At 68.6% G+C, this 230,686-nt stretch carries 198 protein-coding genes, 4 tRNA genes, 1 other RNA gene, 1 pseudogene and 2 riboswitches (1 of these 206 only partly in view); of the genes and pseudogenes, 64 read left to right on the plus strand and 140 right to left on the minus strand.

What is annotated here, in order from left to right; genetic code table 11:
- From lon to BIX52_RS01020, 6 genes are all read right to left on the minus strand, one after another.
- A protein-coding gene (gene lon, locus BIX52_RS00995; protein WP_075219164.1) for an endopeptidase La crosses the window boundary here: on the minus strand, positions 1 to 1,549 show its 5' portion. The gene continues 896 nt to the left of window position 1, outside the view; 1,549 of the gene's 2,445 nt are visible here — the first part of the coding sequence; the start codon lies at positions 1,547 to 1,549; its stop codon lies beyond the left edge, outside the window.
- 482 nt (positions 1,550 to 2,031) lie between these two features.
- Positions 2,032 to 3,300, minus strand: a complete 1,269-nt coding sequence (gene clpX, locus BIX52_RS01000; RefSeq protein WP_075219165.1) for an ATP-dependent Clp protease ATP-binding subunit ClpX — start codon at positions 3,298 to 3,300, stop codon at positions 2,032 to 2,034.
- A 283-nt stretch (positions 3,301 to 3,583) separates the two neighbouring features.
- A complete protein-coding gene (locus tag BIX52_RS01005) occupies positions 3,584 to 4,207 on the minus strand; it encodes an ATP-dependent Clp protease proteolytic subunit (RefSeq protein ID WP_075219166.1) in 624 nt (207 codons plus the stop codon).
- 9 nt (positions 4,208 to 4,216) lie between these two features.
- Positions 4,217 to 5,710, minus strand: coding sequence for a trigger factor (gene tig, locus BIX52_RS01010; RefSeq protein WP_342743804.1), 1,494 nt, complete (start codon positions 5,708 to 5,710; stop codon positions 4,217 to 4,219).
- Between the two features lie 234 nt (positions 5,711 to 5,944).
- A tRNA-Leu gene (locus BIX52_RS01015) sits at positions 5,945 to 6,029 on the minus strand.
- Between the two features lie 35 nt (positions 6,030 to 6,064).
- Positions 6,065 to 7,546 (minus strand): bifunctional ADP-dependent NAD(P)H-hydrate dehydratase/NAD(P)H-hydrate epimerase, encoded by a 1,482-nt coding sequence (locus BIX52_RS01020; RefSeq protein ID WP_075219168.1) that lies wholly within the window; start codon positions 7,544 to 7,546, stop codon positions 6,065 to 6,067.
- 168 nt (positions 7,547 to 7,714) lie between these two features.
- On the opposite strand from BIX52_RS01020, the gene BIX52_RS01025 reads away from it, so the two are divergent.
- The 4 genes from BIX52_RS01025 (at position 7,715) to cbiB (ending at position 11,710) form a co-directional block, all read left to right on the plus strand.
- Positions 7,715 to 8,053: a P-II family nitrogen regulator gene (locus BIX52_RS01025; RefSeq protein WP_075219169.1), complete on the plus strand. Its 339-nt coding sequence runs from the start codon at positions 7,715 to 7,717 to the stop codon at positions 8,051 to 8,053.
- A 33-nt stretch (positions 8,054 to 8,086) separates the two neighbouring features.
- Complete coding sequence (gene glnA, locus BIX52_RS01030) at positions 8,087 to 9,496, plus strand: type I glutamate--ammonia ligase (RefSeq protein ID WP_075219170.1); 1,410 nt, start codon at positions 8,087 to 8,089, stop codon at positions 9,494 to 9,496.
- Positions 9,497 to 9,732: 236 nt separating this feature from the next.
- Positions 9,733 to 10,779, plus strand: coding sequence for a threonine-phosphate decarboxylase CobD (gene cobD / locus BIX52_RS01035; RefSeq protein WP_205647667.1), 1,047 nt, complete (start codon positions 9,733 to 9,735; stop codon positions 10,777 to 10,779).
- Between the two features lie 10 nt (positions 10,780 to 10,789).
- On the plus strand, positions 10,790 to 11,710 hold the full coding sequence (gene cbiB / locus BIX52_RS01040; RefSeq protein WP_075219171.1) for an adenosylcobinamide-phosphate synthase CbiB: 921 nt from the start codon (positions 10,790 to 10,792) through the stop codon (positions 11,708 to 11,710).
- 7 nt (positions 11,711 to 11,717) lie between these two features.
- Here the strand turns inward: cbiB and BIX52_RS01045 are convergent, their stop codons facing one another.
- The 13 genes from BIX52_RS01045 to BIX52_RS01105 all read right to left on the minus strand — a co-directional run bounded on the left by BIX52_RS01045 (position 11,718) and on the right by BIX52_RS01105 (position 22,834).
- Positions 11,718 to 12,263: a gamma carbonic anhydrase family protein gene (locus BIX52_RS01045; RefSeq protein ID WP_075219172.1), complete on the minus strand. Its 546-nt coding sequence runs from the start codon at positions 12,261 to 12,263 to the stop codon at positions 11,718 to 11,720.
- Positions 12,264 to 12,346: 83 nt separating this feature from the next.
- Positions 12,347 to 13,189: a phosphonate ABC transporter, permease protein PhnE gene (phnE, locus tag BIX52_RS01050; RefSeq protein WP_083659917.1), complete on the minus strand. Its 843-nt coding sequence runs from the start codon at positions 13,187 to 13,189 to the stop codon at positions 12,347 to 12,349.
- Between the two features lie 127 nt (positions 13,190 to 13,316).
- On the minus strand, positions 13,317 to 14,315 hold the full coding sequence (gene phnD / locus BIX52_RS01055) for a phosphonate ABC transporter substrate-binding protein (RefSeq protein ID WP_075219173.1): 999 nt from the start codon (positions 14,313 to 14,315) through the stop codon (positions 13,317 to 13,319).
- 35 nt (positions 14,316 to 14,350) lie between these two features.
- Positions 14,351 to 15,190, minus strand: coding sequence for a phosphonate ABC transporter ATP-binding protein (phnC, locus tag BIX52_RS01060; RefSeq protein ID WP_075219174.1), 840 nt, complete (start codon positions 15,188 to 15,190; stop codon positions 14,351 to 14,353).
- 346 nt (positions 15,191 to 15,536) lie between these two features.
- Positions 15,537 to 15,743, minus strand: a complete 207-nt coding sequence (locus BIX52_RS01065; RefSeq protein WP_075219175.1) for a hypothetical protein — start codon at positions 15,741 to 15,743, stop codon at positions 15,537 to 15,539.
- 102 nt (positions 15,744 to 15,845) lie between these two features.
- Positions 15,846 to 16,298 (minus strand): secondary thiamine-phosphate synthase enzyme YjbQ, encoded by a 453-nt coding sequence (locus BIX52_RS01070; protein ID WP_157956177.1) that lies wholly within the window; start codon positions 16,296 to 16,298, stop codon positions 15,846 to 15,848.
- Positions 16,295 to 16,888: a hypothetical protein gene (locus BIX52_RS23175; protein ID WP_075219177.1), complete on the minus strand. Its 594-nt coding sequence runs from the start codon at positions 16,886 to 16,888 to the stop codon at positions 16,295 to 16,297. Before BIX52_RS23175 ends, BIX52_RS01070 begins: the two co-directional genes overlap by 4 nt.
- Positions 16,885 to 18,516, minus strand: coding sequence for a Do family serine endopeptidase (locus BIX52_RS01080; protein WP_075219178.1), 1,632 nt, complete (start codon positions 18,514 to 18,516; stop codon positions 16,885 to 16,887). The genes BIX52_RS23175 and BIX52_RS01080 overlap by 4 nt, the downstream gene beginning before the upstream one ends.
- A gap of 22 nt (positions 18,517 to 18,538) precedes the next feature.
- A complete protein-coding gene (locus BIX52_RS01085; protein WP_075219179.1) occupies positions 18,539 to 18,727 on the minus strand; it encodes a DUF2065 domain-containing protein in 189 nt (62 codons plus the stop codon).
- On the minus strand, positions 18,724 to 20,109 hold the full coding sequence (gene hflC, locus BIX52_RS23410) for a protease modulator HflC (protein WP_075219180.1): 1,386 nt from the start codon (positions 20,107 to 20,109) through the stop codon (positions 18,724 to 18,726). Before hflC ends, BIX52_RS01085 begins: the two co-directional genes overlap by 4 nt.
- A complete protein-coding gene (gene hflK, locus BIX52_RS01095) occupies positions 20,109 to 21,323 on the minus strand; it encodes an FtsH protease activity modulator HflK (protein WP_075219181.1) in 1,215 nt (404 codons plus the stop codon). Before hflK ends, hflC begins: the two co-directional genes overlap by 1 nt.
- A gap of 223 nt (positions 21,324 to 21,546) precedes the next feature.
- Positions 21,547 to 22,020 (minus strand): dihydrofolate reductase, encoded by a 474-nt coding sequence (locus BIX52_RS01100; protein WP_075219182.1) that lies wholly within the window; start codon positions 22,018 to 22,020, stop codon positions 21,547 to 21,549.
- A 7-nt stretch (positions 22,021 to 22,027) separates the two neighbouring features.
- Positions 22,028 to 22,834 (minus strand): thymidylate synthase, encoded by an 807-nt coding sequence (locus BIX52_RS01105; protein ID WP_075219183.1) that lies wholly within the window; start codon positions 22,832 to 22,834, stop codon positions 22,028 to 22,030.
- A 142-nt stretch (positions 22,835 to 22,976) separates the two neighbouring features.
- On the opposite strand from BIX52_RS01105, the gene ssrA reads away from it, so the two are divergent.
- The 3 genes from ssrA (at position 22,977) to BIX52_RS01120 (ending at position 24,749) form a co-directional block, all read left to right on the plus strand.
- Positions 22,977 to 23,340: a transfer-messenger RNA gene (gene ssrA / locus BIX52_RS01110) on the plus strand.
- A gap of 381 nt (positions 23,341 to 23,721) precedes the next feature.
- Positions 23,722 to 24,282, plus strand: coding sequence for an SspB family protein (locus tag BIX52_RS01115; protein ID WP_075220070.1), 561 nt, complete (start codon positions 23,722 to 23,724; stop codon positions 24,280 to 24,282).
- Entirely contained in the window at positions 24,282 to 24,749 is a 468-nt protein-coding gene (locus tag BIX52_RS01120) for a methylglyoxal synthase (protein ID WP_075219184.1), read from the plus strand. The genes BIX52_RS01115 and BIX52_RS01120 overlap by 1 nt, the downstream gene beginning before the upstream one ends.
- 353 nt (positions 24,750 to 25,102) lie before the next feature.
- Here BIX52_RS01120 and BIX52_RS01125 read toward each other — a convergent pair whose 3' ends face one another.
- The 4 genes from BIX52_RS01125 to BIX52_RS22675 all read right to left on the minus strand — a co-directional run bounded on the left by BIX52_RS01125 (position 25,103) and on the right by BIX52_RS22675 (position 27,313).
- Positions 25,103 to 25,807, minus strand: coding sequence for an anti-sigma factor (locus BIX52_RS01125; protein WP_075219185.1), 705 nt, complete (start codon positions 25,805 to 25,807; stop codon positions 25,103 to 25,105).
- The gene (locus BIX52_RS01130) at positions 25,804 to 26,355 is read right to left on the minus strand and encodes a sigma-70 family RNA polymerase sigma factor (protein ID WP_208990374.1); all 552 of its coding nucleotides are present in this window, start codon (positions 26,353 to 26,355) and stop codon (positions 25,804 to 25,806) included. The genes BIX52_RS01125 and BIX52_RS01130 overlap by 4 nt, the downstream gene beginning before the upstream one ends.
- A gap of 243 nt (positions 26,356 to 26,598) precedes the next feature.
- Entirely contained in the window at positions 26,599 to 26,994 is a 396-nt protein-coding gene (locus tag BIX52_RS01135; protein ID WP_170126382.1) for a helix-turn-helix domain-containing protein, read from the minus strand.
- A gap of 91 nt (positions 26,995 to 27,085) precedes the next feature.
- The gene (locus tag BIX52_RS22675; RefSeq protein WP_108676376.1) at positions 27,086 to 27,313 is read right to left on the minus strand and encodes a hypothetical protein; all 228 of its coding nucleotides are present in this window, start codon (positions 27,311 to 27,313) and stop codon (positions 27,086 to 27,088) included.
- A 383-nt stretch (positions 27,314 to 27,696) separates the two neighbouring features.
- Between BIX52_RS22675 and BIX52_RS01140 the strand changes: the two genes are divergently transcribed.
- Positions 27,697 to 29,460 (plus strand): AfsR/SARP family transcriptional regulator, encoded by a 1,764-nt coding sequence (locus BIX52_RS01140; RefSeq protein WP_157956178.1) that lies wholly within the window; start codon positions 27,697 to 27,699, stop codon positions 29,458 to 29,460.
- Between the two features lie 105 nt (positions 29,461 to 29,565).
- On the opposite strand, the gene BIX52_RS01145 is transcribed toward BIX52_RS01140, so the two are convergent.
- Positions 29,566 to 29,871 (minus strand): hypothetical protein, encoded by a 306-nt coding sequence (locus BIX52_RS01145; RefSeq protein ID WP_075219188.1) that lies wholly within the window; start codon positions 29,869 to 29,871, stop codon positions 29,566 to 29,568.
- A 117-nt stretch (positions 29,872 to 29,988) separates the two neighbouring features.
- Between BIX52_RS01145 and BIX52_RS01150 the strand changes: the two genes are divergently transcribed.
- The 3 genes from BIX52_RS01150 to BIX52_RS01160 all read left to right on the plus strand — a co-directional run bounded on the left by BIX52_RS01150 (position 29,989) and on the right by BIX52_RS01160 (position 34,477).
- Positions 29,989 to 31,197, plus strand: coding sequence for a YcaO-like family protein (locus tag BIX52_RS01150; RefSeq protein ID WP_083659919.1), 1,209 nt, complete (start codon positions 29,989 to 29,991; stop codon positions 31,195 to 31,197).
- A gap of 75 nt (positions 31,198 to 31,272) precedes the next feature.
- Positions 31,273 to 32,115 carry a hypothetical protein gene (locus BIX52_RS01155; RefSeq protein WP_075219190.1) on the plus strand — a complete coding sequence of 281 codons (843 nt, stop codon included), beginning with the start codon at positions 31,273 to 31,275 and terminating at the stop codon, positions 32,113 to 32,115.
- A 196-nt stretch (positions 32,116 to 32,311) separates the two neighbouring features.
- Positions 32,312 to 34,477 carry an anthranilate synthase component I gene (locus tag BIX52_RS01160; protein WP_075219191.1) on the plus strand — a complete coding sequence of 722 codons (2,166 nt, stop codon included), beginning with the start codon at positions 32,312 to 32,314 and terminating at the stop codon, positions 34,475 to 34,477.
- Between the two features lie 74 nt (positions 34,478 to 34,551).
- Here BIX52_RS01160 and BIX52_RS01165 read toward each other — a convergent pair whose 3' ends face one another.
- The 7 genes from BIX52_RS01165 to BIX52_RS01215 all read right to left on the minus strand — a co-directional run bounded on the left by BIX52_RS01165 (position 34,552) and on the right by BIX52_RS01215 (position 42,710).
- Positions 34,552 to 35,070, minus strand: coding sequence for a superoxide dismutase family protein (locus BIX52_RS01165; protein WP_075219192.1), 519 nt, complete (start codon positions 35,068 to 35,070; stop codon positions 34,552 to 34,554).
- 582 nt (positions 35,071 to 35,652) lie between these two features.
- Positions 35,653 to 39,057 (minus strand): beta strand repeat-containing protein, encoded by a 3,405-nt coding sequence (locus BIX52_RS22350; RefSeq protein ID WP_083659920.1) that lies wholly within the window; start codon positions 39,055 to 39,057, stop codon positions 35,653 to 35,655.
- Positions 39,058 to 39,473: 416 nt separating this feature from the next.
- Positions 39,474 to 39,548, minus strand: a tRNA-Val gene (locus BIX52_RS01195).
- Positions 39,549 to 39,691: 143 nt separating this feature from the next.
- Positions 39,692 to 40,342, minus strand: a complete 651-nt coding sequence (locus tag BIX52_RS01200) for a glutathione S-transferase family protein (RefSeq protein WP_075219194.1) — start codon at positions 40,340 to 40,342, stop codon at positions 39,692 to 39,694.
- A 179-nt stretch (positions 40,343 to 40,521) separates the two neighbouring features.
- A complete protein-coding gene (locus BIX52_RS01205) occupies positions 40,522 to 41,280 on the minus strand; it encodes a YdcF family protein (protein WP_075219195.1) in 759 nt (252 codons plus the stop codon).
- The gene (locus BIX52_RS01210; protein ID WP_075219196.1) at positions 41,281 to 42,105 is read right to left on the minus strand and encodes an aldo/keto reductase; all 825 of its coding nucleotides are present in this window, start codon (positions 42,103 to 42,105) and stop codon (positions 41,281 to 41,283) included.
- Positions 42,105 to 42,710, minus strand: a complete 606-nt coding sequence (locus BIX52_RS01215) for an ATP-dependent Clp protease proteolytic subunit (RefSeq protein WP_075219197.1) — start codon at positions 42,708 to 42,710, stop codon at positions 42,105 to 42,107. Before BIX52_RS01215 ends, BIX52_RS01210 begins: the two co-directional genes overlap by 1 nt.
- A 107-nt stretch (positions 42,711 to 42,817) precedes the next feature.
- Between BIX52_RS01215 and BIX52_RS01220 the strand changes: the two genes are divergently transcribed.
- Positions 42,818 to 43,462 carry an inner membrane-spanning protein YciB gene (locus BIX52_RS01220; protein WP_075219198.1) on the plus strand — a complete coding sequence of 215 codons (645 nt, stop codon included), beginning with the start codon at positions 42,818 to 42,820 and terminating at the stop codon, positions 43,460 to 43,462.
- An 80-nt stretch (positions 43,463 to 43,542) separates the two neighbouring features.
- The gene (gene hmuQ / locus BIX52_RS01225) at positions 43,543 to 43,857 is read left to right on the plus strand and encodes a heme-degrading protein HmuQ (RefSeq protein ID WP_075219199.1); all 315 of its coding nucleotides are present in this window, start codon (positions 43,543 to 43,545) and stop codon (positions 43,855 to 43,857) included.
- A 36-nt stretch (positions 43,858 to 43,893) separates the two neighbouring features.
- On the opposite strand, the gene BIX52_RS01230 is transcribed toward hmuQ, so the two are convergent.
- The gene (locus BIX52_RS01230; RefSeq protein ID WP_075219200.1) at positions 43,894 to 44,895 is read right to left on the minus strand and encodes an asparaginase; all 1,002 of its coding nucleotides are present in this window, start codon (positions 44,893 to 44,895) and stop codon (positions 43,894 to 43,896) included.
- A 66-nt stretch (positions 44,896 to 44,961) separates the two neighbouring features.
- Positions 44,962 to 45,813 (minus strand): MBL fold metallo-hydrolase, encoded by an 852-nt coding sequence (locus tag BIX52_RS01235; RefSeq protein ID WP_157956179.1) that lies wholly within the window; start codon positions 45,811 to 45,813, stop codon positions 44,962 to 44,964.
- Between the two features lie 318 nt (positions 45,814 to 46,131).
- Here BIX52_RS01235 and BIX52_RS01240 point away from each other — a divergent pair, with 318 nt between their 5' ends.
- The 4 genes from BIX52_RS01240 (at position 46,132) to BIX52_RS01260 (ending at position 50,292) form a co-directional block, all read left to right on the plus strand.
- Positions 46,132 to 47,559, plus strand: coding sequence for a cytochrome ubiquinol oxidase subunit I (locus BIX52_RS01240; protein ID WP_075219202.1), 1,428 nt, complete (start codon positions 46,132 to 46,134; stop codon positions 47,557 to 47,559).
- Positions 47,560 to 47,642: 83 nt separating this feature from the next.
- The gene (gene cydB / locus BIX52_RS01245; RefSeq protein WP_075219203.1) at positions 47,643 to 48,665 is read left to right on the plus strand and encodes a cytochrome d ubiquinol oxidase subunit II; all 1,023 of its coding nucleotides are present in this window, start codon (positions 47,643 to 47,645) and stop codon (positions 48,663 to 48,665) included.
- 235 nt (positions 48,666 to 48,900) lie between these two features.
- Positions 48,901 to 50,029, plus strand: a protein-coding gene (gene prfB, locus BIX52_RS01255; protein ID WP_108676378.1) for a peptide chain release factor 2 whose coding sequence is annotated in 2 segments (ribosomal slippage) — positions 48,901 to 48,969 and positions 48,971 to 50,029 — 1,128 coding nt in all. Because the reading frame shifts where the segments join, the coding sequence is not laid out codon by codon here.
- A 186-nt stretch (positions 50,030 to 50,215) separates the two neighbouring features.
- Positions 50,216 to 50,292 (plus strand) — tRNA-Arg (locus BIX52_RS01260).
- A gap of 128 nt (positions 50,293 to 50,420) precedes the next feature.
- Here BIX52_RS01260 and BIX52_RS01265 read toward each other — a convergent pair.
- On the minus strand, positions 50,421 to 50,822 hold the full coding sequence (locus tag BIX52_RS01265) for a DUF7282 domain-containing protein (RefSeq protein ID WP_075219205.1): 402 nt from the start codon (positions 50,820 to 50,822) through the stop codon (positions 50,421 to 50,423).
- A 576-nt stretch (positions 50,823 to 51,398) separates the two neighbouring features.
- On the opposite strand from BIX52_RS01265, the gene BIX52_RS01270 reads away from it, so the two are divergent.
- The gene (locus BIX52_RS01270; RefSeq protein ID WP_075219206.1) at positions 51,399 to 53,012 is read left to right on the plus strand and encodes a GMC family oxidoreductase; all 1,614 of its coding nucleotides are present in this window, start codon (positions 51,399 to 51,401) and stop codon (positions 53,010 to 53,012) included.
- 272 nt (positions 53,013 to 53,284) lie between these two features.
- On the opposite strand, the pseudogene pqqC reads toward BIX52_RS01270, so the two are convergent.
- Positions 53,285 to 54,019, minus strand: a pseudogene (pqqC, locus tag BIX52_RS01275) (pyrroloquinoline-quinone synthase PqqC); the annotation flags it as partial.
- The gene (pqqB, locus tag BIX52_RS01280) at positions 54,016 to 54,918 is read right to left on the minus strand and encodes a pyrroloquinoline quinone biosynthesis protein PqqB (protein WP_075219208.1); all 903 of its coding nucleotides are present in this window, start codon (positions 54,916 to 54,918) and stop codon (positions 54,016 to 54,018) included. The pseudogene pqqC and the gene pqqB, both read right to left, overlap by 4 nt.
- A 531-nt stretch (positions 54,919 to 55,449) precedes the next feature.
- Here pqqB and BIX52_RS01285 point away from each other — a divergent pair.
- The 4 genes from BIX52_RS01285 (at position 55,450) to BIX52_RS01300 (ending at position 60,482) form a co-directional block, all read left to right on the plus strand.
- The gene (locus BIX52_RS01285) at positions 55,450 to 56,160 is read left to right on the plus strand and encodes a response regulator transcription factor (protein WP_075220073.1); all 711 of its coding nucleotides are present in this window, start codon (positions 55,450 to 55,452) and stop codon (positions 56,158 to 56,160) included.
- 45 nt (positions 56,161 to 56,205) lie between these two features.
- Positions 56,206 to 57,363 (plus strand): FIST N-terminal domain-containing protein, encoded by a 1,158-nt coding sequence (locus BIX52_RS01290; protein WP_208990372.1) that lies wholly within the window; start codon positions 56,206 to 56,208, stop codon positions 57,361 to 57,363.
- 13 nt (positions 57,364 to 57,376) lie between these two features.
- The gene (locus tag BIX52_RS01295; protein WP_075219209.1) at positions 57,377 to 59,590 is read left to right on the plus strand and encodes a hybrid sensor histidine kinase/response regulator; all 2,214 of its coding nucleotides are present in this window, start codon (positions 57,377 to 57,379) and stop codon (positions 59,588 to 59,590) included.
- Positions 59,591 to 59,789: 199 nt separating this feature from the next.
- A complete protein-coding gene (locus BIX52_RS01300; protein WP_205647668.1) occupies positions 59,790 to 60,482 on the plus strand; it encodes an HAD-IA family hydrolase in 693 nt (230 codons plus the stop codon).
- A 272-nt stretch (positions 60,483 to 60,754) separates the two neighbouring features.
- On the opposite strand, the gene guaA is transcribed toward BIX52_RS01300, so the two are convergent.
- The 3 genes from guaA to folK form a co-directional block, all read right to left on the minus strand.
- Positions 60,755 to 62,302: a glutamine-hydrolyzing GMP synthase gene (guaA, locus tag BIX52_RS01305; protein ID WP_075219210.1), complete on the minus strand. Its 1,548-nt coding sequence runs from the start codon at positions 62,300 to 62,302 to the stop codon at positions 60,755 to 60,757.
- 94 nt (positions 62,303 to 62,396) lie between these two features.
- A complete protein-coding gene (folP, locus tag BIX52_RS23575; RefSeq protein ID WP_075219211.1) occupies positions 62,397 to 63,197 on the minus strand; it encodes a dihydropteroate synthase in 801 nt (266 codons plus the stop codon).
- Positions 63,198 to 63,273: 76 nt separating this feature from the next.
- A complete protein-coding gene (gene folK / locus BIX52_RS01315) occupies positions 63,274 to 63,753 on the minus strand; it encodes a 2-amino-4-hydroxy-6-hydroxymethyldihydropteridine diphosphokinase (RefSeq protein ID WP_075219212.1) in 480 nt (159 codons plus the stop codon).
- 364 nt (positions 63,754 to 64,117) lie between these two features.
- On the opposite strand from folK, the gene yajC reads away from it, so the two are divergent.
- The 6 genes from yajC to BIX52_RS01345 all read left to right on the plus strand — a co-directional run bounded on the left by yajC (position 64,118) and on the right by BIX52_RS01345 (position 69,318).
- Positions 64,118 to 64,459 (plus strand): preprotein translocase subunit YajC, encoded by a 342-nt coding sequence (gene yajC / locus BIX52_RS01320; RefSeq protein ID WP_075219213.1) that lies wholly within the window; start codon positions 64,118 to 64,120, stop codon positions 64,457 to 64,459.
- Positions 64,459 to 66,081, plus strand: a complete 1,623-nt coding sequence (gene secD, locus BIX52_RS01325; protein WP_075219214.1) for a protein translocase subunit SecD — start codon at positions 64,459 to 64,461, stop codon at positions 66,079 to 66,081. The genes yajC and secD overlap by 1 nt, the downstream gene beginning before the upstream one ends.
- Positions 66,082 to 66,084: 3 nt before the next feature.
- Positions 66,085 to 67,044 carry a protein translocase subunit SecF gene (gene secF / locus BIX52_RS01330; protein ID WP_075219215.1) on the plus strand — a complete coding sequence of 320 codons (960 nt, stop codon included), beginning with the start codon at positions 66,085 to 66,087 and terminating at the stop codon, positions 67,042 to 67,044.
- A complete protein-coding gene (locus BIX52_RS01335) occupies positions 67,044 to 67,430 on the plus strand; it encodes an Mth938-like domain-containing protein (RefSeq protein ID WP_075219216.1) in 387 nt (128 codons plus the stop codon). The genes secF and BIX52_RS01335 overlap by 1 nt, the downstream gene beginning before the upstream one ends.
- Positions 67,431 to 67,440: 10 nt before the next feature.
- On the plus strand, positions 67,441 to 68,340 hold the full coding sequence (locus BIX52_RS01340; RefSeq protein WP_139312690.1) for a squalene/phytoene synthase family protein: 900 nt from the start codon (positions 67,441 to 67,443) through the stop codon (positions 68,338 to 68,340).
- 132 nt (positions 68,341 to 68,472) lie between these two features.
- Positions 68,473 to 69,318 carry an ATP-binding protein gene (locus tag BIX52_RS01345; protein WP_075219218.1) on the plus strand — a complete coding sequence of 282 codons (846 nt, stop codon included), beginning with the start codon at positions 68,473 to 68,475 and terminating at the stop codon, positions 69,316 to 69,318.
- A 97-nt stretch (positions 69,319 to 69,415) separates the two neighbouring features.
- On the opposite strand, the gene BIX52_RS01350 is transcribed toward BIX52_RS01345, so the two are convergent.
- The 3 genes from BIX52_RS01350 to serS form a co-directional block, all read right to left on the minus strand.
- The gene (locus BIX52_RS01350; RefSeq protein ID WP_170126384.1) at positions 69,416 to 70,684 is read right to left on the minus strand and encodes a peptidoglycan DD-metalloendopeptidase family protein; all 1,269 of its coding nucleotides are present in this window, start codon (positions 70,682 to 70,684) and stop codon (positions 69,416 to 69,418) included.
- Between the two features lie 201 nt (positions 70,685 to 70,885).
- Complete coding sequence (locus BIX52_RS01355) at positions 70,886 to 71,536, minus strand: protein-L-isoaspartate(D-aspartate) O-methyltransferase (protein ID WP_075219220.1); 651 nt, start codon at positions 71,534 to 71,536, stop codon at positions 70,886 to 70,888.
- 7 nt (positions 71,537 to 71,543) lie between these two features.
- On the minus strand, positions 71,544 to 72,821 hold the full coding sequence (serS, locus tag BIX52_RS01360) for a serine--tRNA ligase (protein ID WP_075219221.1): 1,278 nt from the start codon (positions 72,819 to 72,821) through the stop codon (positions 71,544 to 71,546).
- A 279-nt stretch (positions 72,822 to 73,100) separates the two neighbouring features.
- Between serS and BIX52_RS01365 the strand changes: the two genes are divergently transcribed.
- A complete protein-coding gene (locus BIX52_RS01365; RefSeq protein ID WP_075219222.1) occupies positions 73,101 to 74,156 on the plus strand; it encodes a dipeptidase in 1,056 nt (351 codons plus the stop codon).
- Between the two features lie 94 nt (positions 74,157 to 74,250).
- On the opposite strand, the gene BIX52_RS01370 is transcribed toward BIX52_RS01365, so the two are convergent.
- The 4 genes from BIX52_RS01370 to BIX52_RS01385 are packed head-to-tail and all read right to left on the minus strand — an operon-like array spanning position 74,251 to position 80,381.
- Positions 74,251 to 74,838 carry an ABC-type transport auxiliary lipoprotein family protein gene (locus BIX52_RS01370; RefSeq protein WP_083659924.1) on the minus strand — a complete coding sequence of 196 codons (588 nt, stop codon included), beginning with the start codon at positions 74,836 to 74,838 and terminating at the stop codon, positions 74,251 to 74,253.
- Positions 74,835 to 78,257 carry an MlaD family protein gene (locus BIX52_RS01375; protein ID WP_075219223.1) on the minus strand — a complete coding sequence of 1,141 codons (3,423 nt, stop codon included), beginning with the start codon at positions 78,255 to 78,257 and terminating at the stop codon, positions 74,835 to 74,837. Before BIX52_RS01375 ends, BIX52_RS01370 begins: the two co-directional genes overlap by 4 nt.
- Positions 78,258 to 78,306: 49 nt before the next feature.
- On the minus strand, positions 78,307 to 79,161 hold the full coding sequence (locus BIX52_RS01380; RefSeq protein WP_083660048.1) for an ABC transporter ATP-binding protein: 855 nt from the start codon (positions 79,159 to 79,161) through the stop codon (positions 78,307 to 78,309).
- 53 nt (positions 79,162 to 79,214) lie between these two features.
- Positions 79,215 to 80,381: an ABC transporter permease gene (locus tag BIX52_RS01385; RefSeq protein ID WP_245803081.1), complete on the minus strand. Its 1,167-nt coding sequence runs from the start codon at positions 80,379 to 80,381 to the stop codon at positions 79,215 to 79,217.
- 159 nt (positions 80,382 to 80,540) lie between these two features.
- Between BIX52_RS01385 and dgcN the strand changes: the two genes are divergently transcribed.
- Positions 80,541 to 81,551, plus strand: a complete 1,011-nt coding sequence (gene dgcN, locus BIX52_RS01390; RefSeq protein WP_075219224.1) for an N-acetyltransferase DgcN — start codon at positions 80,541 to 80,543, stop codon at positions 81,549 to 81,551.
- Positions 81,551 to 82,528 (plus strand): N-acetyl-D-Glu racemase DgcA, encoded by a 978-nt coding sequence (gene dgcA, locus BIX52_RS01395; protein WP_075219225.1) that lies wholly within the window; start codon positions 81,551 to 81,553, stop codon positions 82,526 to 82,528. The genes dgcN and dgcA overlap by 1 nt, the downstream gene beginning before the upstream one ends.
- 62 nt (positions 82,529 to 82,590) lie before the next feature.
- Here the strand turns inward: dgcA and BIX52_RS01400 are convergent, their stop codons facing one another.
- Both BIX52_RS01400 and BIX52_RS01405 read right to left on the minus strand, forming a co-directional pair.
- A complete protein-coding gene (locus BIX52_RS01400; protein ID WP_075219226.1) occupies positions 82,591 to 83,577 on the minus strand; it encodes a threonine ammonia-lyase in 987 nt (328 codons plus the stop codon).
- Positions 83,570 to 84,406: a phosphodiesterase gene (locus BIX52_RS01405; protein WP_075219227.1), complete on the minus strand. Its 837-nt coding sequence runs from the start codon at positions 84,404 to 84,406 to the stop codon at positions 83,570 to 83,572. The genes BIX52_RS01400 and BIX52_RS01405 overlap by 8 nt, the downstream gene beginning before the upstream one ends.
- A 155-nt stretch (positions 84,407 to 84,561) precedes the next feature.
- Between BIX52_RS01405 and BIX52_RS01410 the strand changes: the two genes are divergently transcribed.
- From BIX52_RS01410 to BIX52_RS01420, 3 genes are all read left to right on the plus strand, one after another.
- A complete protein-coding gene (locus BIX52_RS01410; RefSeq protein WP_211098139.1) occupies positions 84,562 to 86,247 on the plus strand; it encodes an ArnT family glycosyltransferase in 1,686 nt (561 codons plus the stop codon).
- 144 nt (positions 86,248 to 86,391) lie between these two features.
- Positions 86,392 to 87,156 carry a glycosyltransferase family 2 protein gene (locus BIX52_RS01415; protein ID WP_075219228.1) on the plus strand — a complete coding sequence of 255 codons (765 nt, stop codon included), beginning with the start codon at positions 86,392 to 86,394 and terminating at the stop codon, positions 87,154 to 87,156.
- Entirely contained in the window at positions 87,149 to 87,481 is a 333-nt protein-coding gene (locus BIX52_RS01420) for a lipid-A-disaccharide synthase N-terminal domain-containing protein (protein ID WP_075219229.1), read from the plus strand. The genes BIX52_RS01415 and BIX52_RS01420 overlap by 8 nt, the downstream gene beginning before the upstream one ends.
- 36 nt (positions 87,482 to 87,517) lie before the next feature.
- Here the strand turns inward: BIX52_RS01420 and metC are convergent, their stop codons facing one another.
- Positions 87,518 to 88,690 carry a cystathionine beta-lyase gene (gene metC / locus BIX52_RS01425; protein WP_075219230.1) on the minus strand — a complete coding sequence of 391 codons (1,173 nt, stop codon included), beginning with the start codon at positions 88,688 to 88,690 and terminating at the stop codon, positions 87,518 to 87,520.
- 166 nt (positions 88,691 to 88,856) lie between these two features.
- On the opposite strand from metC, the gene BIX52_RS01430 reads away from it, so the two are divergent.
- The 4 genes from BIX52_RS01430 to BIX52_RS01445 are packed head-to-tail and all read left to right on the plus strand — an operon-like array spanning position 88,857 to position 93,242.
- A complete protein-coding gene (locus BIX52_RS01430) occupies positions 88,857 to 89,876 on the plus strand; it encodes an amino acid ABC transporter substrate-binding protein (RefSeq protein WP_075219231.1) in 1,020 nt (339 codons plus the stop codon).
- 60 nt (positions 89,877 to 89,936) lie between these two features.
- Positions 89,937 to 91,133, plus strand: coding sequence for an amino acid ABC transporter permease (locus tag BIX52_RS01435; protein ID WP_075219232.1), 1,197 nt, complete (start codon positions 89,937 to 89,939; stop codon positions 91,131 to 91,133).
- A gap of 3 nt (positions 91,134 to 91,136) precedes the next feature.
- Positions 91,137 to 92,441, plus strand: a complete 1,305-nt coding sequence (locus BIX52_RS01440; protein ID WP_075219233.1) for an amino acid ABC transporter permease — start codon at positions 91,137 to 91,139, stop codon at positions 92,439 to 92,441.
- A 51-nt stretch (positions 92,442 to 92,492) separates the two neighbouring features.
- On the plus strand, positions 92,493 to 93,242 hold the full coding sequence (locus BIX52_RS01445) for an amino acid ABC transporter ATP-binding protein (protein WP_171973576.1): 750 nt from the start codon (positions 92,493 to 92,495) through the stop codon (positions 93,240 to 93,242).
- A gap of 228 nt (positions 93,243 to 93,470) precedes the next feature.
- Here BIX52_RS01445 and BIX52_RS01450 read toward each other — a convergent pair whose 3' ends face one another.
- Positions 93,471 to 94,625 carry a hypothetical protein gene (locus BIX52_RS01450; RefSeq protein WP_075219235.1) on the minus strand — a complete coding sequence of 385 codons (1,155 nt, stop codon included), beginning with the start codon at positions 94,623 to 94,625 and terminating at the stop codon, positions 93,471 to 93,473.
- A gap of 468 nt (positions 94,626 to 95,093) precedes the next feature.
- On the opposite strand from BIX52_RS01450, the gene BIX52_RS01455 reads away from it, so the two are divergent.
- Complete coding sequence (locus tag BIX52_RS01455) at positions 95,094 to 96,491, plus strand: glycosyltransferase family protein (RefSeq protein WP_075219236.1); 1,398 nt, start codon at positions 95,094 to 95,096, stop codon at positions 96,489 to 96,491.
- Between the two features lie 148 nt (positions 96,492 to 96,639).
- Here the strand turns inward: BIX52_RS01455 and BIX52_RS01460 are convergent, their stop codons facing one another.
- Positions 96,640 to 98,052 (minus strand): mannose-1-phosphate guanylyltransferase/mannose-6-phosphate isomerase, encoded by a 1,413-nt coding sequence (locus BIX52_RS01460; RefSeq protein WP_075219237.1) that lies wholly within the window; start codon positions 98,050 to 98,052, stop codon positions 96,640 to 96,642.
- 218 nt (positions 98,053 to 98,270) lie between these two features.
- Here BIX52_RS01460 and BIX52_RS01465 point away from each other — a divergent pair, with 218 nt between their 5' ends.
- Positions 98,271 to 99,431, plus strand: a complete 1,161-nt coding sequence (locus BIX52_RS01465) for an NAD-dependent epimerase/dehydratase family protein (protein ID WP_075219238.1) — start codon at positions 98,271 to 98,273, stop codon at positions 99,429 to 99,431.
- 109 nt (positions 99,432 to 99,540) lie between these two features.
- On the opposite strand, the gene BIX52_RS01470 is transcribed toward BIX52_RS01465, so the two are convergent.
- From BIX52_RS01470 to BIX52_RS01550, 16 genes are all read right to left on the minus strand, one after another.
- The gene (locus BIX52_RS01470; protein ID WP_075219239.1) at positions 99,541 to 100,881 is read right to left on the minus strand and encodes a hypothetical protein; all 1,341 of its coding nucleotides are present in this window, start codon (positions 100,879 to 100,881) and stop codon (positions 99,541 to 99,543) included.
- Between the two features lie 5 nt (positions 100,882 to 100,886).
- The gene (locus BIX52_RS01475; protein WP_075220080.1) at positions 100,887 to 102,344 is read right to left on the minus strand and encodes an aspartate aminotransferase family protein; all 1,458 of its coding nucleotides are present in this window, start codon (positions 102,342 to 102,344) and stop codon (positions 100,887 to 100,889) included.
- A 56-nt stretch (positions 102,345 to 102,400) separates the two neighbouring features.
- Complete coding sequence (locus BIX52_RS01480) at positions 102,401 to 103,405, minus strand: NAD-dependent epimerase/dehydratase family protein (RefSeq protein WP_075219240.1); 1,005 nt, start codon at positions 103,403 to 103,405, stop codon at positions 102,401 to 102,403.
- On the minus strand, positions 103,402 to 103,833 hold the full coding sequence (locus BIX52_RS01485; protein ID WP_075219241.1) for an EamA family transporter: 432 nt from the start codon (positions 103,831 to 103,833) through the stop codon (positions 103,402 to 103,404). The genes BIX52_RS01480 and BIX52_RS01485 overlap by 4 nt, the downstream gene beginning before the upstream one ends.
- Complete coding sequence (locus BIX52_RS01490; RefSeq protein WP_205647670.1) at positions 103,830 to 105,224, minus strand: FAD-binding oxidoreductase; 1,395 nt, start codon at positions 105,222 to 105,224, stop codon at positions 103,830 to 103,832. Before BIX52_RS01490 ends, BIX52_RS01485 begins: the two co-directional genes overlap by 4 nt.
- Positions 105,217 to 106,614, minus strand: coding sequence for a UbiA family prenyltransferase (locus BIX52_RS01495; RefSeq protein ID WP_075219242.1), 1,398 nt, complete (start codon positions 106,612 to 106,614; stop codon positions 105,217 to 105,219). Before BIX52_RS01495 ends, BIX52_RS01490 begins: the two co-directional genes overlap by 8 nt.
- A gap of 631 nt (positions 106,615 to 107,245) precedes the next feature.
- Complete coding sequence (locus BIX52_RS01500) at positions 107,246 to 108,031, minus strand: enoyl-CoA hydratase-related protein (protein WP_075219243.1); 786 nt, start codon at positions 108,029 to 108,031, stop codon at positions 107,246 to 107,248.
- A gap of 175 nt (positions 108,032 to 108,206) precedes the next feature.
- On the minus strand, positions 108,207 to 108,875 hold the full coding sequence (locus BIX52_RS01505) for a TetR family transcriptional regulator (protein WP_075219244.1): 669 nt from the start codon (positions 108,873 to 108,875) through the stop codon (positions 108,207 to 108,209).
- A 1,862-nt stretch (positions 108,876 to 110,737) separates the two neighbouring features.
- Positions 110,738 to 112,414: an AMP-binding protein gene (locus BIX52_RS01515; RefSeq protein WP_075219246.1), complete on the minus strand. Its 1,677-nt coding sequence runs from the start codon at positions 112,412 to 112,414 to the stop codon at positions 110,738 to 110,740.
- A 3-nt stretch (positions 112,415 to 112,417) separates the two neighbouring features.
- Positions 112,418 to 114,397, minus strand: a complete 1,980-nt coding sequence (locus BIX52_RS01520; protein WP_075219247.1) for an acetyl/propionyl/methylcrotonyl-CoA carboxylase subunit alpha — start codon at positions 114,395 to 114,397, stop codon at positions 112,418 to 112,420.
- Positions 114,394 to 114,747, minus strand: coding sequence for a hypothetical protein (locus BIX52_RS01525; protein WP_075219248.1), 354 nt, complete (start codon positions 114,745 to 114,747; stop codon positions 114,394 to 114,396). Before BIX52_RS01525 ends, BIX52_RS01520 begins: the two co-directional genes overlap by 4 nt.
- Positions 114,748 to 114,752: 5 nt before the next feature.
- The gene (locus tag BIX52_RS01530; RefSeq protein WP_075219249.1) at positions 114,753 to 116,360 is read right to left on the minus strand and encodes a carboxyl transferase domain-containing protein; all 1,608 of its coding nucleotides are present in this window, start codon (positions 116,358 to 116,360) and stop codon (positions 114,753 to 114,755) included.
- A gap of 10 nt (positions 116,361 to 116,370) precedes the next feature.
- Positions 116,371 to 116,754 (minus strand): type II toxin-antitoxin system VapC family toxin, encoded by a 384-nt coding sequence (locus tag BIX52_RS01535; protein WP_075219250.1) that lies wholly within the window; start codon positions 116,752 to 116,754, stop codon positions 116,371 to 116,373.
- Entirely contained in the window at positions 116,751 to 117,257 is a 507-nt protein-coding gene (locus tag BIX52_RS22355) for a hypothetical protein (RefSeq protein ID WP_083659926.1), read from the minus strand. Before BIX52_RS22355 ends, BIX52_RS01535 begins: the two co-directional genes overlap by 4 nt.
- Before the next feature lie 60 nt (positions 117,258 to 117,317).
- On the minus strand, positions 117,318 to 118,466 hold the full coding sequence (locus BIX52_RS01545) for an isovaleryl-CoA dehydrogenase (protein ID WP_483860497.1): 1,149 nt from the start codon (positions 118,464 to 118,466) through the stop codon (positions 117,318 to 117,320).
- A gap of 14 nt (positions 118,467 to 118,480) precedes the next feature.
- A complete protein-coding gene (locus tag BIX52_RS01550; protein WP_075220083.1) occupies positions 118,481 to 119,080 on the minus strand; it encodes a TetR/AcrR family transcriptional regulator in 600 nt (199 codons plus the stop codon).
- 257 nt (positions 119,081 to 119,337) lie between these two features.
- Here BIX52_RS01550 and BIX52_RS01555 point away from each other — a divergent pair, with 257 nt between their 5' ends.
- From BIX52_RS01555 to BIX52_RS01615, 13 genes are all read left to right on the plus strand, one after another.
- Positions 119,338 to 120,159 carry an ABC transporter ATP-binding protein gene (locus BIX52_RS01555; RefSeq protein WP_245803082.1) on the plus strand — a complete coding sequence of 274 codons (822 nt, stop codon included), beginning with the start codon at positions 119,338 to 119,340 and terminating at the stop codon, positions 120,157 to 120,159.
- Complete coding sequence (locus BIX52_RS01560; protein ID WP_075219252.1) at positions 120,156 to 122,168, plus strand: AMP-binding protein; 2,013 nt, start codon at positions 120,156 to 120,158, stop codon at positions 122,166 to 122,168. The genes BIX52_RS01555 and BIX52_RS01560 overlap by 4 nt, the downstream gene beginning before the upstream one ends.
- On the plus strand, positions 122,165 to 123,058 hold the full coding sequence (locus BIX52_RS01565) for a branched-chain amino acid ABC transporter permease (RefSeq protein WP_075219253.1): 894 nt from the start codon (positions 122,165 to 122,167) through the stop codon (positions 123,056 to 123,058). Before BIX52_RS01560 ends, BIX52_RS01565 begins: the two co-directional genes overlap by 4 nt.
- Positions 123,059 to 123,061: 3 nt before the next feature.
- On the plus strand, positions 123,062 to 124,123 hold the full coding sequence (locus tag BIX52_RS01570; RefSeq protein WP_075219254.1) for a branched-chain amino acid ABC transporter permease: 1,062 nt from the start codon (positions 123,062 to 123,064) through the stop codon (positions 124,121 to 124,123).
- A 74-nt stretch (positions 124,124 to 124,197) separates the two neighbouring features.
- Positions 124,198 to 125,430 (plus strand): ABC transporter substrate-binding protein, encoded by a 1,233-nt coding sequence (locus tag BIX52_RS01575; RefSeq protein ID WP_075219255.1) that lies wholly within the window; start codon positions 124,198 to 124,200, stop codon positions 125,428 to 125,430.
- Positions 125,431 to 125,490: 60 nt separating this feature from the next.
- Positions 125,491 to 126,321: an ABC transporter ATP-binding protein gene (locus BIX52_RS01580; protein ID WP_075219256.1), complete on the plus strand. Its 831-nt coding sequence runs from the start codon at positions 125,491 to 125,493 to the stop codon at positions 126,319 to 126,321.
- A 7-nt stretch (positions 126,322 to 126,328) separates the two neighbouring features.
- Positions 126,329 to 127,564, plus strand: coding sequence for a phenylacetate--CoA ligase family protein (locus BIX52_RS01585; protein WP_075219257.1), 1,236 nt, complete (start codon positions 126,329 to 126,331; stop codon positions 127,562 to 127,564).
- A 458-nt stretch (positions 127,565 to 128,022) separates the two neighbouring features.
- On the plus strand, positions 128,023 to 130,641 hold the full coding sequence (locus BIX52_RS22360; protein WP_170126385.1) for a sensor histidine kinase: 2,619 nt from the start codon (positions 128,023 to 128,025) through the stop codon (positions 130,639 to 130,641).
- Positions 130,638 to 131,084, plus strand: a complete 447-nt coding sequence (locus BIX52_RS01595; RefSeq protein ID WP_075219258.1) for a response regulator — start codon at positions 130,638 to 130,640, stop codon at positions 131,082 to 131,084. The genes BIX52_RS22360 and BIX52_RS01595 overlap by 4 nt, the downstream gene beginning before the upstream one ends.
- Positions 131,051 to 131,899, plus strand: a complete 849-nt coding sequence (locus BIX52_RS01600) for a response regulator (RefSeq protein ID WP_157956180.1) — start codon at positions 131,051 to 131,053, stop codon at positions 131,897 to 131,899. Before BIX52_RS01595 ends, BIX52_RS01600 begins: the two co-directional genes overlap by 34 nt.
- On the plus strand, positions 131,899 to 132,198 hold the full coding sequence (locus BIX52_RS01605) for a circadian clock KaiB family protein (RefSeq protein WP_075220086.1): 300 nt from the start codon (positions 131,899 to 131,901) through the stop codon (positions 132,196 to 132,198). The genes BIX52_RS01600 and BIX52_RS01605 overlap by 1 nt, the downstream gene beginning before the upstream one ends.
- Before the next feature lies 1 nt (position 132,199).
- The gene (kaiC, locus tag BIX52_RS01610; protein ID WP_075219260.1) at positions 132,200 to 133,723 is read left to right on the plus strand and encodes a circadian clock protein KaiC; all 1,524 of its coding nucleotides are present in this window, start codon (positions 132,200 to 132,202) and stop codon (positions 133,721 to 133,723) included.
- 34 nt (positions 133,724 to 133,757) lie between these two features.
- Entirely contained in the window at positions 133,758 to 135,575 is a 1,818-nt protein-coding gene (locus BIX52_RS01615; RefSeq protein WP_075219261.1) for an ATP-binding response regulator, read from the plus strand.
- A 79-nt stretch (positions 135,576 to 135,654) separates the two neighbouring features.
- On the opposite strand, the gene gpmI is transcribed toward BIX52_RS01615, so the two are convergent.
- On the minus strand, positions 135,655 to 137,175 hold the full coding sequence (gene gpmI / locus BIX52_RS01620) for a 2,3-bisphosphoglycerate-independent phosphoglycerate mutase (RefSeq protein ID WP_075219262.1): 1,521 nt from the start codon (positions 137,173 to 137,175) through the stop codon (positions 135,655 to 135,657).
- Between the two features lie 171 nt (positions 137,176 to 137,346).
- Between gpmI and BIX52_RS01625 the strand changes: the two genes are divergently transcribed.
- Positions 137,347 to 138,759 (plus strand): efflux RND transporter periplasmic adaptor subunit, encoded by a 1,413-nt coding sequence (locus BIX52_RS01625; protein WP_083659930.1) that lies wholly within the window; start codon positions 137,347 to 137,349, stop codon positions 138,757 to 138,759.
- A gap of 207 nt (positions 138,760 to 138,966) precedes the next feature.
- Positions 138,967 to 139,041 (plus strand) — tRNA-Glu (locus tag BIX52_RS01630).
- A gap of 420 nt (positions 139,042 to 139,461) precedes the next feature.
- Here BIX52_RS01630 and gcvPB read toward each other — a convergent pair.
- From gcvPB to BIX52_RS01670, 8 genes are all read right to left on the minus strand, one after another.
- A complete protein-coding gene (gene gcvPB / locus BIX52_RS01635) occupies positions 139,462 to 140,988 on the minus strand; it encodes an aminomethyl-transferring glycine dehydrogenase subunit GcvPB (RefSeq protein ID WP_075219264.1) in 1,527 nt (508 codons plus the stop codon).
- A 3-nt stretch (positions 140,989 to 140,991) separates the two neighbouring features.
- Positions 140,992 to 142,314 (minus strand): aminomethyl-transferring glycine dehydrogenase subunit GcvPA, encoded by a 1,323-nt coding sequence (gene gcvPA / locus BIX52_RS01640; protein WP_075220087.1) that lies wholly within the window; start codon positions 142,312 to 142,314, stop codon positions 140,992 to 140,994.
- Between the two features lie 9 nt (positions 142,315 to 142,323).
- Positions 142,324 to 142,749, minus strand: coding sequence for a nuclear transport factor 2 family protein (locus BIX52_RS01645; RefSeq protein WP_075219265.1), 426 nt, complete (start codon positions 142,747 to 142,749; stop codon positions 142,324 to 142,326).
- A gap of 14 nt (positions 142,750 to 142,763) precedes the next feature.
- Positions 142,764 to 143,210: an NUDIX domain-containing protein gene (locus BIX52_RS01650; RefSeq protein WP_075219266.1), complete on the minus strand. Its 447-nt coding sequence runs from the start codon at positions 143,208 to 143,210 to the stop codon at positions 142,764 to 142,766.
- Positions 143,207 to 143,575 carry a glycine cleavage system protein GcvH gene (gene gcvH, locus BIX52_RS01655; RefSeq protein ID WP_075219267.1) on the minus strand — a complete coding sequence of 123 codons (369 nt, stop codon included), beginning with the start codon at positions 143,573 to 143,575 and terminating at the stop codon, positions 143,207 to 143,209. The genes BIX52_RS01650 and gcvH overlap by 4 nt, the downstream gene beginning before the upstream one ends.
- Before the next feature lies 1 nt (position 143,576).
- Positions 143,577 to 144,701 carry a glycine cleavage system aminomethyltransferase GcvT gene (gcvT, locus tag BIX52_RS01660; protein WP_075219268.1) on the minus strand — a complete coding sequence of 375 codons (1,125 nt, stop codon included), beginning with the start codon at positions 144,699 to 144,701 and terminating at the stop codon, positions 143,577 to 143,579.
- Positions 144,702 to 144,756: 55 nt separating this feature from the next.
- A riboswitch (glycine riboswitch) is annotated at positions 144,757 to 144,864 on the minus strand.
- A gap of 1 nt (position 144,865) precedes the next feature.
- A riboswitch (glycine riboswitch) is annotated at positions 144,866 to 144,963 on the minus strand.
- 86 nt (positions 144,964 to 145,049) lie between these two features.
- Complete coding sequence (locus BIX52_RS01665; protein WP_075219269.1) at positions 145,050 to 146,054, minus strand: NAD(P)H-dependent flavin oxidoreductase; 1,005 nt, start codon at positions 146,052 to 146,054, stop codon at positions 145,050 to 145,052.
- An 81-nt stretch (positions 146,055 to 146,135) separates the two neighbouring features.
- Positions 146,136 to 146,993, minus strand: coding sequence for a MaoC/PaaZ C-terminal domain-containing protein (locus BIX52_RS01670; RefSeq protein WP_075219270.1), 858 nt, complete (start codon positions 146,991 to 146,993; stop codon positions 146,136 to 146,138).
- A gap of 251 nt (positions 146,994 to 147,244) precedes the next feature.
- Between BIX52_RS01670 and BIX52_RS01675 the strand changes: the two genes are divergently transcribed.
- On the plus strand, positions 147,245 to 148,399 hold the full coding sequence (locus BIX52_RS01675) for a CaiB/BaiF CoA transferase family protein (RefSeq protein ID WP_108676426.1): 1,155 nt from the start codon (positions 147,245 to 147,247) through the stop codon (positions 148,397 to 148,399).
- A 66-nt stretch (positions 148,400 to 148,465) separates the two neighbouring features.
- Here the strand turns inward: BIX52_RS01675 and BIX52_RS01680 are convergent, their stop codons facing one another.
- The 9 genes from BIX52_RS01680 to rbfA all read right to left on the minus strand — a co-directional run bounded on the left by BIX52_RS01680 (position 148,466) and on the right by rbfA (position 158,613).
- The gene (locus BIX52_RS01680; protein ID WP_075219272.1) at positions 148,466 to 149,890 is read right to left on the minus strand and encodes an FAD-binding oxidoreductase; all 1,425 of its coding nucleotides are present in this window, start codon (positions 149,888 to 149,890) and stop codon (positions 148,466 to 148,468) included.
- 149 nt (positions 149,891 to 150,039) lie between these two features.
- The gene (locus tag BIX52_RS01685) at positions 150,040 to 151,329 is read right to left on the minus strand and encodes an SET domain-containing protein (RefSeq protein ID WP_139312691.1); all 1,290 of its coding nucleotides are present in this window, start codon (positions 151,327 to 151,329) and stop codon (positions 150,040 to 150,042) included.
- Positions 151,330 to 151,355: 26 nt separating this feature from the next.
- Entirely contained in the window at positions 151,356 to 152,117 is a 762-nt protein-coding gene (locus tag BIX52_RS01690; protein ID WP_075219274.1) for a hypothetical protein, read from the minus strand.
- A 149-nt stretch (positions 152,118 to 152,266) separates the two neighbouring features.
- Positions 152,267 to 153,160: an SHOCT domain-containing protein gene (locus tag BIX52_RS23885; protein ID WP_075219275.1), complete on the minus strand. Its 894-nt coding sequence runs from the start codon at positions 153,158 to 153,160 to the stop codon at positions 152,267 to 152,269.
- A gap of 321 nt (positions 153,161 to 153,481) precedes the next feature.
- Complete coding sequence (pnp, locus tag BIX52_RS01700) at positions 153,482 to 155,602, minus strand: polyribonucleotide nucleotidyltransferase (protein WP_075219276.1); 2,121 nt, start codon at positions 155,600 to 155,602, stop codon at positions 153,482 to 153,484.
- Between the two features lie 442 nt (positions 155,603 to 156,044).
- Complete coding sequence (rpsO, locus tag BIX52_RS01705) at positions 156,045 to 156,314, minus strand: 30S ribosomal protein S15 (RefSeq protein WP_075219277.1); 270 nt, start codon at positions 156,312 to 156,314, stop codon at positions 156,045 to 156,047.
- Positions 156,315 to 156,508: 194 nt separating this feature from the next.
- A complete protein-coding gene (locus BIX52_RS01710) occupies positions 156,509 to 156,826 on the minus strand; it encodes a hypothetical protein (RefSeq protein ID WP_075219278.1) in 318 nt (105 codons plus the stop codon).
- 143 nt (positions 156,827 to 156,969) lie between these two features.
- Positions 156,970 to 158,067, minus strand: coding sequence for a tRNA pseudouridine(55) synthase TruB (truB, locus tag BIX52_RS01715; RefSeq protein ID WP_083659931.1), 1,098 nt, complete (start codon positions 158,065 to 158,067; stop codon positions 156,970 to 156,972).
- 18 nt (positions 158,068 to 158,085) lie between these two features.
- Complete coding sequence (gene rbfA, locus BIX52_RS01720) at positions 158,086 to 158,613, minus strand: 30S ribosome-binding factor RbfA (protein WP_342743813.1); 528 nt, start codon at positions 158,611 to 158,613, stop codon at positions 158,086 to 158,088.
- A gap of 48 nt (positions 158,614 to 158,661) precedes the next feature.
- Here rbfA and BIX52_RS23180 point away from each other — a divergent pair, with 48 nt between their 5' ends.
- Complete coding sequence (locus tag BIX52_RS23180) at positions 158,662 to 158,814, plus strand: hypothetical protein (protein WP_157956181.1); 153 nt, start codon at positions 158,662 to 158,664, stop codon at positions 158,812 to 158,814.
- Positions 158,815 to 158,833: 19 nt separating this feature from the next.
- On the opposite strand, the gene BIX52_RS01730 is transcribed toward BIX52_RS23180, so the two are convergent.
- The 11 genes from BIX52_RS01730 to gltX form a co-directional block, all read right to left on the minus strand.
- Positions 158,834 to 159,202 (minus strand): hypothetical protein, encoded by a 369-nt coding sequence (locus BIX52_RS01730; protein WP_075219282.1) that lies wholly within the window; start codon positions 159,200 to 159,202, stop codon positions 158,834 to 158,836.
- 43 nt (positions 159,203 to 159,245) lie between these two features.
- The gene (gene infB, locus BIX52_RS01735) at positions 159,246 to 162,335 is read right to left on the minus strand and encodes a translation initiation factor IF-2 (protein ID WP_075219283.1); all 3,090 of its coding nucleotides are present in this window, start codon (positions 162,333 to 162,335) and stop codon (positions 159,246 to 159,248) included.
- Positions 162,332 to 163,003 (minus strand): RNA-binding protein, encoded by a 672-nt coding sequence (locus tag BIX52_RS01740; protein ID WP_083659932.1) that lies wholly within the window; start codon positions 163,001 to 163,003, stop codon positions 162,332 to 162,334. Before BIX52_RS01740 ends, infB begins: the two co-directional genes overlap by 4 nt.
- The gene (gene nusA / locus BIX52_RS01745; RefSeq protein WP_083659933.1) at positions 162,997 to 164,817 is read right to left on the minus strand and encodes a transcription termination factor NusA; all 1,821 of its coding nucleotides are present in this window, start codon (positions 164,815 to 164,817) and stop codon (positions 162,997 to 162,999) included. The genes BIX52_RS01740 and nusA overlap by 7 nt, the downstream gene beginning before the upstream one ends.
- A gap of 176 nt (positions 164,818 to 164,993) precedes the next feature.
- Positions 164,994 to 165,545, minus strand: coding sequence for a ribosome maturation factor RimP (gene rimP, locus BIX52_RS01750; RefSeq protein WP_075219285.1), 552 nt, complete (start codon positions 165,543 to 165,545; stop codon positions 164,994 to 164,996).
- Positions 165,546 to 165,658: 113 nt separating this feature from the next.
- The gene (locus tag BIX52_RS01755) at positions 165,659 to 166,192 is read right to left on the minus strand and encodes an RNA pyrophosphohydrolase (protein WP_075219286.1); all 534 of its coding nucleotides are present in this window, start codon (positions 166,190 to 166,192) and stop codon (positions 165,659 to 165,661) included.
- A complete protein-coding gene (locus BIX52_RS01760; protein WP_171973570.1) occupies positions 166,192 to 166,824 on the minus strand; it encodes a glutathione peroxidase in 633 nt (210 codons plus the stop codon). Before BIX52_RS01760 ends, BIX52_RS01755 begins: the two co-directional genes overlap by 1 nt.
- Positions 166,825 to 166,841: 17 nt before the next feature.
- Positions 166,842 to 167,549, minus strand: a complete 708-nt coding sequence (locus tag BIX52_RS01765) for a pyridoxamine 5'-phosphate oxidase family protein (protein ID WP_083659934.1) — start codon at positions 167,547 to 167,549, stop codon at positions 166,842 to 166,844.
- Between the two features lie 65 nt (positions 167,550 to 167,614).
- Positions 167,615 to 168,439: an SDR family NAD(P)-dependent oxidoreductase gene (locus tag BIX52_RS01770; protein WP_083659935.1), complete on the minus strand. Its 825-nt coding sequence runs from the start codon at positions 168,437 to 168,439 to the stop codon at positions 167,615 to 167,617.
- Positions 168,440 to 168,576: 137 nt separating this feature from the next.
- Entirely contained in the window at positions 168,577 to 169,869 is a 1,293-nt protein-coding gene (gltA, locus tag BIX52_RS01775) for a citrate synthase (protein ID WP_075219287.1), read from the minus strand.
- Positions 169,870 to 170,264: 395 nt separating this feature from the next.
- The gene (gene gltX, locus BIX52_RS01780; protein WP_075220091.1) at positions 170,265 to 171,695 is read right to left on the minus strand and encodes a glutamate--tRNA ligase; all 1,431 of its coding nucleotides are present in this window, start codon (positions 171,693 to 171,695) and stop codon (positions 170,265 to 170,267) included.
- Positions 171,696 to 172,135: 440 nt separating this feature from the next.
- Between gltX and BIX52_RS01785 the strand changes: the two genes are divergently transcribed.
- On the plus strand, positions 172,136 to 174,292 hold the full coding sequence (locus BIX52_RS01785) for a ComEC/Rec2 family competence protein (protein WP_075219288.1): 2,157 nt from the start codon (positions 172,136 to 172,138) through the stop codon (positions 174,290 to 174,292).
- 294 nt (positions 174,293 to 174,586) lie between these two features.
- On the opposite strand, the gene BIX52_RS01790 is transcribed toward BIX52_RS01785, so the two are convergent.
- The 19 genes from BIX52_RS01790 to BIX52_RS01880 all read right to left on the minus strand — a co-directional run bounded on the left by BIX52_RS01790 (position 174,587) and on the right by BIX52_RS01880 (position 196,685).
- A complete protein-coding gene (locus tag BIX52_RS01790) occupies positions 174,587 to 175,771 on the minus strand; it encodes a lipid-A-disaccharide synthase (protein WP_075219289.1) in 1,185 nt (394 codons plus the stop codon).
- Positions 175,768 to 176,646: an LpxI family protein gene (locus BIX52_RS01795; protein ID WP_108676381.1), complete on the minus strand. Its 879-nt coding sequence runs from the start codon at positions 176,644 to 176,646 to the stop codon at positions 175,768 to 175,770. The genes BIX52_RS01790 and BIX52_RS01795 overlap by 4 nt, the downstream gene beginning before the upstream one ends.
- Positions 176,647 to 176,787: 141 nt before the next feature.
- Positions 176,788 to 177,651: an acyl-ACP--UDP-N-acetylglucosamine O-acyltransferase gene (gene lpxA / locus BIX52_RS01800; RefSeq protein WP_075219291.1), complete on the minus strand. Its 864-nt coding sequence runs from the start codon at positions 177,649 to 177,651 to the stop codon at positions 176,788 to 176,790.
- A gap of 4 nt (positions 177,652 to 177,655) precedes the next feature.
- A complete protein-coding gene (fabZ, locus tag BIX52_RS01805; protein WP_075220092.1) occupies positions 177,656 to 178,132 on the minus strand; it encodes a 3-hydroxyacyl-ACP dehydratase FabZ in 477 nt (158 codons plus the stop codon).
- A 50-nt stretch (positions 178,133 to 178,182) separates the two neighbouring features.
- Positions 178,183 to 179,232, minus strand: a complete 1,050-nt coding sequence (gene lpxD / locus BIX52_RS01810; protein WP_075219292.1) for a UDP-3-O-(3-hydroxymyristoyl)glucosamine N-acyltransferase — start codon at positions 179,230 to 179,232, stop codon at positions 178,183 to 178,185.
- A 128-nt stretch (positions 179,233 to 179,360) separates the two neighbouring features.
- On the minus strand, positions 179,361 to 181,703 hold the full coding sequence (bamA, locus tag BIX52_RS01815) for an outer membrane protein assembly factor BamA (RefSeq protein ID WP_245803084.1): 2,343 nt from the start codon (positions 181,701 to 181,703) through the stop codon (positions 179,361 to 179,363).
- 177 nt (positions 181,704 to 181,880) lie between these two features.
- A complete protein-coding gene (gene rseP / locus BIX52_RS01820; RefSeq protein WP_075219293.1) occupies positions 181,881 to 183,011 on the minus strand; it encodes an RIP metalloprotease RseP in 1,131 nt (376 codons plus the stop codon).
- Positions 183,012 to 183,080: 69 nt separating this feature from the next.
- Positions 183,081 to 184,241: a 1-deoxy-D-xylulose-5-phosphate reductoisomerase gene (gene dxr / locus BIX52_RS01825; RefSeq protein ID WP_075219294.1), complete on the minus strand. Its 1,161-nt coding sequence runs from the start codon at positions 184,239 to 184,241 to the stop codon at positions 183,081 to 183,083.
- Positions 184,238 to 185,095 (minus strand): phosphatidate cytidylyltransferase, encoded by an 858-nt coding sequence (locus tag BIX52_RS01830; RefSeq protein WP_157956183.1) that lies wholly within the window; start codon positions 185,093 to 185,095, stop codon positions 184,238 to 184,240. The genes dxr and BIX52_RS01830 overlap by 4 nt, the downstream gene beginning before the upstream one ends.
- A gap of 253 nt (positions 185,096 to 185,348) precedes the next feature.
- On the minus strand, positions 185,349 to 186,128 hold the full coding sequence (locus tag BIX52_RS01835) for an isoprenyl transferase (protein ID WP_425426660.1): 780 nt from the start codon (positions 186,126 to 186,128) through the stop codon (positions 185,349 to 185,351).
- 13 nt (positions 186,129 to 186,141) lie between these two features.
- Positions 186,142 to 186,684: a ribosome recycling factor gene (frr, locus tag BIX52_RS01840; protein ID WP_075219296.1), complete on the minus strand. Its 543-nt coding sequence runs from the start codon at positions 186,682 to 186,684 to the stop codon at positions 186,142 to 186,144.
- A 121-nt stretch (positions 186,685 to 186,805) separates the two neighbouring features.
- On the minus strand, positions 186,806 to 187,534 hold the full coding sequence (pyrH, locus tag BIX52_RS01845; RefSeq protein ID WP_075220095.1) for a UMP kinase: 729 nt from the start codon (positions 187,532 to 187,534) through the stop codon (positions 186,806 to 186,808).
- Positions 187,535 to 187,590: 56 nt separating this feature from the next.
- Positions 187,591 to 188,514: a translation elongation factor Ts gene (gene tsf, locus BIX52_RS01850; RefSeq protein WP_075219297.1), complete on the minus strand. Its 924-nt coding sequence runs from the start codon at positions 188,512 to 188,514 to the stop codon at positions 187,591 to 187,593.
- A gap of 268 nt (positions 188,515 to 188,782) precedes the next feature.
- Complete coding sequence (can, locus tag BIX52_RS01855; protein WP_075219298.1) at positions 188,783 to 189,400, minus strand: carbonate dehydratase; 618 nt, start codon at positions 189,398 to 189,400, stop codon at positions 188,783 to 188,785.
- A 111-nt stretch (positions 189,401 to 189,511) separates the two neighbouring features.
- Positions 189,512 to 191,539, minus strand: coding sequence for a M3 family metallopeptidase (locus BIX52_RS01860; protein WP_075219299.1), 2,028 nt, complete (start codon positions 191,537 to 191,539; stop codon positions 189,512 to 189,514).
- Between the two features lie 140 nt (positions 191,540 to 191,679).
- Positions 191,680 to 194,007 (minus strand): xanthine dehydrogenase family protein molybdopterin-binding subunit, encoded by a 2,328-nt coding sequence (locus BIX52_RS01865; RefSeq protein WP_075219300.1) that lies wholly within the window; start codon positions 194,005 to 194,007, stop codon positions 191,680 to 191,682.
- Positions 194,004 to 194,489, minus strand: a complete 486-nt coding sequence (locus tag BIX52_RS01870; protein ID WP_075219301.1) for a (2Fe-2S)-binding protein — start codon at positions 194,487 to 194,489, stop codon at positions 194,004 to 194,006. Before BIX52_RS01870 ends, BIX52_RS01865 begins: the two co-directional genes overlap by 4 nt.
- Positions 194,490 to 194,499: 10 nt before the next feature.
- The gene (locus tag BIX52_RS01875) at positions 194,500 to 195,384 is read right to left on the minus strand and encodes an FAD binding domain-containing protein (protein ID WP_075219302.1); all 885 of its coding nucleotides are present in this window, start codon (positions 195,382 to 195,384) and stop codon (positions 194,500 to 194,502) included.
- A 293-nt stretch (positions 195,385 to 195,677) separates the two neighbouring features.
- Entirely contained in the window at positions 195,678 to 196,685 is a 1,008-nt protein-coding gene (locus BIX52_RS01880) for a GTP cyclohydrolase II (RefSeq protein ID WP_083660052.1), read from the minus strand.
- Positions 196,686 to 196,988: 303 nt separating this feature from the next.
- Here BIX52_RS01880 and BIX52_RS01885 point away from each other — a divergent pair, with 303 nt between their 5' ends.
- Together BIX52_RS01885 and BIX52_RS01890 are read left to right on the plus strand one after the other, a co-directional pair.
- Entirely contained in the window at positions 196,989 to 198,254 is a 1,266-nt protein-coding gene (locus BIX52_RS01885; protein ID WP_245803085.1) for a CaiB/BaiF CoA transferase family protein, read from the plus strand.
- Positions 198,255 to 198,257: 3 nt separating this feature from the next.
- A complete protein-coding gene (locus tag BIX52_RS01890) occupies positions 198,258 to 199,865 on the plus strand; it encodes a thiamine pyrophosphate-binding protein (protein WP_075219305.1) in 1,608 nt (535 codons plus the stop codon).
- A 96-nt stretch (positions 199,866 to 199,961) separates the two neighbouring features.
- Here BIX52_RS01890 and BIX52_RS22365 read toward each other — a convergent pair whose 3' ends face one another.
- The 14 genes from BIX52_RS22365 to BIX52_RS01965 all read right to left on the minus strand — a co-directional run bounded on the left by BIX52_RS22365 (position 199,962) and on the right by BIX52_RS01965 (position 213,608).
- Complete coding sequence (locus BIX52_RS22365; protein ID WP_170126386.1) at positions 199,962 to 201,224, minus strand: GNAT family N-acetyltransferase; 1,263 nt, start codon at positions 201,222 to 201,224, stop codon at positions 199,962 to 199,964.
- Positions 201,225 to 201,246: 22 nt separating this feature from the next.
- Positions 201,247 to 202,422: a methionine adenosyltransferase gene (metK, locus tag BIX52_RS01905; protein ID WP_075219306.1), complete on the minus strand. Its 1,176-nt coding sequence runs from the start codon at positions 202,420 to 202,422 to the stop codon at positions 201,247 to 201,249.
- A 241-nt stretch (positions 202,423 to 202,663) separates the two neighbouring features.
- A complete protein-coding gene (locus tag BIX52_RS01910; RefSeq protein ID WP_245803086.1) occupies positions 202,664 to 203,107 on the minus strand; it encodes a helix-turn-helix domain-containing protein in 444 nt (147 codons plus the stop codon).
- 158 nt (positions 203,108 to 203,265) lie between these two features.
- Positions 203,266 to 204,849, minus strand: coding sequence for an apolipoprotein N-acyltransferase (gene lnt, locus BIX52_RS01915; protein ID WP_075220098.1), 1,584 nt, complete (start codon positions 204,847 to 204,849; stop codon positions 203,266 to 203,268).
- Between the two features lie 84 nt (positions 204,850 to 204,933).
- On the minus strand, positions 204,934 to 205,926 hold the full coding sequence (locus BIX52_RS01920; protein WP_205647671.1) for a hemolysin family protein: 993 nt from the start codon (positions 205,924 to 205,926) through the stop codon (positions 204,934 to 204,936).
- 27 nt (positions 205,927 to 205,953) lie between these two features.
- Complete coding sequence (gene ybeY, locus BIX52_RS23415; protein WP_075219308.1) at positions 205,954 to 206,535, minus strand: rRNA maturation RNase YbeY; 582 nt, start codon at positions 206,533 to 206,535, stop codon at positions 205,954 to 205,956.
- Positions 206,532 to 207,518, minus strand: coding sequence for a PhoH family protein (locus BIX52_RS01930; protein ID WP_075219309.1), 987 nt, complete (start codon positions 207,516 to 207,518; stop codon positions 206,532 to 206,534). The genes ybeY and BIX52_RS01930 overlap by 4 nt, the downstream gene beginning before the upstream one ends.
- A gap of 2 nt (positions 207,519 to 207,520) precedes the next feature.
- On the minus strand, positions 207,521 to 208,870 hold the full coding sequence (gene miaB / locus BIX52_RS01935) for a tRNA (N6-isopentenyl adenosine(37)-C2)-methylthiotransferase MiaB (protein WP_075219310.1): 1,350 nt from the start codon (positions 208,868 to 208,870) through the stop codon (positions 207,521 to 207,523).
- A gap of 24 nt (positions 208,871 to 208,894) precedes the next feature.
- Positions 208,895 to 209,773 carry a lyso-ornithine lipid O-acyltransferase gene (olsA, locus tag BIX52_RS01940; RefSeq protein WP_075219311.1) on the minus strand — a complete coding sequence of 293 codons (879 nt, stop codon included), beginning with the start codon at positions 209,771 to 209,773 and terminating at the stop codon, positions 208,895 to 208,897.
- On the minus strand, positions 209,764 to 210,270 hold the full coding sequence (locus BIX52_RS01945) for a GNAT family N-acetyltransferase (protein WP_205647672.1): 507 nt from the start codon (positions 210,268 to 210,270) through the stop codon (positions 209,764 to 209,766). The genes olsA and BIX52_RS01945 overlap by 10 nt, the downstream gene beginning before the upstream one ends.
- 74 nt (positions 210,271 to 210,344) lie before the next feature.
- Positions 210,345 to 210,971: a tRNA (adenosine(37)-N6)-threonylcarbamoyltransferase complex dimerization subunit type 1 TsaB gene (gene tsaB, locus BIX52_RS01950; protein ID WP_205647673.1), complete on the minus strand. Its 627-nt coding sequence runs from the start codon at positions 210,969 to 210,971 to the stop codon at positions 210,345 to 210,347.
- Positions 210,968 to 211,534, minus strand: a complete 567-nt coding sequence (locus BIX52_RS01955; protein ID WP_075219312.1) for a NifU family protein — start codon at positions 211,532 to 211,534, stop codon at positions 210,968 to 210,970. Before BIX52_RS01955 ends, tsaB begins: the two co-directional genes overlap by 4 nt.
- Before the next feature lie 492 nt (positions 211,535 to 212,026).
- Positions 212,027 to 213,157 (minus strand): endonuclease/exonuclease/phosphatase family protein, encoded by a 1,131-nt coding sequence (locus BIX52_RS01960; RefSeq protein WP_205647674.1) that lies wholly within the window; start codon positions 213,155 to 213,157, stop codon positions 212,027 to 212,029.
- The gene (locus BIX52_RS01965; RefSeq protein ID WP_075220101.1) at positions 213,144 to 213,608 is read right to left on the minus strand and encodes a DUF2794 domain-containing protein; all 465 of its coding nucleotides are present in this window, start codon (positions 213,606 to 213,608) and stop codon (positions 213,144 to 213,146) included. Before BIX52_RS01965 ends, BIX52_RS01960 begins: the two co-directional genes overlap by 14 nt.
- 126 nt (positions 213,609 to 213,734) lie before the next feature.
- Between BIX52_RS01965 and htpG the strand changes: the two genes are divergently transcribed.
- The 3 genes from htpG (at position 213,735) to BIX52_RS01980 (ending at position 218,112) form a co-directional block, all read left to right on the plus strand.
- Entirely contained in the window at positions 213,735 to 215,681 is a 1,947-nt protein-coding gene (gene htpG, locus BIX52_RS01970) for a molecular chaperone HtpG (RefSeq protein ID WP_075219314.1), read from the plus strand.
- Positions 215,682 to 216,242: 561 nt separating this feature from the next.
- Positions 216,243 to 216,848: a LysE family translocator gene (locus tag BIX52_RS01975; protein ID WP_075220102.1), complete on the plus strand. Its 606-nt coding sequence runs from the start codon at positions 216,243 to 216,245 to the stop codon at positions 216,846 to 216,848.
- Positions 216,849 to 216,909: 61 nt separating this feature from the next.
- Positions 216,910 to 218,112, plus strand: coding sequence for an aminotransferase class I/II-fold pyridoxal phosphate-dependent enzyme (locus tag BIX52_RS01980; protein ID WP_245803087.1), 1,203 nt, complete (start codon positions 216,910 to 216,912; stop codon positions 218,110 to 218,112).
- 392 nt (positions 218,113 to 218,504) lie between these two features.
- On the opposite strand, the gene BIX52_RS01985 is transcribed toward BIX52_RS01980, so the two are convergent.
- The 5 genes from BIX52_RS01985 to BIX52_RS02010 form a co-directional block, all read right to left on the minus strand.
- Positions 218,505 to 218,969, minus strand: a complete 465-nt coding sequence (locus BIX52_RS01985) for a universal stress protein (protein WP_075219316.1) — start codon at positions 218,967 to 218,969, stop codon at positions 218,505 to 218,507.
- Positions 218,966 to 219,583 (minus strand): LolA family protein, encoded by a 618-nt coding sequence (locus tag BIX52_RS01990; protein ID WP_075219317.1) that lies wholly within the window; start codon positions 219,581 to 219,583, stop codon positions 218,966 to 218,968. The genes BIX52_RS01985 and BIX52_RS01990 overlap by 4 nt, the downstream gene beginning before the upstream one ends.
- Positions 219,584 to 219,763: 180 nt before the next feature.
- The gene (locus tag BIX52_RS01995) at positions 219,764 to 220,393 is read right to left on the minus strand and encodes a pyridoxamine 5'-phosphate oxidase family protein (RefSeq protein WP_075220103.1); all 630 of its coding nucleotides are present in this window, start codon (positions 220,391 to 220,393) and stop codon (positions 219,764 to 219,766) included.
- A 176-nt stretch (positions 220,394 to 220,569) separates the two neighbouring features.
- Positions 220,570 to 224,094: an FtsK/SpoIIIE family DNA translocase gene (locus tag BIX52_RS22370; protein ID WP_170126387.1), complete on the minus strand. Its 3,525-nt coding sequence runs from the start codon at positions 224,092 to 224,094 to the stop codon at positions 220,570 to 220,572.
- 472 nt (positions 224,095 to 224,566) lie between these two features.
- Positions 224,567 to 225,613: an FAD-dependent oxidoreductase gene (locus BIX52_RS02010; RefSeq protein ID WP_075219318.1), complete on the minus strand. Its 1,047-nt coding sequence runs from the start codon at positions 225,611 to 225,613 to the stop codon at positions 224,567 to 224,569.
- Positions 225,614 to 225,846: 233 nt separating this feature from the next.
- Here BIX52_RS02010 and BIX52_RS02015 point away from each other — a divergent pair, with 233 nt between their 5' ends.
- Positions 225,847 to 226,542, plus strand: a complete 696-nt coding sequence (locus BIX52_RS02015) for a CDP-alcohol phosphatidyltransferase family protein (RefSeq protein WP_075219319.1) — start codon at positions 225,847 to 225,849, stop codon at positions 226,540 to 226,542.
- Between the two features lie 112 nt (positions 226,543 to 226,654).
- Here the strand turns inward: BIX52_RS02015 and BIX52_RS02020 are convergent, their stop codons facing one another.
- The 6 genes from BIX52_RS02020 to BIX52_RS02045 form a co-directional block, all read right to left on the minus strand.
- Entirely contained in the window at positions 226,655 to 227,500 is an 846-nt protein-coding gene (locus tag BIX52_RS02020) for a cyclase family protein (RefSeq protein WP_075219320.1), read from the minus strand.
- A 61-nt stretch (positions 227,501 to 227,561) separates the two neighbouring features.
- Positions 227,562 to 227,870, minus strand: coding sequence for an urease subunit beta (locus BIX52_RS02025; RefSeq protein WP_075219321.1), 309 nt, complete (start codon positions 227,868 to 227,870; stop codon positions 227,562 to 227,564).
- Positions 227,867 to 228,127 (minus strand): DUF1272 domain-containing protein, encoded by a 261-nt coding sequence (locus BIX52_RS02030; RefSeq protein WP_075219322.1) that lies wholly within the window; start codon positions 228,125 to 228,127, stop codon positions 227,867 to 227,869. Before BIX52_RS02030 ends, BIX52_RS02025 begins: the two co-directional genes overlap by 4 nt.
- A gap of 3 nt (positions 228,128 to 228,130) precedes the next feature.
- Positions 228,131 to 228,433, minus strand: a complete 303-nt coding sequence (locus tag BIX52_RS02035) for an urease subunit gamma (RefSeq protein WP_075219323.1) — start codon at positions 228,431 to 228,433, stop codon at positions 228,131 to 228,133.
- A 46-nt stretch (positions 228,434 to 228,479) separates the two neighbouring features.
- Positions 228,480 to 229,340, minus strand: coding sequence for an urease accessory protein UreD (locus BIX52_RS02040; RefSeq protein ID WP_157956184.1), 861 nt, complete (start codon positions 229,338 to 229,340; stop codon positions 228,480 to 228,482).
- An 85-nt stretch (positions 229,341 to 229,425) separates the two neighbouring features.
- Positions 229,426 to 230,430 (minus strand): LLM class flavin-dependent oxidoreductase, encoded by a 1,005-nt coding sequence (locus BIX52_RS02045; protein WP_075219324.1) that lies wholly within the window; start codon positions 230,428 to 230,430, stop codon positions 229,426 to 229,428.
- Positions 230,431 to 230,686: the final 256 nt, after the last annotated feature.

The following is a 230,686-nucleotide window of genomic DNA, read 5'->3' on the forward strand; positions in this document are numbered from 1 at the left end:
TGGAGATGAGGTGGCGACGCGAGATCTCCGCCTTCTCGTCCTCGGTGTAGCCGGCGATGCGGATCACCTCCATACGGTCCATCAGCGGACCGGGGATGTTGAGCGTGTTCGCCGTGGTCACGAACATCACCGACGAGAGGTCGTATTCGACCTCCAGATAGTGGTCCATGAACGTCGAGTTCTGCTCCGGATCCAGCACCTCCAGGAGGGCCGACGAAGGATCGCCGCGGAAGTCCATGCCCATCTTGTCGATCTCGTCGAGCAGGAAGAGCGGGTTGGACTTCTTGGCCTTCTTCATCGACTGGATGATCTTGCCCGGAAGCGAGCCGATATAGGTCCGGCGGTGGCCGCGGATCTCCGCCTCGTCACGCACGCCGCCCAGCGAGATGCGAACGAATTCGCGCCCCGTGGCCTTGGCGATCGACTTGGCGAGCGAGGTCTTGCCGACGCCCGGAGGGCCGACGAGGCACAGGATCGGCCCCTTCAGCTTGTTGGCGCGCGCCTGCACCGCCAGATACTCGATGATGCGCTCTTTCACCTTCTCGAGACCGTGGTGGTCCACGTCGAGGATCTGCTGCGCATTGTCGAGGTCGTTCTTGACCTTGGACGGCTTCTTCCAGGGAATCGACAGCAGCCAGTCGAGGTAGTTGCGCACCACCGTCGCCTCGGCCGACATCGGGCTCATCTGACGCAGCTTCTTCAGCTCCGCCTCGGCCTTTTCCTTGGCTTCCTTGGAGAGCTTGGTCGTCTTGATGCGCTCTTCCAGCTCGGCCAGCTCGTCCTTGCCGTCCTCGCCGTCACCCAGCTCCTTCTGGATCGCGCGCATCTGCTCGTTCAGGTAGTACTCGCGCTGGGTCTTCTCCATCTGCCGCTTGACGCGGGAGCGGATGCGCTTCTCCACCTGAAGGACCGAGATCTCGCCGTTCATGATCCCGAGCACCTTCTCGAAGCGCTCGATGACCGAGGAGGTGCCGAGAATCTCCTGCTTGACCGGGATCTTCACGACCAGGTGCGAGGCCACCGTGTCGGCGAGCTTCGCGTGGTCCTCGATCTGGCCGACCGCGGAGATGACCTCGGGCGAGATCTTCTTGTTCAGCTTCACATAATTTTCGAACTCCGAGACTACGGAGCGGGCGAGCGCCTGCGCCTCGGTCTCGTCGTACTCGGCCTCTTCGACCAGGCTGGCGTCGGCCTCGAAGAAGTCGGCGCGGTCGGTGAAGGACTCGATTTCCGCGCGTGCGGTGCCTTCGACCAGCACCTTCACGGTGCCGTCGGGCAGCTTCAGGAGCTGCAGCACGGTGGCAAGGGTTCCGATGTTGAACAGGCGCTCGGGCTTGGGATCATCGTCCCCGGCCTCGCGCTGCGTCACGAGGAGGATTTGGTTGTCCGCACGCATGACTTCCTCAAGCGCACGGATGGACTTCTCGCGACCGACGAAGAGTGGCACCACCATATGCGGGAACACGACGATGTCCCGCAGCGGCAGAACCGGGTAGGTGCCCGAGCCCGCGTTCGGCCCGGTGTCGCGATTGTCGTCCGACTTTGCCATGAACTGTCCTTTCAGCTTGGCCCGAGCTCGCCACATCATGCACGAGTCGAGCCACCGGTCACCGCGCGCCTTCGGCTTTGAGGGCCCCGCCCACGGGTATCGTCGGGCGGTGCGGCGGCGATCGTCGAGGATGCACCATCGCATCTCAGGGTTCGAGGTGGCTCTATCATGAGCCGACTTCAAGCCTTGACCGGGGCTTGCCCGTTTGCAAGGGCGCAAAGCCTCGGTCGAAGCCGTTCAAGCCGGCTTGAACATCGCCCGTCGCGCGACGCTGAGCCGCACGACACTGCACGTTACGATACGCACGAAAAGCGAGATGCCAGCCGCTCGACCACTGTGCGAACCTGCCCCGGCACCACCAACGCTACGAATACAATCACATCCTAAAATGCGGACAAGACCCACAATCTCGCGGAAGTTGTAAGAGCCCAACGCAGCGAAAGGCAGGCATGCCGCCCCCCGCCGCCCTCGTTCTCGTCCCCTCAGGCCGAGGTCCGGGACGGCTCGGACGCGCGATCTTCGTAGATATAAAGCGGACGCGCGGTGCCGAGAATGACCTCCTCGGAGATAACAACCTCGCGCACCCCGTCGAGGCCCGGCAGCTCGTACATCGTATCGAGCAGGATGGCCTCGAGGATCGAGCGCAGGCCGCGCGCGCCGGTCTTGCGCTCGATCGCCTTGTCGGCGATCGCCTTCAGCGCGTCGGCGTGGAAGGTGAGCTCCACCCCCTCCATCTCGAACAGGCGCTGATACTGCTTCACGAGCGCGTTCTTCGGCTCGGACAGGATCTGCACCAGCGCCTCGTTGTCGAGATCCTCGAGCGTCGCCAGGACCGGGAGGCGGCCGACGAACTCGGGGATGAGGCCGAACTTCAGGAGGTCTTCCGGCTCGACGGAGCGGAAAAGCTCGCCCGTGCGGCGGTCTTCCGGCGCCATCACCTGGGCGTTAAAGCCGATGGAGGTGCCGCGGCCGCGGTCGGAAATGATCTTGTCGAGCCCGGCGAAGGCACCGCCGCAGATGAACAGGATGTTGGTCGTGTCCACCTGCAGGAACTCCTGCTGCGGATGCTTGCGGCCCCCCTGGGGCGGCACCGACGCGACCGTGCCTTCCATGATCTTCAGCAGCGCCTGCTGCACGCCCTCCCCCGACACGTCGCGCGTGATGGACGGGTTGTCGGACTTGCGGGAAATCTTGTCGACCTCGTCGATATAGACGATGCCGCGCTGGGCCCGCTCGACGTTGTAGTCCGCCGACTGCAGCAGCTTCAGGATGATGTTTTCCACGTCCTCGCCGACATAGCCGGCTTCGGTGAGGGTCGTGGCGTCGGCCATCGTGAAGGGAACGTCGAGGATGCGGGCGAGGGTCTGGGCGAGCAGCGTCTTGCCGCAACCGGTCGGGCCGATCAGCAGGATGTTCGACTTCGCGAGCTCCACGTCGTTCTGCTTCGACGCGTGGGACAGGCGCTTGTAGTGGTTGTGGACCGCGACCGAGAGAACCTTCTTGGCGCTCTGCTGGCCGATCACGTAATCGTCAAGCACCTTGCGGATTTCGAGCGGGGTCGGAATGCCGTCGCGCGACTTCACCAGCGAAGACTTGTTCTCTTCGCGGATGATATCCATGCACAGCTCGACACACTCGTCGCAGATGAAGACGGTCGGCCCGGCGATGAGCTTGCGCACCTCGTGCTGGCTTTTGCCGCAGAAGGAGCAATAGAGGGTGTTCTTACCGTCGCCGCTGGTCGCTTTGCTCATCAACTCACCCTTTCATCGCCCGATCGTCCGCACGGGTCGGGAACGCTTCCGAACACCCATCGGGGCCGCCTACGGTCTTGTCACCGCCCATATTGGGACGGGCCCGGCCCCGATGCAAACCCCCGACATGGGATAGTCAACCGCCCCATGCGTTACCAAACTTAAAACCGCCCGCCTGGAGCGGACGGTGCGAGCGCGGGAGAACGCCCCCGTGCTCAGAGATACCAGCTAACCGGCACAGGCCGTCCCGGCAAGGGGTATACACGCAAACGTTGATCGCACCTTAAGCGTCGAGCGCGGCGCGGCTCTCGATCACGCGGTCGATGATCCCGAACTCCTTGGCCATGTCCGGGGTCATGTAGTGATCGCGCTCCAGGGTGGACTCGATCTTGTCCAGCTCCTGGCCGGTGTGCTTGCGGTAGATCTCGTTCAGACGGCGCTTCAGGGCGAGGATCTCGTTGGCCTGAAGCTGGATGTCCGCCGCCGTGCCGCGGAAACCGCCGGAGGGTTGATGCACCATGATGCGCCCGTTGGGGAGCGCAAAACGCATATCCTTCTCTCCCGCCGCGAGCAGCAGCGCGCCCATGGACGCGCACTGACCGAGGCACAGGGTGGAGATCGGCGGGCGGATGAACTGCATCGTGTCGTAGATGGCGAGACCCGAGGTCACGATGCCACCCGGCGAGTTGATGTAGAGGGAGATCTCCTTGTTGGGATTATCCGCCTCGAGATACAGAAGCTGCGCACACACCAAGGTCGCCACCGTGTCCTCGATGGGACCGGCGATGAAAATGATGCGCTCCGACAGGAGGCGCGAGAAGATGTCGTAAGCCCGCTCGCCCCGGTTGGTCTGCTCGACAACCATCGGGACGAGGGAGGACATATAGAAGTCTACTGGATCTTTCATCCGCCCGGCCTAGTGATCGTGGTGGTGATGATCGTGGTCATGATCATGATGGTGGTGATGATCGTGGCCATGGTCATGATCGTGGTCATGCGCGTGATCGTGCTCGTCCTCGTCCATGCCCTTCAGAAGCTCGTCCTTGGACACCGGAAGAGTGTTCACGGTCGCAAGCTCGAGAATGTAATCGACGACCTTGTCTTCGAAGATCGGCGCGCGAAGGGAGGCGATCGCCTGCGGGTTCTGCTGGTAATATTGCAGAACCTGCCGCTCCTGGCCCGGGAACTGCTGCATCCGCTCCTGAAGCGCGCGCTGCACTTCCTCGTCGGTCACCTGAACCTCGGCCTTCTGGCCGACCTCCGACAGCAGGAGGCCGAGACGCACGCGGCGTTCGGCGATCGCCTGATAGTCGGCGCGGGTCTTCGCCTCGGAGCCGTCCGCATCGTCCGCCAGAGACGCGTCGAAGGACTCGCCCTTCTGCTTCATCTCGGCATCGACCTGGCGCCAGATCGAGTCGAACTCGGTCTCCACCAGCTTCTGCGGCAGCTCGAACTTGAACTTCTCGTCCAGCGCGTCGAGCAGGGCGCGCTTCACCTTGGCCCGGCTCGCCGTGTCGTAGGAGCGCTGCATCTCGCCCTTCAGGGCCTCGCGCAGCTTCTCCAGGCTCTCGAGGCCCAGCTTCTCGGCGAACGCATCGTCGAGCACGGTGTCCTTCGGCGCGGCGATCTCGTGGATCGTCACGTCGAACTCGGCCGGCTTACCGGCGAGGTGGGTCGCGCCGTAGTCCTCGGGGAAGGTCACGCGAACGAGAGCGAGACCCGGCACGAAGCCGAGAAGCTGCTCCTCGAAGCCCGGAATGAACCGGCCTTGACCGATGACGATGTCGATCCCTTCGGCCGAACCACCCTCGAAGGGCTCGCCGTCGATCTTGCCGACGAAGTCGATCTTCAGACGGTCACCGTCCTGAGCCGGCCGATCGACGGGCTCATAATCCTTGTAGTTCGCGGCGAGCTTCGTCAGCTCTTCCTGAAGCTCCTCCTCGGGAACCTCATAGACCGGCTTCTCGACCGTGATCGCATCGAGCCCGGCGACCTCGATCTCCGGCAGGACCTCGTACTTCACGGCGAAGGACAGGTCGCTCTTGCCGTCCATCACGTCGGCCATCGAGCCTTCGTCGACATCGACGTCGGGCTGAAGGGCCGGCTTCTCGTCGCGGCCCTCGACCGCGCCGCGCACGGACTCGGTCATCACGTCGTTGATGACCTCGGCCATCGCCGAACGGCCGTACATCTTCTTCAGGTGGGCCATGGGCACCTTGCCCGGCCGGAATCCCTTCAGGCGGACCTTCTGACGCAGGTCGTCGAGATAGGTGTTCAGACGCGCGTCGAGGGTCGCTGCGGGAACCGTCACCTTAAGTTCCCGCGCGAGACCCTCAGCACGGGTTTCCGTCACTTCCATCGGGTTCACTTTCCGCAGCACCAAAATCTGTTGTGGGGGAGGACGCTCCATGTCGCGCCGCAAGCCACCGGTGTCAATGGCGTGACACGGGGGAATGTCGGCGTTGCGCCCGACTGAGGTGCAAAATGATGAGAAAACCGCCAGCGCCCCAAACGAGGCAGCGACCAAAGCAGGCCCGCAAGGCGGTCACGACGCGCCCCCACCGCTCTCAAGCAGGCCGAAGGCCGATAGCGCCGAAAACCCCGACCGCTCTCAAGTAGGCCGAAGGCCGGTAGAGCAGAAACATGGTGCGGGTGGAGGGACTCGAACCCCCACACCTTGCGGCGCCAGAACCTAAATCTGGTGCGTCTACCAGTTCCGCCACACCCGCGCGGCGCCCGCTATAAAGCCGCAGGGGCGTTGCGGTCAAACATGATCGAAGGCGGCACGCGCATGGCGCAGATTGGCGATCAGATCGGTCGCGATCAGTCCCGGCCCGACACGCTGCGCCACGTCTCCGTGCAGCCACACCCCCATCGCCGCCGCCTCGAAATAGGCGACCCCCAGCGCGAGGAAGGCGGTGATCATCCCCGCGAGGACGTCCCCCGCCCCCGCCGTCGCCAGCCACGGCGGCGCATTCTCGCCGATCGCCGCCCGCCCGTCAGGCGCGGCGATCACCGTGTCGGGGCCTTTGAGGACGACCACGGCCCCGCTCGCCTCCGCCGCCCGCCGCGCGGCCGCCAGCTTCCCGCCCTCCGGGGCGCCGAACAGCCGGGCGAACTCGCCGGCATGGGGGGTCAGAACCGCGCCGGGCCCCTTCGTCAGCGCGCACAAGGCATCGGGATCACCCGCGAAGGCGGTCAGCGCGCCGGCATCCAGCACCGCCCGCGCCGGGGCCGCCAGCGCCGCACGCACCATTTCGCGCGTCGCTTCACCCGCCGGAAGACCCGGGCCAAGACACACCGCATTGCGCCGCTTGTCGGCCAGGGATGCCGCCAGCCCCTCCGCCCCGTCGGCCCGCTCCAGCATGACCGCCGTCAGGTGATGGGCGTTGACCAGCAGCGCATCCCCCGGCGAGGCCATGGTGACGAGCCCCGCCCCCGTGCGCAGCGCCGAGGCCGCCGCCATCCGCGCCGCGCCCGTCGCCGTCATCGGCCCGGACACCACCACCGCATGGCCGCGGTCATATTTGTGGCCGGCCAGCGCCAGCACCGGCCGCGCGTCGCGCCACAGGGCCGGAACGTTGACGAAGGTCCGGCATGCCGCCGCCGCCACGGCCGCGTCCGGAATGCCGATATCGGCGACGATCACCTCGCCGCACAGGTCACGCCCCGGCAGCAGCAGGTGACCCGGCCTGCGGCGCTGGAACGTCACCGTGTGGCGCGCCTCGACCGCCGTGCCGCGCACCTCGCCCGTCGCCCCGTCGACCCCGCTCGGCACGTCGATCGCCACCACCACGCGCGGCCGCGCGTTCACCCGGCGCACCACCTCGGCGAACGTCCCCGCAACGTCACGCGCAAGCCCGCCGCCGAAGAGCCCGTCGACGATCACCTCGGCCCGCTCAAGCGCATCGCCCGCCACCTCGGCCACCGTGCCGTGATAGGCCGCCCGCGCCGCCCCGGCGACGAGCTCCCCCGCCCCGCCGGACAGGTCGATCAGCGACACGAACTGCCCCCATTCGGACAGGATCCGCGCGGCGACGAAGGCGTCCCCGCCATTGTTGCCCGGCCCCGCCAACACCAGGATCGGCGCACCGGCAGGCGTATGGCGGGCGACGACCTCCGCGACGGCGCGTCCGGCCCGCTCCATCAGCGCATCGAAGCCGATGCCGCCGTCCACCGCGGCCTGGTCGATCACGTTCATCTGCCGCGGTGTCGGGAGCGCGAAATCGGGGGCAGATCGCGTCATTGCGCATTTTCCGCGCACGTTGCCCACAAATACGCCATTAAAATTGCCTCCCTAGGCGGCAAGTGCCCGAAAACACGACAAACGGTGACTGGAACTGTTGGCATGGTCTCTGCATCATCGCGCCAGTCCAGCGGGCCGGGTCGTCCGTCCGCCGCTGAGCGGGGTGTCATGAAGAAGATCGAAGCCATTATTAAGCCGTTCAAGTTGGACGAGGTGAAGGAGGCGCTGCAAGAGGTGGGGCTTCAAGGCATAACCGTGCTTGAAGCACGCGGGTTCGGGCGTCAGAAAGGCCATACCGAACTCTATCGCGGCGCGGAGTATGTCGTCGATTTCCTGCCCAAGGTAAAAATCGAGCTGATCGTTCCCGACAGCCTTATGCCCGCTGCCGTCGACGCCATCCGTAACGCCGCCCAGACCGGCCGGATCGGCGACGGCAAGATCTTCGTCCTCCCCGTCGAGGACGCCATCCGTATCCGCACCGGCGAAGTCGGTGAGGATGCGATCTAACCACAGAAGCGCAAGAGAGAGAGCCATACGCGAATGACCACAGCGCAAGACATCCTCAAGGATATCAAGGACAAAGACGTCAAGTACGTCGATCTGCGCTTCACCGACCCGCGCGGCAAGATGCAGCACGTCACGATGGACACCTCCCTCGTCGACGAAGACCTGTTCGCCGACGGCACCATGTTCGATGGCTCGTCCATCGCTGGTTGGAAGGCGATCAACGAATCCGACATGATCCTCATGCCGGATCCCGAGACGGCCTACATCGACCCCTTCTTCGCCCAGACCACGATGTGCCTCGTCTGCGACATCCTGGAGCCGGGCACCGGTGAGGGTTATAACCGCGATCCGCGCTCCACGGCCAAACGCGCCGAGGCCTACGTGAAGTCCGGCGGCTTCGGCGACACCATCACGATGGGTCCGGAAGCCGAATTCTTCGTCTTCGACGACGTGCGCTTCAAGGCCGACCCCTACAACACCGGCTTCAAGCTCGACTCCACCGAGCTGCCGTCCAACATGGACACCGAATACGAAATCGGCAACATGGGTCACCGCCCCCGCACCAAGGGTGGCTACTTCCCGGTCCCGCCGATCGATTCGCTCCAGGACATGCGCTCCGAGATGCTCTCGGTCATGGCCGAAATGGGTGTGAAGGTCGAAAAGCACCACCACGAAGTCGCCGCCGCACAGCACGAGCTCGGCCTGAAGTTCGAGACGCTCACCCGCGTCGCCGACTCCATGCAGATCTACAAGTACGTCGTGCACCAGGTCGCGCACGCCTACGGCAAGACCGCGACGTTCATGCCGAAGCCCGTCTTCGGCGACAACGGCACCGGCATGCACGTCCACCAGTCCATCTGGAAAGACGGCCAGCCGACCTTCGCCGGCAATCTCTATGCCGACCTTTCGGAGAACTGCCTGTTCTACATCGGCGGTATCCTGAAGCACGCCAAGTCGCTGAACGCCTTCACCAACCCGTCGACCAACTCCTACAAGCGTCTGGTCCCGGGCTACGAAGCGCCGGTCCTGCTCGCCTACTCGGCGCGTAACCGCTCGGCCTCCTGCCGCATCCCCATCTCCTCCTCGCCGAAGGGCAAGCGCCTCGAAGTCCGTTTCCCGGATCCGGCCGCGAACCCCTACCTCGCCTATGCCGCCATGTGCATGGCCGGCCTCGACGGCATCAAGAACCGCATCCATCCGGGCGACCCGATGGACAAGGACCTCTACGACTTGCCGCCCGAGGAGCTCGCCGGCATCCCGACCGTCTGCGGCTCGCTGCGTGAGGCGCTCGGCGCCGTCGACGCAGACCGCGAGTACCTGAAGGCCGGCGGCGTGTTCGACGACGATCAGATCGATGCCTATATCGAGCTGAAGATGGAAGAGAACATGCGCTACGAGATGACCCCGCACCCGGTCGAGTTCGACATGTATTACTCGGTCTAATCGGACCGCATTGTCCGGCGCGCCCGCCGCGCCGGACACGTCGAGGCCGCGCCCCGTGCGCGGCCTTTTTCGTTCGGGCTCGCGGCCGGTGCGCGGCGTATTCGTTGTGCCCGCGCGATGTGCGCGGCCGTTTCGTCGCGCCCGCAATCCTTCGCGCGCCTTTTCGTTGGGCATCGCCGCATTCGTCCCGGCTCGCGCTTGTGGCCGGCGGCCGCGGGCGCCATGGTCCGCACGCGATGACATCCGATCCCGCCTCCCCGCCCAGCCCCGCCGGCACGCGCCCCGGTGACGCCAGCGCCATCCCCCACGGCGGCGACCTCGGCGACGCCGCCCGCCTCGCCGGATCGGCCGCCGCCGCCGCGCACGGCTGGCTGGACCTCTCCACCGGCATCAACCCGCATGCCTTCCCGGCCGTTCACGACGCCGCCGCCCTGAAGCGCCTGCCACAGCGCGCCGACGAGGATCGCCTCATCGCCGCCGCCCGCAGCACCTACCGCGTGCCGGACGATGCCGCCATTCTCGCCGCCCCCGGCACGCAGGCGATCATCCAGTGGCTGCCTCACGTCCTGCCCGCCGACCGCGTGACCGTGCTCGGTCCCACCTACGCCGAGCACGCCGCCGTCTGGTCCCGCCACGCCCCGACCACCGAGGCGACGACGCTTCCCACGGACGGCCTCGCCGTGGTCGTCAACCCGAACAACCCCACCGGCCGCGTGGTGCCGCAGGAGACGCTCGCCGCCTTCGCCTCCGCGGGCGCGCCCGGCACCGTCCGCCTCGTCGTCGACGAGGCGTTCGGCGATCTCACGCCGGAGGTCACCGCTGCTCGCCTCTCCGGCACAATCGTCCTGAGAAGCTTCGGCAAATTCTACGGTCTGCCGGGCCTGCGTCTGGGCTTCGCGATCGGCCCCGCCCCCGTCATCGCCCGGCTCGCAGAGGCGCTCGGCCCCTGGGCCGTCCCCGCGCCCGCCCTCGTCACCGGCGCCGCCGCCCTCGCCGACAACGCATGGGCCACCGCCATGCGCGCCCGGCTCACCCGCGAGGCGGCCGAGCTCGACACGGTGCTGACCGCCGCAGGCCTCACCGTCGTTGGCGGCACGGCCCTCTTCCGCCTGGTCGAAACGCCGGACGCCGCGGCGCTGCAGCGCGCCCTCGCCCGTCACGCCATCTGGACCCGCGCCTTCCCCTACGCCCCCACCTGGCTGAGGATTGGCCTCCCCGGTCCGCACCTCCCCCGCCTCGAAGCCGCCCTCGCCGCCATCGCGGCCCGCCCGGACAACGCCTGACGATCCGCCCATGACCGCCTTCGCCGTTCCCCTCGCCCTCGCCGCCGACATGCTGGTCGGCGAACCGGCCGCCCTCTGGCGCCGCACCGGCCATCCCATCACCTGGATCGGCGCCCTGATCAGCCGGCTGGACGCGCGTCTCAACAACGGCACGCGCGCGCGCGGCGTCCTCGCCCTGGCCGCCCTGTCCGCGGTGTGCTTCTTCGCCGGCGGCCTCATCGAGGCGCTGCTTCCGGGCGGCCCCGTCGGCGTCCTCCTGACGGCCGCCGTCGCCTCCATCTTCATCGCTCACAAAAGCCTGATCGAGCACGTCAGCGCCGTGGCCGCCGCGCCGGATCTTGCCACGGCGCGCGCACGGGTCGGCCTCATCGTCGGCCGCGACACGGCCGAGATGGACGCCGGCGCCGTCTCCCGCGCCGCCCTGGAATCCTTGGGTGAAAACTTCTCGGACGGTGTGGTGGCGCCGGTCTTCTGGTTCGCCGTCCTCGGCCTGCCGGGGCTGATCCTCTACAAAGGCATCAACACCGCCGACTCGATGATCGGCCACAAAACCCCGCGCCACAAAGCCTTCGGCTGGGCCGCCGCGCGCACCGACGATGCCGCCAACTACGTCCCCGCCCGGCTCGCCGCCGTCCTCATCGCCCTGCAGCGGCCGCACGTTTGGCGCCGCTGGTCGGCGGTCGCCGCCAGCGCGCGGCGCCACGTGTCGCCCAATGCGGGCTGGCCGGAGGCGGCGCTCGCCGTGGCGCTGAAGGTCGAGCTCGGCGGTCCGCGCCGCTACCAGGGCCGCATGCTGGATGGCGTGCGCCTCAACCGCGGCGGCCGCACCGCCCGGCTCGATGATATCGCCCGCGGCACGGCTCTCATCGGCCGCGCGGGCCTGACGCAGATCGGCCTCTACACCGTCCTCGCCGTCCTCTCGGCGCTCTGACGGCGGGTCAGCCCACGGCCTCCATCTCGATCTCTTTCAAACCGGCGGCGAACATCTCGGCATTGGCCACGTAGCGCAGCGCCTGCTGGCGTAGCCCCGCAGCCGTCGCCTCGTCGAGTTGGCGGATCACCTTGCCCGGCGCGCCCACCACCAGGCTGTTGTCCGGGATCTCCTTGCCCTCGGTGATCAACGCCCCCGCGCCGATGATGCAATTCTTCCCGATCTTCGCCCCGTTCAGGACGATCGCCCCCATGCCGATGAGCGAATTGTCGCCCACCGTGCAGCCGTGCACGATCGCCCTGTGGCCGATGGTCACCGTGGTGCCGATCGTCGCCGGAAAGCCGGGGTCGACGTGGATCATCGTGTGCTCTTGGATGTTCGTGCCCGCGCCGACGGTGATCGTCGTATTGTCGCCCCGCAGCACCGCGCCGAACCACACGCCGACACCCTCGCCCAGCTCCACGTCACCCATCACGTGCGCGCCCGGCGCGATCCAGGCCGAGCCGTCCGCCGGCAAGCGCGGACGAACGCCGTTCAGTTCATAAAGGGGCATGGGGCATCTCCTCAGGCAGGGCCAACCGGCCCCTCGTTTCGTTTGAGGCGATGATGAAGCTGGCGGCGCCCGCGTCAACCCGCTCAGGTGACGAGGCGGCGCAGGCGCTGGGACAGAAGATCCGTCAGCACCACCGTCGCGATGACGATGATCAGGATCGCCGACGCTTCAGGATAATAGAAGCCGCGGATCGATTCGAAGAGCACCTGGCCGATGCCGCCCGCGCCGATCACCCCCAGCACCGTCGCCGAGCGCACGTTGGATTCGAAGCGGTAGAGCGCATAGCTCAGCCACAGCGGCAGAACCTGCGGGATGACGCCGAAGACCACCTCCTCGATCTTCGTCGCCCCCGTGGCGCGGATGCCCTCCACCGGATGCGGGTCGATCGCCTCCACCGCCTCCGAGAACAGCTTCGCCAGAATGCCCGTGGTGTGGATGAAGAGCGCCATCACCCCCGCGAAGGGGCCGAGACCGACCGCCACCACGAAGAGCACAGCGAAGACGATCTCGTGAATCGCGCGGAAGGCGTCCATCAGGCGGCGCACCGGCTGCCACACCCACCACGGCACCATGTTGTGCGAGCACAGGATGCCGAACGGCACCGCCGCCGCCACCGCCAGAATGGTGCCCCACAACGCGATCTGCACGGTGACGACCATCTCGCGCAGATAATAGTCCCAATCGCGGAAGTTCGGCTCGGTGAACTCCGCCCCATATTGGCGCATGTTGTCGAAGTCGGTGATGAGATAGGTCCAGCGGTCCATCTCCGCCGGGTACCAGCTCCAGGCGAGGAGCGCCGCGAGGCCGATCCAGATCGCCGCGCCGGACAGCGTCTGCCCCCAGTCCCGCTTCAACTGCAACGCGATGTCCGTCCCGCCGTGGCGCAGCGGCGCGCCGCCGCCGGATGCCGATGCCCTATCACTCATCGCCGGTCCCCCTGGCCCCGAAGGGCGTCCATCCATCGCGGTGCGGCGCCCGTGCTTGGGCGCCCCCCGCCAACAAAAAGGCGGCGGGCCCAACCGGCCCGCCGCCCGAGGTCGTCAGTTCCGGGGCTCAGCCCTGGGTCTGCGCGGCGATCTCGTCCTCGAAGGCCTTCTTCTGGGCCTCGAGCTCTTCAACCTTCGCGGCCTTGTCGGCGTCGGACAGGCTGTCGTCGGCCTCGATGCCGGCGATCTCCTTCGACAGCTCCAGAACGCGGATCGGCAGAAGCTGCGCGTCCGACGACTCGCGGAACGGCGCCCAGGCGAGGCCGGCGAGGACCTCCTTCTCGTGCGCCACGTCACCCGTCGAAGCGTCGGTGCCGTAGGTCAGGAAGAAGGTCTTGATCTTCTCCTTCACGTCGGCCGGCAGGTCCTTGCGCCACACGATCGGGTCGGACGGGATCAGCGGCGACTTCCAGATCACCTTGATGTTGGCGAAGGCTTCCGGGTTGCCGGCCTCGATGCGCGCCAGGTTCTCGGTGTTGTTGGTGGCCGCGTCCACCTGGCCGTTCGCCACCGCGAGCGCGTTCGTCTCGTGGTTGGCGTTGCGCACGGTGCGGAAGCAGTCGCGCGGGTCGATGCCGTTGGCGGCGAAGATGAACGTCGTCGGCACCAGGAAGCCGGACGTGGAGTTGGGATCGCCGATGCCGAAGTTCAGCGACTTGTCGCAGGTGAGGAGATCCTCGACCGAGTTCAGCGGCGAGTCCTTGTGCGCCAGGATCAGCGACCAGTAGCCGGGGTTGCCGGACCCGTCGACGGTCTGCACGAACACTTCACCCTCGGCCCGGTCGACCGCTTCCATGGCCGACTTGTTGCCGTACCAGGCCACCTGCACCTTGTTGAAGCGCATGCCCTCGATGACGCCGGCATAGTCCGACGCGAAGAAGGCGTTGACCTCCAGGCCGGTCGCGGCCTGCATGTCCTCGAGGAAGGGCTCCCACTGGGCGCGCAGGTTCTGCTGCGACTCGGTGGAAATGATACCGAAATTGATCTCGGTGACCTCCTGCGCCACGGCCGGGGCCGCGACGGCGAGGGCGAGCGCGGCCGCGCCGACCGTCTTAACGATGTTCATCGTGCTTCTCCTGATGGGGAATTTTTTGGGGCGGATCAGGCCGTCGCCAGGGACGGGCCGGCGATGATCCCTTCGCGGACGGGGGCCGGGCGGAGCGGCGCATCGGGCAGCACCAGCTCCTCGGAGGCCTCGCCGTAAAGCTCTCTCAGAAAGTCGTTCGTCAGCGCCGCCGAGGGGCCGTCATAGGCCACCATCCCGTCGCGCAGCGCGATGGTGCGCGGGCAGTAGCGGCGCGCATATTCCACCTGATGCAGCGATACGACGATGGTGATCCCCTCGTCGCGGTTGATGGCGGCGAGGGTCTCCATCACCTTCTTGGCGGACGCCGGGTCCAGCGAGGCGATCGGCTCGTCGGCCAGGATCACCTGCGCGTTCTGGACGAGGGCGCGCGCGATGGCCGCGCGCTGCTGCTGACCGCCCGACAGCGTGGAGGCCCGGCGGCGCGCCGTATGGGCGATCCCCACCCGGTCGAGAGCGGTCAACGCCTTCATCTTCTCCTCGCGGGTGAAGAGGGCGAACGTGCCGCGCAGAGCCGGGATCTGACCGAGGAAGCCCACCAGCACGTTGGTCAGCACCGAAAGGCGGCTGACGAGGTTGAACTGCTGGAAGATCACGCCGACGCCGCCGCGGATCGTCTTGGCCTGCGGCGAGAGGCGGCCGTTCTCCTGCATCACCACGCCGCCGATGCGCACCGAACCGCCCGTACGGTCGCCGGAGACGAGGCCGGAAATGGTGCGGATGAGGGTCGATTTTCCCGAACCGGAGGCGCCGATGAGCGCCACCATCTCGCCGGTCCCCACGTGGACCGACACGCCCTTCAGCGCCGCCTGGCCGCCGAAGGTCTTGGTGATCTGTTCAACGTGAATGTCCGACATGGGGCCCTCATGTGACTGAAGACGCCATAGCGGGTGGATTTAACGGGTTTGCGTAGGTGCGGTGACGGTTCCGTGACAGTCGAACGGATTGCCACGCCGGTCGAAATTCGCCCCCCACCCGCGGCCGGCGGCACGATCGGCCCCAGTCGTCACCCTTTGCAGCAGATTTTGGCGCCGCTGCCGGCGTTGCGAGCGCGCATGGTGCACATCGCGGCGGGTGGGTGCGCATCGCGGTGGGTGGGTGCGCGCCAATGCCGCAGAAGCATTGTGCAGACTGCTCAGCCTCGCGCGCCCGCGGCACGGCAGAGGCCGGTGACGCCGGCCACGGCAGCGCCTCGCGCGGCGGTTAGACGTGCCGTCGGACGGCTTCGTTCAAGAGCTGAAGGACGGTGGCGACGCCGGCGAGGCCGCTCGTCGCGATCTTGTATTCGATGGCCGCCTGCAGCTCGCTGTCGATCTCGGCTGCGGCCGCCGCCGGGTCGTAGGTGGCATCGAAGTCGCTTGCCGGGTCGTGGTTATCGCCCTGATGGAAGGGCGGCTTTTGCCTCAACATCTACAAGACCCCTAGAGTCGAACGCCGAACTCTGCGCGACGCTATCAACGCCGAAGCGTGCATGGCAACCTTGAATACAAACAAAGTTAAACCAATAGTTGCTTAGCGACCAATAAAGGTGAGGTCAATGCGGCGATTGCGGCCATTGTCGAGATGCTCGACCAGGTAGAGCGCCTGCCAGGTGCCGAGGCGCAATGCACCGCCGGCCACCGGCAGCGTCACCGTCGCGCCGGTCAACAGCGCCTTAATATGACCGGGCATGTCGTCCGGCCCTTCGGTATCGTGGCGGTAGGCGGCGCCCCGCGGGGCGAGCCGTTCGAGAGCGTGAAGGAGGTCGAACCGCACGTCCGGGTCGGCGTTTTCCTGCACGGTCAGCGAAGCGGTGGTGTGCGACACAATGGCACTGACGACACCGTCCATCAGGCGGTTTTCGCGCACGAAGGCACCAAGGGCGCCGGTCACGTCGGTGAAGCCGGGGCCGCGGGTCGCAACGTCGATGCGGCCGTGGACGATGCGTTCCACCTGCGCCTCGCCGATCGTCGTATGCGAGATCAACGCGGCTCCGATGCCAGGCTGTCCACGAGGGCGCGGAACTGGCGCAGCGCGTAGCCCGTCACTTCGACCGCCTGGTCGATGTCGCGCAGGATCTCGTCGGTCGGGACCGCGGCCGGCCGAGGCGCGTCGCCGGTCGATGCACCCTCCTCCGATTTGCCGCTTTCGGGCGCGAGAGGCTCGGCGCCCGCGGTGCCGATGCGTGCGTTGCCGGCCGGGGGCGGGCCCGGCGCTGCCGCAGTGTCTTCGCCGCCGTTGGCGATCCGCTTGATCCGCGCAAGGCGCCGCTCCAGCACCTCGACGCGGGCCTTGAGGCGCCGGTTTTCAGCCGCGAGACCTGCGGCGGGCGCGTCAGGAGCCTCCGCCGGCACGAGAGTCTCACACGACCAGCCCTCATCGCCCGGCTGACACGACGCGATGGCGCCCGTCTCGCGATCGAGCCGCAAGATGTTGGGGCCGGACGGTTCGATCTGGAACCGTCCCTGCTGGGCTTCGGCCGCGACGCTCCCGACCATCACGGCCAGCGCGAACGACGCCGGTGCGGCGATGAGCCTGAGCGCAGCCCGCGAGCGGTGCCGCGCCGTTCGGCTCACTCCTCGATCCTGAGGGCGGTGAAGCGCAGCGCGCCGCTCGCACTCGAAAGCGTCAGGAGAGCCGTGTTGCGGTTCCTCTCCTTCAGCGCCGCGATCTGCTCGGCGACCTCTTGGGGCGAGGTCACCGCCTTCTGGCCGACCTCGATGATCACGTCGCCGGCGCTGATGCGCTTGTCCGCCGCGCCGCTGCCGTCCTCGATGTCGACCACCACGACGCCGGTCACATCGTCCTTGATGCTGTAGGCGGCGCGCAGCTCGTCCGTCATCGTGGCGAGCCCCATGCCGAGAAGCGTCACCTTGTCGAGGGTCGCAGGATCGGCGGGCGCCGGTGTTTCCTCCGGGGCGGCGGGCTCCTCGGCCGCCACCTCCTCGGGGGCGGCGCGCGCCTCGTCCTCGGCGAGAAGACCGATTTCGACCGGAAGGCTCACATCCTCGCCGTCGCGCCGCACCACCACGTCCACGGTGGCGCCGACCTCGCTCTGGGCGACGATCAGCGGCAGTTGGCGCATCTCGTTGATGTCGCTGCCGTTGAAGCTGAGGACGACGTCGCCGGTCTGCAGTCCCGCGGCTTCGGCCGGTCCGCCTTCGGTCACGCCGGCCACGAAGGCCCCGCGCGCCCTGTCGAGGCCGAGACTTTCGGCAAGCTCGGCGTCCACCGTCTGCAGCCGCACGCCGAGCCAGCCGCGGCGCGTCTCGCCATAGTCGCGCAATTGGCCGATGACGGCGGTGGCGATCTCCGCCGGGATGGCGAAGCCGATGCCGACCGACCCGCCAGAGCGCGAGATGATCGCCGTGTTGATGCCGACGACGTCACCGTTCATGTCGAACAGGGGGCCGCCGGAATTGCCCTGGTTGATGGCCGCGTCGGTCTGAATGAAATTGTCGTAGGGGCCGGAGCGCAGGTTGCGGTTGCGCGCCGACACGATGCCGATCGTCACCGTACCGCCGAGGCCGAACGGATTGCCGATCGCCATCACCCAGTCGCCGACGCGGAGCTCTTCGGTGTTGGCGAAGGCGAGCGGGGCCAGCGGCTCTTCCGGCTCCACCTTCAGGACGGCGATGTCGGTCTTGGGGTCGCGGCCGACGATGACCGCGTCAAGCACGGTGCCGTCGGCGAAGTTCACCACCACCGCCTCGGCGTCCTTGATGACGTGGTTGTTGGTGACGACGAAACCGTCCGCCGAGATGACGAAGCCGGAGCCGGTCGACTGCGCCCGGCGCCGCTGAGGCGGCCCATTTTCGCCGAAGAAGTCCTCGAAGAAGTCGCGGTAGGGTTCTTCGGCGTCGTCGTCGCCCTCCCCCTCGGCGCCCGGCATCGGGGTGGACCGCTCGGCCTCGACGCGCTCGGTGGTCGACACGTTCACCACCGAGCCCATGACGTGCTCGGCGAGATCGGCGACGGAGCGGGGGCCGCCGGTGAAGACGTCGGGCACCTCGATCGCCCCCTCGGGAGGGGTCATCGCGGCGTCCGGATCGGCGGGGACGGGCTGGAGCGGCGCCGGCTGGACCGGCTGGAGGGGGGCGGCGGCGTCCTGTGCGAACGCCGGGCCCGCCGGGAAGGTCAGCGCAGAGCCGGCCAGAGCCGCGCCGGTGACGGCGGCGCAGACGTGACGAATGATCAGCTTCATCGAACTCCTCCCAGCACCGCCCTCAAGCGGCCCTTACGATCCAAACCAAGAGAACGCCGACGACCGCCGCGGCGAGCCCGGCCATGCGCAAGACATCATCCGGGGTCGTCATCATTCTGGACATCATGTCCCGCATCGCGCCTGGAGCGAGCGCATAGAGCGCCCCCTCCAATACTAGCACGAGGCCGAGGGCCGAGACGAGATCACTCACTCTTGAGTTGTGGATTCGTCCGCGGTGCCCGGCGCCTCGGCATCGGCCGCCTCGTCCTCTGCCGCGGGCGCGTCGACCGCCGGCGCAGGAGCGGTGTCAGTCGCCGCCTCGGTGGCCGCCTCGTCCTCGGGGGCGGACATCGCAGGGATGTCCTCCTGCGGGATCGGCGCGGGGGCCGTACCGCCGAGGTCGATGGCCGGAGCCGCGGTGGCCGTCGCCGGAGCGGCGGTGCTCGTCGCCGGCGCGGCGGTGTCAGAGGTCGCCGCGTCGGCGGTGTCGCCGCCCGCGGTGTCGCTGGCGAGACCCTCGACCTCCAGCGGAGGAACGACCACGGGCGCCACCGGAGTGACGGCGCCGGCCAGATCCTCGATCTCGCGGCGCACCTCGCTCGGGTCCGCCCCGGACGGCGGCGTCGACAGGAAGGAGGACCGAGCCTCGCCTCCGCTCTCACCACCGCCGGTGCCCGTACCGGCCTCGCCCGTCACGCCCTCGCCGGTTGCCGGGGCCGCCCGGCGCACGGCGCCGCGCGGGTCGCCGAAGTAGCGGAAGAAGTCCGAATCCGGCGACAGGACGAGGCGCGTGTCCTGCGAGCGCAGGCCCTGCTCATAGGCCTGCATCGACCGGTAGAAGTCGAAGAAGCCCGGATCGAGCATGTAGGCGGCGGCGAAGATGGCGCTCTTGCGTGCGTCGCCCTCGCCTCGGATCTGCTCGGACTGGCGCCGCGCTTCGGCGCGCAACACCGTCGCCGTGCGGTCGGCCGCCGCCTCGATGCGGCGGGCCGCCTCGGCACCCTGGGCGCGGATTTCACGCGCTTCCTGCTCACGCTCGGTCTGCATCCGGCGGAAAATGGCCGCGGAGTTCGCCTCCGGCAGATCGGCGCGGCGGATCTTCACGTCCACCACCTCGACGCCGATCGCCTGCGCACGCGCGGCCACGTCGTCGGAGATGCGTTGCATCAGCTCCGGCCGGTTGTCGCGCACGATGGCGGTGAAGGTCGCATCGGCCAGCACCGCACGCAGCGAGGCCTGAACGAACGTGTTGAGACGTTGCGCACCTTCCGCGACGTTGTTCACCGTCTGGTAGAACTCGACCGGGTTGCGGATGCGGTAGCGCATGAAGGCATCGACCACGAGACGCTTCTGGTCGGCGGCGATGATTTCCTGCGCCGGAACGTTGAGGTCGAGGATCCGGCGGTCGAGGATCAGAACGTCCTGAATGAACGGGATCTTCACGTTGAGACCCGGCTCACGCACGGTGTTCTTCACCTGACCGAATTGCAGCACCAGCGCCTGCTGCATCGGGTTGATGATGAAGAGCGAATTCAGCGCCGCGAACACCGCCGCGACGACGATGACGATCAGCGCGATGAGACCGGCGCGCATCAGCGGTTCCCCCCGGTGTTCGCGGCCTGTCCGGCGCGGTCGACGCGGTCGAGCGGCAGGTAGGGGACGATGCCCTGCCCGGCGCTGGAATCGATGATGATCTTGTCGGTTTCGGAGAACACGCGCTCCAACGTCTCCAGATAGATGCGCTGCCGGGTCACGTCCGGCGCTTTGGCATATTCTTCATAGACCGAGAGGAAGCGGTCGGCCTGACCGGTCGCCTCGGCGATGACCTGATCGCGATAGGCCTGCGACTGCTCGACGATCCGCGCCGCCTCGCCTCGCGCTTCGGGCACGATTTCGTTGGCGTAGGCTTCCGCCTGGTTCTGCGCCGTTTCCTGGTCGGCGCGCGCCGCCTGCACGTCGCGGAAGGCGTCGATGACCTGCTCGGGCGGGTCCACCTTCTGCATCTGCACCTGGGTGATGGTGATGCCGGCGTCGTAGTGGTTCAGGGTCTGCTGCATCAGCTCTTGAACGGCGAGCTGAATCTGCTGGCGCTCCTGGGTCAGGATCGGCTGGATGTTGCGCCGCCCGACCACCTCGCGCATCGCGCTCTCGGCGACCTGCTTCACCGTGCCTTCGGGATCCTCGATGTTGAAGAGGAAGTCGGCCGGATTGTCGCGGTCCACCTGCCACTGCACGCGGAAATCGATGTCGACGATGTTTTCGTCGCCGGTCAGCATCAGGCTTTCGGCCGGCACGTCGACCGCCGAGCCGCGCCCGTTGCCGCGGGTGCCGATCACCAGTTCGCGGATGCGCAGCACGTCGGGCGTGTACACCTCGCCGAAGGGATAGGGCACATTATAGTTGAGGCCGGGCAGCGTGTTGCCCACGTGGCGGCCGAGGATCAGCTCCACACCGACCTCGCCCGGACGCACGGTATAGACGCCCGTGAGGCCGTAGATCACCGCGACGGCGATGGCTGCGAGGGCGACGCCGCGCGCACCGATGCCGCCGAGAGAAGGCCCGCCCGAGCCGCCGCCGCCACCGGGGCCACCGCCGCCATTGCGCCGGTTCGGGAAGACGCGCTTCAGACGGTCCTGGCTGCGGCGAAGCAGCTCCTCGAGGTCGGGCGGGTTCTGCGGGTCATTGCCGCCGCCGCGCTGCGGGCCGTTGCCCCAGGGTCCCTGCCGGTTCGGCCCATTTCCCCATGGCCCGTCACCGCCCCCCCAAGGTCCGCCGCCCTTGCCGCCCGACTGGTTGTTCCAGGGCATTCTTGCTCCCTTTGACGCCTAAGCCTTTGATGCCGGTCGCACAGCCCCGGACACCCATGTTCATGCCTTCACATAAACATGCTGCCCCTCGCCGCAAACGCGGCGAAACGCGCGCCCAGCGTGTGCCGTTATAGGCTGACGAAGCGCCGGCCCGCAATCAAGGCGATCATCCCGCCCTCACGTATCCGCGCTCAGGCCGCACGGCGCCGCGCGACATGATCGCTCACCCGGCGCGGCGCCAGGTCTCGAAGGTGAAGCCGTAGTCGTCGCGCGGGGTCCGCTCTCCGGGGCGCTCCTCCACCAGCCGGAACCGGGCCGGGTCGATGGCGGGAAACACCGTGTCCCCGTCCGGCGCGCCGTCGACGCGGGTGATGTGGATGGTGTCGGCGTGGTCCATCCCCTCGGCGTAGATGGCGTGGCCGCCGATCAGCGCCACAGGCCCTTCGGCGAGCGCCAGAGCGGCCGGCAGCGTCGGCACCGTCTCCACCCCGTCGATGGTGCTGCGGGTGACGACGATGTTGCGCCGATTGGGCAGCGGCCTGCCCACCTCCTCGAAGGTGCGGCGGCCCATGATCACCGTCTTCCCCGTCGTCAACGCTTTGAAATGCTTGAGGTCGGAGGGGATCCGCCACGGCAGGTCCCCGTCCTTGCCGATGACGCCGTTCTTCGCCACCGCCGCCACCATGATGATGCTCATCCGCGCCTCAGACCGCGACGGGCGCCTTGATCGCCGGGTGCGGATCATAGCCGGTGACGCGAATGTGTTCGGCCTCGATCGCGAAGAGGTCCCGCGGCGCGCCGGAGAGGTCGAGTACCGGAAGCGGCCGCGGCTCGCGGGCGAGCTGCGCCTCCACCTGCTCCATGTGGTTGAGGTAGATGTGCGCGTCGCCCAGCGTATGGACGAGGTCGCCCGGAACGAGCCCCGTCGCATGCGCGACCATATGCGTCAGGATCGCGTAGGACGCGATGTTGAAGGGTACCCCGAGGAACACATCCGCCGAGCGCTGATAGACCTGGCACGACAGCCGCCCCGGCCCGTCCGGCTGCGGCGCGACGTGGAACTGGAAGAGAAGATGACAGGGCGGCAGCGCCATCTCGTCGAGCTGGCCGACGTTCCAGGCGGAGACGATGTGCCGGCGCGAAGCCGGATTGGTGCGGATTTCCTCCACCACGCGGGCGAGCTGGTCGACCGGGCCGCGCGCCGTCGGCCAGGCGCGCCACTGGCGGCCATAGACCGGGCCGAGCTCCCCGTCCGCGTCCGCCCACTCGTCCCAGATCGTCGCACCCCGGGCGCGGAGCTGGTTGGCGTTGGTCTCCCCGGCGACGAACCACAGAAGCTCGGCGATCACCGACTTCAGGTGGACCCGCTTCGTGGTGACGAGGGGGAAGCCCTTCGCCAGATCATAGCGCGTCTGATGGCCGAACACGGACAGCGTGCCGACGCCGGTCCGGTCCGCCTGGCGCACGCCCTCGGCGAGGATGCGGCGCAAGAGATCGTGATAGCTCTGCACGGGGGAACTCCGCTTCTGGACTGCCTCCCCATCAGCCACCCGCGGCACCGCCTTTCAAGGGCGGAAGGGGATGCTTTGCCCGATGTCCCCACGCGGCGGCGCTCAGGCCGGGCTGTGGTGAAGCCGATCCTTTCGCACCGCCCCTCTTCTCCTGGCGGCCATCCTCTCCTATATTCCGTCCTGCCAGCGACGGTTGGCTATGGCGATAAACGAGTTACGGAATAAGCCTTTCGGACCCGGGGGCGGTACCCGGCGCCTCCACCCAAGCGGCCCTCGCCTTCTCGGCGGCGGCCTCTTCGGCGGGGGCGAAATAGGATCGACGAGGGTGTAAAGGTATCTTTTTCGCTCGGCATGGTTCCGCCGATATCGGGCCACCTTTGTAGTTGCGAATGACAACTATGCCGAGGCCCGTCTGGCTGCGTAAGCGGTCCGACACCTCATCTTAAGTCCTCCTACCGCAAGTAGGAGGCGGGGTCGGGAGGCACCTGGCAACAGAAGCCCCCACTTTCCCTCCCATCACCCGCTCATTGCCGTGCGAGACATCCAGCGCGAGCGATATGGTGCGCCGGTCGTTTCGGCTGGGTCCAGTCACCGCGTCCGCCGTCCGCCGTCGCAGGGGATGCCGGCGCGCGGCACGCTAAAACCGGCCGTCTACCCCGTCTCGTCCCGACATGGTAATAAGATCGGCCGAACGCCGCCCGCACCTTGCGCTGTGCCCCCGCCGTGCATCACAGCAGGAGTGCGGGGCGAGCAGTGGCTGTGCCCGAGCTGAGGGTCCCTGCGGAGAATCGCGGAAAATCAGCGCGGGACCCGATCGAGCGCGCCATTCGCCTGTTGGATTGCGCCAGTCCGTGCGCTACCTGTTGCCCATCGAAGGAGGCGTGGTCGTGGCTGACGATCTCATCCGGTATGACGTTCTGGTGCAGGATGCCCTGCGCGGGGTGGTGCGCAAAGTGATGCGGGAGGTGGCCGAAGGCGGCCTTCCCGGTGATCATCACTTCTATATCGCGTTCGACACCACCGCGCCCGGCGTGCGCATGTCCTCGCGCCTGCGCCAGCAGCATCCCGAAGAAATGACCGTCGTCCTGCAGCACCAGTTCTGGGACCTCGCCGTCTCCGAACACGGGTTCGAGGTCGGCCTCTCCTTCGGCGGTGTGCCGGAGCGCCTGCTCGTGCCCTTCGCCGCCGTCAAAGGCTTCTTCGACCCGTCGGTTCAGTTCGGCCTGCAGTTCGACCCGGCGACGGCCAGCCAGCCGGCCGCGGACGGACCGGCCGCCCCTGCCGCGGCGCCTCCGGCCGGCGTCAGCCCGCTCCCCAAAGCCGGTGTGCCCGCCCCGAGCCCGTCTGGCGAGAAGCCGAGCACTCCGCCCTCGGAAGGCGCCGCAGAGGACAAGCCGAAAGAGGGCGCCGAAGTCGTCTCTCTCGACGCGTTCCGAAAGAAACCCTGATGGACGCGCGCAAGCGGATCGCCCTCACCGCGCACGACGCGGTGAAGCCCGCTCTGGTGGCCTGGGCCTTCGCCAACGAAGCCGCCCTCGCCGCCCACCATCTGACCGCCACCGGCAACACCGGCCAGCTCCTGATGCGCGAGACCGGGCTCAGCCTGGACCTCGTGCGGTCCTGCGCCCTCGGCGGCGACATGGAACTCGGCGCGATGATCGCCGAAGGCGCGATCGACATCCTCATCTTCTTCACCGACCCCGTCAGTCGCCAGCCGCACGACGTCGACCCCGCGCCGCTGTGGCGGGTGGCCACGCTGTCGCAGACCGCTGTCGCCATCAACGAGGCGAGCGCGGATTTCCTCATCCGCTCCGAATTGATGGGTCGCCACTATCCGCGCCCGCACGGCCAAACCGCCCTGCCCTCGTCCCGCAAGCGGCTCGGCGCCCAGGCCGACATTCCCGAACTGAGCTAGACGCGAGCCGTCCGAGCAGCGTCATCGTCCTCCCGGGCATCGTCCGGGACGCTCTGCCGCGCGCGGGGGATCGATATATTCGAGCACGAAATAATTTGGATTTAGGCAGCAACGGCAACGTGAAAAGTATAAATCACTGAAGTGCGACTGTGATATTTCAATATACGACCGCACCATGACGCTAATGAACATTCGTTCATAAGATAATCGGCGATCACGGATTTGTGAGCACGCCGGAAATTTCGCGTTCGCAGCGGAAATGCGGCGCCTTGATGGGCCGACACCTCCGCCAGACCGGCAAAGTCGTGCACCATCGTGCGCCGCAGCGGCGCTTGGTTGCGTGTCGTGAGGCGTCAGATGCGCGTCAGAGCGCCTGAACCGAGGCGCGCCCCAGTCGGCTGACCACTCGGCGAACCGCCCTCGGGCTCCGACGTGACGACGAATTCGGTGCTGGAATCGATCAGCCTGACCGCATCGGCCGGAACGCTGATCTGCGACCGGCCGTCCGGCGCGAGGAGGCCGAGCGAAACCGGACTTCCACTCGCCGGAACAAGCCACAGCTCCGCCGCGCGCTGGGCGATTTCGGGCGGAACGGGCTCGGCGACGAGGCGGCCGTCGTCGCTCAGCCGGGCGAGAGCGATGGTGCCGTCGAGCCGCACGATCGTGGCGATCCAGTCCTCGGCGCCGGCCGGCCCCCCGATCCCAGCGAGATCCGGGCGCACCACCACCGCGACCAGGCAGGCCGCCGCCACGCCGAACAGGGCCATGACGGCGATCGCCGTATCGCGCCAGAACACGGCCGCGCGGCGCATCTTGCGCAAGGCGGCGTCGTCGGCCCCGAACAGGCGCGCCGTGATGGCGCGCCAGACCCGCGCCGGCGCCTTTCGCGGACGCAAAGCCCCAGCGAGCGGGCGGAATGTCTCCTCCCAGTGCCACACCACGCCGGCCAATTCAGGATCGTCGATCAGCGCCACCTCGAAGCGCCGCCGGTCGGCCGCGTCCTCCAGTCCCAGCGCATATTCCCCGGCGTCGACCCGGTCGCTGTCACTGATGCTCATAACGAGAGGCACTCCCTCAACTGCGCCAGCGCTCGGCGCATCCGGCTCTTGATAGTGCCTAGGGGGGTCCCGTCGCGCTCGGCCAGCGCCCGATAGGTCACGCCGCCAAAATAGGCGATGCGGATCAAGCGGCCGTCGCCCTCGCCGAGGTCGTCGATGCAGGTGACGAGGCGCTTGGCCTCGGCCGACGCCATCGCCTTCTGGTCCGGCCGCATCGCCGTATCCGCCACCATTTCCGCTGCCTCCAAGGCTGCCAGCGGCGCCCTACGCGCCCGCAGCCGGTCGATACAATGGTTGCGCGTGATGGCGATCATCCACGTCGTCGCCTTCGCGCGGGAGGCCGCATAACGCTCCGCATAACGCCAGATCTTGACGTAGGCGTCCTGCATCGCGTCTTCCGCCTCGGCCTTGTCCTGGAGGATACGCAGGCAGAGCGCGAAAAGTTTGGCGTTGGTTCTTTGATAGAGGAGATCGAAGGCCCGGCGGTCGCCCAGGGCGGTCTTGTTCAACAGCTCGTCGATGCTGGCATCGTCCATGCTGGAAATCATGCCGGAGGCGTCCTTTATCCCCGCTGCGGCCGACCGTTTGCAGCATGCCGCCACGTCCCCGAAGGACGGGCGGGCGAACCGGACGAGACCGTTTTGGCGGCAACTCTCGTCCAGGGTTCGCGGGGCTTCTACGGCAACGCGTTAAACCTCAAGGCGCTAGCCATAGCGGTGAAGTGGCGCGGAAACAATCGCAGTACCGCGCCACTTGCGTCCTTCTCCAGCGGGCCGGGCATCGTCGCCCGGTCAGGCCGGCACCGGCCGGCGGGAGCCGACGAGGAGTTCGATCACGAGCGCTTGATCGCGCGCGGTGGCATGGCGGTAGAGGTCCGCGATGGCGCCAGGATGAGCCCGCCACTCCGGGATCGTATGGCTTTCACATTCCGGCCGGCGTTCGTCGCGCACCAGTTCGGCGAGCGAGGTGCCGAGGGCATCGGCCACGGCCTTCAGCCGGACGATGGAGATGTTCCCCTTGCCATGCTCGAGCTGGGCCAGGAAGCGTTCCGACACACCGCTGCGTTCGGACAGAACGCGCCGCGAAATCCGGCACTTGTTGCGGGTGAGTTTGACCCGTGCACCGACATTCGCGAGGAACATGTCGCGGTGCCCGGACTCTTCGACGTCGAAGAGTGTATCGTTCAAGATCGTCTCAATCATTCCGTCCCCACTGTTCTATTATTAATGGGAGAATTGAGTATGGAACTGCATCCGAAGGCGGTGACAGTTCAGCGACTTAGGATGCAATTTTGGGCTCTGCCACCATGTCGAGGCACCAGCGGTTGGCCTCGTCGGGCGTCAGCTCCAGTGCAAGGAGCGCGGCCGCAAGAAGTTGTGCGCAGATCACTTCTCCGCCACCTTCAGCCTCTGCGCGGGCATATTCGATGAGGCGGCTGAGAACCTCGCGATCATTGATCAGACTCGCTCGGTTGTAATTGTCCTGAACGTGAAAACAACCTGACATTTAATCACCCCTATTGGCGTCAACTCCACGTGACACTCTAAACATAATATGTCATCGTGATTTCATCGTGAAACGGCCCGATTTGGGTTCCATCCTTTTCGCCCTCTGGTACCCGTGTTCACTTTTCGGCAAATGGGTTCCCGTCGATCGTCGGCATACAAATGACAAGTGACGCTTTGTTGCAGATCCAACTACTTGGCAGCCCCGCCATCACGCGCGACGGTACGCCGATTGAATTTCCGAGCCGCAAGTCCGCCGCTCTTTGTCTTTACTTGATCGCCAATGCCGGCCGGCACATCGAACGCGGCCACCTGGCAGCCTTGCTTTGGGGCGATCATGACGCGGAAGCGGCACGCGGTTCGCTGCGCAAATGCCTGTCGTTGTTGCGCGCCAACGATCAGACCGCCTCGCTGATCGGGTCGGACCGCGGTCACGCCTGGTTCGCCGGCGATCCGACGCGGACCGATCTCGCGACCTTCAATCGCTGCCTCGGCGCCGGCACCGAACGCGCCTACCGCGAGGCCAGCCGCCTGTGGCGCGGGCTCCCGCTGGCGGACTTCGAGCTCGGCGAGGCCCTGTTCGACGATTGGACCGCCCGGTTCCGCAGCGACACCGTCGGCGTCACCCACAAGTGCCTCGCCAAACGGCTGGATTCCATGCCCGAGGAACGGGCGCCGATCAGCCTGCAGATCGCAGCGTGCGAACTCCTCATCACCGTCGAGCCTTCGGACTCGGAAGCGAACGAAAGGCTCCTGCGCCTCCTCCTGAAGGATGGACAAAAAGCCGCAGCCGCACGCCAGTTCCGTGTCTACGTGAATGCGCTGAAGGAACTCGACCTGGACCCGCCGGCCGAGCTCGTGGAGGAGTTCCGCGGCGCCCTCGGCGGACCTGAGGTGGACGAGAGCCTTCCGCTGGCACGTGCCCCGAACGCGCCCCAGCGGGACCGGCCGAGCGTTGCCCTCGTGCGCGCCCGCCCGTCACAAAACGTCATGCCCGACCTTCTGAGCTATGCCCACTCGGAGGTCATCCACCAGCTCACGCGCTTCCGCTCCATGCGCTGCTTCGAGCGGGACGACCACGATCGAGGCGGCCAGGACACCGGCCTCATCGCGCGGATCGGCTTCACCGACGCGCTCGACCACGACTACCGCCTCCTGCTGTGGGACGAGCCGCGCGCCCGCTCCATCTATCTCAGGTGCGTCAACACGCGGCGCCAGGACACCGTGTCCTCCACCCGCATCGGCTATGACCGGCTGGAAGACCGCGCGTCGGCCGAGGCGATCATCGCCACCGCCATCAACAGCCTCGAACAGGACATCATCACCGACGACCGGCCGCGCCTCTCGGGCTCACCGTTCGAGCGCTGGCTGGAGGCCTACCAGCTCCTCACCCAATGGAGCGAAGCCTCGGCCCGCCAGGCCATGCCGATCCTGGAGGACCTCGCCCTCGACCCGCAGGGCAAGCGCCTCAGCCTGGTCCACTCGTCGATCAGCTCGCTCCTGATGATCCGCCGGCTGATGATCCCCACCTCCGCGGCGATGGCGAAGGCCGATCAGGAGCGCGCCCAGGCGACCGCTCTCAAGGCGGTCTCGATCGACGCGCTGGAGCCGTTCAACCACATCATCCTCGGCTGGACGCGGATGCAGGCCAACGAGCATGACACCGCGCTCCTTTCCTTCGACGATGCGATGGCGCTGAACCCTTATTCGGCGTCCACCGTGGTCGCCGCGGCGGAGGCCTATGCCTATGCCGGCAACGCCGCCATGGCCTCGAAGCTCGCGGACAAGGCGGCCTCGCTGACCGGGCGCTTCATACCGCCTTATTATTACACCTACTTCGCCAACATCGCTTATCTCAGCGGCGACCTCGACCGCTGCATCGAGCATCTGCGTCGCGCGCCGGAAAGCATCCACACGGCCACACTTCTCGTCGCCGCCCATGCCGAGCGCGAGGACATGAAGGCGGCCGCCGCCGCGCGCGTCCGGTTCGAGCGCGAATTGCGCCGGGCCGAGCCCTACGCCCAGTCCGACGGCAGCACCGTCTCCAAGTGGCTTGTGTCCACGAACATGCACCGCGACCCCTCGGTCAGGCAGAGAATGTTCGGCTCGCTGGAGCGGGCGGGGATGCCGGTCGCCGCCGCGCGCTGAGGGACGGCGCCCGGATCGCATCGGGCACCGTCCGCCGCGGCATCTCCCGCCGCGGCATCATCAAATCAGCGGCACCGCCAGATCAGCGTCATCAGATCAGCGACGTCAGATCAGCGGGCGGCAGCAGCCGAGCACCGCGGCCGTGCCGAGCGTCTTCAGATAGTCCGGATCGTCCGCCTTCAGCTTCTGCGCATCCACCTCACGCGGGAGCACGACGTGAAGCGTCTCGCTGTCGTCCTCGTGCAGGACGACGTTGAGGCCGACCAGACTTTCCTCGGGCACACCGCAGGAGCGCAGATAGGCGACCGGGTCGGCGCGGAAGGCAGCCCGCTTGGCCGGATCGTTCGCCGCTTCGCCGAACGCCTTGCCGATGTGGGGGATCGCCGCCGTCTTGACCGGAATGCGTGCCATCGTCGTATCCTCTCCTGCATCGGCGACGGTCGTCGCGCTCTCTGCCGATCGCGCAGTGACCACGCGGTTATTTTCCAATTCGCTTAAAGTCATCATCGTCACGCCTCCGATCTCATCATGGTCACACCCGCCCAACGCTTTGCCATACCTTTGTCCGGCGGGGAACCGGCGTCGATCGACCTGTCCATCATCACGGCGAATATTTCGGGGTGCCCGGCCAGCTTTCGCATCGCCCGGCCCGCCAACCCGGCCTCGGCACCGCGGTGGACACGCGCCTTCGTCGCCGCCGCCGGCCGCGGCTTCACCCCGCGAGAGGCCGAAACCGGCGTCATCTTCGAGGCGATCGAACGGGCGTCGGCCCTCGCCGACGGTCCAGAGGATCCCCGCCGCCACATTGCCGCCGATCCCGCCCGCAACGCAAACCATTACTGGCAGTTCAGCGCCGCACAACTCCGTCAGCTGAGCGAACGCGCAGCAACGGACCTCGCCGAACCCTCCAGCGTCGCCGCGACCGACCTCGTGAGCGGCCAAGCCATCATGGTGCCCGCCAGCGCGATCTTCGTCGATGAGGACATCCGGCTCGGCTGGCCGCCCATTGTCGGCACCTCGAGCGGGACGGCCGCGCGCCCCGCCTTTGCGGACGCCGCCCGCGCGGCTCTCCTTGAACGCATCGAGCGCGATGGCTTGGCGATCTGGTGGTACAACCGCCTGCCCGCGCCGGTGCTCGACCCGCAGGACGTGGCCGACGCGCTGCCGCCCGCCTTCGCCGCGTGGATCACCGGCCGCCGCCGCACGACCACGCTCCTCATGACGCCGACCGACCTCCCCGTTCCGGCCGTCGTCGCCCTCACCGCGACCTCCGCGGGCGATGCCCCGGCGATCGGCGCCGCCGCCGCGCTCGACCCCTGCCAGGCGGTGCGCGCCGCCATCCTGGAGGCGCTGCAGTGCGAGATCGCCCTCGCCCACATGCGCCTTGCCCAGGAGTGCGCGGATCCGCCGCCCGTTCCGCCGCTCCTCGCCTGGTCGCGCACGACGCGCCTCCACGACCACGCTCATCTGGCCGGCGCGGCGACCGTCCGCCTTCCCGCCCCCACGACCGAAGCACGCCTCCTCGCCGGCCTGGCGCGCGCGGAGGTCGACGTCGCCATCGCCGACATCACCCGGCCGGAGATCGGCATCCCCGTCGCCAAGGCCGTCTCGCGCACGCTGCGGGACTGGCAACCGCGTTTCGCGCCCGGCCGCCTCGCCGATGTCCCGGTCAAACTCGGCCTGCGCGACAGGCCGGCGCGCGAGGACGAGATGAACCCGCTCCCCTTCGTCATCTGACCGCGCCGCCGGGGGCTTAGCCGCCGGCCCGATCGGCGCTACACCGTAGACCGGAGCGAACCCCTAAGGACCGCCATGCCCGCCACCTCATCACCGCGCGCCGTCAGCTTCACCGCACTTCGCCTCGCCGCGCTGACCGGAGCCCTGGCGCTCGCCGGATGCGTCGGCGGCTCCGGCGGCGGCACCGCCAGTGCCGCGGGGGGATGCGCCGCCCCCGCCACCATCCCGGACGGCGACGACGACCTCGCCCTCTTCGCCGGGAGCTGCGCCACCTTCACCACCTTCACCGAAGGCGGCGAGACCTGGCGCATCCAAACCTTCCGCAACGGCTCCGGCCCGCTCTTCGTGGTGCCGCACGACGACGAGAACGCCTCGCTCGCCACCGCCGCAGCCGCCATCGCCGCACGCGGCGGCACGGTGACCGCGGTGGAAACCGGCGGCCGACGCTTCAACGGCCGCATCGACCCCAACCGCAACTTCGACGGGGGCGCCCTCTCCTGCGGCAAGCCCCGCCGCAGCCCCCGCTTCGTCGCGGCGATGCTGCCCGGCGGGCGCCCCATCATCGCCCTTCACACCAACAGCCCCGGCGCCGCGTCGACGGGCGGGTCCGGCACCATCTCCATCCGCGCCCCCTATGCCGGGGCCACCGCCTTCCCCGCCACCGGCCCGCTCGCCAAGGACGACGCCATGGTGATCCTCGCCAGCCGCAACGGCCCCGCGGGGGTCCAGAGCCTCACCCGGCGGCTCAATGCGGCCGGCATCAACGTCATGGTGGAGACGGTCGACACCACGCGGACCGACTGCTCGCTGTCCCACTACGCAGTCGCCAACGGCATTCCCTACGCCAACGTGGAGGCCGCCCACGGTGACGGCGCCACCCAGCGCGCGATCCTCGACATCCTCCTGCGCGAGATGTGAGCCGGAGCGGGGCGGACGGCGCCCCGGCTCCGCCAGTCTCCCCCGGTCGACGCGCTGTGTGCGGGTCACACCCGGCACCGGCCGCGCGCCGCGTCCCCGATCCGGAACATTGCAGAACGTTGACTCTTGGGGCGTGCGGCGGCAGCGTCCGCCCCCATGCCCCGGACGGCCGGGCGCCTCATCCACGAGGCCAAGAATGACCTATACGTTTACAACGACCGGCGGTGTCGGGATCACCCGCACCGATCAAATCGTCGATCACGACACCGCGCTCGACCGGTGGATCGCCCGCCTCGACCACGAGCGCGGCTGCGTCTTCACGTCGAGCTACGAATTCCCCGGCCGCTACACGCGATGGGACTACGCGCTCGTCGACCCGCCCCTCGTGGTGGAAGCCAAGGGCCGCACCGTCACCGTCACCGCGCTGAACGCGCGCGGCGTGCCGCTGCTGTCCGCCGCCGAGGCCGCCTTCGCCACCGCCGACCTCACCTCGACACGCAGCGCCAACAGCGTCGTCACCATCGTGCCGGAGCCGAACGAGGACACGCTCTTCTTCGAGGAGGACCGCTCGCGCCGTCCCACCGCCTTCACGGCGCTTCGGGCCCTGCGCGCCTTCTTTGCCACCGGCGAGGACACCCAGCTCGGCTTCGCCGGCGCCTTCGGCTACGACCTCGCCTTCCAGTTCGACCCCATCCCGATGGTGCTGAACCGGCCGGACAGCCAGCGCGACTTCGTGCTCTATCTGCCGGACGAGATCCTCGTCGTCGACCACTACGCCAAGCAGGCCACCGTCGCCGCCTACGAGTTCTATTATGGCGACGAAACCACAGAGGGCGTGCCGCGCATCCCCTCGCCGCGCCCGCTGGCCCCGCACCGCAACTCCGCCGAGGACGACCTCACCCCCGGCCAATATGCCGACGTGGTGCGCAAGGCCTTCGACTATTTCAACCGCGGCGACCTCTTCGAGGTGGTGCCGAGCCAGACCTTCCGTGACCCGCTGTCGGACGCCCCGTCCGCCATCATGCGGCGCCTCACCAAGATCAACCCGTCCCCCTACGGCTTCTTCATCAACCTCGGCGCGGATGAATATCTCGTCGGCGCCTCGCCGGAGATGTTCGTGCGCGTCACCGGGCGGCGGGTGGAAACCTGTCCGATCTCCGGCACCATCAAGCGCGGGCGGGACGCGATCGAGGACGAGGAGCAGATCCGTAAGCTGCTCAACTCGGCCAAGGACGAGACCGAGCTCACCATGTGCTCGGACGTCGACCGCAACGACAAGAGCCGGGTCTGCGCGCCGGAGTCCGTGCGCGTCATCGGCCGCCGCCAGATCGAGATGTATTCGCGGCTGATCCACACGGTCGACCACATCGAGGGCATCCTGCTGGACGGGCGCGACGCGCTGGACGCCTTCCTCTCCCACGCCTGGGCCGTCACCGTGACGGGCGCGCCCAAGCGCCGGGCGATGACCTTCATCGAGGCCAACGAAAAGAGCCCGCGCGCCTGGTATGGCGGTGCCGTCGGCCTCGTCCACCTCAACGGCGACCTCAACACCGGGCTGACGCTGCGCACCGTGCACATCCGCGACGGTGTGGCGGAGGTGCGCGCAGGCGCCACCGTGCTCGCCGATTCGGACGCGGACGCGGAGGAGGCCGAGACCGTCCTCAAGGCGTCGGCCATGCGTGCGGCGATCCGCGGCGAAGGCGGCGCGGAGACGACGCGCACGAAGAAGCCGCGCCCCGGCGAAGGCAAGCGCGCGCTGCTGGTCGACCACGACGACAGCTTCGTCCACACCCTCGCCGGCTATCTGCGCCGCTGCGGGCTGGAGGTCGTCACCGTGCGCTCACCCGTCGACCGCGCGACGTTCAACCGCCTGAAGCCCGATCTCGTGGTGATGTCGCCCGGCCCCGGCATCCCGTCCGACTTCGATTGCGCGGCGACCATCCACCTCGCCGAGTCGCGCCGCCTCCCCGTCTTCGGCGTGTGCCTGGGCCTTCAGGCGATGGTGGAGGCGCAGGGCGGCAAGCTCGCCTTCGCACCGCCGATGCATGGCAAGGCCTCCACCCTCGTCACGGTGCCCGGATCGCGCCTGTTCGACGGGCTCACCGGTCCCTTGACCGTCGGCCGCTACCACTCCCTGGTCGCCGACCCGGAGGCGCTGCCGCCCGAATTCGTCGTCACCGCCCGCGCGCCGGACGGGGCGATCATGGCGGTGGAGCACGCCTCGGCGCCGATGATGGCGGTGCAGTTCCACCCCGAAAGCATCATGTCGCTCGGCAACAATGTGGGACTCTCCATCCTGGAGAACGCGATCGCCGCGCTGTTCGACCGCGAGCCCTCCTCCGATGAAGAGGCGGCGGCCTGAACACACCCACACGATCACGAAAAAAGGGGGCGGAACCGCAGCGGTTCCGCCCCCTTTTCGTGTTGGTCCGCGATTTATTCGATGACCGCGCAAGCGATGCGCCCGCCCGCGTCACCGGAGGGCGCGGACTGGTAGTCGTCCGCCCCGGCGTGGATCATCAGCGCCGAGCCGTCGTCGTCGAGCAGCGGGTTCATCTCTCCGTCGACGCTGACGAAGGTGTTGAGCACCTCGATCGCCAGGTGACCGTCGGCGCCGACGTGGACGTTGGGCATGTCGCCCGCATGCGGCCCAGCGTCGACCAGAAAGCCGTGCTCCTTGCCGCCCGCATAATGGCCGCCCGCGGTGGAGAAGCCCTCGGCCGCGTCACAGGCGCCCGTCTCGTGGATGTGGAAGCCGTGAACGCCCTCGGGCAGGCCCTCGACATCGGCGGTGATGAGAACGCCATGGGGCGTCTGCTGAAACGACACGGTGCCGATTTCAGCGCCCTCGGCGTTGATCACGGTGCCGCTGGCCGCATCCTGCGCGGCGGCAGGCGTCAAGGCGGCGGCCGTCAGCGCGCCGGCGGTGCCGAGAGCGAGAATGAGCGTGCGCATGGTGGATCTCCTTACCTCGCGGAAGCTGTCCGCGAATATAGGGCAAATCCTGCGTGCCGATGTCGGTTCCGCCGTGCGTCAAACAGCGCGGTCGGGCGGCCCGGCGCCTTGCGCGGGCGCTACGCCGCCTCTCGGCTCACCCGCCGTGCTTGCGGCGCCACGCGGGACCGGGCCCGCGCATATAGTGCTTTTCCGGCAGGTAGCGGGCCGCCACCAGCGCCCGCAGCGGCGCCGCCGCGGCCACGAGGCCGGTTCTCACTTTCGGCCACACGCTTTCCGTCGTGGCCGACGTTGCCGTTCCGAAATGACCGATACCCCACACGGGACCCGCCTCCGCACACCAAGGAATAATGACCTGAGGCCCCCATGGATGAGCGCGAACCCTTACCCGAGGCTTTCCTCCGCCGGTGGAATTTGAAAGACGGAAATCGCTCGCCGTCATGCGGTGCGCCGCAGCAACAGCGGCGGTCGGGCGGCGATCCACGCGGCGCGGCGACGGGCCAGGACGTGGCCCCGGCCTAGGAGAGGATCCCCCGTCCTCCGCGCCCCGGCTGGGACCGGGCGCCGGTCAGAGTAGCACGGTCAGAGCAGGAAGTCGGACGCGGTGAGGCTCAAGACGCCCGTCAGCTCGATCCGCAGCTCCGGCACCAGATCCGCATCCGTATTGGCCGAAACGATGGTGACGTTGTCGATGATCGCCACCGAAACCTCGCCCAGGCCCGGCAGCGTCCCCGCCCCGGCGAAGACGAAGGCCTGGTTGCCGGCCGTGGTCGTGTCGGCGTCCACCGCCGAAAGGTCGATGAGATCCTCGCCGATGACGAAATCGCGGATGATGTCGCGCGCGCTGGCCGCCACACCGGAATCGCCGTCGCCGATCACCACCCGGTCGCGTCCGGCGCCCAAGGCATAGGTGTCCTGCCCGGCGCCGCCCGTCAGCGTGTCGTTGCCGTCCCCGCCCACCAGCGTGTCGTTGCCGAGGCCGGTGCTGATTGTGTCCGCCCCGCCCTCGCCGCGGACATAATTGTCGAGCCCGTTGCCCTCGATGAGGTTCGCGAGTTCGTTGCCGTAGCCGGAGTTGACGCCACCTCCGAGCACCAGCTCCTCGACGAAATCGGTCAGCGTATAGTTGGCGACGGCGGCGATCACGCGGTCCGTTCCCTGCCCGCTCGTTTCCACCACCTCGTCGTTCGGCGTGTCGACCACATAGATGTCGTCGCCGCGCCCGCCGACCATGACATCGCGCCCCGCCCCGCCGTTCAGCAGGTCGTCGCCGTCGTCGCCCTGAAGCGTATCGTTGCCGTCGCCGCCGAAGAGCTGGTTGTCCGCACCGTTGCCGATGACGGCGTTGTCGAGGTCGTTGCCCGTGCCGGACAGGATCGACCCGCCGAGCGTCAGGTTTTCCACGTAGGCGCCGAGACCGTAGCCCTCGGCATAGGACAGCACCGTGTCCGTGCCCTCGCCGGCATATTCGCCCACCACGTCCTCGGTCAGGCCGACGATGTAGAAATCGTCGCCGAGCCCCCCCACCATGGAGTCGATGCCCGCGCCGCCGTTCAGCGTATCGTCGCCGTCGCCTCCGACCAGCGTATCGGCGCCGAGCCCGCCTTGCAGGTCGTCCGCGCCCTCTTCGCCGCGCAGATAATTGTCGAGGTCGTTGCCGATGATGACGTTGGCGGCCGCGTTGCCGTACCCGGCCGTGGCGTTCCCGGCCAGCGTGAGCTGCTCCACATTGGCGGTCAGGCGGTAGTTCGAGACGTAGGAGAGGACGCTGTCATAGCCCTCGCCCGACGCTTCGTGCACGACGTCGCCTGCGAGCCCCACGACATAGTCGTCGTCGCCGCTGCCGCCGCGCATGGTGTCGGCGCCGGCGCCACCATTGATCGAATCGTCGCCCCCGCCGCCGACGAGGGAATCGTTGCCCGCACCGCCGTCGAGCGCGTTGCCGGAGGCGTTGCCGATGATGACGTTGTCGAGCCCGTTGCCGGTGCCGCTCGCCACACCGCCGGCCAGCTCCAGCCGCTCCAGATTGTCGCCCAGCGTGTAGCTGACGCTGGCCACGACGCGCTCATAACCCTCGCCCGCCTCTTCGACGATGATGTCCGCGACATTGTCGACGAGGTAGACGTCGTCGCCCAGACCGCCGATCAGCGTGTCGCGGCCGGTGCTGCCGTCGATCGTGTCGTTGCCTCCGCGCCCGGCGAGATAGTCGTTCCCGCCGAACCCGGAGAGACGGTTGGCCGCGTCATTGCCGAAGATCGAATTGTCCTCGTCACTGCCGTTGCCGATCACCGCGACGCCGGTGAGGATCAGCCGCTCGACGTTCGCGAACAGCGTGAAGTTGACGTTCGAGACGACGGTATCGAGCCCCTCGCCCGCGTTCTCGACGATCGTATCGGCGCTGCCGGTGACGATGTAGCGGTCGTCGCCCAGGCCGCCGACGAGGGTGTCCGCCCCGTCGCCGCCGTCCAGCGTGTCGTTGCCCGCATTGCCGCGCAGGTGGTCCTGGCCGCCGTTGCCGGTCAACACGTTGTCACCCGCATCGCCGATCAGCGTGTCGTGGCCGTTGCCGGTCTCGATGTTCTCGACCTGGCTGACGACGTCGACACCCTGGGCGTTGATCGTCGCCGCGTTCAGGTCCACGCGCACGTTCGCGTTGATGCCGACATAGCTGACCGTGTCGCGCCCCGCCCCGCCGATGATCGTGTCGTTGCCGCCGCCGCCGTTCAGAACGTCGTCGTCGGCCCCGCCCTCGATCCGGTCGTTGCTGGTGCCGCCGAAGATGGTGTCGTTGCCGGCGCCGCCGCGCAGGGTGTCGTGGCCCTCGTCGCCGTTGATGAGATCGGCCCCGTCGCCGCCCAATACGCTGTCTTTGCCGTCGCCGCCGGACAGCTCGTCGTTGCCCGAGCCGCCGTCGATCGTATCGTCGCCGCCGTTGCCGGAGATCGTGTCGCGCCGGGCGCCGCCCGAAATGTTCTCGGCCAGGCTGCTGCCGGTGAAGTCGTCATCTTGGGAGGTCAGGATGAAGGTCCCCGCTTCGATATTGCGGATCACTGTACCGTCGTTGAACTGGTAGACGATCGTGGTCCCGTCAATCACCACTCCACCAGTAACCGCCGGGTTAATCCAGCCCGAAATGTGGCCTCCGGGATTGTCCGAGCGGTCGTAGATCACCGTATCGAAGCCGGCCCCGCCGTCCAGCGTGTCGGCACCGCGGATCGATTCCAGCGTGTCGTTGCCGCCGCCGCCCTGCACGAAGTCGTTGCCGAACTGGCCGTAGGCGCCGCCCTCCTCCGTCACCACGTCGTTGCCCGCACCGCCGATGATGACGTCGTCACCGCCCGCGCCGATCAGCGTGTCGCTGCCCTCGCCGCCGTCCAAGGTCACGTTGAAGAGCGGCTGCTCGGTCAGCTCGTCATAGACGAGGGGCGTCGCGACGAGGCGGTCGTTTCCGGCCTCGCCATAGAGCGCATCGGCGCTGCTGCCGCCATAGACGGTATCGTTGCCGTCGCCGGCATAGACCGTGTCCTGCGAGGAGCCGAGGATGATCGTATCCGAAAATCGCGTCCCGTAGAGCAGGATCTCGGAGAAGTTGGCGATCGACGTGCCGTCGGTAAAGGTCGCCGCCGTGGTGAACGCTGCGGGACCGCTGGTGGAGCGCGTCATCAGCGCCGCACCGTCGCCGCGACGGTCGAGGATCAGGCTGTTGGTGCCGCTCGCCCCGCCGTCCAGCGAGTCAGGCCCGCCATAGCTGACGATCGTATCGTTGCCCGTGCCGCCGAGGATGGTGTCGGCCGTGGTGTTGTAGGCCGGCGTGTCAGGCGTCCCGTCGACGTTGTCGTCGGTCAGATAGTCGTTGCCGGCGTCCCCTTCGATGAGGTCGCCACCCGCCCCGCCGACCACGGTATCGTTACCGCCTTCCGCGGCGACGGTGTCGTTGGACCCGTCGAGGACGATGAGATCGTCGCCTTGGGTCGGATCCTCGTTCATCCCTCAGCCTTCGCCTTTCCCGCCGTGCGGCCGGCCAGGCGTCGCGCGGCGCGCGGCAGGGGCACCCGAGTAACGCGGGTCTATTCGCCTGCCACTTCACAATTACTCAAGTTAAACGCAGCCGACGGCGAAGTGTCCGCGCAGATCACGCAACCCGCGAAGCGCGCGCCCTCGGCATTTCGCCTATACCATCGGCGATCATGATTTGAAAGAAGGTACAGTAAGCGGCGCATCGGGATGCCCGATGCATTCGTTATAGCAGCTATGGGTGATATAACGACAATTTCAGGCGTGGGGATGACCTGCGCCGGGCGCCATCTTCAGCGTCCCCTATCGCTCTGCGTCGCGCAAACGCGTCGAGCGCGGCCGATCAAGCGGCGGCGATAGGATGAAGACTGTCGAATGTAAGGGAATGGTGGTGGGCGCGACAGGGATTGAACCTGTGACCCCCTCGGTGTGAACGAGGTGCTCTCCCGCTGAGCTACGCGCCCTCAGTGGAGGCCGCCGTATACGAGCTAATTGGGAGGGTGGCAAGGGGATAATCACGGTCGGGCGAACATTGTCCCCGTCCCGCGCCCGAACCGGGGAAAAGCCAGGCTTCCCCCCACCCCGCGGCCCGGACCGGCGCCTACACCTACGCCTTGTCGGCGTTGGTGTGGGACCACGGCTCGACGATCCCCGCCTCGTACCATTTGCGATAGGCGGGCTCGGCCTGCACCGCCCTGACATAGGCCGCCGTCGCCGGCTCCATCGGCCAGCTATAGCCGGTCAGGCGTGCGGTCATCGGCGCATACATCGCATCCGCCGCGGACCACTCGCCGAAGAGGAAGGGTCCGCCGAAGCGGTTCACGCCGTCGCGGATCAGCGCCTCGAACCGAGCGATGTCGCGCACCACCGGACCGCCGCCGCGCGGTTTCCAGCGCTTCACCATCTTCAGATTCATCGGCAGCGCCTGACGCATCGGGCTGAAGCCGGCGTGCATCTCCAGCGCGACGGAACGGGCACGGGCACGCATCTTGGGATCGGACGGCCAAATGCCGAGATCAGGGTGCTTCTCGGCGAGATATTCGATGATCGCCATGCTGTCCCACACGGCGAAACTCCCGTCGAGCAGGATCGGCACCTTGCCCGCGGGCGAGTGGTTCAGGATCGAGGCGCGCGTCTCGGGCGTGTCGAGCGGGATCATGATCTCGTCGAAGGGAAGGCCGAAATGCTCCAGCACCAGCCATGGCCGCATGGACCAGGACGAATAATTCTTGTTGCCGATGATGATGGTGTAGCTCATGGGACGTCCGCAGGCTGAAGCTCAAGTCGCCCCACTTTAGTGCCCCGCGCGCCGGACGGAAGCCGTTCGCGGGCCCGCAGCCGAAAAACTGTAACTTGATCAAGGCAGGAAAGGCCGATGAGGCGGCCGCCCCTCACCCGTCCCCGAGGCACGGTAACGCGCACGCGGGGCGCCGTGCCTCAACGCGGGGCGGGGAGCAGCGCGTCGGTGCGTCCGCTGAGGCGGTAGCTGATCAGCGCGAGCCATTCGCGTGCTGCCCAGTCCATCTCGGCAAGGCCCCTCGCGGCGCGCAGCGGAAGGTCGGACCAGACCCCTTCGGGCGGCACCACCGGGTCCACCGGCACCGGGATCATCTCCGGCCAACCCGCCACCCGGAACACGCCCACGGCGCGCGGCATGTGCCAGGCGGACGTCACCAGCGCATAGGCCCCGTCCGGCCGCGGCGCGAACACCTCGCGCCCATAGCGCGCGTTCTCGGACGTCGACGTCGCGCGCCCCTCCACCTCGATGCGCTTCGGGTCGACGCCGAGTTCGGCGAGCATCGCCGCCGCCGTCGCGGCCTCCGCCACGTCGCTGATGAAGATCTTCGCATCGCCGAAGCGGTGGGCGAGAATCGCGGTGGCGACCAGCCGCTCGCCCGCGTCGCCCAACGTCACCGAAAGCGGGTCCACGTCGACCGTGTCGAAAAAACCGCCGAGGAGCACGATGCCGTCCAGCGCCGACACGCTCTGCGCCGGGAAGCGCGCCTCCAGCGGCATCATCAGCACCCGGCCGAGCGGCAGATAGGCCATCGCCGCCCACAGCGCCAACGCCGCCCCGGTCATCGCGAGGCCGAGCCGCCGCCACCCCCACAGCAGCGCCAAAAAGCCCCCGAGCGCGATCAGAAAGACCGTGTTCGAGGGCTTCAGGACGGCAAACAGGAGCTCGAAGAGGCCCACTCAGTCCCAGTCTGGCGCGAACTCGGGATCGATGAGCCGTCCGGCCGGGCTGCGCAGCGCGTCGATCGCCGCGCGCTCGGTGTCGGTGAGCGTCACGTCCAGCGCCTTCAGGTTCTCCATCAGCCGCTCGGGCGAGCTCGATTTGGGGATCGCCAGAACACCGTCCTGGCCGATCAGCCAGGCGAGCGTCACCGCGGCCGGCGTGACGCCGTGCTTCTCGGCAATGCCGGTGATGGTGTCGTCGTTGAGGATCTTGCCGCGGGCGAGCGGGCAATAGGCGGTGAGCCCCATGCCGTGCCGCCGCACCGCGGACAGCACCGCCGACTGGTCGAAGAAGGGGTGATATTCGACCTGGTTGACGGCCAGTTCCACCTCTGACGCGGCCACCGCCTGCTCGATCAGCTTGACGGGGAAGTTGGAGATGCCCACCGCGCGGGCGAGCCCGCGGCGATGCACCTTGCCGAGCGCGGCCACCGCCTCGGCCACCGGAACGTCGCGGCTCGGCCAGTGGATGAGGTAGAGGTCCACATAGTCGAGGCCGAGTCGCTTCAGCGAGCCCTCGGCCGCGTTCTGCATGGCCGCGTCGTCCAGATGGTCGTGCCACACCTTGGTGGTGACAAAGACGTCGCCGCGGGTGAGACCGGACGCGGCGATCCCCTTCCCCACCGCGACCTCGTTGCCGTACATCTCCGCCGTGTCGACGTGGCGGTAGCCGCCCTTCAGCCCTTCGGACACGGCCTTGATGGCGACGTCACCGTCCATGTTGAAGGTGCCGAGGCCGAGCTTGGGGATGGAGACGCCGGCGACGTCGAACACGGGGCCCATCAGGACAGCTCGTTCGTGCGGCTGACGATCTTGCCGACGAGGCCGTAGTTCACCGCCTCTTCGGCGCCCATCCAGTGGTCACGGTCGGTGTCCTTCTGGATACGCTCGATCGGCTGGCCCGTGGCCGCGGCGAACAGCTTGTCGAGACGCTCGCGCATCTTGATGATCTCGCGCGCCTGGATCTCGATGTCCGAGGCGACGCCGCCTGCACCGCCGGAGGGTTGGTGCAGCAGGAAGCGCGTGTTGGGCGTGCAATAACGCTGCTCCTTCGGCACGGAGATGTAGATGAGCGCGCCCGCGGAGGCGACCCAGCCCATGCCGAGGATGTTCACCTTCGGCTCGATCATGCCGATGGTGTCGTGGATCATGTCGCCCGATTCGACGTGGCCGCCGGGCGAAGACACGATCACGGTGATCGGATCGGACGACACGTGAGCGAGCGCGAGGAGGCGCTGGCACACGTCGCGGGCGAGATCCTGCGTGATCCCGCCGACGATCATCACCTGGCGCGCCTCGAAGAGGTGCTTGTCGACCGGGATCGACTGCTGGCTCTTCAGCTTCTCTTCGTCCTCATCGTCGTCATCGAAGCGGGAAAATAGGGGCATTCTCGTCCTCTCAGGTGTTGGGCGCTATCTATGGGGGCGCGCCCGGAAACGCAAACGGGATCGAATTGAGGCGGCATCGCGTTCTCCCAACGGACCGGAGAATTGGGATGGATGACAAGACCCCTTGGCAGCGTGTGAACAAGCGCAAGCTCATCGAACGGTTTGCGATCGAGATCGGACCGGCGATCGTCTTCGTCATCGCGCTCCAGGCGGTCCACCTGCAAGGGGCAACGCTCCTCTTCGTCGTCGCAACCGCCGCCGCGGCCAGCTATTCGTGGATCGAGAAGCGCCGGTTCCCGCTCATTCCGGCCGGTATGGTCCTCCTCGCCGCCCTCTTCGGGGCGATGACCATCGTGTCCGACAATCCCGATTATATCCAGGTGCGCGCCACCATCGTGAACGCCGGCGGGGCGATCGCGATCCTCGCCTTCCTCGTCAACGGCCGATTGGTGCTCAAATCCTCGCTGCAGGACGGTTTCCGCCTGACCGACGGGGCGTGGTGGATGCTCTCCATCCGCATGGCCGTCTTCCTGTTCATGATGGCGCTGTTGAACGAGGCCGTCTGGCGCACGACGTCGGTCGAGACATGGGCCTGGTTCAAGACCGTCGCGCCGGTCTTCAACATCCTCTTCCTGTGGCTCAACTGGCCGCTGATCCGCGAAAATCTCTCCGCCGAGGACGGGGCCGAGATGACCGAGGTGCCGCCGGCGGGGGGAAAGTCGACCCTCAACCCCGCGGCGCAGATGGGCTGATGCGGCCTCGCCCGCCGCACGCTTGACCTCGGCCCGGCGGCGCGGTGTTCTCGCCGCCCGTTCCAACACGAGACAGTGCCATGTCCTACATCACCATGAACCGCTTCAAGGTTCTGAAGGGCGCCGAAGCGGATTTCGAGGCCGTCTGGCTCGGCCGCGACACCCACCTGCACGAGGTCCCCGGCTTCAAGGAGTTCCACCTGTTGAAGGGGCCCGAGAAGGAGGACCACACGCTCTACGCCTCGCACACCATCTGGGCCTCGGAGGCGGCGTTCATCGCCTGGACCAAGTCCGAAGCCTTCCGCAAGGCGCACGCGGGGGCCGGCGGCAACAAGCCGCTCTATGCCGGCCATCCCGAGCTCGAATGCTTCGGCATCATCCAGACCGTCGCCTGACGCGGCGCCGATCCGTCCGCCGCGCCGCCGCGCCGCTCAGGTCGGCGCGTAACCGCGGATGTGGCCGACGAGGGCGCCGTTGCGGTCCGTCACAGGACGTTCGGTGAGACGAGCGAGCGCAGCATCCGCCTCCGCCCCCAGCGCGCCGTGCCTCAGGACGAGCGCGGCCAGAAGGGCCTCCGCCGCGCGGGTGGTGCCGTCGTCGCACTTCAGCGCCAGAGCGAGGCCCGCCTCCGGGAAGGCTGCGACGTAGACGCCCTCCGCCCCCGTCTTGGCGTAGATCCGGCCGGGGGCGAGGCGCATGATCTCGGTGCACATGCGTTCGGTCCCCGCGACGTACCAGGGCTCGGCCATCGCCGCGTCCAGCAGGCGCCGGGCGGCGGCGGCCCGGTCTGCGGAGAGGCCCGCCCCTGTCGCCATCCGCGCGAAGCCGGTGGCGAGGTGCGTCAGCGGCATCGCGAAGGTCGGCGCCGAGCATCCGTCGATGGAGCAGCGCCCGCCGTCGATGGCGATCCCCGCCACCGCCTCCACCGCCGCCTTCACCCCCGCCTGAACGGGATTGTCGGGGTCGAGATAGCTGGCGACGTCCGCCTTCGTGTGTGCCGCCGTCGCCAGGAAGCCGGCGTGCTTGCCGGAACAGTTGTTGTGGATGCGCGCCGGCCCGCCGCGGGTGGCGGCCACCGCCACCGCATCCTTGATGCGGTCAGGCCACTGCGGCCCGCAGCCGAGGTCCGCCTCGCCGAGCCCGGCCCGCTGCAGCATCTCCGCCGCCAACGCCGCATGGCCCGGCTCGCCCGAATGGGACGCCGCCGCCAGAGACAGCGCCTTGACGCCGAAGCCGAGCGCATCCGCCGCCCCGCTCTCGATCAGCGGCAGCGCCTGCATCACCTTCATCGACGAGCGCGCATAAACCGGGCGCTCGATGTCGCCGGCATGGCTGACGATGCGCCCCTTCGCGTCGACCACCACGTAGGCGCCGCGGTGCATCGATTCGACCAGCCCGCCACGGGTGACTTCGCAAATGATCGGGTTTGCCATCCCTGCCTCTTTCTCGACCTCCCGCCGTTGCTCGTGCGGGCATGGGCCGGATCCTCACTTCAAACCTTAAGTCAACGTGCGCCCGGCGAGCGTGTCCATCTGCGCGGCATCCTCACCGGCGACGATCCCCGCCCCCGTCACCGCCGACAGCGTGGCGATGCGCCGGACCGACGCCGCGGCCGCGTCCGGGTCCCGCGCCGCCGCGGGGGGCGTGCCGGTTCCGGCATCGGCGAGCCGGTCCAGCGCCGCGCCCGCCAGGATCACCGGACCGCCCCGCGGCAGCGTGACGATGAGCGATTGATGCCCCGCGGTGACGCCCGGCGTGGCGAGGACCATGAGGCCGTCGTCGATCTCCCCGTCGCCGCTCCGCCGCTCGAACCGGGCGGCGGGGAGGTCGAGATCGGCGGGAAGGTAAGCGCTATCGCCGCCCTCGACGCCTGGGCCCGTCCCGATGCTTTCCGCCGAACCATGCGTTGCCGGCCGCTCACCCCTCGCCGCGTCGAGCTCGGCAGAACCGACGAGAATGGGGGCGCGCGGCAGATGCTTCAGCCCGCCCGTCCTGTCCAGATGAAGATGGCTGAGGACGGCGAGGTCGATGTCGCCGGGCTGAAGCCCCTCCGCGACGAGCACCGCGCGAAGGTCATCGGCCTCGTTCACCACGGGCGGGCGCACCATGCCGCGGTCGGTAAAAAGCGCCTCGCGCAGCACGGGGTCGGCGAGATGCGCCGCGTCCAGCCCGGTATCGAAGAGCACGTTGCCGTTGACCGTGCGAACCAGCGCCACGGTGATCGGCACCGCACGCACACGGCGCGGCAGCGCTTTCCCTGGCTGCGGCAAAGCCGAACCCGCCGCCGCCGAAACGGGCGCTGCGAACCGGGTGCCGCAAATGAACAGGGTGAGGCTGAGAACGTTCGTCATGGTCTCGTCGCGCTGGCCGCCGAGCGCAAGGTGGAAGGTGGAACGGCAAGGTGACTTCCACCGCCAGCGCGCCGCCGTCAATGGCACCCGGCCGCGGTCAGGCGAAACCGGCGGCATCACACGGTGCGGATCGCCTGCCGACCGGGCGGCCTGCGCGGTAGCGTCATCTTTCGCCCATAAGGCTGTGGCATGCGCAAACGCGGCTCCGCATGGCCCTGCTGCAAACGCATAGCGGTTGTGCGATGGTTGTGCATTGTTGTAGACGACGCCCTTCCACTAATTTCAGTAATTACTGAAATCTACGAAACGGAGACGCCCATGCTGGACCAGTTCGACGCCTTGCTGCTGGCGCGCTTCCAATTCGCGTTCACCGTCGCCTTTCACTTCATATTTCCGTCCATCTCCATCGGTCTTGCGAGCTATCTGGCCGTTCTCAACGGCATGTGGCTGTGGACGCGGGACGAGGCCTATCTGCGTCTGTGGAAGTTCTGGGTGAAGCCCTTCGCCCTCGTCTTTGCGATGGGCGTCGTCTCCGGCATCACCATGAGCTACCAGTTCGGCACCAACTGGTCGGTCTTCTCCGACAAGACGGGACCCGTTCTCGGCCCCCTCATGGCCTACGAGGTCTTGACCGCCTTCTTCCTGGAGGCCGGCTTCCTCGGCATCATGCTGTTCGGGCGCGAGCGGGTGGGCGAAACGCTTCACATGGTCGCCTGCCTGATGGTCGCGGTCGGCACCGCCATCTCCGCCTCGTGGATCCTGTCGGTGAACTCGTGGATGCACACCCCCGCCGGCTACACGATCAGCGAAGACGGCCAGTTCCTCCCGGCGGACTGGCTGGCGGTCATCTTCAACCCGTCCTTCCTTCACCGTTTCGCCCACACGCTGACGGCCGCCTATCTCACCACCGCCTTCGTGGTCGCCGGTGTCGCCGCCTGGCAGATGCTGCGCGGCGCCGACAAGAACCGCGCCACCCGCACGATGTTCTCGATGGCGATGTGGATGGCCGCCCTCGTCACCCCGGTGCAGATCTTCCTCGGCGATTCGCAGGGCCTCAACACCCTGGAACACCAGCCGGTGAAGGTGATGGCGATGGAAGGGCACTATGAGAGCCATCCCGACGGCGCCCCCCTCGTCCTCTTCGGCTGGCCGAATTCCGAGGAGCGCCGCGTCGACTACGCGGTCGAGATCCCCAAACTCTCCAGCCTGATCCTGAAGCACGACCTTAATGCCCCGCTCGACGGTCTCGACAGCGTGCCCGAAGAGGAATGGCCGCCGGTGCCCATCGTCTTCTGGGCCTTCCGCGTCATGGTGGGGATCGGCTTCCTGATGCTGGGGATCGGCCTCTTCAGCCTGTGGAACCGCTGGAAGGGGACGCTCTACACCAACCGCTGGCTGCATCGCTGGGCGGTGGCGATGGGCCCGTCCGGCCTCGTCGCAGTGATCGCCGGGTGGGTGACGACGGAGGTCGGCCGCCAGCCCTACACGGTCTACGGGCTGCTGCGCACGGCCGATAGTGTCTCGCCGGTGGGCGCGCCTGCGGTGGGTGCATCGCTGGTCGCCTACATCGTCATCTACTTCGTCGTGTTCGGCGCGGGCGTTCTCTACATCTTCAAGCTGATCAACCACGCCCCGAGGATGGACGAAGGCGGGGCCGAGGAGGAAGGGCCGCTGCGCACCTCCGGCGTCACCCCCGCGACCGAGGTCGGCCGCGACGCCGCTATCCAGGGCGGGGCCGCCGAATGACCACCCCGCACCGCCGCGTGGCCCGCCCGCCGCGCCCCGCCGTCGTCCGCCCCATGTCCGCCGCCGCATCAGGAGCCTGAAGCATGGACCTTGCGATCAGCTTCGACCTCACCGTCGCCTGGGCCCTGCTCCTGGCCACCGCCATCTTCATCTACGTCGTGCTCGACGGGTTCGACCTCGGCCTCGGCATCCTCTACCCCTTCTTCCCGAAGAAGTCGGACCGCGACCTCGTGATGAACTCCGTCGCCCCCGTGTGGGACGGCAACGAGACCTGGCTGGTTCTGGGCGGGGGCGGCTTGTTCGCCGCCTTCCCCCTCGCCTACGCGATCCTCATGCCGGCGCTCTATCCGCCGATCATCGCCATGCTGCTCGCCCTCGTCTTCCGCGGCGTCGCGTTCGAGTTCCGCTGGCGCGCCCGCGACAATCGGCGCTTCCTGTGGGACGCGGCCTTCATCGGCGGGTCCACCGTCGCAGCGTTCGCCCAAGGCGTGATCCTGGGGGCCATCCTTCAGGGGATCGAGGTCGACGGGCGCGCCTATGGCGGCACCTGGTGGGATTGGCTGTCCCCCTTCACCGTGATCACCGGGGTCGCCGTGGTGCTCGGCTATGCGCTGCTCGGCGCCACCTGGCTGAACATGAAGCTCGCCGGTGAGCCGCAAGAGAAGGCGCGGCTCCTCGCCTGGCGCTTCGGCCTCGCGACGATCGGGTCCATCGTCGTCGTTTCGCTGTTCACGCCCTATCTCGACACCGCCTATTGGGAACGCTGGTTCGCCTGGCCGGCCATCCTGTTCGCCGCGCCCGTGCCGATCCTCGTCGGCGTCCTCACCCTCGCCCTCTTCCGCACCCTGACGCGCGGCGGCCACGACGCGGCGCCCTTCGTCATCGTGCTCGCCATCTTCCTCATCACCTTCGCCGGGCTCGGCATCTCCATGTGGCCCTACATCATCCCCACCGAGGTGACGATCTACGACGCAGCCTCGCCGTATAAATCTCAGCTCTTCATGTTCGTGGGGGCGTGCGTGCTGCTGCCGATCATCCTCGGCTACACCACCTATGCCTACTGGGTCTTCCGCGGCAAAATCGATCCGGAGAAGGGCTATCACTGAGGGTGACGCACCGCGCCGCGGCGGCAGACTGAGGAAGGTCCTCTGGTTCGTCGCGCTCTATATCCTCGGCGTCGCCGCCGTCGGGACCCTCGCCTACGGCATCCGCGCGATGATCGGCTGACGATCCTCCTTCCGGATAGACGCAATCGCGGCCGGGGCGGCGACAATTTGCGCTTCACCCTTGCCGCGGGGCACCGCGGGACGATATCGAAGCTCCGAACCAAGGAGACCCGCGGTGAGAGCCGAGACCGAAAACCTCGTAGACGAGATCAAGCAGGCACTCAGCCTGCTGAGGAGGCATCTTTGACTGGGACAACGCCGTCAAACGCCTCGAGGAGCTGAACGCCCTTTCCGAGGATCCGAACCTCTGGAACGACCCTCAGCGCGCCCAGGGGCTGATGCAGGAGCGTCAGCGCCTGGAGACGTCCATCACGACGATCTCCGGCATCGCCAAGGACCTCGACGATACCGTCGAGCTGATCGAGCTCGGCGAGATGGAGGACGACGCGGGAGTGGTCGCCGAGGCCGAAGCCGGGCTGAAGACGCTGCAGGCCGATCTCGGCAAGAAGCAGATCGCCGCGCTGTTGTCGGGCGAGGCGGACGGCAACGACGCCTTCGTCGAAATCCACTCCGGCGCGGGCGGCACCGAATCGCAGGACTGGGCCTCGATGCTCCTGCGCATGTACGTGCGCTGGGCCGAGCAGTCCGGCTTCAAGGTGTCGACGATCGAGTATCAGGACGGCGAAGAGGCCGGCATCAAGTCCGCCACCATCGAGGTGAAGGGCGAGAACGCCTACGGCTGGCTGAAGACCGAGTCGGGCGTGCACCGCCTCGTGCGCATCTCGCCCTATGACAGCCAGGCGCGCCGCCACACCTCGTTCGCCTCCATCTGGGTCTATCCGGTGATCGACGACCGGATCGACATCGAAGTGAACGAGAGCGATTGCCGCATCGACACCTACCGCGCGTCCGGCGCCGGCGGGCAGCACGTCAACACGACCGATTCGGCGGTGCGCATCACGCACATCCCGACCGGCATCGTGGTCGCGTGTCAGAACGAGCGCTCGCAGCACAAGAACCGCGCCACGGCGTGGGACATGCTGCGCGCCCGTCTCTACGAGGCTGAGCTGAAGAAGCGCGAGGAGAAGGCGCAGGCGGAGGCCGATTCCAAGTCCGAGATCGGCTGGGGTCACCAGATCCGCTCCTACGTCCTGCAGCCCTATCAGCTTGTGAAGGACCTCAGGACCGGCGTGGAATCCACCGCGCCCGACGATGTGCTCGACGGCGACCTGACCCCCTTCATGGAGGCCACCCTCGCCCAGCGCGCCTTCGGCACCACCCGCGACGTCGCCGACGTCGAGTAACCGCCCGCCCCCGCCCAAGCGGGAGCGGCATCGTTCGTCCGCCCCCGCCGGAGGGGGGCGGCATCGTTCGAGCGCCCGCTCCGGCGGGGTGCGTCCTCTTCGCGGAGCGCCGCGCTCTTTCGCGGGGAGCGCCTCGATTGACGGCTTGCCGAACGGCCCGCCTTCGGGTACCTGTCCCCGCAAGCGGCACCCGTAGCTCAGCTGGATAGAGCGCTGCCCTCCGAAGGCAGAGGTCACAGGTTCGAATCCTGTCGGGTGCGCCATCATACGCACAACCCCATGATAGCATTCCGATTTTCGCCAATTTTCCCAGAACGCGGCGTGAACCCGGACCCCGCCCCGAGGAACGCTCAGGGCGGGCGTGGCGCATCGCGGAGCGCCGGGCGCAGCCTTACTGCGCGGTGATCGTCTTCATCACGAGGTTGCCGCCGGGTTTGATCGGCCCGTCTTCCTTGGCGCCGAGCGTATATTCGAAGACCCCCATCTCCATGCCCCCGGCTTCGGAGTGAACCATCAGCATCAGCATGTCGCCGCTCGCGACCGGCTCGGTCAGGATGGCGGCGACATCGGTGGTCTCGCCTGCGCGCAGCGGCGCGTGACCGACGACCGGTCCCGGCGCCATGCTCGCGTCGGTCCGGTGGACCACAAGCCAACCATTCTCGGCCGCCACGACTTTCTCCGCGCTGACGATGCCGTTCGCAACGCTCTGGTCCATCGCATCCACCATCGGCTCCTGCGCCGCGGCGGCACCGATGCAAGCGACTGTCGTCATGGTGGCAAGAATAATGCGCATTGGATTGCTCCTTTTCTACGCTGCCAGCCCGGATGAGCCGACTTCACTCACAAATACGCAGGCGCATCCGGATCGGATGACTGGAACCGGTGCGACGAAAAACACAGCAGACCTTTCCCTAGGCGTCGCCGATGCAATTTGGACGGAAAACCGCCAAGTTTTTCGCACCCGGGACGAGGGAGAGATACAGATTGTCGCGCCCCGAGCGGCTCGTAATATGAGGGCAAACGCATGGGCGCCGGACCCTCTGCCGCCCTCTTCATGACGGCGCGGACGGCCAGGCCGAGCGGCGAGACGCGGGGCGCGGTCTCCCTGCCCGGTGACCACAAAAATTCGCCGACCAGTTGATTGATAAGGTTGAGAATCGGATGATGCGGGCGCGGCCATGCGAGGCACCCGCCCCGCCGCAGCGCCCCATAAGAACAAGGCCCTCAACGCGGCCAGGGAGGACGACGTGAACCACTTCACCCGCGCGCCACACCCGGTGCGCCCCGCCCGGCCGGCAGCAGCGCGCCCCGCTGCGGCGCGCCCCGCGGCAATCCGCCTCACAGCAATCCGTCCCGCAGCAATCCGCGCATGAGCATCGACGGGGAGTACGACTACATCGTCGTCGGCGCGGGCACCGCCGGCTGCATCGTCGCCAACCGCCTCTCCGCCGACGGCAAGAGCCGCGTCCTCGTCCTCGAAGCCGGCGGCAAGGACAACTGGATCTGGTTCCACATCCCCGTCGGCTACCTCTTCGCCATCGGCAACCCGCGCTCGGACTGGATGTACCGCACCGTAGAAGAGGCCGGCCTCAACGGACGCTCCCTCGCCTACCCGCGCGGCAAGGTCATCGGCGGCTCGTCGGCCATCAACGCCATGGTCGCCATGCGCGGCCAGAGCGCCGACTATGACGGGTGGCGCCACCTCGGCAATCCCGGCTGGGGCTGGGCGGATGTGCTCCCCGCCTTCCGCTCCATCGAGGACTCGTTCCTGGGCGATTCGGAGCATCACGGCATCGGCGGCGGTTTCCGCGTCGAGGCCGCGCGCCTCCGGTGGGACATCCTCGACCGCGTGCGCGACGCCGCGATCGAGATGGGGATCCCCGCAACGCCCGACTTCAACACCGGCGACAACGAGGGCGCGGGCTATTTCCACGTCAACCAGAAGCTCGGCCGCCGCTGGTCGTCCGCCCGCGGCTTCCTCAAACCGGCCCTCAAACGCCCCAACCTCAGGCTTGAGACCCACGTCGAGGTGCAGCGCGTCGTGGTCGAGAACGGGCGCGCCACGGGCGTCACCTTCATCAAGGACGGGCGCACCCACACCGTGCGCGCCAAAGGCGAGGTGATCCTGTCCGCAGGCGCCGTCAACTCGCCCAAGATCCTGCAGCTCTCCGGCATCGGCAAGCCGGATTGGATCGCCGAGGCGGGGATCGAGACCGTCCTCGCCAGCCCCGGTGTCGGCGCCAACCTGCAGGACCACCTGCAGCAGCGCGCGATCTACACCGTCACCGGCATCAAGACGCTGAACGAGACCTACCACAACCTATTCGGCCGGGCCTTGATGGGGCTCGATTATGCCTTCCGCCGCCGCGGCCCGCTCACCATGGCACCCTCGCAGCTCGGCATCTTCACCCGCTCCGACCCGCAACAGGCGCGCGCCAACATCCAGTTCCACGTGCAGCCCCTGTCGCTCGACAAGTTCGGCGACCCGCTGCACACCTTCCCCGCCATCACCGTCAGCGCCTGTAACCTGCGGCCGACCGGGCGCGGCACGATCCGCCTCGCGTCGGACGACCCCGCCGCGCCGCCGCTGATCGCGCCCAACTACCTCTCCACCGACGATGATCGCCGCGTCGCCGCCGACGCCATCCGCGTCACCCGCCGCCTGATGCGCCAGCCCTCCCTCGCCTCGCTGAAGCCGGCCGAATATCTTCCCGGCCCCGAGGTCGGTGACGACGACGAGGCGCTCGCCGTGGCCGCCGGCAACATCGGCACGACGATCTTCCACCCCGTCGGCACCGCCAAGATGGGGCCCGACCACGACGAGATGGCGGTCCTCGACCCCCGCCTGAAGGTGCGCGGAATGGAGGGCCTGCGTGTGATCGACGCCTCCATCATGCCGACGATCACCTCCGGCAACACCAACACGCCGACAGCGATGATCGCCGAGCGCGGCTCAGCCCTGGTGCTCGCCGACCGGCCTTAGCGGGCGGCAGCGCCGAAGCCTCCGGCGGGCTCGGGACCCTCCTACGGTCAGGGCCCGCCTGACCGCCGGAGCCTGCCGTCCCCCCTGCACCGCGTGGCAGAGACGGCGGCACACCCGCAAGGACAAGCCGCCTCTGGCGGGCCTGCGGCTCCTTGCGGGCGCACCACCGCCTCCGCCAAGGGTTGGGTGCGACGGCAGGCTCCAACGGTCAGGCTAGGCGGGGCCGGACCTGTGGGCGCGCGACGTGGTGTGTTGCGGGTGCGTCAGTCCGCCATGCCGATGCCGGGGCGCCAGGCGCCGGGGCACGGATTGTCGTTGACGTAGACGTGCTCGATCGCGTCGAGCTGCGCCCACAGCATGCCGCACTTGAACTCCAGCGCCTTCAGCGCGGCCCGCTGCGTCTCCGGCGTGCGCGCATGGGTGCAGACATAGTCGAGAGCGAACTCCGCATCGCGCGGCGCCTCCGACAGACGGTGCCCGAAATAGCGCAGCACGCTCTCGTCCACGAAATCGTAGTGCTTCAGCATGCCCGAGACGCGCTCGGAGATGATCTGCGGCGAGAACAGCTCCGTCAACGACGACGCGATCGCCTCCAGCAGCGTCCGCTCGGCGACGAAGTGGACGTAGGCGTCGCACGCGAAGCGCACCGCCGGCAGCGCACCTTCCATCGACTGCACGTAGGCGCGCGTAAAGCCGAGCCCGTCGGTCAGCGCAAGCCAGCGGCGCAGGCCCCCTTCGGGCGCATCGCCGATCTCGCCGTCATGGTCGATGATCCGCTGCCGCCAGATCCGCCGCAGCTCCACATCGTCCATCCGCGCCAGGATCGCCGCGTCCTTGAACGGGATGATGCGCTGATAACAATAGCGGTTCAGCGCCCAGGCCCGCACCTCGTCGATGGTGCACTGACCGCTGTGAAGGCGCCGGTGGAAGGGGTGCAGATTGTGGTACCGCTCCGCGCCGATCTGTTTCAGCGCCGCGGCGAGCTCGTCCGGTGACAGGATCTTCATAAGGTCAACTCCATGCCGTCGTGACCGATCTCCCAGCCCGCGGCCTCGGCCTCGGCGCGCTCCGGCCCGTCGCGCCACAGCGGGTTCGTGTTGTTGAGGTGAACGAAGACGCGCCGCGTCACCGGCGTGCCCGCCCAAGCCGCGATCGACCCGTCCGGGCCGGAAACGGACATGTGTCCCATCCGCTTGCCCGTCTTGGTGCCGACGCCGGCGCGCTGCATTTCGTCGTCGGTGAAGAGCGTCCCGTCGAAGAGGAGCGCCTCGGCCCCCTCGACGCGGGCGCGGAGCGTGTCGTCCACCGAGGCGCACCCTGGGATATAGTGCAGCGTCGCCCGCCCGTCGCTGATCGCGAGCCCCACCGTCTGCTCGCCGACGAGGTCGGTCACCACCTCGCCCTTCTCCATGAAGAGCGGCACCTTTCCGGGCACCGCATAAAGCGTGACGGAGAGGCCGGGGAGGAGCTCGTAGCGCGTCCCGAGGTGAAGCGGCGAGCGGGTCACCACAGCGGGGTCGAGCGCGTCGAACACCGGGTTCGCGGCCAGAACGCCGAGGATGCTCTCGGTCGCGAAGAGGGTGAAGGGCTCTTTTTCGCGCAACGTCAAAAGGCCGGCGATGTGGTCGAGATCGCCGTTGGTGAGGAGCACCGCCGCGATCGGCGAATTGCGCAGCGCGCCGCCCGTGCGCGGGTGAAGCTGCGGCCGGGCGATGATCTGGCTTCGCAGGTCCGGCGAGGCGTTGATGAGAAGCCAATCCTCACCGTTCGCGCTCACCGCAAGAGAGGACTGCGTCTGCGGCGGATGGATCGGCGCGCCCTGCCAATAGCTCGCACTGTTGGGCGCGGCACAGTTCCACTGCGGCAGGCCCCCGCCGGCCGCCGCGCCGACGACGAGCGCCTTCATGGCCGGAGCTCCCGGTCCGTCGCGGCCTCACTCGCCCATCGCATCGCCCACGTCCTTCGACTGCCTCCTCGACCGCAGCACGCGCCTCACAGCAACGTGTCTGCGACTTAAGTCCCAGACTTACAGAGACCGTCCGCCCCGCTGCAAGCATTCCTCCCTGAGACAATGGTCGGACACGTCGGCGAGGCCTCACCCGCGGTGCGCGGGGCGTGCGGACGGGTGCAGCGCCCATCCGGCACTCTCGTTCATCGCGCTTGCGCAAATCCGGCAATTTCGTCACCATCACGGCCGACCGAGCGGGCACCGGCTCGCCCCCTTCTCCCCGCCCATCGCCGCAATTTCACGACGTTACGACGAACGTCTCATTTCGGCACCTCCCGCCGAAGGCCGATAGTCCGGGGTGTCGTTCCGGCATGTCCTCGTCGGCGTTGCGCGACTAAGAGGGGAATTGGATGGCGTGCGCACCGTCTGGCCTGTCGTGACCGCACCGCCCGATACCGTTTGTTCGAGGCCCAAAAAGGGGTCCGCCCGATGACTGTGATGCCTTCGCCAGATCTGACACCCGCACGCGCGCCCTACGCCTCCGCCCTCATCGTCGAGGATCATCCCCTCTTTTGCGATGCCCTCGCGATGACGCTCCAGGCCGCCTGCGGCATAACCGCCGTAGCCACGGCCGACCGGCTGGAGGACGCCGCCCGGCTGATCGGCGACGGGGTCGAGGTCGACGTCATCGTGCTCGACCTGCAGCTTCCCGACATCGAAGGCATGGACGGTCTCGCCCGCCTCAAATCCCTCGCCCCGGCGACCCCCGTCCTCATCGTCTCCTCGGTGACGGACGCGCGCGTCATCGCCGCCGCCGTGCGCATGGGCGCCGTCGGCTACGTCCCCAAACACAGCCCGCGCGACGTGTTTCGCGAGGCGTTCGACGCCATTTCCCGCGGAGAGCGGTACTTTCCGGAAGAGTCGCTGCTCCTCGCCCAGACCGCCGCCAGCAAGGCCGACGGTCTCGCCACCAAGCTCGGCAGCCTCACCCGGCAGCAAAGCCGCATCCTCGACCTGATGTGCGAAGGCAAGCTCAACAAGCAGATCGCCTACGACCTCTCCATCGCCGAAACCACGGTGAAGGCGCACGTCACAGCGATCATGCGCAAGCTCGGCGTCCAGAACCGCACCCAAGCCGTTCTCCTCGCTCGCGAAGCCGGCACAGCCCTCCACTTGCGCGACGGATCAGACAACGCTTAGACTTTGAACAAAAGAAGACGTTCAAAGTCTGAGTGAGGAAACACCGTGGACGCGGCCATCGGTCCGTCGACCCGGGAACGGTCCGTTTCACGAGCGCACGTCAGGTGTGACGCGCCTCATCCCATCGCACGCCTCAAAAGCGGGCTGGGGAACGGGCCTTTCGCGCTGGTCGCTCTCTTCGTTTCGCCCAAGACCGACTTTGAAAAGACGGTCCAAGAGGCGCGTCTGGCCTTCGGGCCGGCCGAAGTCATCGCATGCACCACCGCCGGCGAAATCGCCGACGATGGCTATGCCGAGGGCACGATCGTCGCCGTCGGCTTTCCGAGCGCCCTCTTCGCCGTCACGCTCGTCGTCGTGGAGGACCTCGCCCGCGTCTCCCATCACGCGCTGATCGACGAGATCACCGCGAGCCGTGCCGAACTCGCCTACGCCCACGCCATCTTCCCCCAGGAGTTCGGCTTCCTGATGGTGGACGGGCTGTCGCGCATGGAGGACCAGTTGATGGCCCTCCTCTCCATGGCGCTCGGTTCCACGCCCGTCTTCGGCGGCTCCGCCGGCGACGGCGCGGACTTCCGGCGCACCCTCGTCTCCGCCGGCGGCCGTACGTTGACGAGCGGCGCCGTCCTCGCCCTGGTGCGCACCGCTTGCGGGGTGAAGGTGTTCAAGACCGACCACCTGCGCCCCACCGGAACCCGCATGGTCGTCACCGAGGCCGACCCCGAGCGCCGCCTGGTGCGCGAAATCAACGCAGAGCCCGCCGCCCGCGAATATGCCCGCATCCTCGGCAAGGACCCGGAGCAGCTCAACCAGTTCACGTTTGCCGCCCACCCCGTCGTCGTGCGAATGGGGGGGCAACATTATGTCCGCGCCATCCAGGGCGTCACGGAGACGGGTGAACTGGTCTTCCTCAGCGCCATCGACGAGGGGCTCGTCCTCACCCTGGCCGACGCCAAGCCGATGGTGGAGCATCTCGCCGGAGAACTCGCCACGCTCAGCACCGGCGGCCGGCCGGACATCATCCTCGCCGCCGACTGCATCCTGCGCCGGCGCGAAGCGGAGGAGAAACGCCTCATGGCCGACATCTGCGCCTTGTTCTCCGCCTATCGCGTGGTCGGCTTCTCCAGCTACGGAGAGCAGGTCAACGGCCTCCACGTGAACCAGACCTTGACCGGCGTCGCCATCTACCCGCCGGCCGCAATGTGATGGGGAACCGGCCATGATCGAGACCAGCCTCGACCCCGACGCGCCGCTCGACGTGCGCTACGAGAAGCTGCTCAAGATCACCAGCGCGCTGATGCGCCGGGTGGAGCAGTCCACCACCGGCTCAGGCGCCGCCTACGCCCAGTTCGAGCGCTCGGCCCGGCTGGAGAAGGAGGTGCGCGCCCGCACCTGCGACCTCAACCGCGCGCTGGACCTCCTCAACGATTCCAACGCCCGCCTCGCCAAGGCGACCGAGACCGCGCGCCGGGCCCAGAGCGACCTCGCCAACGCCATCGAGACCGTGAAGGAAGGGTTCGGCCTGTTCGACGCCGAGGACCGGCTCCTCATGTTCAACAGCCGCTTCTGCGCCACCATCGCCGACGTGAAGCTGCGCCTCACCACCGGCATCAGCTTCGACGATTATGTCGACCTCATCGCCGCCAGCACGCAGCTCGCCCTGCCGCCGGGCGAAACGCCGGCCACCTGGGCCGCCAACCGCCGCGCCCGTCATAAGGACGAGCACGTGAACTTCAGCGTGCGCCTCGCCGGGGAGCGCTGGATCCAGGTCAGCGAGCACCGCACCGCCGCCGGCGGCACCGTCATCCTGCAGACCGACGTGTCGGACATCATCCGCATCGAGCGGCGCGAGCGCGAACGCCTGCTGGACGATCAGGCCCGGATCATCCACGCCACGCTCGAGCACATCACCCAGGGCGTGTGCATCTTCGACGCCAAGGCCCGGCTCGTCGGCTGGAACACCCGCGTGTCCGAGCTCCTCGCCATCCCCATCACGCGGCTGTGGCTAGGCGTTCCCTTCGCCACCGTCTTCGCCGGCATGCTGCGCGACGCGCCGGGCTCGCGCGGCCAGAGCCTCGTGCGCCTTCTGGAATGGACCGAAGGCGGCACGCCCCCCTCCGGCATCATGTTCGACGCGCGTTGCGGCCCCACCACCCTCGCCGTCTCCGCCCAGCCGATGCCGGGCCGCGGCTTCGTCGTCTCCTTCACCGACGTCACCGCCGAGCGCGAGGCCGTGCGTGTCACCACCGAGGCGAACGAGATCCTGGAACGGCGCGTGGCCGAGCGCACCGCCGAGCTCAGCGAGGCCGTCGCCGCCGCCGAACGCGCCAACGCCACCAAGTCGCGCTTCGTCGCCGCCGCCAGCCACGACCTGTTGCAGCCTCTGTCCGCCGCCAAGCTCTACCTTTCCGCGCTGGAGGCGGACCCCGGCTCGGTCAACGTACGCGACGTCGCCCGCAAGGCGCAGGGCGCGCTCGGCAGCGTCGAATCGATCCTCGACGCGCTTCTCGAAATCTCGCGCCTGGAATCGGGCACCACCACGCTCGACATCACCACCGTGTCGCTCTCGGCGCTGATGCGACAGCTCGCCGACGAGTTCGGGCCGCTCGCCGCCCGCAAGGGGCTGGACCTGCGCGTCGTGCCCTCCTCCGGCGTCATCCGCACCGACGCGAAGACGTTCCGCCGGGTGCTCCAGAACCTCATCGCCAACGCGGTGAAATATACCTCCCGCGGCAAGGTGCTCATCGGCGCCCGCCGGGCCGGTCCCCTGTGGCGCGTCGAGGTTCACGACACCGGGCCCGGAATCCCCCTGTCCCAGCGCCAGAACGTCTTCAAGGAGTTCCGCCGCCTCAACGCGACCGCCAGCGCCAGCGAGGGCATGGGGCTCGGCCTCGCCATCGTCGAGCGCGCCTGCAACCTGTTGCGCCACCGGCTCGACCTCGTCTCGGTGGAAGGGCGCGGCACCTGCTTTTCCGTCAGCGCCTACGCCGCCGCCCGCGGAATCGAGCCCGTCGACGATCAGGAGCGCACCGAGCCGCTGTTCGACCTTTCCGGCCGCGTCGCCCTCTTGATCGACCCGCAGGTCGCCACCCGCGAGGCCCTCACCGCCCTGATGGAGTGCTGGGGCCTCACGACCCTGGAGGCACCCTCCGGCGAGGATGCGATGGCGCTTCTGGATGAGATCGGCATCACGCCCGATGCCGTCGTCGTCGCCGCCCGCCACCACGATGTCGCCGGTGCGCTGGGGACGATCCGCAACCTGCGCGCCCTCGCCGGTCCCGTCCCCGCGTGCCTCATCACCTCCGACCGCAGCCGCGAAACGCGCGATGCCTGTGCGCGCGAGGACGTCACCTTCATCGCCAAGCCCATCGACCCCGAGGCGATCCTGCGCGCCCTCTGCTGCGAGAGGGCCGAACCGGCCGCAGCCGCCTGAGCCGAGCCCGCCGGCAGCTCTGCCATCCGCCTCCGGAGAGGCGCGCCGCCTCCCGGCGTGCTAAAGCGGCGGTCACGAACCACGACAGGATCGCGATGACCGAGCGCCCCTCACCCTATCGACCCGCGGCCGGCCGCACGGCGCCGGATCGCGACGTGCGCTCCGATGACGTGTCCGCCAAGGGAAAGACGGTGGTGGCGTGAGCGAACCGACCACCACCGCATCGCGCCGGCCGGACAGCCTTCTGCGCCCCTTCGACGCGCTGCTGTTCGACATGGACGGCACCATCCTCACCTCCATTGCCGCCACCGCCCGCGTGTGGCGCCGCTGGATGGAGAGCCACGGCCTCGACGCGGACGCCCTTCTGCCGAAGATCCACGGCATGCAGACGATCGAGTCGGTGCGCCGCTTCGCCCCCGCCGGGGTCGATCACGCCGCCGAGGCCGCCAAAATCACCGCGATGGAACTTGAAGACACGGGCGGGATCGCCCCGATCCCCGGTGTCGCCGCGTTTCTGGCGGGCCTTCCCGAAGATCGCTGGGCGGTCGTCACCTCCGCCGGGCGCGCCCTTGCCGAGCGCCGCATCGCCGCCGCCGCGCTGCCGTTGCCGCCGGTCCTCCTCACCGCCGAGGACACCCCCAACAGCAAACCGGCCCCGGACGGCTTCCTTCTCGGCGCACGCCGCCTCGGCGCCGATCCCGCCCGCTGCCTGGTGTTCGAGGATTCCCAGGCCGGGATCGCCGCCGGCGAGGCCGCAGGCGCCGCCGTGGTGGTCATCACCGCCACCCACGCCGCACCCATGGCGACGCCCCATCATCAGATGCCCGACTACCGCGGCATCACCCGCCGCGACGACGGGACCGGACCGATTGTGCTGGATTTCGAGGCCTGAGCCGGGCCGCAGCGCTGTAGCCTCCGGCGGACTCGGGCACTCACCAACGATCAGGGACCGCCTGATCGCCGGAACCGGCCATCGCCCCTGCACCACGTGGCGAAGCCGGGAACCCTTCCCAAGGACAAGCGGCTAAAGCCGGCCTGCGGCTCCTTGGCAAGGGTTCCCGGCTTCGCCAAGGGTTGGGTGCGACGGCCGGCTCCAGCGATCAGGCAGAGCGGACCCGAGGTGCGTGAATGTCTCGCGGGGACGCGAGCGCCGTCAGGCGCCGCTCATTCCCACTCGATCGTGCCCGGCGGCTTCGACGTCACGTCGTAGACCACGCGGTTGACGCCGCGGACCTCGTTGACGATGCGCGCCGCCACCCGGCCGAGGAAGTTGATGTCGAACGGGTAGATGTCCGCCGTCATGCCGTCCGTGGACGTCACCGCGCGCAGCGCCAGCACCTTCTCGTAGGTGCGCGCGTCACCCATCACGCCGACCGTCTCCACCGGCAGAAGCGCCGCGAACGCCTGCCAGATGTGATCGTAGAGCCCCGCCGCGCGGATCTCCTCGATGAAGATCGCATCCGCCCGCCGCAGCACCGCCAGCCCCTCGCGCGTCACCTTGCCGGGACAGCGGATCGCGAGGCCGGGGCCGGGGAAGGGATGGCGGCCGACGAAGGTCTCCGGCAGGCCGAGTTCGCGGCCGAGCGCCCGCACCTCGTCCTTGAAGAGAAGCCGCAGCGGCTCCACCAGCTTCAGCCCCATCTTCTCCGGCAGGCCGCCCACATTGTGGTGGCTCTTGATCGTCACCGAGGGGCCGCCGGTCGGCGAAACGCTCTCGATCACGTCCGGATAAAGCGTGCCCTGGGCCAGGAAGTCGCCTCCGACAGCCTGGGCCTCCTTGTCGAACACTTCGACGAAGAGGCGGCCGATGGTCTTGCGCTTCACCTCGGGGTCGGTCACCCCCTCCAGCGCGTCGATGAAGAGGTCGGCCGCGTCCACCTTGTTGAAGATGACGTCGTTGCGGCCGGCGAACATCGCCTCGACCTGCTCGGCCTCGTTCTCGCGCAGAAGGCCGTGGTCGACGAAGATGCACGTCAGACGGTCGCCGATCGCCTCGGCCAGCAACACCGCCGTCACGGTGGAATCGACACCGCCCGACAGACCGCAGATGACCTTGCCGTCACCCACCTGCTTGCGGATCGCGTCGATCGTCTCCTCGCGGAAGGCGGCCATCGTCCAGTCGCCGCCCGCACCGCAGATGCGGCGCACGAAATTCTCGATCAGCCGCGCACCGTCCGGCGTGTGCACCACCTCGGGATGGAACATCAGCCCGTAGGCGCGGCGCTCCTCGTTGGCGATCAGCGCGAACGGCGCGCCGGACGAGCGCGCCACCACCTCGAACCCCGGCGCGGGCTCGACAACGCGGTCGCCATGGCTCATCCACACCGTGTGCGTCTCGCCGGGCGACCACACGCCCTCGATCAGCGGGCTCTGCCCCACCACCTCGATCGCCGCGCGGCCGAATTCGCGGTGGTCGCTCGCCTCGGCACGGCCGCCGAGCTGCTCTGTCATCGCCATCTGCCCGTAGCAGATGCCCATGATCGGCACCCCGGCGCCGAACACCTCCTCCGGCGCGCGGGGCGAGCCTTCCATATGGGTGGAGGCCGGGCCGCCGGAGAAGATCACCCCCTTGGGGCTGTGCAGCTTGAACGCCGCCGCCGCCTCGTGAAACGGGGCGACCACGGAAAAGACACCCGATTCCCGCACGCGCCGCGCGATGAGCTGGGTGACCTGAGAGCCGAAATCAACGATGAGGATTGTGTCGTGCGCCATGGCCCCACATGCCACAGTCGTTTCGCATCCGCCACGGCTTTTGTGCGCCTCGAGCGGGGATATCAGCGCCTTCAGAGCCGCATGGGGCCGGACCTCAGCCGGGGCCGCCCGGAACGGCGAGCCGCGCGCGCAGGGCGACGTGGCGGGCGACGTTGTGAACGCGGATGAAGTCCGCCCCGGCGGCGATGAGGACGCCCGACACCGCGAGGGTGACGTCGTCCCGTTCGGGTGCCGGCGCATCGCTCGCCCCGGCGAGGAAGGATTTGCGCGAATGGCCCACGTAGAGCGGCCGCCCGAGGACGCGCAGCTCGGCGAGGCGCGAGACGATCTCGAAGGCGTGACGCGGCGTGGTGCCGAAACCGATGCCGGGGTCGAGGATGACGCGGGCGGGATGGATGCCGGCGGCGGCCAGACCGTCCAGCCGGGCGCCGAACCAGCTCGTCAGATAGGCGATGATGTCGGTCTCGGGCGGCAGCGTCTCGCCGCGCACCACGGGGAGCGACAGCGCGTGCATGATGACGAGGCGGGCCTCGTTGGCGGCCATCACCGCGGCCATGTCCGCGGCGCCCCCGCCGACGTCGTTGATGACGTCGACACCCGCCGCCACCGCGCGCTCGGCCGTCGCGGCGTTGCGGGTGTCCACGCTCACCTCGCGCCCCGCGGCGTGGGCCATGCGGATGATTTCGGGCAGGCACGGGGCGAGACGGTCCCACTCCTCGGCCGGGGTGACCGGCGCGCCGCCCGGCCGCGTCGATTCGGCGCCTATGTCGAGCATGTCCGCGCCGGCTTCGATCTGCGCCGCGGCTTCGGCGATGGCGGCCTCCGGCGCCAGCCGCGAGACGGCGTTGGCGAAGGAATCCGGCGTCACGTTGATGATGCCGACGATCTTCGTCATCGGGGGCTTCCTTGAATTTTGGGTGAGACTACTCTCAGGCGCCGGCTCTCCGCCGCGGGCCCTCAGGCGTCGGCCCTCAGGCGTCGGCGCGCAGGGCTTCCAGCATCTGGGCGACCGAGCGGCCGGTGAGCGGGTGGCGCCAATCGGGGTCGATCTCCGCCCAGGGGATGAGGACGAAGCCGCGGTTGGCGATTTCGGGGTGAGGCACCGTCAGCCGGTCCGTCGTGACGACGCGGTCGTCCATGGCGAGAATGTCGATGTCGATCACGCGGGGCGACCAGCGCGGGCCCGGCCGGCGGCCGAGGGCGGCTTCGATGCCCTTGATGCGCGCCAGCAGCGTTCCCGGCGACAGATGCGTCTCCACCTGCACCACGGCGTTGAGATAGGCGATATTCCAATCGTCCGGGGCGCCGGCGGGCAAGAGGGCGGGCGTCTCGTGCCGGCCGGACTGGGCGATGATGCGTGCGGGCAGGCGGCCCAGCGCGTCCACCGCCCGATCCAGCATCGCGTGCCGGTCACCGAGATTGCCGCCGAGCGCCAGGGTTGCCACTGCCACCTTGTGTCTTCTCCTCCACCGGAACCGGCGGGACGACCCAACGGGCCTCGCCTCGACCGATCATACCTGAACCGGCCCCACATAACGGCTGCGGCGCCGGGATCAACCGTCCGGCGGCTGGACCCGGCAATGCAAGGGGCTGGGCAAGAGGTGGGGTAAGGGGCTGGGCAAGGGAGCGGGGGAAGGCGGCGGGCCGGCGCAGTGCGGCGGGCTTCGGCGCGGCCGCGACGGGGGCCGCCAGGCGGGCACAAATGGCGCAGCCTCATGCGCCCGCGTTGCAATCCTGGGCCGGAACGTCTAACTCCGGCAAAACCCGAAAGCCGGGCGTTTCGACCATCCCGGCCATCCGTTCATAAGGTTCGCAATGTTCATCACAGAGGCCTTCGCGCAAGCTCCCGGCGGCGCAGGCGGCGGCGCCGGTTTCATCGTCCAGCTCGCGCCCTTCCTGCTGATCTTCGTCATCATGTGGTTCCTGATCATCCGTCCCCAGCGGCAGCGGATGAAGCAGCACCAGGCGATGGTCTCCGCGCTGAAGCGCAACGACACGGTGGTGACCGCCGGCGGGCTCATCGGCAAGGTCACCAAGGTGGTCGACGACAACGAGATCGAGATCAAGTTCGGTGACAACGAGCCGGTCCGTGTCGTCCGCTCGACGATCACCGAAGTGCGCGCCAAGCCCGAACCGGCAGCTGCGGCCAACGACTGATGCTGCATTTTCCACGCTGGCAGACGGTTCTCATCGTCCTCGCCGTGCTGTTTGGCGTTCTGGCGGTGATTCCGAACCTCGTCCCGCGGTCGTGGGTCGAGGCGCTGCCGTCGTGGATGCCGAAAGAGCGGATCGTGCTCGGGCTCGATCTGCAGGGCGGGGCCTACCTCCTCTACGAGGTGGACCAGGAAGACTATATCCAGTCGCGCCTGACCACCGTCACCAACGACGTGCGTGAGGCGCTGCTGCAGGAGCCGCGCATCGGCTATACCGGGCTCGGCATCTCCGGCAACGGGGTCGACGTTCGCATCCGCGACACCCAGCGCATCGCCGAGGCGCGCGAGCGTCTGTCCGGCATGACCAACCCGCTCGGCCAGGGCGTGTTCGGGTCCGGCGGCGTCAACGAGTTCGCCTTCTCCGAGGGTGAGAACGGCGCCATGCGCCTCGCCTTCACCGAGGAAGGCCTCGCCCAGCGCGTGCGCTCCATCGTCGACCAGTCGATCGAGGTGGTGCGCCGCCGCGTCGACGAGCTCGGCACCACCGAGCCGAACATTCAGCGCCAGGGCGAGGACCGCATCCTCGTCGAGGCGCCGGGCGGCGATCCCGAGCAGCTCAAAGGGCTGATCGGCACCACCGCGCAACTCACCTTCCACCTCGTCGACACCTCGGTGAACCCGAACGAGGTGCTGCAGCGCGGCCGCGCCCCGGCGGGCCGGATGCTGCTGATGACGTCCGAGGAAGACGAGTTCGAGCCGGGCGCGCCCTACGTCGTCGACGAGGTGCCGCTGATCACCGGCGAGGACCTGACCGACGCGCAGCCGTCCTTCCAGCAGCAGACCAACGAACCCGTGGTGACGTTCCAGCTCACCACCTCGGGCGCGCGCCGCTTCTGCGACGTGACGACGCGCAATGTGGGCACCCCCTTCGCCATCGTGCTGGACGACGAGATCGTCTCGGCGCCGGTGATCCGCGACGCGATCTGCGGCGGTGCGGGCCAGATCTCCGGCTCGTTCAGCGTGCAGACGGCGAACGACCTCGCCATCCTCCTGCGTGCCGGTGCGCTTCCGGCGGCGCTGACCCTGGTGGAAGAGCGGACCGTCGGCCCCGGCCTCGGTGCGGACTCCATCGCCGCGGGCGAGATCGCCGGCATCGTCGGCGCCGTCCTCGTCGCCGTGTCCATGGTCGCCGTCTACGGCCTCTTCGGCGTGTTCGCCAACGTCGCCCTCGTCGTCAACGTCGTCATGATCCTGGGGCTTCTGTCGCTGCTGGGCGCCACGCTGACCCTGCCGGGCATCGCCGGCATCGTGCTGACGATCGGCATGGCGGTGGATGCGAACGTTCTCATCTACGAGCGGATCCGCGAGGAGGGACGCGCCGGACGCAGTCCCATCATGGCGATCGACGCCGGCTTCAGCCGCGCCTTGTCGACCATCCTCGACGCCAACATCACCACACTGATCGCGGCGGTGATCCTCTTCCAACTCGGGTCTGGCCCCGTGCGCGGCTTCGCCGTCACGCTGGCGATCGGCGTCCTGACGACGATCTTCACGGCCTTCCTGTTCACGCGGTTGATCGTGGCGCTGTGGGTCCGCCGTCGCCGTCCGACCGAAGTGCCGGTGTAAGCCATGAAGCGTTTGTCACTCCCGAACGACACGAAGATCGCGTTCATGCGCTGGCGTGTGCCGGCCATGATCGCCTCGACGATCGCGTGCGTCCTCTCCCTCGCCTTGTTCGCGCTGGTGGGGATGAACTACGGCATCGACTTCCAGGGCGGCACCATGGTGGAGCTTCGCTTCCACGAGCCGCGGCCGATTTCGGAAATCCGCCAGGAGGTCGGCAATCTCGGGCTCGGCGACGTGCAGATCGTCGAGTTCGGCGAAGCAACCGACGTTCTCATCCGCGTCGAGGAGCAGCCGGGCGGCGAGGAGGCGCAGCAGCTCGCGGTGATCCAGCTTCGCGAGCTCTACGGCAACGACGCGGACTTCCGCCGGGTCGAGGTCGTCGGGCCGCGCGTGTCGGGTGAGCTGGCGCAGGCCGGTCTCATCGCCGTCGTCGTCGCCCTGCTCGCGATCATGATCTACATCTGGCTGCGGTTCGAGTGGCACTTCGCCATCGGCGCGGTGCTGTGTACGATGCACGACGTTGTGCTGACCATCGGCCTTTTCTCGGCCACGCAGATGGACTTCAACCTCTCGTCCATCGCGGCGGTGCTGACCATCGTCGGCTACTCGCTGAACGACACCGTGGTGGTCTACGACCGCGTGCGAGAAAACCTGCGGCGCTACAAGCGTCTTCCGATGGCCGAGTTGATCGACCTGTCGATCAACCAGATGCTGTCGCGCACCTTGATGACGTCGATCACCACGCTGCTCGCACTGGGTGCACTGTTCGCGTTCGGCGGCGAGGTCATCGCCTCGTTCACCTTCGCGATGATCTGGGGCATCGTCGTCGGCACCTACTCGTCCATCTTCATCGCGGCGCCGCTTCTCATCTCGCTCAACCTGCGGCCCGGCCGTGCCGGCGGCGGCAAGGACGGCGATGCGGACGACGACGAGGCCGAGAAGGCAGCGCCGTCGGCGGCCTGATGAACGGGATCGTCATCCGCGACGCGCACTTCCCCGGCCGTGCGCCGATCGAGGCCTACGGCAACGGCGGATTCCGCTTCGCCGGGATGAGCCACCGGGGCTCGCTCTTGTGCGTGCCCTCCGGCATCTACGGTTGGGCGCCGGAGACGGCGGACGGCATCACGCCGGACAGCCTCGCCCGCGTGGGCGAGGAGGCCGGCGAGATCGACGTTCTTCTGATCGGCGTCGGCGCGGTGCCCTTCCCGCTGGATCCGGCGGCCGCGGGCGCGCTGCGGGCCATGGGCGTCAGGTTCGACACCATGAACACCGGCGCCGCGGTGCGCACCTTCAACGTGATGATCGCCGAGGAGCGCCGCGTCGCCGCCGCGCTCCTGGCGATCGACTGACGGGGCCGCCGTGGCCCCGACCGACAGGGCCGGCCCCCCGGCCGCGATGATGCCGGGCGCCTTTGCCGACGACGTGCGCTCGGGCGACCGCACCGCCTGGCTCGCCGCCCTCTTCGCGCCGGACGCGGCCCGGCCCGCGCTCCACGCCCTCGCCGCCTACCGGCTGGAACTCCACCGTATCGTCGAAACCGTGCCGCAGGCGATGGCCGCCGAGATCCGCCTCCAATGGTGGCGCGACGCGATCCGCGACGAGGGCTTCGGCGCCGGCCGCTCCGTCCCGCTGGTCGACGCGCTGCGCGAAGGGGCGCGGCTCTACGGCTGGCCGCACGAGACCCTGTGCGCCGTCAGCGAGGCCTTCATTCACGATCTCTACGCCGACCCGCTGGAGGACTGGACCGCGTTCGACGGTTACGCGGGCGAATCCCACGGCGCGCTGGTGCAGCTCGGCGCTATGGCGCTGGCGGTGAGCGCGCTCGGCGAGGCGGGCGGGTTCGCCGCCGCGCGCACGGCCGCCACCGCTGCGGGCTATGCCGGCGTCGTCCTCGCCGCGGCGGACGTGGCGGCGAGCGTGCCGCGCCGCTTCGCCCGCGGCGTGACCCTGGTGCCGACCACCGCCTGGCGCGAGGCGACCGGCGAGGCGCAGGATGCCGCCATGACCGCAGGCCGCCTGCCGGAGGGTGCCGCGGCGGCAGCGGCCGCGGTCGCAGCCCACGGCCTCGCGGCGCATGGCGAAATGATGCGCCACCTTCCCGGCGTCGCGGCCGAGGCGCGCACGGCCTTCCTGCCGGCGGTGGTGGCGGCGCGATCCCTGCGCCTTGCCGCGCGGGCGCCCCTGTCGGAGCCACGACCTGCGGCGTGGCGCACCCAGCTCGACCTGTGGCGCGCGGCGCGGCGTCTCAACCGGCTTTGACCGCAGGCGCAGGCGCCGCCACGCTTGACCGGACTGCGACTTAACCGGACAAGGGCACAGCCGCGGGTCCCCGCAGGCCCGCCCCCCTTTGCTGCGCCCACCCCCACGCGCCTCAGCCGCGAAAGACAACGAATGACGAACGACGCCCTCCTCTCCCGCCTGGACACGCTGATCCGCGTCCTGGAGCGCATGGCCCCGCCCGAGGCGCCGGCCCCCGACTTCGACGCCGCCGACGCCTTCCTCTGGCAGGCCGAGCGCGGCCGCCTCGTCGCCGTGCCCAAGGTCAGCCGCGTCGGCCTCACCGCGCTGAAGGGCATCGACGCCAACCGCGACCGGCTCTACGACAACACCCGCCGCTTCGCCGAAGGGCTGCCCGCTAACAACGCCCTCCTCTGGGGCGCGCGCGGCATGGGCAAATCCTCGCTGGTGAAGGCCGTCCATGCCGAGCTCGACGGGCTGAAGCTCGTCGAAATCCACCGCGAGGACATCGCCGCCCTGCCCACCTTGATGTCGGTCCTGCGTCCGGCCCCCTACCGCTTCATCATCCTGTGCGACGATCTCTCGTTCGATGCCGGTGAGACCTCCTACAAATCGCTGAAGGCGGTGCTGGACGGCGGCATCGAGGGCCGGCCGGACAACGTCCTCTTCTACGCCACCTCCAACCGGCGCCACATCCTCTCGCGCGACATGCTGGAGAACGAGCGCGGCACGGCGATCAACCCCGGCGATGCGGTGGAGGAGAAGGTGTCGCTGTCGGACCGCTTCGGCCTCTGGCTCGGCTTCCACAAGTGCACCCAGGACGACTATCTCGCCATGGTGAACGGCTACGTCGAACATTTCGCCATCCCTGTGGAGGCCGACGCCCTGCGCCGCGATGCGCTGGAATGGTCGACCACCCGCGGCTCGCGCTCCGGCCGCGTGGCGTGGCAGTTCGTGCAGGACCTCGCCGGCCGCTCCGGCGTTCGCATCGCGCTCTGAGCCGCGCCCCCGTCACCAAACCCGATGCAACGAAAAAAGGCGGCGCCCTGGGGCGCCGCCTTTTTTGGCGGCCGTTCGTGCGCCGCTCGGCCGCCGCTCAGGCGCCCGACAGATGCGGCAGCGGGTCGACCGGGGTGGAGCCGCGGCGCAGCTCGAAGTGAAGCTGCGGCTGCTGCACCGAGCCGGTGTTGCCGACCGCGGCGATGGTCTGGCCCCGCTGCACCGTGTCACCGCGCGACACCATCAGCGTGGAATTGTGCGCATAGGCCGACACCCAGTCGTCGGCGTGCTGGATGAGGACGAGGTTGCCGTAACCCTCCAGCTCGTTGCCGGCATAGATCACCTTGCCGTTCTCGGCCGCCTGCACCGGGGTGCCCGCGGGGGCGGCGAGGTTGATGCCGTCGTTGCGCTCGCCGTCCGCCTGCTTGCCGAAGCCGGCGACGATCGCCCCGCGCAGCGGCCAGCGGAAGCCGGACGCGCCTTGCGTCGCGGCGGGGGCCTCCGTCGTCACCGCCGCCTGCTGCGGCGCCGGCGTCACCGGGGCGGAGGGAGCCGCCACGGCCGGGGCCTGCGGCTGACCCATCGCCGGATCGGCGTCGCTCACCACCGGCGGCGTCTGGGACGGGGTCAGAACGGCCACCTGCGTCGCCGCCGGGCCGCCCTTGCCGGGAATGCGCAGCACCTGGCCGGTCTGCACCATCGTGTTCGGGTCGATGCCGTTCAGCGCCGCAATCTCGGTGTGCGGCACGTTGTAGGTGCGGGCGATGGAATAGAGCGTCTCACCGGCGCGCACTTCGTGGCGCGTCCCCGCGGCCTGCTCGCTCAAGGTCTGCGGCGGCGTGCCGAGACCGGGAGCCCCGTCGCCGAGACCGGTCTGCGCCGTCGCCATCTGCTGGCCGGTGCCCGCCGCGACGGTGAAGCCCGGCTGGCCCGGCGCCGCGCTCGCCACCGCAGGCACGGAGGCCGGGCCGAAATTCGGCGTCGTCGACGGCTGGTCGATCCGCACATAGGTCGGGATGACGACGCGCGATCCGGGCTGAATCTGCTGCGCCGTGGAGAGACCGTTGGCCTCCAAAATCACCTCGACCGGAACGTTGAAGCCCTGCGACAAGGTCATCGCCGTGTCGCCCGCCGACACCTCGACGATCGGCGCCCCCTCCACGCTCCAGCCGCGCTGCCGCAGCGAGGCGGGCGTGGTGATGGGCGTCGCCGCATAAGCGGTCGGCCCGGTGCCGATCGGGTTGAGGTCGCGCGATTCGATGGCGCCCGTCTGCTCGGGCGGGTTGTTCGCCGCAAACAGGGAGGCGCCGGGCACGTTGATGCCGCTGCCGGAGCACCCCGCCGCCAACGCGGCGATGCTCACCACGAAGCCGATCCTGAAGGCGTGAATCTTTCGGCAGCTCGCGATCCGTCCGCGCATCACTCGCACCCTTCCGCGCTAAATTTGGATGGCCCCATAAGGGCGTGATGGACGTTACCGAGGTCTTAAATTTGCCGTCTCAAAGCGCCGATTCGGGGGCCTCGGCGGCGCCCTCGGCCATTCGGCGAAGGGCCTGTTGCGGCCGTGTCACAGCCGCCCTGCAATCCCCGGAATTAAAGGGACGAACCGAACATCGGCAAGTCTTTCGCCGATAAGTCCGTCGATCGATTTACGGCATTTCAACAGCTCCTGAACCGCTCCGTCAGGCCCCACCGGAGCCACCAGGATGCCGTCCGGCGCAAGCTGTTCCACCAGCGCCTCGGGGATCGCCGGGGCCGCCGCCGTCACGATGATGCGGTCGAATGGCGCATGCGCCTCCCACCCCTCGTGACCGTCCCCCACCATCAGGCTGACATTGGCCACCTTCAGCACCGTCAGCCGCTCACGCGCGAGGTCCGACAGCAGCCTGTAGCGCTCCACCGAGTAGACGTGACGGCACAGCCGCGCGAGAACCGCCGTCTGGTATCCGGACCCGGTGCCGATCTCCAGAACGCGGCTGTCCGGCTTCAGCTCCAGCGCCTCGGTCATGCGCGCCACCAGGCCGGGCTGCGAGACGGTCTGGCCGCACTCGATCGGCGCCGGCCTGTCGGCATAGGCGAGCCCCTTGTGGGGCGCGGCGAGGAAGAGCGAGCGCGGCACCGTCTCCAGCGCGGCCAGCACCTTGTAGCCGGCGACGTTCTGCCGCCTGAGGTCCATCAGAAGCTCGGCCCGTGCGATCGCCTCCTCGTCCGGCGTCATCGCGGGCCTACTTCGCCTCGAGCCGCTCGAACCCCGTATAGGGCACGAGCACGTCTGGCACGCGGATCGACCCGTCCGCCTCCTGGTAGTTCTCCATCACCGCGATGAGAGCGCGCCCCACCGCGACGCCCGACCCGTTGAGCGTGTGGACGAAGACCGGCGACGCGTCCGGCTCCGGCCGGTAGCGCGCGTTCATGCGCCGGGCCTGGAAGTCGCCGCAGACCGAGCAGGACGAGATCTCGCGATAGGTGTTCTGCCCCGGCAGCCACACCTCGATGTCGTAGGTGCGCCGCGCGCCGAAGCCGAGGTCGCCCGTCGACAGGGTGACGACGCGGTAGGCGAGGCCCAGCGCCTTCAGGATCGCCTCGGCGCACTCCGTCATGCGCTCCTGCTCGTCCAGCGACTGCTCGGCCGTGGTGATCGAAACCAGCTCGCACTTGGAGAACTGGTGCTGGCGCAGCATGCCGCGCACGTCCCGCCCCGCGGAGCCCGCCTCGGAGCGGAAGCACGGCGTCAGCGCGGTGACGCGAAGGGGAAGCTGGCGCCCGTCCAGGATCTCCCCGGCGACGAGGTTGGTGAGCGGCACCTCCGCCGTCGGGATCAGCCAGCGGTCGTCGGTGGTCTTGAAGAGATCGTCGGCGAATTTCGGAAGCTGGGCGGTGCCGAAGAGCGCCGCGTCCCGCACCAGCAGCGGCGGGGAGACCTCTGTGTAGCCGTGCGCGCCGGTGTGGGTGTCGATCATGAACTGGCCGAGCGCGCGCTCCAGCCGGGCGAGCTTGCCGGTCAGGATGGTGAAGCGCGAACCGGCGAGCTTGCCGGCGCGCTCGAAGTCCATCAGGCCGAGCCCCTCGCCCAGCGCGTCGTGCTCCTTGGGCGCGAAGTCGAACGCGGGCGGAGTGCCGACGCGGCGCAGCTCCACGTTGTCGCTCTCGTCGGCCCCCACGGGCACCTCGGGAAGCGGCATGTTGGGGAGCGACGCGAGCTCGGCCTGGAGCGCGGCGCTGACCGTGCGCTCCTCCTCCTCGCCGGACTGGATGGTCGACTTCAGCCCCGCCACCTCGCTCATCAGGCGCTGGGCCTCCGCCTCGTCCTTGGCGGCTTTCGCCTTGCCGATGGCCTTGGAGGCGGTGTTGCGGGCGGTCTGCGCCTCCTGCAATGCCGAGACGATGGCGCGACGCCTTTCGTCCAGGGCGATGAGGCGGGCGGCGGCAGGCTCGGCGCCGCGCTTGGCCAGGGCGGCGTCGAAGGCGTCGGGATCGTCGCGGACGGCGCGAATGTCGAACATGGCGGGACTCTGCGTGGCGAACGTGGCTGGATCTGTGGCGCCCCTCTTAACCCCCGCCGCCGCCGGGCTCCATAGCGCCGAGGCACCAAATGCCGCCGCCAGGCCGGAAAACCGGGCCCCGGACCGGCTGCGGCGGGAAAGAGGGCGCGCCCGCGTTGACGGCCCCCGCCCCGAGGGCCACCTTGGCGCCTCCCTTCGTCCGCCGCGCCCTCGGGGGGACGGCCGCCTTCTGTCCCTGCCCCGCGCGCCGCCCGGCGCCGGCCCTGCACGAGTAGCTTGATGGACCACACCGGCCCGATCATCTTCGACGGTCACAACGACGTTCTCGCCCGCCTCGCCGCCGCCGGACGCTCCAGCGCCGCCGAGACCTTCGCCTCAGGCCCCGGCCATATCGACCTCGCCCGCTCGCGCATCGGCGGCTTCGGCGGCGGCTTCTTCGCCGTCTGGGTCGCCTCGCCGGGCGGCGGCACGATCGACTTCGACGCGATGTCCCGCCCGCGCTACAGCGTGCCGCTGCCGCCCCCCGTGCCGCAGCCGGACGCGCTGGAGGCGACGATGCGCCAGGTCTCCATCCTCACCGCTCTGCAGGAGGCCGGCGCGGTCCGGATCTGCCGCACCGCCGCCGCCATCGAGGAGACGCTGGGGACGGACCAGCTCGCCGCCGTCTTCCACATCGAGGGTGCGGAGGCGATCGACCGCGACCTCACCGTTCTCGACGTGCTCTACGAGGCGGGGCTGCGCTCGCTGGGCCCCGTGTGGAGCCGGCCGAACCGCTTCGGCCACGGCGTCCCCTTCCGCTTCCCCTCCTCGCCCGACACCGGCCCCGGCCTCACCGAAGACGGCCTGCGCCTCGTCGACCGCTGCCTTGCGCTCGGCATCATGGTCGACGTCTCCCACCTCACCGAGGCGGGCTTCTGGGACATCGCCAAGCGCACCACGAAGCCGATCGTCGCCACCCACTCCAACGCCCATGTGCTGACGGCGGCGGCACGCAACCTGACCGACAAGCAGCTCGCCGCGATCGCCGAGACGGGCGGTGTGGTGGGCCTCAACTTCGCCTCCGCCTTCCTGCGCGAGGACGGCAAGATGGACGGCGACGTGCCGCTGCCGGTGATGCTGCGCCACATCGACCATCTCTTGGGGATCCTGGGGGAAGACGGCGTGGCGCTCGGCTCGGACTATGACGGCGCGCTGGTCCCGCGCGAGGTGGACGGGGTGCAGCGCCTCCCCGCCTTGCGCAAGGCGATGCGGGCGGCCGGCTACGACGAGCCGCTGATCGCCAAGCTGTGCCACCGCAATTGGGTGAACCTGCTGCGCCGCACATGGGGTGAGTAGGCGCGAGGGAATCTAAGACCCTGCAATATAAAGCAGAACGGCGTTTCGCACGCGAAACGCCGTTCTCAAAGAGCCTCGTCCGGGGTGCGGCCGATCAGATGGCGGCCAGTGTCCAGGTGACGATGTCGAGCGCGGCCTGCTGGGCGGCGGCGTTCATGCCCTCGGCGGCGGTCTCCACCGCGTCGGAGCCGATCGGCACCACCGTCTCGAACACCTCGGTGCGCAGGACGCGCCCGTTGGAATCATTAAGGAGCTTCACCGCCACGACGACGCGGGCCCGGTTGCCCGCGAAGGTCTCGACCTGAAAGGCGCGGATCTCGCTCACCACCTGGTAGTTGATGAGGAGGCTCTGGCCCGGCAGGCCGACCGCGTGGACGCGGCCGGTGTTCTCGAACGTGTCGAGAAGCATGCGCTGGAAGACCTTCGGCGCGTCGTCCTGAAGGGCGACGTTGGGATAGTAGGAGACCGTCATCGCGGTGGGCTTCACCGCGATCTTGGAGCTTGCCAGCGACTGCAAGGCGCGCGGCTCCGGCACCAGGATCTGGGCCGAGGTGCCGCTCGACACCGGCGGGGTGTCGAGCGCCGTCAGCTCGTAAATCGCCTCGATCTTGTTCCCGCCCCCGGCACAGCCGGCGAGAGCTGCCGCTACGATCAGCGACACTATAAGGACAATTTTACTCATCGGCGTTGCGGCGAATACCGCGGAGCGTCATCGCCACCGAAGATCACGCGGCTGGGGTCACGGTCAAAACTCGACACGGCACTCTCGATGGCTTGCAAAGTACTCCTCCCTTGATTGAGGAGGGCCCGCAGATCGTCAAGACCACCCTGGCTGAACCGGGAAAGGCCGCCGGCGATTTGGTCGGCCCGTGGCGCAAATGCAGCAGCCACGTCGCGGATGGAGGCGGTCGCCCCGTTCACCCCGGCGAAGACGCGCTCCACCTCGGTGCCGAGCAGGACGTTGGCCCGGTTGATCAGCCCGCCGAGCTGGCTCGAAGCCCCTTCCACGTTGGCGGCGATCCGGTCGAGACGGGCCATCAGGTCCTTCACGAAGCCGTCCTCGCCGTCGGTCCCGCTGAGACCTGAGAAGAGGTCCTTCAGCCCGGCGACCGCGTCGTCGATCGCGGTGCCGATCTCACCGGCGCGCGCCCCGACCGTCGTCGCCACGACCCGCGCATTGGCGAGGATCGCGTTGATCGCGTCGGTGTCGATGGAGCTCACCGTGTCGGCCACGCCGCTCGCCGCACGCGACACGTTGGCGACGATGCCGTCGATGGACGGACCGGCATCGCGAAGTTGGCCGGCGAAGCTCGACACGGAGTCGATGGCGTTGCCGATCTCGGCAGAGCGGGCGGACACTGCCGCCGCGACCTGGTCGATCCGCTGCGTCGCCGCGCCCACCGTGCCGACGATGCTGTCGATCGTTTCGCGCTGGTCGGACAGGGTGATGGTGAAGTCACGCACGTTGCCGACGATGGCGCGCACCGCGACCGGGTCGACCGCCGACATCGCCTCGGTGAAGGAGTCGATGGCCGGGTCGATCTGGCGGCGCAGCGACGGCAGCGTGGCGGTGAAGGTGCGCACGTCCGCCACCGCACCGTTCGCGTTGTCCAGCATGGCGGTGACGGTGTCCATCTCGCCCGTCAGGCGGGTGGTGATCGTCTCCACATTGGTGGCCGAACGGTCGGCGGAGGCGAGGATCGTCTCCACCCGCGGCGCATTGGCCGCCAGCGTCTCGGACAGCGTGCGCACATTGGCGACGACGCCCTCGATGGCGGCCGGGTCGATCGCCGACAGCACCGCCGAAATGTTGTCGATGCCGGGCTCCAGCGAGGTGGCGAGTTCCGGCAGGCGCGCTGCGAACAGGCGCACGTCGGCGATGGAGGCGGTGGCGTTGTCGATCGCGCCGCTGATCTCGGGCATGCGCGCCGAGAGGCTGGTGGCGATCGCCTCGGCCTCGGCCATGGTGCCGCGGGTGGAGGCGATGATCGCCTCGATCGCCGGGGTCTGCGCGCTCACCGTGTCGGCGAGACCGCGCACGCTGCCCATGATGGCCTCGACGGCCGCCGGGTCGATGGCCGACAGCGCGTCCGACAGGTTGGTGACGCCCGGTTCCAGCGCGGCGACGATCTGAGGCGCACGGTCGGCGGCCTCGCGCACGCTGGCGACGGCCGCAGCGGCGTTGTCGATCGCCGCGTTGATGGCCTCGCGCCGGCTGGCGATACCCTCCACCGTCACGCGCAGGTCCGCGGCGATGGAGCTTGCCTCCACCATCACGCCCTCGACACGGTTGATGATCCGCTCGACGGCCGGTCCCTGCCCGGCCAGCGTTTCGCTGAGGCTGGCCGCGTTCTCCATGATCGCCTCGATGGCGGCCGGGTCGACGGCCGACAGGGCGGCGGAGACGTTGGTGATGCCGGGCTCCAGCGCGGCGACGAGCTCGGGGAGACGGTCGGCGGCGCTGCGGGCGCTGGCGACGGTCGCCGCCGCATCGTCGATCGCGCTGCCGATGGCGGGCATGCGCTGGGCGATCGCCGAGGCGATGGCCTCCGCGCGCTCCGTCGTGCCGCGGGTGGACGCGATGATGTCGGTGATCGCGGGGCCCTGACCGGCGATGGTGGCGGTGAAGCCCTCCACGTTGGCGACCACGGCGTTGATGCGCTCGGCATCGACCGCGCGCACGGTGGCGGCGGCGTCGTTCAGCAGCGTCTCGGCGGATGCGACGATGGCCGGAGCGCGGGCCGACGCCTCGCTGAGGTTGGTGACCAGCGTGGACGCCTGGTCGAGCGTCGTGCCGATCGCTTCGGAGCGGCCGGAGAGTATCTCGGTCACGCTGGCGATGCCGCTGGCGGCCTCCGTCGCCGAGGAAACGAGGCTCGCCACGTTCTGCGACTGGCCGGCGAGCGTCTGCGTGACGGTCTCCACGTTGTCGACGATGCCGGTGACGCGCTCGGGCGGAACGGCGGCGATCGCTTCGCCGAGGCCCTGGATGGCGGGGGCGGCGGCAGCGACCGCGGCCCGCGCGTCGGCGATCAGCGCGCTGGCATTCTCGATCGCCTCGTTCACCTGCTCGCGGCGCTGGGCGATGGTCTCGGAGATCGACGCGACGTCCGTGGAGATGCGCGTCGCGTTGTCGATGAAGACGCCGATGTCGGCGGACTTCTCGGCCACCACGGCGCTCGCGGTGCGGACATTGCCGAGGATGGCGTTGACCGCCTCCGCGTCGATCGCCTGGGCGACGTCGTTCACGGACTGGATCGCACCTTTCAGCGTGTCGGCCGCGTCCTGCACGCGCGTGACGACACCGTTCACGTTGGTGACGATGTCGGTGACCTGATTGCCGATGCCGGGAAGCTCACCCGAGAAGGTGTCGACGTTGGCGAGGATGTTGCTGACGCGTGCGGGGTCGATCGCGCCGATGATGCCGTTGGCACTTTCCACCACGCCGGCGATCTGCGGCGCTGCGGTGCCAATGGCGCTGGCGGCGGCGGAGAAGTCGGCGACCATGGCCGGGATCTGCGGCGAGGCCTGGGCGAAATTGTCGGTGATGGTGCGCACGTTGGCGACCACGTCCGACACGTTGCCCTGGTTGGAGGAGACGAGGTCGTTGACCGAGCCGAGGGTGGAATCCAGCCGCCCGAGCACGCTCTGCAGCGTGTCGATAACGTTGGTGAAGGCGCTGGTGGCCGCCTCGATGGTCGGAACCTTGTCCTCCTCCTCCGCCTGCTGGAAGATCGACACGGCGCTGCCGCTACCGCCGACGAGGGAGACATAGGAGACGCCGGTGAGGCCCTGCGAGGCGAGCTGGGCCTGGGTGTCGGTCTTGATCGGCGCGGTGGGGTTCACGCGGGTGATGGCGATGACGTTGTCGCCGCCTTCGGGCGGGAACTCCAGCGACGTCACCTCGCCGACGCGGATGCCGTTGAAGTAGACGCCGGCGCCGGTGGACAATCCCGTGACCGCCTCGGGGAAGATGATGCGCAAGACCGCCGTCGCCCCGGATCCGGAGGCTTTGTAGAGCCACCAGAGCGAACCGAAGGCCCCTGCGAGCACGACGAGCACGAAGATGCCGATCGCAACGTAGTTGGCACGGGTTTCCATCAGAAGGCCCACCTTAATGCGCGGCGGCCAGCCGCGAGAGACTTGAACATTATTGGACGCCCGCGAAGCGGCCGCCGCGCACGCCGCGGAAGTATTCCTGGACCCACGGGTGGTCGTAGTCGACGAGGTCCTGCACGGGGCCGTTGACGATGACGCGCCGGTCGGCGAGCACCGCCACGCGGTCGCACACGTTCCACAGCGAATCGAGGTCGTGGGTGACCATGTAGACCGTGAGGCCGAGGGTATCGCGCAGTCGGGCGATGAGATCGTCGAAGTTCGCCGCGCCGATCGGATCGAGACCGGAGGTCGGCTCGTCGACGAAGAGAAGGTCCGGGTCGAGCGCCAGCGCACGGGCGAGACCGGCGCGCTTGATCATGCCGCCGGACAGCTCGGACGGAAGCTTGTCGGCGGCCTCGCGCGCCAGGCCCACCATGTCGATCTTCATGAGGGCGAGCTCGTCCATGAGCTTCTTCGACATGGTGCCGCCCTGCTCCTTCATGGGCACCTGGATGTTCTCCTTCACCGTGAGGGAGGAGAACAGCGCGCCCATCTGGAACAGCACGCCGTAGCGCCGGTTGAGGCGGGAGCGCTGCGGAGCGGTGAGGTCGTCGACGTCCTTGTCGAACAGGCGGATGGTGCCGGAATATTTCGGCACCAGCTCCAGGATGGTGCGCATCAGCACCGACTTACCTTGTCCCGACCCGCCGACGAATCCCAGGATCTCGCCCCGCCGCACGTCGAGGTTGAGGTTCTTGAACACCGAGAAGGAGCCGAAGCGCACCTCGAGATCACGCACCTCGATGATGTGCTCGTCGCTCGGCTCCACGAGGCGCCGCCGTTCGCCGCCGTTCGTCCCGCCTTCGGCGACGATGCCGTGGTGGGCCGGCACCGGGTGGACGGTCATCTTCCCGTCCGGTCCGGTCTCCTCCATCGGTGCTGTGTCGTCTTCGTCGCTCACTAGATACCCACTGCCGCAAAGAAGATCGCAAAGAGACCGTCGACCACGATGACGAGGAAGATCGCCTTGACGACGGACGAGGTGGTCTGCCGGCCGAGCGACTCGGACGACCCGCCGACCTTCATGCCTTCCGAACAGCCGACGAGGCCGATGATGAGGGCCATGAAGGGCGCCTTGGCGATGCCGATCCAGAACTCGAGCGGCGTCACCACCTCGTTCAGCCGGTTGAGGAAGACGTCCGGCGAGATGCCGAGCGACGACCACGAAATCAGCATCGCGCCGACGATGGCGGCGATGTCCGACAGGAAGGCGAGGATGGGCATCGCCAGCATCAGCGCCATGAGGCGCGGCACGACGAGGACCTCGACGGGGTCGAGGCCGAGGGTGGTGAGGGCGTCCACCTCCTCGCGCATCCTCATGGCGCCGATTTCGGCGGTGAAGGCCGAGCCGGAGCGGCCGGCGACGAGGATCGCCGCGAGCAGCACGCCGAGTTCGCGCAGGATGAGGATGCCCGACATGTCGACCACGAAGATCGTGGCGCCGAAGGAGGAGAGATAGAAGCCGCCCTGCTGCGCCACGATGAGGCCGACGAGGAAGCTCATCAGCATGACGATCGGCACCGCGCCGCGGCAGGAGCGGTCGAAGTTGGCGAGGACGGAGGTCAGGCGGAGGCGGCGGAAATGGGTGAACAGGGTGGCGAGCCGCCAGCCGAACACGCCGAGCATCGACAGAAGGGCGAGGAGGTCGTGGCCCACCTCCACCGTCGTCTTTCCGACGCTGTTGAAGGTGCGCACGATGGCGTAGGGCTGGCGCGGACGGTCGAGCATGCGCGGGATGTGCGCCTCGATCTCCTCCAGCAGGAATTCGACCCGCGGGCTGGCGTCGGTCAGCTCGACCCGGTGGCCGGTGAACTCGGCGCGGGCCCGCTCGCGGTGGATGATCCAGGCGCCGGCGGTGTCGGCCATGAAGACGCCGGAGAGGTCGAACACGATGTCCGCCGCCCCGGTACCGCGGCCGCCGAGCGCCTTGTCGAGCGCCGCGACGGCGCGCTCCGCCGCGTCGGCGGTGCTGACGGTCCAGCTCCCGGCGAAGGTGGCGGTGACTTTGTCGCCGTCCCGGTGGGTCTTCACCGTCGGCGTCGGGGATGGGGCGTGCGCGTCCATCATCTCGTCTTTTGCGTGGTCGCTTTAGGTGGTAGCTCCAACACGCGGTTTCGTCATCAGGCGAAGGGTCGCGCGGGGCCATATGGCACCCTGCGGGGTCCGTGTTGCATCATGTCGGCAACACGTGAAAAGTCCGCATCTATCGAGAAGGAAGCCGTGCTTATGGAACTCGAACGGCCTTACCTGTTGTTTCTGGGCGACGTTCCGGACGCCCTGGCCGCCAAAACCAGCCTCGGCATCGTCGACTGGCGGCGCGATTGGTGCGTCGGCCAATGGCGGCTGCCTGGATGCAAGGCGGACGCGAAACTTCCCGAGATGAACGCGACCGACGCCGCCGCCCAGGGCGCCAAGACGATGGTGGTCGGCGTCGTCAATGCAGGCGGCGTGCTCCCGGACCATTGGGTGACGTCGATCATCGAGGCGCTGGAAGCCGGGCTCGACATCGCGTCGGGTCTCCACAAGCCGCTCGCCTCCGTTCCCGCGATCGCCGAAGCCGCCGCCAAGACCGGCCAGCGGCTGATCGACGTGCGCCTGTCCAAGCAGTCCTTCGACACCGGCAAGGGCACCAAGCGGCCCGGCAAGCGCCTGCTGACGGTGGGCACGGACTGTTCGGTCGGCAAGAAATATACGGCACTGGCGCTGGAAGCCGGCATGAACGCCAAGGGCTTCAACGCCACCTTCTGCGCCACGGGACAGACGGGCGTCTTCATCTCCGGCCGCGGCGTGGCGATCGACGCGGTGGTGGCCGACTTCATTTCCGGCGCCGCCGAATGGCTGACGCCGGCGACCGAGCCGGACGCCTGGCAGATCGTCGAGGGACAGGGCTCGCTCTTCCACCCGTCCTTCGCGGGCGTGTCGCTCGGCCTCTTGCACGGCGCTCAGCCGGACGCCTTCGTGGTCTGTCACGAGCCGACGCGCACGACGATGCGCGGCGTGAAGACCCCGCTACCGTCGATCGCCGAGGTGATCGAGGCCAACATCGCCATGGGCAAGCTCACCAACCCGGACATCCACGCGGTCGGCATCGCGGTGAACACGGCGGCGCTGGAGGACGGTGCGGCGCGGGCGCTGCTCTACGAGCTGGCCACCGAGCACAACCTTCCGACCATCGACCCGGTGCGCTTCGGCGTGGAGCCGATCGTCGACGCGCTGGCGGCGGAGTATCTCGCGTGATGCGCCTGACCGCACGGGCGGAGGACTTCCCCATCGCCGGCGTCTTCTCCATCGCGCGCGAGAGGCGGACCGTGAGCCGCGTCGTTGTGGCGGAGATCTCGGACGGCACCCATACGGGGCGCGGCGAGGCGGTGCCCTATCCGCGCTACGGCGAGTCCGTCGAGGGTGTGCTGGCCGACATCATGGCGCTGGCGCCGCAGGTGGCGGACGGGCTGACCCGCGAGGCGCTGCAGGAGGCGATGAAGGCGGGCGCGGCGCGCAACGCGATCGACCTCGCCTTCTGGGACCTCGAGGCCAAGCAGACCGGCGTTCGCGTCGCCGACCGGATCGGCCGGACGATGGCGCCGGTGACGACCGCCTACACCATCGGCCTCGGCGAGCCGGACGAGATGGCGGAGGCCGCGAAGGCCGCCGGTGAGCGTCCTCTCCTGAAGATCAAGCTCGGCCGGCCGAACGGCGACCCGGAGCGCATCGCCGCGGTGCGTGCCGCGGTGCCGGGCGCGACGCTCATCGTCGACGCCAACGAGGGCTGGAGCGAGAACAACGTTCTCATCAACATGTCCGCCTGCGCCGCGGCGAAGGTGGCGCTGATCGAGCAGCCGCTGCCGGCCGCGCGCGACGGTGTGCTGGCGACGATCTCGCACCCGGTGCCGGTGTGCGCGGACGAGAGCGCGCACACGTCGAAAGAGTTGGCGGCGCTGGCGAGCAAGTACGATGCGGTGAACATCAAGCTCGACAAGACGGGCGGGCTGACCGAGGCGCTGAAGACCTATGCCGAGGCCGAGCGGCTGGGGCTAAAGATCATGGTCGGCTGCATGGTGACGACCTCGCTCGGCATCGCGCCCGCCATGCTGCTGGCGCCGGGCGCCGACTTCGCCGACGTGGACGGCCCGCTGATGCTCGCCCGCGACCGCGAGCCGGGTCTCGTCTATGAAGGCTCGGTGGTCTCCCCGCCCACGGCGGAGCTTTGGGGCTGAGGCAGGCCCACCCCTGACCGGCCCGGCCGGTCAGGTATCCAGCGAGTCAGAAATCCAGCCAGTCACGCGTCCAGCGCACGGATGAGGGTCGCGGGGTCGACGTTGCCGCCGGACAGGACCACGACCACCGTCTCGCCCTCGACGTCCACCAGGCCGCCCAGGAGCGCGGCTAAGGCGATGGCGCCGCCCGGCTCGGTGACGAGCTTCAACTCGTGGAAGGCGAAGGCCATCGCGCGGTAGATCAGCTCGTCCGGCACGGCGACGCCGGGCTTGGCGAGCCGCGCCATCACCGGAAACGTCAATTCGCCCGGCTGCTGCGACATCAGCGCGTCGGCGATGGAGCCGGTGCGCGCGGTGTTGGTCTCGCGCTGGCCGCTGACGAGGGAGCGGGTGGTATCGTCGAACCCTTCAGGCTCCACCGGCTGGCAGATCGCCGTGGGCATGCGCGTCTTGATCGCCGTGGCGATGCCGGACAGCAGCCCGCCGCCGGACACCGGCACCATGACGCGGTCGGGCGTCACGCCCAGCGCGGCGAGGTCCTCGGCGATCTCGAGTCCGACGGTGCCCTGACCCGCCATCACGCCGGGATCATCGTAGGGCGAGACGAAGGTGGACCCGGTTTCCGCCGCGATGCCGTTGGCGATGGCGACGCGGTCGTCATTCTCGCGATGGTAGCTGACGACCTTGGCGCCGGACCTCTTGGTGCGCTCGACTTTGATGGCCGGCGCGTCGTGCGGCATGACGATGGTCGCCGGAATGCCTGCGACGCGCGCCGCCTCGGCCACCCCTTGGGCATGGTTGCCGGAGGAGCAGGCGACGACGCCGCGCTGGCGCGTCCCGTCCGGAATGCGGGCGATGGCGTTGGTGGCGCCGCGGATCTTGAACGACCCGGTGCGCTGCAGGCATTCGGGCTTGATGTAGACCCGCGCCCCGACGGCACTGTCCAGCACCGTGGACGACATCATCGGCGTGCGGACGATCCGGCCCATGAGACGGCTCGCGGCCGCCTCGATGTCGGCATCGGTTATCGCGACTTGAGGCTCATCCATCGTTCGCCACCGGCTCGTTGTTCTCAAACAGGACGGGCGTCCCGTATCGCTCAACATAGCCGATATGTGACACGGCGCGCCCATTTTCGACGATATGCACACCGTAGGCCGGGGGCTCCATCGCCAGCCCCATCGGAACGGTCTCGTCGAGCGCCATGGAGACCTGATGCGCCACGCCCGGAATCGCCATCACCGGAACGCCGCTGACCTCGGAGACGATGGTCCGGTGGACGTGGCCGCAGACGATGCGCAGCACGTTCTCGTGCCGCGCCAGCACCTTGGCGAAGGCGCGCGCGTCGTTGAGGCCGATCGCGTCCATGAAGCCGATCCCGCTTTCGAACGGCGGGTGGTGCATGGCGATGAGCGTCGGCCCCGCGGTCTTCAGCGTGGCGTCGAGCCAGGCGAGCTGCGCCTCGCCGAGTTCCCCGTGGTGGACGTTCTCGGCGATCTGGTCGACCGACGTGTCGAGAGCGATGAGGGTGACGCCGGCGACGGTGTGGGCGTGGCACGCCTTGCCGGGCACAGGCTCGTCCGCGAATCCGGGGAAGGCCGCGAAGGCGGCGCGCAGGGTCGCCGTGGAATCGTGGTTGCCGGGGATCGCGATCACCGGGGCGCCGAAGCGCGCCAGCAGCATCGCCGCCCGGTTGTACGCATCCTCTTCGCCGAGGTCGGTGACGTCGCCGGTGACGATGACGGCGTCGATCTCGCTGTGGCGCTGGTTGATCGCGTCGATGGCGTCGACCAGGAAGCGGTCGGTGTCGATGCGTCCTAGCGTCAAAATGCCGGGAGGGCGCAAATGAAGATCGGTGATTTGTACGAAGACCGCCATGGGCCGGGCTCTAGCAGGCGGCCGCGGTGGATGCTACTGCCCCGGCGAGCAACGCTTGTGGAGTGTTGCTCCAACGCCCGCCTCGGGCGCGCCCGCTGGGACGGTGCCCGTGCTATCGGAGCCCGTCCCCGCTCCGTTCCTCGTAAGGCCATTCCATGTCGACCTTGAATAGAGTGCACCCGCAGGACGGGTCCATGATCGGCCTGTGGGCCGCCCTCGCGCTGGTCCTCCTGGTGCTCGTCTCATTCGTGCCGGGCCAGTCGAGCGTTCCGCCGCTGGACCGGGACGAGCCGCGCTACACCCAGGCCACCAAGCAGATGGTGGAAACGGGCGACTATGTGCGCATCCGCTTCCAGGAGGCGCCGCGGCACAAGAAGCCGATCGGCATCCACTGGCTGCAGGCGGGCGCGGTGGCGCTGTCGGGCGACGGGGCGGAGGCGCCGCTGTGGGTCTACCGCATCCCCTCTCTGCTCGGGGCGATCGCCGCGGTGGGTCTGTCGATCTGGACGGCGCGGGCCTTCCTGCCGCTCGGCGCCGCAACAGTTGTCGGCGGCCTCGTCGGCGCGATGGTGATCCTCGGCGTGGAAGCGCGGCTTGCGAAGACCGACGCGGTGCTCCTCGCCACGGTGCTTCTGATGCAAGGAGCGCTGGCGCGGGTGTGGCTCGACAAGGCGAAAGGCTGGGCGGCCCCCCTCACCTTCTGGATCGGCCTGGCGCTCGGCATCCTCGTCAAAGGGCCGATCGCGCCGATGGTGGCGGTGTTCACCGTCGCCGTTCTGATGTGGCTGGACGACCGGCGGCTGTTCGGGCGCCTGAGGCCGCTGGCGGGGCTCGTCATCCTGGCCGCCATCTGCCTGCCGTGGTTCGTGGCGATCTGGCGGGCGACGGACGGCGCTTTCTTCACCACCGCGCTCGGCACCGACTTCCTCGGCAAGGCGGCTACGGGTCAAGAGGGGCACTGGGCGCCGCCTTTGACGCACCTCGCCTTCTTCTTTGCGGTGGCGTGGCCGATGGCGCCGTTCGCCATCGCCAGCCTCGCCGGGTTCTGGAAGGAGCGCGGCGCGGCGCTCCTCTTCGCGGCGGCCTGGGTCATCCCCGGCTGGATCGTGTTCGAGGCGACGCCCACCAAGCTGCCGCACTACACGCTGCCGCTGCTGCCGGGGATCGCGCTCGCCAGCGTCGCCGTCCTCGCCACCACCACGCCGCCGGTGCTGCTGCGCCGCCTCGCGGCCCTCGCCCTCGGCCTCGCCCCGGTGGGGATGGTGGCCGCCGCGCTCGCCGCGCCCTCGGCGGTGGCCTACGCGGTGGGACAGCCGCTCGACATCGCCGCCCACCTCGTGACGCTGGCGACGCCGATCGGCCTCGCCGCTGCGGCGATCGGCGCCTATGGCGGCGTCTGCCTGTGGCGCGGTGTCCCGGCGCTGTCGGCCAGGGTGGCGGGATCGGCCATCGCCTCCGCGGCGGTCGCGCAGATGGTGGTGTGGGGGATGATCGTCCCCAACATCAAGCCGCTGTGGGTGAGCCCGGCGCTGGTTGCGGCGGCCGAGGAAGTCTCAGGCTGCCCCCATCCGCGCCTTGCCAGCGTCGGCGGGTTCAACGAGCCGAGCATGATCTTCCTCGCCGGAACGGACACGATGTTGACCGGCCCCGAAGAGGCGGTGGCGCTGGCGGCGGCACAGGACTGCGTCGTCATCGTCTCGCGCGAGCGCACGACGCCGGCGGTGCGCGAGGCGGCCGCTGCGGCGGGGGTGACGCTCGCCGAGCCAACGGTGGTGGAGGGCTTCAACATCTCCAAGGGCGACCCGGTGCGGCTGACGCTTTTCGTGCGCACTGCCCCATAAAGCGGCACGCCGCGGGCACAGGTTGCCCGCGCTCAATACAGACATGATCGAAGCGTGCACTTGTCGCACGGGACAACTGCCTCTAGAGACGGCGCTTGCCGCACCGCCTCTTCGAGCGGCCCGCCACCTCCCCCGGACCGTGCCATGACCTCCCGCGCCGAGACCTCGAGTGCCATCGCCGACCCTGTCGTGTCGATCCTGATTCCCGCCAAGGACGAAGCGGGCGCGATCGCGGACGTGCTGCGCGAGATCGCCGCCTCGTCGCTCGCCGAGCCGTGCGAGATGATCGTCATCGACGACGGGTCCGGCGACGGCACGGCGGAGGCGGCGCTGTCGTCCGGCCTTCCCAATGTGCGGGTGCTGCAGCACGCCGTGTCGGGCGGCAAGTCGCGGGCGATCCGCGCGGGGGCGATGGCGGCGCGCGGGCGTATCCTCGTCACCGTCGACGGAGACGGACAGAACGATCCGAAATTCCTCGCCGCTCTGGTGGCGCCGCTTCTGGCCGATCCGGCGATCGGCGTCGTCGCCGGGCAGCGCACGCGGCGGCACGACGGCTGGCGCAAGAAGCTCGTCTCCAAGATCGCCAACCGGATGCGCCGGGCGATGCTGGCCGACGACACGCGCGACACCGCCTGCGGCCTGAAGGCCATGCGGCGCGACGCTTATCTGACGATCCCCTTTTTCGACAACAATCACCGCTTCTACCCCGCCCTCTTCATGCGCGAGGGGTGGAAGGTCGGCCATGTGGACGTCGCCGACAGGCCGCGCGTCCACGGCCAATCCAAGTATGGCGTGCTCGACCGTGCCCTCGTGGGGCTGCCGGACCTTCTCGGCATGTGGTGGCTGCGGCGGCGCGCCAAATCGCGGCCGGAGGCGCGCGAAGTGTATCAGGAGAGCGTAAATGGCTGATGTGTGGTCGGGCCTCGGAACGTGGCTTCACGAGGTCTTCGTCGAGCAGTTCGACGTGTGGATCGCCATCGGCTTCTTCGCCCAGGCGATGTTTTCGGCGCGGTTCATCATCCAGTGGATCGCCTCCGAGCGGGCGGGGCGATCGGTGGTGCCGGTGGCCTTCTGGTTCTTCTCCATCGCCGGCGGCGGCATCCTATTCGTCTACGCTCTGGCGCGGCAGGACCCGGTCTTCATCGCCGGTCAGGGCACCGGCCTTCTCATCTATGCGCGCAATCTTTGGCTGATCTTCCGCGAGCGTAAAGGCGCGCTGACGGACGCCGGCTGAGGCGGTCCGGCCCCCTGGGGAGCCGGACCGGGCGCATCAAAGGTGCGCCATCGCCTGGTCGAGGTCGGCGATGAGGTCGTCCGGGTCCTCGAGGCCGATGTTGAGGCGCACCAGCGGTTCGTCCTCGGGCCACCGCGTCGCGCTGCGCGCCGCGTTGACTTTGGGCATGGTGGCGAGGCTCTCGAACCCGCCCCAGGACGCGCCGATGCCGAAGATCTCCAGGCTGTCGACGAAGCGCATGATCTCCTCCTCGGTGCGGCCTTTGAAGGTGATCGCGAAGAGGCCCGAGGCGCCGGTGAAGTCGCGCTTCCACAGGGCGTGACCGGGCGCGCCGGGGAGCGCCGGATAAAGGACGCGGCCGACGCGGCGGTCGGCGTCCAGCCATTCGGCCACCTTGCGGGCGCTGTGCTCCACCTGCGCCATGCGCGGCTTCAGCGACCTGATGCCGCGCATCACCGCATAGACGTCGTCCGGGCCGACATTCTCGCCGAAGTCCGAGACCATCTTGCGCACGTTGGCGATGGCCTGGCCGTTGCCGGAGATGGTGCCGAAGAGCAGGTCCGAGTGACCTGAGAGATATTTCGTCGCGGCATGGATGGAGAGGTCCACCCCATGCTCCAGCGGGCGGAAGAAGAGCGGGGTCGCCCACGTATTGTCGATCATCGACACCGCCCCGGCGGCTTTGGCTTTGGCGGCGAGGAAGGGAATGTCGCTCATCTCGAAGGTGAGCGAGCCCGGCGCTTCGAGGAAGACCGCGGCGGCGCCCTTGGCGAGTTCGGCCTCGTAGGCGGCATGATCAAGCGGGTCGAAATAGACGATTTCGACGCCGAAACGGGTCAAAAAGCTGTCGGAAAAGCGGCGGGTCGGCATGTAGACGTTGTCGGTCACCAGCGCGCGGTCGCCGGCTTTCACCGCCGAAGCGAGGGCGATGGTGCAGGCCGACAGCCCGCTCGACGTCAGTGCCGTTCCCTCCGATCCTTCCAGCGCGTTCATGAGGTCGCACAGGGCGTCCGTCGTCGGCGTGCCGTGGATTCCATAGGTGTAGCGCTGGGTGCGGCTGCGGTTGGCGGCGACGCTCGGAAACAGCACCGTCGAGGCGTGAACGACCGGCGGATTGATGAAGCCGTGGAACGCCGACGGGTCCCGGCCGGCATGCGACAGCGTAGTCGCAACGCGGCGCGGCGGCCGGCTGGGGGTCTCGTCATCCATATTAATTTCCCTTCAGGGCGTTGGCAGTGGGATCGCACCGTGACTATGCTGCGCAATTGCTATGCAGGCGTGCGATATGGGCATGTCTCCGATCGGCACGTGCTTTGCAATAGCAACAAGAACGGCCCCACCAGGTCGTCGCGTTTCTGAGGAGAGAGCGAAAGACATGAATTTCAACAAGTTGGCGATTGCAGCCGGTTTGGCTGGCGTATGCGTTGCCAGTGGCGCGCATGCTGCGACCCTTGACGATGTGAAGGCCCGCGGCCAGTTGCGCTGCGGCATCAACACCGGCATCCCCGGTTTCGCCTTCACCGACAGTGCAGGCAATTGGCAGGGCTTCGACGTTGCCCTGTGCAAGGCCGTCGCTGCGGCGATCTTCGGCGAGCCGAACGTGGAATATGTCTCGCTGACGGGCAAAACCCGCTTCACGGCCCTGGCGTCGGGCGAAGTGGACATGTTGTCGCGCAACACCACGTGGACCTACTCGCGCGACACGGACCTGAAGCTCGATTTCGCCGGCGTGAACTACTACGACGGCCAGGGCTTCATCGTCTCCAAGGAGCTCGGGGTCGCCTCGGCGAGCGAGCTTGATGGCGCGACCATCTGCATCCAGACCGGCACCACCACCGAGCTGAATCTGGCTGACTATTTCCGCGCCAACAACATGAGCTATGAGCCGGTCCCGATCGAGACCGAGACCGAGGCGAAGGAAAAGTTCCTCGCCAACGCCTGCGACGTCTACACCACGGACGCCTCGGGTCTGGCCGCCACGCGTTCGTCCTATCCGAACCCCGGCGACTACATGATCCTTCCGGAGATCATCTCCAAAGAGCCGCTTGGCCCGGCCGTGCGCCATGGCGACTCCGAGTGGGGCGACATCGTGCGCTGGTCGCTCAACGCGCTGATCGTCGCGGAAGAGAAGGGCATCACCGCCGAGAACGTCAAAGAGATGGCGTCCGCCGCCGGTGACGATCCGGAAGTGAACCGCCTGCTCGGCACCGAAGGCGAGTATGGCGCCATGATGGGCCTCGACCAGGATTGGGCCGTCAACGCCATCGCCGCCACCGGCAACTATGGCGAGATCTTCGACACCTTCCTCGGGCCGGACACGGAGATCGGCCTCGAGCGTGGCCTGAACGCGCTCTACACGGACGGCGGCATCCTCTACGCCCCGCCCTTCCGCTAAGCTCTACGGTCGCCGGGCGTGGACCTCAGGTCCGCGCCCGGCTCATTTTTGGAGACCGGTATGGCCGTAGCCGCCAGCACAGAGACGCCCGCCTTCCGCTTCGAAATGTTATGGCGCGACGAGCGCTACAGGTCCCTCACCATCCAGGCGATCGCCATGATTGTGCTGATGCTGGGCCTCACATGGCTCGTCAACAACGCCATCGAAAATCTCGCCGCCCTCGGGAAGACCTTCGATTTCGGCTTCCTGTCCCAGCCCGCGAACTATGACATCAACCAGCAGCTGATCGACTATACGAGCCGCTCGTCCAACGCGCGGGCCGCCCTCGTCGGCATCCTCAACACGCTGCTCGTCGCCTTCCTCGGCTGTGTCACCGCCACCATCATCGGCATTGCCGCCGGTGTGGCGCGCCTGTCCAACAACTGGCTCGTCGCCCGCCTGATGACGGTCTATGTCGAGGCCTTCCGCAACGTTCCGCTGCTCATCTGGATCCTGCTGACGGCCTCCATCGTCAACACGTCGCTGCCCTCCCCGCGCGACTATCGCGGGCTCGACACCGGGCCGGTCGTGGTCACCAACCGCGGCATCTACATTCCGCAGCCCAATTTCGGCGAAGGGTCGCTGATCCTTCTCATCATCTTCGCGCTGTCGATCGCCGCCATCTTCATGGTGCGCGCCTGGGCCAAGCGCCGCCAGGAATCGACGGGCGAACAGGCCCCGGTCTTCCTCATCGGCCTCGGCCTTCTCATCGTTCCCTCGCTCATCGCCTTCTTCCTGCTCGGCCGGCCGATCTCGCTGACCCTGCCGGAGCTCGCGGGCTTCAACTTCCAGGGCGGCATTCAGCTTCGCGACTCCCTCATCGCCCTGTGGGTCGCCCTCTCGCTCTATACCGGCGCCTTCATCGCCGAGATCGTGCGCGCGGGCATCCTGTCGGTCAGCAAGGGGCAGTCGGAGGCCGCCTTCGCGCTGGGGCTGCGGCCGAACCGGGCGATGAACCTCGTCATCCTGCCGCAGGCGCTGAGGGTGATCATTCCGCCCCTCATCAGCCAATTCCTGAACCTGACGAAGAATTCCTCGCTGGCGATCGCCGTCGGCTACATGGACGCGACCGGCACGCTGGGCGGCATCACGCTGAACCAGACCGGGCGCGAGATGGAGTGCATCCTCCTCTTGATGGGCTTCTACCTCATCGTGTCACTGTCCATTTCGGCGGTGATGAACCTCTACAACAACCGCGTCCGCCTGGTGGAGCGCTGAGCCATGAGCGACACCCACGCCGAGACCGTCGCCTACGTCGCCAAGACGCAGTACGATCCTCAGCCGCCGCCGGTCGCCTCCTCCGGCGTGCTCGGCTGGCTGACGCAGAACCTGTTCTCGTCCATCTCCAATACGATCGTCACGGTGCTCGCCATCGCGCTGATCATCTACATGCTGCCCGGCATGATCGAGTGGGCGGTGCTGCACTCGGTCTGGAACGCCGAGAGCATTCGCGAGTGCCGCGAGATCATCACCAACGCCTTCGGCGAAGGGGCCACCGGCGCCTGCTGGGCGGTGATCCACGAGCGCTTCGGCCAGTTCATGTACGGCTATTATCCGCCGAGCCTCAGGTGGCGGCCGGACCTTGCGGCGGTGCTCCTCATCGTCGCCATGGTGCCGGTGCTGTTCCGCACCATGCGCCCTCTCGCGGTGGCGATGGGGGTTCTCCTCGCCGCCAAGGCTCTCTTCGCCGTCTATGCCGAGTTGACGGGCGGCAATGCCGAACTCGTCGGCCCGACCACCATCGCGGCGGTGATCTTCGGCGTCCTCGCCCTCGTCTTCGGCAGCGAGAAGACGCGCCCCTACTGGCTGTGGCTGACCTTCGCCTATCCGGTCGCCGCCTACTTCCTCCTGTGGGGCGGGCTCGGGCTGGAGACGGTGGAATCCTCCCGATTCGGCGGCTTCCTGCTCACCGCGGTGATCGGCGTCACCGGCATCGCCGGATCGTTGCCGCTCGGCATCCTTCTGGCGCTCGGCCGCCGGTCGAACCTGCCCATCCTGAAGGCGATCTGCACGATCTTCATCGAGTTCATCCGCGGTGTGCCGCTGATCACGCTCTTGTTCGTCGCCTCCACGCTGCTGAACTACTTCCTGCCGCCCGGCACCAACTTCAACATCGTGCTGCGCGTGCTCATCATGGTGACGCTGTTCGCGTCGGCCTACATGGCCGAGGTGATCCGCGGCGGCCTCGCGGCGCTGCCGAAGGGCCAATATGAGGCGGCCGACGCGCTCGGCCTCGACTATTGGCAGTCGATGCGCCTCATCATCCTGCCGCAGGCGCTCAAAATCTCGATCCCCGGCATCGTCAACACCTTCATCGGCCTGTTCAAGGACACGACGCTGGTGTCGATCATCGCCCTGCAGGACCCGCTGGGGCTGATGAAGCCGATCCTGTCGAACTCGACGTGGAACGGCATCGTCTGGGAGCTCTACATCTTCATCGCCTTCATGTTCTTCATCTGCTGCTTTGCGATGAGCCGGTATTCCATGTTCCTGGAGACCCGGCTGCGCGCGGCGGATCGACGCTAAGGAGCCGTCATGGCCAACGTTGCCCCCACCTCCGAGGCGCCGGTCGGCGCGATGTCCGTCTCCAACGAGACCGCCATCCAGATCGTCGGCATGAACAAGTGGTACGGCGAGTTCCACGTTCTGAAGAACGTCGACCTCACCGTGAAGAAGGGCGAGCGCATCGTCGTGTGCGGCCCGTCCGGCTCCGGCAAGTCGACGCTGATCCGCTGCATCAACGCGCTGGAGAAGCACCAGTCCGGCAAGATCATCGTCGACGGGATCGAGCTGACGTCGGACCTGAAGAAGATCGACGAGATCCGCAAGGACGTCGGCATGGTGTTTCAGCACTTCAACCTGTTCCCGCATCTGACGATCTTGGAGAACTGCACCCTGGCGCCGATCTGGGTGAAGAAGATGCCGAAGAAGAAGGCCAACGAGATCGCGATGGAGTATCTGTCGCGGGTGAAGATCCCCGAGCAGGCCAACAAGTATCCGGGCCAACTCTCGGGCGGGCAGCAGCAGCGCGTGGCGATCGCCCGCTCACTGTGCATGAACCCTTCGGTGATGCTGTTCGACGAGCCCACCTCCGCGCTCGACCCGGAGATGATCAAGGAGGTGCTCGACACGATGGTCGACCTCGCCCAGACGGGCATGACCATGATCTGCGTGACGCACGAGATGGGATTTGCGCGCCAGGTGGCCAACCGGGTGGTGTTCATGGACCAGGGGCAGATCGTGGAGTCGAACGCGCCGGAGCCGTTCTTCCTCAACCCGCAGCACGAGCGCACCAAGCTCTTCCTGAGCCAGATCCTCGCCCACTGAAGATCCTCGCCGACTGGAGACGGGGGGCGCCGCGCCCCCTTCACGTCGCCGGAACAAAAGAAGGGGCGCCACCCGTCAGGATGGCGCCCCTTCTCTCATGAAGCGCAACGGCCATTGCGCTCTTACCGGCTGCGACAGACCGCGCGCAGCTCGGGGGTTCTCAGGGCCGGCACGTCCCCGCCTGCGCGTCCCGGCTCGTCCGATCGCGCCGGCGGGCGCCGCGGAAGGTCAGCTCTTGGCGGGCTTCGGCGCGGCGGGGGTGGCGGCGGGCTTGGTGTCGCCCGGAACCGGGATCTCGAACCGCTGCGACAGGAGGTCTTGGCGCGCTTTGATCTCACGGTTCTGCTCGATGATCATCGCCAGCGCGTTGCGCAGCTCGGCGACGTCGGCGGGCGTGCGGTCACCGTCCTCGGCGGCCGCGGAGCCGGCACCGTCCAAAGCGCCGCTCACACGGGCGGCAAAATCGTCCACCTTCTGCAGATGGCGGCCCATTTCGGCCACGGACGCGCTGACCGCACCGGTAAGCTCCGACAGCTCGCTGCGACGCGCACCCTCGGCCTTCTCCAGCGCTTCCAGGCGCTGCGCCAGCGCGGCCGTGGCGGGCCCGCCTTTCCCGCCACCTGAACCCGGCTCGGCCGACAGCGCCTTGCGCAAATCGGCCATCTCGCGCCGAGCGGTCTCGTTGGCGGTCTTCAGCGCGGCCACTTCGCCGGCGAGCGCGGGCGTGCCGTCCGTTCCCCCGTCCTTCATGCGCTCGTCCAGCGCCGCGGTGATCATCTCCTTGATGCGCGGCAGAAGGCGCTCGTTGATCGCGGCGTTGAAGGTCTCGATGCGCAGATATTGATCGAGCGCGGGCGGTGTCGCGGAGGGCGTGCCCGCGGGCGCCTCGCCGAGCTGCGCCTCGAGGAGGCCGATGCGCTCGTTCAGCGCGTGCTCCAACTTGGCGATCTGCGCGCCGCGGGCGGCCTTCTCGCGGTTGATCAGCGCATCGACGCTGGGGCCGAAGGGACGGTTCTCGGGAAAGGGCGGCGTGGTGCGGGCCGGGCCACCGGTTTCGGCGCGGTGGCTGACCGGCTGCGGCAGGCGGTTGGCGCCGGTCGGCGAAAAGGAGACCTCCTCCGTCCGCTGCCCCGGCCGCGCAGGACGCTCCGGCGCGGCGACCGGCGTGCGGCCGATCGTGCGCAGACCCAAGAGCAGCACCAGCGCGGTGACGCCGGTGAGGCCGTAGAAGGCGGTCTGGATGTCGTCCGCCTCGGCGATGTAGCCCATGTAGGCCGCCCAGGCGCCGAACAGCACCAGGAATATGTTGCCAGGCCACGGCCAGAGCCCTTGGAAAGTCTCGCGGCGGACGCTGCGCTTGCGGGCCGTGTCGCTCCTGACCATGGACGCTCCTGCCTGTTCGACGTGTGTTACGCTGCTGGAAGGTTTACCCGCACACGTGTCACCAAACAACGCAGCCGTCCGTGCATTGGCCGCCAATCCACCGGCGCAGATCCGGAGCGCCGATAGGTTCGCTCTTGCCAACGGTGCCGTTCGATAAGCATAGTGATCGCTTCCCGGTTGCCTTTCCCTCAGCACCCGATCAAGAGTGGACTGGCAAGGGCTCCGCACTCCCCATCGCGGGGATATTGCGTGCGTACGGCTTTGCCACCAAGTGTGTCGAACGATGTCAAGCCGGATTTCGTCGTGCTAGATCTGCAACCCGCCGTGTGACATCGGGCGGGTGATATCGGATGGACGCAAGCGTCGACCGCCGGGCGAGGTCGCGCGCTGCAAACCAAGAACGCGGGCCGGGGAAGGAGATCAGCATCCGTGCAAGGGCGTGATACGACACCGCCTTTCACATCGACCATGCGATCCGCCGAGACATCGGCCGGAGCGACGACGGCCGTCTCGCCTCTGGCCTCGATCGGCGCCATCGGCAGCCCTTCGCGCAAACTTCAGATGGGGACGAAGAACCTCTCCCTCGATCCCGTCTGGTCGCAGCCGCCGATCACCGATATCGAATTCGCCCTCCTGCGCAACGCCGCCCTGCCGGAAATCGCCCGCACCAACGGGCTCGACCACGAGATCGTGATCGTCGACCCTTCGACCAGCCCGGCCGAACCCGCTCACGACGATCTGTGCACGCGCATCTGCGAATGTGCCAAGCGCCTCAGCCTGCGCACCATCGTCATCGGCCATCGCGACAGCCGCGAGTTCGGCGGCGGCGGATTTTCCCGCGCGCTGGCGGAGATCGCGGCGATGCCCGACGCGCAACAGGCCGAGGCGTTCGCCCAGCTTCGCGAGCGGGTGAGCTGGGTCATCTCGGCCACGCGCTTCAGCCGCAAGCGCCACCTCTTCTTCCCAGTCTGCGATGCCTCGCTCTACGCCATCGTCGTGGAGCTTCTGGCGCAGCAGCCTGCCGCCTCGCGTCCCTTCGTGCACCTGGCCACGTGGTGGGATGCGGAGACCATGCCCAATCGCCAGCGGTTCGCCGCGCTGGAGCGGATCGGCTCGGCCATCCACCAGCTCAACAGCGAGCGGACGTCGACCTTCCTCTACGCCTGGACGCGCCCGCTGGCCCAACGCCTGAGCCAAGCCTTCGGCATCCCCGTCGTGCCGCTGGACACCCCGCCCGAAATCGCCCTGGCCGCGCCGACGGATGCTGCCCCCGGCCGCTTCACCCTCGGCTATTTCAGCGCCCCCACGGCGAAGAACGGCTTCCACAATCTGCCCGCGGTCATCCGCGCGGTGAATGCGGCGATGCCCAACCCGCGCCAGGTGCGCTTCGTGGTGCAGGTCCGGCCGAACCCGTCCGGGGCGCCGCTGCCGGACGACGTTCTGACCACGCGCGCCGCGCTCGCCGCCCTGCCCGAACGCAACGTGTCGCTGATCGACGACTATCTTAGCCGCAGCGTCTACCTTTCCGCGCTGCAGCAGGTGGACGCGGTCCTGCTGCCGGTGGAGGGGCTGGCCGAGCACCACTCCGTGCTCGCACTTCATGCGATGGCGGCCGGCAAGGTGGTCCTCACCCTCGGCGGGACCACGTTCGCGGGGACGGTGCGCAACCGCGTCGTCTCGTGCCCGTCGGTCGAAGCGCTGGGGGATGCGGTGCGGCGGTTGGCGGAGGATCCGAACGCCAGCCGCACCGCCGCACGGCTCGCGCGCACGACCTATTGGTCGTCGGTGCGCCCGTCACGCCTCTTCGCGCAGCTTCTCTATGGACCGCTGATCATCGGCGGTGCGGAGGGCGGCAGCTCCGTCTGAGCCGCCGGGGGCGGCCGCGCGGGACCCCGTAAGGCCGCAAGGTGCGGCCCTACTCGTCAGGAAGGGGAGAGCCGCGAAGTGCGGCCCCACTCGTCCGGCGGGGAAGAGCCGCAAGGTGCGGCCCCACTCGTCCGGCGGGGGAGAGCCGCTAGGTGCGGCCCCACTCGTCCTGAAGGCGGACGATGTCGTCCTCGCCCAGATAGGACCCCGTCTGCACCTCGATCACCTCCAGCATGATGCGGCCGGGGTTGGCGAGACGGTGCACGCAGCCGAGCGGCAGATAGGTGGACTGGTTCTCCGACAGGGTGATCACCTTGTCGTCGATCGTCACCTCGGCGGTGCCGCGCACCACCACCCAGTGCTCGGCCCGGTGATAATGCTTCTGCAATGACAGCCGCTTACCCGGCGATACGAACAGGTGCTTCACCTGGAAGCGCGGCCCGTTCATGATCGACGTGTAGCCGCCCCACGGCCGGTTCACCGTCGGCGAGACGTCCAGAATGTCGTTCCGGCGGCGCTCCTTCAGCAGCGTCACCACCTTCTTGACGTCCTGCGACCGCTCCAGCGGGCAGACGAGGATGGCGTCCTCCACAGCGACCACGGCCATCTTGTCGAGGCCGAGGGCCACGACGTCCCGCTCACCGGCGACGATGAGGGAATCGGTGGTGTCCAGCGTGATGGCCTTGCCGCGCACCGCGTTGCCGGCCTCGTCCTTCTCCAGGCTGTCCCAATAGGCGTGCCAGGAGCCGACGTCCGACCAGCGGCAGGAGATCGGCGCGACGACGGCTTTGTCCGTACGCTCGAACAGGGCGTAGTCGATCGAAATGTCCGGCGCACCGGCCCAGGCGGCGGCGCCGAGATTGACGAGACCGGGCTCGCCCCCCGCAGCGTCCACCGCCGCGACGGCGGCGGCCACCACATCCGGCGCATGGGCCTTCAATTCGTCCAGCAGGGCCTTGGCGCTGAAAGCGAAGAAGCCTGCGTTCCAATAATAGCCGCCGGCGGCGACCATGCGCGCCGCCTCGTCCGCGGGCGGCTTCTCGACGAAGCTCGCCACGGGCCGGACCATCGCGTCACCTGCGCCGGCCTCGATATAGCCGTAGCCGGTTTCGGGGTGCGTCGGCATCACGCCGAAGGTGACCATCTTCCCTTCGCGCGCAGCCTGGACGGCAGCGTCGACGGTCTTGAAGTAGCCTTCGTCGGTCTGCACCAGATGGTCGGACGGCAGCACGAAGAGGATCGCCTCGGGGTCTTCGCGCAGCAGCACCTCGGCCGCCGCGGCGATGGCCGGTGCCGTGTTGCGGCTCGACGGCTCGATGACCACGTGCGCATCGCCGACGCCGATGCCCTTCAACCCGTCGTCCACCTGGAAGCGGTCGTTCTCGCCGCAAACGATCACCGGATGGCCGATGCCGTCGAGGCCGAGGTGGCGCTCGACCGTCTTCTGGAAGAGGCTGTGCTCCCCGTGCATCGGAAGGAACTGCTTGGGCTTATCGGCGCGCGACATCGGCCAGAGCCGGGTCCCTTTTCCGCCGGCCAGAATCACGGGGTAGACGGTCATTCAGGTGAACCTCCTCAGAGTCGGTTGTCCCTAGCAAAGTCCGCAAAAAGGGCCAACAGTGGGCCGCGGCCCTTTCGCCGGCGCATACCAACCATTCCACCCCTTTAAATATGGCGCTGTTTACGTGTAAGGCGGATCACCTTCCCGGTGGCGGGTGACCTGTCCGCCGCCGTTTCATCCCACCCAGGTCGATCAGACCCTGTTCGGAGCGTTCTTAAATGGCGAAGATCATCGTCCTCGGCGGTGACGGCTTTTGTGGCTGGCCCACGAGCCTTCACCTCTCGAAACGGGGTCACGAGGTCATCATCGTCGACAATCTCTCCCGCCGGAAGATCGACGTCGAACTGGAGGTGGAATCGCTCACGCCGATCCGCCACCTGTCGGAGCGTTTGGCCGCCTGGAAAGACGTCAGCGGCCAGACCATCCGTCACCTGAATTTCACGGTGGGTGAGAATTATCATCGCCTGCTTTCCCTCATCATCGAGGAGCAGCCGGACGCGATCGTCCACTTCGCCGAGCAGCGCGCCGCGCCGTACTCGATGAAGTCGGCGATGCACAAGCGCTATACAGTGCGCAACAACCTGACGGCGACGCATGACGTGCTGTGCGCGATCGTGGAATCGGGGGTGGACGTGCATCTCGTCCACCTCGGCACCATGGGCGTCTACGGTTACGGCACCGCGGGCATGAAGATCCCTGAGGGTTACCTGCAGATCAAGGTGGACACCGAGAACGGGCTGACCGACCAGGAAATCCTGTACCCGGCCAACCCCGGCTCGATCTACCACATGACGAAGACGCAGGATCAGCTCTTCTTCCATTACTACAACAAGAACGACAAGGTGAAGATCACGGACCTTCACCAGGGCATCGTGTGGGGCACGCAGACGGACGAAACCTCGTCCGACGACCGGCTCATCAACCGGTTCGACTATGACGGCGACTACGGCACGGTGCTGAACCGCTTCCTGATGCAGGCGGCGGTGAATTATCCGCTGACGGTTCACGGCACGGGCGGGCAGACGCGCGCCTTCATCCACATCAAGGACACGTGCAAGTGCGTGGAGCTCGCCATCGAGAATCCGCCGCAGGCCGGTGAGCGCGTGAACATCCTCAACCAGATGACCGAGACGCACCGCATCCGCGATCTGGCGCAGATGATCGCGACGCAGACGGGTGTCGAGATCGCCTACCTCGACAATCCGCGCAACGAGGCGGCGGAGAACGAGCTGCACGTGGCGCACGACCGCTTCCTGCACCTCGGCCTGGAGCCGATCACGCTGGAGAAGGGGCTGATGGCGGAGGTGACGGACATCGCCCGCCGCTACGCCGACCGCTGCGACCGCACGAAGATCCCCTGCGTTTCGCTCTGGCGCTGAGCGCGACAGCGGCGCCGGCGGGGCGCTGAACCGAGCCGGGGCGCCGCGGCTCCCGGCGTCTTCGGTACGGCCGGGGCCTTCCCGGCACGGCGGCCGCGGGCCTTGCCGGTCAACCGCTCCGGCGCGGCAGGCTCAGCGTCGGCCGGGCGGCGGCGATGAGGATCACGGCCGCCGCGCCGACGAGGGCGAAGTAGATCCGGTCCGGCGGCAACGGGAAGACGATGAATTTGCCGAAGATCGACAGGGCGATCACCACCATCGCCATGTGAACGGGTGTGGGCAGCGCCGGACCGCAGACGGCGAGCCTCGCCCAGCCGAGCATCACCAGCCCGGCGATCGGGATCCAGCGCCCGAAGTCCAGGCTCGCCCCCACCTGCTCGACCAGCGTGGAGAGGTAGACGCCGACGCTGAAGGGCGGCGCGAAGTCGGTCATGTCGACCTGAAGCTCGATGACGCTGAACCACAGATGCGGCCACCAGCCGGGATAGTCGGCCCCCGCACTGGCGACGGCCGCGAGCGCGCAGCCTGCGGCGAAACCCGCCGCCGCCGCGATGCGCCCGCGCCCGAAATAAAGGCTCGCCAGCAGCAGCGCGAAGAGGACGATGAGCTTGTCCGCCCTGAGGAGCACGCCGAGCGCGAGCACCGCCGCCGCCAGCGCGAACCGGCCGCGCGACAGGATGAGCAGCCCCGCGATGGTGGGCACCGAGGAGATCGCGTCCGGCTGGGTGGAGAGGCAGACCGAGAAGAGGCCCGCCACCATCAGCGCGAAGCCCGCGAAGGGGAGCGCGCCGACCGCCCCGCCGGTGGCCATGAAGGCGAGCACGCTGACGCCGATCAGCGCGACGGCACCGGCGTTGATGAGCGCCGCGGCGCGCACGGGATCGGTCACCTGCATCACCGTGCCGAGCAGCCAGTTGTAGCCGGCCTTCACCCGGTACATGCCGAGCTGCGAGACGAACGCGGCCGGGTCCTCCCACATCGCCTGCCGGTAGGGGCTGGAGAGGCGCAGATCGAACCACGCCCGCTCGGGCGACCGCGCTTGGACGGCGGCGTAGGCGGCGGCGTGAAGGTCTTCGGCGCTCTGCCCGTCCTCCTCCAGCACCGCGGCGGTGTAGGCGAGAAGGTCGAAGTCGATCCGCGGGACGAAGACGGCGGCGAGCGCGGTGGCGGCGAAGAGCGCGGCGAAGATGAGGACCGCGAGCGCGTTCCAGTACCGCCGCGCCAGCCGGGCCAGCGTGACGAGGAGCGTGCGCACGACGGGGATGGCCGCGACGGGGGGCAGCCCGCGCCCCTCCCCCGCGGTCCGGTCCGGTGCGGTGCGGCCTGCTTCGGTCCCGCCCGATGCGGTCCCGCCCGGTGCGGTGCGGCCTGCGTCTTCTGCCGCGGCGCCGTCTTGCGCGGCGGCGCCCGCCAGAGGCTTCGCTGCGCCGTGCGGTGCTTCGGCCCGCATGGGGGTCACACCGCGGCCGCGGCCTGGGCGGGCGCAGCGTCCCGCCCGCCGCCCGCCTTGGAGGCGACGAACCCTTTCACAAGGCTGACGACGCCGCGCCCGAGGATGGTGTCCAGTGCATCGGCCAGCCGGTCCACCTCCGCCTTGCCCACGATCAGCGGCGGCTCCAGGCGGATGACGTTGCGGTTATACTCGGTGAAGGCGACGAGGATGTCCGCCTCGCGCAGGAGCGCCGCGCCGAGGAAGCCGGCGAGCGAGCCTTTCAGCTTGTCGTCCATCACCGCCAGCAGCGGGCGCACGACCATCGGCATCGTGCGCGAGAAGTCGTGCAGCTCCAGCCCGACCATCAGCCCGTGCCCGCGCACCTCCTTGATGATGGAGGGATATTTCTCCTGCAGCGCGGTCAGCCGGGCGAGCATGTAGGCGCCCATCTCGGCCGCGTTGTCGATCAGCCCTTCGTCGTAGAGGATGTTGAGGCCCTCGATGGCGGTGATCGACGCCTCGCCGATACCGCCGAAGGTGGCGGGGCCGTGGATCAACGCATCCTTCGGCTTGCCATAGGCCTTCATGTAGATGCCGCGCCGGGCGATCATCGCGGCCATGGCGCACTTGCCGCCGCCCAGGGATTTGGCGAGCGCGGTGATGTCCGGCACCACGCCGTGATGCTCGAACGCATAGAACCGGCCGGTGCGCCCGAGGCCGCACTGCACCTCGTCCGCCACCCAGATGAGGCCGCGCTCGTCGCACAATGCGCGAAGGCCCTGCCAGAACGCGGTCGGCGCGCCGATGATGCCGCCGCCCCCCTGCACCGTCTCCAGGCAGACGACGCCGATGTCGGGATCGGCGTCCACGGCGGCGCGGATCGCCGCGAGATCGCCGAAGGGGACGCGCACGGTGTTCTCCACCACGCGGAAATCGCCCCGGTAGAGCGGCGAATCGGTGACCGACAACACGCCCTTGGTTTTGCCGTGGAAGGCATTCTGGGCGTAGATCGTCTTGACGTTCTTCTTGCCGGACGCGCGCTCGGCGAGCTTGATGGCCGCCTCCATCGCCTCCGAGCCGGACGAGCCGAGGAACACCATGTCGAGGTCGCCGGGCGAGATGCGGGCGAGATTGGCCGCCAGCGCCGCCGCGTATTGGGAGAGGAAGGCCATGGCGATCTCGTGCCGCTCCTCGTCCTGGAAGCGTTTACGGGCGGCGAGGATGCGCGGATGGTTGTGACCGAAGGCGAGGCTGCCGAAGCCGCCGAAGAAGTCGAGGATCTGCCGGCCGTTCTGGTCGACATAATACATGCCGCGCGCGCTCTCGACCTTCACCTTGTCGAAGCCGAGCAGCTTCATGAAATGGAGCTGGCCGGGGTTGAGGTGGGCCTTGAAGAGGTCGGCCATCTCGCCAACGCCGAGCGCCTTGGCGTCCTCCACGGTGAGAAGGTCCGGCTTGGCGATCGGGTGTGTCGGGGTCATCTCGGCGGACAAGGTGGCAACTCCACAACGGGTGAAGGACGGGTCGGACGGCGGGTTCAGGCGGGCAGGATCTCGGCGCTCGCCTTCTCCGGCACGGGGTGGCCACGATACTCGGCATAAGCGGCGTTCAACATGGCGCTGTCGTCGTGGCGGGCGCGCCAGCCGAGATCGGTCTCGATCGCGGTGGTGTCGCGCACGCAATATTCATCGGCGATGAGATATTGCTCCGGATCCATGATCGGCAGGTTGACCCGGTCGAATGCGGCCAGCGTCAGCTTTACCAGCGGCCCCGGCGTCGGCACCAGCACGGAGCGCGATCCGGCCGCCTTGATGAGACTGCCGAGCAGAGCGCGCACCGACGGCGGGTTCTTGGAGCCGAGATTGTAGGCCGCGTTCGGGCACTGATACTTCGCCGCCAGATAGGACGCCTGGGCGCAGTCGTAGACCGAGACGAACTGGTAGGGGTGCTTGCCCGAACCGATCATCGGCACCGGCAGATTGGCGTCGATCAGCTTGAACAGCTTCGCGAGAATGCCGAGACGCCCCGGCCCGATGATCAGGCGCGGGCGCATGATGGTGATCATCATCCCCTCGGCCCGCATCGCCTCGCACCGCTCCTCGATGGCGAGCTTGGAGGCGCCATATTCGCCCAGCGGCGCGCGCGGGTGACTTTCCGTCTGCGGGTTCTCCACCGTGTGACCGTAGATCATGTCGGTGGTGAACTGGATGAAGTGGTGGGCGCCCGACGCGCGCATCTGGTCCAGCACGTTGGACGCGCCGGTGAAGTTGGTGGGCCAGAAGAACGCATGCCGGTCGCGCCGCTTCTGCAGCGGCGACAGCATCTTGGCGGCGAGGTTGTGGACGATATCGTCGGGCCCGAAGGGGATCCGCCGCACCGCGTCCGCATCGCGAATGTCGCAGGTGATGTGCGTCGCATCGGCATAATGGGGCAGGTCGGACCGGGTCACGTCGACCACGACGACCTCGGCCCCGTCGGCGAGCAGCAGCGGGGCGAGGTGGCGGCCGACGAAGCCGTCACCGCCGATGAGGATGTGCTTCATGAGGAACGCCCTTCGATGGTGGTTGCCGCACCGGCGGCCGCTGCCCCCTGCTCGCCGCCTTCGCCGCCTTGGGCGATCAGCACCGTCCCGGCGCAGATCAGCGCGATCCCGGCGACGCGCAATGCGTTGAGGTTCTCGCCGAACATGAGCCAGGCGGCGACCGCGACGGCGACGTAGGCCAGCGACAAAAAGGGATAGGCGAAGGAGAGCTCCACCTTGGACAACACGTAGAGGTGGGACGCCATGGAGATGACGAAGGTCACCAGGCCGGCGAACACCCACGGGTGAAAGACGATGCCGAGGAGCTTGACGACGAGGTTGCCCCCGCCGAGGTCGATCCCGCCCATGGAGAGCATTCCCTGCTTGAGCATCATCTGGGCTGCGGCGTTGGTGAACACCGTGAACAGGATGAAGGGCAGCATGGTCATGCAGCGTCAGCCTCGGAGCGTGAGAGGGCGAGCGCGGTGCGCCGCCAGAAATCGGACACGATGTGCGGGTCGCGCACCGCCTCCACCAGCCGCCAATCGGGCATGGACTGGTCGAAGGCGGCCGCCGACATGCGCCGGTCTTTGTAGGGGTTGATGGCGCCCCCGGCCTGGAGCGTCACGCGGTCCAGCGCGTCGAGGAGCGCGAGGGTTGCCGGGCCCTTGTCGGGAAAGTCCAGGGTCAGCGTGACGCCGGAGCGGGCGAAGGAGATGATGGCGGGCGACTGGTTCGCGCCGAGCCGCTTCAGCACCGTCAGAAACGAGGCGTGGCCGTGGTTGTGGGCGAGCCGCAGCATCTCCCTCACCGCCTCTTGGGCGTGGGCGTGGGGCAGGACCGACTGGTGCTGGTGGAGCCCGCGCGGCCCATAAAGGCGGTTCCAGTGGCCGACCGCGTCGAGCGGGAAGAAGAAGGCCGAGGCGGGCACCACCTTCGTTTCGCCGCCGCGCGGCACGCGGGCGTGGTAGAGCGCGTTGAAGGCGCCGAGCGTGAGGCGGTTGAGGAGGCTGACCGGCGGCGTCACCGGCACCGTGAGGCGTCGGCGCGTGCGGCCGCCGGGCGCCTCGCCCTTCGCATGGTCGCCGGTGATGAGGTGGCCGCGGCCGAGCCGGTCGCCCGTCGCCAGGCTGTCGATCCACGCGACGGCATATTCGTGCGCCGCGTCCGCCTCCTCGGCGCGGGCGAAATAGTCGGCGAGGCCGGAGAGGCGCACGGTGGCCTGGCGCACCGCCTGGGAGGCGACGGGCATCAGCCGCACCGCCGCGCGCTCGATGATCCCGGTCATCCCCATTCCGCCGACCGTGGCGGCGAAGAGCGGCTCGCCCGGCGCCAGCTCGTGGCGATAGCCGTCCGACCGGCGCAGGGTGAGCGCCTCCACATGGGCGCCGAAGCTGCCGCGCCGGTGGTGGTTCTTGCCGTGAATGTCGTTGGCGATCGCCCCGCCGAGGGTGGCGAACTGCGTCCCCGGCACCACAGGCAGCATGAACCGCGGCGCCACGTGGGCCATCAGCGCGCCGAGGCTGACCCCCGCGTCGGCGACGACGAGGCCGGTCGACGGATCGAAATCGTGGATGCGGGCGCCGGGCCGCGCATCCAGCAGCGGGCCGTCGGCCAAGGTGCAACTGTCGCCATAGGAACGGCCGGCGCCGAACGGGAGCGCCAGGCCCGGCAGAGGAAAGTGCACGGCCGGAACGGCACGGGAGGCATCGCCCGGCCCCGGCAGCCCCCAGGGCTGGAAGCGTGCCGCCTCGCCCTCTCGCCGCGGTGCGGGGGCGGCGCGGCCCTCAGCGGCGGACGAGGTGCCCGCCGCCGCGCGGGACAGCGCGCGATCAGACAACGTGCGCCACCAGATAGATCAGCGCCGTCAGGCCGAAGGTCACCTGCGAGCGCCAATCGGTCAGCGCGAACCACACGGGGTCCTCCTGAAGCTCGCGCCGCCGCGCCAGGATCCAGATCCGCGCCAAGGCGTAGAGCATCAGCGGGCAGATCGGCCACATCAGCCACGGATGGGTCACTTCGTCGAGCGTCACCGGAGCGCGGATATAAAGCGCCAACACGACGACGGCGGAGAAGCTGGAGCACACGCCCATCAGCGCCAGGGTCTCGAGGTCGACGTAGCGGTAGCCGCGGCCGGTGCTGGCGCGGTCCGCCGTCTCGCCGACCTCGGCGAGCTCCGTGTAGCGCTTGGCGAGCGCCAGAGAGAGGAAGAAGAAGAGCGAGAAGGAGAGCAGCCAATAGCTGACCTCGATGCCGAGTGCCGCCCCGCCGGCCATGATGCGCAGCGTGTGCAGCCCGGAGACCGTCAGCACGTCGAGCAGCAGCATCCGCTTCACGGCGATCGAATAGCTGAGCGTGACGACGATGTAGCAGGCGAGCAGCGCCTGGAACGCGAACGGGAGCATGGCGGCGAGCGCCGCACCGGCGGCAAAGACCGCCAACCCGAGCCCGGCCCCCTGCCGGATCGACAGCCGCCCCGCCGCCAACGGCCTGAGGCACTTGGAGGCGTGACGCCTGTCGGACTGAAGGTCGAGAAGATCGTTGACCACATAGGTGGCCGAGGCGACCAGCGAGAACGCCAGGAACGCGACGATGGAGTGGGCGATGTCCGCGACGCCCGCCCGGTCGATCGTGAGGGCGAGAGGCACGAAGAGGAACGCATTCTTCAGCCACTGATGAACCCGTAGCGCCTTCACGACCTCGCGCAGGCCCGGCCGATCCCGATGGATCGTCTCGCCCTTGTGGCGGCGGTCGGTCGATGCTCCGCGGCGCGCGGCGTCCAGCAGGACCGGGTCGCGGCCGAGATAATCGAACACCGTCCCGCCGTGGAGGGCGGCGTCGGCGGCGATGGCCTCGCGCATAGCGCAGCGGTCCAGCGGCGTTTCGGCGGTGGAGGCGATGACGGCATCGAACAGGCCGAGATGATCGGCGAAGGCGCCCGCAAGCGCGGCGTCCGCGTGGGTCACGAAGACGACGCGGCGACCCGCGGCGCGCGCATCGGCGATCCGGGTCAGAGCCGCCTCGTTCAACGGCAGCAACGCCATGTCGAGGCTTGCGCGGGAGGCCAGTTCCGCGCGCGCCTGGCCCGCCACAATCCAAAGGGGAAGGCGCCACAACGCCTTGGGATTGTGGCGCATGGCGCCGAGGACGCTTTCCAACGTGAGATCGGTGGCGAGGATGGCGCCGTGCCCGTCAACATAAAGGGGTGTGCCGGCGCCAGCACCGGCCACGGCCTCGGGACTTGCCGCGACGTCGGGACTTGCAGCGGCGCCGGGGCCTGCAGCGGCGCCGGGGCCTGCAGCGGCGCCGGGGCCTGCAGCGGCGCCCTGATGTGCCGCGGTGTCCGCACCGGCCACGGCTCCAGCTCCTGCGCCGCGCATCGTGGCCGGCGCCGGAGGGGGCGCAGGCGATGGCGCAGCGCGGGAGGACACCGCCGTGCGCTCACCAATCTCCACAGCAGCGCGAATCGCAATCGTCTCCATGCGCACGTTCATCCCTTTGCGGCAGGTGATGGCGACCATGGGGCTCCGGACGGTCCCACACCGTCCCGTCCGCCGCCCGCGACGGTCTCAAACCCAACCGGCCGCTTCCGCCTCACGTTCCCTATTCGGGGAATAGTGAACAAGTCATTTCTCGTACAGGAATATGGCATACCTGCAAAAACACGAGAAATGCGCGCCAAAAGTGCAAGGACTGGACGCAACAATACATGCTCTTGTGTACCAGATATCAAGATGATTTGCAAAACGTCTTGACTTCGCCGCAGCAACCTTGGCGCAGCGCACACGTGAAGGCCGACGCTGCCGTTCAGCCCGGCACAACCGCTGTCGATGTTGGCGAATTCCGGGTGCGGGCCCGGCCTCAGGTCCGGCCGAACGCGGGCGGCCGCTTGGCGCGGAAGGCGGCGACGCCCTCGGCGAAGTCCGGGTGGCGCCCCGCTTCGCTCTGCCAGGCCGCCTCGCGCTGCAACGTCTCCTCGAAGGTGCTTTCGCTCGCCGCCCACGCCGCACGCCGAATCAACCGGAGCGCGAGGCGCGGCCCCGCCGCCAGCCGTGCGGCGATGTCGAGTGCCACCGGTTCGACGTCGCCGTCGTCGACGAGGCGGGTGACGAGCCCCCATTCATGCGCCGTCTCGGCCGGGAGTTTTTCGGCGAGGAGCATCATTTCCATCGCCCTCACCCGGCCGACCGCGCGGGTGAGCATGACGCTGGCCCCGCCGTCCGGCACCAGGCCGATGCGCGCGAACGCTTCCAGGAAATAAGCCGAGCGGCCGGCGACGATGATGTCCCCGGACATGGCGAGGGAGGCCCCGATGCCGGCCGCCGCGCCCCGCACCGCCGTCACGAAGGGGACGCCGAGATCACGGATCGTGAGCATCAACGGATTGTAGGTGCGTTCCAGAACAGCGCCGAGGTCTTCGCCCGGCCGGCCGAGCCCCGCCTCGCCGGAGAGTTTGGCGCCGGAGGAGAAGGCCCGCTCGCCGCCGGTCAAGACGACCGCGCCGGCGGTGCGTTCGGCGTCCTTCAGCGCCGCGATGAGCCCGGCGCCGATGTCCTCGGTCAGCGCGTTCATGGACGCCGCGTCGTCGAGCCGCAACACGGTCACGTCGCCGACCCGCTCGACGCTGAGCCCTTCGATGCCTGACATTGGACATTCCTCGCCACGATTTAACTATTCAGTTAAAGTCATAGGCGGGGGCGCGCCGTCTGCCAATGGCGACAAGCGCGCCGAACGACGGGCTGACGGGGGCGGCGCGGCCGACCCGGCGGGGCGGCTGTCGCTCGTCACGCTTCTGGGGGACCGGCCTTTGGTCGGCCGGGCGTCAGTCGCTCAGCGGAGCGTCGCACACGAGGAGGCCGCCCATGATCAGGTCGATCACCTGGCGGGTGTAGGCGCGGCGCAGCGCGTCGTCGATCTCTTCGACGCCGTGGACATAACGCAGCACATAGCGGGCGGAGAAGATCTGATCGCAAGCGCCGATGATGGTGAAATAGAGGAACTTGGCATCGACGGGCTTGAACTCGCCTGCGGCCACGCCGTCCGCCACCATCTGCTCGTAGGCCTCGATGATCGGCGCGCAGTAGGAGAGCGCGATCTCGCGGGCGGCGGGCTCGTTCGCGTCGCGCATCACCGCCATCAACAGGCGGTTGAGGTAGGGGCGATAGAAGTACATCCGGATCAGGCCGGAGAGATGGTACTTCATCTTCTGGGTGGGGCGCACCTCGGTCTGCATGAGGTCACGCAATTGCGCGACCGCATTCGACAGATCGCGCTCGAGCAACGCCAGGACGAGACCGCGCTTATTGCCGAAATAATATTTCACCAATGCAGCGTTGACCTTCGCCGTCTGGGCGATGTCGCTGAGGGACACGTCGATCGTGTCGCGGGTGCGCATGAGGGTGCTGGCCGCTTCCAGCAACTTGTCGCGCGTCGTCGAGGGTGCGCCATCGGCTTCGATGGCGGCACCTGCGCCGAACTCGTCGGCAGCCATATGATCGTAACTCTCCACGCCTTTAAACTCGCATTTTGTCGCCCCGGACGCAACGCATCCAGGGGGCCGTAGGCTGCGGGGCAGGCAGGCGAAAACGTCATATTCCAGCGATCGCTAATTGTTCAGCGAAGGCCGTTAAATGATGGATTGACACGCCGCATTCAAAGTGGTGAAGAATTGCCACAACAGCGGCTTCAGATCGCTGGGCACGACCGGCCGGGGGGCCGGCGCTCTTGAAGGAAACGGCCGTATCTGGGGACGTGGCTGCGACGGACGGCTGTCGCTCGGCGCTTGGCGCGCCGGGGTACAGGCGACGTGTCGCACGGCTCGAGGATGGCAAGGAGCGCGTTCGGGTGGAGACGCACCCGCGAACGCCAGTGGCGGACGGACGACGTCCATCAGCTGCGCCTCGGCCTCCGGAAAGGGCCGAGGCGCAGCACGCCCGCTAAAACTTCCCCGCACCCCTTGATCAGCGCATTACACGGTCGCGTTAAGGTTCGCACCGCGGTGAGAGCCGTACCTTGCGCTGCATGCCTCCAATCGATTCCGCGTTGTTGCCGCAATGAAGGCGGCCGTGCGCTGCGCCGCCGCTGGCTCGAAGACGGGGCGTCCCGCTCATGACGGCCGGCCGCAACACCCGGACGAATATCACTATACGGGCAGATGACCGCCAAAAACGCGCGCCGCTAATTCGTCTATCGCCTTCACCCAACGAGCCGCGTGAGATGAGTCAGGCCGCGCCGAACTGACAGGCAGCGCCGGACGGACCGGCAACGTCGAGCGCGGCAGGCAGCGCCGGAGCTGGCAAGGAGCGCTCGACGCGGCGCAGCAAGCCGGACCGGCCAGGAGTGCTCGACGCGGCACACCGCGCCGGACCGGCAAGGAGCGCTCGACGGGGCACACCGCGCCGGACACGGAACGCCGCGCCGGAGCGCCGGACACCGCGCAACCCACGCGAGGCGGGCGAGAGCGGGTCGGGGCCCGCTCCCGCCTCGCAGCCATTACTGGACCGTGTCGGTCCGCGGGGAGATGAGCAGCCGCCAGGCAAGGTCGCTCTCCCCCAGCGCCTTGTGACAGTGCGGACATTCCGCGCCCCCACTCCGTCCGGCCCGCGGCGCCAACCGGCTGGCCTGAACAAAGATGAGCTTCCCCTTCTCGTCGTGACAGGTTTGCAGTGCGCCAAGGTCGGGCACAGGTGTCTCCTTCGCGGGTAGAGGGCGCCCCGCAACACGAACATGACGGCGTGCGGGGCCCTGGCTGTGAGGATCGTCGCGCTAATCCGGATGAATTGAAAAGCACTTCACATAACGACCGATCTTTTGCCATATTTCGGCGCCACGGCACGGTCTCGCCTCGAAACGTCCGCGCCATCTCGACGCCTCCGCCGGTGTCGACCGCGAAACATCTCGATACCGCCAAGTTATCGCAGCGTAGCCTCAAATATTTATGACAGATGCCGCAGTATCATGCGGCGCGGCGTGAAAGAAAGTTGACAACGGCCGGCGGAACGAGCCGCAGCATGTCTCGAAACGGCGACCGCCAACGGCGGCCTTCAAGAACATACCCAGCCGGACACGAACCCGATCGATGGAACGTCACACCATACGCCCCAAAAGCAACATAAATACATATCGTGCGGAGGTGCAATAGTGGCCGAGCAAACTTATCTGGCATGCCATGCTTGATCGAACACGTGAAATTTCACAGGCCATTAAGCCGCTTTTTTACATCACATGAATGAATGCAAGGCGATCTGCGGCCTTCACCGGACCCTCTACGCGGGCGAACCAAGTGAAACCTATTGCATTGAGGCAATAACTGGAACGAGAGCTTGGAATGCCATCGCCCGGCGCGTTGCGACTTTAGTCGGTGGCCGCCAATTCACGCAGACGTGAGCGGATGATCTTTCCCGTCGTCGTCAGCGGCATCGCCTCCAGGAAGACCACCGAACGCGGGTATTCGTGCGCCGCCAACCTCACCTTCACATGGGCGGCGATCTCGGCCGCCAGGGCGTCGCTCGGCTCGTAGCCCTGCGCCAACGTCACATAGGCGGCGACGACCGATCCACGCAGCGCGTCCGGCTTACCGACGACGCCCGCCAACTCCACCGCGGGGTGGGAGATGAGGCAGTTCTCCACCTCTGCCGGACCGATCCGGTAGCCGGCCGAGCTGATCACGTCGTCATCACGCCCGACGAAGGTGATCCGCCCGTCCCGCGACACGCCGCGGTCGCCGGTGAGAAGCCAGCGCACCCCGTCCGCGGTGACGAATTTCTCAGCCGTCGCGGCGGGATTGTTCCAATAGGCGAGGAACATCACCGGGTCCGGTGCAGCCACCGCGATGGCCCCCTCCTCGCCGTCGGCAAGCGGCGCGCCCGTTACCGGATCGACCACCGCCACACGGTGTCCCGGCACCGCGCGGCCCATGACACCTGGCGTCACCGGCTCCAGCGCGCTGCAGGAGGAGACGATCATGTTGCACTCGGTCTGGCCGTAGAACTCGTTGATGGTGGTGCCGAGCACGCGCTCACCCCAGGCGATCAGCTCCGGGCTCAAGGTCTCCCCGCCGGACGCGACCGAGCGCAGGCGAAGGCCGAACCGCTCGGCGTCCGGCACAAGGCGCATCATCTTCAGCGCGGTCGGCGGCAGGAAGGCGTTGCGCACCCCCTGCTCGGCCATCAGCGCCAGCGCCGCCTCGCCGGTGAACTTGTCGAACCGGCACGCGACCACGGGAAGGCCGTGGTGGAGGGCGGGCATCAGAACGTCGAGCAGACCGCCGATCCACGCCCAGTCGGCCGGGGTCCAGATGAGATCGCCCGGCTGCGGCATCAGGTTGTGGCTGACCTCCACACCCGGCAGATGGCCGAGAAGCACCCGGTGGGCGTGCAGCGCCCCCTTGGGGTCGCCCGTGGTGCCGGAGGTGTAGATGAGGATCGCCGGATCCTCCGCCAGCGTGTCCACCGGTGTGAAGTCGGCGCTCATCCCGGCGCAGGCGGCGGCGAAATCCTCCGCGCCGTCCCCCGCCCCGTCGACGGACAGCACCGCGTCGAGTGCCGGAAGGTCGGCTCGGATGGCGGCGATGCGTGCCGCGCCCACGGCGTTGGTGATCACAGCGCGGGCGCCCGAATCGCGCAGCCTGTGGCGCAGCGCGTCGACGCCGAAGAGGGTGAAGAGCGGGATCGACACGCATCCCATCTTGGCCGAGGCGATGTGGCCGAGCGCCGTCTCCACGCACTGCGGCAGAAGAACGCCGATGCGGTCGCCGACATCACCGTCCGCGCCGCCCGCTCCGTCCCCGCCGCTGTGGCGGCCGATGCCGCGCGCCGCCAGTGCGTTGGCCAACCGGTTGGAGGCAGCCTTCAGCGCCGCGAAGGTGGTGATGGTCGCCCCGCCGCCCGGCCGCGCGTCGATGATCGCGGGGGCATCCGGTGTCGCCGCGGCCCAGCGGTCGCACACGTCAACGCCGATGTTGTAGCGCTCAGGGATCGCCCACCGGAAGGCGGCGTCCAGCTCTTCCCAGGTGGCAGCGGCCGGGAGCACGGGTCACTCCTCCGGCTGAAGGGCGAGGAGGAGAGCGCCCTCCTCCACCTGGTCGCCCTCGGCCACCATCACCTCGGCCACGATGCCGTCGCGCGGGGCGGCCATGGTGTGCTCCATCTTCATCGCCTCCAGGACGACGAGGGCCTCACCCTTCTCCACCCGGTCACCGGCGGCGACTCGCACCGCGCGCACCGCCCCCGGCATGGGCGCCGCCACGCTGTCGCCGCCCGCGCCCTCCTCGGCATGGGCGGCCGCGCTGTAGGCGGCGAAGCGGAACGCGTGCGTTCCCAGGAAGACGGTGACGGCCGCCGCCTCGGCCGCGATGCCGGCGGGGAAGATGCGCCCGCCCGCGTCCAGCCGCAGCCGGTCCGGGTCCGCCGCGTCCACCACGCGCATGGTCACCGGGCCGCCCGGCGTCTCGACGGTGAAGACGCCGCCCGACAGCGTCACCGGAACGTCGATCCGCCCGTCAGGCCCCTCGAAGCGGGCGGCCTGCCGCGCCCCGCCCCAGCTCCGGAAGCCGGTCAGCGCGCCGAACGGTCCGTCCGCCACGCGCGGGGCCAGATGGCCGAGCTGGGCGAGGGCGGCGACGGCGAGCGCTTCGCCCCCCGCCTCCACGGGCGCGGTCAACGCCGCTTGGTCACGGCCGATCAAGCCGGTGTCGACATCCCCCGCCGCGAACCCCGCATGGGCCGCGAGCCGCGCGAGGAAGGCGACGTTGGTCACGGACCCCGCCACGCGCGTCTCGGCCAGCGCGCGCGACAGGCGGTTCAGCGCGCTCTCCCGGTCCGGCCCCCAGACGATCAGCTTGGCGATCATCGGGTCGTAGAACGGCGTGATGCGGTCGCCCTCGACGACGCCGGTGTCGATCCGCACCCCCTCGCCGGAGGGAAGGCGCAGCGTCGTCAGCGTGCCGGTGGCGGGCAGGAAGTCGCGCGCGGCGTCCTCGGCATAGATCCGCGCCTCGAAAGCGTGGCCGTGGATGCCGACGTCGGCCTGGGTGAAGGGGAGCGGCGCACCGTCCGCCACGGAAAGCTGCAGCGCCACGAGGTCGAGGCCGGTGATCAGCTCGGTCACCGGGTGCTCGACCTGCAGCCGCGTGTTCATCTCCATGAAATAGAAGCGGTCTTCGCGCAGACCTTCGGAAGCGTCGACGATGAATTCGATCGTCCCCGCCCCGACATAGCCGATCGCCTTGGCGGCGGTGACGGCAGCCTCGCCCATCGCCGCGCGCATGGCGGCAGGCATCCCCGGCGCGGGCGCTTCCTCGATCACCTTCTGGTGCCGCCGCTGCAGCGAGCAGTCGCGCTCGTTGAGGTGGACGATGTTGCCGTGACGGTCGCCGAACACCTGGATCTCGATGTGGCGCGGCTTCTCGATGTACTTTTCGATGAGGCAGTGGGGATCGCCGAAGGACGACGCGCCCTCGCGCTGCGCCCCCTCCAGCGCGGCGGCGAAGTCGGCCGCACGCTCGACCCGGCGCATGCCCTTGCCGCCGCCGCCCGCGCGCGCCTTGATGAGCACCGGGTAGCCGATGCGCTCCGCCTCGGCCGCCAGCGTCTCAACGTCCTGCGCCTCGCCGTGATAGCCCGGGACGACGGCGACGCCCGCCTCCTGCATCAGCTTCTTTGCCGCGTCCTTCAGACCCATCGCGCGGATGGCGGAGGCAGGCGGGCCGACGAAGGTGATCCCCGCCGCCTCCACCGCCTCCACGAAGGACGGATTCTCGGACAGGAAACCGTAGCCGGGGTGGATGGCGTCGGCCTCCGTCAGCTTGGCGGCGGCGATGATGCGCTCCGCCTTCAGGTAGCTTTCGGCGACCGCGGCGGGGCCGATCGCCACCGCCTCGTCGGCCATCTTGACGTGCAGCGCGTCCCGGTCCGCCTCGGAATAGACGGCGACGGTGGCGATGCCGCGCTCGCGGGCCGAGCGGATGACGCGGCAGGCGATCTCGCCGCGGTTGGCGATGAGGAGCTTTTTCATGTCAGCCTGAAGGGGGTTCGGCCGGGGACGAGATGGATATGACGGCTCGGCGCGTCATGCTCGTTGATCAGGCCTTTGCGCAGTGTCGCGGTGGCGAAGATGTTCGAGTCGGCGATCAACCCGTCGGTCTCGAGCACGGCGCGCAGCCGCTCATAGGCCGCCTCGGCGCTTTTCGCCTCGATGATGATGCCGGCCCTCTTGTCCTTGGGCTCCGTGAACTCGTTGAGCCAATCGGCATCGTCGTACGGCTCGATGGACCGCAGGACGCGGTCGAACAACCGCCTCAGCGCATCGTGAGGCATCCCGCCGCCGATCCACTGAACGGTGATGATGAGTGTTTCGGGATACATCGCGCTCACATCCTGAACAGGCCGAACCGGGTGTCCGGGATCGGCGCGTTGAGGGTGGCGGCGAGGGACAGGCCCAGCGTGTCGCGGGTCTTCACCGGGTCGACGATGCCGTCGTCCCACAGTCGCGCCGAGGCGTAGAGCGGGTGTGACTGGCGCTCGAACATGTCGATGGTGGGCTGCTTGAACGCGGCTTCCTCGGCGTCCGACCAGGTGCCGCCCTTCCGCTCGATCCCGTCGCGCTTGACGATGGCGAGGACGCGCGCGGCCTGCTCGCCGCCCATCACCGCGATGCGGCTGTTGGGCCAGGTCCACAGGAAACGCGGCTGGTAGGCCCGGCCGGCCATGCCGTAGTTGCCGGCGCCGTAGGACCCACCGATCAGCATGGTGATCTTCGGCACGGCGGTGGTGGACACGGCGGTGACGAGCTTGGCGCCGTGCTTGGCGATGCCACCCGCCTCGTAGGCGCGGCCGACCATGAAGCCGGTGATGTTCTGCAGGAAGACCAGCGGGATCTTCTGCTGCGAGCAGAGTTCGACGAAGTGGGCGCCCTTCATCGCGCTTTCGGCGAAGAGCACGCCGTTGTTGGCGACGATGCCGACCGGAATGCCCCAGATGTGCGCGAAACCGCAGACGAGCGTGGTGCCGTAGCGGGCCTTGAACTCGTCGAAGCGCGAGCCGTCGACGACGCGGGCGATCACCTCGCGCACATCGAACGGCGTCTTGGGATCGGCGGGGACGATGCCCATGATCTCCGCCGGGTCGTAGGCCGGATCCTCGGGCACGGTGAAGGCGACCGTGGCGGGGCGCGGCTCGGCGCGGTTGGCGATGGCGCGGCGGGCGAGCTCCAGCGCGTGGAGGTCGTCGGTGGCGAGGTGATCGGCGACGCCGGAGAGGCGGGTGTGGACGTCGCCGCCGCCCAGATCCTCGGCGGTGACGATCTCGCCCGTCGCCGCGCGCACCAGAGGCGGCCCGGCGAGGAAGATGGTGCCCTGATCCTTGACGATGATGGTCTCGTCACTCATCGCCGGGACGTAGGCGCCGCCCGCGGTGCACGAGCCCATGACGACGGCGATCTGCGCTATCCCCTTCGCCGACATCCTCGCCTGATTGTAGAAGATGCGGCCGAAGTGGTCGCGGTCGGGAAAGACCTCGTCCTGGTTGGGAAGGTTCGCCCCGCCCGAATCGACGAGGTAGACGCACGGCAGGCGGTTCTCCTCGGCGATCTCCTGGGCGCGCAGGTGCTTCTTCACGGTGACGGGGTAGTAGGTGCCGCCCTTCACCGTGGCATCGTTGGCGAGAACCATCACCTCGCGCCCCATGACGCGGCCGATGCCTGCGATGGCGCCCGCCGCCGGCACCTCGTTCTTGTACATGCCGTTGGCGGCGAAGAGGCCGATTTCCAGGAACGGCGATCCGGGGTCGAGGAGCCCCTGCACCCGGTCGCGCGGCAACAGTTTGCCGCGCTTCAGGTGACGTTCGCGCGCCGCCTCGCCGCCGCCCATCAGCGCGGCGTCGGCCACGGCGCGGGCAGTCTCGAACTGCGCTTCCATCGCCGCACGATTGGCGGCGAACGCCTCGGACCGGGGGGAGATGGACGAGGTCAGGATGGTCATGGACGGAGGCTCATCGCGTGATCCTTATCTCCAGCCCCAACTCCAGCGAGAGCCAGGCGCGATCGGTCGTATAGACGGTGCCCTTCTGGGTGAGGGCGAGCGCAAGGCAAGCGCGGTCTCCGAGAGAAAGGCCGCGATGCCGGGTCTGACGCCGGAGTTGTCCGGCGAGAAGAGCCTGATCCCCATCGAAATCGACGGAGGTGATACTGAGTGCCAGGACGACCGAGCGCACGGCCGCGTCGTCCATCCCCATGTCGTCCAGCTTGCTGGCGATCTCGGCGACGTTGACGGTCGAGATTACCGCCGTTCCGTCCATGGCCTCGATGACCCCGTCCGCTCCCGGCTCGCTCCAGAGGTAGGCGAGAACGGCGGAACTATCGAGGACAGCGGTCATGTCCTCTGCGGATCCGCGAGGATGGACTCGGCCTCTTCGCGCGCGGCTTCCGCGCGGCGCTCGGCGATCAATTCATCGACCACCGAACGTCCGGCGAAGTCGCTTTCGGCGATCATGCGGCGAACTTTGTCGAGTGCGCCGCGCGCCGTCGACAAATGCAGTTCACCATCGCCGTCCACCCGCGCGATGAGATCCTCGGCTCCGCTCACCTTCATCGCCGCGAGGACGTGAGGCGGCAGCGTGACCACGCCGCCGGCGTCGACCGCGACCCGCTCCAGGCGGACGCCCTCGTCCGCCTCTCCCGCGGCCGGACCCGGCGCCACCGGGGGCGCTGCGCCCGGGCGTGTGGCGGCAAGAGGCTGCTGCAGCACGTTGTAGACGTGCTGATAGCGGATGCCGAGGTGGCGCGCGATGTCGGCGCGCGGGACTCCATGCGCGTGCAGAGCACGGATCTTCGCGGACTTCGTCGGCAGACCGTGCGTGATCGAGTCGAGATCGGTCATGGCAAATACCTACCTACATACACAGCGGATATGTAGGTGTATCCTCCTCGATCCGCACCCTCAAGCGGTCTCCGCGAACAGTTCGCGGCCGATCAGCATGCGGCGGATTTCGGAGGTGCCGGCGCCGATCTCGTAGAGCTTGGCGTCGCGCAGGAGGCGGCCGGTCGGGTATTCGTTGATGTAGCCGTTGCCGCCGAGCGCCTGGATCGCCTCCAGCGCCATCTGCGTCGCCTTCTCGGCGGCGTAGAGGATGCAGCCGGCGGCGTCCTTGCGGCTCGTCTCGCCCCGGTCGCACGCGGCGGCCACCGCGTAGACGTAGGCGCGGCAGGCGTTCGTCGTCACATACATGTCGGCGAGCTTGCCCTGCATGAGCTGAAACTCGCCGATCGCCTGGCCGAACTGCTTGCGCTCGTGCACGTAGGGCACAACGACGTCGAGGCAGGCGGCCATGATGCCGAGCGGCCCCGCCGCCAACACCACACGCTCATAGTCGAGCCCGGACATGAGGACGCGCACGCCGCGCCCCTCCTCGCCCAGAATGTTCTCGAACGGCACTTCGCAGTCCTCGAACACCAGTTCGCAGGTGTTGGAGCCGCGCATGCCGAGCTTGTCGAGCTTCTGGGCGGTGGAGAACCCGGCCATGTCCTTCTCGATCAGGAAGGCGGTGATCCCCTTCGGCCCGGCGTCGGGATCGGTCTTGGCGTAGACGATGAGGGTCGACGCGTCCGGCCCGTTGGTGATCCACATCTTGGTGCCGTTGAGGATGAAGCGGTCGTTGCGCTTCTCGGCCCGCAGCTTCATCGACACCACGTCAGACCCCGCCCCGCTCTCGGACATGGCGAGGCTGCCGACATGCTCGCCCGTCATCAGCTTGGGGAGGTACTTCGCCTTCTGCTCGGGCGTGCCGTTGCGGCGGATCTGGTTGACGCACAGGTTGGAGTGGGCGCCGTAGGAGAGGCCGACCGAGGCCGAGGCGCGGCTGATCTCCTCGATCGCGACGCAATGGGCGAGGTAGCCCATGCCGGTGCCGCCGAGCTCCTCCTCCACCGTCAGGCCGAGGAGGCCGAGCTCGCCCATCTCGCGCCACAGCTCCATGGGGAACTCGTTGGTCGCGTCGATCTCGGCGGCGCGGGGGGCGATGCGCTCGCTCGCAAAGCGGCGCACCGTGTCGCGCAGCGCGTCGATCTCATCGCCGAGGGCGAAGTTCATGGACTTGTCGAACATCAGGTCCTCCCGGCGCCGGCTTCGAGGCCAACGCTCATTAGGGTCATCTCAACATAGATATCGGCCAGCGCACCAGTGGTGAGGCGCCCGCCCTCGCTGTACCAGGTGGTCACGCCCGTCAGCATGGCGATGATGGCACGCGCGGTGATCGCGATGTCACGCACCTTGAAGCCGCCTTCGTCGATGCCGTCGGCGAGGATGGTGCGCAGCTCGTACTCGTAGCGGCGGCGCATCTCGTTCACCGCCTCGAAGTAGCGCTCCTCCAGCGAGCGCAGCTCCATGTAGGCGATGAAGACCGCGTCCGTCTGGTCGACGTGGTAGGTGACGTGGAAGCGGGCGAAGGCGGCGAGACGGTCCGCCGCGGTCCCGTGGAACTGGCGCACCTGCGCCCAGGCCGCCAGAAGGCGCTCCATGTGCGCCATCATCAGGTCGCCGAGGATCGCCTGCTTGGACGGAAAGTGGTTGTAGATCGCGCTTTGGCGAATGCCGACAGCGGACGCGATGTCGCGCATGGAGACCGCGCCATAAGAGCGTTCGGCGATCAGCGCCTTGGCCGCATCGAGGATCGCGTCACGGGTATTTTGGCTTCGGTCGAGCATGGTCCATTCCAATGAACGACCGTTCATTCACGACGTCAAGCGGCGAGTCAAGATTAATTGCACACAAATGATCTCGTGCCCTCGTTTCACAGGCCCTGAGGCGACCTTCGGACAGGATCGCGATCCCGTCCGACATTTGCCGTTGCGACCGGCGCGCTGGGGTGTGAGGATCGCCAACAATAAGCGGACCTGATATGCACGTCAGGGTTTTAGCGAGCCGAGAGCCCCGGAAAGAGGGCCGCGGCAGGGAGGGTGAGTTGACGCCAGACGAGCCGCTGCTCGAGGTGCGTGACGTGTCGCTGAGGTTCGGCGGCGTCAGGGCGCTGTCGAATGTGTCGTTCGCGGTGAGGAAGGGCGAGGTCTTTTCCATCATCGGCCCCAACGGCGCGGGCAAGACGTCGATGCTGAACTGCATCTCGGGACGCTACCGGCCGAGCGAGGGGGACATCCTCTACAAGGGCGCCTCGCTCATGCGCCGGTCGATCAACGACCGCGCGCGCCTCGGCATCGGCCGCACCTTCCAGAACCTCGCTCTGTTCGGCCACATGTCGGTGCTCGACAACATCCTGGTCGGGCGCCACCACATGATGAAGAACAACGTCGTCACCGGCATGGCCTACTGGGTCGGCGGGGCGCGGCGGGAGGAGTTGAAGGAGCGCCGCCGGGTCGAAGAGATCATCGACTTCCTGGAAATCGCCCACGTGCGGGGCGAACCTGCGGGCACCCTCTCCTACGGTCTCAGGAAGCGGGTGGAGCTGGCACGGGCGATGGCGATCGAGCCGGACCTCATCCTGCTCGACGAGCCGATGGCGGGCATGAACCTCGAGGAGAAGGAGGACATGGCCCGCTACATCATCGCCCTGTCCGAAGAGTTCGGCATGACGACGATGATGATCGAGCACGACATGGGCGTCGTCATGGACCTGTCGGACCGGGTGATCGTTCTCGACTTCGGGCGGCGGATCGCCGGCGGCACCCCGGCCGAGGTGCTGGCGGACGAGCACGTGAAGAAGGCCTATCTCGGCGAGGAGGACGAAGTGCTGGACGCGCTCGCCGCGGCCGAGATGGAGGGCGCATGATGGCGGCCCTGTCGGCGAGCGGTGACCGGGTCGGCTGGGGCCCTCCCCCGGCCACCGCGGGCGACGCGGACACGCTCCCCAAGCTCCTGGCGCGCAACGCAAAATCGCATCCCCATCAGGTGGCGCAGCGCGAGAAGGAGTTCGGCATATGGATCCCTTATGACTGGGCCGCTGTGGAAGACCACGTGTCGGCGATGGCCGCCGGGTTCGCCGCGCTCGGCCTCGGCTCCGGCGACGTCGTCGCGCTGATCGGCGACAACCGGCCCGAATGGGTGTGGGGCGAGGTGGCGGCGCACGCCTGCGGCGCCATGTCGCTCGGCGTCTATCGCGACGCCTTGGAGGAGGAGATCCGCCACCTCTTCGACCATGCCGCGCCGAAGATCGTGGTGGCCGAGGACGAAGAGCAGGTCGACAAGCTGCTCGCGCTGGGGGACGCGATCCCCTCGGTGACGGCGATCGTCTACACCGACGATCGCGGCATGCGAAAATACGACGACCCGCGGCTGATCGCGTTGGCGGCGCTGGAGGAATCCGGCCGCGCCGCGCTCGCCGCCCATCCCGGCCGGTGGAGCGAGATGGTGGCCGCCACCCGCGGCGAGGACGTCGCGATCCTGTGCACCACCTCCGGCACCACGTCGAACCCCAAGCTCGCCATGTGGACGTCCGCGGCGCTGATCGGCCATGCCGAGACCTATCTCGCCGCCGATCCGCGCCAGCCGGGCGACGAGTATGTCGCCGTGCTGCCGCTCTCCTGGGTCATGGAGCAAATGTATTCGGTGGGCTGGAACATGCTCGCCCGCATGGTGGTCAACTTCGTCGAGGACGAGACGACGACGATGGCGGACCTGCGCGAGATCGGCCCTCATTTCGTGCTGTTCTCGCCGCGCGTGTGGGAGGGCGTCGCCGCCGACATTCGCGCCCGCATCATGGACACCTCGCCCTGGAAGCGCGCCATCTACGACTGGGCGGTGCCGCGCGGCATGGCGGCCGCCGGGGCCGGCAAGCGGGACGCTCTGGCCGACGCCTTCCTGTTCCGCCACCTGCGCGACAGGCTCGGCTTCTCGCACCTGAAGTCGGCCGCGACGGGGGGCGCGGCGATGGGGCCGGACACCTTCCGCTTCTTCGAGGCGATGGGCGTTCCCCTGAAGCAGCTCTACGGCCAGACCGAGGCGCTGGGCGCCCACACCATCCACAAGGCCGGCGCGGTGGACAACGAGACGGTGGGCCTGCCGATGCCGGGCGTGACCTTGCAGATCCGCGACCCGGACTCGGAGGGCCTCGGTGAGATCCTTGTGAAGCACCCCAACATGATGACGGGCTACTACCGCAATGCCGAGGCGAGCGCGGAGAGTTTCGACGCGGACGGCTGGTTCCAGACCGGCGACGCCGGCTACCTCAACCCGGCGGGCCAGCTCGTGGTGGTCGACCGCATCAAGGACCTCGCGACGACATCGCGGGGCGTGCGCTTCTCGCCCCAGTTCATCGAGAACAAGCTGAAGTTCTCCACCTACGTGGCCGAGGCGGTGATCCTGGGCAAGGACCGGCCTTATCTCGCAGCGATGATCTGCATCCGCTTCCCGATCCTCTCCAAATGGGCGGAGGAGCGGAAGATCTCCTTCACCACCTATTCCGACCTCGCCTCGCGCCCGGAGGTCTATGCCGTCCTGCGCGACGAGGTGGAGCGGGTGAACGCGACGCTCCCCGAACACCAGCGCATCGCCAAATTCCTCCTCCTCTACAAGGAGCTGGATGCGGACGACGGCGAGCTGACGCGCACCAAGAAGGTCCGCCGCGGCGTCATTGCCGAAACCTATGGCGGCATCATCGAAACCATCTATTCCGGCGCCGACCACGTCGACATCGACACGGTGATCCGCTTCCAGGACGGCTCGAAGCAGCGCATCGTCACGCGCCTCGCCATCGAGACCCTGGGAAGCGCGACACCGCCGAGCGCGCCGCCGGGGACCGCGCAGGGCGCCGCCCGCACCGCACCGGAGGCCGCCGCATGAACATCGAGCTTTTCGTTCAGCTTCTCGTCAACGGCGTCATCGTGGGGATGCTCTACGGCGTCGTCGCGATGTGTTTCGTGCTCATCTACAAGTCGACGCAGGTGGTGAACTTCGCGCAAGGCGAGTTCGTGGTCCTCGGCGCGTGGGTGTGCCTCTCCATGGTCATCAACATGGGCCTCCCCTTCTGGGCCGCCTTCATCTTCACCCTCGTCTTCATGATGGCGTTCGGCGTGCTGGTGCAGGTCGTCCTGCTGCGGCCTCTGGTGGGCGAACCCATCATCTCCATCATCATGGCGACCATCGGCCTCTCCATCTTCATGCAGGCGCTGATGAACTGGATCTGGGGCAACAACGCGGTGCGCTTTCCGGACGTGTTCGCGTCGGGCAGCGTCTCGATCGGCGGCCTCAACGTGGAGACCGCGTATCTGATGAGCCTCGTCTTGTCGCTCATCGTCATGGCGCTGTTCTTCTGGTTCTTCCGCTTCTCGCGCTGGGGGCTCGCCATGCGCGCGACCGCCTACAATCAGCAGGTGGCGCAGTCTCTCGGCGTGTCGGTCGGCCAGGTGTTCGCGATGGCGTGGGCGATCTCGGCCATCGTGTCGGGGATCGCGGGCGTCGTCATCGGCCTCGTCTCGGCGGTGTCGAACTCGCTCGCCATCATCGGCATCAAGGTGTTCCCGGCGGTCATCGTCGGCGGGCTGGACTCCATCGTCGGCGCCATCGTCGGCGGGCTGACCATCGGCCTTCTGGAGAACATGGCCGAGTTCGCGGACGGGCAATATCTCCACTGGGGCAACATGTATCAGGTGGCGCCGTTCTACGTGCTCATCGTGATCCTGATGATCCGCCCCTACGGCCTGTTCGGCACGCCGGACATCGAGCGGGTCTGACGCATGGCGCACGTTCCCAATCCGCGCCCCGCGGGCGACTTCCGCACCTCCTACGCGGCCGACACCGCCCTCTTCCGCACGCGGCTCGAAGGCCGGTTGACGCTGCTTCTCGTCTTGGCCGCGCTGTCGGTCCCCTTGTGGGGGTCGAACTATCTCCTCAGCCAGATGATCCTCATCGGCATCTACGCCATCGCCGCCTTGGGGCTCAACGTCCTCACCGGGATGACGGGGCAGATCTCGCTCGGCCACGGCGCCTTCTTCGGCTTCGGCGCCTTCGCGTCCGCCTACTTTTCGTCGAAGGGCATCCCGGTGCTCATCGCGATGCCTCTGGCGGGGCTTCTGACAACCGCCGTCGGCATGATCTTCGGGATCCCTGCGGCACGGCTGAAGGGGCTTTACCTCGCCATCGCCACCCTCGCCTCGCAGTTCATCCTGCAGGATTTCTTCGCCCGCGCGGCGTGGTTCACGGGCGGCTCCTACGGTTCGCTCGCCGAGACCGCCTCGCTGTTCGGGCTGATGATCAACAACGACGCGCGCTACTTCTACCTCGTCCTCTTCTGGGTGGTGGTTTCGTTCCTGATGGTCTCCAACCTCGCCCGCACGCGCGACGGGCGGGCGCTGGTCGCGGTGCGCGACCACTACCTGTCGGCCGAGATGATGGGCATCAATCTGACGCGCTACCGCATCATGTCGTTCGGCATCTCGTCCTTCTTCGCGGGGATCGCGGGCGCGCTCTACGGCCACTATCTGGGCTTCGTCTCGGCGGAGGGCTTCACCATCCTCCTCTCCATCGAATTCCTCGCCATGATCATCATCGGTGGGCTCGGCTCGGTGTCGGGGTCGCTCTTGGGGGCGGCGTTCATCCTGCTGTTGCCGCAGGTGATGGAGGTGTTCGCGGGGACGCTCGCCGGCATCTTCCCGTCGATCGCGCAAGGCTCGGCCTACATCAAGCAGATGTCGGTGGGGGCTGCGATCATCCTGTTCCTCGTCCTGGAGCCGGAAGGGCTCATCCACCGCTGGCGGCTGATGCGCGCCTCCTGGAAGCTCTTCCCCTTCTCGCACTGACCGACCCTCTGGCGGCGAGCGGCCGCCGCCACGGGGCCAACCATAAAAGCCGCATCTTTTGAGGGAGTGACACGATGAGACACACGGCTTTTGCCGCATTGGCGGCGACGCTTCTCGCCGCAACCGCCGCGCCCGCTCTGGCGCAGGACGAGGTGCTGGTCGGCCACCTCGCCGACTATACCGGCGCCACGTCCTTCGTCGGCAAGCAGTTCGCGCCGGGCGTTGCCGATGCGTTCAAGCAGATCAACGCCGACGGCGGCATCGACGGCACCATGGTCAACCTCGACACCGTGGACTACGCCTACAAGGTGCCCGAAGCGATCGCGCTCTATAAGCGGTGGGTCGGCAACGGCATGGTGGCGATGCAGGGCTGGGGCACCGCCGATACCGAGGCACTGATCTCCTTCGTCACGCGCGACGAGATCCCCAACGTGTCCGGCTCCTACTCGGCCCACCTGACCGATCCGACCGGCAAGAACCCGAACACCAAGCTTCCCGCGCCCTACAACTTCTTCTACGGCCCGTCCTACTCCGACGCGTGCCGCGCGCTCGCCCAGTGGGCGAAGAAGGACGCCGAGGCGAAGGGGATCGAAAACCCGACCTTCATCCACACCGGCGACAACCACCCCTATCCGAACGCGCCGAAAGAGGCGTGCAAGGCCTATGTCGAAGAGCTCGGCATGACCTATGCGCCGCCGGTGGTGGTGCCGCTGGCGCCGGGCGACTTCAAGGCGCAGTGCCTGACGATCAAGAATTCCGGCGCGCAGTACGTCTACATGGGCAATCTCGGCGGCTCGGTGGTCTCGCTGATCAAGAGCTGCAACACGGTGGGCGTCGAGGCGACCTACATGGGCAACCCCTGGGCCGGCGACTACCACACGGTCGAGGCGGCCGAGGCGCAGAACCTCATCTTCCCGTCCTCCACGCCCTTCTTCGGCGCCGACGTGCCGGGGATGGAGCTCGTCAAGACGATCCACGCCAACGGCGGCGGCCAGGTCGGCGAGCGGCCGACGCACCATTATATCCGCGCCGTCTGCTCGGCATACTACATGAAGGAGGCGATGGAGTGGGCCAAGGCCAACGGCGGGCTGACCGGCAAGAACATCCGCGACGGCTTCTACCAGAAGACGGACTGGGTGCCGGAAGGGCTGGAGGGCGTGTGCGGCCCGGTGACCTGGTCGCCTGAGGACCACCGCGGGCTGATGGAGATCACCATCAATTCCGGCTCCTTCGTGGACGGCAAGGCGGAGATCACCACAGTCGATCACGTGACGCTGGAGCGGCGCGACGACTGGCTCGGCCAGTAAGCAGCGCCCTTCGCCGCGGCCGGCGGACGGCCGCGGCACCCTCATGTCCGGGAGACGACGATGGCTCTTGCCGAACCGGCGGTGCGCCCTGCCGAGAGCGCTGCGCAGGACACCATCCTGGCGCTCAACAACGTGGAAGTGATCTTCAACGACGTGATCCTCGTGCTGCGCGGCATGTCGATGACGGCGCGGCGCGGCCAGATCACGGCGCTGCTGGGCGCCAACGGGGCCGGCAAGTCGACTACCTTGAAGGCGATCGCGGGGCTGCTCCATACCGAGGACGGCGAGGTGACGCGCGGCACCATCCACTATGACGGGGCCGACATCACCAGGACCGCGCCCGACCGCAAGGTGAAGGACGGGCTGTTCCTGGTGATGGAGGGGCGCGGCATCGTCCAGGACATGACGATCACCGAGAACCTGAGGCTCGGCGCCTTCACCCGGCCGGGAGCGAACCTGAAGCACGATCTGGAACAGGTGTTCGACTATTTCCCGCGGCTGCGCGAGCGCCACGGCCTCGCGGGTTATCTGTCTGGCGGTGAGCAGCAGATGCTGGCCATCGGCCGGGCGCTGATGGCGCGGCCCAAGCTGATCCTGATGGACGAGCCGTCGATGGGGCTGTCGCCGCTTCTGGTGAAGGAGGTGTTCGGCATCATCCGGCGGCTGAACCGTGAGCTCGGCCTTTCCATCCTCCTGGTGGAGCAGAACGCCAACATGGCGCTGAAGGCGGCCGACTACGGCTACATCATGGAGAACGGCAAGATCGTGCTGGACGGGACCGGCGAGGCGTTGCAGCAGAACGAGGACGTGAAAGAGTTCTATCTCGGCGGCGGCGAGCGGCGGTCCTTCAAGGCCGTGAAGAGTTTCCGCCGCCGCAAACGCTGGCTCTGAGGCTCCGATGAGCGACTTTTTCGATGCGCGTGAGACCCGCGCCCCGGCCGAGCGCGAGGCGGCTTTGATGGAGGCGGTCCGCACCCAGGTGGCGAACGCGAAGGCGAACGCGCCTTATTATCGCGGCACGCTGGCGGACGTCGACCCGGCGTCGCTGACCGACCGTGCGGCGCTGGCGACCCTTCCCGTCCTCTACAAGTCCGACCTCGCCGATGTTCAGGCCGCGGCGCCGCCGCTGGGCGGCCTCGCCACCCGCCCGGCCTCGGCCTTCAAGCGGCTCTACCTCTCGCCGGGGCCGATCGCCGAGCCGGAGGCCGACGTGCCGCACTGGCGGATGGAGCGGGCGCTTTGGGCGGCGGGGTTTCGCGCCGGCGACATCGCCATGAACACCTTCGCCTATCACCTGACCCCGGCGGGGATGATGTTCGACCACGCTCTGGCGGGCATCGGCGCCACTGCCGTCCCGTCCGGCACAGGCAACACGCAGACCCAGGCGAGCGCGATCCCCAGGCTGGGGATCACCGCCTATGTGGGAACGCCCGATTTCCTGAAAGCGATCCTCGAGAAGGCCGCAGAGGGTGGCATCGACACCACCACGATGGCGCGCGCCCTCGTCACCGGCGGCCCGCTTTTTCCCGCATTGCGCGAATTCTACGAGGCGCGCAACATCGCCGTGCGGCAGTGCTACGGCACCGCCGAATTGGGGCTGATCGGCTACGAGACCACACCCGGCGCCGGCTTGGTGGTGGACGAGGACGTGCTGGTCGAGATCGTCACCCCCGGCACCGGCCGGCCGGTGGCGCCGGGCGCGGTCGGCGAGGTGGTGGTCACGACCTTCAACCCCGCCTATCCGTTGATCCGCTTCGCCACCGGGGACCTGTCGGCCGAGATCGCCGAGCCCTCGCCGTGCGGGCGCACCGCGATGCGGCTGAAAGGCTGGATGGGGCGCGCCGACCAGACGACCAAGGTGCGCGGCATGTTCGTCCACCCGCGCCAGGTCGCGGCGGTGGCGGCGCGTTTCCCGGCGATCGGCAAGGCGCGGCTGGTGGTGGACGAGGTGGACGGGTCCGACACGCTGCTTCTGAAGGCGGAGGTGGCGGCGCCGGGGCCGGACCTTGCCGCCGCCGTGGCCGATGCCGTCCGAGCCGAATGCCGCGTGCGGGGCGACGTCGCCTTCGTGGAGCCGGGCAGCCTGCCGGACGACGGGAAGGTGATCGACGACGTGCGCAAGATCGGCGGCTAGGGCGGGCCGAGGCGGCGGGCGGCGCGCAATACCGGGCGCGGACGATTTCTGCCACGCTGCGGCGTTCTCGTGGCGACTGCTCGGGCCGAACGGTGGTAGTAAAGTGCCGCTATGATCGCGTCTCGTTTGCCACCGAAGCTACGTCCGGACCTTGCAACCGTTCAGGCCCGTCCGATCCTCGCCTTGACGGGACAGCACAACTATAGGACGGTCTTCACGTCCTCCCGCGGTTCGCCGGCTGCGGGAGCGCGTGCCGAGAGTGGTGCTGCCTGCTCTGCCGTCACACACCCCCGGCCAGATTGGGATCGTGTGTCACGATGATGTTTCCCACAGCCAACCCCGCAACACCGGCCTTCGTGCCGCGGCCCAGCGCAGAGCGGCTGGGCAAGCGGGCACAGACCGGCTCCTCGCGACCACCCGGCGGATCCGGCCATGGGCTGCTTCACATGTTTCGATCATTGACCATTACCACGCAACTCCTGATCGCGATGGTGGGCCTCGTTCTGGTCGCCTCCGCCTCGGTCGGCTTTTCCGTCTATTGGACGGTGGAGCGCGCCATTTTGCCGCTGGTCGCGCAACGGTTGGAGGGGGACGCCCGCCGCCTGGCCAACCAGCTCATCAGCAAAACCGGAACATATCAGGCCGATCTCAAGGCACAGGCCATCTCCCAGCCGCTGGCCAAATTCGTCGAAACGATGCGCAGCGGCAGTCCCGACCGCGCCTACGGCTGGACGATGGCCGAGTGGAAGTACGCCATCGAACAGCAGTTTATCACCGAGCTGGCGGTCAAGCCGGATTATCTTCAGTTGCGCGTCATCGGTGCCGACGGTCGCGAGCTGATCCGCGTGGACAAGGGCGAGGCCGGCCTTCCGCCCTCCGCCGTCCCGGCGGCCGGGCTGCAGGACAAGTCGCACCGCCCGTACATTCCGGCGACACTGTCGACCGAGAGCGGCAGCATCTACGTCTCGGCCATCGACCTCAACCGCGAGTTCGGTGCGGTCGAAGAGCCCTTCGTGCCGACCGTGCGCTTCGCGATGCCCATCGACGCGGCGGACGGCTCACGCTTCGGTCTCGTGATCCTGAACGTCGACATGCGCGAAAGCTTCGACGCGCTGCGCCGCGCCGTCCCGCCGGCCTCGGACCTCTACATCATCAACGGTGAGGGCGACTATCTCGTCCATCCGGATCGGTCGCTGGAGTTCGGATTCGACCGCGGGGAACGCATCCTCTTTTCGCAGGATCAGCCGAACCTCGCGGCCGCGATCGGCGAGGAGGCCAGCGGCAGCACCACCATGGAAACGGACGAGACACCCTTCCTCGCCCTCGCCTGGGTGGAGGCTGAAGTGTCGCGGAACCTGCCGCCGCTCAGCATCATCATGACGCGGCCGTTGCAGCTCAGCGTCGTTGCGCCACAGGTGCGCGAGACTGCCGGCCTCGTCGCGCTGATCGCCGCGGCGCTGGCCTCCATCGCCGTGGCGCTCGCCGCGCGGGCGATCGTGCGGCCCATCGTGGCGATGACGGCGGGTGTCGCCGATGCGAGTGCCGGCCGGCCGGTCAACCTGCCCACCGATCGCGGCGGCGAGATCGGCGTCCTCGCCCGCGCCCTCACCGATTATATCGAGCGCGAGCGGTTCGATACGGCGATCGTGAACAGCTCCAACGACGCCATTCTGACCACCGACAGGGACGGGATCATCGTCCGCTGGAACCCCGCGGCGACCCTGCTCTTCGAGGTCGCGGAGGCCAATGCGGCCGGCCGTAAGGTGGAGGACGTGATCGCCCCGCCGGGCGCTGTCGAGGTCGAAAGCTGGTTCAAGTCGGCGACGGGGCCGGGCGGTACACTGGGAGCCGTGGAGATCTCGCGCGAGCGGCGGGACGGCAGCCTGAGCGACATCGCCCTCAGACCCTCGCCGGTGAGGGCGCCGGACGGGTCGATCCTCGGCCTGTCCATCATCGCGCGCGACGTCACCGCGAGCCGCGAGGCGCAGGAGATGTTCCGTCTATCGGTGGAATATTCCCCCGCCGGGAACGTGCTGGTCGATGCGTCCGGCACGATCATCCTCGTCAACGCGCAGACCGAGGCGGTGTTCGGCTATCCGCGTGACGAATTGATCGGCCAGCCGGTGGACAAGCTGCTGCCTCCGGCCGCGCTCGGCCAGCACGCGACCTTCATGGCCGACTATCTGAAATCGCCGAGCCGCCGCGCCATGGGCAACGAGCGCGACGTCTTCGGCCGCCGCAAAACAGGCGAAATCGTGCCGATCGAAGTTGGCTTGACGCCGGTGCCGACCCGCAACGGCATGCTGGTACTGGCGGCGATCGTCGACCAGTCGGCCGCGCGCAAGGCGCAGCGCGACCTGAAGGCCCGGTCCGACGAGCTTGAGCGCTCGAACAAGGACTTGATGCAGTTCGCCTACGTCGCCTCGCACGACCTGCAGGAGCCGTTGCGCATGGTCGCAAGCTTCACCCAGCTTCTGGCCGACCGCTATCAGGGCCAGCTCGACGAGCGGGCGGACAAATACATCCACTTCGCCGTGGACGGGGCGAAGCGGATGCAGTCGCTCATCAACGACCTGCTCGACTATTCCCGCGTCGGGGCGACGGCGCGCGAGCTGGAGCCGGTCGACATCGCCGACATCTGGACCCGCGTCGTTCGCGTCTCGGCAAAGACGATCCAATCGACGGAGGCCGTGATCGAAACGGGCGATTTGCCCGATCGCGTTCTGGGCGACAGCGAGCACCTTTCGCGCCTTCTCCAGAACCTCTTGTCCAACGCGCTGAAATTCCGCAGCGAGGCGCCGCCCCACGTCACCTTCGGCGCCGAGCGGACCGGCGAGACCTGGACGTTCACGATGACGGACAACGGCATCGGCTTCGAGGCGCGCGACGGCACCCGCGTGTTCGAGATGTTCCAGCGCCTGAACGACCGTGGGCGCTACGAGGGCACCGGGCTCGGCCTCGCCATCGCCAAGCGCATCGTCGACCAGCACGGCGGGCGCATCTGGGTCGACAGCAAGCCCGGCCACGGCAGTGCCTTCCACTTCACACTTTCCCCCGTTGACGAAACGAGCGCATGAGCCATCCGATCAAAGTCCTTCTCGTCGAAGACAACCCTGCGGACGTGGAGCTGACGCTCGAGGCTCTCGGCAGCGGGAAGCTCCGTGTCGATCTCGACGTGGTGACCGACGGGGCGGCAGCGCTCGACTACCTGAACCGGACCGGGTCCTATCGCGGTCAGGCGGCTCCCAACATGATCATCCTGGACCTCAACGTTCCGCGAGTCAGCGGGCGTGATGTTCTGGCATTTGTAAAGTCGAACGAACATCTCAAACGCGTCCCCATTGTCATTCTCACCTCGTCTGCGGCAGAAACGGATGTCGCTCAGAGCTACGACCTCGGCGCGAACTGCTACGTCACGAAGCCGCTCGATTTCGGCGCTTTCCAAAACATCGTGACATCGCTAGAAACGTTTTGGTTTACCGTTGTTTGCCTACCGACCGTGGACAAGGACGCATCATAGTGCCGGATAAGGTCGTCCGACGTGTCTTACATATCGAGCAAAATGTTGCCGATATCGAGATCGTGCGTGAATTCCTGGAAGACGATCCCGCCTCGCCGGAGGTTTATCACGTTGATCATGTAGGCGAATTGGACGATGCCATCGGCAAGCTTCAATCCGACCTTTATGATGCCGTTCTGCTGCACCTGCGTCTGGCCGCCGAAGGGGTGGCCGCGGTGCGCAAGACGGCCGCGCAGGTGCCTGTCATCGTGATCACCGGGTTCGACGACGAGACCCGCGGCCTCGAGGCGATCGATTCGGGCGCCCAGGACTATCTGTTCAAGAACGACCTGACCGCGCGCGGGCTGCGGCGGGCCATCGGCTACGCGATCAGCCGCAAGCGCGAGGCCGAAGTCCGCGTGCTGGGCGAAACCCTCACCCGCTTTCGCGAGCTCGCCTCCGAAGCGTCGACCACGTCGGTCACCGCGCGGGCGATGGGGGTCGGACCGTTGAAGGACTCCACGCCGGAGCTTTTCGACGAGGCGGTCGGCTTTTACGCGCGCCTCATGAAGCGTTACGTTATGGCTCCACGAAGTGAACATACGGAGCCGCGGGATGGCATGGAACGGTTGATCACGCGTCTCGGCGACATGGGGGCCGGCCCCAAGGACATGATCGACCTGCACGCGAGTGCCCTCGAGGAAGTTTTGCACACCGAGCGCAAGGCGGAAACCAACATCATGATCGTGGAGGGGCGCCTCTTCGCGCTGGAGATGATGGGATTACTTGTCAATTATTATCGTCTCGGCCACCGACGCCTGACGTGGGGGCGCTGATGCGGTACCGACTGCGCCTTTTCATCACCGGCCGAACCCCGTTCTCGCAACGTGCGATTGCCAATCTGCATGAAATTTGCGAGCATGAATTGAAAGGCCGCTGCGACGTCGAGATCATCGACGTGCTCGAAAATCCCGCTGCAGCGGAGGAAGACAAAATTTTGGCGACACCGACGCTCGTCCGCAAGCTTCCGGAACCCGTCCGAAAGATCATCGGCGACCTCAGCGATCTTGAGAAAGTCTATATCGGGCTCGACGTGACTCCCTCCGGTTCTTCGACCGTGCGCAGCGGGCAATGACGTGACGACACCCAAGCTCCTCAAAAAACTCGAAACGGGCATTGCCGGCCTCGACGAAATCGCCAACGGAGGGCTGCCGCACGGCCGCTCGACGTTGATCGCCGGCACCGCCGGCAGCGGCAAGACCGTCATGGCCCTGCAGTTCCTCTACTGCGGCATTACCGACTACGACGAAAACGGCGTCCTCGTGACCTTCGAGGAAACACCGGCCGACATGATGGCCAACGTGGCCTCCTTCGGCTGGAACCTCGAAGCCTTGGTGGAGGCCGGCAAACTCGCGATCGTGGACGCCGCGCCCGACCCGTCGGAAGACATCATCGAAGCCGGCGGGCACGACCTCGCGGCGCTGATGGCGCGGATCGAACGGGCCGTGCGCAAGGTGGGCGCTCAGCGCGTCATCCTCGACGCGGTCGGCGCCCTCTTCCCGCAATTCTCCGACGCGCTCCTCGTCCGGCGCGAGCTGCAACGCATCCTCGCCGGGCTGCGCCTCCTCGGCGTCACCACCATCATCAATCTGGAACGCACCGAGGACGAAGGCCCGGTCGGCCGCTTCGGCGTCGAGGAGTTCGTCGCCGACAACGTGCTTCTGGTGCGCAACCGGCTCGACATGGAAAAGCGCCGCCGCACCATCGAAATTCTGAAGTTCCGCGGGGCCACCCACCAGAAGGGCGAATATCCCTTCACGATCGACGAGCTCGACGGCGTCACCGTCCTGCCGCTCTCGGCCACCAGCCTGCAGCAGTCGTCGTCGGACCTGCGCCACTCGTCCGGCGTGCCGGAGCTCGACGAGATGTGCGGCGGCGGCATCTACCGCGATTCCATCATCCTCGTCTCCGGCGCCACCGGCACCGGCAAGACGCTGATGGTGACAGAATACGTCAAAGCCGCGATCACCGCCGGCCAGCGCGTCCTCCTCATCGGCGCGGAGGAAAGCCGCGACCAGCTCGGCCGCAACGCCAAAGCCTGGGGCGCCGACTTCGACAAAGCCGAAGAGGACGGCCTCCTCAAGGTCATCTGCCGCTATCCCGAGGTCATGGGCCTCGAAGATCACCTGCTGCAGATGAAGCGCGACATCCGCGAGTTCAAACCCACCCGCATCGCCGTCGACTCGCTGTCCGCCTTCGAGCGCGTCTCATCGGTCAAGTCGTTCCGTGAATTCGTCATCGGAATCACGGGATTTATCAAAGAACAGCAAATTACGGGTCTGTTCACCAACACCACGTCGATGTTGATCGGCGGCGAATCCATCACCGAAACTCATATTTCGACGATTACTGACTCCATCATTCTTTTGCGCTATGTGGAGCTGTTCGGCGAGATGCGGCGCGGCCTCACCGTCCTCAAGATGCGCGGAACCTGGCACGAAAAGGAGATTCGCGAATACGTGATCGACGGCAACGGCATGTCGATCAAAGGCCCGTTCAAAGGCGTCCACGGCATCCTGTCCGGCATGCCGACCTACAGCTTCACGACCGAGGCCGAACGTATGGAAACGATGTTCAACATTGAAAGAGGGTCGAGCTGAGCCAAGGCCGCTCGCAGCCCCCCGGGTCCAACGCGTGTATCCCACTGACGACAGCAAGAGTCTCCTTCTCGTCGAAGACAACCCGGCCGACGCGGCCCTCACCGCCGCCCTCCTCGAGGGGGCCGACGTCTCGTTCGAGATCCTGATCGCCAGCTCGCTGGAGCAGGCGCTCACGCTCCTGGCCGAACACGACATCGACGCGGTCGTCCTCGACCTGAACCTGCCCGATTCACGCGGCGTCGACACCCTGCGCAGCGTGCGAACCGCCCACCACGACGTGGCCATCGTCGTCGTGTCCGGCGCCAACCCGCCGGGACTGCGGGCCGAAGTGCTGGCCGAGGGCGCTCAGGACTACATCTGGAAGAACGAGCCGGACGCCAACTTCCTCGCCCGCTGCATCCTCTACGCCGTGGAGCGGCACCGCGCCCAGGAGGCCCACCGCAGCGTCCGCCAGCTTCTCGACGCGAACCCGGACGCGATGATCGTCGTCGACGGGGACGGAATCGTGCGCTACGTCAACCGCGCCGCCGAAGAGCTGATCGACCAGGGGTCCAACCTCCTCGGCGAATGGCTCGGCTTCTCGTCGGGCGAGCGGCTGACCGAGATCCAGATCCTCAACGGCGGCAAGCCGCGCACGTGCGAAATGAAGGTCGCCGACATCGAGTGGCAGGGCCAGCGCGCCACCCTCGCCGCCATCCGCGACGTCACCGAGAACCGCCTCCTCGCCGAACAGGTGCGCGCCGCCCAGAAGATGGAAGCGCTCGGCATGCTGGCCGGCGGCGTCGCCCACGACTTCAACAACCTCCTCGTCGTCATCATGGGCAACCTCGAATTCCTACGCGAGGACATCGCCGACGAAGAGCAACTCACCATGCTGTCGCGCATCGAGACCGCGACCGAGCGCGCCCGCACGCTGACGCGCCAGCTCCTCGCCATGTCGCGCCGCCAGCCCTCGCACCCCATCGTGGTGCGCCCGAACGACCTCATCATCAAAAGCTACACGATGCTGCGGCCGAGCTTCCCGAAGGACATCGACCTCGCCTTCATCCCGGCCGAGAACATCTGGAACGTGCGGATCGACCCGTCCGAATTCGACCAGGTGCTGATGAACCTCGCCTTCAATGCCAAGCACGCTCTGCCGCGCGGCGGGCGGGTGCAGGTGGATGTCGCCAACGTCACCGTGCGCGAGCCGATCGGCAGCGTCATGCCGGGCGACTATGTGCGCGTGCGCGTGTCGGACAACGGAACAGGCATTACGCCCGAACACCTGGAGCGGATCTTCGAGCCCTTCTTCTCCACCAAGGTCGCCGGGACCGGGACGGGGCTCGGCCTTGCCATCTGCCAGGGCATCGCGCGCAAGGCGGGGGGTGACATCATCGTCAACTCCACGCTCGGCGAGGGGAGCACCTTCACCATCCTTCTGCCGCGCACGCACGACTCGGTGACGACGCCGGAGAACGCGGCGAGCCTGCCTCAGGTGGTGGGCGACGAGACCATCCTCGTGGTGGAGGACGATGCTGCGGTGGCCGGTTCCATCCAGCATGCGCTGCAGATGCGCGGCTTCCGCACCATCCACGTGGACGATGGCGAGAAGGCGACGCGCGTCCTCAGCGACACCAACCAGGACATCGACCTCGTCCTCAGCGACGTGGTGATGCCGCGCATGGGCGGGGTGGAGCTGGCGCGCTGGATGACCGAGAATCGCCCCGAAATGAAGGTGCTTCTCGCCACCGGCTATGCCGACAATGTCGACGCCCTGCGCGCCGAGAACAACCCGATGCGCGAATTTCTGTTCAAGCCCTTCGCCCCCACCGACCTCATCGCGACCGTGCGCATGATGCTGGACCGCTGAAGAAACCGCTGGAGGCTGGTGAGGAGGGCAAGCGCGGAGGACGGGGACTGAGGACGGGCGCACCCGCCCTCTCCTGCCGTCAGTCGGCGAAGGTCGCCAGGCAGCGCCCCGTCATCGCCTCCGGCTGCGCGATCCCCATCAGGGCGAGCAGGGTCGGGGCGAGGTCGGCGAGGCGCCCGTTCGCCATGGTCGCCTTGCGCGGCGAGACCAGCACCACAGGCACGTCGTTCAGAGTGTGCGCGGTGTGCGGGCCGCCGGTCTCGGGGTCCACCATCATCTCGCAATTGCCGTGGTCGGCGGTGAAGATCAGCGCGCCGCCCTTGGCCTCGATCGCATCGGCGATCCGGCCGAGGCTCCCGTCCACCGTCTCCACCGCCTTGATCGCCGCGGCGAGGCTGCCGGTGTGACCCACCATGTCCGGGTTGGCGAAGTTGACGACGATGAGGTCGTAGGCGTCCGAGGCGATCGCCTTCAGCACGGCCTCTGTCAGCTCCGGCGCCGACATTTCCGGCTGCAGGTCGTACGTCGTCACCTTCGGCGAGGGCACCATGGTGCGGTCCTCCCCCTCGAACGGCGCCTCCAGCCCGCCGTTGAGGAAGTAGGTGACGTGCGGATATTTCTCCGTCTCGGCGAGGTGGATCTGGTGCTTGCCCGCGGCGGCGACGGTCTCGGCGAGGCCGTCACGCAGGTTCTGCGGCTCGAACAGCACCTTGAAGCGCGCCGACAATTCCTTGCTGTAGGACACCATGCCGACGAGGCTCGCCCACTGCGGCGCGGCGCCCCTGTCGAAGCCGGTGAAGTCCGGGTCGGTCAGCGCGGTCAGGATCTCACGCGCGCGGTCGGAGCGGAAGTTGAAGCACACGAGCGCGTCGCCGTCCGCCACGCCGGCATAATCCCCGATCACCGTGGGGAGCACGAACTCGTCGGTAGTCCCCTCGGCCTGCGCGGCCTCCACGGCGGCCACCGCGCTCGCCGCTTGCGGCCCCTCGGCCGAAACGATGGCGCGGTAGGCCTTCTCCACACGCTCCCAGCGGTTGTCGCGGTCCATGGCATAATAGCGCCCGCTGACGGTGCCGATGGTGGCGCCCTGCGGCAGCTCCGCCGCCACGCTCGTCAGGAAGCCCACCGCCGAATCGGGGGCGGTGTCGCGCCCGTCGGTGAAGGCGTGGAGGACGGAGGGGACGCCCGCCTCGGCGAGCGCCTTGGCGACGGCGACGGCGTGCCGCTGATGGCTGTGCACCCCGCCGTCCGACACAAGGCCGACGATGTGGCAGCGCCCGCCCGACGCCTTCAGCGCGTCCGCCAGCCCGGTTGCGGCGAGGCGCTCGGCGAGGTCGCCGGAGGTGATCGCTTCGTCGATGCGCGGCAGCTCCTGCATCACCACGCGCCCGGCGCCGATGTTGAGGTGGCCCACCTCAGAGTTGCCCATCTGCCCTTCCGGCAGGCCGACGTCGGGCCCGCATGTCTTCAGGAAGGCGTGCGGGTTCGCGGCATAGAGCCGGTCGAAGTTGGGGGTGTCGGCCTGGAGGACGGCGTTGGCCTCGCGCTCTTCGCGCCAGCCCCAACCGTCCAGGATCATCAGCATCACCGGAACAGGCATTGTGTCTCCATCGCTCGCTCTCCCCCGCGATTAGGCCAAGGGCGCGACGCCTTCCACCTGTTTTGACACAGCATGGCAGCGTCACGGATTTGGAATTTGCGGTTCAAGGAATTACCTAAGCACCATCGCGGCGACATCCACCGCCGACTTTCACGCTTCACGGAGACGAGTATGTTGAGGTCTGCAGCGCGGATCCTCACTGTGGCGACTGCGATCAGCCTGATTGCGGTCAGCGCTGCCGAAGCCCAACGCAGCCGGCGCAGTTCGCAGAGCGAGGACACCCCCGCCCCCGCCGCGGCGGCGCCCGAAAAGGCGGCACCCGCCGAACAGGCGGCGCCCGCGGCCCCCCCTGCCCCGGCCGTCACCTTCGTGACGCTTCAGCCGCAGGACATCACGCTGACGACTCTGCTGCCCGGCCGCGTGGTGGCATCGGGCGTTGCCGAGGTGCGCCCGCAGGTGGACGGTATCATCACCGAGCGCCTGTTCGACGAAGGCGCCGACGTGAAGATCGGCGATCCGATGTACCGGATCGCGCCGGAGACCTACGAGGCGCGTGTGGCCGCGGCGCGCGCGGCTGTGGCGCAGGCCCAGGCCACCTTCAACCAGGCCGAGAACGACGCCACCCGCAACGACCGCCTGCGCCAGCGCGGCGTGATCAGCGAGCAGCAGCTCGAGACCGCGGTCGCCACGCGCGAGACGGCCGACGCGGCCCTCCAGGTCGCCCAGGCCCAGCTCCTGCAGGCGGAGATCGACCTCGACCGGACCACCATCACGGCGCAGCTTTCGGGCGTCGTCGGCCGCTCCTTCGCCACGCAAGGTTCGCTGGTGACGGCGGGACAGGCGACGGCGCTCGCGGTCATCCGCACGATCGACCCGGTCTATGTGGACGTGACCCAGTCGGCGGCCGAGCTTCTGGAGTTCCGCCGCGGCATGCTGCAGGAGCGGCTGAAAGGGGCGGACACCTCCGTGGCGCTCACCCTGGCCGACGGCACCGTGTACGAGAAGCGGGGCGAGCTGACCGCCGCCGAGCCTTACGTGAACGAGAGCACCGGCGTGGTGACGCTGCGCCTCACGTTCGAAAACCCCAACCGGCTGCTGCTCCCCGGCATGTATGTGCAGGTGCAGATGCCGCAGGGGCAGGTGGACAACGTTGTGCTCGCCCCGCAGGAGGGGGTGACGCGCAACCGCCGCGGTCAGCCGATCGCCTACATCGTCAACGGCGAGAACGTGATCGAGGAGCGTGAGCTGGTGACGGCGGGGACGCGCGGCAATGCGTGGATCATCACCGACGGTCTGTCGGGCGGGGACCGCATCGTCGTCGCCGGACTGCAGCGGATCCGCCCCGGCGTGACGGTGCGGCCTGAGGAGCGCCCGGCGGCCGAGGCCGAGCCTCCGGTGGCCGGTTCCGCAGCGCCCGAGGCGCCCATCGCCCCGGACTCGGCCCCGAAGGGCGAGGACGCCGCCAGCACGGACAGCACCAAGGTCGCGCCTGATGCGGCGGCGCACGATGCGTCTGCGACGAGCGTGACCGCGGCGGCTGTCCCGGCGGAAAAGCCGGCCGCCGTGTCGACCGCCGCGAACTGAACCCGCGCTTTCACACCGCGCCGCGAGCCGGTCGGCCGATGCAGGCCGGCTTCGTCATCTGCGGCGCGGCGAACTCGGCAGGGCCGCCGAGGCGGGATGTGGAAAAATCCGCTCCGCCGCCGGAAAAATCGGATTTCGTTTTCGCGAAGGCCGATTTCCCCCTTGGCAGACGGTGTGAGAGCGGCTAGATACCCCTCCACAGCGTTTGCGCCCATCGTCTAGCGGTCAGGACGTCGCCCTCTCACGGCGAAAACAGGGGTTCGATTCCCCTTGGGCGTGCCATCAACATGGCCTTCCCGCGCAGGCTTCTCCCCACACTTCCCCGCCAATACAGGCCCCCGATACACCACGCAGCGTATCCGCAGGTCCGCGTCGCCTCAGCCTGACCGCTGGAGCCTGCCGTCGCCCCAATCCCTTGGCGGAGATGGTGGTGCCTTGCCAAGGAGCCGCAGGCCGGCTTTAGCCGCTTGTCCTTGGCAAGGTGCCGCCATCTCTGCCATGCGGTGCAGGGTGATGGCAGGGTCCAGTGGTCAGGCGGGCCTGACCGTAGGAGGGTCCCGAGCCCGCCGGAGGCTGGGGCGCTGCCGGGCGCTGGGGCGCTGCCGAGGGCTGGGGCGCCTCCAGAGACCGAAGGCCCCGCCCCACGAAAAAGGCGCCGCACGGTCCCCCGCACGGTGCCTCGTCCTCATCGCAGCGCGAGCCTTATTCGGCGGCGTCCAGCACCGGCTGGGGCGCCTCGTAGGTCAGCACGGGCTTGCGTGCGCCCTTCGTCTCGTCCAGGCGGCGGCGGGGGGCGTAGCGGGGCGCCTCGGTAAACCGCTCGGTGTCACCGCGCTTGGCGGCCATGGCGAGGTCGCGCAGGGCGGCGATGAAGATGTCCAGCGAGGCGAGGCTTTCGGACTCGGTCGGCTCGATCAGCATCGCGCCGGGCACCACAAGCGGGAAGTACATCGTCATCGGGTGGAAGCCCTCGTCGATCATCGCCTTGGCGAAGTCGAGCGTGGTGATGCCGGTGTCCTTCAGGAAGCGGTCGTCGAACAGCACCTCGTGCATCGCGGGACGGTCCGGGAAGGCGACGCTCATCAGGTCCGCCAGGGAGGCCTTGATGTAGTTCGCCGACAGGACCGCATCCTCGGACGCCTGCTTCAGCCCGTCGGAGCCGTGGCTCATCATGTAGGCCATGGCGCGGACGTACATGCCCATCTGGCCGTGGAAGGCGGTGAGCCGGCCGAACGGCATTTCGCCCCCAGCCGCGTCCTCGACCCGCTCGACCAGCTCGTCGCCGCGGAAGAATGGCACCGGCGCGAACGGGGCCAGCCGCTCCGACAGCACCACGGGGCCCGAGCCCGGACCGCCGCCGCCATGGGGCGTCGAGAAGGTCTTGTGCAGGTTGATGTGCATGGCGTCGACGCCGATGGAGCCCGGCTTCACCTTACCGACGATGGCGTTGAAGTTCGCCCCGTCGCCGTAGAAGTAGGCGCCGGCCTCGTGGATGGCGTCGGCGATGGCGGCGGCCTCAGGCTCGAACAGGCCGCAGGTGTTGGGGTTGGTCAGCATGATCGCCGCGACGTGCGGCCCCAGCTTCTCCTTCACCGCTTCGACCGACACCGTGCCGTCCGCGCGCGCCTTGATCCCCTCGACCTTGTAGCCGAGCGCGGCGGCGGTCGCGGGGTTCGTACCGTGGGCCGATTCGGGGACCAGCACCGTGCCGCGCGTTTCGCCCTTGGCGGCGATGGCGGCGCGGATGGCCATCATGCCGGCGAGCTCACCCTGGGCGCCCGCCTTGGGCGACAGGGCGACGGCCTTCATGTCGGTCATCTTCAGGAGCCAGGACGACAGCGTCTTCATCAGCTCCAGCGCGCCCGGCACGGTGGACAGCGGCTGCAGCGGATGGATGTCGCCGAAGCCCGGCAGACGCGCCATCTTCTCGTTCAGGCGCGGGTTGTGCTTCATCGTGCACGAGCCGAGCGGGTAGAGGCCGAGGTCGATGGCGTAGTTCTGCCGCGACAGGCGCACATAATGGCGCATCGTTTCGGGCTCGGTGAGGCCCGGCAGGTCGATGGGGGTCTTGCGCCCCAGCGCGCCGAGGCGGGAGGTGTGGGCGGCCGGCTCCGGCACGTCGACGCCGGTCTGGCCGTTGTGGCCCACCTCGAAGATCAGCGGCTCCTGGATGCGCAGCGCCTGGTTTCCGGTGAAGGTCTTGCTCGCGGCCATCTCGTTCTCACCCATGGCTCAGCCCTCCAGCGCGCCGACGAGGGCGGCGATGTCGTCGTCGGTGGTCAGTTCGGTGGCGGCGACCACGATGAGGTCGCCCGGCGCCGACGGGTCGAGGCGCGACACCGGAAGCCCGGCGATGATCCCCTCGGACGCCGCCTTCTCCACACGCGCGGCAGCGTCGCCCTTCACGCGCACGGTGAACTCGTTGAAGAAGGTCTCGTTCAGCACCTCCACCCCGGCGCGCGCCAGGGCGTCGGCGGTGGCGCAGGCGCGCTCGTGGTTCAGCGCGGCGAGGCGCGAAAGGCCCTTCTCGCCCAGCAGCGTCATGTGGATGGTGAAGGCGAGCGCGCAGAGGCCAGAGTTGGTGCAGATGTTCGACGTCGCCTTGTCGCGCCGGATGTGCTGCTCGCGGGTCGACAGCGTCAGCGCGAAGCCGCGCTTGCCGTCCGCATCGGTCGTCTCGCCGGAGAGGCGGCCCGGCATCTGCCGCACGTGCTTCTTTGTCGTGGCGAACAGGCCCACATAAGGCCCGCCGAAATTGAGGGAGTTGCCGATGCCCTGGCCCTCACCCACCACGATGTCGGCGCCCATGGCCCCCGGCGGCTCGATCGCGCCCAGCGCCACAGGCTCGGTGAACACGGAGACAAGGAGCGCGCCCGCCTCGTGCGCCGCCTTGGCGATGGGGCGAAGGTCGACGAGGTGGCCATAAAAGGACGGCGATTGGACGACCACGCAGGCGGTGTCCTTGTCGATCCGCGCCACGATGTCCTCGGTGCCCGTCCAGTCGGCGGGCGCCATGTCGAACGTTACGCCGGTGGAGACGGTGGCGATCACGTCGCGGTATTGCGGGTGGATGCCGCCGGACACCACGGCCTTGCCGCGCTTGGTCAGGCGGGCGGCCATCATCACCGCCTCGGCGGCGGCGGTGGAGCCGTCGTACATCGAGGCGTTGGCGACCTCCATGCCGGTGAGGCGCGCCACCTGGGTCTGGAACTCGAACAGCACCTGCAGCGTGCCCTGGCTGATCTCGGCCTGATAGGGCGTGTAGGAGGTCAGGAACTCCGAGCGCTGGATGAGGTGGTCCACCGTCGCCGGGACGTGGTGGCGGTAGGCCCCCGCGCCCAGGAAGAAGGGCCCGTCCCCCGCCGCGTGGTTCTTGCGCGCCATCGCCGACAGGGCACGCTCCACCGCGATCTCGGACTGGCCCGCTGGCAGATCCATCGGTTCGGTGAAGAGCTTGCCGGCGGGCACGTCGGCGAACAGGTCGTCGATCGCGCCGATGCCGATCTTTTTCAACATCAGCGCCCGGTCGTCAGCCGTCAGCGGATGATAACGCATCATTACTCCTTAAGGGGTCGAGGCGAGAGGTGAGACCGTGCTGCCGATGGCGGCGGCGACGAGGCCGGAGTCGAAGATCTCCTCGAACTCCACGACCAGGCCGTTCTCCACGGTGAAGAAGTGGGCAAGGCGCGTGTCGATCCGCGCCCCGGTGGCGCGGCCGGTGCCGGCGAAGCGGCAAATGGCGGCGACCTTGCCGCCGTCCGCGGCGATCCAGACGCAGGCGAAGGATTCGATGGCGAAGGCGGTGGCGATCGCCTGGATGCGTTCCAGCACCGCCTCCCGCCCGACGAAGCGGCCGCAGAAGACCCCGGACTGGTTGCCCTCGTGGCAGGTGTGGCAGATGCCCTCGCCCATCACGGCGGCGAGGCTTTCCACATCTCCCGCCGCGTAGGCGTCATAGACGGACAGGACCAATTCCTTGGGGGTCTGCATGCGAAATGTCCTTGTTAAATGATCATATGTTCCAACGGGTCGTAGCGGGCGAGCGGCACCGCGGCGAAGGCGATGGCGGGCAGGCTGTCGGGCTTGAAGCGGATCGCCCCGAACTCGTCCGGGGCGAAGAAGCGTCGATCGGTGACGATGCGGTCGGGGTCCTGCCAGGCGGGGTCGATCGCCCCGCCCGTCACGTCGGCGCGGAAGAACAGCTCCACCTGGTGAAAGCCGGTGTCCGCGTTGTGGAACTCGTTGACGAGGGCGAGGCCGCCGACCGCGACCGTGAGGCCGGTCTCCTCGAACACCTCGCGGGCGAGGTTCTCGGTGAGGCTCGCCCCCTTCTCCACACCGCCCCCCGGCGCGCACCACAGATCGCTTTTCCCATCCGGGTAGGCGTTGACGAGGAGGAGCCGGCCCTCCTCGACGATGAGGGCGCGCACGGCGAGGCGGGGCGATGTCACGAGATGGTCTTCAGGTACTCGTCATAGCCGGCCTGATCCATGAACTCGGACAGGTCGGCGGAGGCGGTCTTGATCTTGGCGAACCAGCCCGCGGCCTCGGGCGCCTCGTTGACGAGCTCGGGGGTGGCATCCAGCGTTTCGTTGACCTCGACCACCTCGCCCGCGACGGGGGCGTAGACGTCGGACGCGGCCTTCACGCTCTCCACCACGGCGAAGGCGTCACCCTTGGCGACGGTCTTGCCGACTTCGGGAAGCTCCACGAAGGTGATGTCGCCGAGCTGCTCCTGGGCGTGATCGGTGATGCCCACGGTGAGGATGCCGTCCGCGTCCTCGATCCATTCGTGGTCCTTGGTGTAACGCTTCATCTCAGGTCTTTCGTTTGGCGCGCGATGGCACGAAGGGGAGCGGGGCGACGGTGACGGGCACCGCCTTCCCGCGGACGATTGCGGCAAGCTCCGTGCCGATCTCGTTGTGTCCGGCCTCGACGAACCCCATGGCGATGGGGCCGCCGACGGTGGGGCCGACACCGCCCGAGGTGACGATGCCGACGTCGCGCCCGTCCGCCTGCAGCACCGCACCGGCGCGGGCGGGAACGCGGCCCTCGATCTTCAGGCCGACGCGCTTGCGGGCGGGTCCTTGGGCGGCTTCGGCGAGGATGCGCTCGGCGCCGAGGAAGCCCCCCTCCTCGCGGCGGCGCCTCGGCATGATGAAGCCGATGTCGGCCTCGACAGGGCTGATCTCTTCGCTGAGGTCCTGGCCGTAGAGGCACAGCCCCGCCTCCAGGCGCAGCGTGTCGCGCGCACCGAGCCCGACCGGGGAAACCTTCGGGTTCTCGCACAGGGTGGTCCAGGCGGCGGGCGCGACGTCGCCGGGAAGCGAGATCTCGAACCCGTCTTCGCCGGTATAGCCGCAGCGCGAGATCATCGCGTCGGCGCCGAAGGCCTCGCCATAGGCCGCCGTCATGAAGGTGAGCGCGGAAAGGTCGATGGAGACGAACGGGGCGAGCGCCGCCTCCGCCTCCGGACCCTGGATCGCGATCAGCGCCCGGTCGATCGGCGTGACGGTGACCTTCGGGTCGGCGTGGGCGGCGAAGTGGGCGGCCACCGCGTCCCGCCGCGCACCGTTGACGACGAGGCGCATGTGGTCGCCGAAATTGGTGATGATGAGATCGTCGACCACACCGCCCGCCTCGTTGGTCAGCACCGAGTAACGGGCGGCGCCTTCCTTGAGGCCGTTGATGTTGGAGGGGGTCAGCCGTTCCAGCCAGGCCGCCGCGGCGCCGGGCTCGCTCTCGTCCAGCCGGAGCTGGCCCATGTGGGAGACGTCGAACAGGCCCGCCCCCTCGCGGCAGGCGGTGTGCTCGGCGATGATGCCGGCATATTGCAGCGGCATGGAATAGCCGGCGAAGGGCACCATGCGGGCGCCGGAGGCTTCGTGCGTTTCGGCGAGCGGCGTGCGCTTCAGCGGCGCGTCGTTGGCGGTGTCGGCCACAACATTCTCCCAGTCCACAAGGTCGCACGCCCGGCAGGACTGCCGAGATGTGCGCCCTTCTGTCACGGCACCTGAGAGATTTCCCGGCGTGCTGCCCGAACTGGGATCAGCGGGTGCCGGCTACTCCTTCGGTGGACGGCTGCTGCCGCCGCTTTCCAGAATGTCGTCGACGCGCGGTCCTTTTGCCTGAGAGTTTCCGGGCCGTTGCTCCTTCGGCGCCGCCCCCCCGTACCGGAGGCACGGTCTCTCCCGCGCGCCTCAGAAGAATGTTCGGCCGGCCGCGAAAGTCAAGGCGAGGCGCACGCCGTCCAGCCTTTTGCGCGCGGCCGGCGCGCCGAACGGCCCCGCTCAGGCGTCCACCGCCACACCGCGTCCGGCCGGCGCCGCGCCCAGAAGCCGCGCCCGCGCCGCGTCATATTCGCCCGCAAGACGCGCCACCAGAGCCGCCGCCGGGACCACCTCCTTCACCGCGCCGATCCCCTGGCCGGAGCCCCAGATCTCGGACCACGACTTCGGCTTCGACGATCCGGACCCGAAGTCCATGTTCGACGGGTCACTGGTCGGCAGATGGTCCGGATCCATCCCCTGCGCGGCGATCGACGGCTTCAGGTAGTTGCCCCACACGCCGGTGAAGAGGTCGGAATAGACGATGTCGTCCGCCCCGCCGGCGACGATCATCGCCTTGTAGGCGTCCGCCGCGCGCGCCTCGTCGGTGGCGATGAAGGCCGAGCCGATATAGGCCGCGTCCGCGCCCATCGCCTCGGCCGCCAGAACCGCGTCGCCGCGCGCGATGGCACCCGACAGCACCAGCGGCCCGTCGAACCACTGGCGGATCTCCTGCACCAGCGCGAACGGCGACAAGGTGCCCGCATGGCCGCCCGCACCGGCCGCCACGGCGATCAGACCGTCCGCCCCCTTCTCGATCGCCTTCTTGGCGAAGCGGTTGTTGATCACGTCATGAAGCACAGTGCCGCCCACCGAATGGGCCGCCTCGTTCACCTCCACCCGTGCCCCCAGCGAGGTGATCCACACCGGCACCTTCCACTTCACGCAGATCTCGATGTCCCGCTCCAGCCGCGCATTTGTGCGGTGGACGATCTGGTTGACCGCGAAGGGCGCGGCGGGCCGGTCCGGGTTCGCCTGGTTGTGGCGGTCCAGCTCCTCGGTGATGCGCTGCAGCCAAGCCTCCAGCATCACCGGCTCGCCCGCCTTCTCGCGCGCGTTCAGCGCCGGAAAGCTGCCGATGATGCCCGCCTTGCACTGGGCGATGACGAGATCCGGATTGGAGATGATGAAGAGCGGCGACCCGATGACGGGAAGGCGCAGAGACTTCAGTGTTTCGCGGAATGGCACGGCGTTTCGCTCCTCAATCGTGCCGCGATCCTCGCCCGCCCGCCCCGCCGCCGCAAGACCCGTGCTGTGGCACGCGACGTTTCAGACGGCATACTCGAACCGCCCGTTCGTCAACACCAGCGCATCCCGCTCGGGTACCCGCGCCTCGTAGGCGGCCACCCCCGGCGCAACGTCCCAGATGGCGAAAGCGAGCGTCTCCCCCGGCACCACCGGCGCCGAAAAACGCCCCTCCTGCGCCAGAACCCGCGCCGGATCGTTGCCGCACAGCGCCCTCATCAGCGCCCGGCAGGCCATGCCGAAGGTCGCCATACCGTGCAAGATCGGCCGCGGGAAACCGGACCGCGCGGCGCTCGCCGGATCGCTGTGCAGCGGGTTATAGTCGCCCGAAAGGCGGTAGATCAGCGCCTGCCCCGGCAAGGTCGCCAATGTCACCGTGCGGTCCGGCGCGCGCTCGGGGATCGGCTCGGCGGCCAGCGGCGCCGTGGTCTGCTTGCGCCCGAACCCGCCCTGGCCGCGCGAATAGGCCGACTGGCGCACCACCGCGTGGGCCTCGCCCGTCTCGGCGTCGACGATCGTGCGCTCGGTGACGATCAGCCCGCCCTTCCCCTTGTCGGCCACGTCCGTCACGCGCGTCTTCGCCGTCACCGTGCGCCCCGCCTCCAGCGGCCGCAGGATCCGCACCGCCTGCTCACCGTGGACGATGCGCGAATAGTCGACGCTGGTGCCCGGACGGCTCATCCAATGCGGCGCCATCGCCAGAACGTTGGCGATCGCCGGCATCACCTTCAACTTCGTCTCGTCGACGAAGGCGAGCTCCTCCTCGTCCATCGGGTCCATGCCGTAGCCGAGGCCGAGCGCGTAGATGATGCAATCACGCCACCCCACCGCCTGGGTCACCTCGGGAAGGTCGATGGCAAGGAGAATGTCCGGGTCGAGCATGAAAGGTCCAACATGAAGAGCGGCTTAGTGGCGGCCGAACTTAATCCAAGGGTTAGCTAACGGCCAGCGATCTGTGGCCGTTTGCGCCCCGTTGCGTACCGCGCGGCTTGCATGCCCGTTTGACCTCACATTACGTGAGACGGGCGTTCGCCGCTCCCGGCCGGCGCTCATCGTCCGACACGTCCCCGTCCGCGCCCGTCATGGCCGCCCGCGCGGGGCCGCCCAACCCGCCGCAAAGGGGCCGTCTTTCCATGTTTCCGCTCGAAGGTATCAAGGTGCTCGACCTGTCGCGCGTTCTCGCGGGGCCGACCGCCACGCAGACGCTCGCCGACCTCGGCGCGGAGGTGTGGAAAATCGAGGCGCCCGGCGCAGGCGACGACACACGCGGCTGGATGCCACCCCAGATCGGCGGCGAATCCACCTACTTCATGGCCGCCAACCGCTCCAAGAAGTCCGTCGAGATCGACCTGAAGAACCCCGAGGGTCTGAAGACCGTCCTGGCGCTCGCCGCGCAGGCCGACGTTCTGGTCGAGAATTTCCGCCTCGGCGCGCTGGACCGGATGGGCCTCGGCTACGAGGCGATCTCCAAGCTCAACCCCGCGATCGTCTACGCCTCGATCTCCGGCTACGGGCGTACCGGGCCGCGCGCGGCCGAGCCCGGCTACGACTTCGTCATCCAGGCCGAGAGCGGGCTGATGGCCATCACCGGCGAGCCGGACGGGCAGCCGATGAAGCTCGGCGTCGCCATCACCGATCTCGTCACCGGCATGAACACGGTGCAGGGCATCCTCGCCGCGCTGATCGCCCGCGGTCGCACCGGGCGCGGCCAGCATGTCGACATCTCGCTGTTCGACAGCGCCGTCGCAGCGCTCGCCAACGTCGCAACCGGGCACCTTCAGACCGGCGGCGGCTTCAAGCGCTTCGGCAACGCCCACCCGACCGTGGTGCCCTACCAGACCTTCGACACCGCCGACGGCACGCTCTGCCTCGCGGTGGGCAACGACAGTCAGTTCAGGAAGCTCTGCACCCTCGTCATGGAGCGGCCGGACATGGCGGAGGACGTGCGCTTCATCCGCAACCGGGACCGTGTGGAGCATCGCGGCGCGCTGATCCCGGCGCTGGCGGGCATCTTCTCCACCAAGCCCAACGCCCACTGGATCGCCGCGCTGAAGGCGGCGGGCGTTCCCTGCGGCGAGGTGCGCACCGTGGAACAGGTCTTCGATTCGCCCGAGGTTGCGGCACGCAACATCGTGCTGGAGGTGCCGGACGCCAAGCACGGCACACTGCGCCTCGTCGCCTCCCCCTTGCGCCTGTCCGAGACGCCGCCGCGCTTCCCCTCCGCCCCGCCGCGCCTCGGCGAGCACACCGAGGAGGTGCTGTCCGCCTACGTGAAGGTGCCGGGCTGACCCAGGCACGGCGGTTCGTTCAGGCCGCCCCGCCGACCCAGGCATCTGGCCGCGGCCGGAGCCGGCTCAATCCGGCAGGACCTTGCCGGGGTTGAGGATCCCGGCCGGGTCCATCGCCGCCTTCAAGGCGCGCATCATGGCGAGTTCCACCGGGGCGCGGGCGCGCGTCAGCTCGGCCCGCCGCAACCGGCCGACGCCGTGCTCGGCGGTGATCGACCCGTTGTGCGCCATCACGATGTCGTGGACGATCCGGTTGATCGCCTCGGTCTCGCCCTTCCAGGCCGCATCCGTCCAATCCACCGGACGGATGGGGTTATAGTGCAGGTTGCCGTCCCCCGCGTGGCCGAAGGTGCAGTGGCGCACGCCGGGATAAGCCGCCTCCATCGCCGCATCCGCCTCCGCCACGAAGGCGTCGATCGACGACACAGGCACCGACACGTCGTGCTTCACCCCGGCGCCGGTTTTCTGCTGCACCTCGGCCTGGTCCTCGCGGATCCGCCAAAGCTGCGCCGCCTGGGCCTCTGACGCGGCAATTACCGCGTCGGTGATCAATCCCTCCTCGAGCAGTGCCCCCAGCGCCTCCTCGAGACGCTCGGACAGCGGCGGCTCGGCGCGCGGCCCGTCCGCCTGGATGAGCACGCGCCAGCCCGCCCCCGGCAGCGGATCGGCATGACCCATCGTCTCCTGTGCAAAGCGGAAAGTGTTGGCGTTCATCAGCTCGAACGCGGAGAGGAGCTCGCCCAGCGCCGCGCGCAGCCGGGTCAGAAGCTCCACCGCGGCCGTGGGGGTGTCGACCGCCACCAGCGCAACGCCCCGGTCCACGGGGCGCGGGAACAGCCGCAACGTCGCCGCGGTGATGATGCCGAGCGTGCCTTCAGAACCGATGAAGATCTGCTTCATATCATAACCGGCGTTGTCCTTGCGCAGGCCGCGCAGTCCGTCCCACACCTCGCCGTCCGCCGTCACCACCTCGAGGCCCAGGCACAGCGCCCGCGCGCTGCCGTAGCGCAGCACCTGCACCCCGCCCGCGTTGGTCGCGAGGTTGCCGCCGATCTGGCACGTGCCCTCCGCCGCCAGCGACAGGGGAAAATAGCGGTCCGCCTCCGCGGCCAGATTCTGCACCTCGAGTAGCGTCACCCCCGCCTCCACGGTGATGGTGTCGTTGAGCGGGTCCAACGCCCGCACCCGCTTCAGCCGCGTGGTGGACATCACCACCTCGTCGCCGGTGGCGTGGGGCTGGCCGCCGCCGGTCAGCCCCGTGTTGCCGCCCTGGGGGACGATCGGCGTCCCCGTCTCGGCGCAGATCTTCACCAGCGCCGCCAGCCGCTCGGTCGTGTCGGGGCGCAGCACCAGCGGCGTCTTGCCGGCCCAATTGTCGCGCCAGGACACGCAATAAGGTTCGGTGTCCGGCCCCTCGATCCAGCCGCCCGGTCCGGCGGCCTCCTTCAAGCGGGCGAGGGTGGCGGATTGGATCGGGGCGTGGATGGTCATGTCTTAGTCTCGGCGCCGCGGGGCGGCTTCTGTTCGGTTCGTCAGGGTGCAACATGCCACGCCAGGGCCTCGTCGTCAGGGCGCGTTGCGTCGTCGCCCGGAATTCGATGGCGCCGGGCGGCGAGAGGTGCATCATCGCGCCGTCGCCGTCAGATGGCGCCCATGCACGAGGGGCGGCGTTCGAGAGGCCGCGCGACGGGGACGGGGGCGGGCGCCGGATCCGCCGCGGCGAAGGCATCCAGTGCGGCAAGGCGGGTGCGGGCGAGGCCCGCGATCTGCCGCGCCGGTGGCCCCGCCGCATCCGCCAGACCCGCGAGGCGGCTCCAATAGGCGGCGTTGGCGGCGATGATCTCGGCCTCGACATGGGGAAGAGCGTCCGCCGCTGCCGCATTCGAATGGCACAAGGCCGACGCGCGCAGCACGAAGGCGAGCACGCGGCGGAACGCGGCCCGGTGGCGCGCGGCGGGGATCACCAGCTTGGAGAGCCGCACCTCCCCCGCCTTCCCCGCCGACGCCTGGCCGATGAAGCCGCGCAACGGCGCCACGTCCGGCGGCAGAGGCCCACGGTAGGCGCCGCCGGACGCCGTCACCGTCAGCCGCCGTCCTGCGGCAAGCCCGACCGACACCGGCACCGAGCCGACGAAGTCCGGCGCCGGGTCGACGAACCCGTAGAAGAGCAGAGTTTCCAAGGCGTCATATAGGTTGTAGCGGACGAAGACTTCGCCCGACGCGGCGGGCGCAGCGCTCACCGTGAGGGCCACCGGCGCCGCCATCTCGTCGACACTGAAGGGCTCCGCGCCGAGATGGTGATTGATGCAGTCGACGATCGGCAAGAGCACGCTGACGGGTCCCGCCGCCTCCTGCCTGCCCGCGGCCCCGCCCGGCCCGGCAAGCTCGGGCCGCAGCGCGAACATGCGCGCGTTGAAGAAGGTGGTGAGGGCCAGCGCATCCTCACCCTCCACCGTTCCCGCCCGCTCCATCAGGCTGCGGAACTGGCGCACCTTCACCGCCCCCGCACGCGCGGCGAGGAGGTGGTCCAGCAACGCACCGTGGTCCTTCAGCGCCAGAAGCGGCGACTGGCGGCGCCACGACCCCAGCTTGCCGCACGCATTATAGAGCGCGACCATGTGGCCGAGGATCTCCGCCTGCAGCGGCGTCGCCGCACCGTCCGCCTTGGCGGAGAGATGATCCCCCTCCGCCCGCAGGCTGAAATCGCGCATCCGCGGCATGGCGGCGACGGGTACGCTGAGCTGGCGGCCGGCGGTGGAAGCGGCAGCGCCGCTCTTCACCGCCAGGTCACCGCCGTGCGCGGTGATGGAAAGGGCGGGGTCGAACCACCCGCCCGCGTCGGCCACGCGCGCTGCGATCGCCGTGAGATGCTCGGCCGCCGCGCCGTCGCCGTGGATGTGAGGGAGTGTCATGCTGTGAGGCAGTGTCATGGGGCGTCTCCTCGGCTGGCTGGCGGTCACATGAAGGCGATGGGATCGGGCGCCTCGCCCTCGAACCCCGCCGGCGCGTAGGTCCATTCCACCATCGCCCCGTTCTGCCCGGTGTAGGTCCACTCCACGGCGGCATCCTGGCTATAGGTCCACTCGACCAGGGCCCCGTCCGGCGTCTTGTAGGTCCATTCCAGCACGTCGCTTCCGGCGAGCTTGGCGGCGCCTTCGAACACGGCGCCGTCCTGCGACCGATAGGTCCATTCGAGGACGTCCTCGCCGACGGAGAACAAGAATGCGATGTCCGGCTCGCCGTCCTTCGCCTCCCCGTCGATCCCGTCGAGCTTGAGGTAGAAGTCGACCGCCTCGGTCCCGTCACCGTCCAGCTTCAGGTAGAGGTCGATGTCCGGGGTGCCGTCCTTCGCCTCCCCTTCGACCCCGTCGAGCTTGAGGTAGAAGTCGACCGCCTCGGTCCCGTCGCCGTCCAGCTTGAGGTAGAGGTCGATATCCGGGGTGCCGTCCTTCGACTCCCCGTCGACCCCGTCGAGCTTGAGGTAGAAGTCCACCGCCTCGGTCCCGTCGCCGTCCAGCTTGAGGTAGAGGTCGATGTCGGGGACGCCGTCCTTCGACTCCCCGTCGAATTTAAAGTAAAAGTCGGGGGAAGAACCGCGGCCTCCTCCGATCAAGAAGTCGAGATCGGAGAGCTGGAGAATGTTCGCGTCGAAATGTCCGCCGTTTGCTTTCGGCAGTGCGAACGCGGCCCCATCGTCACGGAAGTTGAACTTGTTCATGTTACACCCATTGCATCGTGGCCGGGGTGGCCTTCCCGAAAGATCGAGAAGCCACACCGCCAAACAATGGGAGCGGGCGCCGCGCTGTGATGACGATCACCCCGCCTCGCCCGAGACGTGACGGGCGTCACCGGAAACCGCGTTGCCGGTCAGAGGCGGGAGAGAAGCTCCGCCTTCTTGGTCTGGAACTCCTCGTCGGTGAGGACGCCCGCCTTGTGGAGCGCCGCCAGCCGTTCGATCAGGCCGATCACGTCACCGCCGGGTCGGGCCTCGGAGGAAGGCGCGGCCGGCGGCTGTGATGGCGGCGGGGCGGGTGCGGCCTGCGGCTCGGTCGTCCACGGCGCGGCATCGAGCGGCGGAGCGGGCTGCGGCTCGGGCGCCCACGGTGCGGGCTGCGGCTGAGGCGGAACGTCCTGCTGCGGTGCCGCCGCCTGCGGTGCGGCCATCTGCGCAGACGCGCCCGCCTGCGCAGATGCACCCCCGGCGATCGACGCCTGGGGCAGCGAAGACAGCGCATATTGGCCATATTGGCTGGAGAAGGAGATCCCCGCGAAGGGATCGCCAGGACCGGACTGCTGCTGCCCCCAGCCGCCGATCTGGTGGTCCTGCGTGTCGAGCAGGATCACCGGGCCGCCGTTGCCGGGGTCGAAGGCGATGCGCCGCGCGTTCGGAAAGTAGGCGTAGCGCACGCTGTTCTGCCCGCCGGTGGACGAGGGCTGGCCCAGCTCCGACGGCCACCAGGCCCCGCCGCCGAAGCTCTGCGGCACTTGAAACAGCACCGTCCCCGCCATGATGTTGGACAACTCGGCGCACAGATTGTCCACCTGCGCCTTCAGGCCGTGGTTGAACATGTCGCCGACCATGGTCATGCCGCCCATCATCCACTGGCCGGAGCCGCCGAGCTCGGGGATGTTGAACTGCGCCATGGTGCCGCCGCCGCGGGCCACCGCCCGCGCCATTTCCTCCACCGCGCCCGTCGACAGGCCGTAACGCGCGGCGATGTCGCCCAGGATCCGGTGGGCATCTCCCGTCAGGTCGCTCATCGCAGGTCCCCCTTGGGCGCCATGGGCGCCGCGTTTCGCCATAAGCGCGCATGACATTTATCGCCACGTGCAGCAAGGCCGTGCGAGCGGCCGCGAGGCCCCCGCTTCGCCCGCACTTGCCGCGGGCATGAAAAAGCCCCCGGCGCCGGCGGCACCGGAGGCTTCGTGTGACGCGCGAACCCTGCCGCCGCGCAATGCGGCGGGTTCGCAGGCCGCCGCTTATTCGGCGGCGTCCTTCAGGCTGGGGCGCCGCCTATTCCGCGGCGTCCTTCACGCTGGGGCGCCGCTTATTCCGCGGCGTCCCTCACGCTGGGCCGCGGCTTATTCAGCCGCGTCCTTGGCGATCTCGGTGCCGGTCTCCTGGTCGACGACCTTCATGGAGAGGCGCACCTTGCCGCGCTCGTCGAAGCCCATCAGCTTGACCCAGACCTTCTGGCCTTCCTTCACCACGTCGGAGGACTTCTCCGGGCGGCCGTTGGTCATCTGCGAGATGTGGACCAGACCGTCACGCGGGCCGAAGAAGTTCACGAAGGCGCCGAAGTCGACGACCTTCACGACCGTGCCCTCGTAGATCATGCCCACTTCCGGCTCGGCGGTGATGCCGCGGATCCAGTTCAGCGCGGCCTTGATGGCCTTGCCGTCGGAGGACGCGATCTTCACCGTGCCGTCGTCGGAGATGTCGACCTTGGCGCCGGTCTTCTCGACGATCTCGCGGATGACCTTGCCACCGGAGCCGATCACTTCGCGGATCTTGTCGACCGGGATGTTGATGACCTCGATGCGCGGCGCATATTCGCCGAGCTCGGCGCGAGCCTCGCCCAGCGCCTTGCCCATCTCGCCCAGGATGTGGACGCGGCCGTCCTTCGCCTGGCCGAGCGCGACCTTCATGATCTCTTCGGTGATGCCGTCGATCTTGATGTCCATCTGCAGCGAGGTGATGCCGTTCATGGAACCGGCCACCTTGAAGTCCATGTCGCCGAGGTGATCCTCGTCGCCCAGGATGTCGCTGAGGACGGCGAACTTGTCGCCTTCCTTGATGAGACCCATCGCGATGCCCGCGACCGGAGCCTTCAGCGGCACGCCCGCGTCCATCATCGCCAGCGAGGAACCGCAGACGGTGGCCATGGAGGAGGAGCCGTTCGACTCGGTGATCTCCGACACGAGGCGGGTCGTGTAGGGGAAGTCGTGGTGCGCAGGCAGCATCGGGTGAACCGCGCGCCAGGCGAGCTTGCCGTGGCCGATCTCGCGGCGGCCGGGGGAGCCCATGCGGCCCGTCTCGCCCACCGAGTAGGGCGGGAAGTTGTAGTGCAGCATGAAGGTCTCCTTGCGGGTGCCTTCAAGCAGATCGACGAACTGCTCGTCGTCGCCGGTGCCGAGCGTCGCCACCACCAGCGCCTGCGTCTCGCCACGGGTGAAGAGCGCGGAGCCGTGGGCGCGCGGCAGGATGCCGACCTCGGCCATGATCGGACGGACCGTCTTCAGGTCGCGCCCGTCGATGCGGGTGCCGTCGTCCAGAATCTGGCCGCGGACGATGGAGGCCTCCACCTTCTTGAAGACGTCGCCGGCCTGCTGCTTGGTCGGCGCGCCCTCGGCGTCGGTGACGAACTCGGCCATCACGCGGGCCTTCACGTCGTCGATCGCGGCGCGGCGGTCGGCCTTCTCGCGGATCGCGTAGGCCTTCTTCAGGTCGGCCTTGGCGAAGGCGGTGATCTTCTCGGTCAGCGCGCTGCGGTCTTCCGGCTGGAACTCGCGCGGCTCCTTGGCGGCCTTCTCGGCGAGGCGGATGATCGCGTCGATCACCGGCTGGAACTCGCGGTGACCGAACATCACCGCGCCCAGCATGATGTCCTCGGAGAGCTCCTTGGCCTCGGACTCCACCATCAGGACGGCTTCGTCGGTGCCGGCGACGACGAGATCGAGGAGCGTATCCTCCATCTGGTCGAGCGTCGGGTTCAGGACATACTCACCGTCGATATAACCGACGCGGGCGCCGCCGATCGGGCCCATGAAGGGAACGCCCGACAGGGTCAGCGCCGCGGAGGCCGCGACCATCGCCAGAACGTCAGGCTGGGTCTCGAGGTCGTGGGCCAGCGTGGTGATGATGACCTGGGTGTCGTTCTTGTAGCCTTCCACGAAGAGCGGGCGGATCGGCCGGTCGATCAGGCGCGACGTCAGCGTCTCATGCTCGGACGGGCGGCCTTCGCGCTTGAAGAAGCCGCCGGGGATCTTGCCGGCCGCAAACGCCTTTTCCTGGTAGTTCACCGTCAGCGGGAAGAAGTCGAAGCCGGGCTTGGGCTCCTTCTCGGACACGACGGTCGCGAGGACGGTGGTCTCGCCGTAGGTGGCGAGGACGGCGCCATCGGCCTGACGGGCGATCTTGCCGGTTTCGAGGGTGAGCGTGCGTCCGCCCCACTCGATGGATTCTTTTTGGATATCGAACATCGTTGTTCTTGCCTTTCATGCGTGTCCGGCGCTGGCGGGCAAGACGGCGAGAGGCTCGGCCCCGCGGGCCTTCGAGGCGGCCCTGAGGGTCGAGCGTCCGGCAATCCTGCCCCACCTGAAGAGCCGGTGGCCCCGGGGGCCGGGCGGCACATCATCGCCACCCGTTCGTCGTCGTTCGTCCTCCCCCGCGGCCTGCTGTGGTGCCGCTTCGGGGACGGTGTCCGGCCCGGATTCGACCGAGCCGGTCCCGGCCCGTTTTCGGGTCCGGGGTTCATCGCCGGCGCTGGTCCGGGCGGTGCCGGCCGGCGGTCCTGACGATGGTTGGCCCGACGATGCGGGCCGGTGCTCCTCGCCTCAACCGGGGCGAGACGATCGCGATAGGGCCACGATGGACGGGCCGACAATCGCGACGGGAAAGGCCGCCCGAAGGCGGCCCATCAGATCAGCGGCGCAGGCCGAGACGGCCGATGATGGACTGGTAGCGCTCGACGTCCTTGCCCTTCACATAGTCGAGAAGGTGACGGCGCTGGGACACCAGCTTCAGAAGACCGCGACGCGAGTGGTTGTCCTTCGCGTGGGTCTTGAAGTGCTCGGTCAGATTGATGATGCGCTCGGTCAGAAGCGCGATCTGCACCTCGGGCGAACCGGTGTCGCCTTCCTTGGTCGCATACTCTTTGATGAGCTCCTGGCGGCGCTCTGCAGTGATCGACATCGGTGTCTCCTATGTCACGAGGGATGCGCGGCGAGCCGGGATGTCGTCCAGCAAGCGCACGGGTCGGCCATGTCAGCGATACGCGAGACGGCCGCGTTCGCCAACACATAATGAGCGCATGGCGCCTGTTTTAGAGGCGTCATGCGCAAATGACGGCCGGTCGGGGCCGCTGCCCCTCGGCCGAAGCGGCCGTGTCAGACGCAGACGAGATGGCGCGTCCACACCCAGCCGTAATAAATGCTGGACCCCGGCGCCGCAAGCCGCACCCAAAGGTCGGCCACCGGATCGAAGGGCACATCCAGAATTTCGACTGCGAGGCCGCTCGGCAGGGTGCCGTAGGTCGTCGTGCGCGGGGCGCGGTGATACTCGATCGGCGCGCCCAGGATGCAGGCATAGGGCCGGACTGCCGCCGCCGCGGGCGGTGCGGGAACGTAAAGATCCGCCGCACCGGCCGGGAAGGCCGCGGCAACGAGGCTGAGGCACGCAAGAATGCGCGTGAGAAGGCGACGCATGGATGGCTCCGGTCTGACGGTGGTGGCCCACTGGTCGAACCACGGGCGGCCGGATCCTATCGCCCGGACCTTGGCCGAGCGCAGCGTCGCCACACCCTGCCGCGGCGGATGCCGCGCCCTTCAGGACGCGGCACCCGAGGGCGTCAGTGCGCCTCGTCGGCTCCGCTCGTCAGCTCCGTATGCTCATCGCGCTCCGGACGCGGGGTCGGCATGATGGTGATGCGGCGGCGCGGCGCCTTGAAGACACGCACCGGGCGCAATTCGCCCGCCTCGGCGCGGCACAGGGCGACGAGCTTGCCCCCCTCCATCGCGCAGATCTCGGAGTTTTCCTCCAGCGCAGGATCGCCCGGACGCAGCAGCGCCCCCTGGCCGCGGCGCAGACGCCCGGCCGCGTTGCGATCCACCACGATCTCGGGAAGGCCGAGAAGCGCGTCGGACGGTTCGCGCAGCACCTCGTCGATCGCCGCCTGCGGGTCCACCGCCTCTTCACGCAGATCGTCCAGCGTGATCATGTCCTCGGCATGGAACGGGCCGACACGGGTGCGGCGCAGAGCGGTCACGTGACCATAGGTGCCGAGCGCCTCGCCCAGATCGCGGGCGATGGAGCGCACATAGGTGCCCTTGCCGCAATCGCAGACGAGCGTCACCTCGTCCTCGGCCGGCTCGCCCAGGATGGCGAGGCGCGTCACCGTGACGATGCGCGGTTTCAGCTCCACCACCTCGCCGCCGCGGGCAAGGTCATAGGCGCGTTGACCGTCCACCTTGATCGCCGAATAACGCGGCGGAACCTGGCTGATCTCGCCGACGAAGGCCGGCAGCGCCGCCTCGATCTCGGCGCGGGTCGGGCGCTTGTCGGAGGTGGCGATCACCTCGCCCTCGGTGTCGTCGGTCGCGGTCGCCGCGCCCCACTTCACCGTGAACTCGTAGGTCTTTGCACCGTCCACCACGAAGGGGACGGTCTTCGTCGCCTCACCGAAGGCGAGCGGCAGAAGGCCGGTCGCGATCGGGTCGAGGGTGCCCGCGTGGCCGGCCTTCTCGGGGCTGAAGAGGCGCTTCACCGCCGACAGCGCCTGCGTCGAGGTCAGGCCCGACGGCTTGTCGAGGACGATCCAGCCGTCGAGCTGGTTCTTCGGCTTGCCGCGGCGGCGCTGCTGGCCTTTACCGCGGGTGCGCTGCGGCGAGGGGGCGCTCTCGCGCTCCAGGTCGAAGGTCCTCACCACGCGGCTGGTCTCCCGTCTCATCGTACTTCGCTCACTCGTTTATTGGTTGCCGCCTGACGTCCGATCGTCCGCGGCGGGGGTCGCCGGGGAGTCGGTGCCGGATGCATGGGGGATGTCCGTTGCGCGGGGGGTGCCGGCATCGCCGCCCCCCTCTTCCGCACCGAGATCGCGTGCGACCTCGGGCTCGGCCAGCGCGTCGCGCATGCGGTCGTCATCGTCGAACCGCGTGTCGAGGCGGAAGCGCAACTCGGGCATGTATTTCAGTTGGCGGATCTGCCGCGAAAGCTGGCCGCGCAGGGGCTTGGCCTGACGCGCGAGGGCTTTCACGATGACGTCCGCGTTCGCGCCGCCGAGCGGCATGACGAATACCGTGGCGATCTTCAGATCCGGCGTCATGCGCACTTCGGGCACGGTGATGGGTTGGCGGTCGATATCGGGATCGTAGGTCCCGCCGCGCATGAGAATATCGGATAGCGCGTGGCGGACGAGCTCGCCCACGCGCAGCTGGCGTTGTGATTGCATGGTCTTCGCACTTTTGTCGGCCGGGATCGGACCGGCGTCGTTCAGTCTGGCCTATCGAGAGCGTTCACGTTCGAGCAGACGGATAATCAGCTCGTGTTGCGCCTCGATCTTTCTCATTCGTTCAAGGAGTTCGTTGAGGTCTTTGCGATCCCGAGCTTGCCCGTGGACCAGCCTGTCAATCGTCCGCTCGAAACGGACGATGTTGCGCGCGAACCGGAAGATCCGGTCGCGCACAACCGGCCATGAGAGGCCGAGATCCGACGGATCAGGCCCCTCCGCCATGCTCGGTCGCACGTGCGGCAAAGGCCCGGCGGCCGTCGTCGACCTGATCGAGGATCGCGTCCCACGCGTCGAGCTTGCCCTCGAGCGTCGCCGATACGCGGTCCATCTCGTCGACCAACGCATCGTTCATCGCCGGATCGGAACCCGGCGATGAGAGCGATGCGTCGTCGAGGTCGAGCGCCATCAAAGCGGCATCGAGAAGCTGCGAGCACAGGACCTCACCGTCGTCGGCGGCTTCGGATCGCGCAAACTCGATCAGGCTCACGAGAATTTCCCGGTTCGTCAGGCTGCCCGAGCGAACGGGCAGGACGATGGCATTCTCGATCGACGGCGTCTGCTCAACGGAACGCATAGGCCCCTCCGAAACTCAACCGATGATGGCACGCCGCCGGCCCTTAGGCCAGCGTGCGCTCCACCTCTTCGACGCGGAAGCACTCGATGACGTCGCCTTCGCGAATGTCCTCGTACTTCTCGAAGGCCATGCCGCACTCCTGACCGGACTGGACTTCCTTCACCTCGTCCTTGAAGCGCTTCAGCGTCTTCAGGGTGCCTTCGTGGATCACCACGTTGTCGCGCAGGAGGCGCACGCCGGAGCCGCGCTCCACCATGCCGTCCGTCACACGGCAACCGGCCACCTTGCCGATCTTCGTGATGTTGAAGACCTGCAGGATCTCGGCATAACCGATGAACGTCTCACGGCGTTCCGGCGCCAGCATGCCGGACATCGCTTCCTTCACGTCGTCGATCAGGTTGTAGATGATCGAGTAGTAACGGATCTCGACGCCCGCACGGTCGGCCGCGTCGCGCGCCTGCTTGTTGGCACGCACGTTGAAGCCGATGATGATGCCGCCGGTCGCCGCCGCCAGGGTGACGTCCGACTCGGTGATGGCGCCGACGCCCTGATGCAGGATGCGGGCGGCCACCTCGTCGGTGTTGAGCTTCTCGAGCGCACCGTTGATCGCCTCGGCCGAGCCCTGGACGTCCGCCTTCAGAACCAGCGGGAACTCGGAGAGCCCGTTGTTCTGGAGGTTGGTCATCATCTGCTCGAGCGACATCGCGGTCGACGGGGCGGCGGACGCCTCGCGCTTCACGCGGTCACGGTACTCGGTGATCTCACGCGCCCGCTGCTCGGACTCCACGACCACGAACTGGTCGCCGGCTTCCGGTGTGGCGTTGAGGCCGAGAACCTCGACCGGCATGGACGGGCCCGCTTCCTTCACCCGCTCGCCAGTGTCGGTGACGAGAGCGCGGACCTTGCCCCACTCGGTACCGGCGACGAGGATGTCGCCCACCTTGAGCGTGCCCTGCTGCACGAGGCAGGTCGCGACGGCGCCGCGGCCCTTGTCGAGCTGGGCCTCGACCACCACGCCCTGGGCCTCGCGGTCCGGGTTGGCTTTGAGCTCCAGCACCTCGGCCTGCAGCAGACAAGCGTTCAGAAGGTCTTCGAGGCCCTGCCCGGTGTGGGCGGAGACTTCGACGTCCTGCACGTCGCCCGACAGGCTTTCGACCACCACGTCGTACTGCAGAAGGTCCGTGCGGACGCGCTGCGGATCGGCGGACGGCTTGTCGATCTTGTTGATCGCCACGATCATCGGCACACCGGCCGCCTTGGCGTGGCTGATCGCCTCCTGGGTCTGCGGCATGACGCCGTCGTCGGCCGCCACCACGAGGATGACGATGTCCGTCGCCTTGGCACCGCGGGCACGCATGGCCGTGAAGGCGGCGTGGCCCGGCGTGTCGAGGAAGGTGACCTTGCCGTTGCCGATATCGACCTGATAGGCGCCGATGTGCTGGGTGATGCCGCCGGCCTCGCCGGAGACGACGTTGGCCTTGCGGATCGCGTCCAGCAGTGACGTCTTGCCGTGGTCGACGTGGCCCATGATCGTGACGACAGGGGGACGCGAAATCGCGTTCTCCGTGTCGAAGTCACGTTCATCGAACAGACCCGTCTCGACGTCCGCTTCGGAGACGCGCTTCACCGTGTGGCCGAACTCCGTCACCACCAGTTCGGCGGTGTCGGCGTCGATGATGTCGGTGATCTTGTGCATCTGCCCCTGCTTCATCAGGAGCTTGATGACGTCCACACCGCGTTCGGACATACGGGAGGCGAGATCCTGGATGGAAATCGCATCGGGGATGGTGACTTCACGCATAATCTTCTCGCGGGGACCCGAGCGCGAGCCACCGCCTTTTTGCTTCTCGCGGCGACGGCGCAGGGCGGCCAGCGACCGGCCCCGCTCCGAATCGTCGTCGAGCGCGGTGGTGATCGTCAGCTTGGTCTTGCGGCGGTCGTCGCCTTTGGTCGCGGTCTTGGTCGGAGTCGCGCGGGCCTTCTTGGCCTTGGCGGACGCGGCCTCGTCCTCTTCCAGCGCGTCCTTGCGGCGCACGACCGGGGCGCTGCCACGCGCACCGCGGGCATCCGCCGCCTCTTCGGGCGACACGGAGGCGTCGGCCGCCTTGTTCTTGGCGTCCTCCGCTTCCTTCGCGGCGCGGCGGGCGGCGAGCTCGGCCTCGGCCTGGCGGCGGGCCTCCTCACGCTCCTTGCGCAGCTCCTCTTCGGCGAGCTGGCGCTTGGCGGCGACGATGGCTTCGCGCTCGCGAACCGCCTCTTCCTCGGCACGCTTCTTCTGCTCGCTCTCCTGCGAGCGGGCCATGGCGAGGGCGCGGGCGCGGGCCTCCTGCTCGGCGCGCGACAGGGTGCGGTGCACCTGGCCGCCGCCGGCGCGGCGGTCGGAGCCGCGATCGCCGGGACGGGTGCCGCGATCGTCACGGCCGCCGCGATCGTTGCCGCGCGGAGCGGCGTTGCGGCCGCCGTCACGGCCACCATCACGTCCGCCGCGGGCGTCGCGGTCGGATCGGCCATCACCGGCGCGCGACTGGGCGCCGCGCGGACCGGGGGTGGAGGCGTGGGCGGAGCGGCGGCGCGGACCGTCCTCGGCCGGGGCGGCGGGCGCCGGCGGCTGAGTGCGCACCTCGGCCTTGCCGATGATGCGCGGACGGCGCGGCATGTTCAGCGCCTGCGCGGCCAATTCCTCGGCCGTTGGCGGACGCGAGACGCCGGAGGCATCCGCAGCCGTCGCCTGTGCGGGGGTGGACGTTGCCGGTTGTGCCGGCGTCGTCACCTCGGCTGCCGGTTCGGCGGCAGCGGAGGGAGCGTCGGCGGGCTCGGCCGCCGGAGCTGTCGGGGCAGCGGAGGCCGCCGGAGCGGCATCGCGACGCGGCGCCGCCGGCTGAGCCGGGGCCTCGCGACGCTGCGCCTCGGCCGCCGGGGCGGCCTGCTGACGGCGCGGCTCCGCCGCAGGCTGGGGCGTATCCTGCCCCGGCACCACGACGCGACGCTTCTTCTTCTCGACAACGACCGACTTCGTACGGCCATGCGAGAAGCTCTGACGCACCGTCCCCTTCTCCACGCCGCCACGGCGCGAAGAAAGCGACAAGGTCTGCTTCCGGCCGCCTTGATCGCCGGTGTCGTTCGTTTCGCTCATATAGCAATTGGTCCTGCGAACCGGAGTTCGTCGGGTTGATCAGAATGCGTATCGCTCTGCGTGCCGCCAAAGTGGTACACGCGCAAGCGCGAAGCATCCAGGATAAAGAGTTCAGCTAGTCGACCAGGCGCGAGTGCGGCATGAACCACACGTTCCCGACCCAAAGTGCGTTCCAGCTCGGCTGAATCGAACACGTCGACCACGTCTAGCTTGTTATGGAGATCGAAGGCCTTCTTGGCAAGCGCTTCGACCTTACGTCGGCCGTCGACGGCCGCGTCGGACGCGAAAACGAGCCCGCGAATGCGGCCCGCGGCCACCTCCGCCCTCACCTTTTCGAACCCTGCGGTCACCAGACCGGCCTTGTGGGCGAACGCCAGACGCTCCAGCGCCGCCCGCCGCAGCAGATGACCCACCTGCTCCGGCAACGTGTCGGGCGCCTCCACCTGCGCCTTGAAGCCGCGGGAAAAGACCCGCTTCTTCACCGCCTCGGCGATGCGTTCCGCCGAAGCCTCCACCCAGACACCGCGTCCGGGCAGTTTACGCCTGACATCCGGCACGACGACACCGTCGGGGGAGAGCACGAAACGAATCATCGTCTCGGGCGTCCCCTTACGGCGCGTCACCAGGCAGGTGCGCTGCGGAGATTTTGGCGCGCGCGCCGTCAGGATGCACTCTCCAAAGGCTTTTCGTCGTCGTCGCCCTCTTCGCCGGCATCGTCGTCACCGGCATCGTCTTCGCCAGCGTCGGCCTCGGCGAGATCGGCGTCGGCCGGATCGTCCTCGGCCAGTTCCACGTCGGCCGCCTCGTCGCCGGCCAGATCGTCGCTGTCCAGATCGGCATCGCCCAGATCGGCGTCGGCCAGCTCGGCGGCGGCCAGATCCTCGTCGTCCAGCGCCTCGGCGTCCAGATCGTCGCCCGCGTCGCCGACGAGGTCGTCTTCGCTGATCCAGCCGGCGACGACGCGCGCGGTCATGATCATCTGTTCCGCATCGGCGCGCGACACGCCGAACTCGGCGAGCGGGCCGGTGTGACGAATAGTCTCCGAGCCGCGCTTCTCCACCCAGCCGACGAGATCGTCAGGCACGGAGCCCGCGAAATCCTCGAGAGACTTCACGTCGTCCTTGCCGAGCGCCACCATCATCGCGGTGGTGATCCCCGGAACCTCGCGCAGATCGTCCTCGACGCCGAGCGCCCGGCGCTCCTCGTCGTTCAGACGCTCACGCTCGTCCAAGTTATCGCGGGCGCGGGCCTGGATTTCCTCGGCCGTCTCCTCGTCGAACCCTTCGATCGAGGCGATCTCGTCGAGGTCCACATAGGCGACCTCCTCCATGGAGGTGAAGCCCTCGGAGGCGAGAAGCTGACCCACCACTTCGTCGACGTTCAGACCGTCGACGAAAAGCTGGGTGCGCTCGTTGAATTCCTTCTGGCGCCGCTCGGACTCTTCCTGCTCGGTCAGGATGTCGATGTCCCAGCCGGTGAGCTGCGAGGCGAGGCGCACGTTCTGGCCGCGGCGGCCGATGGCGAGCGAGAGCTGCTCGTCCGGCACCACCACCTCGATGCGCTCCGAATCCTCGTCCAGCACCACCTTGGCGACTTCCGCCGGCTGCAGCGCGTTGACGATGAACGTCGCGGCATCGGGCGACCAGGGGATGATGTCGATCTTCTCGCCCTGCAGCTCCTGCACCACGGCCTGCACGCGGCTGCCGCGCATACCGACGCAGGCGCCCACGGGGTCGATGGAGGAATCGCGGCTGATCACGGCGATCTTGGCGCGGCTGCCCGGATCGCGGGCGACCGACTTCACCTCGATCACGCCGTCATAGATTTCCGGCACCTCCTGGCGGAACAGGCAAGCGGTGAACTGGGGATGCGTGCGGGACAGGAAGATCTGCGGCCCGCGCGGCTCGCGGCGCACGTCCATCACGTAGGCGCGGATGCGGTCGCCGGGACGGAACACCTCGCGCGGGATGAGCTGATCGCGCCGGCAGATCGCCTCGCCGCGGCCGAGATCGACGATCACGTTACCGTATTCGGCGCGCTTGACGATGCCGTTGATGATGTCGCCGACGCGGTCCTTGTACTCGTCATATTGCCGGTCGCGCTCGGCCTCGCGCACCTTCTGCACGATGACCTGCTTGGCCGACTGGGTGGCGACGCGGCCGAACTCGATCGGCGGCAGCGGATCGGCGATGAAGTCGCCCACCTGCGCGGCCGGGTTCTTCGCGAGCGCGTCCTTCAGCTCGATCTGTGTCGCCGGATTTTCCAATTCCTCGACCACGAGGAGCAGGCGCTGCAGCCGCGTCTCGCCGGTCTTCGGATTGATCTCGGCGCGGATCTCGGTCTCCTGGCCGTAGCGGGCGCGGGCAGCCTTCTGGATCGCGTCTTCCATCGCCTCGATGACGATGCCGCGGTCGATCTGCTTTTCGCGCGCCACCGCATCGGCGATCTGCAACAATTCCAGCTTGTTCGCGCTGACTGCCATACCGTTTCCGTCCCACTCTGACCACGCGTCGGCGCGGTCCTTGATCCATCTGGCCGCGCGTCGGCACGGTCTCTGATCCGTCTGGCCGGACCCTTCCGGGGCCGCGACCGTCGATCCGCTGCTTCGCCGCAACGGGCGCCGCGATCCCTTGAAGGGTCGCGGCCGGCCCCGTACGGCTAGTTCAGCTCCGCATTCTTGCCCGCCTTCAGCGACTGGGCGATCAACGCGTCGGTCAGGACCAGACGCGCGTCGGACAATTCACCGAGCGGAACGAACACTTTCTCTCCACCGAGCTCGGACAGACGCAGATGCACATTGTCCCCGTCGAGGCCGAGGATGATGCCGCGCCAGCGGCGGCGACCGTCGACCGGAATCGCGGTCTCCAACTTGGCCTCGTTGCCGGACCAGCGCTCGAAATCCTCCCGGCGGACCAACGGACGGTCGATGCCGGGCGACGACACTTCGAGATGATACGCCTTGGAGATCGGATCGTCGACATCGAGGGCGGGAGAAACAGCATGGCTGATCGCCTCGCAGTCCTCGATGTTCAGCGTCCCGTCGGGCCTTTCGGCCATGATCTGCACCGTGCAGCCGTTCTGCGCCGTGATGCGTACGCGCACCAGACGATAGCCGAGACCATCGAGGCTCGGAATCACGATCTTCGCGACACGCGCCTCGAGGCCGGTTTCGGTCAATATCCGGTCGTCGTCCAAAGAAACCTCGCTCATCCCGGCGCATCCCGCCCGGCATTCGCACCGCGCGAGCAGGCTGCCGGAAACGCCGAATGGGCCGGCCCCCGAAGGCGCCAACCCGGTTGAGATCTGTAACCTGAGTGTCGGGCCTAAATAGCGTGGCGCTGCGGCGCGTGCAAGGCCCCGCCGCCGGCGACCGAGGCGAAGGCGTCCACCACGTAATCATAGACCTCGCGCTTGAACGGCACGACGAGGCCCGGCACCTCGGCGAGCGGCGCCCACTGCCAGTGCGAGAACTCCACGCTGTGACCGTCGGGCGGCTCGGCCACGTTGATCTCGCTCTCGTCGCCGGTGAAGCGGAAGGCGAACCAGCGCTGCGCTTGACCGCGATAGCGCCCCTTCCACGAGGCGACGTCCTTCGGCAGATCGTAGTGCAACCAGCCCTCGATCTCGCCGATCGGGGTGATCGACGTCACGCTGGTTTCCTCGAACAGCTCGCGGCGCGCGGCCGACATGGCGTCCTCGCCGTGGTCGATCCCGCCCTGCGGCATCTGCCACGAGTAGCTCGGCACCACCCCGCGCGAGGCGCGCTTGCCGAGGAACACCTCGCCCGCCTGCGAAAACAGCGCGATGCCCACGCACAGCCGGTACCCCTTGCGAGGCGTTTGCCCATAGGTCTCCATCAGAACCCCGTCGTCCTGAGCGCGGCTTCGACCGCGCCCATCACCTGCGGCGAGCGCGGCGACACGTAGGACGCGAAGGTCCCCGCGATGCGTCCGTCACGCCCGATCAGGATCTTGTGAAAATTCCAGCCCGGCACAGCCGCGCGCCCGCCCGCACGCCGCGCCCAGGCAAACAGAGGATGCGCGCCCGACCCCGTCACCGGCGCCTTCTGCAGCATCGGGAAGGAGACCTTATAGCGGCTGGTACAAAAGTTCGCGATATCGGCGTCGCTGCCCGGCTCCTGGCCGCCGAAGTCGTTCGACGGCACCGCCAGAACCGTGAGGCCGAGGCCGCGATAGGCCGCGTTCAACGCCTCCAGCCCCTCATATTGCGGCGTAAAGGCACAGCGCGATGCGGTGTTGACGAGGAGAACGACACGGCCCGCCAGCGCCGCCGCGTCGAACGGCTCACCGTCGATCCCGGTCAGCCGCTGGTCCTCCCAGACCAGCGCCGCGCCACCGCGCGGCGACGCGGCACCCGCCACGTCCGCCAGCGACCGCGCCGCCATGGTGAGGCCGACCGCCGACGCCGCGACGGCGAGCGCGGCCACTTTGACGATGGCCGCCGGTTTGGGGGCGATGGGACCCCGCATGCACGCTCCTTCGATTGTCAGGGGGCGAGCCACGTTCGGCTCGGACTGTCACCATAGCACAATAAGGCACGCCGATGCCCGCCCGCGCAGAGAAATAACCAGTCGATGCTGGCGATGTGAACCATGACGGGGAGAAAGTTGGCAAAGCTCTGCCGGTCGTCCAGCGGCGGAGCGGAAAGCGCCGCGCCCGCCCCGCTCTCCTCGGTGTTCTCAGCCCCCACGCCGCCCTCTGGCCCGAGCGCCGCACTGGGCGCGACGGGCTGGCCGTAGCAGCTCTTGGAGAAGGCGCGCATCTCGCTCCACAACCGCGCCGCCAGCGGATCGCCATAATGAAGCTGCACCCGCCCCTTGAGGCGCACCTGCACCTTCGCCTCATGGTCGTAAAGGAGCAGGCTGCAGCGCGGGTCGGCCTTGAAGGCGGCCACCTTGGGGGAGCGCCGATCCGTGTTGAAACGAACGGCGCGGGCCGCCCTGTCCGCATCGCGCAGGATGACCGTTCGCACCTCCGGAAATCCGCCGGAGCCGAAAGAGCCGAGACTCATCCTGTGGAAGGCGGCGTGGCGCGAGCGGGCGCCCTCCTCCAGCATCGCCCAGGCCGCAGCCTCCACCGCATCGAGCGAGCGGGCGTCGGCGGGCGAATTGGCGGCGTGCGAACCAGCAGCGGGCGAACAGGCAGCGGGCGAACCGGCGGCGCCCGTGGCGGTTCCGGCCGCGTCACCGCTCATCGCCTCTCACCGCCGCCGGGGTGGACCGAGCCTCTTGAAGGGCGCATCAGTCCCCGCCCCACGGCTCAATCACGGCTCTGCACGCGGTCGATCACCCGGCCGGCCTTCATGAACGCCTGCCCCACCATCGAGCGGGCGAGGGCCACGGGGGCGAGCGTGGCCGAGGAGACCGGGCCGATCATCACCGTGGTCTGCCGCCCCAGCGCGCTCAGGGTCTGGCGGGCCACCTTGTCCGGCGCCATCGCCCCCGGCATCCCCGCCCCCTTGTAGCCGGCCCGCGCGCCGAAATCGGTACGCACCGGCCCCGGACAGGCGCACAGGATGTCGATCGGCTCGCCGTCCATCTCAGCCGCCAGCGCCTCGGTAAAGGACAACACCAGCGCCTTCGCCGCCGCATAGGTGGCAAAGGTCGGCACCGGCACGAAGGCGGTGGAGGACGACACGTTGATGAGGCCGGCCCGCGTGCCGCTCTGCGCCGCACGCTCGATCATCGCCGGCATCAGCGCATGGGTCAGCGCCAGCAGCGCCTCCACGTCGATGCGCAGCGTGTCGCGGTGGCGGGCGAAGTCCACCTCCGTGAAGCGCCCCACGGCCCCCACTCCGGCGTTGTTGATCACGAGGTCGCAGCCCGCCGCATTGGCCGCCCGCACCACCGCGTCGACGCCCTCCTCGGTGGCGAGATCGGCCGTGACGATCCGCGCGCGGCTGCCGAACTCAGCCTCCAGCGCGGCGAGCTTCTCCGGATCGCGGCCGGTCAGAACGAGGTCGGTGGTCGCCGGCAAGGCGCGGGCGAACGCCTCGCCGAGGCCGCCGGTGGCCCCGGTGACGAGCGCCGCGCGCGGGGCGGGCCGCTCGGGACGGAGTCTGTCTTTGAGGCGGTCATGCATCATGGGACGAGTGTCCTCCGAGGGGCCGGTGGGTGTCGAGGTCTTTCATAGGGCGGCCGTTCCCAACGCAAAACGCGCCGCCCGTGGGGCGGCGCGTCGCATTCTGTCGCAGCCGGCGGGCGGCAGCGCCCGTGTCAGCCTCAGCGCTGGGCAATCGGCATATATTCGCGCTTGGGCGAGCCGGTGTAGAGCTGGCGCGGACGGCCGATGCGCTGCGCCGGATCCTCGACCATCTCCTTCCACTGGGCGATCCAGCCGACGGTGCGGGCGAGCGCGAAGAGCACCGTGAACATCGTCGTCGGGAAGCCGAGCGCACGCAGGGTGATGCCCGAGTAGAAGTCGATGTTCGGGTACAGCTTCTTCTCGACGAAGTAGGGATCGTTCAGCGCGATCTTCTCCAGCTCCATCGCCACTTCGAGGAGCGGATCGTCCTTGATGCCGAGCTCGCTCAGCACTTCATGGCAGGTCTTCTGCATGATGCGCGCGCGCGGGTCGTAGTTCTTGTAGACCCGGTGACCGAAGCCCATCAGGCGGAACGGATCGTTCTTGTCCTTGGCGCGGTCGATGAACTCGGGGATCCGGTCGGCGGTGCCGATCTGATCCAGCATGTTGAGCGCCGCTTCGTTGGCGCCGCCATGGGCCGGGCCCCACAGGCAGGCGATGCCGGCCGCGATACAGGCGAACGGGTTCGCCCCCGACGAGCCCGCCAGACGCACGGTCGAGGTGGACGCGTTCTGCTCGTGATCGGCGTGGAGGATGAAGATGCGGTCCATGGCGCGCGCCAGAACCGGGTTCACCTTGTACTCTTCGCACGGGACCGCGAAGCACATCCGCAGGAAGTTCGCCGAATAGTCGAGGTCGTTCTGCGGGTAAACGAACGGCTGGCCGATCGAATACTTGTAGGCCCAGGCCGCGATGGTCGGCATCTTCGCGACCATGCGGATCGAGGCGATCTCGCGGGCCTGCGGGTCCGTGATGTCGGTCGAGTCGTGGTAGAAGGCCGACAGCGCGCCGACGCATCCCACCATCACCGCCATCGGGTGCGCATCGCGCCGGAAGCCCGAATAGAAGCGGTTCATCTGCTCGTGGATCATCGTGTGACGGGTCACACGGTTCACGAAGTCCTGCTTCTGGCTCATCGTCGGCAATTCGCCGTAGAGGAGGAGATAGCAGGACTCCAGGAAGTCCCCGTGCTCGGCCAACTGCTCGATCGGGTAACCGCGATACAGAAGGACGCCCGCATCACCGTCGATATAGGTGATCTTCGACTCGCACGATGCGGTCGAGGTAAAGCCCGGATCGTAAGTGAACATCCCGGTGTCCTTGTAGAAGGACGAGATGTTGACGACGGACGGGCCTTCCGTGCCCGGCATGACGTCATAATTTACGGCGTCCGAACCGACGTTGAATTGTGCTTGGGAGTCTGTGGTCATCCGTCGGCCTCGCTTTCATTCGCCCGCAAAACAGGCAGCATCATAAGACCGGATCGCAATCCGGTCCCCTTCTGATCTGTCTCCCTTGCCAGTATCCCAGCTGTCCCCGCCCATCAAGCGCCCTGATCATGATCTGGAAATCAGATATGTGGCATGCCAATCGAACGCCGGGACCGAACACCCGCGGCCCCACCGGGCCCCGCGGCCGATCGCAACTCCCGCGCACGAGGCCATAGCGATTGTCTATGGCCCCGCGCCCTATGCGCCGGACCACCATCGCCGGCGCCTTGCCGCCAACGCCGCGTCGCGCGGAACGTCAGCCGCGCATCGCGGGAACCGAAACACCACGTCGCAGTGAATGGGAGCGCCGGCCGGCCGCGCTGCCGGCCCGATGCTCAAGCCTCGGCCTGGTCCTTGATCCGGCCCAGGGATTCGGCACGACCCAGCGCCACGAGAACGTCGAAGATGCCGGGCGACGTCGCCGCGCCGACCAGCGCGGCACGCAGCGGCTGCGCCACCTTGCCGAGCTTCACCCCCGCCTCGTCGGCATAGCGGCGGACTTCGCTCTCCAGCCCGTCCGCCCCCCACGGATCCACCACGGACAGCCGCTCGTGCAGCCGCGCCAGATGCGTGCGAGCGTCCCCCGCGAGAAGCTTCTGCGCCTTCTCGTCCATCGCGAGAGGCCGCTCCGCCCACAGGAAGCGCGCCGCGTCCAGAAGCTCGGCCATGGTCTTGGCACGCTCGGCAAGGCCCGGAACCAGGATCTCGAGCTTGGCCCGCGCGCCCGCGTCCAGCGCCGCCTCGATCGCCGCAGCGTCCTCCTGCGCCGCGATCACCGGGCCGAGCGCGGCCATCAGCCGGTCCGGCGTCGCCTCACGCATATAATGGCCGTTCATGTTCTCCAGCTTCGTGAAGTCGAAGCGGGACGGCGAGCGGCCGACCGCGGCCAGGCTGAAGAGCTCCGTCATCTCGCGCGTGGAGAAGAACTCGTCGTCCCCGTGCGCCCAGCCGAGCCGCACGAGATAATTGCGCAGCGCCTCCGGCAGATAGCCCATCGCCCTGTAGGCGTCGACGCCGAGCGCACCGTGCCGCTTGGAGAGCTTCGCCCCGTCCGGCCCGTGGATCAGCGGGATGTGCGCCATCTCGGGCACCTCCCACCCTAGCGCCTTGTAGATCAGCGCCTGGCGGGCGGCATTCGTCAGGTGGTCGTCACCGCGGATGATGTGGGTCACGCCCATGTCGTGATCGTCCACCACCACGGCCAGCATGTAGGTGGGCGTCCCGTCCGAGCGCAGGATGATGAGATCGTCGAGGTTCTCGTTGGCGAATCGCACCTCGCCTTGCACCATGTCGGGGATCACCGTGTCGCCGGTCAGCGGCGCCTTCAGGCGAATCACCGGGTCGACGCCGGCCGGCGCCTCGGACGGGTCCTTGTCGCGCCACGTCCCGTCATATTTCGGCGCGCGGCCCTCGGCTGCGGCCTTCTCGCGCATCGCCTGCAGCTCTTCGGGCGTGGTGTAGCAGCGGTAGGCCATGCCCTTGGCCACCAGCTCGTGCGCAACCTCGGCGTGCCGCGCCGCGCGGGCGGACTGGTAGACGATCTCGCCGTCACCCTCGAGCCCGAGCCACGAAAGGCCGTCGAGGATCGCGTCGATCGCCTCGGCGGTGGAGCGGGCGCGGTCGGTGTCCTCGATCCTGAGGCGCATCTCGCCGCCGTGGTGGCGGGCGAACAGCCAGTTGAAGAGCGCCGTACGGGCGCCGCCGATATGGAGGAAGCCGGTCGGCGACGGTGCGAACCGCGTCACCACCTTGGATTGAGAGGTCATCTGAAGCACGCTAATATGAGGCTGTCGGCGATGGTACTAGCGGGATGACCCCGCCCGCGTCGACCCTTTCGGGAGAGGGAAGATGCGCTTCGCTGGCCGCCACCGCCACTTCGCCGGACCGCTCCGGTGTCCGCGCCCCGCTCTCACGCATGTGGAGCGTTGCGGAGCGGGCCAGGCGCTGCGGCCATGACGCCGCCTCTCGATCCCTTCGCGAACCTCTCGGCCGCGGCGGCGACCGACCCCGCCGCTCTCGCCGCAGCCGTCTGGCGCCGCAGCAGGCCTCCTCGGCGAGAGCGCGCGCCGCCGAACCCGGCGAACGCCCCCGGCAGCGGCGGCAGCGGAACCGGCAGCAGCGGCGGAACCGGCAGTAGCACCGGCGCCACCGAAGGTCCGGTCCGCACACCGCGCCGGCCGGGACCGCGCAGCGTGCCGGACCGGCGGTGAGCCTCGTCATCCCCCGCCCGCGGGCCGCGTCCGGCGTCGCCGCATGGTTCGCCGCATGTGCCGCCCACGACCTCGCCTTCGGACGGTTTCAGCTCTGGCTGCCGGTCCTCACCGTCGCGGGCATCTTCGTCGCCGCCGAACTCCCGTTCGCCGTGCCGCCCGCGCTCAGCGGGGCCGCGCTCGCCGTGCTCCTCGGCCTGCGCTTCGCCGCCGGACGCACGGCCCTCTTCGCCGTCACCGCGCCGCCCCTCCTCGCCGCCGCCGCGTTGACGGCGGGGCTCCTGGCGCTCGGCCTGCAGGAGCGTTTCGGCGGAACGCCCGTCATCACCCACCAGCAGACCGCCGACATCACCGGCCTCGTCGTCTCAGCGGAGGGGCGCGGCGAGGGGCGGGACAGCGTCGTCGTCGCCCTCACCGCCGCCACGCTGGACGGGCCGGTGCCGCGGCGCATCCGCGTGTCGGTGCGCGGAGGCGGCCCCTTCCCGGCGGGGGCGACGGTGACCGGCAAGGTGCGCCTCTTCCCGCTTCAGGGGCCGGTCTATCCGGGCGGCTACGATTCCAGCCGCCGCCTCTTCTTCGACGGGATCGGCGCCACCGGCTTCAGCTATGGCGCGCTCACCGTCACCCGCCCGCCGGACCGGAGCGCCGCCGCGCTGGCCGACGCGCTGCGCCGCACGGTCGAGTCACGCATCACGGCCGCTCTCGCCCCCTCCGCCGACACCTCCGCTGCCAACTCCGCAGAACCCCGCCCCGCTGCCGAGCCCTCCCCCGCCGGAGCCGCCTTCGCCACCGCCCTCCTGGTGGGCAAGCGCGGCGACATGGCACCGGAGGACGTCGAGGCGCTTCGGGTGTCGGGCCTCGGCCACATCCTGGCGATCTCGGGGCTGCACATGGCGCTGGTGGCAGGCTCGGTGTTCGCCGCGGTGCGCTTCGTCCTCGCCGCGTGGCCCGCCGTGGCGCTGCGCCATCCGATCCGCAAATGGGCCGCCGTCGCTGGCGTCATGGCGGCCACCTTCTACCTCGTCCTGTCGGGCGGATCGGTCGCCACCATCCGCGCCTATGTCATGCTGATGGTGGGCCTCGCCGCCATCCTCGTCGACCGGCCGGCGCTCACCATGCGCACCATCGCCGTCGCCGCGGCGGTGGTGATCACGGTGGACCCGATCTCGGTCACCGAGCCCTCGTTCCAGATGTCCTTTCTGGCGGTCACCGCGCTCGTCGGCTTCTACGAATGGTGGTCGCGCAGGCGGATCCGCGTCGGCACCGGGCTGACGCGGCCGGTCGCGGCCTTCCTGATCGGCCTCGCCCTCACATCCCTCATCGCCGGCCTCGCGACGGCGCCCGCCTCGGCCTACCATTTCCACAGGCTCGCCCCGCTCGGCCTCCCGGCCAATCTCGCGGCCATGCCGATCTTCACCTTCATCGTGATGCCGGCCGGGGTGATCGGCCTCGCCGTGATGCCGCTCGGCCTCGAAGCGCTGCCGCTGACGGTGATGCGCTGGGGGCTGGACCTCGTCCTCGCCATCGCCCACGCCGCCACGGAGGCGACGGGGGACGCGGGGCTCACAGGCGCCATCCCGCCGGCGGCGGCGGTCCTCACCGCGCTCGGCCTCGTGTGGCTCGCGATCTTCACCGCGCCGTGGCGTCTCCTCGGCCTCGGCGCCATCGCGGCGGGCCTCGCCCTCGCCCCGCACGGACCGCGTTACGACGCGCTCGTCGCCGAAGACGGCCTCACCATCGCCGCCCGCGGCCCGGACGGCCGCCTTACCATGATGGGGGACACGGACGGCTTCGTGGCCACCCTATGGCTGAAGGCCGACGCCGACCCACGCACCAACGGGAAAAGCACCGACGCGGACGGAGCCCCTTCTTGCGACCCGGTCGGCTGCACGCTGCCGCTCGGCGACGGCCGGCTCGCCCGTCCACACTCGGCCCGCGCCGTCACCGAGGATTGCGCCCTCGCCGAGGTCGTCGTCTCCGTGCTGCGCCTCCCCGTCTGCGCCGCGCCCGGCGTCGTCGATCGCACGGTGCTGCGGCACCACGGCGCCACGGCGCTCACCCGCGGACCGGACGGAACGTGGCACACCACCACCGCCCGGCCGAACGGCCCCACCCGCGCATGGCAGATCCCCGCCGACCTCGGCTACGACTGACCCCCACGCCACCACCCACACGCGAGCCACCCCGCGCGGCCTCCGCACCCCACAGCCGGCACCCCACCACCTGCGAGGCGTCCACGCATCTCGGGTCCCCTCAGCCTGATCGCCGGAGCCGCCATCGCGCAAATCCGTTGGCGGAGACGGTGGTGCCTTGCCAAGGAGCCGCAGGCCGGCTTTAGCCGCTTGTCCTTGGGAAGGTGCCGCCGTCTCTGCCATGCGGTGCAGCGTGATGGCGGTTCCGGTGGTCAGGCGGGCCCTGATCGCTGGTGGGCAGGAGCCCGCCGGAGGCTACGGCCGCGCGCCCAGACCCTGCGGCACCATCTCCAGCACCGCGCCCGCGGCGGCATCGGCGGGCGAGGTGTCGACGCTCATCGCGGCGGTAAACGCATCGAACACGCGCGATTGCGCCTCCCGCTCGGGCGATCCGTCCACCAGCAGAGGGCCGAGGGCGGCAGCGAGGCGCTCGGCCGTCACCTCGTCCTCCAGAAAGGCGGGGATGTCGTTGCGGCCGACGACGATGTTGGCGAGCACCATCGACGGGGCGGTGACGATGCGCACCAGGGGATTGATCCACTTCACGAAGCGCCCGACGAGATCGAGCTTGTAGGCCACCACCATCGGGATGCGCGCGGCGGCGAGCTCCATCGTCACCGTGCCGGAGGCAGCGAGGGCGGCCCGCGCGCGGCCGAAGACGGCAGCCTTTTCGCCCCCGTCGCGCAGGGTGACCGGCACCGGCCAGGCCGCGGCCAGCTCTGCGATCCGCGCGCGCAGATGCGGCACGGCGAGAAGCTCGACGGGGCACGGCGGCGCCACCCGGCCGAGCGCCTCGCCGAAGACGGGCATCAGGTCCTCGATCTCGCGGCGGCGGCTTCCGGGGAGCACCAGCAGCGTCTCGCCGGTCGGCGCGATCGCCCGCATCCTCTCGAACAGAGGATGGCCGACATAGACGCAGCGCGGCCCGCCGAGGCGCTCGTGCACCGCGGGCTCGAACGGGAAGAGCGCCATGACGAGGTCGACATAAGGGCGCATCGCCCGCGCGCGCCCCGGCCGCCACGCCCACACGGTGGGGCTGACATAGTTGACGATCGGCACGTCCGGCAGAGCGCGGCGCACGCGCTTGGCCACACGGTGCGTGAATTCGGGCGAATCGACGATGACGAAGACGTCGGGGCGGAAGGCGATCACCGCATCCGCCGCCTCGCGGATGCGCGCCAGCAGGCGGGGAAGCTGGCGGATGATGGCGTCGATCCCCATCACCGAAACCTCCTCCTGGGCGAAAATGGGCGTCAGCCCGGCGGCGGTCATGTCCTCCGCGCCGATGCCGCACCATTGGATCTCGCGCCGCGCGGCCAGGGCCTGCATCAGCGCCCCGCCGAGCCGGTCGCCGGAGGGCTCGCCGGCGATGATCGCGATCTTCAGCGGCCGCCCGTCCGCGGCGGCGGTCTCTCCGCCGGCATTCACCGCGCCGGTCATTGCGCCACCACGAAGACGCCGACCTTGTCGGCGGCGCGCGCGACGGCGGCGCGCTCGGCGACGATGGTGCGCCCGGCCTCAATGGCGATGCCGCCGAGCCCGGCCTTCACCACACCGGCGAGGGTGGCGGCGCCGATCACCGGAACGTCGGTGCGCATCTCCTGACCCCGTTTGGCGCGTTTGACGAGGACGCCCGCCCCCTTCGCGGCGCGGAAGCGGCGGCGGGCGCGCACCTCGGCCACACGGTCCAGCATCGCATCGGTCCCCTCCGCGCCCTCGACGGCGACGATCCGGCCTTCCACCACAACCACCCCCTGCCCCACGTCGAACGGCGCCGACGCCTCCAGATATTGCACGCCCATGGCGATATCGGCCGCATGGGCCGAGCCCGGAAGGCATCGCCCGACCGGGCCCGGCGCGGCCAGAAGCTCCGGCACCGCCTCCGCCACGGACACCACGCGAAACCCCTCCTCCTCGATCATCGCGACGAGGTTGCGCACGATGGTATCGTCCCCGCCCACGACGGACCGCACGATGCGCGGCAGAAGACGCAGCGTCTCGAGGTCGGGGACCATGGCGGCGAAGTCCGGCCTCGTGCTGACGGTGCCGAGAAGAAGGACGTCCCGCACCTTCGCGTCGAGGGCGAGGCGGCGCAGACGGCCGAGTTGTCCGTAGGAAAAGCGGTGCGCGGCGATGCCGGGGCCGAGTTGCGGCACGGGGTCCGCCTCGTGGTCGATGGCGAAGACGACGACCGGGCGGCGCGGCGCGATGGCGGCGGCCGCCTCCCACGGAAGCCCGCCGGCGCCGGCGACGATGCCGAGCGGCCCCTCAGCCCCATGCGTCGTGGTCGCGGCACCGTCAACCATGGCGGGCATCGGCCGCCCCGGCCTCACGCGCCGCCGGGAAGGCGGCCAACCCGGCCTCACGCGCCACCGGGAGGGCCGCCGCCCCGGCCTCTCGCGCCGCCGGGAGGGCGGCCAACCCGGCCATTCGCGCCGCCGGGGCGGCGCGGCGCCTCATGCCTCGTCGTCGGCGTCCGCGTCGCCGGTCTGGTCGAGCGGGCCGTCATGGCGCGGGTCACGGCGGGTCGACATGTAGGGGCGGCGCGGGGCCTGGTCGATGAAGGCGAGGATGCGGTCGACCACGGGATCACCCGCCATCGCCTCGCGCAGCTTCTCGGTACGGTCCTCGAACTTGCCGTGCTCGTCGAACAGCATGGCATAGGCGGCGCGCATCTTGGCGACGGCCGCACGGTCGAAGCCGCGCCGCTTCAGACCGATGAGGTTCAGCGTCTGGATCCACGCCTTGCGACCCGTGGCGTAAGCGTAGGGCACCACGTCGTTGGTGACGCCGGCGAGGCCCGCCACGAAGGCGAAGGCGCCGATACGTGAGCGCTGCAGCACCGCCGTCTGCCCGCCGATCAGAACGAAATCGTCGAGCTGGCAGTGGCCGCCCAGGAGGACGTGGTTGGAGAGGACGACCCCGTTGCCGAGCGTGCAATCATGTCCGACATGGGAGCCGATCATGAAATAGCAGTTGTCGCCGATGACGGTGCGGCCGTGCCCCTTGGCGGTGCCGACGTTCATCGTGACGAGCTCGCGCACCGTGCAGTCGGCGCCGATGACGAGTTCGGTCGGCTCGTCCTTATAGGAAAAGTCCTGCGGTCCCTCGCCGACGACCGCCCCCGGATAGAGCCGGGTGCGCGGGCCGATCGTGGTATGGCCCGAGACCACCACGTTGGCGCCGATCTGAACCCCCTCGGCGAGAACCACATGGGGGCCGATGACGGCGTTGGGGCCGATCTTCACGCCATCGGCGATCTGTGCACCATCCTCGACGATGGCCGTCGGGTGGCGCGCTGCCAGGGAGGTTTGGGCCAAATGCCTACTCTTGTACAATCATGGCGGAGACGTCCGCCTCGGCCACCAGGGTGCCGGACACGATCGCATCGCCATGGAAGCGCCAGATGTTGCCGCGCTGGCGTTCCTTCTTCATGTGATATTCGATCACGTCGCCGGGGCGGACCGGCTTCCTGAACTTCGCCTTGTCGACGGTCATCAGGTAGACGAGGCGCGGCTTCTCACGGCCCTCGGCGTGCATGCACAGCACCCCCGCCGTCTGCGCCATACCCTCGATCATCAAAACGCCCGGCATCACCGGCTCACCCGGAAAGTGACCCATGAACTGCGGTTCATTGTAGGTCACATTTTTGATGCCGATGCCCGAACGGTCGCCGTCGATGTCGATCACGCGGTCGATCATCAGGAACGGATAGCGGTGCGGCAAGAGCGTCAGAATGTCGGTCAGCTCGGCCGTCGCCAGCGTTTTCAGCGTCCCCCCAGGGGTCCCCCCATTGTCCATCACGTCGTCCGCGCTCGTCAAAGAAGTCTCATCCACCATAGAAGGGGCGCTTAGGAATTTGAAGTTGTCGCGGCGCGAATGAGCCGGAGGAACGCCTTGCGCTCCTTGATCCACTGCATCGCATCCATGGCCGGAGAGCCGCCCCAGGTCGCTCCGTCCGGCACGTCCTCGCTCACCGCCGAGTAGCCGGCGATCATCGCCCCGGTGCCGATCGTCACACCGTCGCGCACGCCGACGCCGCCGCCGAGCGTCACGTGGTCGCCCAAGGTCACCGAGCCGGCGATGCCGACGGTGCCCGCGATCACGCAGTGGCAGCCGGTGACGACGTTGTGGGCGATCTGCACCAGGTTGTCGATCTTGGTGCCCTTGCCGATCACCGTGTCGCGCCGCGAGCCGCGGTCCACGCACGAGTTGGCGCCGATCTCCACATCGTCCTGAATGACCACGGCGCCGACCTGCGGCACCTTGCGGTAGGCGTCGGGCGTGCGGGCGAGGCCGAAACCGTCCTGGCCGATGCGGCAGCCGGGGTGAATGATCACCCGGTCGCCGATATGGGCGCACTGAATGGTGGTGTTGGCGCCGATCACCGTGTTGCGGCCGATGGTGCAGCCGGGGCCGATGACGACGTTGGGGCCGATCACCGAGCCACGGCCGATCTCCACGCCGCGGGAGATCACCGCGAAAGCCTCGACGATGACGTTCGCCTCCAGCCCCTCGCTGTCCTCGACGATGGCGCTGGCCGCGATCTCGCCGCCGGAACGGGAGGTCAGCGGGCGCGGGCGCATGGCGGAGGGGTGGAAGAGCCCCGCGGCCAGACCGAAGGCGTTGCCGGCATGCTTGGTGAACAGCGCGACGCAACCTTCCGGCACGATGTCCTTGAAGCGCGGGTCGACGAACACCGCCCCGGCCTTCGTCGTCTCGAGGTCCTTGCGCCGCTTGGCGTCGCGCACGAACGAGATGTGCTCCGGCCCCGCCGTGTCGAGCGGCATGATGTCGGACATGATCCGCTCACGCGCGGCAGGATCGGAAACCTGAGCGCCGACGGCGTCGGCGACGTGGCCGAGCTGCTGCGGTTCTGCGGGCGGGAAAAATCGGTTCATGAGTCTGGTCGCTGATCGGCGGATCGGGGGGTGTTAGACCGCAAGACCCCCAAAGGGCAACTCCGCAGGCATAGGAAAAGCGCCGCCGGGGGGCCGGCGGCGCTCAATCACGTCAACTTATATGTGGATCAGAAGCGGGTGCCGCCGGACAGACGGAAGATCTGCGTCTGATCCGCGTCCTCTTCCAGCACCGGCACCGCGACGTCGGCGCGGATGGGGCCGAAGGGCGATTTCCACGTCAGGCCCACGCCGACCGAGGCGCGCAGCGCGAAGTCGTCCGACAGAACCGTCCCCGAGCCGCCGTTGCGCGCCACGATGTCCGGATCCACGCCCCACAGCGAACCGGCGTCCGCGAAGGCCGCACCGGCGAGACCGATCTCCGGCGGGATGAACGGGATCGGGAAGGAGGCTTCCGCGGTACCCGCCACATAGAACCGGCCGCCGAGAGCGTCGCCGCTGAGGGCGTCACGCGGACCGATACCGGCCGAGGAGAAGCCGCGCACCTTGGTGCCGCCCAGGAAGAACTGGTCCTGGATGCGCAGGTCGTCGTTGAGAGCGGCCATCGCACCGCCTTCGAGGGCGAAGAAGCCGACCACACCCGCCGCCGGAAGGACTTCGCGGTAGGCACGGGCCTTCGCGGTGCCGCGGACGAAGAAGGCGTCGCCGCCGAGACCCGCGAACTCACCCTTGATCTGGCCATAGTAGCCGTCGCGCGGGTTAAACTGGTCGTCCAGCGAGTTGTAGGTCAGCGAGGTGCCGATCAGCGAGGTCAGACGGCTGCCTTCGGAGTCGCAGACCGAGCGCGAGATGTAGCCGGCCGCGCAGTCGCCCGCGTCCACGTCAACCTCGCGGTTGAAGAGGGTGTAGAAGACCTGGGCCGACGTCTCTTCGGTCAGCGGGACACCGAGGCGCAGCGTGCCGCCGGTCTCGTTCATGTTGTAGTCGGAGTCGTCGGTCTCTTCCGAACGGGTGGCGAAGAGGTCGATGCCGCCCGACACGCGGTAGCCGAAGAGGTAAGGCTCGGTGAAGGACAGGTCGATCGACTGATCTTCCAGACCGCCGGAGACGGCGCCCTTCAGATACTGGCCACGGCCCAGGAAGTTGCGCTCTTCGATCGACAGCTCGCCGATGATGCCGCGGTCGGTGGAGTAGCCGAAGCCGACCGAGATCTTACCCGTCGCCTGCTCCTGAACGTAGACCGTGATCACCACCCGGTCCGGCGCCGAACCCGGCGTGGTCGCGATGCGCACGTTCTCGAAGAAGCCCAGCGCGCGCAGACGGCGCTCCGCCCGGTCGATGAGGACGCGGTTATAGGCGTCGCCCTCGGCGATATCGAACTCGCGCCGGATGACGTAGTCGCGGGTGGTCGTGTTGCCCTCGATCTCGATGCGCTCGATGTAGGCCTGGATGCCCTGGTCGACGCGGTAGACGACGTCGATCTTGTTCGTCTCGAAGTTGCGCTCGCCGACCGGGGTCACGTCCGCGAAGGGGTAGCCCTGCCGGTTCGCCGCAAGGGTGAGGTCCTCGATCGACTTCTCGATCTTCTCGGCCGAATAGCGCTTGCCCGGACGGCTCTCGACACGGCGCTCGAGCTGCTCGGGGTCGAGGTCGGACAAGGTGGTGTCGACCCGCACGTCGCCGAATTCGTACTGCGCGCCCTCGTCGAGCGTGAAGGTGATGAAGAACTCGTTGCGCTCGCGGTCATAGTCCGCGACGGCCGACAGAAGGCGGAAATCGGCGAAACCGCGGTTGAAGTAGAAGCGGCGGATCAGCTCCTGGTCGGCCTGCAGACGGTCCGGATCATAGACGTCGGTCGTGCGCAGGAAGCCCAGCAGCCCGCTTTCCTTCGTGCGGATCACGTCGCGCAGACGCGCGTCGGAGAAGGAGCGGTTGCCGACGAAGGTGATGCGGCCGACGTTGGCCTTGGCGCCCTCGTCGATCATGAAGATGAGGTCGACGCGGCCTTCGCCCCGGTCGATGATCTGCGGCTCCACGGAGGCGCGATAGTTGCCGCGCCGGCGATAGGCTTCGAGGATTGTCTGAACGTCCGACTGCACTTGGCTGCGGCTGAAGGTGGAGCGCGACCGGCTCTGCACGATGGCGTCGAGACGCTCGTCGTTCAGGCCGCGGTTGCCCTCGAAGGACACGCGGTTGATCGTGCCGTTCTCCGTCACCGTCACCACCAGGGACGAACCGGACTGGGTGATGGCGACGTTGGCGAAGAGGCCCGTCGCGAAGAGCGCGTCGATGCTCTCGTCGACCTGTGCCGGACCGAAGGCCTGGCCCGGCCGGACGGTGACATAGGCCCGGACGGTTTCGTCCGAGACCCGGCTGTTGCCGTTCACCACAATGCTGGAGACCACAGCGGCGAAGGCCGGAGCAGCAGCAGTGACCAGACCGGCCGTCAATACAAGTGACAGAACGGCGGCGCGAAGGAGGTTTTGCATCATGGTGCCCGGACGAAAGAACATGGACGGGACGGAGCCTCGCGTTTCTCGAGGTCGCCGAACCGCTGACGACCCACGACAGCTATGATCCGCCGGGCCTTACCAAACAAGGCAAAGGGAGGGACGAGGTGCCCCTTTGGGCCGGACCGTTGCGCGGACGCAACGGTCGGCCGGGGTGCGTCAGGGCACCCGAAGGCTGTGTCAGGAGGTGAGGAACAACAGGTCGTTGAAGGTCGCGAAGAACATCAACAGCAGCACCAGGCCGAGGCCGATGCGGAAACCGACGTCCTGCGCGCGCAACGACAACGGCCGCCCCCTCACCGCCTCGATGGCGTAGAAGAGGAGGTGTCCGCCATCCAGCATCGGGATCGGCATCAGATTGATGAGGCCGATGGAGATGGACAGCATCGCCGCCAGGCCGAACAGCGCCATGAAGCCGATGGACGCCATGTCGCCGGAGATCTTTGCGACACGCAGCGGGCCGCCGAACTGCTTGGCGCTCTGCTCACCCGTCAGCACCCCGGCGATCACCTCCACGGTGCGCTTGGTGATGTAAGCGGTTTCCTGCGTCCCCGCGACCAGCGCTCCGACGGGCCCGAAGGTCTCGCGCCTGATGTCCTCCGGGCTGGTGCGGTTCTCGATGCCCAGGAATCCGGCCGTATAGGGCGTGCCGAAATCGTCGGTCAGGTTGCGCTGCTCGGGGGTGGCGTGCAGCACCACCTCCTCCCCGCCCCGCTCGACGGTGAAGGCAAGGTCGCGCCCCGCAGCGCTCGACACGGTGCGCAGAACGTCGACGAAGGCGTTCACCTGGCGCCCGTCGATCGCGACGATGACGTCGCCCGGCTGGAACCCGGCGGCCGCGGCGGGGCTGTCGGGCCGCACGCCGGTCACAGCCGCATCCACCGAAGGACGGCCGACCATCAGGAAGGCGGCGGCGAAGATGAGAATGGCCAGGATGAAGTTGGCCGCCGGGCCGGCGGCGACGATCGCCGCGCGCTGCCACACCGGCTTCAGGTAGAAGCTCGTGCGCCGCTCCTCCTCGCTCATCGCCTCGATGGCGTCGTGATCCGGCACGGAGGCGGCATTGTCGTCACCGGCGAATTTCACGTAGCCGCCCAGCGGGATGGCCGCAATGCGCCAGCGTGTGCCGCGCTTGTCGTTCCAGCCGATCAGCTCCGGCCCGAACCCGAGCGAGAAGGCGTCGATCGCCACATTGCACCAGCGGGCCACGAGGAAGTGACCCATCTCGTGAATGAAAATGATGATCCCCAGAACGAAGAGGAAAGGCGGGATGTAGGCGACAACGTCCCAGATCCAGCTCAGAATTTGCACGTCGAATCCACTCCCGAAGCCAGGGTCAGGCGCCAACCCAGACCATACGAGTCAAAGCTTTGCCAGAGGTCAGGCCGCGCTGCACGTCAAAGTGAGGCCCTCGGCAACATGCCGCGCCTCCGCGTCGATCGCCTCGACATCGTCGAGACTGGTCGCCGGCCCGGCCCGATGCGCCAGCGCCTCCAGACTATCACCGACCACGCGGCTGATGTCCAGGAACCCGATCCTAGAGGCCAGGAAGGCCGCGACGGCGACCTCGTTCGCCGCATTCAGAATATTGGTGGCGTGGCCGCCCGCGCCAAGGGCCTCGCGCGTCAGGCGCAGCGCGGGAAAGCGGGCCTCGTCCGGGGCTTCGAAGGTCAGCGGCCCCGCCGTCACGAGGTCCAGCGGCGAGACCGGCGCCGCGCCGCGCTCAGGATAATAAAGACAATGCGCCACAGGGGTGACCATCGACGGGTTGGACATGTGAGCGAGCACGGACCCGTCCGCATATTCCACCATGCCGTGAACGATGGACTGGGGATGCACAACCACACCGATCCGCTCGATGCCGACCGGGAAGAGGTGGTGCGCCTCGATCACCTCGAGGCCCTTGTTCATCATCGACGCGGAATCGATGGTGATCTTCGCCCCCATCGACCAGTTCGGGTGCTTCAGCGCGTCCTTCGGCGTCGCCCGCGTCATCGCATCGTAGGACCAGGTGCGGAAAGGCCCGCCGGACGCGGTGAGGACGATCCGCCGGATCGCCCCCAGCGCGTCGTTCTCGAACACCTGGAAGATGGCGTTATGCTCGGAATCGACCGGCAGAACCGTCGCCCCCGCGGCCGCCGCGCGCGGCATGACGATCTCACCCGCCGCGACGAGGCATTCCTTGTTGGCAAGGCAGATGGTGCGCCCCGCGTCGACCGCCGCCAATGTCGGGCGCAGCGCCGCGAAGCCGGGGATCGCGACGATGACGCGGTCCGCCTCCATCGCCGCCAGCGCCTCCATGGCGGCGGGGCCGGCGTCCGAGGCGAGGCCGAGCGGGCCGAGGCGCGCCTTCAACGCGCCGCCGGCCGCGGCATCGGCGAGCACCGTCATCTCGGGGCGGAATTTCTCGGCGATCGCGGCAAGGCCCGCCGCATCGCGCCCCGCCGCGACGCCGACGAGATCGAAGCCCCCCGCCTCGATCGCCTGAAGCGCCGACTGGCCGACCGAACCCGTCGCGCCGAGGAGAACGACGCGCGTCACAGCCGCCCCATCATCGAAAGGAACCCGCCCGCCGCGGTGTCCGCCGAGGCGACGGCACCGATCAGCATCGTCACCAGCGAGGCGGCGATCAACCCGTCGACACGGTCCATCACACCGCCGTGGCCGGGGATGAGGCTTCCCGCGTCCTTGATCGCGAAGCGCCGCTTGGCGGCCGACTCCAAAAGGTCGCCGCCGATCGACGCGACCGCCACCAGCGCGGCGGCGAACAGCCCCGCCAGCGACCACGGCGCGTCCAGCAGCGACAGAACGAACGCGCCGCACAGCGCGCCGCAGACGAGCCCGCCGATCGCCCCCGACCAGGTCTTGGACGGCGACACCCTGCGCCACAGCTTCGGCCCGCCCATCTTGCGGCCGACGAAGAAGGCGGCCGTGTCGGTGGTCCAGGCGATCAGGAGCACGAAGACGACGGCACCGAAGCCGTCCGCCCCCTTGCGCAGCTCGATCATCGCGATGATCGCCGCGCCGGCATAGAGCACCCCCGCCCCCACCCACCGAGGCGAAACGGGATGCCGCCCCATGGCCGCCACCGCCGCCACCAGCACCGCCCCCGCTGCGAGCGCGCCCACCGCCGCGGGGAGCGACAACGTCACCGCGACGATGGTGAGGGCGCACTGGACGAGGTAGGCGCCCCACAGGACGGCGCGCCGGTCGTGGCCGCCCACCATCCTCAGCCACTCGTCCTGCACCAGGAGCGCGGTTAGGAGGACGATGCCGGCAAAGGCGATCTCGCCCAGCCACAAGGCACCGATCACGAGCGGGATCAGCACCGCCGCCGACAGAAGCCTCAGCTTCATCTCGCGCTGGAACAGGAACCGCGCACGCAGCTTGCGCACACGGGCGCGGATGCCTGCGGGGGGAACATCAGGCCGGGGCCGTTCGCCACGGCGGGCCCAGAAGGGGCGACGGCCGGAACCCAACCCATCGCTGCGCCTGGCGATCATTTGTTCTTCACCATCATCGCTCGGCCGCCGTCATCGTCCGGCGACCTCGTGTTGCGGCGGCCGCTCCGGCCCTTCAGCCCCCCCGGCGCCGCGATCGCCCAGCCGAGACGATCATCACCTGACCTTGGCCACGGACCGGCAATCGTCAAGGCTTGGCGATCGTCACGGGCACGGCGCCGAAGCGGCGCTGGCGCGTCGCGTAGTCGGCGAGCGCCTCGTCCAGGTGTGCCGCTCCGAAATCAGGCCACAGCGTCGCCGGAAAGGCATACTCGGCATAGGCCGACTGCCAGAGGAGAAAGTTGGAGATCCGCTGTTCGCCGCTGGTGCGGATGACGAGATCGGGATCGGGCAAGGCGGCCGTGTCGAGGTAGGCGGCGAGGGTGTCCTCGTTCACCGCCTCGGGGGCGATCTGTCCGGCGGCGACGGCGAAGGCGAGCTTGCGCGCCGCGCGGGCCAACTCGTCCCGCCCGCCATAGTTGAACGCCAGGACCAGACGCAGCCCGTCGTTCAGGCGGGTGCGCGCCTCGGCCTCTTCGATCAGGCCGACGATGTCCTTGTCGATATCGTCTCGCCCGCCGATCACCTGGATCTGCACGTTGTTGGCGATCAGATCCTCGAGGTCCGAGCGGATGAAGCGCCGCAGCAGCGACATCAGCTCGTTCACTTCCGCCTTGGGCCGGTTCCAATTCTCGCGGCTGAAGGCGAACAGGGTCAAAACCTCGATGCGCCGCTCGCCGGCATGGCGAACGACACGGCGCACGGCTTCGATCCCCTTGCGGTGACCCAGCGTCCGCGGCAAACCGCGCCGGTTCGCCCAGCGCCCGTTGCCGTCCATGATGATGGCCACGTGGCGCGGCAGACCGCCAGGGGCCGAAGGTTCTTCGGGGACGGGGACCGCCGCGTTCGCCAAGGGATCAGATCTCACGCGAGGTGTGCCCTTAAATCTGAGAAATCTCGGCTTCTTTCTGCGCGACGGTCGAGTCGATCTCGGCGATCTTCTCGTCGGTCAATTTCTGCACGCGGTCCGAGGTCTGACGCTGCTCGTCTTCCGACAGGTCGGACTTCTTGACCATTTCCATACCGTCACGGCGGACATGGCGCACGGCCACGCGCGCCTGCTCGGCATATTTGTGCGCGACCTTGATGAGGTCCTTGCGGCGCTCGGCGTTCAGCTCGGGGATGGGAATGCGCATCAGCGTGCCTTCCACCACCGGGTTGAGGCCCAGCGAGGATTCGCGGATCGCCTTCTCCACGGCCTGCGCCATCGAGCGGTCCCACACCTGCACGGTGATCATGCGCGGCTCGGGCACGGAGACGGTAGCGACCTGGTTCAGCGGCATGTGCGAGCCATAGGCGGCGACCTGAACGGGCTCCAGCATGGAGGCGCTCGCCCGGCCGGTCCGCAGACCGCCAAGTTCGGTTTTCAGGACCCCGATCGCGCCGTCCATTCTCCGCTTCAGATCGTCAAGGTCCACGCTCATCTCAATTCCCCTCGCCCGCTCGATCGCAGGTTTCGCATCACAGACCGCCGGACGGCGGCGCAGTCCGGCGCTTTCCTAGCAAGACGGCCCCGCGCAAACAACGCTGGGGCCGTCCCGTTCCTCAATCGGCGACGATGGTGCTCGTTCCTTCGCCGCGCACCACCTTCGGCAGCGCGCCATGATCCTGGATCGAAAACACCACGATCGGCAGTCCATTGTCACGCGCCAGTGCGATCGCCGCGGCGTCCATCACGCCGAGATTTTTCGCCAGCGCCTCCTGGTGGCCGACACGCTCATAGCGTGTGGCCGAGGGGTCGCGGTTGGGGTCGGCGGTGTAGACACCGTCGACCTGCGTACCCTTCAGGAGAACGTCGCACCCCATTTCCACCGCCCGCAGCACCGCCGCGGTGTCGGTGGTGAAGAAGGGATGGCCCGTCCCCGCCGCGAACAGCACCACGCGGCCCTCGGCCATGTGCTGGATCGCCCCGCGGTGGGTGAAGCGGTCGCAGATCACCGGCACGTCGATCGCCGAGAGAACCACCGCCTCGGTGCCGAGCGCGCGAAGCTGGGCGGCGACGGCGACGGCGTTCATCACCGTCGCCAACATGCCCATCTGGTCGCCCGCCACGCGGTCCACCGCCGTCAACGCCAGGTTGGCGCCGCGCAGGAAGTTGCCGCCGCCGATGACCAGGCCCACTTCGCGGCCCTGGTTCACCACTTCGACGATCTCGGCGCAGATGCGCTGCAAGGTCGGCTGCGAGATGCCGTGGGCGCCGTCGCCCATCAGCGCCTCGCCCGACACCTTGAGCAGAACCCGCTTCCATTCGGACGGCGGCTTCTGCGGCGACAGCGCCACGTCGCCGGCGCGGCGGTCCGTTCTGAGCGGCTCGTCAGGACCCGCCACGTTTAGCGGCCCGCAGCAGCGGCAACCTCGGCGGCGAAGTCGGACTCTTCCTTCTCGATGCCCTCGCCGAGCACGAAGCGCACGAAGCCGGTGACGGCGATCGGCGCACCGACCTCGCCTTCAGCCTCTTTCACCGCCTGCTCGACCGTCAGGTCCGGGTTCACGACGAAGGACTGCTTCAGGAGCACCACTTCCTCGTAGAACTTGCGCATACGGCCTTCCACCATCTTCTCGATGATGTTTTCCGGCTTGCCGGAGGCGCGGGCCTGGTCCGAATAGACCGCCTTCTCACGCTCGGCCGCCTCGGCCGGAACTTCGTCCGGGGTCAGCGCCAGCGGGCCGACGGCGGCGATGTGCATGGCGATCTTGCGGCCGAGCTCGTCCAGCTTCTCGACGTCGCCGGAGGACTTCATGCCGACCAGAATGCCGATCTTGCCGAGATTGGGCGCGACCGCATTGTGGATGTAGGTCGACACGACGCCTTCCGGCACCTCGAGCATGGCCGTGCGGCGCAGGTTGAGGTTCTCGCCGATGGTGGCGACGGACTCGGTCACCTCGTCGCCGACGGTGCGGCCGGTGCCGGGGAAGGGACGGGCCTTCAGCGCGTCGATGTCGCCGCCGGCCTCGGTCGCCTCTGCGGCGATCGCCTTCACCAGCGTCTGGAAGACCTCGTTGCGGCCGACGAAGTCGGTCTCGGAGTTGACCTCGACGAGGGCGGCCTTGGTGCCCTCGCTGGAGGCGCCGATCAGCCCCTCGGCCGCCACGCGGTCCGCCTTCTTGGCAGCCTTGGACAGACCCTTCTTGCGCAGCCAGTCGACGGCGGCTTCCATGTCGCCGCCGGTCTCGTTCAGCGCCGTCTTGCAGTCCATCATGCCGACGCCGGTTTTCTCGCGGAGCGCCTTTACCATCTGCGCCGTGATCGTCATTCTATTCTGTCCTGAATGCTCGGGAGTGGTGCTTCGAATCCGCACCCTCATCTGCGATCGAGCGGCCGCTGTCGACCCCTCAACCCAATTTTTCGGAATTGTGGGACACGGTGGCCCTGCTTCGACACGACCGGCCCCGCGCTTGGGCGTTACCTAGTCATGATCGGGGCAAAGGGGAAGCCCATGACGCCCGCGAATGCGCAGCGTCCACGGCGTCTCGCCGCCCTCTTCCCCCGACCATTCTCGAATGGCGAACCCTTTGCGGGCGTTAAACCTGAAACACCTGCACGTCATTTTCGCTGGAGCGCTGGACGACGCGGTTGAGAACGCCGGTCGCCAGCGAATAGACGACGCCGTGCAGCAAGAGGCCCTGACCGCGCGCCCAGGCGTTGCGCACGATCGTCGTGTGAGCGACGTTGCGCACCTGCTCGACCACGTTCAACTCGCACAGACGGTCGAAGCGCTTGTCGCCCGTCAGCCCCTCCAGCTCCTCGGAGTGCAGCCGCTTCACCAGGCGGATGTGGTTCAGCCAGTTGTCGATCAGCCCGTGATCTTTGTCGGATTCCGACGCACGGATACCGCCGCACCCATAATGGCCGCAGACGATGACATGCTTCACCCGCAACACCTCGACCGCATATTGCAGCACCGAGAGGAAGTTGAGGTCCGACGGCGACACCACGTTGGCGATGTTGCGGTGAACGAACACCTCGCCCGGCGGCAGGTCCATCAGCTGGTTGGCCGGAACGCGGCTGTCCGAACAGCCGATCCAGAACCAGTCCGGCGTCTGCTGCAGCGACAGACGCTTGAAGAACTCCGGATCTTCATCCGTGACGCGGTCGGCCCACGCCTGGTTGCGCTCGCAAAGCTTGTCGATGTCGTTCATGTGCGGAAACTCGTAAGGGTGGGGATTGGATAATGGTCGCCTCGCCGCAGCGCAACACGGGGCGTCGCCGGGCACCTATTCGCCGCGCTCACGGGTGCGCACACCGCCGCGTCAGGCCGCATCGGCGAGCCCGCGGCCGCGCAGCAGCGCCTCCACCCCCGGCATCCGCCCGCGGAACCGCGTGTAGAGCGTGTCCGCCTCCACCGTGCCGCCGACGGAGAGGATGTTGGCCTCCAGCCGCGCCGCCACATCCGAGTCGAACGGGTCGCCCGCCTCGGTGAAAGCGTCGAAGGCGTCGGCGTCCATCACCTCGGACCACATGTAGCTGTAGTAGCCGGCCGAATAGCCGTCGCCGGAGAAGACGTGGGCGAAATGGGGCGTCGCGTGGCGCATGCGGATGGCGTGCGGCAGGCCGATCGCGTCCAGTACCTCGGCCTGGCGCTGCATCGGGTCGGCCGGGGCCGGACCGTCGTGGAATTCCAGGTCCACCAGCGCGCTGGCGAGGTACTCCACCGTCTGAAAGCCCATGTCGAAGATCCGCGCGCCGAGAAGCCGGTCGCGCATCTCGTCCGGCATCGGCTCGCCGGTCTCGGCATGGCGCGCGAACTCGGTCAGCACGTCCGGCACCTCGAGCCAATGCTCGTAAAGCTGGCTCGGCAGCTCCACGAAATCGCGCGCCACCGAGGTGCCGGAAACGGACTCGTAGGTCACGTCCGACAGCATCCCATGCAGCGCGTGGCCGAACTCGTGGAACAAGGTTCGCGCATCGTCGTAGCTCAGCAGCGCCTTCTCGCCCGCAGGCGGCTTGGCGAAATTGCACACGTTGAGGACGATGGGCCGCTGCTCGCCCCCCAGGGTGCGCTGCCCGCGCAGCCCCGTGCACCACGCGCCGGACCGCTTGCCGCCGCGGTTGAAGTAGTCGCCCGCGAACAGCGCCATGTGCCGCCCGCCGCGCGTCACCTCCCACACCTTCACGTCCGGGTGCCACACCGGCACGTCGACCGGGGTGAAGGTGAGGCCGAAGAGCCGCCCCGCGCAGGCGAATGCGGCGTCGATCATGTTGTCCAGCGACAGGAAGGGTTTCAGCGCCGCCTCGTCCAGATCATGCTCGGCCTGGCGGCGCTTCTCGGCATAATAGCGCCAGTCCCACGGCTCCAGCCGGCCCTGGTGACCGTCGGCGTGCAGCATCGTCTCCAAAACGGCGGCATCGGCCTCCGCGGCCGCCCGCGCCGGCGCCCAAACGCGCATCAGGAGATCACGCACCGCCTCCGGCGTCTTCGCCATCTGCGTTTCGAGCTTGTAGGCGGCGAAATTGTCGTAACCCAACAGCGCCGCCCGCTCGGCCCGCAGCGCCAGCGTCTCGGCGGCTATGGCGCGGTTGTCCGTCGCCCCGCCATTGGCCCCGCGCGCACCCCACGCCTCGAACGCGCGGCGGCGCAGGTCACGGTCGGGGCTGAACTGCAGGAACGGAACGATCAACGAGCGCGACAGGGTGACGACCGGACCGCCCGCCCCCTTCTCCTCGCCCGCCGCCCGCGCCGCAGCCTGGACGAAGCCCGGCAGCGGCGCCAGGTCCGCCTCCGACAGAGGCATCGACCAGCCGCGCTCGTCGGCCAAAAGGTTCTGCGTGAACTCCGTCCCCAGAACCGCCAGCCGCTCCTTCACGGCGGCGAGCCGCTCGGCCGCCTCCCCCGTCAGCTCGGCGCCGGAGCGCACGAAATTGCGCCGCGTCAGCTCCAGCACCCGCGCCTGCTCGTCCGTCAGGCCGAGATCCTCGCGGCGCTGCCACAGATCGTCGATCCGCTGGAACAGCGCCCGGTTGCGCGTCACCTCCGACGAATAGGCGGCGAGCTTGGGCGAGAAGGCGCGCTGCATCGCCTCCCGCTCGGGATTGGAATCGGTGGAGGCGAGGGTGAAGAAGGGCGCCAGCACCCGGCCGAGCCCGTCGTCCGCCAGTTCCAGCGCCTCGATCGTGTTGGCGAAGGTCGGCGCCTCGTCGTTCTGCGCAATCGCCGCGACGGCCGCCCGCGCCTCGTCCAGCGCCGCCTCGAAGGCGGGGGCGATGTCGGCATCGCTGATCCGGTCGAAGGGCGGCATCCCGAACGGCGTGTCGGGGGCGGCGAGAAGCGGGTTCGTCATGGCTCACGTCCTGTCGGCAACTCACCGACAGCTAATCACCCCAGGCCGGAAAGACCAGTGACCCCGCGTCTGCTTGCCGCCGGGCTGATCTTAACCCGCCGCGCAATGCCTTGAGCGCGCTCGCGCCGCCTCAGCCGCGCCTATTCCGCGGCCGCCTCGAACGTGATCGGCTTGCGCGCCCTCAACTGCTGGATGATGTCGGACGGCGTCAGCGGAAGGTGGTGGACGAAGCCCGGAATGCCGATCGCATCGTCGATCGCCGCGGCCACCGCGGGGGCCATGCCGGTCAGCCCGCCATCGGCCGCACCCTTCACGCCCAGCACGTTGGCCGGGCTCGGCGAATCCTCCACCAGCATCACGTGCACCGTGGGCGCCTCGCGCGCCGTCGGCAGCGCGAAATCGGCGAAATTCACCCGCAGCGGATCGCCCGATTCGGTGACCCCCAGGGTGGTCGACAGCGCGCTCGCCATTCCCTGCACCACGCCGCCGACGATCTGCGCCTCGACCAGCCCCGGATTGATCGCATTGCCGACATCGTAGCCGACATAAACTTCCGGCACGCGGATGAAGCCTGTGTCCTTGTCGATCTCCGTCACAGCGACGACGAGGCCATAGGGCGCCGTCATCATCGACGTGGTGACGAAGCCCTCAGCCTCCAGCCCGGCGCCGCGCGGACCCGTCCGCATGGTGCGCCCCGGCTCCATCGCCGCGGCGAGATCGCCGAGGTCCAAGATGGTGCCGAAGTGCCGGTCCGCCTGCTTGATGCGCCCGGCCTGGATCGTCAGCTTCTCCGCCGGGATCGACAGCATCGCCGCCGCCGCGGACAGGATCTTCTCGCGCAGCGTCTCCGCCGCGTGCTGCGCCGCCGTCCCCACCATCACCGAGGAGCGGGCGAGCTGGCTTCCGGCCGCGAACGGAATGCGCACCGTCTCGCCGGTGGTCACGCGCACCGAGGCATAGTCCACGCCGACGATATCGGCGACGATCTGCGCCAGAAGCGTGACGAGGCCCTGCCCCTCCTCCACCGCTCCGGTGATCACCTCCACCGTGCCGCGCCGATCCACCGTCAGCTTGACGTGCTCGTAACCCGCGGGCGCCGACGCATCGACGACGAAGGCCGCGCCGACGCCGACGAGCTCGCCCTGGGCGCGGCGGTGCTGCGCCCGGCGGCGGATGACGTCGAGCGAAAAGCGCCGCGTGGTCTGGTCCACCAGGCTCTGATAGCGCCCCGAATCCAGCGTCACACGGCAGCCGAGCGCCTCGGTGCCGCGCTCGAAAGGCATCGCCCCCGGCTCGATCAGGTTGCGCCGGCGCACCTCCATCGGGTCGATGCCCGTGCGGTGCGCGATCTCGTCCATCAGCCGCTCGCGGATATAGGCGGCCTCCGCCCGCCCCGCGCCGCGGAAGGTGCCCGCCGGGGTCTTGTTGGTCAGCCGCAGGTGGGCCTCGGCGCGCAAAGCGTCCATCCGGTAAGGGCCGGGCAGCATGGCGGCGACGAGGTCGGCCACCATCGTCCCCTCGGCGCGCACATAGGCGCCCTGGTCGATCACCACGTCCACGTCCAGCGCCAGCAGCCGGGCGGAGGAATCGATCGCGGCGCGCGCCGTCGCGCGAATGTCGCGCGCCTGACCCGCGGCGATCATGTGCTCGCGCCGGTCCTCCACCCACTTCACCGGGCGCTCCAGCAGGCGCGCCCCATAACAGGCGAGGATGTCCTCGGACGCGAGCTCGCCCTTGGCGCCGAATCCGCCGCCCACATGCGGCGTGCGCCACACCACCGCGCTGCGCGGCAGGTCCAGCATCGCCGCCAGCGCGTCGCGGTTCCAATGCGCCGCACGCCCCGGACCCCACACCGAAAGCACACCGCGCGCATCGTCCCAGTCGGCGACGATGCCGCGCGTCTCCATCGGCATCGCCGCATCACGCGCCCAGGTGACATGCACCTCGACGATCCGGTCCGCCTCGTGGAACGCCGCGTTGAGATCGCCGAAACTCTTGGTGACGCTCGCCGCCGCGTTGCCGCGCAGAGGATCGGCCGGGTTCGCCTCCACCGCACGCGGCACCGTCTGCGCCTCGAGCGGGGCGAGCTCCAGACCGACCAGCTCGGCCGCGTCCTCCGCCGCCGCCGCACTCTCAGCGAACACCGCCGCCACCGGCTCGCCGACATAGCGCACCATGGTGGAGGCGAGCACGGGTTGCAAAAAGCGGTCGAGCGCCGGGGCCGGCGCCAGACGCACGCCGAGCGGGCGAAGGTGCGAAACCTCCTCCGCGGTCAGGATCGCGACGACGCCGGGGACGTGATAGGCCTCCGACATATCCACGTTGATGAGCTTCGCGCAGGCGACGTTCGAGCGCACGACACGCATGTGAAGCTGGCGCGGAATGTCGATGTCGGCGACGAAGCGGCCGCGCCCTTCCAGGTGAACGCTGTCGTCGAGACGGGGCAGAGCGCGGCCGACATGCTTCATTGCGCCGCCACCTTCAGGCTCGCCTGCGCCTCTTGCATCGCCCGCACGATCGGCTGGTAGCCGGTGCAGCGGCACAGGTTCATTTCAGCCACCTCGGCGATTTCCGCCGCGCTCATGTCCGGCTTGCGCGTCAGTGCCCCCGCCGCCAGCATCAGGAAGCCCGAGGTGCAGAAACCGCACTGCACCGCGAAATGCTCGCGCATCGCCGCCTTCAGCGCCTCCAGCGTCTTCCACTCGCGCACACCTTCGATGGTGGTCACCTCGCGCCCGTGCGCCTGCACCGCGAACTGCAGGCAGGCGCGCACCGGCTCGCCATCGACGAGCACCGTGCAGGCGCCGCAAATGCCCTCCTCGCAGCCCGTGCGGGTGCCGGTGAGGCCGCACTCCTCGCGCAGCGCATCGGCCAACGTGGTGCGCGGCTCAACGACGAGGTCACGGGCCTCGCCGTTCACCTCCATCGACATTTGCATCTTCGTGCTCATGGCCTCTCCCTCATGGCCGTTCGGCAGAATCGAGAGGACGGCGAAGCGAGCGTTCCAGCGCCCGCGCCACCGCAGTGCGCGTCAAGGCGCGGCGCCACACCGGGTCGGCGAACTCGTCGTCCATCGGCTGCACCAGATCGGCCACCGCCTCCGACACCTCGCGGAACAGCCGCTTGGACGGCGGACGATGGTTCAGCAGCGCCTCCGCCTCGGGAATGCGCCGCGGCACCGCCTCCACCGCGCCGATGCCGAGACGCACGTCGCTCATCTCGTCCTCGTCCTCGTCGTAGACGACCAGTGCCATGGCGAGGGCGAAGCTGCCGGCGCGGGGCGTCACCTCGTAGAACCCGTGCCGCGCATAGGCCGGCAGCAGCGGGATCTGCACCTCCACCAGCATCTCGTCATCAGCGAGCGCCGTGGTCTGGATCGTCTCGAAGAAGTCCGCCGCCTCGATGGCGCGGCCGCCGCGCCCGGCCGAGCGGGCGACCATCTCCGCCCCCAGGACCACACTCGCGAGGCACCACTCCGATGCGGGCTCGGCCTGGGCGATTGCGCCGCAGAAGGTGCCGCGCAGCCGCACCGGCAGCGTCGAGACGTGGTGCGACAGGTCCGCCATCAGAAGGCCCAGCGGCCCGTCGACCGCACCGCCCGCGAAGTCGATGTGGCGCATCAGCGGCGGAATCCTGAGCCGCCCGCCGGAGATGGTGGGACGCTCGGCCTGGCCGATGCGGTTGATGTCGATGATGTGGGCCGGGCGTGCGTGACGCGCCGTCATCGCCGGAACGAGGCTTTGCCCGCCGGCCAGAATGCGCGACTCCACACCATGCCTAGCGAGAATCTTCAGCGCCTCGTCGATCGTCTGTGGCGCGTGATAATCGAATGCCGCCGCCCGCACAGAGTCCCCTTTTCGCGCCCCTGGTGACGGCACAGGCTCCTGCCCGCGCCGCGGTCTGCGACGGACTCTGCCCACCCCGGCCGCACGCCCGCAAGCGCACCGGGCCTCCACGGGCGCCGGACGATATGGTTATCAAAGCCTTTCTGTCATGCGCGGCGGCCGGCCGGGTGGATCAGCCCAGCGATTTGAGGTCCGCCACTGGAACCGGCAGCCCGGCCAAGTCACTCGAATGTCTGGATGAGCCGATCCATGAGACAGCGCACCCGGAGGTTCGATCCGCTCGGATCGCGGACCTAGAGGCGATGACCGCTCCGGCTGCGCTTGGTGGCGAGATAATGCGCATTCTCCGGCGTCACTGTGCCGATGATCGGCACCGGCTCCACGCTGATTCCCTGCGCCTCCAGCCCCGCCGCCTTGGTCGGGTTGTTGGTCATCAGCCTGATCGCACCGAGGCCGAGCTGCGACAGCACGTTCCCCGCCGCCGCATAGTCGCGCTCGTCGTCGTGGAAGCCGAGGGCGATGTTCGCATCCACCGTGTCGAGCCCCTTGTCCTGCAGCGCATAGGCCCTCAGCTTGTTGGCAAGGCCGATGCCGCGGCCCTCCTGCGCCGTATAGAGCAGCACCCCGCCGTCGGACGCGATGCGGCTCAGCGCCAGCCTGAGCTGCGCCCCGCAGTCGCACTTCAGCGAGCCGAGAATGTCGCCGGTCACGCACGCCGAGTGGACCCGCACCAAGGCCCCGCGGTCGATATCGCCGACCGCAACCGCCGTCACCGTGCCGCCGATGGCGTTGCGGAAGGCGGTCACCTTCGCCGTCGCGCCCGCCGCCAGCGGCACCTGCGCGCTCGCGATCGGCCTCTGCGTCGCCGCCAGGGCGTGGCGGAAGGCGAGAACGTCCCCCGCATGGCAGGCGAGCGTTCCGGGCGCGGCCTTGGCGGCGTCGCCCAGCGTCATCGCCGGGACCCGCTCGGCCATCTTGGCGAGCTCCGTCGCCGCGCTCGCCAACGAGCCGCCGCGCTGCTGCCGGCCGACCGGCGCCGCATCGGCCATCGCCAGCGCCTCCAGCACGGCGCGGTCCGCCTCCGCCTCCACCACCGCCGGCGCACTGTCGAGGCCGAGATAGGCCGCCCGCGCCGCCGTGATCGCAAGCCGCCCTGAGACGACCGGACCACCGTCGATGGGCGACGCCAGCACCGCCTGCACCCCGTCCCGGATCACCACCGGCCGCCCCGCCGCAATCTCGCCGATCGCCCTATGAACGGCGATGAAACCGGGGTCGGTCGGGATCAGACGGGGGGTCATGTCAATCATCGGACGGGCGTTCTCATGGTCGAGGGCGTGCCAATCATCTGGCCCGCTTCGCCGGAGGGTGCAAGCACCGCCCCCGCGCAAGAGCACCGCTGCAGCCTCAGGCAGGCTCCTGCTCATCAACGATCAGGGGGACTGCCTCATCACGGGAACCACCATCACGCTGCATCCCGCGGCCGCGCCGCGAAGGCCGTGACGCGCGAGCGCCTCACGGGATGGTGAGTCGTGGTCGTTTCAGTCCCATGACAATCGAGGGCGGGTGACGTAGGGATCGCTGAAATGCGAGGAGAGTTTCACTTGGATAGTCGCACCGGCCCGCTTCAGGGCCTCCTGGTCCTCGACATGAGCCGCATTCTGGCTGGACCCTCCGCCACCCAGCTCCTCGGCGACCTCGGCGCCGAGGTCATCAAGATCGAGCGCGCAGGCGTCGGCGACGACACCCGCAAGTGGGGGCCTCCCTTCGTCACCGGACCGGACGGCGAAACCACCACCGAGAGCGCCTACTACCTCGCCGCCAACCGCAACAAACGCTCCCTCGCCCTCGACCTCGCGGCACCCGAGGGGCAGGCGATCATCCACCGCATCGCCGCCCGCGCCGACTTCGCCATCGAAAACTTCAAGGTCGGCGACGCGGCGCGCTACGGCGTCGACTATGCCGCCCTGTCGGCGATCAATCCGGCCATCATCTTCGCGTCGATCACCGGCTACGGCCAGACCGGGCCGCTCGCCCACCTCGCCGGTTACGACGTGCTCGCCCAAGCCCGCGGCGGCATCATGAGCGTCACCGGCGAGCCGGACTCCGCAGGCGGCTCGCCGATGAAGGTCGGCGTCGGCATCGCCGACATCATGACCGGCATGTACACCGCCGTCGCCATGCTGGCGGCGCTGGAAAGCCGCCGCGCCACCGGCAAGGGCCAGGCGATCGACACCTCGCTGTTCGACTGTCAGCTCGCCTGGCTCGCCAACCTCGGCACCTCGCATCTTTTGACCGGCGCCACCCCCGGCCGGCTCGGCAACGGCCACCCGACCATCGTCCCCTACAACGCCTATCAGGCCGCGGACGGGCCGTTCATGTTCGCCGTCGGCAACGACCGGCAGTTCGCCCGCCTCTGCGCGCTGGGCGGCGAGCCCGAGCTGGCGCACGACCCGCGCTTCACCACCAACGCCGCGCGCGTCGCCAACCGCGAGGCGTGCGACGCCGCCGTCGCCCGCCTCGCCCTGCGCAAGACCAAGGCCGAATGGGCCGCGGCGCTCGACCCCGCGGGCGTTCCGGCCGGGCCGATCAACACCGTCGCCGAAGCTTTCGCCGAGCCGCAGGCCATCGCCCGCGGCGCCCGCGTGTCGCAGCCCTACGCGCATTCCGAATCGGGCACCGTGGAGACCATCGGCAACCCGATCAAATATTCGGACACCGAGGTGACCTACCGCCGCCCGCCCCCGGTGCGCGGCGAACACACCGGCGAAATCCTCGCCGAATTCGGCTACTCGGCCGCCGAGATCGACGACCTCGCCGCGCGCGGGATCGTCGAGCGCGCGGCCGCCACGGCGCACGAGGCGGCCTGAGCCATGCAGAACGCCGACATCATCGCCAGGAAACTCGCCGCCCTCGGCTGCGCCCACGCCTTCGGCATCCCCGGCGGCGAAACGCTCGCCATCATGGACGCGCTCGACCGCGCCGGCATCGCCTTCACCCTGACCAAACACGAGAACGTCGCCGGCTTCATGGCGGAAGGCACGTGGCATGCGACCGGCGCGCCGGGCATCCTCGTCGCCACCATCGGCCCCGGCGTCGCCAACGCGGTCAACGTCATCGCCAACGCGCACCAGGACAGGGTGCCGCTGATCGTCCTCACCGGCTGCGTCACCGCGCACGAGGCCGACACCTACACGCACCAGGTTTTCGACCACCGCGCACTTCTCGCCCCCGTCGTGAAGGGCACCTTCACCGCGGCGCCCGAAAGCCTCGCCCGCGTGGTCGACAAGGCGATCACCCTCGCCCTGACCGGCCAGCCCGGCCCGGTCCACATCGACGTTCCGGTCGCCGTCGCCGAGGCCGAGGCACCGGGCGACATCGCCTCGCCCCCCGGCATCGGCTCGCGCTTCCAGCCGGTCGAGGGGCCGGAGATGGTGCGGGCGCGCAAGTGGATCGCCGAGGCCGAGCGGCCGATCGCCATCGCCGGGGTGGATGCGCTGAACGACGACGCGGCCGCCGAAGTGGCCGCCTTCGTGAAGGCCATCGGCGCCCCGCTGATCACCACCTACAAGGGCAAGGGGCTGATCGACGAGTCGGCGCCCCAGGCGCTCGGCGGTGCGGGCCTCTCCCCCAAGGCCGACGCGCTCCTGATGCCGCTGCTGCAGCAGTCCGACTGCATCGTCCTCATCGGCTACGACCCGATCGAGATGCGCGCACCGTGGCGCGAGCCGTGGGGCGACGATGCGCGGGTGATCGACCTCACCCCGGTGGTGCGCCAGCACGGCATGTACGGTGTCGGGGCAACGCTCTACGGTTCGGTGAAGGCGACGCTCGCCCTCTTGATGGCCGCCACCCCGACGCATCCGACCTGGCCGGGGGGCGAGCCGCGCGCCGTCCGCGAGGCGCTCGCCGCGGCCTTCGCCCCGGAGGAGAGCGGATGGGGCCCTGCCGCCGCCTTCCACGCGATGCGCGCGGCGATGCCGGCGAACACCGTCGCGACCGTTGATTCCGGCGCGCACCGGATCCTGTTCAGCCAGGTCTGGCGCTGCGGCGCGCCGCGCACGCTGCTGCAATCCTCGGCGCTGTGCACCATGGGCTGCGCCGTTCCACTGGCGGCAGGGCACAGTATGGCGGCGCCGGAGACGCCGGTCCTCGCCGTCGTCGGCGATGCGGGGCTCGAGATGACGCTGGGCGACCTCGCCACCATCCGTGACGCGAAGCTCTCCGTCCCGATTCTGGTGCTGGTGGACGAGAGTCTGGCGCTGATCGAGATGAAGCAGCGGGCGGGGCAGCGCCCCAATCTCGGCGTCGACTTCGCCGGCACCGACTTTCCGGCACTCGCCGCCGCCATGGGCGGTCACGGCGTGTGGGTCGACGATACCGAAACGCTCTCGCGCGAGGCAGAGGCCGCTCTGGGACGCGGCACCTTCACGCTGCTGTGCGCCCGGATCGGCCGCCGCGCCTATGACGGGCGCATCTGAAGCGGCAATCGCACCGACGAAGCGCGGCGGGGTCCGCCGCGCCGCCGCACGCCCCGCCTGCAAAGGCGCATCGGCCCGGCCGGTGAAGGCCCGCCGCTACACCCGCCGCAGCGTGAGATATCGCGGCGTGCGGCCTTCGCGGTAGGCCTTCGCCTCGTAGCGCGTCCCCGGCCAGCCCTCCCAGGGCGCCGCGTCGTCCGCCTCCAGCAGGAACGCCGCGTGGTTGGCCACGTGGGCGCGCGTCCACTCCACATAATGCGCGATGTCGGATGCGAAACGCACCACACCGCCCGGCACGGTCACCCGCGCGAGGCGGTCCAGACCGTCCTCGGAGATGAACCGCCGCTTCCAGTGGCGCTGCTTGTGCCAGGGGTCGGGATAGAGCACATCGGTGCGCTCCAGCGCGGCATCCGGCAGCCAGTCCAGCACCCGCCGGGCATCGCCCATATAAAGCCGCACATTGTCGAGCCCCTCCGCCTCGACGGCGGCGGCGGTGCGCATCATCCCCGTCTCGAACGGCTCCACGCCGATGAGCCCCGCCCCCGGCGCGGTGCGCGCATGGTGGAGCAGATGCTCACCGCCGCCGAACCCGACCTCCAGCCGCAAGGGCCGCCCGCCGAACAGCGTCGCCGGATCCGCCGGTGCCTCGAGGTCCAGCGCCAGCCGGTCATAGGCCGGGCTCACCTTGTGGCGATGCACCCGGCGGCGGCCGTAGAGCCCGTCCACCGGCGTCTTCTGCGCCCGCCCCAGCAGCGGCTTCTCGAAATGGATGCGCTCGAACGCCGACATGCCGCTGCGCCGCGCCTCGCGGAACCCCAGCGAAACGTAGAACTCGCGGTTCCGGGGGACGCGGGCGGTGGTGTAGAGCGTCAGCATCGCCGCCCCGGCGCGCCGCGCCTCGCGCTCCATCCGGCGCATCAGCGCACGGCCGACGCCGCAGCCGGCCGCGTCCGGCGCCACCGCGACGACCTCGATGTCGATCGCAGCGTCCGGCCCCGTCTGCGGCTCCTCGGCCGCGTGGGCGACCAGCACACCGCATTGCCGCCCGTCCATCTCCGCCACCAGCACGGTGCGGTGGGCGATGGCATCGGCGACATCCAACGACAACGGCTCCGGCGGACGCCCGATGATCGCCTCACGCCCCTCGAAGGCGGCGGCGATGATCGCCTTCAACACCGGCGCATCATCGGCCGCGGCGGGGCGGATGAGAATGTCGGGCGCACGCGCGGCGGCACCCTTGTCGACCCGCGCGCCACCACGCGCCGGGCCGCCGCGGGCCGCCGATGCGGGAACGCCCGCGGACTCCTCCGCGGGCGCAAATGGGGTGCCCGCGGCCTTCACCGCGGGCTCGTCTGTCATCCGGCTCACGTCGGACCCAGCGTCAGGCGTTGCTCTTGAGAGCCTCGACAAGATCGGTCTTTTCCCAGGAGAAGCCGCCATCGGCCTCCGGCTCACGGCCGAAGTGGCCATAGGCGGCGGAACGCTCGTAGATCGGGCGGTTGAGCTGCAGGGCTGTGCGGATGCCGCGCGGCGACAGGTCCATCGACTTCGCGATCGCCTGCTCGATCCCCTCGTCCGTCATGCCGTTCTTCAGGGTGCCGTGCGTGTCGACGTAGATCGACAGAGGCTGCGACACGCCGATGGCATAGGCGAGCTGGATCGTGCACTTCTCGGCCATGTCCGCGGCGACGACGTTCTTGGCGAGATAGCGCGCGGCGTAGGCGGCCGAACGGTCCACCTTCGTCGGATCCTTGCCGGAGAAGGCGCCGCCGCCGTGCGGGGCCGCACCGCCATAGGTGTCGACGATGATCTTGCGCCCCGTCAGGCCGCAGTCGCCGTCCGGCCCGCCGATGACGAACTTGCCCGTCGGGTTGACGTACCAGACCGTCTCGTCGGACAGCCACTCGGCCGGCATCACCTGGCGGATGTAGGGCTCCACCAGCGCCCGCACGTCCTCGGACGTCATCGACTCGTCCATGTGCTGCGTCGACAGCACGATGGAGGTGCACGCGACCGGCTGGCCGTTCTGGTAACGCAGGGTCACCTGGCTCTTGGCGTCGGGGCCGAGCTGGGCCGCTTCACCGCTGTGGCGCACCTTGGCGAGCAGCTTCAGGATCTCGTGCGAATAGTGGATCGGCGCCGGCATCAGGACAGGCGTCTCGTTGCAGGCATAACCGAACATGATGCCCTGGTCGCCCGCGCCTTCGTCCTTGTTGCCCGCCGCGTCGACGCCCTGGGCGATGTGCGCGGACTGGGCGTGCAGGTGAACCGCGACGTCCGCGGTCTCCCAGTGGAAACCATCCTGCTCGTAGCCGATGGCCTTGATCGCCTTGCGGGCGACCTCTTCGATCTTCGCCGGGGTGATCGAGTCGGGGCCGCGGGTTTCGCCGGCGATCACGACACGGTTGGTGGTCGCCAGGGTTTCGCAGGCGACGCGCGCCTCGGGCATCTCGCCGAGGAAGAGGTCGACGACCGCATCGGAAATGCGATCACACACCTTGTCGGGGTGCCCTTCAGAGACGGACTCACTGGAGAACAGGTAGGATTGCCGCGCCAATGTCAAAACTTTCCGGGTTTTGGGCTCCGCCGCCCTGGGGAAGGGATGGTTCATGCCGAACAAGGCACAACCGCGCCAATTCCGCGAAAGGGGTCCTCGCGGACGGCGCTCTCATCAACCAGATCCCCTATCCGGCGTCAACATTGTGACGGGTTTTCAAAACTTTGAGCACGAATGGCAAGCGACACTTCCGAGCATCGCCTGTATGGCGCTCAAACCTTTGAAATCAAGACGCCTTAATTCATGGCCGCTGCCCATCGGCGAGCGTCTCCACGAGGTCGATGATCCGGCGGCGGATGCGGGCATCGGCGATGCGGCTGAAGGCGCGGGCCAGGGCATGCGCTTCGCCCGAGGGGACATGCGGCAGGTCGAACGCCGGGCTGTGATCCTCGGCGAAGCCGTAGTCCATGTTTCGCTCGGACTCCGGGTGGGACTCCTTCGCGTCCTCGAAGAAATAGGCCACGGGGACCGCCAAGATACGCGCAATTTCCTGCAACCGGCTCGCGCCGATGCGGTTTGCACCCTTCTCGTACTTCTGCACTTGCTGGAATGTGACTCCGAGCTGATCACCCAGCTTCTCTTGAGTCATGCCGACCATGGTTCGGCGCAGTTTCAGTCGACTACCGACATGAATATCAATCGGATTCGGCTGTTTTCGCGGCGCCATGACCTCAACCTGTTTCATATTACGCCTCTGTCGCAATGCTATTTATCAGCGATGGCGCTCGACGATGCCGATGCTCCAGCGGTGTTGCAGGAGCCGGACAACCTCTACCCTACCTAGTTGCGCTGCCTCAAGTTAAAAGTGTTATTCGTGAATTGCGTGAGGGTCAGATTGACCGCTCACTTAGGTGCACGAAACAAACCACTTCTTGCAGAGACGGCGCCAAACACAACCCATGCGAGCAATAAGGCCATGGAACACGTAAACAGAGCATGACCAAATTGCGCGAAAAAGGTCGCGACTGGCTCATGTAATATCCCGTCGCGAAAATCCATACTATTTAAAGAAATTTCATAATTGAACCGTCCGTAGGGGTCGACAATGCCGGAAATCCCCGTATTTGCAACACGAACGGTCGAAAGCCCCTCCTCGATCGAGCGCAGCACGACGTGCCGCAGATGCTGGTAGGGCCCCGGCGTGTCCCCGAACCAGGCATCGTTCGTCACATTCAGGACCCATTTCGCGCCAGGATTGCGCCGTCCCTGGTAGAAAATCGCCTCGTAGCAAATGAGCGGCCTAGCCGCCGGCAAACCCGGCAGATTCAGCACGTCGCGAACACGTCCCGCCGAAAATTGATTCTCCCCTGCCGCGAGAGCACCCAGCCCTATACGTGAAAGGACAGCGCTAAACGGGACATATTCGCCAAACGGGACGAGGTGCGCTTTGTCATACTGTTCTACAATAGAGCCAGCGTCATCAATGACAAGAATGCTGTTTGTGGCCCTCTGGCCCTCCGCCGTCTGTTCCAGCGTGATCGCGCCCGCCACCAGGGTCCGCCCCGGCCCCAGCGCCCGCGCGATGTCGTATTGGGCAGCGCTCGGTGTGCGGTACACGAAAGGCATCGCCGTCTCGGGCCAGATGACGAGATCCGGCCGCGTGCCGTCCTCGCCCGGCGCTTCGGTCAGGCCGAGCAAGGTCGCCCAGATGCGCGCGCGCGCCTCCGGCTCCCACTTCTCCCGCTGCGGGATGGACGGTTGCACCAACCGCAGGCGCCCCCCCTCCATCGGCACCGCCTCATCGGTCAGGCGCGCGGCGCCGTAGACCCAAACCCCCGCCGTCAGCACCAGGATGAGCCCGGCCGATACAACCCGCCGCGCGAGAAGGAGCGCCGGGACCGTCCCCAGCATCACCGCCAGCGGCGCGAGCCCCGCCACCCCCGCCACCGCGACCCCCTGGGCGAGCGGCAACGAGGACGAGAGCTGCACCGCAGGTACGTTCCAGGGAAATCCGGTGAAGAGGATGCCGCGCAGCCACTCGGTGAGGGCGAGCGTGCCGGCGAGGCTCACGGTGCGCGAGGTGAATCCGGGCGGCGCCAGACCCGCCAGCGCCACCGCGAGCGCATGGAACGGAGCCAGCAGCAGCGGCAGACCCACCACCGCCAGCGGCAGCAGCACCGCATAACGGTCCGCATCGACGAGGAACGCCGCGCCGATCCACCACAACCCGGCCAGGTGATAGCCGAAGCCGAACGCCGCGCCGAGCAACGCCCGGCGGCGCAAGCGCGCCCCCACGGCCGCGCCGTCGTCGACGACAGCCCCCAGCGCCGCGAGCACCGAATAGGCCGCGATCGCCGGTAAGACGTCGAACGGCGGAAGCGTCAGAGAAAGAGCGGCGCCGGCGAGTGCGGCGGCGGTGAGGCGGGGGAAAGGCCGGCGGAGCGGGCGCGCCACCCTCTCCCGCCAGCCGGCTTCGGTGTCACGCATGGCCATCGTCTGTCATGGAAAATCTGCCGGGTCCTCGGGGGCCCGCTCGCGAAAAAGGGGCAGCCGCGCCGCCCCTTCCGCTGATCATCGCGCGGTCTGCGCGTCCTCTCCATCGTCCGCGTCGTGCGCCGAATGGATGGTGACCTTGACGCGCACGATGCGCCTCATGTCCGCCTCAAGAACCTCGAACTCGACGCCCGGAAGCTGGTCGGAGGTGACGATCTCGCCGCGCACCGGCACCCGGCCCAGAAGCGCGAAGACCACGCCGCCGAGGGTGTCGACGTCCTCGAAGAGGTCCGTGTCGGGGAAGCGAACCCCCGCCTCCTCCTGGAAATCGTCGACGTCCACCCGCGCATCGGCGATCCACGCCCCGTCGTCGGTGCGGGTCATCGTCGGCTCGTCCGGCCAGTCGTACTCGTCCTCGATGTCGCCGACGACGGTCTCGATCAGGTCCTCCAGCGACACGATGCCGTCGGTGCCGCCATATTCGTCCACCACCAGAGCGAGCTGGGTGCGGTTGGCCTGCATCCTCACCATCAGGTCCATCGCCGGCATGGAGGGCGGAACGAACAGGATCGGGCGGATGATGTTCATCTTCGACAACGGCCGCGACAGGTCCACGCTGCCGAGGCGGATGCCGTCTTCGGACATCGCCTCCTGCGCAACGCGGATCATCACGTCCTTGGCGTGAACGAAGCCGACGGGATCATCCAGCGTGTCACGATAGACCGGCAGGCGCGAATGGCCCGCCTCGCGGAATGTCTTCATCAGATCGCCGAGCGTGATGGTCTCGGGCACCGAATCGATATCGGCGCGCGGGATCATGACGTCCAGAATGCGCACGTCACGCAGCGACAGAATGTTCTGGAGAAGCCGGCGTTCTTCGGCGTTGAAAATCGCTTCTTCACCGGCGCCATCTTCCAACAGCGCCTGGGTGAGATTTTCTCGCAAGCCCTCGCCCCCGCGAAGGCCGAATGCGGTCAGAAGCCGGTCGAACCACCGGTCTTCGGACTCTCTATGGGTTGCGGCGGCTAGACCGTTCGGTCCAGCCGCGCGGGGACTATCAGCGTCGGCCATGGTCCTTTCGGCGCACGAAGCGCCCTCTCAACTCCCCTCATAGGGATCGGCGATGCCGAGCCCAGCCAATAAGGTCACTTCCACACGCTCCATCTCCTCGCGATCCTCTTCGACGATATGGTCGAAGCCGAGCAGATGCAGAACGCCATGCAGCGTCAGATGGGTGGTGTGGTCGGTGATCGGTATCCCCCGCTCTTTCGATTCCGCCTCACAGCGGTCGTAAGACAGGGCGATGCCACCCAAAAAGCACGCCTCACCCTCCTCAGGCTCCTCTCCCGACGGGAAAGCCAGCACGTTGGTGGGCGAGTCCTTCTCGCGAAAGCGGCGGTTCAGATCGTGCAGAACCGCATCGTCCGCAAATACGATGTCACACGCCACATTATAAGGCGGTGCGATGCCCGAAGCTGCGATCGAGGTCAAAACCATGTCGGAAATCGCGACCGGGTCCACGACCACGGGGTCCGACCGGGACCAGCGCACATCATCCACTCTGACGAAGGCTTGAAACGAGTCCGGACCGACCGGCCTGTCCTCATCGGCCGACTCGTCAGACGCGGCAAGGTCAAGCCGGGAAGGATCGAGCCGAGAGGGGTCGAGCGTGGCGGTCACGGATCGTCCTGTCGCGCGGTTTCCTGATCATAAGCTGCGACGATGCGGGCGACAAGCTCATGGCGCACGACATCTTCACCGCGGAAGCGGACATGGCCGATGCCCTCCACGCCCTTCAGAACGCGCGTCGCCTCGTGCAGCCCCGACACCACGCCCCGCGGCAGGTCCACCTGGGACGGATCGCCGGTGACGATCATCCGGCTCCCCTCGCCGAGACGGGTCAGAAACATCTTCATCTGCATCGCGGTGGTGTTCTGCGCTTCGTCCAGGATCGCCGCCGCATGGGTCAGCGTGCGCCCGCGCATGAAGGCCAGCGGCGCCACTTCGATGACACCGCTCTGCAAACCCCGCTCCACCTTGTCGGCGGGCATCATCTCATAAAGCGCGTCGTAAAGCGGGCGAAGGTAGGGGTCCACCTTCTCCTTCATGTCGCCGGGCAGGAAGCCGAGCCGCTCGCCCGCCTCCACCGCCGGACGCGACAGGATGATCCGCTCCACCAGGCCGCGCTCCAGAAGCTGCGCCGCGAACGCCACCGCCAGGAAGGTCTTGCCCGTGCCCGCCGGCCCGATGCCGAAGACGAGCTCGTTCTCCTCCATCGCGCGAATATAGGTGTTCTGCGTCGGCGAGCGCGCCTCGACCGTCTTCTTGCGCGTCGAGATCGAGCCCACCGAGCGCGGATTGTCGATCTGCGGCAGCGACAATTGCCGATCCTTGGCGCGCGCCAGGCGCACCGCCCCGTCGACGTCCGCCACGCGGATGTCGTGCCCCTTCTTCAGCCGCTGATAAAGGTGCTGCAAGGCGATGCGCGCATGGGCGCACGCCTCCTCGCTTCCCTGGATCGACACCTCGTTGCCGCGCGCCGCCGTCGACACCCCGAGCTTGTTCTCCAGCACCGCAAGATGCTGATCGAACTGGCCGAACAGGTCCGAGGCGAGCCGGTTGTCGTCGAAGGCGAGTGTGACGGTCTCCACCTCCGAAGGCATCGTCAAGCTGCCGCACTCCGCTCCGGCGCCACCTCGCCGAACAGGGAATTGCCCTCCGCCGCGGTGATGTCGACCTCCACCATGTCGCCCACCGCGCCGGCGCTCGCCGGAATGTGGACAGGCTGAAGATAAGGCGAGCGGCCGACCACCTGGCCCTCGCGCCGCCCCGGCTTCTCGATCAGCACGGGAACGCGCCGTCCGACCAGACCGAGGTTGAATTCTTTCTGCTGCGCCGTCAGCAGCGCCTGAAGCCGCTGCAACCGCTCGGACGCGACGTCCGCCGGGACCTGGTCCTCACGGCCCGCGGCCGGCGTTCCGGGACGCGGCGAATATTTGAACGAATAGGCGGAGGCATATTTCACCTCCTCCACCAGCGCCATGGTCGCCTCGAAGTCGGCATCCGTCTCGCCGGGGAAGCCGACGATGAAGTCCCCCGACAGCGCCAGATCGGGCCGCGCGTCACGAATGCGCGCGATCAGAGCGGCGTAGCTCCCGGCAGTGTGCTTGCGGTTCATCGCCTTCAAAATCCGATCCGATCCAGCCTGCACCGGCAAGTGCAAGTATGGCATCAACTTGGGTTCGTCACGATGGGCGGCAATGAGATCTTCACCCATATCGTTCGGATGGCTGGTGGTGAACCTGATCCGCGCCAGACCGTCCAGCGCGGCGAGGCGGCCGACGAGATCCGCCAGCGAGGCCGTCCCGCCTTTGCCGTCGCCGCCGTGATAGGCGTTGACGTTCTGGCCGAGCAGGGTGATTTCGCGCACCCCCGCGTCCACCAGCTGCACCGCCTCCTCCATCACCTCGGCCACGGGGCGCGAGACTTCGGCGCCGCGCGTATAAGGAACGACGCAGAAGGAGCAGAATTTGTCGCACCCTTCCTGCACGGTGAGGAAGGCCGTCACGCCGCGCGCCGTCACCGCGCGCCGGCTCGGACGGGCCAGATGCTCGAACTTGTCTTCGTCCAGCTCGGTGGCGACGGGCTTGGCCCCCGCCCCCGCCTTGGCGATCAGGTCCGGCAGATGATGATAGGCCTGCGGGCCGACGACGAAATCCACCCGCGGCTGACGGCGGATGATCTCCTCGCCCTCCGCCTGGGCGACGCAGCCGGCGACGCCGATCATCACCGGCGCACCCGCCGCACCGACCGCGCCCTTCAGCCGGCCGAGCTCGGAATAGACCTTCTCCGCCGCCTTCTCGCGGATATGGCAGGTGTTGAGAAGGACCAGATCCGCCCCCTCCTGCTCGTCCACCACGTCATAGCCCGACGCACGCAGCTGATCGGCCATGCGCGTGGCATCATAGACGTTCATCTGGCAGCCATAGCTCTTGATGAAGGCGCGTTTTTCCATCTCGACCTAAAAATCGTCCCGTGTTCAGACTGGTTCGCGGACGTCCTGCGCCGCTTTCTCGGGGCCGGCAACGGCGGCGGCATCGGCGGCGGTGCCCGGTCCGGTCACCGTTTCGGCGAGCCGCCCCGCGGTCGCCTCGCCGACGAGGCGGCGAACGGTCGCCTCGAGATCCCGCGTCATCGCCTTGCGCTCGGCCCCGCCCGAAAAAGGCACCGCCGGACCGAAGGCGACGTTCACGTCGATCACCCCGTGGCGCAGCACCCACCACAGATGCGAGGCCATCTCCATGTCCCCGTACCACGCCAGGCGCGTCTTATAAAAGCGGCCGATGGGAAGACCGTCGAGATGGGTATAATTCAGCGCCAAGGGCTGAACCGTCGCCTCGCCCTTGGCGGCCTCGATCGCTTTGGCCGCACCGCCCACAAGCGACGACTTGAACGGAAGCACATGGATGCCGTTGGAACTCGTCCCTTCCGCGAACAGAACCATCACGTCGCCGCCGGTCATCCGGTCCGCGATCTCGCCCGCGACGGCGCCAGTCTTCGCCCGCCTCTCACGCTCCACGAACACGGTGCGCTGAAGCTTGGCGAGAATGCCGAAGATCGGCCACCCCGCCACCTCCGACTTGGCGATATAGCTCAGCGGCATCACCGAGCCGATCACCACGATGTCGAGCCAGGAGACGTGGTTGGCGGTGATCAGCAGAGGGCGCGCCGGCGAGGGCGTCCCGTGGACATGCACCTTGATGCCCATCAGCTTCACCGCGGACCTGTGCCACCACCAGGGCAGCACGCGCTGCGCCCTCTTCCACCCGGTCGCCATGGCGACGAGCTGGCAGGGGATCAGAACGAGCGATGTGACGATAAGGCCGAGGATGACGTAGATCGCGCGGATCAGCGACACGGGGCAGAGGCTCCTGACCGCAGCCGTTCGAATGCGGGCTGCTTGAACTCCAAACGCATGGTCAGCGCCTTCTGACGGGCACCGCCGTTCCCGCCATAATAGTCCGGCCGCTCGCCGACAACCTCGAACCCCGTGCGTCTATAGAGCGCCACGGCCGCGGTATTGTGCGGGTCCACCTCGAGGAAGACCTCGCGCACCCGCTCGGCATAAAGGTGGCGCATGGCCGCGTTCAGAAGCAGCCGGCCGATGCCCGAGCGGCGCTGGCGCGGATGAACCGCCATTGTCAACACCTCCGCCTCGTCGGCGGCCTGGCGCACGGTGATGAAGCCGATGGGCCTGCGGCTGGCGGTGGCGCTGATCCGGCGGGCGACGAACGTGGCGACGCCAGGACCCTCGTTCAGCGCCGCCTGCTCGTCGGCCGACCAGGGCACGGCGAAGGAGGCGGCGTGGATCTCCTCCAGCGTCTCGAAGTCCGCGGGGCCGACACGATCAATCACCCGAGGGACCGAAAATAACCCCAATATCACCGGTGAAGCGCCACTCTTTTCATCGCCCCATTGGGCCACAACGCTCACGCGCGCGCCAGTGCTTTGTGCGTCTGGGGCTGCGCGTCGACCGGGGCGAGGTAAAGCGGCGTCGGCTCGCGGCCCTCGCCGCCCCGGCCGGCCAGCCGGGCCACCGCGCCGAGGTCGATCCGCTCGACCACGTGGCCTTCGCCGAGCGCGGCCATCGCCTCCGCCTGACCGGCGATGAAGGCGCCGGTGTCCTTGGCGAGCTCCAGCGCCTCGCCGACCTCCATGCGCGCCATCTTGATCGGCCCGTCCACGGACAGGAGCGCGTAGAGCGAGCCGTGGCGCGCGTCGATCGCCGTCAGCACGGTGCCGCCGAAGGGCTCGGCCATCGCCTCCAAGGTGGTGACGCCGACGGCCGGAATGCCCCGCGCCACCGCAACGCCCTTGGCGAAGGCGACGCCGACACGCACCCCGGTGAACGACCCCGGCCCCACGGTGACGGCGACCCGCTCCAGCGCGTCGTAACCCGCCCCCGCCTCGGCGAAGACGCGCGCGACGTGATCGACGATCGCTTCGGCGTCACCCTGAGCCGGTCCGCGCGACATCGCCGCGACGGTTCCGTCAGACGCGATCAGCGCGGCCTGACAGTCGGCCAGCGCCGTATCGATAGCCAGCGTGAAGGTCACGCGACGGGACGAACCTCGACCACTTCGGGAACGAAGTGCTTGAGAAGGTTCTGAATCCCCATCTGCAACGTCATCGTGGAGGACGGGCATCCCGCGCAGGCTCCGCGCATCGACAGCGAGACCACACCGTCACGATAGGAGCGGAAGACGATGTCGCCGCCGTCACCGGCCACGGCCGGACGCACGCGCTCGTCGAGGATCTCCTTGATCATCGCCACGGTGCCGGCGTCTTCCTCCAGGAAGTCCTCCTCGCCGTCGGCGGTCGCCTCGACATGGGCGCCGTCGTCCAGCACGGGATCACCGGAGAGATAATGCTCCATGATGGCGCCGAGCACGGCCGGCTTCAAATGCGGCCAGGGCGTCGCGTCCTTGGAGACGGAGATGAAGTCCGCGCCGAGGAAGACGCCGGTCACGCCGTCGACCGCGAAGAGGCGGCGGGCGAGCGGCGAAGCCTCGGCGGCGCCGGCTTCGGTATAGTCGACGACGCCGGATTCCATGACGGTCTTGCCCGGCAGGAATTTCAGCGTTTCGGGGTTCGGTGTCGCTTCGGTCTGAATAAACATGACTTTTTTCTCCCCAGGCGGTTCAAAGCCGCCGCGAAGTCGTAACCCAAGACATAAGCGACGAAGCGCGCCCCCACAACGCCTCACGACGACGCTCACCTTCCCGTGCCCTCGTGCCCCGCCCTCGCGCCGCGCCCTCGCGACGCGTGCCCCCGCGCCCCAACGAGGCGCCTACGCATCTCGGGCCCGCTTGCCTGATCGCCGGAGCCGCCTTCGCACAAATCCCTTGGCGGAGATGGTGGTCCCTTGCCAAGGAGCCGCAGGCCGGCTTTAGCCGCTTGTCCTTGGCGAGGGGCCGCCATCTCTGCCACGCGGTGCAGGGCGAAGGTGGGTCCGGCGATCAGGCGGCCCCCTGATCGCTGGTGGGTCCCGAGCCCGCCGGAGGCCGCCATCTCTGCCACGCGGTGCAGGGCGAAGGTGGGTCCGGCGATCAGGCGGCCCCCTGATTGCTGGTGAGCCCGAGCCCGCCGGAGGCCGCGGCGCCGCCCCCGATCAAGGCGCCGCCGTCACGTCGACCCACACCAGGCGATTGTCCGACGCCGGGGCGAGGCGCGCCAGTGGACGGCCGTCCGCGGGCCAGAACACGCCGGCCCCGGTCACGGCGAGGGGGCCGAAGGGCTGAACGTAGTCGACCCGCAGCCCGCCGCCGAACTCCGCGGTGGCGGCCGTGCGGGCGCCCAGAGGCGTCACCGGGACGGCGCCGGGCGCATCCAGCAGACGGGCGACGGCGCCGGGCCGGGAATCGCCGCGTGCCGGATCGGCGTTGAGGTCGCCCATCACCACCGCGGCGGCGCCGGGTGCAAGGCCGCCCGCAACGCCAGCGTCGTCAACCGCATAGCCGCCCCCACGCGGGTCGAGCAGATCGACGAGGAGGCGGATCTCGTCGGCGTTGCGGCGGCCGTTCCAGTCGATCGCCGGATCGTCGAACACGGGCGGCGTCGGGTGCGCGGCGATCACCGTCACCGGCCCGGCGGGGGTCGCGATGCGCGCCATCAGATGCGTCTTGGAGGACAGCGGCAGCACGGCGAGCGCTTCGGCGGAATAGTACCCGTCCGGGATCAGCGCCCCCGGCACATCGCGCCACAGGAGGCCGCCGAAGGTGCGCACATCGTCGACGGGAAAGCGCGACAGGAGCGCAAAGGCATAGTGGCCCGGATGGTGGCCGAACCCCTTTGCGTCACGCGGCCCCGCGGCGACCCCGTCACCGTCCAGATCGACGCCGGAGGGCACGCCGGTGTTGCTGACCGGAAAAAGACTGTGGGGATAATCGATCCCCTCGGCGCCGCCCTCGCCGGTGCGCAGCGCTTCGCGCATGAGGGTCAGCGCCTCGCCGGCCTCGTCCCGGTCCAGCTCCTGCAGCACCAGAACGTCGGGCGCGGCGCGCTGGATCGTCTCGACCACGAGGCGGACCTGAGGATCGCCGCCGGCCCGCAGCCGCTCCAGCACGGCGCCCGGCGCATCGTCGCTCAGCGCCGCGTTGAAGGTGGCGAAGCGGAGGGAGCCCGGCGCCTTCTGCTGCGGCTCGCCCACAGGCTGCGCCCACGCAGGAAGGGCGGCGCCGAAGAGCGCCATCAGCGCCAGCCCCAGCGCCCGGCGGCGCCCCGCCCCGTCAGTCCCCCACAAGGGAGAGGTGGCGCTTGCGGTCGAACACCTTCAGCACCGCGTCGAGGTCGTGGCCGCGCTTCAGGATCAGCCCCTGGCTCGACACGACGGCCCACATGCCCTGCCGCCGCGCCAGCTTGGGGGTTTTGGTGACACGGTACATCGGCACCTCGCCCATGCGGCGGAAGATCGAGAAGACGGCGGTCTCCTTGCCGAAATCCATCGCATAATCGCGCCATTCGCCCGCGGCCACCATGCGGCCATAGACCCTGAGGATCTGCGACAGCTCGGTTCGGTGGAAGGCGACCATCGGCATCACCGGGCCGCGCTGCGGCGCGGTTTGGGCGGCGGGCTGGGCGGCGACACCGTGGGCGCTTCCCGCGGTTCCGGCACTTGCGGCCGGGGCCGCCGCCGCACCGGTCGCGCGCTGCGGCCGCAGCGGCACCACCCGACTATCCTCTGCCTCTGCCATCGGCATCTCCAGATCAGTTAGCCGCCGAAGCCTGACCTGTTCGGGCGCGGGGCGCAATCCTCTTGAATGCCACGCCCGAGGGGCGCATCTCTTGCCTATGTGCGAACTTTCAAGCGTTGAGAGAGAATGAGCCAAGCCGAAACCCGCGCCTTTGAAGCCGATGTCGCTCGCCTGCTGCACCTCATGGTGCACTCGGTCTATTCCAGCCCCGACGTCTTCCTGCGCGAGCTCATTTCAAACGCCGCCGACGCCTGCGAGAAGCTGCGCCACACCGCCCAGACCGACGCGTCGCTGATGGGCGAAGGCGGCCTCGCCATCACCATCACGCCCGACAAGGCGGCCGGCCGGCTCACCATCGCTGACAACGGCATCGGCATGTCGCGCGACGAGCTGATCGAAAATCTCGGCACCATGGCGCGCTCCGGCACGGAGAAATTCCGCCGCGCGCTGGAGGAGAAGGACGGCGAAGCCAAGGAAGGCAAAGCCCTCATCGGCCAGTTCGGCGTCGGCTTCTACTCCGCCTTCATGGTGGCGTCCGAGGTCTCCGTCGTCTCGCGCGCCGCAGGCTCTGCCGAGGCGTGGCGGTGGACGTCGAACGGTTCCGGCGAATTCACCATCGCCCCCGTCCCCGCCGACGATGCGCCCGCCCGCGGCACCACGGTCACCCTCACCCTGCGCGAGGATCATACCGACTACGCCGAGGAAGCCACCATCGAGCGCCTGGTGAAGCACCACTCGGCGCACGTCCCGGTGCCCATCCTCATCGCCGGGACGGGCGAGGAGGACGCCACGCGCGAACTCGTCGACGGGACGGCGCTGTGGGCGAAGCCGAAGTCCGAGATCACGGCAGAGGAATATAACGACTTCTACCGGTTCACCGCCGGCGCGTTCGACGAGCCGGCGCTGACCATCCACGCCCGCGTGGAAGGCCGCCAGGAATATACCCAGCTCCTGTTCGTCCCCTCGATGGCGCCGTTCGACCTCTTCGAGCCGGACCGCAAGGGGCGCATCAAGCTCTATGTCCGCCGCGTCTTCATCACCGACGACGCGCCGCTGATCGCCCCCTACCTGCGCTTCGTGCGCGGGCTGGTCGATTCGGAGGACCTGCCGCTCAATCTCAGCCGCGAGATGCTGCAGACCAACCCGATGCTGACGCAGATGAAGAACGCGATCACCCGCCGCGTTCTGACCGAGCTGAAGAAGCTGGCCGACACCGACGCCGAGACCTACGCCAAGGTCTGGGACGCGTTCGGCCCGGTGCTGAAAGAGGGTCTGTACGAGGACGCAGAGCGGCGCGACGAGATCTTCGCGCTGGCCCGCTTCAAGACCACGACGCATCCGGACGGCGGCCGCAAACTCGCCGACTACATCGCCGACCTGAAGGACAACCAGACCGCGATCTACTACGCGGTGGGCGAGGATCACGCCCGCCTCGCCGCTTCGCCGCATCTGGAAGGGTTCGCCGCGCGCGGGGTGGAGGTGCTGCTTCTGTCCGATCCGGTCGACGCCTTCTGGGTGCGCACCGCTCTGGGGTTCGAGGGCAAGCCCTTCAAGTCCGTCACGCAAGGGTCGGCCGATCTCGACCAGATCGCGCTGAAGGACACCAAGCACGTCCCCGAAGAGGCGAAGGCGAGCGACATCGCCACCTTGTCGGCGCTGATCAAAGAGACGCTGGGCGAGCGGGTGAGCGAGGTGAAGACGTCCGCGCGCCTTGCCACCAGCCCCGCCTGCCTGGTGGCGCCCGACATGGGCTACGACAAGGCGCTGGAGAAGATCGTCGGCCGCCAGGGCCAGGGGCTCGGCATGAAGCCGATCCTGGAGCTGAACCCGTCCCACCCCCTGATCCGCGAGCTTTCGGCGCGGGCGGCGACCGGCGGCGCGGCCGACACCATCGGCGATGCGGCGTGGCTTCTCTTGGGCGCGGCGCAGATCATGGACGGTGACGCCCCGGCCGACGCTACCGAGTTCAACACCCGCCTGATGACGGCGATGGCCGCGTTCGTGAAAAGCCCGGCGCGTAGTGACCACGCCGACTCCATCGCCGTCGAAGGCGGCGACGGCAACGGCGACTGACAGGCCCCGGACAACGCGACGCCCTTGCGGTGGCCGAACCCGGAACGCCACCGCGCTGCGCCCGCGCCCCCGCCGGTTGCAAGGGGCGGACATCCGCCCCCACCCGAGCGCAGGGGCGGATAGCCGCCCCACCCGAGCGCAGAGGGCGGACAGCCGCCCTCCTGACCGCAGGGGCCGGACAGCCGCCCCGCCCGACCGCAGAGGGCGGACAGCCGCCCCCACCCCACCGCAGTAGGCGGACAGCCGCCCTCCTGACCGCAGGGGGCGGACAGCCGCCCCGCCCGACCGCAGAGGGCGGACAGCCGCCCCCACCCCACCGCAGTAGGCGGACAGCCGCCCTCCTGACCGCAGGGGGCGGACAGCCGCCCCCACCCCACCGCAGTAGGCGGACAGCCGCCCTCCTGACCGCAGGGGGCGGACAGCCGCCCCGCCCGACCGCAGGGGGCGGTGCCCGGCCTCCTCCGGCAAAGCGCTCCTGCATTGACGGCGCGGCCCGCATGGCCTTAACCGTCGCGCCGCCGCCGTGATCCGATGGCGGCCCGTTCGCCGGCCGAGGCCCCGATGCCCTTCTCCACCGACACGCTCCTCGCCCTCGTCACCTTCGCCTTCGTCACCACGGTGACGCCGGGGCCGAACAACTTCATGCTCGCCTCCTCCGGCGCCACATTCGGCTATTGGCGCACGCTGCCGCATATCTTCGGCGTCTGCCTCGGCTTCCCGGTGATGCTCTTCGTGGTGACGCTCGGCCTCGGCGAGATCTTCCGCACCCAGCCCGCGGTGCGCGAGGTGGTGACCGTCGCGGGGCTCGGCGTGATGCTCTACCTCGCCTTTCGCATCGCCACGCAAAACGCCGCCAAGGCGAAGAAGGGCACCGCGCGCCCGCTCGGCTTCTTCTCCGCGGCGGCCTTCCAGTGGGTGAACCCGAAGGCCTGGGTGCTCTCCATCGGCGTTGCGGCGACCTTCGCGTCGGGCCTGTCGCCGACGGCCGAAGCGGCCATCTCGGCCTTCGTCTTCCTGCTGACGGGGATGGCGACGGCGAACGCCTGGGCGGCCGCCGGGGCGGCGCTGCAGCGGCTGCTCGGCACGGGCATCCGGCTGCGCATCTTCAACGCCGTCCTGGCGGGGTTGCTGGCGCTGTCGGCGGTGTGGATCGTCGTCGACCGCTGAGGCCCGGCCCGCGCGCCAGATGGCGCTTGCGGCGGGGCGTGAGTTGGCGCAAAGGGTTTCGATGCCCGTGCCCATCTCCCCGTTCGACCGTCTTCGCAGCCTGATCGGCGACACCCCCGCCGGTGCCCCGGTGATCGACCTTTCGGTCGGTGTCCCCAAGCACGCCCCGCCGGATTTCATCCTTCCGGTGCTGGCCGCCTCGGCCGACGGCTACAGGCCCTATCCGGCGATCACCGGCACCCCCGCCTTCCAGGCCGCGATCCACGACTGGCTGGACCGCCGCTACGCGCTGGACGGATGGTTCCGCGACGTCGGCGCAGTCCTGCCTCTCGCCGGGAGCCGCGAAGGCCTGGTCCTCTCGGTGGTCACGGCGCGCGATCTTCTGGCGAAGGACAACCCCGTCGTCCTCCACGCCAACCCCTACTATCAGGCCTATCTGGGAGCAGCACACATGATCGGCGCGGAGGCGGTGGGCGTTCCCACCCCGCCGACCGGCTCGCCACTGCCGGACTTCAGCGCCATCCCGGACGCGACGCTGGACCGGGCGATCGCCTACTATTTCGGCTCGCCCTCCAACCCGGCGGGGCTGACCGCGTCGAAGGCCGACTGGCACAACCTGTTCGACCTCGCCGAGAAACACGACTTCTTCCTTTTCGCAGACGAGTGCTACTCGGAGATCTACCGCGAGGAGGCCGGCCCGCCCGCCGGTGCGCTGGAGGCCGCGCGCGAACGGCCGGAGGCGCTGAAGCGGCTCATCGTCCTCAACTCCCTCTCCAAGCGGTCGAACTTGGCGGGTATGCGCATCGGCTTCGTCGCCGGCGACAGGGAGGTCATGAAGGCGATGACCACCATGCGCAATCAGATTGCGAGCCAGGTGCCGGTGCCGCTGCAACAGGCCGCCATCGCCTGCTACCAGGACGAGGCGCACGTCGCCGAAAACCGCCGCCTCTACGACGCCAAGTTCGCCGCGGCGGATGCGATCCTCGGCCCCGTCTTCGGCGGCCCGGTGACGCCTCCGGGCGGCTTCTGCCTGTGGCTCCCGGTGGCGGACGACATCGCCTTCGTGAAGGCGCTCTGGGCCGAAGCCGGTGTTCGCGCCCTCCCCGGCAGCCTCCTCGCCACAGGCGAGGGTGCGGCCAATCCGGGGCGCGGGCGCATCCGCCTCGCCGTCGTCTCGCCCTACGACGAGGCCTGCGAGGGTTTCCGCCGCATCGCCGCCCTGATGCAGCGCGAGGGCGCCGTTCGCGAGTTGGCCGCGGGGTAACCCGCGCCACCGCCGGGTTACCTCCCCGGAGCGCGCATTAAGAAAGCGGTAACCCATGGGTTACCTCAAGTTGCAAACAGCGCCGCCGCACCAGCCAACACCGCCGGCCAACCAACCCTGCACCATCCCGCCCCAAGTCCGCGTCCACGGCCGGGCAAACGCACCGCGGCGGTCCCCTGCCTTGCGTCCCGGAGCCAGCCATCGCTGATGCCCGGTGGAGCGGAAAGGCGTGGGGGCTGCAAGGGTTCAAGCGGAGCGGCCCTTGCGGCGCCCACGCCTTTTCGCTCAGGGCATCATCAGCGATGGCTGGGTCAGGGACGCAAGGCAACGCCCTGCGACCTGGTGAAGCCGGAGCGCCCGTGAGGCGCCGCCGCCCGCCGCACCGGCGCCGATCAGACGATCGCGTCGATCTCTTCTTCGCTGAGGCCGCCTGGAACGATGGTGATGGGGACCGGGTAGGCGCCCGCCTGTCCGCCGGCGATGGCGCTGACCAGAGGTCCGGGCCCCTCGGAGCCCTGGGCGGCGGCCAGCACCAGCACCATGATGGCCGGGTCCTCGGCGATCGCCTGGCGGATCCCTTCGATCCGGTTGGCGATCACCACCTTGCGCTCGGGCTCGGCGGGCAGCTTCGGCGCCATCTTGGTGAGGACGCGGTCCAGCATTTCCTGGGCCTCTTCCTCGGCCTCTTCGCGCATCAAGTTCTCGACACCCAGCCAGTGCTGGAACTCCGACGTGGCGGCGATGCACAGGGCGACGACGCTCGCCCCCGTCTTCGCCGCGCGCTTGGCGGCGTAGATGATCGCCAGCTCACATTCGGGCGTCTCGTCGACGATGACGAGAAACTTGCGCGCGCTCACCGAGGAGAGTCGCCGCGCAGCGGAATGTAGTTGATCTCGAACAGGTCCGGATCAACGCTGACGCCGGTGGACACGTTGTAGATCGACACGGACGTTTCCTGCCCTTTGCCGTCGATCACGTTCCACTGCTTCAGCTCCTTGGTCTCCGCGTCGAAGAGCAGCGTCAGCGCGCCTTCGCCGAAGGCCGTGTTCTCCTCGATGCGCACGGAGATCAGGTCCGGCGCCACCTCGACGTCGGTCACCTTGGCGTCTTCGGTCAGGTTGATGGTGTTGTCGAGGAGGAAGCGGAGCGGCGTCTTCGACAGCGGCCAGATGTCCTGCGTGTTGCGGCGGCGATCGCGCACGGCGACGGACTGGCCGTCGGCGATGATGTCGAGCGTCGACGGACGGTCGTAGAAGAAGCGCACCTTGCCGGGGCGGGAGATGGCGAAGCGTCCCTGGGTGCGTGAGCCGTCCGGACCGAACTGGACGAATTCGCCCCGCATGGTGTGGATGGCATTGAAATAGCTGTTGATCTCGGTCAGCGCCTGGTCGGTGGCGGCGTGGGCGGTCGACGCGAGCGGGGCCGTCACAAGGGCGGCGGCGAGAAGTGCATTACGAACAAGCCTGTTCATCGCGGTCCTCCGAATGGGTGGTCGACCCTGTGATGCGAGGGTTCGCCTGTCTGGCCGGTGAATGAGCACACCCGGCCGGTCCGGGGCAACCATCCCGTTTCAGCCTTAACGAACCGTCACCGTTCTTCGCGCGATCTCGCACAGGACGCTTGCCGAAGGTCAACCAATTTCGCGCCGCGCTCATGCGGCTTTCAGCGCGGCCAGCTCGGCCTCCAGCTCGGCGATGCGCTGGTGCAGCGGCGCGGCGGCGGCGGCGATCTCCTCGCGCGTAAAACGCGGCGTGATGTGCTGCGGGCAGTTCCAGTCGAACGCCTCGACCTTCACCGTGACGGCACGTTCCACGCGGGCGCGGTAGCCGGGCACGGCGAGGCGGGCGGCAAGCTCGGGCGCGTCGGCCGCCTCGGCCACGCTCATGCGGCCGATGAGCTTGATGCGCGCCTGCCGGGCGTGATCCAGAACGATGAGGGAGACGCGCGGATCGGCCGCGACATTGCCGACCGAAATATATTGGCGGTTGCCGCGAAAGTCCGCCCAGCCGATCGTCAGCGGGTCGAGGACGCGCAGGAAGCCTTTGGGGCCGCCGCGAAACTGAACATAAGGCCAGCCGCTTTGCGACACCGAGGCCAGGAAGAAGCCGTCCTGCTCGGCGAGGAAAGCGGCCTCCTGCGGGCCGAGCCCCGCCTCGACGCCGGAGGCTGCGGCATCCTCCGGCGCGGCGGCGGCGCGGGCGTAGGTGTCGCGCGAGCCGTAGCGGCTTTGGACCGCCTGGACGGCGGGGGTGAACATCGTCGTCTGGTAGCGCTGGCGCATCAGGTCCTCCGAGCCGAGAATCCGTGGCATGGCACGTCGTGGCGCGAGAGGATCGAGATGGTGACGCCATCGCCGCCGCGCCGCTCACATCACCGCGATTGCGCACAAGTTGATCACGCACAAAAAAAGCGCGCCGGTGGCCCGGCGCGCTTCGATCTCGGCGATGGCTGCCCGCGTCAGGCGACCTCGCCCTCGGCCGGGACGAGGATGTCGCGCTTGCCGGCATTGTTGGCCGGGCTGACGACGCCTTCCTTCTCCATCCGCTCGATCAAGGTGGCGGCGCGGTTGTAGCCGATCGACAGGCGCCGCTGCACGTAGCTCGTCGAGGCCTTGCGGTCGCGCAGCACCAGCGCCACGGCGCGGTCGTAGAGGTCTTCGGACTCCGACATCGCGTCGACACCGGACGCGCCGCCCGCACCGCCTGAGCCGTCCTCCTCCTCCTCGTCGTCCTCCAGCACCTCGTGCAGATAATCCGGGGTCCCTTGCGTCTTGAGGTGCGCCACCACGTCCTCGACCTCGCCGTCGGCGACGAAGGGGCCGTGCACGCGCTGGATGCGCCCGCCGCCGGCCATGTAGAGCATGTCGCCCATGCCCAGAAGCTGCTCGGCGCCCATTTCGCCGAGGATGGTGCGGCTGTCGATCTTCGACGTCACCGCGAACGAGATGCGGGTCGGGAAGTTGGCCTTGATGGTGCCGGTGATGACGTCCACCGAAGGCCGCTGCGTCGCAAGGATCACGTGGATGCCCGCCGCACGCGCCATCTGCGCCAGCCGCTGGATCAGCCCTTCGATGTCCTTGCCCGCGACCATCATCAGGTCGGCCATCTCGTCGACGATGATGACGATGAACGGCATCGGCGACAGGTCCAGCACCTCCTCTTCGAAGATCGCTTCGCCGGTGTGCTTGTCGAACCCGGTCTGGACGAGGCGGGTGAGCGGCTCGCCCTCGCGTCCGGCCTCCTTCAGCCTTGCATTGTAGCCGTCGATATTGCGCACGCCGAGTTTCGCCATCTTGCGATAACGGTCCTCCATCTCGCGCACGGCCCACCTCAGCGCGGTGACGGCCTTCTTCGGGTCCGTCACCACCGGGGTCAGAAGGTGCGGGATGCCGTCATAGACGGAAAGCTCCAGCATCTTCGGGTCGATGAGGATGATGCGGCAATGCTCGGGCTTGTGGTGGTAGAGGAGCGACAGGATCATGGTGTTGATCGACACCGACTTGCCCGAGCCGGTGGTGCCGGCCACCAGCATGTGCGGCGTGCGCGCCAGATCGGCGATCACCGCCTCGCCGCCGATGTTCTTGCCGAGGCACATCGGCAGCTTGTGCTTGGTGCGCTCGAAGTCCGCGCTGGCGAGGAGTTCGCGCAGGTAGACGGTGACGCGCCGCGTATTGGGCAGCTCGATGCCGATGGCGTTCTTGCCGGGGATCACCGCCACGCGCGCGGACACGGCGGACATCGAGCGGGCGATGTCGTCGGCGAGGCCGATGACGCGGCTCGACTTGATGCCGGGGGCCGGCTCCAGCTCGTAGAGGGTGACCACCGGGCCGGGGCGCACGTTGATGATGACGCCCTTCACGCCGAAGTCGGCGAGGACGCCTTCCAGAACGCGGGCGTTGGCCTCCAGCGCGTCCTCGGTCAGCTCGCGGTCGCTGCGGTCGGCGGGCGGCGAGGCGAGAAGGGTCAGCGGCGGGAACTCGTATTCGCCGCTGCCGAGGAAGGAGGGCTGCGCCTCGCGCACGATGCGCCGGCCGGGCTTCATCGCCCCGGCCTGCGGCGTCACGCGGCTGTCGCCGGGTACGAAGCCGCCCTGCTCGACGTAGCCCTGGGCGGCGCCGTCGAAGCCGTGGTCGTCCTCGTCCTCGTCGTAGCCGTAGTCGTCCGCGTCGTCGTCGTCCGCATCGGCGGCGGCGGCGGCGTAGCGGGCCGGGGCGCGGGGGTCTCGCGCGGCGGGGACACCGTCGTCCTCGTCGACGTAGTCGCCCACGTCGTCCGCGTAATCGTTCTCGTCCGCGTAATCCTGCTCGTCCGCGTAATCGTCCTCGTCCGCGTAACCGTCGTCGGCGGCGTGGTAGGCCGCGGGGCGGGGCGATCGGTCGTCGTCCAGATCGTCGTCGTAGCCTTCCTCTTCGGCGTAGCCCTCCTCTTCGGCGTAGGCGCCGCGCTGCGGCAGGTCGGACGGGTGGTCGAGCAGGACGCGGTCGTCCTCCTCGGCCAGCTCCGCTTCCTCGATGGGCTCCAGCCCGCCGGGCGCCGCATAGGCCGCACCACCGGCCGCCGCGGTGTCATGCGGATGATCGTCGTCCGCCTCGTCATAGCCGGGCGCTTCGCCCCGATCCTCATCGTGGACGTCCTGATCGTAGAGGTCCTCGTCCCAGGTGCCGGCGTCGCCGCTCACCTTGTCGCTGACGGCCGCACGCTGTCGGGCCGCAGCGCCCGCGGCCACCGCAGCGCCCGCCACCGCGCCTCCGGCCGCCGCAGCCGCGACCGTGGCGGCTGCCGCGGTTCCGGGCGCCGCCGGAAGCTCGGCCAGCTTCGCCGCCGGCCCGCGCAACGGCCGGGCGAAGGTCACCGCCTGCGCCGCAGCCGCCGCCGCCATGCGCCGGGCCGCACCGCCGCGCTCCGCCTGCGCCTCGTCGCGGGAGGGCTCGCGCGAGGGCTCGCGCGCCTCGCGCCGGGCCGCCGCCTCGCGCGGGGCCTGCCGCGTCTGGCGGCGCTCCGGCAAACCCTCGTCCGCCGCAGGGCGCGGCTGACGCACCGGCGCCTCGGCCGCCCCCTCCTGGATGAAGTCGTCGTCGTAGAGCCCGTCCTCGTCCTCGAACTCGAACGCCGGCGCCGCCGCCTCGGCCCGTGCGCGCACCGGGCGGCGCGGGCGGTAGACCTGCGCCTCGTCGAACGGCGCCTGCTCGTCCTCGGCCATCGCCCGCATCGAGGGAGCGCCGCGCGCGGCCGCGGGACGGCGCGCCCCGGCCTCGCCGTTCACCCGCGCACCGCGCGAGCGCCGCCGCAGGGCCGGCCCCATCAGCCGCGTGCGCAGCATCATGAAGCCGTGCGTCACCGCGCCGGAGAGTTCGGCGAGACGGGACGCCGCGTCGCCCTCGTAGGTGTCGGTATCGTCGAGCCCATAGTCGTCCGGCTCCATGCGGCTGCGGCGGATGGTGAAGCCGAGGTCGGCCGGCCGCTCCCGCCGCCGCACCGGCGCGATCGCCGACACCAGCGCAACACCGGCGAGGAGACCCGTCACCCCGCCGAGAAAGCCCAGCAGCGTGCCCGACGAAATGCCGACCACGTCCGCCCACACGAAATGGTGGACGCTGCCGATGACGCCGCCGAGCCCGAGCGGCAGCGGCCACGCCTCGGTGACGGGGAAGACGTTGACGAAGCCCGGCGCCAGCATGAGCGCGGCGAGGCCCGCGGCGATGCGCCCCGGCGTCCACCCCACCGGGCGGCCCGACACCAGGCGCAGCCCCCACAAGGGCAGCGGCAGGATGAGGAGCGGCGCGGCGATGCCGAAGAGCTGCATCACCGGATCGGCGAAGGCGGCACCGAAGCCGCCCATCCAATTGCGCACGGGCGCGTCGGTGGAATGGGTCAGGCTGGGGTCGGAGACGGTCCAGGTCGCCAGCGCGATCGCCAGGACGACCGAGAGGACGAGCAAGACGACACCGGTCAGCGTGCCGATCGCCCGGCGGGCGAACAACACAGACGGGTCGTCAAGGATTTGCTCCAGGGCTCTCAAACGCATCACGCTCACGGCACGCCTCATCGATTATTGTGCGACGTGGCTGTGGCGGTCTGTCGGTCTCGGCGGCGCCAAAAGACGGCCTGCCCCGTCGTCTCTTTTTGTGACCGGACGGCGTTAAGGCCCGGTAACCAGGGTGTGCCGAGTTTGCCCTACGGCCGGGCGACTGGGCCTCGCGCGGCACTTTTGCGCGCGGTGCCGACACAAATGTCACGCAGCGTTTCAACGGATCGTTTGGCCGCACGGCATGGGCGCGGCCCCGACGGAGGCGCGGGCGGCGGCGCGCTGCGAGGGGTTTGCCCTCGCCCGGTTCGCCGCCGATGTCCGCTCGCCGGCATGGCCTGGATGAGCGCTTGGCTGCACAAACGCGCCGTGGGGGCTGTTCGGGCTGAAGCGGCCTGGTCTGGCACGCCGCTCGTTCAATGCTCAGCGTTCAACCGATGAGGCCGGTGACGAAACCCGCCGTCTTCAGCGCGGCATTGCGGGCGATGAGCCCCATGGGGTTGGTCGTGCTCAGCATGCGGTAGGCGCGGTCGGTCAGCGCGACGGTCTTCTGCGCATCGCCCAGACGCGCCGCGCGGTAGGCGGCGAGGTCGCGGTCCTCCACGGCCTCGGCGAAGGCGAAAGCGTCGGCGATGCCGAGATTCATGCCGCGCCCGCCCACAGGAGAGTGGGTGTGCGCCGCGTCGCCGCCGATCGCTACCCGGCCCTTGCCCATCACCTCCGCCACCCGAAGCCCCACGGTGAAGGTGCCCTCCTGCAGCACGTCCTTCACCGTCATATGGCGCGATGCGAGGGTGAGAACGTCCGGCCGGTTGCTGATCAGCCGGTAGCGCCCGCCGCCGATCGTGATGAAGAAGCCCACCGCCCCCACCCGCGACAGAACCGCACACGCCTCGTTGCGCCACGGCGTCTCACAGTGCGCGTCGGCGACGCTCCATGTGCCATCCACCATCCGCTCGGACATGGCGATGCCGAGGAGCCGCCGCACCGCCGAATGGGAGCCGTCCGCGCCGAAACCGTAGTCGGCGCGGATCTCGCGGGTTTCGCCGGTGGTGCGATGCGTCAACGTCGCGGTCACGCCGTCGGCGGTCTCGGCGAGGCCGGTCGTCTCGAAATTCCACAGGACCTCGATGCCGTGGCGCTGCACGATGTCCAGAAGGACGCGCTCCGTCTCGCCCTGGGCCAGCGCGACCAGCGTCGGAAGCCGCCGCTTCTGGCCCGGGATGGTGAGTTCGGTGAGGCGCCGGTCGTCCTCCATGACGCGCGCCGTTCGCACGAGGGTCGCACGCGCCATGATCTCGGCCGCCGCACCGCTGGGCGACAGAAGCACGAGCGAGTTGCGGTTGACGCCCACCGCCCGGGCCTCGTTGGTGATGCCCGCCGCGCGGTCGGCCATCGTCACGCGGTAGCCGCGCCCGGCGAGCGCGATCGCCGCGGCGAGGCCCACCGGACCCGCCCCGGAAATATAGACGTGCATGCCCCCTCCCCTCCTCATGAGCCGCCCGGCGCGCCGCGCGTCGCTCTTCGCGCCCGCGAGGCCGAAGCCTGCGTGGCCGGGTCCGTGCCGGCGGCGGCGCGAATGCGGGGCCGCGATGCCGGCTCTTCACCTGTGACCATGAAAACTCAATGGGCACGCCGTTCATAGCCTCCGCATCGCCAGGCAATGCGATCCGCTTTTGTTCATCGGCGGAAGCGGGTATGCGTTGCCGGATGCGCTTTAAAGCCTACGCTGTTCACTTATTCACCGCCGTCGGCGCATCGCTCGCCATGCTCGCATTGCTGGAAGCCGCGCAGCAGGATTGGGCCATGATGGCGATCTGGCTCGCCGTCGCCTTCGTCGTCGACGGGATCGACGGACCGTTGGCGCGCCGCTACGACGTGCACACCAACGCGCGCGTGATCGACGGGTCGCTGCTCGACCTCATCATCGATTTCCTGACCTACGTGATGATCCCCGCCTACGCCCTCTACGGGTCGGGCCTTCTTCCGGGGTGGACGGGCTGGTTCGTGGTCCTTCTGATCCCCTTCGCCTCGTCGCTCTACTTCGCCGACACGCGCATGAAGACGCACGATGCGTCGTTCCGCGGATTTCCCGGCTGCTGGAACATGGTGGTGCTGGCGTTGCTGGTGATCGAGCCCGTGTGGGAGGTGATCTTCGGGCTGGTCCTGCTGCTGTCCGCCGCCCAGTTCCTCACGCTGCGGTTCATCCACCCGGTACGCACCACGCGCTGGCGGTGCGTGTCGTTGCCCGTCGCGGTGATCTGGACCGGTTGCATCGCCTATTCCGCGTGGTTCGACTTCGCGCCGATGTCGGTGGTGACCTGGATCGTGGCGGTGACGTCGGCCTATCTGCTGCTGGCCGGCATCGCCCAGCAGATCATTCTGGACCGCGGCGCGCTGCGCTGACGGCGCGCCGGGTGCGCAGCCCGGCGCCGTCGCCCGATGAGGGCCGGCCAGCGCGGGCGAGAGGCATCGGCCCCCGAGAGGCGGATCGGCCGCGTCAGGTGGACTGGCCCCGTCAGGCCGTGAGGGCGAAGACGCGCGCCGGGCCGCCGGAGCCGCCTTTGTGCTTCGGCGCCCCCACCACCAGCGTTGCGCCGGCCGCGGGAAGCGCGCCGAGACCCGCCACGCATTCGATGCCGTAGCGGCCGGACGGGAGCCACAGATTGTGGGTCGCGAAATCGGCCGAGGCGCCGTGGTCGAGGGACAGCGTGTCCACGGCGATGGCGACGGCGCCGGTGTCCTCCATCAGCATCGCCGCCGCTTCGGGATGGAAGCCGGGGAAGTGCATCGTCCCGCCTTCGTCGGCGTTGCGGAAGCCGTCGCCGGTCACCTTGTCGGCCCAGCCGGAGTGCATGGCGACGCAGCAACCGTCCGGCATCTCGCCGTGCGCGGACATCCAGGCGGCGAGGTCGTCCGGCGTCACCATGGCGTCCGGGTCGTCGGCGGCCTTGGCGGCGATGTCGACGATGACGAGGGGGGCGACGAGGCTCGCCGCCGGGATCTCGTCCACCGACTGGCCGTCCGCCGAGAAGTGCAGCGGCGCGTCGACGTGGGTGCCGGTGTGCTCGTCGGTGGTGAGGATGAAGAGGTTGTAGCCGTCCCGCGCGCGCTCATAGAGCTGCTCGGCGCTGAAGCCGGGGGCACCGCCGAAGGTCGGGAAGGTGTCCGACAACGTGTGGGTGAGGTCGGCGACGCCGGTGAAGGAGCCGGACGGTGCGCCCGGTGTGGGCGCCTGGGCGCTGGCAGGGGCCGGCCGGCTCAGCGCGCCGAGGCCGGCCGCCGCCGCGGCGGCGCCGAACATCAGGCGGCGGCGGTCCATCATGGACTGCCGCACATGGTCGATGACGCATTGTCCGCACATGGCCTAACCCTCCTCCGTTCGGACGAAAGACACGACGAAAGACGCTGGCGGCCGGGGTGCCTCAGTCGAGCGGGCCGGCCACCTTCGCCTGAAAACCATGCACGATGCGTGCCCCTGCGAAGGGGATGAGATGCACCGTGCGCTCCTGTCCCGGCTCGAACCGCGTGGCCGAGCCGGCCGGAATGTCGAGTCGCCGGCCGCGCGCCTTCTCACGGTCGAAGGCGAGTGCGGCGTTGGTCTCGAAGAAATGGTAGTGCGAGCCGATCTGGATCGGGCGGTCGCCCGTGTTGGCGACGGTGAGCTCCACCACGTCGGCGCCTGCGTTCAGCTCGATCTCGCCGTCGGCGGCGATGACTTCACCCGGAATCATGGGCGGTCCCTCAGTGATGCGCAGTCGGCGCGGGTGGCGAGAACGCGGGTGGTCGAGGCGGGGTGCTTGGCGAGCATCGCCTCCGGGCGGACCGGCCGGGCGGTGAATTCGCCGCCGCAATTGGGGCAGCGCCCGCCGAGCGGGCCGGCCACGCAGTCCGCGCAGAAGGTGCACTCATAGGTGCAGATCCGCGCGTCGGGCGAGGACGGCGGCAGATCGCGGTCGCAGCACTCGCAGTTGGGGCGAAGCTCCAGCATGGCCTAGCGGATCGGGTTGTGGACGGTGACGAGCTTGGTGCCGTCCGGGAAGGTGGCCTCGACCTGCACGTCGTGGATCATCTCGGCGATCCCGTCCATCACCGCGTCGCGCGGGACGACGGTGGCGCCGGCTTCCATCAGGTCGGCGACGGTGCGGCCGTCGCGCGCGCCTTCCATGACGTAATCGGATATCAGCGCGATGGCTTCGGGGTAGTTGAGCTTCACCCCCCGTTCGCGGCGCCGGCGGGCGACGTCAGCGGCGACGGAGATCAGGAGCTTGTCCTTCTCCCGCGGCGAAAGTTTCATGCGGCCGTCCCACGGTCGACGAGGCGGCCGGAAGGGTCGCCCACGGTTAAAGCTGCCAGGCGCGCGGCAGCGGCGCCCCGGACAGCGCTTCTGCCGCCCGGCCGAGCGCATCCTGCAAGCTTGTGTGGCCGGGCGCAAGAACCCGCACGACGGTGACCGGCCCCATCGTGCTCGCTCCCCAGACGACGGGCGCGCCGTCCAGCGCGGCGCGGGCGGTGTCGGCGTCCCCCTCCCCGCCCACGTGGAGCACGAGGCCGGTGGCGCGCGCCCCGCCGAGCGCCGCCGGGCCGCCGGAGCGGGCGAGCGTTTCGGTGGTGAGGCCGAACGTGTCGAGGAAGGCGAGGCGGCCGTGGATGGTGAGCGCGATGGTGTCGCGGATGTCGGCGCGGGTGACGGTCTCGCCCATCGCGGCGCGGCCGAGGACGAGCCCTTCGCACAAGGTGAGCGCCGCGCCGGGGGCGAGGTGGATTTGGGTGTGGCGCGTCAACCGCGCGCCCTCGAAGAGGATGGTGGGCTGCGGCAGGTGGCGCAGCGTGGCCCCGCCGGCGACGCGGATCGTCTGCCCGACCACCGCGGGCGGGCCCTCGCAGCGGTAGACCCGCTCGCACGCCAGCGTGGCGACGGTGAGGCTGTGCGCCTCGGCCGCCATTTCGGTGTGGAAGCGGTCGCCGGAGGCGAGACCGCCGGAGGTGTTGAGGATCAGCGCCTCCACCCCGGCGGCGACGCGTGGGAAGCGGAGCTTGGCCGAGCCGGACTGGCTGAGGCGCGTGGTGACGGGGCGGCCGCCCGAGTCGGCCAAGGTCACCGCCGCCTCGCCGGTGCTGCGCTGGTAGGCGATGGGGGCCGCGCCGTCGGCAGCCCCGGCCGGTGCGCCGTGATGGCCCGCCGGCTGGTCGGTCTCTTGCAAAATGGGCTCCCCGGCGCGTCGTCGGTCCTCAATGCCGCGTTCGGGGCGAATTGTCGACGCCCGCACGATCGGTGCGGGCGACGGCTCAGGCGGCGACGGGAACCGGAAGGTCGGCCAGCACCTCGGCGGCGATCTTCATGGAGGAGAGCCGCGCCGCGTGGTCGTGGATCGCGCCGACGACGAAGACCTCGTCCGGCTGGTAGGCCTCCACGAGGGCGCCGAGCTGGCGCCGCACCGTGTCGCGCGAGCCGACGGCGGTCACGCGCTGCATCTCCTCCACCATCGGCATCACCTGGGGATGGATGATGGACGCGACGTCCTCGACCGGGCGGGGCAGCGGGCCGGGGCGGCCGGTCCTGAGGTTGGCGACCGCCTGGAGCTGCGAGGAGCGCAGATAGTGCCCCTCCGCGTCGCTGGCGCCGGCATAGACGTTGACCGCCATGGCGAAGCGCGGCGCCTCCAGCCGGTCGGACGGGCGGAACTTGGAGCGGTAGACGGCGATCGCGTCCCGCAGCATGGCCGGGGCGAAGTGGGAGGCGAAGGCGTAGGGCAGGCCCAGAATGGCCGCGAGCTCGGCGCCGAATGTGGAGGAGCCGAGGATCCACACCGGGACGTTGGTGCCGGCGCCCGGCACGGCGGAGACGCGGGTCTCGCCGGGGCGCGAATCGAGGAAGGCGATGAGTTCGGCGACGTCGGACGGGAATTGGTCGGCCTGGTCGGCGTAGCGGCGCAGCGCGCGGGCGGTGGCCTGGTCCGTTCCGGGGGCGCGGCCGAGGCCGAGGTCGATGCGGCCGGGGTAGAGCGTTTCGAGGGTGCCGAACTGCTCGGCCACCATCAGCGGGGCGTGGTTGGGCAGCATGATGCCGCCGGAGCCGACGCGGATGGTGCGCGTGTTGGCGGCGAGGTGGCCGATGAGGACGGCGGTGGCGGACGAGGCGATGCCGGGCATGTTGTGGTGCTCGGCGACCCAGAACCGGCCGAAGCCCCAGTCCTCGGCGTGCCGGGCGAGGTCGGTGGAGCGGGCCAAGGCATCCGCGGCGGTGCCTCCCTCCGGGATCGGAGCGAGGTCCAGAATATTGTAGGCGACCATCGGGCCCCTCCTGTCGAGACGCCGGGCCGCCTGCGCTGGTGAGTGGCGTGCCCGATCGGTGCGATCAAATATGTGTGTTGGCACCGATCGAGGCAAGCCGCCGCGGCACCGCGGGTGCGCCGCGCTGCGTGTCGGCGCGGCCGGGCCGCGTGCCCGGGTCCTGCACGCAACCGACCCGCGTGGTCACGCTCCCCTTGCGCCCGGCTGGCACGGCAGCGCGCGTTTGCGGGCGGGCCGCGTGGTCGCGCCCCACAGC

This window comes from Acuticoccus yangtzensis (genome assembly GCF_001927245.1).
Lineage (GTDB): Bacteria > Pseudomonadota > Alphaproteobacteria > Rhizobiales > Amorphaceae > Acuticoccus > Acuticoccus yangtzensis.

Coding starts and splice junctions, on each gene's coding strand:
- BIX52_RS01975 (WP_075220102.1), top strand. CDS start 216,243: ATGCCCTTCTCCACCGACACGCTCCTCGCCCTCGTCACCTTCGCCTTC.
- BIX52_RS01400 (WP_075219226.1), bottom strand. CDS start 83,577: ATGGATGAGCCTCAAGTCGCGATAACCGATGCCGACATCGAGGCGGCC.
- secD (WP_075219214.1), top strand. CDS start 64,459: ATGCTGCATTTTCCACGCTGGCAGACGGTTCTCATCGTCCTCGCCGTG.
- BIX52_RS01130 (WP_208990374.1), bottom strand. CDS start 26,355: ATGATTTCCAGCATGGACGATGCCAGCATCGACGAGCTGTTGAACAAG.
- BIX52_RS01375 (WP_075219223.1), bottom strand. CDS start 78,257: ATGGAAACCCGTGCCAACTACGTTGCGATCGGCATCTTCGTGCTCGTC.
- BIX52_RS01965 (WP_075220101.1), bottom strand. CDS start 213,608: ATGGCAGAGGCAGAGGATAGTCGGGTGGTGCCGCTGCGGCCGCAGCGC.
- BIX52_RS01710 (WP_075219278.1), bottom strand. CDS start 156,826: ATGCGTCGCCTTCTCACGCGCATTCTTGCGTGCCTCAGCCTCGTTGCC.
- lnt (WP_075220098.1), bottom strand. CDS start 204,849: ATGCGTGACACCGAAGCCGGCTGGCGGGAGAGGGTGGCGCGCCCGCTC.
- secF (WP_075219215.1), top strand. CDS start 66,085: ATGAAGCGTTTGTCACTCCCGAACGACACGAAGATCGCGTTCATGCGC.
- BIX52_RS01535 (WP_075219250.1), bottom strand. CDS start 116,754: ATGACCGCTGTCCTCGATAGTTCCGCCGTTCTCGCCTACCTCTGGAGC.
- BIX52_RS01505 (WP_075219244.1), bottom strand. CDS start 108,875: ATGGCTGCCGACGAGTTCGGCGCAGGTGCCGCCATCGAAGCCGATGGC.
- phnE (WP_083659917.1), bottom strand. CDS start 13,189: ATGAGTGATAGGGCATCGGCATCCGGCGGCGGCGCGCCGCTGCGCCAC.
- BIX52_RS01730 (WP_075219282.1), bottom strand. CDS start 159,202: ATGCGTTCCGTTGAGCAGACGCCGTCGATCGAGAATGCCATCGTCCTG.
- cbiB (WP_075219171.1), top strand. CDS start 10,790: ATGACCGCCTTCGCCGTTCCCCTCGCCCTCGCCGCCGACATGCTGGTC.
- BIX52_RS01770 (WP_083659935.1), bottom strand. CDS start 168,439: ATGATGCATGACCGCCTCAAAGACAGACTCCGTCCCGAGCGGCCCGCC.
- gcvH (WP_075219267.1), bottom strand. CDS start 143,575: ATGAAGCGTTACACCAAGGACCACGAATGGATCGAGGACGCGGACGGC.
- BIX52_RS22675 (WP_108676376.1), bottom strand. CDS start 27,313: ATGTCAGGTTGTTTTCACGTTCAGGACAATTACAACCGAGCGAGTCTG.
- BIX52_RS01685 (WP_139312691.1), bottom strand. CDS start 151,329: ATGACACTGCCTCACAGCATGACACTCCCTCACATCCACGGCGACGGC.
- rimP (WP_075219285.1), bottom strand. CDS start 165,545: ATGAGCGAGGTTTCTTTGGACGACGACCGGATATTGACCGAAACCGGC.
- guaA (WP_075219210.1), bottom strand. CDS start 62,302: ATGGCGCACGACACAATCCTCATCGTTGATTTCGGCTCTCAGGTCACC.
- BIX52_RS01585 (WP_075219257.1), top strand. CDS start 126,329: ATGAGCGACTTTTTCGATGCGCGTGAGACCCGCGCCCCGGCCGAGCGC.
- BIX52_RS01550 (WP_075220083.1), bottom strand. CDS start 119,080: ATGCTCGACCGAAGCCAAAATACCCGTGACGCGATCCTCGATGCGGCC.
- BIX52_RS01460 (WP_075219237.1), bottom strand. CDS start 98,052: ATGACCGTCTACCCCGTGATTCTGGCCGGCGGAAAAGGGACCCGGCTC.
- BIX52_RS23885 (WP_075219275.1), bottom strand. CDS start 153,160: ATGAGCGACCTGACGGGAGATGCCCACCGGATCCTGGGCGACATCGCC.
- gcvPA (WP_075220087.1), bottom strand. CDS start 142,314: ATGCGTTATCATCCGCTGACGGCTGACGACCGGGCGCTGATGTTGAAA.
- BIX52_RS01100 (WP_075219182.1), bottom strand. CDS start 22,020: ATGAGCATCATCATGGTGGCGGCGGTGGCGAAGAACGGCGTCATCGGC.
- nusA (WP_083659933.1), bottom strand. CDS start 164,817: ATGGCAGTCAGCGCGAACAAGCTGGAATTGTTGCAGATCGCCGATGCG.
- phnC (WP_075219174.1), bottom strand. CDS start 15,190: ATGTCGGACATTCACGTTGAACAGATCACCAAGACCTTCGGCGGCCAG.
- fabZ (WP_075220092.1), bottom strand. CDS start 178,132: ATGGACAATGGGGGGACCCCTGGGGGGACGCTGAAAACGCTGGCGACG.
- BIX52_RS02010 (WP_075219318.1), bottom strand. CDS start 225,613: ATGCACGTCTATATTTCCGGGGCGGGTCCGGTGGGCCTCGCCGCGGCG.
- BIX52_RS01025 (WP_075219169.1), top strand. CDS start 7,715: ATGAAGAAGATCGAAGCCATTATTAAGCCGTTCAAGTTGGACGAGGTG.
- BIX52_RS01155 (WP_075219190.1), top strand. CDS start 31,273: ATGCCCGCCACCTCATCACCGCGCGCCGTCAGCTTCACCGCACTTCGC.
- BIX52_RS01645 (WP_075219265.1), bottom strand. CDS start 142,749: ATGCAGACCCCCAAGGAATTGGTCCTGTCCGTCTATGACGCCTACGCG.
- BIX52_RS02045 (WP_075219324.1), bottom strand. CDS start 230,430: ATGGTCGCCTACAATATTCTGGACCTCGCTCCGATCCCGGAGGGAGGC.
- BIX52_RS01890 (WP_075219305.1), top strand. CDS start 198,258: ATGCAGAACGCCGACATCATCGCCAGGAAACTCGCCGCCCTCGGCTGC.
- BIX52_RS01230 (WP_075219200.1), bottom strand. CDS start 44,895: ATGGCAAACCCGATCATTTGCGAAGTCACCCGTGGCGGGCTGGTCGAA.
- rpsO (WP_075219277.1), bottom strand. CDS start 156,314: ATGTCGATCACTGCAGAGCGCCGCCAGGAGCTCATCAAAGAGTATGCG.
- BIX52_RS01415 (WP_075219228.1), top strand. CDS start 86,392: ATGACCTCCCGCGCCGAGACCTCGAGTGCCATCGCCGACCCTGTCGTG.
- BIX52_RS01570 (WP_075219254.1), top strand. CDS start 123,062: ATGGCGCACGTTCCCAATCCGCGCCCCGCGGGCGACTTCCGCACCTCC.
- pqqB (WP_075219208.1), bottom strand. CDS start 54,918: ATGAAGGCGCTCGTCGTCGGCGCGGCGGCCGGCGGGGGCCTGCCGCAG.
- truB (WP_083659931.1), bottom strand. CDS start 158,067: ATGAGACGGGAGACCAGCCGCGTGGTGAGGACCTTCGACCTGGAGCGC.
- BIX52_RS01545 (WP_483860497.1), bottom strand. CDS start 118,466: ATGAACTTCGCCCTCGGCGATGAGATCGACGCGCTGCGCGACACGGTG.
- BIX52_RS01860 (WP_075219299.1), bottom strand. CDS start 191,539: ATGACGAACCCGCTTCTCGCCGCCCCCGACACGCCGTTCGGGATGCCG.
- BIX52_RS01410 (WP_211098139.1), top strand. CDS start 84,562: ATGTCGACCTTGAATAGAGTGCACCCGCAGGACGGGTCCATGATCGGC.
- BIX52_RS01065 (WP_075219175.1), bottom strand. CDS start 15,743: ATGTTGAGGCAAAAGCCGCCCTTCCATCAGGGCGATAACCACGACCCG.
- BIX52_RS01435 (WP_075219232.1), top strand. CDS start 89,937: ATGGCCGTAGCCGCCAGCACAGAGACGCCCGCCTTCCGCTTCGAAATG.
- BIX52_RS02030 (WP_075219322.1), bottom strand. CDS start 228,127: ATGCTGGAGCTTCGCCCCAACTGCGAGTGCTGCGACCGCGATCTGCCG.
- BIX52_RS01520 (WP_075219247.1), bottom strand. CDS start 114,397: ATGAAAAAGCTCCTCATCGCCAACCGCGGCGAGATCGCCTGCCGCGTC.
- BIX52_RS01680 (WP_075219272.1), bottom strand. CDS start 149,890: ATGACCATCCACGCCCCGATCCAATCCGCCACCCTCGCCCGCTTGAAG.
- BIX52_RS01295 (WP_075219209.1), top strand. CDS start 57,377: ATGATCGAGACCAGCCTCGACCCCGACGCGCCGCTCGACGTGCGCTAC.
- tig (WP_342743804.1), bottom strand. CDS start 5,710: ATGGAGCGTCCTCCCCCACAACAGATTTTGGTGCTGCGGAAAGTGAAC.
- bamA (WP_245803084.1), bottom strand. CDS start 181,703: ATGTTCTTTCGTCCGGGCACCATGATGCAAAACCTCCTTCGCGCCGCC.
- BIX52_RS01795 (WP_108676381.1), bottom strand. CDS start 176,646: ATGCCCGCCATGGTTGACGGTGCCGCGACCACGACGCATGGGGCTGAG.
- BIX52_RS01500 (WP_075219243.1), bottom strand. CDS start 108,031: ATGTCAGGCATCGAAGGGCTCAGCGTCGAGCGGGTCGGCGACGTGACC.
- BIX52_RS01470 (WP_075219239.1), bottom strand. CDS start 100,881: ATGCGGGCCGAAGCACCGCACGGCGCAGCGAAGCCTCTGGCGGGCGCC.
- BIX52_RS01355 (WP_075219220.1), bottom strand. CDS start 71,536: ATGACGCCGGACGAGGAGGCGATCGCACGGGCCGAGCTTCTGATGGAC.
- BIX52_RS01345 (WP_075219218.1), top strand. CDS start 68,473: ATGACGAACGACGCCCTCCTCTCCCGCCTGGACACGCTGATCCGCGTC.
- serS (WP_075219221.1), bottom strand. CDS start 72,821: ATGTTCGACATTCGCGCCGTCCGCGACGATCCCGACGCCTTCGACGCC.
- BIX52_RS01445 (WP_171973576.1), top strand. CDS start 92,493: ATGTCCGTCTCCAACGAGACCGCCATCCAGATCGTCGGCATGAACAAG.
- yajC (WP_075219213.1), top strand. CDS start 64,118: ATGTTCATCACAGAGGCCTTCGCGCAAGCTCCCGGCGGCGCAGGCGGC.
- BIX52_RS01220 (WP_075219198.1), top strand. CDS start 42,818: ATGGATGACAAGACCCCTTGGCAGCGTGTGAACAAGCGCAAGCTCATC.
- gltX (WP_075220091.1), bottom strand. CDS start 171,695: ATGACCTCTCAATCCAAGGTGGTGACGCGGTTCGCACCGTCGCCGACC.
- cobD (WP_205647667.1), top strand. CDS start 9,733: ATGACATCCGATCCCGCCTCCCCGCCCAGCCCCGCCGGCACGCGCCCC.
- BIX52_RS01980 (WP_245803087.1), top strand. CDS start 216,910: ATGCCCGTGCCCATCTCCCCGTTCGACCGTCTTCGCAGCCTGATCGGC.
- BIX52_RS01990 (WP_075219317.1), bottom strand. CDS start 219,583: ATGAACAGGCTTGTTCGTAATGCACTTCTCGCCGCCGCCCTTGTGACG.
- BIX52_RS01430 (WP_075219231.1), top strand. CDS start 88,857: ATGAATTTCAACAAGTTGGCGATTGCAGCCGGTTTGGCTGGCGTATGC.
- BIX52_RS01675 (WP_108676426.1), top strand. CDS start 147,245: ATGTTTCCGCTCGAAGGTATCAAGGTGCTCGACCTGTCGCGCGTTCTC.
- clpX (WP_075219165.1), bottom strand. CDS start 3,300: ATGAGCAAAGCGACCAGCGGCGACGGTAAGAACACCCTCTATTGCTCC.
- BIX52_RS01475 (WP_075220080.1), bottom strand. CDS start 102,344: ATGACCCCGACACACCCGATCGCCAAGCCGGACCTTCTCACCGTGGAG.
- BIX52_RS01420 (WP_075219229.1), top strand. CDS start 87,149: ATGGCTGATGTGTGGTCGGGCCTCGGAACGTGGCTTCACGAGGTCTTC.
- BIX52_RS01605 (WP_075220086.1), top strand. CDS start 131,899: ATGCGGTACCGACTGCGCCTTTTCATCACCGGCCGAACCCCGTTCTCG.
- BIX52_RS01285 (WP_075220073.1), top strand. CDS start 55,450: ATGACTGTGATGCCTTCGCCAGATCTGACACCCGCACGCGCGCCCTAC.
- BIX52_RS01440 (WP_075219233.1), top strand. CDS start 91,137: ATGAGCGACACCCACGCCGAGACCGTCGCCTACGTCGCCAAGACGCAG.
- BIX52_RS01465 (WP_075219238.1), top strand. CDS start 98,271: ATGGCGAAGATCATCGTCCTCGGCGGTGACGGCTTTTGTGGCTGGCCC.
- BIX52_RS01160 (WP_075219191.1), top strand. CDS start 32,312: ATGACCTATACGTTTACAACGACCGGCGGTGTCGGGATCACCCGCACC.
- BIX52_RS01790 (WP_075219289.1), bottom strand. CDS start 175,771: ATGACCGGCGCGGTGAATGCCGGCGGAGAGACCGCCGCCGCGGACGGG.
- BIX52_RS01955 (WP_075219312.1), bottom strand. CDS start 211,534: ATGTTTATTCAGACCGAAGCGACACCGAACCCCGAAACGCTGAAATTC.
- BIX52_RS01575 (WP_075219255.1), top strand. CDS start 124,198: ATGAGACACACGGCTTTTGCCGCATTGGCGGCGACGCTTCTCGCCGCA.
- BIX52_RS01880 (WP_083660052.1), bottom strand. CDS start 196,685: ATGACCCCCCGTCTGATCCCGACCGACCCCGGTTTCATCGCCGTTCAT.
- htpG (WP_075219314.1), top strand. CDS start 213,735: ATGAGCCAAGCCGAAACCCGCGCCTTTGAAGCCGATGTCGCTCGCCTG.
- frr (WP_075219296.1), bottom strand. CDS start 186,684: ATGAGCGTGGACCTTGACGATCTGAAGCGGAGAATGGACGGCGCGATC.
- BIX52_RS22350 (WP_083659920.1), bottom strand. CDS start 39,057: ATGAACGAGGATCCGACCCAAGGCGACGATCTCATCGTCCTCGACGGG.
- BIX52_RS01625 (WP_083659930.1), top strand. CDS start 137,347: ATGTTGAGGTCTGCAGCGCGGATCCTCACTGTGGCGACTGCGATCAGC.
- folP (WP_075219211.1), bottom strand. CDS start 63,197: ATGACGAAGATCGTCGGCATCATCAACGTGACGCCGGATTCCTTCGCC.
- BIX52_RS01165 (WP_075219192.1), bottom strand. CDS start 35,070: ATGCGCACGCTCATTCTCGCTCTCGGCACCGCCGGCGCGCTGACGGCC.
- glnA (WP_075219170.1), top strand. CDS start 8,087: ATGACCACAGCGCAAGACATCCTCAAGGATATCAAGGACAAAGACGTC.
- cydB (WP_075219203.1), top strand. CDS start 47,643: ATGGACCTTGCGATCAGCTTCGACCTCACCGTCGCCTGGGCCCTGCTC.
- phnD (WP_075219173.1), bottom strand. CDS start 14,315: ATGAACATCGTTAAGACGGTCGGCGCGGCCGCGCTCGCCCTCGCCGTC.
- BIX52_RS01200 (WP_075219194.1), bottom strand. CDS start 40,342: ATGAGCTACACCATCATCATCGGCAACAAGAATTATTCGTCCTGGTCC.
- BIX52_RS01580 (WP_075219256.1), top strand. CDS start 125,491: ATGGCTCTTGCCGAACCGGCGGTGCGCCCTGCCGAGAGCGCTGCGCAG.
- gltA (WP_075219287.1), bottom strand. CDS start 169,869: ATGACCACAGACTCCCAAGCACAATTCAACGTCGGTTCGGACGCCGTA.
- BIX52_RS01335 (WP_075219216.1), top strand. CDS start 67,044: ATGAACGGGATCGTCATCCGCGACGCGCACTTCCCCGGCCGTGCGCCG.
- infB (WP_075219283.1), bottom strand. CDS start 162,335: ATGAGCGAAACGAACGACACCGGCGATCAAGGCGGCCGGAAGCAGACC.
- BIX52_RS01150 (WP_083659919.1), top strand. CDS start 29,989: ATGGTCACACCCGCCCAACGCTTTGCCATACCTTTGTCCGGCGGGGAA.
- BIX52_RS22355 (WP_083659926.1), bottom strand. CDS start 117,257: ATGACCGATCTCGACTCGATCACGCACGGTCTGCCGACGAAGTCCGCG.
- BIX52_RS01765 (WP_083659934.1), bottom strand. CDS start 167,549: ATGAGCGGTGACGCGGCCGGAACCGCCACGGGCGCCGCCGGTTCGCCC.
- BIX52_RS01670 (WP_075219270.1), bottom strand. CDS start 146,993: ATGCTCGACCCGGACATTCTCCTTGCCATCGACCTTCCCGAGGTGACC.
- BIX52_RS02020 (WP_075219320.1), bottom strand. CDS start 227,500: ATGTGCGGACAATGCGTCATCGACCATGTGCGGCAGTCCATGATGGAC.
- BIX52_RS01005 (WP_075219166.1), bottom strand. CDS start 4,207: ATGAAAGATCCAGTAGACTTCTATATGTCCTCCCTCGTCCCGATGGTT.
- BIX52_RS01045 (WP_075219172.1), bottom strand. CDS start 12,263: ATGCCCCTTTATGAACTGAACGGCGTTCGTCCGCGCTTGCCGGCGGAC.
- BIX52_RS01385 (WP_245803081.1), bottom strand. CDS start 80,381: ATGATGGACGCGCACGCCCCATCCCCGACGCCGACGGTGAAGACCCAC.
- BIX52_RS01760 (WP_171973570.1), bottom strand. CDS start 166,824: ATGCGGGGTCCCATCGCCCCCAAACCGGCGGCCATCGTCAAAGTGGCC.
- hmuQ (WP_075219199.1), top strand. CDS start 43,543: ATGTCCTACATCACCATGAACCGCTTCAAGGTTCTGAAGGGCGCCGAA.
- dgcA (WP_075219225.1), top strand. CDS start 81,551: ATGCGCCTGACCGCACGGGCGGAGGACTTCCCCATCGCCGGCGTCTTC.
- BIX52_RS01755 (WP_075219286.1), bottom strand. CDS start 166,192: ATGGAGACCTATGGGCAAACGCCTCGCAAGGGGTACCGGCTGTGCGTG.
- BIX52_RS01240 (WP_075219202.1), top strand. CDS start 46,132: ATGCTGGACCAGTTCGACGCCTTGCTGCTGGCGCGCTTCCAATTCGCG.
- BIX52_RS01455 (WP_075219236.1), top strand. CDS start 95,094: ATGCGATCCGCCGAGACATCGGCCGGAGCGACGACGGCCGTCTCGCCT.
- lpxD (WP_075219292.1), bottom strand. CDS start 179,232: ATGAACCGATTTTTCCCGCCCGCAGAACCGCAGCAGCTCGGCCACGTC.
- dgcN (WP_075219224.1), top strand. CDS start 80,541: ATGGAACTCGAACGGCCTTACCTGTTGTTTCTGGGCGACGTTCCGGAC.
- BIX52_RS01565 (WP_075219253.1), top strand. CDS start 122,165: ATGAACATCGAGCTTTTCGTTCAGCTTCTCGTCAACGGCGTCATCGTG.
- can (WP_075219298.1), bottom strand. CDS start 189,400: ATGAACGACATCGACAAGCTTTGCGAGCGCAACCAGGCGTGGGCCGAC.
- BIX52_RS01365 (WP_075219222.1), top strand. CDS start 73,101: ATGGACCACACCGGCCCGATCATCTTCGACGGTCACAACGACGTTCTC.
- BIX52_RS01870 (WP_075219301.1), bottom strand. CDS start 194,489: ATGAGCACGAAGATGCAAATGTCGATGGAGGTGAACGGCGAGGCCCGT.
- BIX52_RS01265 (WP_075219205.1), bottom strand. CDS start 50,822: ATGCGCATTATTCTTGCCACCATGACGACAGTCGCTTGCATCGGTGCC.
- BIX52_RS01485 (WP_075219241.1), bottom strand. CDS start 103,833: ATGACCATGCTGCCCTTCATCCTGTTCACGGTGTTCACCAACGCCGCA.
- BIX52_RS01910 (WP_245803086.1), bottom strand. CDS start 203,107: ATGAAACAGGTTGAGGTCATGGCGCCGCGAAAACAGCCGAATCCGATT.
- BIX52_RS01690 (WP_075219274.1), bottom strand. CDS start 152,117: ATGAACAAGTTCAACTTCCGTGACGATGGGGCCGCGTTCGCACTGCCG.
- BIX52_RS01235 (WP_157956179.1), bottom strand. CDS start 45,813: ATGACGAACGTTCTCAGCCTCACCCTGTTCATTTGCGGCACCCGGTTC.
- BIX52_RS01270 (WP_075219206.1), top strand. CDS start 51,399: ATGAGCATCGACGGGGAGTACGACTACATCGTCGTCGGCGCGGGCACC.
- gcvPB (WP_075219264.1), bottom strand. CDS start 140,988: ATGGGTGAGAACGAGATGGCCGCGAGCAAGACCTTCACCGGAAACCAG.
- BIX52_RS01595 (WP_075219258.1), top strand. CDS start 130,638: ATGAGCCATCCGATCAAAGTCCTTCTCGTCGAAGACAACCCTGCGGAC.
- BIX52_RS01145 (WP_075219188.1), bottom strand. CDS start 29,871: ATGGCACGCATTCCGGTCAAGACGGCGGCGATCCCCCACATCGGCAAG.
- BIX52_RS01560 (WP_075219252.1), top strand. CDS start 120,156: ATGATGGCGGCCCTGTCGGCGAGCGGTGACCGGGTCGGCTGGGGCCCT.
- miaB (WP_075219310.1), bottom strand. CDS start 208,870: ATGGAAAAACGCGCCTTCATCAAGAGCTATGGCTGCCAGATGAACGTC.
- BIX52_RS01865 (WP_075219300.1), bottom strand. CDS start 194,007: ATGAAGCATGTCGGCCGCGCTCTGCCCCGTCTCGACGACAGCGTTCAC.
- BIX52_RS01210 (WP_075219196.1), bottom strand. CDS start 42,105: ATGGGCCCCGTGTTCGACGTCGCCGGCGTCTCCATCCCCAAGCTCGGC.
- BIX52_RS01530 (WP_075219249.1), bottom strand. CDS start 116,360: ATGACCATCCTGACCTCGTCCATCTCCCCCCGGTCCGAGGCGTTCGCC.
- BIX52_RS02035 (WP_075219323.1), bottom strand. CDS start 228,433: ATGAAACTTTCGCCGCGGGAGAAGGACAAGCTCCTGATCTCCGTCGCC.
- BIX52_RS01480 (WP_075219240.1), bottom strand. CDS start 103,405: ATGAAGCACATCCTCATCGGCGGTGACGGCTTCGTCGGCCGCCACCTC.
- BIX52_RS01125 (WP_075219185.1), bottom strand. CDS start 25,807: ATGAGCATCAGTGACAGCGACCGGGTCGACGCCGGGGAATATGCGCTG.
- hflC (WP_075219180.1), bottom strand. CDS start 20,109: ATGCGCGCCGGTCTCATCGCGCTGATCGTCATCGTCGTCGCGGCGGTG.
- metC (WP_075219230.1), bottom strand. CDS start 88,690: ATGGATGACGAGACCCCCAGCCGGCCGCCGCGCCGCGTTGCGACTACG.
- hflK (WP_075219181.1), bottom strand. CDS start 21,323: ATGCCCTGGAACAACCAGTCGGGCGGCAAGGGCGGCGGACCTTGGGGG.
- pnp (WP_075219276.1), bottom strand. CDS start 155,602: ATGTTCGATATCCAAAAAGAATCCATCGAGTGGGGCGGACGCACGCTC.
- BIX52_RS01995 (WP_075220103.1), bottom strand. CDS start 220,393: ATGCGCCAGCGCTACCAGACGACGATGTTCACCCCCGCCGTCCAGGCG.
- BIX52_RS01920 (WP_205647671.1), bottom strand. CDS start 205,926: ATGGCCGACGCTGATAGTCCCCGCGCGGCTGGACCGAACGGTCTAGCC.
- BIX52_RS02015 (WP_075219319.1), top strand. CDS start 225,847: ATGCGCTTTAAAGCCTACGCTGTTCACTTATTCACCGCCGTCGGCGCA.
- BIX52_RS22365 (WP_170126386.1), bottom strand. CDS start 201,224: ATGACAGACGAGCCCGCGGTGAAGGCCGCGGGCACCCCATTTGCGCCC.
- BIX52_RS01450 (WP_075219235.1), bottom strand. CDS start 94,625: ATGGTCAGGAGCGACACGGCCCGCAAGCGCAGCGTCCGCCGCGAGACT.
- BIX52_RS01120 (WP_075219184.1), top strand. CDS start 24,282: ATGGACGCGCGCAAGCGGATCGCCCTCACCGCGCACGACGCGGTGAAG.
- BIX52_RS01405 (WP_075219227.1), bottom strand. CDS start 84,406: ATGGCGGTCTTCGTACAAATCACCGATCTTCATTTGCGCCCTCCCGGC.
- gpmI (WP_075219262.1), bottom strand. CDS start 137,175: ATGCCTGTTCCGGTGATGCTGATGATCCTGGACGGTTGGGGCTGGCGC.
- BIX52_RS01380 (WP_083660048.1), bottom strand. CDS start 79,161: ATGACCGTCCACCCGGTGCCGGCCCACCACGGCATCGTCGCCGAAGGC.
- BIX52_RS01215 (WP_075219197.1), bottom strand. CDS start 42,710: ATGCCCCTATTTTCCCGCTTCGATGACGACGATGAGGACGAAGAGAAG.
- BIX52_RS01020 (WP_075219168.1), bottom strand. CDS start 7,546: ATGACGCGATCTGCCCCCGATTTCGCGCTCCCGACACCGCGGCAGATG.
- tsf (WP_075219297.1), bottom strand. CDS start 188,514: ATGACGATCACGGCGCAGATGGTAAAGGCGCTCCGCGAGAAAACCGGC.
- BIX52_RS01930 (WP_075219309.1), bottom strand. CDS start 207,518: ATGCCTTCGGAGGTGGAGACCGTCACACTCGCCTTCGACGACAACCGG.
- BIX52_RS01525 (WP_075219248.1), bottom strand. CDS start 114,747: ATGTATCCCGAAACACTCATCATCACCGTTCAGTGGATCGGCGGCGGG.
- BIX52_RS01370 (WP_083659924.1), bottom strand. CDS start 74,838: ATGAGTAAAATTGTCCTTATAGTGTCGCTGATCGTAGCGGCAGCTCTC.
- BIX52_RS01080 (WP_075219178.1), bottom strand. CDS start 18,516: ATGAAGCTGATCATTCGTCACGTCTGCGCCGCCGTCACCGGCGCGGCT.
- BIX52_RS02025 (WP_075219321.1), bottom strand. CDS start 227,870: ATGATTCCGGGTGAAGTCATCGCCGCCGACGGCGAGATCGAGCTGAAC.